201 protein-coding genes, 2 tRNA genes, 6 pseudogenes, 1 riboswitch and 1 other annotated feature (2 of these 211 only partly in view) are annotated in these 230686 nt (G+C 51.2%); of the genes and pseudogenes, 128 read left to right on the forward strand and 81 right to left on the reverse strand.

All coding sequences use genetic code 11. The features are described 5' to 3' along the window. Positions 1 to 50, forward strand: a pseudogene (locus CLR69_RS15155) (IS30 family transposase); its annotated part reaches 199 nt to the left of the window's first position; the annotation flags it as partial. A gap of 65 nt (positions 51 to 115) precedes the next feature. Here CLR69_RS15155 and dsdX read toward each other — a convergent pair. Then, entirely contained in the window at positions 116 to 1453 is a 1338-nt protein-coding gene (gene dsdX, locus CLR69_RS15160) for a D-serine transporter DsdX (protein WP_129706987.1), read from the reverse strand. Positions 1454 to 1656: 203 nt separating this feature from the next. Between dsdX and dsdC (CLR69_RS15165) the strand changes: the two genes are divergently transcribed. Next, positions 1657 to 2583, forward strand: coding sequence for a DNA-binding transcriptional regulator DsdC (gene dsdC, locus CLR69_RS15165; protein WP_129706985.1), 927 nt, complete (start codon positions 1657 to 1659; stop codon positions 2581 to 2583). 3 nt (positions 2584 to 2586) lie between these two features. On the opposite strand, the pseudogene dsdC (CLR69_RS15170) reads toward dsdC (CLR69_RS15165), so the two are convergent. After that, positions 2587 to 3441 (reverse strand): annotated as a pseudogene (dsdC, locus tag CLR69_RS15170) (DNA-binding transcriptional regulator DsdC). A gap of 493 nt (positions 3442 to 3934) precedes the next feature. Between dsdC (CLR69_RS15170) and CLR69_RS15175 the strand changes: the two are divergent. The 7 genes and pseudogenes from CLR69_RS15175 (at position 3935) to CLR69_RS15200 (ending at position 8630) form a co-directional block, all read left to right on the forward strand. Further along, positions 3935 to 5254 (forward strand): D-serine ammonia-lyase, encoded by a 1320-nt coding sequence (locus CLR69_RS15175; RefSeq protein ID WP_129712299.1) that lies wholly within the window; start codon positions 3935 to 3937, stop codon positions 5252 to 5254. A 107-nt stretch (positions 5255 to 5361) separates the two neighbouring features. After that, positions 5362 to 5556 carry a hypothetical protein gene (locus CLR69_RS15180; protein WP_129706981.1) on the forward strand — a complete coding sequence of 65 codons (195 nt, stop codon included), beginning with the start codon at positions 5362 to 5364 and terminating at the stop codon, positions 5554 to 5556. A gap of 347 nt (positions 5557 to 5903) precedes the next feature. Continuing rightward, positions 5904 to 6310 (forward strand): annotated as a pseudogene (locus tag CLR69_RS23445) (transglycosylase domain-containing protein). Positions 6311 to 6452: 142 nt separating this feature from the next. Beyond that, positions 6453 to 6590, forward strand: coding sequence for a hypothetical protein (locus CLR69_RS22915; RefSeq protein ID WP_165345982.1), 138 nt, complete (start codon positions 6453 to 6455; stop codon positions 6588 to 6590). Positions 6591 to 6635: 45 nt separating this feature from the next. Next, positions 6636 to 6791, forward strand: a complete 156-nt coding sequence (locus CLR69_RS22920) for a hypothetical protein (protein ID WP_165325039.1) — start codon at positions 6636 to 6638, stop codon at positions 6789 to 6791. A 705-nt stretch (positions 6792 to 7496) separates the two neighbouring features. Further along, positions 7497 to 7572: transfer RNA gene (locus CLR69_RS15195), tRNA-Gly, on the forward strand. Positions 7573 to 8081: 509 nt separating this feature from the next. Next, a complete protein-coding gene (locus CLR69_RS15200; protein WP_129707128.1) occupies positions 8082 to 8630 on the forward strand; it encodes a hypothetical protein in 549 nt (182 codons plus the stop codon). A 51-nt stretch (positions 8631 to 8681) separates the two neighbouring features. Here the strand turns inward: CLR69_RS15200 and CLR69_RS15205 are convergent, their stop codons facing one another. Together CLR69_RS15205 and CLR69_RS15210 are read right to left on the reverse strand one after the other, a co-directional pair. Next, positions 8682 to 9317, reverse strand: a complete 636-nt coding sequence (locus CLR69_RS15205; protein WP_129707126.1) for a dimethylsulfonioproprionate lyase family protein — start codon at positions 9315 to 9317, stop codon at positions 8682 to 8684. 10 nt (positions 9318 to 9327) lie between these two features. Further along, a complete protein-coding gene (locus CLR69_RS15210; RefSeq protein WP_129712298.1) occupies positions 9328 to 10167 on the reverse strand; it encodes an alpha/beta fold hydrolase in 840 nt (279 codons plus the stop codon). 47 nt (positions 10168 to 10214) lie between these two features. Between CLR69_RS15210 and CLR69_RS15215 the strand changes: the two genes are divergently transcribed. Beyond that, complete coding sequence (locus tag CLR69_RS15215; RefSeq protein ID WP_129707123.1) at positions 10215 to 10538, forward strand: ArsR/SmtB family transcription factor; 324 nt, start codon at positions 10215 to 10217, stop codon at positions 10536 to 10538. A 44-nt stretch (positions 10539 to 10582) separates the two neighbouring features. On the opposite strand, the gene CLR69_RS15220 is transcribed toward CLR69_RS15215, so the two are convergent. Then, the gene (locus tag CLR69_RS15220; RefSeq protein WP_129707121.1) at positions 10583 to 11188 is read right to left on the reverse strand and encodes a hypothetical protein; all 606 of its coding nucleotides are present in this window, start codon (positions 11186 to 11188) and stop codon (positions 10583 to 10585) included. Between the two features lie 409 nt (positions 11189 to 11597). Between CLR69_RS15220 and CLR69_RS15225 the strand changes: the two genes are divergently transcribed. The 3 genes from CLR69_RS15225 to CLR69_RS15235 are packed head-to-tail and all read left to right on the forward strand — an operon-like array spanning position 11598 to position 14212. Next, positions 11598 to 12617, forward strand: coding sequence for an ABC transporter substrate-binding protein (locus CLR69_RS15225; RefSeq protein ID WP_129712297.1), 1020 nt, complete (start codon positions 11598 to 11600; stop codon positions 12615 to 12617). Between the two features lie 15 nt (positions 12618 to 12632). Beyond that, positions 12633 to 13397, forward strand: a complete 765-nt coding sequence (locus CLR69_RS15230; RefSeq protein ID WP_039305422.1) for an ABC transporter permease — start codon at positions 12633 to 12635, stop codon at positions 13395 to 13397. Continuing rightward, a complete protein-coding gene (locus CLR69_RS15235; protein WP_129707115.1) occupies positions 13394 to 14212 on the forward strand; it encodes an ABC transporter ATP-binding protein in 819 nt (272 codons plus the stop codon). The genes CLR69_RS15230 and CLR69_RS15235 overlap by 4 nt, the downstream gene beginning before the upstream one ends. A gap of 71 nt (positions 14213 to 14283) precedes the next feature. Here the strand turns inward: CLR69_RS15235 and CLR69_RS15240 are convergent, their stop codons facing one another. Further along, positions 14284 to 15450, reverse strand: coding sequence for an MFS transporter (locus CLR69_RS15240; protein ID WP_129712296.1), 1167 nt, complete (start codon positions 15448 to 15450; stop codon positions 14284 to 14286). A 19-nt stretch (positions 15451 to 15469) separates the two neighbouring features. After that, positions 15470 to 16354: a LysR substrate-binding domain-containing protein gene (locus CLR69_RS15245; protein ID WP_129712295.1), complete on the reverse strand. Its 885-nt coding sequence runs from the start codon at positions 16352 to 16354 to the stop codon at positions 15470 to 15472. A gap of 252 nt (positions 16355 to 16606) precedes the next feature. Between CLR69_RS15245 and CLR69_RS15250 the strand changes: the two genes are divergently transcribed. The 7 genes and pseudogenes from CLR69_RS15250 to CLR69_RS15280 all read left to right on the forward strand — a co-directional run bounded on the left by CLR69_RS15250 (position 16607) and on the right by CLR69_RS15280 (position 25167). Beyond that, positions 16607 to 17224 carry a LysE family translocator gene (locus tag CLR69_RS15250; protein WP_129712294.1) on the forward strand — a complete coding sequence of 206 codons (618 nt, stop codon included), beginning with the start codon at positions 16607 to 16609 and terminating at the stop codon, positions 17222 to 17224. A gap of 182 nt (positions 17225 to 17406) precedes the next feature. Further along, positions 17407 to 18456 (forward strand): annotated as a pseudogene (locus tag CLR69_RS15255) (NAD(P)-dependent alcohol dehydrogenase). Between the two features lie 375 nt (positions 18457 to 18831). Next, positions 18832 to 20550 carry a DUF6138 family protein gene (locus tag CLR69_RS15260; RefSeq protein ID WP_129712293.1) on the forward strand — a complete coding sequence of 573 codons (1719 nt, stop codon included), beginning with the start codon at positions 18832 to 18834 and terminating at the stop codon, positions 20548 to 20550. Positions 20551 to 20605: 55 nt separating this feature from the next. Next, a complete protein-coding gene (locus CLR69_RS15265; RefSeq protein WP_129707104.1) occupies positions 20606 to 21532 on the forward strand; it encodes a D-2-hydroxyacid dehydrogenase in 927 nt (308 codons plus the stop codon). A gap of 221 nt (positions 21533 to 21753) precedes the next feature. After that, entirely contained in the window at positions 21754 to 23229 is a 1476-nt protein-coding gene (locus CLR69_RS15270) for a hypothetical protein (protein ID WP_129712292.1), read from the forward strand. Positions 23230 to 23530: 301 nt separating this feature from the next. Further along, positions 23531 to 23606 (forward strand) — tRNA-Gly (locus CLR69_RS15275). A gap of 151 nt (positions 23607 to 23757) precedes the next feature. After that, positions 23758 to 25167, forward strand: coding sequence for a tyrosine-type recombinase/integrase (locus tag CLR69_RS15280; protein WP_433919154.1), 1410 nt, complete (start codon positions 23758 to 23760; stop codon positions 25165 to 25167). On the opposite strand, the gene CLR69_RS15285 is transcribed toward CLR69_RS15280, so the two are convergent. Next, a complete protein-coding gene (locus CLR69_RS15285; protein ID WP_129712291.1) occupies positions 25154 to 25408 on the reverse strand; it encodes a helix-turn-helix domain-containing protein in 255 nt (84 codons plus the stop codon). The genes CLR69_RS15280 and CLR69_RS15285 overlap by 14 nt on opposite strands. An 86-nt stretch (positions 25409 to 25494) precedes the next feature. Then, positions 25495 to 25752, reverse strand: coding sequence for a helix-turn-helix domain-containing protein (locus CLR69_RS15290; protein WP_129712290.1), 258 nt, complete (start codon positions 25750 to 25752; stop codon positions 25495 to 25497). 104 nt (positions 25753 to 25856) lie between these two features. Here CLR69_RS15290 and CLR69_RS15295 point away from each other — a divergent pair, with 104 nt between their 5' ends. Next, positions 25857 to 26102: a helix-turn-helix domain-containing protein gene (locus CLR69_RS15295; RefSeq protein WP_048637331.1), complete on the forward strand. Its 246-nt coding sequence runs from the start codon at positions 25857 to 25859 to the stop codon at positions 26100 to 26102. A 158-nt stretch (positions 26103 to 26260) separates the two neighbouring features. Here CLR69_RS15295 and CLR69_RS23320 read toward each other — a convergent pair whose 3' ends face one another. Then, a complete protein-coding gene (locus CLR69_RS23320) occupies positions 26261 to 26395 on the reverse strand; it encodes a hypothetical protein (protein WP_277950131.1) in 135 nt (44 codons plus the stop codon). A 138-nt stretch (positions 26396 to 26533) separates the two neighbouring features. Here CLR69_RS23320 and CLR69_RS15300 point away from each other — a divergent pair, with 138 nt between their 5' ends. From CLR69_RS15300 to CLR69_RS15335, 8 genes and pseudogenes are all read left to right on the forward strand, one after another. Next, positions 26534 to 26770 carry a hypothetical protein gene (locus tag CLR69_RS15300; protein ID WP_165345981.1) on the forward strand — a complete coding sequence of 79 codons (237 nt, stop codon included), beginning with the start codon at positions 26534 to 26536 and terminating at the stop codon, positions 26768 to 26770. Positions 26771 to 26900: 130 nt separating this feature from the next. Beyond that, a pseudogene (locus CLR69_RS15305) lies at positions 26901 to 27748 on the forward strand (integrase domain-containing protein). Between the two features lie 240 nt (positions 27749 to 27988). After that, positions 27989 to 28768: an Abi-alpha family protein gene (locus CLR69_RS15310; RefSeq protein ID WP_129712289.1), complete on the forward strand. Its 780-nt coding sequence runs from the start codon at positions 27989 to 27991 to the stop codon at positions 28766 to 28768. Positions 28769 to 29062: 294 nt separating this feature from the next. Continuing rightward, a complete protein-coding gene (locus CLR69_RS15315; RefSeq protein WP_242451646.1) occupies positions 29063 to 29773 on the forward strand; it encodes a TOPRIM nucleotidyl transferase/hydrolase domain-containing protein in 711 nt (236 codons plus the stop codon). Between the two features lie 676 nt (positions 29774 to 30449). Beyond that, complete coding sequence (locus CLR69_RS15320; protein WP_129712288.1) at positions 30450 to 31151, forward strand: ABC transporter ATP-binding protein; 702 nt, start codon at positions 30450 to 30452, stop codon at positions 31149 to 31151. Next, positions 31144 to 32388 carry an ABC transporter permease gene (locus CLR69_RS15325; protein WP_129712287.1) on the forward strand — a complete coding sequence of 415 codons (1245 nt, stop codon included), beginning with the start codon at positions 31144 to 31146 and terminating at the stop codon, positions 32386 to 32388. Before CLR69_RS15320 ends, CLR69_RS15325 begins: the two co-directional genes overlap by 8 nt. After that, positions 32381 to 33847 (forward strand): TolC family protein, encoded by a 1467-nt coding sequence (locus CLR69_RS15330; RefSeq protein WP_129712286.1) that lies wholly within the window; start codon positions 32381 to 32383, stop codon positions 33845 to 33847. The genes CLR69_RS15325 and CLR69_RS15330 overlap by 8 nt, the downstream gene beginning before the upstream one ends. After that, on the forward strand, positions 33840 to 35105 hold the full coding sequence (locus CLR69_RS15335) for an efflux RND transporter periplasmic adaptor subunit (RefSeq protein WP_129712285.1): 1266 nt from the start codon (positions 33840 to 33842) through the stop codon (positions 35103 to 35105). Before CLR69_RS15330 ends, CLR69_RS15335 begins: the two co-directional genes overlap by 8 nt. A 172-nt stretch (positions 35106 to 35277) precedes the next feature. Here the strand turns inward: CLR69_RS15335 and CLR69_RS15340 are convergent, their stop codons facing one another. Both CLR69_RS15340 and CLR69_RS15345 read right to left on the reverse strand, forming a co-directional pair. Next, on the reverse strand, positions 35278 to 36075 hold the full coding sequence (locus CLR69_RS15340) for a hypothetical protein (RefSeq protein WP_129712284.1): 798 nt from the start codon (positions 36073 to 36075) through the stop codon (positions 35278 to 35280). Between the two features lie 98 nt (positions 36076 to 36173). Then, positions 36174 to 36626 carry a hypothetical protein gene (locus tag CLR69_RS15345; RefSeq protein ID WP_242451647.1) on the reverse strand — a complete coding sequence of 151 codons (453 nt, stop codon included), beginning with the start codon at positions 36624 to 36626 and terminating at the stop codon, positions 36174 to 36176. A gap of 592 nt (positions 36627 to 37218) precedes the next feature. On the opposite strand from CLR69_RS15345, the gene ahpC reads away from it, so the two are divergent. Then, on the forward strand, positions 37219 to 37782 hold the full coding sequence (ahpC, locus tag CLR69_RS15350; RefSeq protein WP_010295460.1) for an alkyl hydroperoxide reductase subunit C: 564 nt from the start codon (positions 37219 to 37221) through the stop codon (positions 37780 to 37782). A 146-nt stretch (positions 37783 to 37928) separates the two neighbouring features. After that, a complete protein-coding gene (gene ahpF, locus CLR69_RS15355) occupies positions 37929 to 39509 on the forward strand; it encodes an alkyl hydroperoxide reductase subunit F (RefSeq protein ID WP_129712283.1) in 1581 nt (526 codons plus the stop codon). A 518-nt stretch (positions 39510 to 40027) separates the two neighbouring features. On the opposite strand, the gene queG is transcribed toward ahpF, so the two are convergent. Next, on the reverse strand, positions 40028 to 41167 hold the full coding sequence (gene queG / locus CLR69_RS15360) for a tRNA epoxyqueuosine(34) reductase QueG (RefSeq protein ID WP_129712282.1): 1140 nt from the start codon (positions 41165 to 41167) through the stop codon (positions 40028 to 40030). Between the two features lie 178 nt (positions 41168 to 41345). Here queG and CLR69_RS15365 point away from each other — a divergent pair, with 178 nt between their 5' ends. The 12 genes from CLR69_RS15365 to CLR69_RS15420 all read left to right on the forward strand — a co-directional run bounded on the left by CLR69_RS15365 (position 41346) and on the right by CLR69_RS15420 (position 54918). Next, positions 41346 to 42227, forward strand: a complete 882-nt coding sequence (locus CLR69_RS15365) for a hypothetical protein (protein ID WP_129712281.1) — start codon at positions 41346 to 41348, stop codon at positions 42225 to 42227. Between the two features lie 92 nt (positions 42228 to 42319). Further along, positions 42320 to 43888: a bifunctional ADP-dependent NAD(P)H-hydrate dehydratase/NAD(P)H-hydrate epimerase gene (nnr, locus tag CLR69_RS15370; protein ID WP_129712280.1), complete on the forward strand. Its 1569-nt coding sequence runs from the start codon at positions 42320 to 42322 to the stop codon at positions 43886 to 43888. A 19-nt stretch (positions 43889 to 43907) separates the two neighbouring features. Next, positions 43908 to 44390: a tRNA (adenosine(37)-N6)-threonylcarbamoyltransferase complex ATPase subunit type 1 TsaE gene (gene tsaE, locus CLR69_RS15375; RefSeq protein WP_095700697.1), complete on the forward strand. Its 483-nt coding sequence runs from the start codon at positions 43908 to 43910 to the stop codon at positions 44388 to 44390. Continuing rightward, positions 44387 to 46060 (forward strand): N-acetylmuramoyl-L-alanine amidase AmiB, encoded by a 1674-nt coding sequence (gene amiB / locus CLR69_RS15380; RefSeq protein WP_129712279.1) that lies wholly within the window; start codon positions 44387 to 44389, stop codon positions 46058 to 46060. Before tsaE ends, amiB begins: the two co-directional genes overlap by 4 nt. A gap of 51 nt (positions 46061 to 46111) precedes the next feature. Further along, positions 46112 to 48121, forward strand: coding sequence for a DNA mismatch repair endonuclease MutL (gene mutL, locus CLR69_RS15385; protein WP_129712278.1), 2010 nt, complete (start codon positions 46112 to 46114; stop codon positions 48119 to 48121). Continuing rightward, a complete protein-coding gene (gene miaA / locus CLR69_RS15390) occupies positions 48114 to 49055 on the forward strand; it encodes a tRNA (adenosine(37)-N6)-dimethylallyltransferase MiaA (protein ID WP_129712277.1) in 942 nt (313 codons plus the stop codon). The genes mutL and miaA overlap by 8 nt, the downstream gene beginning before the upstream one ends. 112 nt (positions 49056 to 49167) lie before the next feature. Then, the gene (gene hfq / locus CLR69_RS15395; RefSeq protein ID WP_005973057.1) at positions 49168 to 49467 is read left to right on the forward strand and encodes an RNA chaperone Hfq; all 300 of its coding nucleotides are present in this window, start codon (positions 49168 to 49170) and stop codon (positions 49465 to 49467) included. A 94-nt stretch (positions 49468 to 49561) separates the two neighbouring features. Next, entirely contained in the window at positions 49562 to 50842 is a 1281-nt protein-coding gene (gene hflX / locus CLR69_RS15400) for a ribosome rescue GTPase HflX (protein WP_129706951.1), read from the forward strand. 91 nt (positions 50843 to 50933) lie between these two features. Further along, positions 50934 to 52193, forward strand: a complete 1260-nt coding sequence (hflK, locus tag CLR69_RS15405) for an FtsH protease activity modulator HflK (RefSeq protein ID WP_129712276.1) — start codon at positions 50934 to 50936, stop codon at positions 52191 to 52193. Positions 52194 to 52196: 3 nt separating this feature from the next. After that, positions 52197 to 53192 (forward strand): protease modulator HflC, encoded by a 996-nt coding sequence (hflC, locus tag CLR69_RS15410; protein ID WP_129706947.1) that lies wholly within the window; start codon positions 52197 to 52199, stop codon positions 53190 to 53192. A gap of 127 nt (positions 53193 to 53319) precedes the next feature. Continuing rightward, positions 53320 to 53520 carry a DUF2065 domain-containing protein gene (locus CLR69_RS15415; RefSeq protein ID WP_010295436.1) on the forward strand — a complete coding sequence of 67 codons (201 nt, stop codon included), beginning with the start codon at positions 53320 to 53322 and terminating at the stop codon, positions 53518 to 53520. 99 nt (positions 53521 to 53619) lie between these two features. Continuing rightward, the gene (locus CLR69_RS15420; RefSeq protein WP_129712275.1) at positions 53620 to 54918 is read left to right on the forward strand and encodes an adenylosuccinate synthase; all 1299 of its coding nucleotides are present in this window, start codon (positions 53620 to 53622) and stop codon (positions 54916 to 54918) included. Between the two features lie 88 nt (positions 54919 to 55006). On the opposite strand, the gene mpl is transcribed toward CLR69_RS15420, so the two are convergent. Further along, the gene (mpl, locus tag CLR69_RS15425) at positions 55007 to 56401 is read right to left on the reverse strand and encodes a UDP-N-acetylmuramate:L-alanyl-gamma-D-glutamyl-meso-diaminopimelate ligase (protein ID WP_129706943.1); all 1395 of its coding nucleotides are present in this window, start codon (positions 56399 to 56401) and stop codon (positions 55007 to 55009) included. A gap of 169 nt (positions 56402 to 56570) precedes the next feature. Here mpl and fbp point away from each other — a divergent pair, with 169 nt between their 5' ends. After that, positions 56571 to 57575 carry a class 1 fructose-bisphosphatase gene (fbp, locus tag CLR69_RS15430; protein WP_010285800.1) on the forward strand — a complete coding sequence of 335 codons (1005 nt, stop codon included), beginning with the start codon at positions 56571 to 56573 and terminating at the stop codon, positions 57573 to 57575. A gap of 104 nt (positions 57576 to 57679) precedes the next feature. On the opposite strand, the gene ruvX is transcribed toward fbp, so the two are convergent. The 7 genes from ruvX to metK all read right to left on the reverse strand — a co-directional run bounded on the left by ruvX (position 57680) and on the right by metK (position 63522). Next, positions 57680 to 58099, reverse strand: coding sequence for a Holliday junction resolvase RuvX (ruvX, locus tag CLR69_RS15435; protein WP_039305464.1), 420 nt, complete (start codon positions 58097 to 58099; stop codon positions 57680 to 57682). Further along, positions 58099 to 58662 (reverse strand): YqgE/AlgH family protein, encoded by a 564-nt coding sequence (locus tag CLR69_RS15440; protein ID WP_129706941.1) that lies wholly within the window; start codon positions 58660 to 58662, stop codon positions 58099 to 58101. Before CLR69_RS15440 ends, ruvX begins: the two co-directional genes overlap by 1 nt. An 82-nt stretch (positions 58663 to 58744) precedes the next feature. Beyond that, positions 58745 to 59704: a glutathione synthase gene (gene gshB / locus CLR69_RS15445; RefSeq protein ID WP_129706939.1), complete on the reverse strand. Its 960-nt coding sequence runs from the start codon at positions 59702 to 59704 to the stop codon at positions 58745 to 58747. An 11-nt stretch (positions 59705 to 59715) separates the two neighbouring features. Further along, positions 59716 to 60450, reverse strand: a complete 735-nt coding sequence (gene rsmE / locus CLR69_RS15450; RefSeq protein ID WP_129712274.1) for a 16S rRNA (uracil(1498)-N(3))-methyltransferase — start codon at positions 60448 to 60450, stop codon at positions 59716 to 59718. Positions 60451 to 60742: 292 nt separating this feature from the next. Next, positions 60743 to 61441 carry a deoxyribonuclease I gene (gene endA / locus CLR69_RS15455; protein WP_129712273.1) on the reverse strand — a complete coding sequence of 233 codons (699 nt, stop codon included), beginning with the start codon at positions 61439 to 61441 and terminating at the stop codon, positions 60743 to 60745. Between the two features lie 96 nt (positions 61442 to 61537). Further along, on the reverse strand, positions 61538 to 62050 hold the full coding sequence (locus CLR69_RS15460; RefSeq protein WP_129706933.1) for a SprT family zinc-dependent metalloprotease: 513 nt from the start codon (positions 62048 to 62050) through the stop codon (positions 61538 to 61540). Between the two features lie 320 nt (positions 62051 to 62370). Then, positions 62371 to 63522, reverse strand: a complete 1152-nt coding sequence (gene metK, locus CLR69_RS15465) for a methionine adenosyltransferase (RefSeq protein WP_129706931.1) — start codon at positions 63520 to 63522, stop codon at positions 62371 to 62373. 566 nt (positions 63523 to 64088) lie between these two features. Between metK and CLR69_RS22925 the strand changes: the two genes are divergently transcribed. Both CLR69_RS22925 and speA read left to right on the forward strand, forming a co-directional pair. Continuing rightward, positions 64089 to 64247, forward strand: coding sequence for a hypothetical protein (locus tag CLR69_RS22925; RefSeq protein ID WP_005973095.1), 159 nt, complete (start codon positions 64089 to 64091; stop codon positions 64245 to 64247). Beyond that, positions 64240 to 66222: a biosynthetic arginine decarboxylase gene (gene speA, locus CLR69_RS15475; RefSeq protein ID WP_129706927.1), complete on the forward strand. Its 1983-nt coding sequence runs from the start codon at positions 64240 to 64242 to the stop codon at positions 66220 to 66222. The genes CLR69_RS22925 and speA overlap by 8 nt, the downstream gene beginning before the upstream one ends. Before the next feature lie 56 nt (positions 66223 to 66278). Here the strand turns inward: speA and CLR69_RS15480 are convergent, their stop codons facing one another. Both CLR69_RS15480 and loiP read right to left on the reverse strand, forming a co-directional pair. Beyond that, positions 66279 to 66824: a helix-turn-helix transcriptional regulator gene (locus tag CLR69_RS15480; protein WP_129706926.1), complete on the reverse strand. Its 546-nt coding sequence runs from the start codon at positions 66822 to 66824 to the stop codon at positions 66279 to 66281. 679 nt (positions 66825 to 67503) lie between these two features. Next, entirely contained in the window at positions 67504 to 68256 is a 753-nt protein-coding gene (gene loiP / locus CLR69_RS15485) for a metalloprotease LoiP (protein ID WP_129706924.1), read from the reverse strand. Positions 68257 to 68665: 409 nt separating this feature from the next. Here loiP and tkt point away from each other — a divergent pair, with 409 nt between their 5' ends. The 5 genes from tkt (at position 68666) to mscS (ending at position 75417) form a co-directional block, all read left to right on the forward strand. Further along, complete coding sequence (gene tkt, locus CLR69_RS15490; protein WP_129712272.1) at positions 68666 to 70660, forward strand: transketolase; 1995 nt, start codon at positions 68666 to 68668, stop codon at positions 70658 to 70660. A gap of 315 nt (positions 70661 to 70975) precedes the next feature. Then, positions 70976 to 71992, forward strand: a complete 1017-nt coding sequence (gene epd, locus CLR69_RS15495) for an erythrose-4-phosphate dehydrogenase (RefSeq protein ID WP_129706920.1) — start codon at positions 70976 to 70978, stop codon at positions 71990 to 71992. A 72-nt stretch (positions 71993 to 72064) separates the two neighbouring features. Beyond that, entirely contained in the window at positions 72065 to 73228 is a 1164-nt protein-coding gene (gene pgk / locus CLR69_RS15500; RefSeq protein ID WP_129706918.1) for a phosphoglycerate kinase, read from the forward strand. Positions 73229 to 73365: 137 nt separating this feature from the next. After that, the gene (fbaA, locus tag CLR69_RS15505; protein ID WP_129706916.1) at positions 73366 to 74442 is read left to right on the forward strand and encodes a class II fructose-bisphosphate aldolase; all 1077 of its coding nucleotides are present in this window, start codon (positions 73366 to 73368) and stop codon (positions 74440 to 74442) included. Between the two features lie 123 nt (positions 74443 to 74565). Beyond that, positions 74566 to 75417 (forward strand): small-conductance mechanosensitive channel MscS, encoded by an 852-nt coding sequence (mscS, locus tag CLR69_RS15510; protein WP_129706914.1) that lies wholly within the window; start codon positions 74566 to 74568, stop codon positions 75415 to 75417. 46 nt (positions 75418 to 75463) lie between these two features. On the opposite strand, the gene araD is transcribed toward mscS, so the two are convergent. The 11 genes from araD to CLR69_RS15565 form a co-directional block, all read right to left on the reverse strand. Then, the gene (araD, locus tag CLR69_RS15515) at positions 75464 to 76165 is read right to left on the reverse strand and encodes an L-ribulose-5-phosphate 4-epimerase (RefSeq protein WP_129712271.1); all 702 of its coding nucleotides are present in this window, start codon (positions 76163 to 76165) and stop codon (positions 75464 to 75466) included. Further along, complete coding sequence (locus tag CLR69_RS15520; RefSeq protein ID WP_129712270.1) at positions 76159 to 77019, reverse strand: L-ribulose-5-phosphate 3-epimerase; 861 nt, start codon at positions 77017 to 77019, stop codon at positions 76159 to 76161. Before CLR69_RS15520 ends, araD begins: the two co-directional genes overlap by 7 nt. Position 77020: 1 nt before the next feature. Further along, positions 77021 to 77677, reverse strand: a complete 657-nt coding sequence (gene ulaD / locus CLR69_RS15525; protein ID WP_129712269.1) for a 3-keto-L-gulonate-6-phosphate decarboxylase UlaD — start codon at positions 77675 to 77677, stop codon at positions 77021 to 77023. Next, on the reverse strand, positions 77674 to 79182 hold the full coding sequence (locus CLR69_RS15530) for an FGGY-family carbohydrate kinase (protein ID WP_129712268.1): 1509 nt from the start codon (positions 79180 to 79182) through the stop codon (positions 77674 to 77676). Before CLR69_RS15530 ends, ulaD begins: the two co-directional genes overlap by 4 nt. Next, complete coding sequence (locus CLR69_RS15535; RefSeq protein WP_129712267.1) at positions 79179 to 80480, reverse strand: MFS transporter; 1302 nt, start codon at positions 80478 to 80480, stop codon at positions 79179 to 79181. The genes CLR69_RS15530 and CLR69_RS15535 overlap by 4 nt, the downstream gene beginning before the upstream one ends. 121 nt (positions 80481 to 80601) lie before the next feature. Next, on the reverse strand, positions 80602 to 81075 hold the full coding sequence (locus CLR69_RS15540) for a NanQ anomerase/TabA/YiaL family protein (RefSeq protein ID WP_129712266.1): 474 nt from the start codon (positions 81073 to 81075) through the stop codon (positions 80602 to 80604). A gap of 14 nt (positions 81076 to 81089) precedes the next feature. After that, positions 81090 to 82088: a 3-dehydro-L-gulonate 2-dehydrogenase gene (gene yiaK / locus CLR69_RS15545; protein ID WP_129712265.1), complete on the reverse strand. Its 999-nt coding sequence runs from the start codon at positions 82086 to 82088 to the stop codon at positions 81090 to 81092. A gap of 257 nt (positions 82089 to 82345) precedes the next feature. After that, positions 82346 to 83191 (reverse strand): SMP-30/gluconolactonase/LRE family protein, encoded by an 846-nt coding sequence (locus CLR69_RS15550; RefSeq protein WP_129712264.1) that lies wholly within the window; start codon positions 83189 to 83191, stop codon positions 82346 to 82348. A gap of 14 nt (positions 83192 to 83205) precedes the next feature. Then, positions 83206 to 84306, reverse strand: coding sequence for an ABC transporter substrate-binding protein (locus CLR69_RS15555; protein WP_129712263.1), 1101 nt, complete (start codon positions 84304 to 84306; stop codon positions 83206 to 83208). A gap of 14 nt (positions 84307 to 84320) precedes the next feature. Next, complete coding sequence (locus CLR69_RS15560) at positions 84321 to 85451, reverse strand: ABC transporter permease (protein WP_129712262.1); 1131 nt, start codon at positions 85449 to 85451, stop codon at positions 84321 to 84323. 87 nt (positions 85452 to 85538) lie between these two features. Then, entirely contained in the window at positions 85539 to 87068 is a 1530-nt protein-coding gene (locus tag CLR69_RS15565) for a sugar ABC transporter ATP-binding protein (protein WP_129712261.1), read from the reverse strand. Between the two features lie 466 nt (positions 87069 to 87534). On the opposite strand from CLR69_RS15565, the gene CLR69_RS15570 reads away from it, so the two are divergent. The 3 genes from CLR69_RS15570 (at position 87535) to CLR69_RS15580 (ending at position 90007) form a co-directional block, all read left to right on the forward strand. After that, positions 87535 to 88353: an IclR family transcriptional regulator gene (locus CLR69_RS15570; protein ID WP_129712260.1), complete on the forward strand. Its 819-nt coding sequence runs from the start codon at positions 87535 to 87537 to the stop codon at positions 88351 to 88353. A gap of 121 nt (positions 88354 to 88474) precedes the next feature. After that, entirely contained in the window at positions 88475 to 89089 is a 615-nt protein-coding gene (gene argO / locus CLR69_RS15575) for an arginine exporter ArgO (protein WP_129712259.1), read from the forward strand. A 192-nt stretch (positions 89090 to 89281) separates the two neighbouring features. Then, positions 89282 to 90007, forward strand: coding sequence for an oxidative stress defense protein (locus CLR69_RS15580; protein WP_129707198.1), 726 nt, complete (start codon positions 89282 to 89284; stop codon positions 90005 to 90007). A gap of 98 nt (positions 90008 to 90105) precedes the next feature. Here CLR69_RS15580 and CLR69_RS15585 read toward each other — a convergent pair whose 3' ends face one another. Next, positions 90106 to 90999 carry a LysR family transcriptional regulator ArgP gene (locus tag CLR69_RS15585; RefSeq protein ID WP_129706889.1) on the reverse strand — a complete coding sequence of 298 codons (894 nt, stop codon included), beginning with the start codon at positions 90997 to 90999 and terminating at the stop codon, positions 90106 to 90108. 239 nt (positions 91000 to 91238) lie between these two features. On the opposite strand from CLR69_RS15585, the gene rpiA reads away from it, so the two are divergent. Both rpiA and serA read left to right on the forward strand, forming a co-directional pair. Beyond that, positions 91239 to 91898 carry a ribose-5-phosphate isomerase RpiA gene (gene rpiA / locus CLR69_RS15590; RefSeq protein WP_129712258.1) on the forward strand — a complete coding sequence of 220 codons (660 nt, stop codon included), beginning with the start codon at positions 91239 to 91241 and terminating at the stop codon, positions 91896 to 91898. Between the two features lie 294 nt (positions 91899 to 92192). Further along, positions 92193 to 93425 carry a phosphoglycerate dehydrogenase gene (serA, locus tag CLR69_RS15595; protein ID WP_129706885.1) on the forward strand — a complete coding sequence of 411 codons (1233 nt, stop codon included), beginning with the start codon at positions 92193 to 92195 and terminating at the stop codon, positions 93423 to 93425. 66 nt (positions 93426 to 93491) lie between these two features. Here serA and CLR69_RS15600 read toward each other — a convergent pair whose 3' ends face one another. Beyond that, positions 93492 to 94493 carry a zinc-binding alcohol dehydrogenase family protein gene (locus tag CLR69_RS15600; RefSeq protein WP_129712257.1) on the reverse strand — a complete coding sequence of 334 codons (1002 nt, stop codon included), beginning with the start codon at positions 94491 to 94493 and terminating at the stop codon, positions 93492 to 93494. 119 nt (positions 94494 to 94612) lie between these two features. On the opposite strand from CLR69_RS15600, the gene CLR69_RS15605 reads away from it, so the two are divergent. Then, positions 94613 to 95518, forward strand: a complete 906-nt coding sequence (locus CLR69_RS15605; protein WP_129707196.1) for a LysR family transcriptional regulator — start codon at positions 94613 to 94615, stop codon at positions 95516 to 95518. 255 nt (positions 95519 to 95773) lie between these two features. After that, positions 95774 to 97477, forward strand: coding sequence for a methyl-accepting chemotaxis protein (locus CLR69_RS15610; RefSeq protein ID WP_129706881.1), 1704 nt, complete (start codon positions 95774 to 95776; stop codon positions 97475 to 97477). Between the two features lie 114 nt (positions 97478 to 97591). Here CLR69_RS15610 and ettA read toward each other — a convergent pair whose 3' ends face one another. Then, a complete protein-coding gene (gene ettA, locus CLR69_RS15615) occupies positions 97592 to 99259 on the reverse strand; it encodes an energy-dependent translational throttle protein EttA (RefSeq protein WP_129706879.1) in 1668 nt (555 codons plus the stop codon). Between the two features lie 355 nt (positions 99260 to 99614). Here ettA and sltY point away from each other — a divergent pair, with 355 nt between their 5' ends. Together sltY and trpR are read left to right on the forward strand one after the other, a co-directional pair. Further along, the gene (gene sltY, locus CLR69_RS15620; RefSeq protein ID WP_422762872.1) at positions 99615 to 101540 is read left to right on the forward strand and encodes a murein transglycosylase; all 1926 of its coding nucleotides are present in this window, start codon (positions 99615 to 99617) and stop codon (positions 101538 to 101540) included. Positions 101541 to 101612: 72 nt separating this feature from the next. Next, positions 101613 to 101960: a trp operon repressor gene (trpR, locus tag CLR69_RS15625; protein ID WP_129706875.1), complete on the forward strand. Its 348-nt coding sequence runs from the start codon at positions 101613 to 101615 to the stop codon at positions 101958 to 101960. Between the two features lie 3 nt (positions 101961 to 101963). Here the strand turns inward: trpR and yjjX are convergent, their stop codons facing one another. Beyond that, entirely contained in the window at positions 101964 to 102503 is a 540-nt protein-coding gene (gene yjjX, locus CLR69_RS15630) for an inosine/xanthosine triphosphatase (protein WP_107169217.1), read from the reverse strand. A gap of 50 nt (positions 102504 to 102553) precedes the next feature. Here yjjX and gpmB point away from each other — a divergent pair, with 50 nt between their 5' ends. Next, positions 102554 to 103204, forward strand: coding sequence for a 2,3-diphosphoglycerate-dependent phosphoglycerate mutase GpmB (gene gpmB, locus CLR69_RS15635; RefSeq protein ID WP_129706873.1), 651 nt, complete (start codon positions 102554 to 102556; stop codon positions 103202 to 103204). Here gpmB and robA read toward each other — a convergent pair. Continuing rightward, entirely contained in the window at positions 103193 to 104080 is an 888-nt protein-coding gene (robA, locus tag CLR69_RS15640) for an MDR efflux pump AcrAB transcriptional activator RobA (protein ID WP_129706871.1), read from the reverse strand. The genes gpmB and robA overlap by 12 nt on opposite strands. Before the next feature lie 205 nt (positions 104081 to 104285). On the opposite strand from robA, the gene creA reads away from it, so the two are divergent. Beyond that, on the forward strand, positions 104286 to 104768 hold the full coding sequence (gene creA / locus CLR69_RS15645) for a protein CreA (RefSeq protein WP_129706868.1): 483 nt from the start codon (positions 104286 to 104288) through the stop codon (positions 104766 to 104768). A gap of 55 nt (positions 104769 to 104823) precedes the next feature. Here creA and arcA read toward each other — a convergent pair whose 3' ends face one another. Then, the gene (gene arcA / locus CLR69_RS15650; protein ID WP_010300511.1) at positions 104824 to 105540 is read right to left on the reverse strand and encodes a two-component system response regulator ArcA; all 717 of its coding nucleotides are present in this window, start codon (positions 105538 to 105540) and stop codon (positions 104824 to 104826) included. A 734-nt stretch (positions 105541 to 106274) separates the two neighbouring features. On the opposite strand from arcA, the gene CLR69_RS15655 reads away from it, so the two are divergent. From CLR69_RS15655 to thrC, 5 genes are all read left to right on the forward strand, one after another. Beyond that, complete coding sequence (locus CLR69_RS15655; RefSeq protein ID WP_129712255.1) at positions 106275 to 106961, forward strand: tRNA/rRNA methyltransferase; 687 nt, start codon at positions 106275 to 106277, stop codon at positions 106959 to 106961. 211 nt (positions 106962 to 107172) lie between these two features. Continuing rightward, positions 107173 to 107241, forward strand: coding sequence for a thr operon leader peptide (thrL, locus tag CLR69_RS23450; protein ID WP_014916714.1), 69 nt, complete (start codon positions 107173 to 107175; stop codon positions 107239 to 107241). Next, positions 107180 to 107295, forward strand: a sequence feature (Thr leader region). (Overlaps the previous gene by 62 nt.) A gap of 92 nt (positions 107296 to 107387) precedes the next feature. Beyond that, the gene (gene thrA / locus CLR69_RS15665) at positions 107388 to 109847 is read left to right on the forward strand and encodes a bifunctional aspartate kinase/homoserine dehydrogenase I (protein WP_129712254.1); all 2460 of its coding nucleotides are present in this window, start codon (positions 107388 to 107390) and stop codon (positions 109845 to 109847) included. Between the two features lie 2 nt (positions 109848 to 109849). Continuing rightward, positions 109850 to 110779: a homoserine kinase gene (gene thrB, locus CLR69_RS15670; protein WP_129706862.1), complete on the forward strand. Its 930-nt coding sequence runs from the start codon at positions 109850 to 109852 to the stop codon at positions 110777 to 110779. A 3-nt stretch (positions 110780 to 110782) separates the two neighbouring features. Then, positions 110783 to 112072, forward strand: coding sequence for a threonine synthase (gene thrC, locus CLR69_RS15675; RefSeq protein WP_129712253.1), 1290 nt, complete (start codon positions 110783 to 110785; stop codon positions 112070 to 112072). A 72-nt stretch (positions 112073 to 112144) separates the two neighbouring features. On the opposite strand, the gene yaaA is transcribed toward thrC, so the two are convergent. Continuing rightward, entirely contained in the window at positions 112145 to 112918 is a 774-nt protein-coding gene (gene yaaA, locus CLR69_RS15680; RefSeq protein ID WP_129712252.1) for a peroxide stress protein YaaA, read from the reverse strand. Between the two features lie 309 nt (positions 112919 to 113227). Here yaaA and tal point away from each other — a divergent pair, with 309 nt between their 5' ends. Continuing rightward, a complete protein-coding gene (gene tal, locus CLR69_RS15685) occupies positions 113228 to 114181 on the forward strand; it encodes a transaldolase (RefSeq protein ID WP_129706856.1) in 954 nt (317 codons plus the stop codon). A 77-nt stretch (positions 114182 to 114258) separates the two neighbouring features. Here tal and CLR69_RS15690 read toward each other — a convergent pair whose 3' ends face one another. Then, positions 114259 to 115347: a GGDEF domain-containing protein gene (locus CLR69_RS15690; protein WP_129706854.1), complete on the reverse strand. Its 1089-nt coding sequence runs from the start codon at positions 115345 to 115347 to the stop codon at positions 114259 to 114261. A gap of 389 nt (positions 115348 to 115736) precedes the next feature. Here CLR69_RS15690 and mog point away from each other — a divergent pair, with 389 nt between their 5' ends. Continuing rightward, positions 115737 to 116324, forward strand: a complete 588-nt coding sequence (mog, locus tag CLR69_RS15695) for a molybdopterin adenylyltransferase (protein ID WP_129706852.1) — start codon at positions 115737 to 115739, stop codon at positions 116322 to 116324. A gap of 128 nt (positions 116325 to 116452) precedes the next feature. After that, positions 116453 to 117790 (forward strand): MFS transporter, encoded by a 1338-nt coding sequence (locus tag CLR69_RS15700; protein WP_129712251.1) that lies wholly within the window; start codon positions 116453 to 116455, stop codon positions 117788 to 117790. A 121-nt stretch (positions 117791 to 117911) separates the two neighbouring features. Here CLR69_RS15700 and satP read toward each other — a convergent pair whose 3' ends face one another. Further along, a complete protein-coding gene (gene satP, locus CLR69_RS15705) occupies positions 117912 to 118487 on the reverse strand; it encodes an acetate uptake transporter (RefSeq protein ID WP_129706848.1) in 576 nt (191 codons plus the stop codon). Positions 118488 to 118969: 482 nt separating this feature from the next. On the opposite strand from satP, the gene dnaK reads away from it, so the two are divergent. The 4 genes from dnaK to nhaR all read left to right on the forward strand — a co-directional run bounded on the left by dnaK (position 118970) and on the right by nhaR (position 124559). Continuing rightward, the gene (gene dnaK, locus CLR69_RS15710) at positions 118970 to 120877 is read left to right on the forward strand and encodes a molecular chaperone DnaK (RefSeq protein WP_129706846.1); all 1908 of its coding nucleotides are present in this window, start codon (positions 118970 to 118972) and stop codon (positions 120875 to 120877) included. A 108-nt stretch (positions 120878 to 120985) separates the two neighbouring features. Further along, positions 120986 to 122122, forward strand: coding sequence for a molecular chaperone DnaJ (gene dnaJ / locus CLR69_RS15715; protein WP_129706844.1), 1137 nt, complete (start codon positions 120986 to 120988; stop codon positions 122120 to 122122). Between the two features lie 287 nt (positions 122123 to 122409). Beyond that, complete coding sequence (nhaA, locus tag CLR69_RS15720) at positions 122410 to 123606, forward strand: Na+/H+ antiporter NhaA (protein ID WP_129712250.1); 1197 nt, start codon at positions 122410 to 122412, stop codon at positions 123604 to 123606. A 32-nt stretch (positions 123607 to 123638) separates the two neighbouring features. Next, complete coding sequence (nhaR, locus tag CLR69_RS15725; RefSeq protein WP_129712249.1) at positions 123639 to 124559, forward strand: transcriptional activator NhaR; 921 nt, start codon at positions 123639 to 123641, stop codon at positions 124557 to 124559. 76 nt (positions 124560 to 124635) lie between these two features. Here the strand turns inward: nhaR and rpsT are convergent, their stop codons facing one another. Further along, the gene (rpsT, locus tag CLR69_RS15730; RefSeq protein WP_005973217.1) at positions 124636 to 124899 is read right to left on the reverse strand and encodes a 30S ribosomal protein S20; all 264 of its coding nucleotides are present in this window, start codon (positions 124897 to 124899) and stop codon (positions 124636 to 124638) included. Between the two features lie 425 nt (positions 124900 to 125324). Between rpsT and ribF the strand changes: the two genes are divergently transcribed. The 10 genes from ribF (at position 125325) to CLR69_RS15780 (ending at position 138334) form a co-directional block, all read left to right on the forward strand. Next, entirely contained in the window at positions 125325 to 126266 is a 942-nt protein-coding gene (ribF, locus tag CLR69_RS15735) for a bifunctional riboflavin kinase/FAD synthetase (protein ID WP_129706838.1), read from the forward strand. Positions 126267 to 126297: 31 nt separating this feature from the next. Further along, the gene (gene ileS, locus CLR69_RS15740) at positions 126298 to 129111 is read left to right on the forward strand and encodes an isoleucine--tRNA ligase (protein ID WP_129712248.1); all 2814 of its coding nucleotides are present in this window, start codon (positions 126298 to 126300) and stop codon (positions 129109 to 129111) included. Continuing rightward, positions 129108 to 129623 (forward strand): signal peptidase II, encoded by a 516-nt coding sequence (lspA, locus tag CLR69_RS15745; protein WP_129706834.1) that lies wholly within the window; start codon positions 129108 to 129110, stop codon positions 129621 to 129623. The genes ileS and lspA overlap by 4 nt, the downstream gene beginning before the upstream one ends. Further along, a complete protein-coding gene (gene fkpB, locus CLR69_RS15750; protein WP_129706832.1) occupies positions 129623 to 130096 on the forward strand; it encodes an FKBP-type peptidyl-prolyl cis-trans isomerase in 474 nt (157 codons plus the stop codon). Before lspA ends, fkpB begins: the two co-directional genes overlap by 1 nt. After that, entirely contained in the window at positions 130077 to 131027 is a 951-nt protein-coding gene (gene ispH, locus CLR69_RS15755; protein WP_129706831.1) for a 4-hydroxy-3-methylbut-2-enyl diphosphate reductase, read from the forward strand. The genes fkpB and ispH overlap by 20 nt, the downstream gene beginning before the upstream one ends. 336 nt (positions 131028 to 131363) lie before the next feature. Further along, on the forward strand, positions 131364 to 132185 hold the full coding sequence (gene dapB, locus CLR69_RS15760) for a 4-hydroxy-tetrahydrodipicolinate reductase (protein ID WP_129712247.1): 822 nt from the start codon (positions 131364 to 131366) through the stop codon (positions 132183 to 132185). Positions 132186 to 132630: 445 nt separating this feature from the next. Continuing rightward, positions 132631 to 133779 (forward strand): glutamine-hydrolyzing carbamoyl-phosphate synthase small subunit, encoded by a 1149-nt coding sequence (gene carA, locus CLR69_RS15765; RefSeq protein WP_129706827.1) that lies wholly within the window; start codon positions 132631 to 132633, stop codon positions 133777 to 133779. 14 nt (positions 133780 to 133793) lie between these two features. Then, positions 133794 to 137018 carry a carbamoyl-phosphate synthase large subunit gene (gene carB, locus CLR69_RS15770; protein WP_107169195.1) on the forward strand — a complete coding sequence of 1075 codons (3225 nt, stop codon included), beginning with the start codon at positions 133794 to 133796 and terminating at the stop codon, positions 137016 to 137018. 160 nt (positions 137019 to 137178) lie between these two features. After that, positions 137179 to 137868: a helix-turn-helix transcriptional regulator gene (locus CLR69_RS15775; RefSeq protein WP_129712246.1), complete on the forward strand. Its 690-nt coding sequence runs from the start codon at positions 137179 to 137181 to the stop codon at positions 137866 to 137868. Between the two features lie 97 nt (positions 137869 to 137965). Beyond that, a complete protein-coding gene (locus CLR69_RS15780; RefSeq protein ID WP_129706821.1) occupies positions 137966 to 138334 on the forward strand; it encodes a VOC family protein in 369 nt (122 codons plus the stop codon). A 101-nt stretch (positions 138335 to 138435) separates the two neighbouring features. On the opposite strand, the gene CLR69_RS15785 is transcribed toward CLR69_RS15780, so the two are convergent. Further along, a complete protein-coding gene (locus tag CLR69_RS15785; protein ID WP_129712245.1) occupies positions 138436 to 139050 on the reverse strand; it encodes a LysE family transporter in 615 nt (204 codons plus the stop codon). A 223-nt stretch (positions 139051 to 139273) separates the two neighbouring features. Here CLR69_RS15785 and CLR69_RS15790 point away from each other — a divergent pair, with 223 nt between their 5' ends. From CLR69_RS15790 to folA, 3 genes are all read left to right on the forward strand, one after another. Further along, the gene (locus CLR69_RS15790) at positions 139274 to 140047 is read left to right on the forward strand and encodes a threonine/serine exporter family protein (protein WP_129707192.1); all 774 of its coding nucleotides are present in this window, start codon (positions 139274 to 139276) and stop codon (positions 140045 to 140047) included. Next, on the forward strand, positions 140038 to 140508 hold the full coding sequence (locus tag CLR69_RS15795; RefSeq protein WP_129706817.1) for a threonine/serine exporter: 471 nt from the start codon (positions 140038 to 140040) through the stop codon (positions 140506 to 140508). Before CLR69_RS15790 ends, CLR69_RS15795 begins: the two co-directional genes overlap by 10 nt. A gap of 110 nt (positions 140509 to 140618) precedes the next feature. Next, positions 140619 to 141101 (forward strand): type 3 dihydrofolate reductase, encoded by a 483-nt coding sequence (gene folA, locus CLR69_RS15800; protein WP_015841772.1) that lies wholly within the window; start codon positions 140619 to 140621, stop codon positions 141099 to 141101. 87 nt (positions 141102 to 141188) lie between these two features. Here the strand turns inward: folA and CLR69_RS15805 are convergent, their stop codons facing one another. Beyond that, positions 141189 to 142094, reverse strand: a complete 906-nt coding sequence (locus tag CLR69_RS15805) for a LysR family transcriptional regulator (RefSeq protein ID WP_129712244.1) — start codon at positions 142092 to 142094, stop codon at positions 141189 to 141191. A 111-nt stretch (positions 142095 to 142205) separates the two neighbouring features. On the opposite strand from CLR69_RS15805, the gene CLR69_RS15810 reads away from it, so the two are divergent. Beyond that, on the forward strand, positions 142206 to 142721 hold the full coding sequence (locus CLR69_RS15810) for a DMT family transporter (RefSeq protein WP_129712243.1): 516 nt from the start codon (positions 142206 to 142208) through the stop codon (positions 142719 to 142721). Between the two features lie 150 nt (positions 142722 to 142871). Further along, positions 142872 to 143066, forward strand: coding sequence for a hypothetical protein (locus CLR69_RS15815; RefSeq protein ID WP_129706811.1), 195 nt, complete (start codon positions 142872 to 142874; stop codon positions 143064 to 143066). Between the two features lie 71 nt (positions 143067 to 143137). Here CLR69_RS15815 and apaH read toward each other — a convergent pair whose 3' ends face one another. The 6 genes from apaH to lptD all read right to left on the reverse strand — a co-directional run bounded on the left by apaH (position 143138) and on the right by lptD (position 149969). Continuing rightward, complete coding sequence (gene apaH / locus CLR69_RS15820) at positions 143138 to 143983, reverse strand: bis(5'-nucleosyl)-tetraphosphatase (symmetrical) ApaH (RefSeq protein WP_129706809.1); 846 nt, start codon at positions 143981 to 143983, stop codon at positions 143138 to 143140. A 2-nt stretch (positions 143984 to 143985) separates the two neighbouring features. Continuing rightward, on the reverse strand, positions 143986 to 144363 hold the full coding sequence (apaG, locus tag CLR69_RS15825) for a Co2+/Mg2+ efflux protein ApaG (RefSeq protein WP_129706807.1): 378 nt from the start codon (positions 144361 to 144363) through the stop codon (positions 143986 to 143988). Positions 144364 to 144375: 12 nt separating this feature from the next. Then, positions 144376 to 145194 carry a 16S rRNA (adenine(1518)-N(6)/adenine(1519)-N(6))-dimethyltransferase RsmA gene (gene rsmA / locus CLR69_RS15830; RefSeq protein WP_129706805.1) on the reverse strand — a complete coding sequence of 273 codons (819 nt, stop codon included), beginning with the start codon at positions 145192 to 145194 and terminating at the stop codon, positions 144376 to 144378. After that, on the reverse strand, positions 145187 to 146185 hold the full coding sequence (gene pdxA / locus CLR69_RS15835; protein WP_129706803.1) for a 4-hydroxythreonine-4-phosphate dehydrogenase PdxA: 999 nt from the start codon (positions 146183 to 146185) through the stop codon (positions 145187 to 145189). The genes rsmA and pdxA overlap by 8 nt, the downstream gene beginning before the upstream one ends. After that, complete coding sequence (gene surA / locus CLR69_RS15840) at positions 146185 to 147480, reverse strand: peptidylprolyl isomerase SurA (protein ID WP_129706801.1); 1296 nt, start codon at positions 147478 to 147480, stop codon at positions 146185 to 146187. The genes pdxA and surA overlap by 1 nt, the downstream gene beginning before the upstream one ends. A gap of 89 nt (positions 147481 to 147569) precedes the next feature. Continuing rightward, a complete protein-coding gene (lptD, locus tag CLR69_RS15845) occupies positions 147570 to 149969 on the reverse strand; it encodes an LPS assembly protein LptD (RefSeq protein WP_197730580.1) in 2400 nt (799 codons plus the stop codon). Between the two features lie 149 nt (positions 149970 to 150118). Between lptD and djlA the strand changes: the two genes are divergently transcribed. Next, positions 150119 to 151009: a co-chaperone DjlA gene (gene djlA, locus CLR69_RS15850; protein WP_129712241.1), complete on the forward strand. Its 891-nt coding sequence runs from the start codon at positions 150119 to 150121 to the stop codon at positions 151007 to 151009. Between the two features lie 97 nt (positions 151010 to 151106). On the opposite strand, the gene rluA is transcribed toward djlA, so the two are convergent. The 4 genes from rluA to CLR69_RS15870 form a co-directional block, all read right to left on the reverse strand. Then, a complete protein-coding gene (gene rluA, locus CLR69_RS15855) occupies positions 151107 to 151760 on the reverse strand; it encodes a bifunctional tRNA pseudouridine(32) synthase/23S rRNA pseudouridine(746) synthase RluA (protein ID WP_129712240.1) in 654 nt (217 codons plus the stop codon). A 169-nt stretch (positions 151761 to 151929) separates the two neighbouring features. After that, positions 151930 to 154833 (reverse strand): RNA polymerase-associated protein RapA, encoded by a 2904-nt coding sequence (gene rapA / locus CLR69_RS15860; RefSeq protein ID WP_129712239.1) that lies wholly within the window; start codon positions 154831 to 154833, stop codon positions 151930 to 151932. A 161-nt stretch (positions 154834 to 154994) separates the two neighbouring features. Further along, a complete protein-coding gene (locus CLR69_RS15865; protein ID WP_129712238.1) occupies positions 154995 to 157361 on the reverse strand; it encodes a DNA polymerase II in 2367 nt (788 codons plus the stop codon). Positions 157362 to 157482: 121 nt separating this feature from the next. Then, positions 157483 to 159063, reverse strand: coding sequence for a sensor domain-containing diguanylate cyclase (locus CLR69_RS15870; protein WP_129712237.1), 1581 nt, complete (start codon positions 159061 to 159063; stop codon positions 157483 to 157485). Positions 159064 to 159492: 429 nt separating this feature from the next. Between CLR69_RS15870 and CLR69_RS15875 the strand changes: the two genes are divergently transcribed. Then, the gene (locus CLR69_RS15875) at positions 159493 to 160263 is read left to right on the forward strand and encodes a DedA family protein (RefSeq protein WP_129712236.1); all 771 of its coding nucleotides are present in this window, start codon (positions 159493 to 159495) and stop codon (positions 160261 to 160263) included. 35 nt (positions 160264 to 160298) lie between these two features. On the opposite strand, the gene ilvN (CLR69_RS15880) is transcribed toward CLR69_RS15875, so the two are convergent. The 3 genes from ilvN (CLR69_RS15880) to CLR69_RS23455 all read right to left on the reverse strand — a co-directional run bounded on the left by ilvN (CLR69_RS15880) (position 160299) and on the right by CLR69_RS23455 (position 162498). Further along, complete coding sequence (gene ilvN / locus CLR69_RS15880) at positions 160299 to 160610, reverse strand: acetolactate synthase small subunit (RefSeq protein ID WP_129706789.1); 312 nt, start codon at positions 160608 to 160610, stop codon at positions 160299 to 160301. A 5-nt stretch (positions 160611 to 160615) separates the two neighbouring features. Further along, positions 160616 to 162280, reverse strand: coding sequence for an acetolactate synthase large subunit (gene ilvB / locus CLR69_RS15885; RefSeq protein ID WP_165345980.1), 1665 nt, complete (start codon positions 162278 to 162280; stop codon positions 160616 to 160618). A gap of 110 nt (positions 162281 to 162390) precedes the next feature. Next, entirely contained in the window at positions 162391 to 162498 is a 108-nt protein-coding gene (locus CLR69_RS23455) for an ilvB operon leader peptide IvbL (protein WP_129712234.1), read from the reverse strand. A gap of 470 nt (positions 162499 to 162968) precedes the next feature. Between CLR69_RS23455 and CLR69_RS15895 the strand changes: the two genes are divergently transcribed. Further along, positions 162969 to 164591, forward strand: coding sequence for a family 43 glycosylhydrolase (locus CLR69_RS15895; protein WP_129712233.1), 1623 nt, complete (start codon positions 162969 to 162971; stop codon positions 164589 to 164591). A 4-nt stretch (positions 164592 to 164595) separates the two neighbouring features. Here the strand turns inward: CLR69_RS15895 and thiQ are convergent, their stop codons facing one another. The 4 genes from thiQ to CLR69_RS15915 all read right to left on the reverse strand — a co-directional run bounded on the left by thiQ (position 164596) and on the right by CLR69_RS15915 (position 169096). Then, a complete protein-coding gene (thiQ, locus tag CLR69_RS15900; protein ID WP_129712232.1) occupies positions 164596 to 165306 on the reverse strand; it encodes a thiamine ABC transporter ATP-binding protein ThiQ in 711 nt (236 codons plus the stop codon). After that, positions 165293 to 166900 carry a thiamine/thiamine pyrophosphate ABC transporter permease ThiP gene (gene thiP, locus CLR69_RS15905; RefSeq protein ID WP_129712231.1) on the reverse strand — a complete coding sequence of 536 codons (1608 nt, stop codon included), beginning with the start codon at positions 166898 to 166900 and terminating at the stop codon, positions 165293 to 165295. The genes thiQ and thiP overlap by 14 nt, the downstream gene beginning before the upstream one ends. After that, positions 166876 to 167859, reverse strand: coding sequence for a thiamine ABC transporter substrate binding subunit (thiB, locus tag CLR69_RS15910; protein ID WP_165345984.1), 984 nt, complete (start codon positions 167857 to 167859; stop codon positions 166876 to 166878). Before thiB ends, thiP begins: the two co-directional genes overlap by 25 nt. Before the next feature lie 80 nt (positions 167860 to 167939). Further along, positions 167940 to 168036, reverse strand: a riboswitch (TPP riboswitch). 154 nt (positions 168037 to 168190) lie between these two features. Then, positions 168191 to 169096, reverse strand: coding sequence for a LysR family transcriptional regulator (locus tag CLR69_RS15915; protein ID WP_129712229.1), 906 nt, complete (start codon positions 169094 to 169096; stop codon positions 168191 to 168193). A gap of 275 nt (positions 169097 to 169371) precedes the next feature. On the opposite strand from CLR69_RS15915, the gene CLR69_RS15920 reads away from it, so the two are divergent. Then, positions 169372 to 170301: an aromatic alcohol reductase gene (locus tag CLR69_RS15920; RefSeq protein ID WP_129712228.1), complete on the forward strand. Its 930-nt coding sequence runs from the start codon at positions 169372 to 169374 to the stop codon at positions 170299 to 170301. 51 nt (positions 170302 to 170352) lie between these two features. Here CLR69_RS15920 and sgrR read toward each other — a convergent pair whose 3' ends face one another. Continuing rightward, a complete protein-coding gene (gene sgrR / locus CLR69_RS15925) occupies positions 170353 to 172011 on the reverse strand; it encodes an HTH-type transcriptional regulator SgrR (RefSeq protein ID WP_129712227.1) in 1659 nt (552 codons plus the stop codon). 90 nt (positions 172012 to 172101) lie between these two features. Here sgrR and sgrT point away from each other — a divergent pair, with 90 nt between their 5' ends. Further along, positions 172102 to 172266, forward strand: coding sequence for a glucose uptake inhibitor SgrT (gene sgrT, locus CLR69_RS15930; RefSeq protein WP_129712226.1), 165 nt, complete (start codon positions 172102 to 172104; stop codon positions 172264 to 172266). Positions 172267 to 172374: 108 nt separating this feature from the next. On the opposite strand, the pseudogene CLR69_RS23215 reads toward sgrT, so the two are convergent. After that, positions 172375 to 172514 (reverse strand): annotated as a pseudogene (locus tag CLR69_RS23215) (CcdB family protein); the annotation flags it as partial. Between the two features lie 62 nt (positions 172515 to 172576). Further along, positions 172577 to 172756, reverse strand: coding sequence for a type II toxin-antitoxin system CcdA family antitoxin (locus CLR69_RS15940; RefSeq protein WP_129712225.1), 180 nt, complete (start codon positions 172754 to 172756; stop codon positions 172577 to 172579). Positions 172757 to 173342: 586 nt separating this feature from the next. On the opposite strand from CLR69_RS15940, the gene CLR69_RS15945 reads away from it, so the two are divergent. The 4 genes from CLR69_RS15945 to CLR69_RS15960 all read left to right on the forward strand — a co-directional run bounded on the left by CLR69_RS15945 (position 173343) and on the right by CLR69_RS15960 (position 177165). Beyond that, entirely contained in the window at positions 173343 to 174962 is a 1620-nt protein-coding gene (locus tag CLR69_RS15945; RefSeq protein ID WP_129712224.1) for a methyl-accepting chemotaxis protein, read from the forward strand. Between the two features lie 218 nt (positions 174963 to 175180). Next, positions 175181 to 176017 carry an AraC family transcriptional regulator gene (locus CLR69_RS15950; protein ID WP_129712223.1) on the forward strand — a complete coding sequence of 279 codons (837 nt, stop codon included), beginning with the start codon at positions 175181 to 175183 and terminating at the stop codon, positions 176015 to 176017. Between the two features lie 105 nt (positions 176018 to 176122). Beyond that, positions 176123 to 176857 (forward strand): AzlC family ABC transporter permease, encoded by a 735-nt coding sequence (locus CLR69_RS15955; RefSeq protein ID WP_129712222.1) that lies wholly within the window; start codon positions 176123 to 176125, stop codon positions 176855 to 176857. After that, the gene (locus CLR69_RS15960; RefSeq protein ID WP_129712221.1) at positions 176854 to 177165 is read left to right on the forward strand and encodes an AzlD domain-containing protein; all 312 of its coding nucleotides are present in this window, start codon (positions 176854 to 176856) and stop codon (positions 177163 to 177165) included. Before CLR69_RS15955 ends, CLR69_RS15960 begins: the two co-directional genes overlap by 4 nt. Positions 177166 to 177229: 64 nt before the next feature. On the opposite strand, the gene leuD is transcribed toward CLR69_RS15960, so the two are convergent. Genes leuD through leuA form a run of 4 tightly spaced genes read right to left on the reverse strand, consistent with a single transcriptional unit; the run spans position 177230 to position 181938 of the window. Further along, positions 177230 to 177832 carry a 3-isopropylmalate dehydratase small subunit gene (leuD, locus tag CLR69_RS15965; RefSeq protein ID WP_129712220.1) on the reverse strand — a complete coding sequence of 201 codons (603 nt, stop codon included), beginning with the start codon at positions 177830 to 177832 and terminating at the stop codon, positions 177230 to 177232. A 13-nt stretch (positions 177833 to 177845) separates the two neighbouring features. Beyond that, complete coding sequence (gene leuC, locus CLR69_RS15970; protein ID WP_129706760.1) at positions 177846 to 179246, reverse strand: 3-isopropylmalate dehydratase large subunit; 1401 nt, start codon at positions 179244 to 179246, stop codon at positions 177846 to 177848. 2 nt (positions 179247 to 179248) lie between these two features. After that, positions 179249 to 180340 (reverse strand): 3-isopropylmalate dehydrogenase, encoded by a 1092-nt coding sequence (gene leuB / locus CLR69_RS15975; RefSeq protein ID WP_129712219.1) that lies wholly within the window; start codon positions 180338 to 180340, stop codon positions 179249 to 179251. Next, positions 180340 to 181938, reverse strand: a complete 1599-nt coding sequence (gene leuA, locus CLR69_RS15980) for a 2-isopropylmalate synthase (RefSeq protein WP_129712218.1) — start codon at positions 181936 to 181938, stop codon at positions 180340 to 180342. Before leuA ends, leuB begins: the two co-directional genes overlap by 1 nt. Positions 181939 to 182349: 411 nt before the next feature. On the opposite strand from leuA, the gene CLR69_RS15985 reads away from it, so the two are divergent. The 4 genes from CLR69_RS15985 (at position 182350) to cra (ending at position 188265) form a co-directional block, all read left to right on the forward strand. Continuing rightward, on the forward strand, positions 182350 to 184155 hold the full coding sequence (locus CLR69_RS15985; RefSeq protein ID WP_129712217.1) for an AMP-dependent synthetase/ligase: 1806 nt from the start codon (positions 182350 to 182352) through the stop codon (positions 184153 to 184155). Between the two features lie 362 nt (positions 184156 to 184517). Continuing rightward, positions 184518 to 186236: an acetolactate synthase 3 large subunit gene (gene ilvI, locus CLR69_RS15990; RefSeq protein ID WP_129706756.1), complete on the forward strand. Its 1719-nt coding sequence runs from the start codon at positions 184518 to 184520 to the stop codon at positions 186234 to 186236. Positions 186237 to 186238: 2 nt separating this feature from the next. Then, positions 186239 to 186730, forward strand: a complete 492-nt coding sequence (gene ilvN / locus CLR69_RS15995) for an acetolactate synthase small subunit (RefSeq protein ID WP_010681718.1) — start codon at positions 186239 to 186241, stop codon at positions 186728 to 186730. Between the two features lie 530 nt (positions 186731 to 187260). Further along, positions 187261 to 188265, forward strand: coding sequence for a catabolite repressor/activator (gene cra / locus CLR69_RS16000; RefSeq protein WP_129706755.1), 1005 nt, complete (start codon positions 187261 to 187263; stop codon positions 188263 to 188265). An 83-nt stretch (positions 188266 to 188348) separates the two neighbouring features. Here the strand turns inward: cra and CLR69_RS16005 are convergent, their stop codons facing one another. After that, on the reverse strand, positions 188349 to 188786 hold the full coding sequence (locus CLR69_RS16005) for an L-alanine exporter AlaE (RefSeq protein ID WP_129706754.1): 438 nt from the start codon (positions 188784 to 188786) through the stop codon (positions 188349 to 188351). 891 nt (positions 188787 to 189677) lie between these two features. Here CLR69_RS16005 and mraZ point away from each other — a divergent pair. The 16 genes from mraZ to lpxC all read left to right on the forward strand — a co-directional run bounded on the left by mraZ (position 189678) and on the right by lpxC (position 207535). Continuing rightward, positions 189678 to 190136 (forward strand): division/cell wall cluster transcriptional repressor MraZ, encoded by a 459-nt coding sequence (gene mraZ / locus CLR69_RS16010; RefSeq protein WP_129706753.1) that lies wholly within the window; start codon positions 189678 to 189680, stop codon positions 190134 to 190136. Between the two features lie 2 nt (positions 190137 to 190138). Next, the gene (rsmH, locus tag CLR69_RS16015; protein ID WP_129706752.1) at positions 190139 to 191083 is read left to right on the forward strand and encodes a 16S rRNA (cytosine(1402)-N(4))-methyltransferase RsmH; all 945 of its coding nucleotides are present in this window, start codon (positions 190139 to 190141) and stop codon (positions 191081 to 191083) included. Beyond that, complete coding sequence (gene ftsL, locus CLR69_RS16020; RefSeq protein WP_039305741.1) at positions 191080 to 191400, forward strand: cell division protein FtsL; 321 nt, start codon at positions 191080 to 191082, stop codon at positions 191398 to 191400. Before rsmH ends, ftsL begins: the two co-directional genes overlap by 4 nt. 23 nt (positions 191401 to 191423) lie before the next feature. Further along, positions 191424 to 193187 carry a peptidoglycan glycosyltransferase FtsI gene (locus CLR69_RS16025; RefSeq protein WP_129706751.1) on the forward strand — a complete coding sequence of 588 codons (1764 nt, stop codon included), beginning with the start codon at positions 191424 to 191426 and terminating at the stop codon, positions 193185 to 193187. Next, a complete protein-coding gene (gene murE, locus CLR69_RS16030) occupies positions 193174 to 194661 on the forward strand; it encodes a UDP-N-acetylmuramoyl-L-alanyl-D-glutamate--2,6-diaminopimelate ligase (protein ID WP_129712216.1) in 1488 nt (495 codons plus the stop codon). The genes CLR69_RS16025 and murE overlap by 14 nt, the downstream gene beginning before the upstream one ends. Further along, a complete protein-coding gene (gene murF / locus CLR69_RS16035) occupies positions 194658 to 196019 on the forward strand; it encodes a UDP-N-acetylmuramoyl-tripeptide--D-alanyl-D-alanine ligase (RefSeq protein ID WP_129706748.1) in 1362 nt (453 codons plus the stop codon). The genes murE and murF overlap by 4 nt, the downstream gene beginning before the upstream one ends. After that, positions 196013 to 197095, forward strand: coding sequence for a phospho-N-acetylmuramoyl-pentapeptide-transferase (mraY, locus tag CLR69_RS16040; RefSeq protein WP_010298023.1), 1083 nt, complete (start codon positions 196013 to 196015; stop codon positions 197093 to 197095). Before murF ends, mraY begins: the two co-directional genes overlap by 7 nt. 3 nt (positions 197096 to 197098) lie before the next feature. After that, positions 197099 to 198415: a UDP-N-acetylmuramoyl-L-alanine--D-glutamate ligase gene (gene murD, locus CLR69_RS16045; protein WP_129712215.1), complete on the forward strand. Its 1317-nt coding sequence runs from the start codon at positions 197099 to 197101 to the stop codon at positions 198413 to 198415. After that, positions 198415 to 199617, forward strand: coding sequence for a cell division protein FtsW (gene ftsW, locus CLR69_RS16050; protein ID WP_129706743.1), 1203 nt, complete (start codon positions 198415 to 198417; stop codon positions 199615 to 199617). The genes murD and ftsW overlap by 1 nt, the downstream gene beginning before the upstream one ends. After that, positions 199614 to 200705: an undecaprenyldiphospho-muramoylpentapeptide beta-N-acetylglucosaminyltransferase gene (gene murG / locus CLR69_RS16055; protein ID WP_129712214.1), complete on the forward strand. Its 1092-nt coding sequence runs from the start codon at positions 199614 to 199616 to the stop codon at positions 200703 to 200705. Before ftsW ends, murG begins: the two co-directional genes overlap by 4 nt. A 62-nt stretch (positions 200706 to 200767) precedes the next feature. Further along, complete coding sequence (murC, locus tag CLR69_RS16060; protein WP_113626827.1) at positions 200768 to 202228, forward strand: UDP-N-acetylmuramate--L-alanine ligase; 1461 nt, start codon at positions 200768 to 200770, stop codon at positions 202226 to 202228. A gap of 8 nt (positions 202229 to 202236) precedes the next feature. Next, positions 202237 to 203157, forward strand: a complete 921-nt coding sequence (locus CLR69_RS16065; protein ID WP_129712213.1) for a D-alanine--D-alanine ligase — start codon at positions 202237 to 202239, stop codon at positions 203155 to 203157. A 1-nt stretch (position 203158) separates the two neighbouring features. After that, positions 203159 to 203983, forward strand: coding sequence for a cell division protein FtsQ (ftsQ, locus tag CLR69_RS16070; protein ID WP_129712212.1), 825 nt, complete (start codon positions 203159 to 203161; stop codon positions 203981 to 203983). Positions 203984 to 204036: 53 nt separating this feature from the next. Further along, positions 204037 to 205293 carry a cell division protein FtsA gene (gene ftsA / locus CLR69_RS16075; protein WP_010298002.1) on the forward strand — a complete coding sequence of 419 codons (1257 nt, stop codon included), beginning with the start codon at positions 204037 to 204039 and terminating at the stop codon, positions 205291 to 205293. 68 nt (positions 205294 to 205361) lie between these two features. Continuing rightward, entirely contained in the window at positions 205362 to 206513 is a 1152-nt protein-coding gene (gene ftsZ / locus CLR69_RS16080) for a cell division protein FtsZ (protein ID WP_005975217.1), read from the forward strand. A gap of 104 nt (positions 206514 to 206617) precedes the next feature. Beyond that, complete coding sequence (lpxC, locus tag CLR69_RS16085) at positions 206618 to 207535, forward strand: UDP-3-O-acyl-N-acetylglucosamine deacetylase (protein ID WP_039490971.1); 918 nt, start codon at positions 206618 to 206620, stop codon at positions 207533 to 207535. Positions 207536 to 207550: 15 nt separating this feature from the next. On the opposite strand, the gene CLR69_RS16090 is transcribed toward lpxC, so the two are convergent. Continuing rightward, positions 207551 to 208078 (reverse strand): DUF721 domain-containing protein, encoded by a 528-nt coding sequence (locus CLR69_RS16090; protein ID WP_129706735.1) that lies wholly within the window; start codon positions 208076 to 208078, stop codon positions 207551 to 207553. Positions 208079 to 208104: 26 nt separating this feature from the next. On the opposite strand from CLR69_RS16090, the gene secM reads away from it, so the two are divergent. From secM to mutT, 3 genes are all read left to right on the forward strand, one after another. Then, positions 208105 to 208620 (forward strand): secA translation cis-regulator SecM, encoded by a 516-nt coding sequence (secM, locus tag CLR69_RS16095; RefSeq protein WP_197730583.1) that lies wholly within the window; start codon positions 208105 to 208107, stop codon positions 208618 to 208620. 110 nt (positions 208621 to 208730) lie between these two features. Then, positions 208731 to 211433: a preprotein translocase subunit SecA gene (gene secA / locus CLR69_RS16100; protein ID WP_129706731.1), complete on the forward strand. Its 2703-nt coding sequence runs from the start codon at positions 208731 to 208733 to the stop codon at positions 211431 to 211433. Positions 211434 to 211523: 90 nt separating this feature from the next. Then, the gene (gene mutT / locus CLR69_RS16105; protein WP_129712211.1) at positions 211524 to 211919 is read left to right on the forward strand and encodes an 8-oxo-dGTP diphosphatase MutT; all 396 of its coding nucleotides are present in this window, start codon (positions 211524 to 211526) and stop codon (positions 211917 to 211919) included. 44 nt (positions 211920 to 211963) lie between these two features. On the opposite strand, the gene yacG is transcribed toward mutT, so the two are convergent. Genes yacG through coaE form a run of 3 tightly spaced genes read right to left on the reverse strand, consistent with a single transcriptional unit; the run spans position 211964 to position 213586 of the window. After that, the gene (gene yacG / locus CLR69_RS16110; RefSeq protein WP_039305782.1) at positions 211964 to 212158 is read right to left on the reverse strand and encodes a DNA gyrase inhibitor YacG; all 195 of its coding nucleotides are present in this window, start codon (positions 212156 to 212158) and stop codon (positions 211964 to 211966) included. A gap of 56 nt (positions 212159 to 212214) precedes the next feature. Next, positions 212215 to 212967, reverse strand: a complete 753-nt coding sequence (gene zapD / locus CLR69_RS16115) for a cell division protein ZapD (RefSeq protein ID WP_129706727.1) — start codon at positions 212965 to 212967, stop codon at positions 212215 to 212217. After that, complete coding sequence (coaE, locus tag CLR69_RS16120; protein ID WP_129706725.1) at positions 212960 to 213586, reverse strand: dephospho-CoA kinase; 627 nt, start codon at positions 213584 to 213586, stop codon at positions 212960 to 212962. Before coaE ends, zapD begins: the two co-directional genes overlap by 8 nt. 416 nt (positions 213587 to 214002) lie before the next feature. Between coaE and CLR69_RS16125 the strand changes: the two genes are divergently transcribed. Next, positions 214003 to 215043, forward strand: a complete 1041-nt coding sequence (locus CLR69_RS16125; RefSeq protein WP_129706723.1) for a GMP reductase — start codon at positions 214003 to 214005, stop codon at positions 215041 to 215043. An 84-nt stretch (positions 215044 to 215127) separates the two neighbouring features. Here CLR69_RS16125 and hofC read toward each other — a convergent pair whose 3' ends face one another. The 5 genes from hofC to CLR69_RS16150 all read right to left on the reverse strand — a co-directional run bounded on the left by hofC (position 215128) and on the right by CLR69_RS16150 (position 220456). Continuing rightward, on the reverse strand, positions 215128 to 216333 hold the full coding sequence (hofC, locus tag CLR69_RS16130) for a protein transport protein HofC (RefSeq protein ID WP_129712210.1): 1206 nt from the start codon (positions 216331 to 216333) through the stop codon (positions 215128 to 215130). Continuing rightward, on the reverse strand, positions 216330 to 217802 hold the full coding sequence (gene gspE / locus CLR69_RS16135; protein ID WP_129706719.1) for a type II secretion system protein GspE: 1473 nt from the start codon (positions 217800 to 217802) through the stop codon (positions 216330 to 216332). The genes hofC and gspE overlap by 4 nt, the downstream gene beginning before the upstream one ends. Positions 217803 to 217804: 2 nt before the next feature. Continuing rightward, positions 217805 to 218251, reverse strand: coding sequence for a prepilin peptidase-dependent pilin (ppdD, locus tag CLR69_RS16140; protein WP_129706717.1), 447 nt, complete (start codon positions 218249 to 218251; stop codon positions 217805 to 217807). A 309-nt stretch (positions 218252 to 218560) separates the two neighbouring features. Beyond that, on the reverse strand, positions 218561 to 219451 hold the full coding sequence (gene nadC / locus CLR69_RS16145; RefSeq protein WP_129706715.1) for a carboxylating nicotinate-nucleotide diphosphorylase: 891 nt from the start codon (positions 219449 to 219451) through the stop codon (positions 218561 to 218563). Between the two features lie 144 nt (positions 219452 to 219595). Then, the gene (locus CLR69_RS16150) at positions 219596 to 220456 is read right to left on the reverse strand and encodes a nucleoside-specific channel-forming protein Tsx (protein ID WP_129712209.1); all 861 of its coding nucleotides are present in this window, start codon (positions 220454 to 220456) and stop codon (positions 219596 to 219598) included. 604 nt (positions 220457 to 221060) lie between these two features. On the opposite strand from CLR69_RS16150, the gene ampD reads away from it, so the two are divergent. After that, entirely contained in the window at positions 221061 to 221636 is a 576-nt protein-coding gene (gene ampD, locus CLR69_RS16155; RefSeq protein WP_129712208.1) for a 1,6-anhydro-N-acetylmuramyl-L-alanine amidase AmpD, read from the forward strand. Then, entirely contained in the window at positions 221633 to 222487 is an 855-nt protein-coding gene (gene ampE / locus CLR69_RS16160; RefSeq protein ID WP_129706709.1) for a beta-lactamase regulator AmpE, read from the forward strand. The genes ampD and ampE overlap by 4 nt, the downstream gene beginning before the upstream one ends. An 82-nt stretch (positions 222488 to 222569) precedes the next feature. Here the strand turns inward: ampE and CLR69_RS16165 are convergent, their stop codons facing one another. Then, positions 222570 to 223928, reverse strand: a complete 1359-nt coding sequence (locus CLR69_RS16165; protein ID WP_129706707.1) for an amino acid permease — start codon at positions 223926 to 223928, stop codon at positions 222570 to 222572. 670 nt (positions 223929 to 224598) lie between these two features. Here CLR69_RS16165 and pdhR point away from each other — a divergent pair. The 4 genes from pdhR to lpdA all read left to right on the forward strand — a co-directional run. After that, positions 224599 to 225363 (forward strand): pyruvate dehydrogenase complex transcriptional repressor PdhR, encoded by a 765-nt coding sequence (gene pdhR / locus CLR69_RS16170; protein ID WP_048262301.1) that lies wholly within the window; start codon positions 224599 to 224601, stop codon positions 225361 to 225363. A 142-nt stretch (positions 225364 to 225505) separates the two neighbouring features. Further along, a complete protein-coding gene (gene aceE / locus CLR69_RS16175) occupies positions 225506 to 228169 on the forward strand; it encodes a pyruvate dehydrogenase (acetyl-transferring), homodimeric type (protein ID WP_129706705.1) in 2664 nt (887 codons plus the stop codon). Positions 228170 to 228183: 14 nt separating this feature from the next. Further along, positions 228184 to 230070 carry a pyruvate dehydrogenase complex dihydrolipoyllysine-residue acetyltransferase gene (gene aceF / locus CLR69_RS16180; protein ID WP_129712207.1) on the forward strand — a complete coding sequence of 629 codons (1887 nt, stop codon included), beginning with the start codon at positions 228184 to 228186 and terminating at the stop codon, positions 230068 to 230070. Positions 230071 to 230306: 236 nt separating this feature from the next. Beyond that, positions 230307 to 230686: the 5' portion of a dihydrolipoyl dehydrogenase gene (lpdA, locus tag CLR69_RS16185; RefSeq protein WP_129706701.1), read on the forward strand. 1045 nt of this gene lie beyond the right edge of the window; the window shows 380 of its 1425 coding nt (coding positions 1-380); the start codon lies at positions 230307 to 230309; its stop codon lies beyond the right edge, outside the window.

Consider the following 230686-nt stretch of genomic DNA (forward strand, 5'->3'; position numbering starts at 1 on the left):
ATGAACCACCCGCAGAGCGGTTCAATAAGTGTGTTGCATCCATCGGTTGAACTCACAGCCATAAGCAGACATCTGGTAATTAATTTGAGAACAGCTGGGCATAAAATTCTCTACCTTAGATAACGTACGAAAGCAGAAGCGTACATCCCAGCGCTACTACTGATGCAATAAGCGTGGCCGAGGTATAGTAACGGAACGTTTCACTGAGCGTTGCGCCACAATATTGTTTAACAAGCCAGAATAATGAGTCAGTAACGATAGTGCAGCCAATCGCGCCTGATCCGATGGCTATCGCCATAATTTCAGGGCTCACGCCAGGGTACATTGGCAGCATGGGGCCCACGATGCCGGTTGCCCCCATCATGGCAACGGTTGCCGATCCTACGGCCGCGTGAAGAATCAGCGCAATTAACCAGGCCAGCACTAACGGGTGCATATGAAGGTTTGAAAGAATATCAGCAAGCGCTTGTGCAAGACCGCTCTCTTTGAGAACACCGTTAAAAGCGCCTCCTGCCCCGATGATTAACAGAATATTTGCGATTGAGCCGAAGCAGTTTTCTGTACTGGTCAGCAACGTTCCCATACTCTCGTTGCGACGCAGGCCAAGCGTGTAGTAAGCCACAAGTACAGCAATAAACAGGGCGGTGATAGGATTCCCAATGAAGGACATGATGCGCATTGCACCACCTTCAGCCGGAAGATAAATTTCGGCAAGGGTTTTAATCAGCATCAATCCGATGGGCAGCATCACCGCAAAAAGCGATGTGCTTAGCGAAGGGAGCGTGTGCTCTTCGCGCAGGACGAGGCCAGAAAATGCCTCTGGCACCGGCTTGAACGGGACTTTTTTTCCAAGAAACCTCAGGAACAGGCATCCACCGACCAGCGAGGCCGCCAGGCCGACGAGTAAACCGTAAACGATCACCGTACCGACATCTGCGCCAAGCTTGTTTGTGACGAAAAGTGCAGCAGGGTGAGGCGGAACGACACAGTGTACGGCCATCAGCGCGGTACAAAGCGGAATGGCAAGCTTAAGCAAAGATGCGTTTGTTTTGCGTGCCACCGAGAATGCCAGCGGGATCAGCAGCACCACGCCCACCTCCACAAACAGCGTTATACCGCATATCAGGCCGACCAGCACCATAATGACATCGGCTGACAGCCAGCGGCTTTTCTCAAGGGTGAGGCCAATCCGTTCTGCTGCCCCCGATATCTCCATCATTTTTCCCAGGATGGTTCCCAGCCCAATCACTGCCGCGAGAAAGCCCAGCGTTCCGCCAATACCGTTTTCGATAGCGGCTACCATATTCCGGGGATCCATTCCCGTCAGCGTGCCGACAAAGAAGCTTGCCAACAGAAGCGCAAGGAAGGGGTGCAGCCGGTATTTAACGATGGTGACCACAATAATAATTATGCTGAGCAGCAGTACGGTTACAGTCCAGAACGGGGTCATCATAATAGTTTCCTGACATGATTATTGTCCCGTCATTGGATAAAAAATGACATGCTTTGACAAACGATGAATTGTTGCTTTAACGTGAGTCATATTGCATTAAAGGCGTGATCTCTGTCATTTACTATCATAGTAAGTGCTTATAATGCGATTTTATTCATGTGTAATGCCATGATGTGGTTGCTCAAAAAAAGGAAGGTGGCGTAATGAATGGTATTGAAAAGCTGATAAGAAACCGTCCACTCACCGGCGCACAGCTTTCCCGTATGTATACGTTTGAAACCGCCGCGCGGCATGAGTCGTTTGCGCTGGCTGCAGAAGAGCTTTCGCTGAGCCCCAGCGCCATCAGTCACCAGATTAACCAACTGGAACAGGAACTGGGGATCCAGCTGTTTGCGCGCTCCCACCGCAAAGTTTCCCTGACGACAGAAGGCAGGAGAGTATTCTGGACGGTAAAAGCTTCACTGGACGCCCTCAATCGCGAGCTGCTTGATATCAAGAATCAGGAACTGTCAGGCACCCTTACTATCTACTCCCGTCCCTCGATCGCGCAGTGCTGGCTCGTCCCCGCCCTGGGGGACTTTGCACGACAATATCCCGCCATCGCGCTGAATATCCTGACCGGCAATGAGTCCGTTAATTTTCAGCAGGGGGGCATCGATCTGGCTATTTACTACGATGACATGACTCCCGGGAACCTCGCACAGCATTTTCTAATGGATGAATCCATTCTGCCGGTCTGCAGCCCCGACTATGCCCGGTGGTTTAACCTGTCTGATAATCCTGCGGCCCTTAATCTCTGCACCCTGCTGCACGACAGGCAGGCTTGGAGCTGTGATTCAGGGCACGGTGAGTGGGACAACTGGGCGGACAGCTTTGGCATAACGCTGCCGGAAGCGGCAGGCATGAGCTTTGACCGTTCAGATCTGGCCGTTATTGCAGCTATTAATCACGTTGGGCTGGCAATGGGACGTCGCCGTCTCGTACAGAACCGTCTTGATCGTGGAGAACTCGTCTCCCCGTTTGGTGCAATGACGAAAAAATGCGAGCAGCATTATTATGTCTCTACGCTTTCAAACCGCCAGTGGCCCAAGATCGAGGCATTCATTGCATGGCTTAAGTCCCGGACATAGTTTTCAGCTGTTTTGCTCTGCGTCAGCCGTTTCTTTAAGCCATCGGGTGAAGGCTTTTACTTTGGGCCACCGCCTGTCGGCGTGCGTGCTGATATAGTAGCGCTGGCTGCATTTCAACTCTAATTCCGGAAAGGGCATTATCAGTTCACCTGTGTCAAACTTATGCCTGAGCAACCGCTTGCTCGGCCTGATCGAACTGAGCCTGCGCTGAGGAAATATCGACACCATAATGCTGCGCCCAGAGTTTCCATTCGTCATCGCCTGAATCGGTGCTCCAGGCTTTCCTGTCGTGAAGCAGATGACAGGAAGCAAGGTTTTCCGGCTGCCCCGCGAGCTGCCAGTGCCGGGCATACTCCGGACTGCATACCGGAATAATGATTTCGTCCATCAGGTGCTCCTGATGAAAACGGCCGTGACTGGCATCGTCAAAGCTTACAGACAGATCCACGCCCATACCGGTGCAAATCGATATCCTCGTTCCCCGTGTAAATCACCAGATCAATAAGCGGATACGGCCGAGCCAGGACTGCGCAAATAATGGTCTACAGTAAACGGTCAGACGCCCGCTGACCCCTCATTTTTGATGCCTAGCAGATCCTTATTCAAATAGTCCAGTGATGTGCTCATCGCGGCAAAAATTCGCTCACCTTCTGCGGTCAGCTCAACTTTACGGTGCGAAGGGCTGAGCAACCTCATTCCCAGCTCTCTTTCACGCTGGTTTATCCGGTGACTGACCGCACTCGGCGTCAGGGAAAGCTCGGCTGCAGCTTCTGAGAACGACGCGCACCTGGCCGCGACTTCGAAGGTATAAAGCCTGTCCAACTGACCTCCGTTAATTTCATGCAACCGATTTCCCATTCGCAATACCTCCGCTCAGCGTTTATCTGAAAATTATACCGATAACATCATGAATAAATGGGATTATATTAGAAATTAATGATGCCCATTTTATCTGTACAAATCCGATCGGAAGCCGCGCTTTGTGTTAAATGAGTTCATGTGAAGATGAAAATCCATCGTTTGTCAGCGCACCGGGGGTGTTATGTAATTGCGCCCGGAATACAAATCGCGTATTTCAAACAAAAGGTCTGTCAGTATGGCCCTCTACTTTGTATTTCTGCTAACACTGGTGCCCGTCCTGACGCTTGCTACCGGTGTTGCCGCTTTGATTTTGCTTTATTCCCTCGCGATCAATGCAGGGCTGAAGTTTAAATCTTAAAAATGGACTGATTAACAGGGACGTTTTACAACCGCCTCCACCGCTGCCTGAAACGCTTTTCAGTCTGAATAAGGAGTGCGGGGAAAAAACGCACTGTAGCCCACGTACCCGAACCACAGTTGAGAGTGCACCATGACCGAATTCAATAAAGACATTCTTTCATTGCCTGTCGTTGCCGAGCTGCAGTCCCTGCGCGCTACATTCTGGCTGAATCCTGGAGTCAAAACGGCTGAAGAAGGCCTTAAGCGCGTTGGACTGACGATTGCTGATACTGAGGATGCCGAAGCCCGGCTGCAACGCTTCGCGCCGCTGCTTGCAAAGGCCTTTCCTGAGACGGCCGCGACTGCTGGTATCATCGAGTCTGACATGATCCGGGCACCTCACATGCAGGCTGAGCTCGAAAAGGCAGGCGCAATACAGGGTAACCTCTGGATTAAAAAAGACAGCCATCTTCCTATTTCCGGTTCGATAAAGGCGCGGGGCGGCATTTATGAAGTACTGGCCCACGCTGAAAAACTGGCTCTCGAAGCCGGCCTGCTCACCACGACGGATGATTATGCCGTACTGCTCTCTTCTGAGTTCCAGCAGTTTTTCAGCCAGCATAAGATAGCCGTCGGCTCTACGGGCAATCTCGGGCTTTCCATTGGCATCATGAGTGCCAGGCTAGGCTTGCACGTGACCGTGCATATGTCTGCAGACGCACGCCAGTGGAAAAAAGATAGACTCCGTTCGCACGGAGTGGAAGTCATGGAATACGAGCAGGATTACGGCGTTGCCGTCGAACTGGGGCGCAAGGCTGCGGAGTCCGATCCCGCCTGCTTTTTTATTGATGATGAGAATTCCCGGACGCTGTTCCTCGGCTATTCCGTGGCCGGGCTGCGACTACGCAGCCAGCTGCAGGCGAAGGGCATTACCGTGGACGCCAGTCATCCCCTGTTTGTATACCTGCCCTGTGGCGTAGGCGGAGGACCGGGCGGCGTTGCGTTCGGCCTGAAGCTTGCCTTCGGAGATCACGTGCACTGCTTTTTTGCAGAGCCCACGCACTCGCCCTGCATGTTGCTGGGCATGAGTACCGGCCTGCACGACGCCATTTCGGTACAGGACATCGGGATTGATAACAGGACTGCAGCAGATGGTCTCGCAGTCGGTCGCGCGTCCGGATTTGTCGGCCGGGCAATGGAACAGCTTATCGATGGCTGCTATACGCTGAGCGATGAGTTGATGTATGACTATCTCGCTATGCTGGACCGTACGGAAGGCCTGCGGCTCGAACCCTCGGCGCTGGCCGGTATGAGTGGACCCCAGTATGTCACGTCGAATATTTCTTATCAGAAACGCCTTGGGCTTTCCGTGACCGCTATGGCTGATGCCACCCATCTGGTCTGGGCAACTGGTGGCGGGATGGTGCCTGAGAAAGAAATGCAGCAGTACCTTGCGAAAGGAAAGCGCTGAGGACCGGCACACGCCTTACCTGTATCCGGGTTTTCATATCCGAACCAGCCCCGGCGCTACGGCTTATCGCTGCGCCAGCACTGATTATTTAACTGTTAAACGGTACGATGAAACCCGATCCCCGCAAAAAATCCCGCTCCACAAAGATTATCCCTCTGATACTCCTGTCTCTGGTACTGGCCGCTGGCGGCATAGGTTTCCTGTATGTTTTTTCACTGGCAAAACAGATTGATGAAGATATTGAGCAGCGTCTCGGTAACGGCATGTGGGATATGCCCGCTCAGGTATACAGCAAGTCATGAGTACTGAGTCAGGGCGATTCGCTTTCCCTAGATACTCTGGTGAGGATACTGAAAAGCACGCGATATCAGGAAAGCGCCTCTCCCGACGCTCCCGATGAGTACAGCCTGAAGGCGGGACGGGGTTGTGATTTACCGGCGTGAGTTTGCCTACACCGATCATGCCGCAGCGTCGGCCGCTATCGCGTCACGTTCAGGGACGGAAAAATTGCGCGATTGTTGCTGGTAGCGATCACCGCACCGAAAACACGCTCAAAATTGAACCACGACTGGTATCAATGATGTATTCGGCGGGGGGGGAGCAGCACATTTTCAGACCGCTTGTCAGCTATTCTGAGACGCTTATCAGCATGCTCATTGCAACAGAGGACCACAGCTTCTGGCAGCACCACGGGATAAATCTGACTGTGATCGCCCGCGCGTTTTTCAATAATCTTCGCGCGGGACGCACAGTTGAGGGCGGCAGCACCATCACCCAGCAGGTGGTCAAAAACCTTTTTCTTTCGCGGGACAAAACCTACAGCAGGAAGATCCGCGAAATTCTGATGCGTTTATTCTTGAGAGAAAATTCAGCAAGGACCGCATCCTTGAGCTCTATCTGAATGAGGTTCACATCGGTCAGGACGGTTCCCAGGGCATTTACGGCTTCCCTCTTGCCAGCACCTACTATTTTGGCCAGCAGGTGAACGCGCTGACGCTGGCGCAGCAGGCCATGCTGATCGGCATGGCGAAAGGCGCTTCGCTTTACAATCCCTGAAAACGCCCTTGCACGGCGTAAAGTCGTTCTGGGGGCTGCCCAAGCAGCAGCCGCCATTTATGAAAAGGCGCGTCAACTTGCTCTGAAAAGTGAACTGCGCGTACAGCAGAAAGGCACCGTTTTTATCCAGCATCCGGTATTCATGAGCCTGCTGAAGAAAGAAATACGTAACAGCAAGGAGCTGGATATGAACGGCCTTTCAGGAGCCCGCATTTTTTCAATCTTTGATCCTGTTGCGCAGGACTATGCCGAAAAGACCGTGACAGAAACCGTCCCCTAGCTCGCGAAAAAATCCGGTAATCAAGACCTGCAGGTGGCGCTGATTGTGGCTGAGAGTCAGAGCGGCAATATTTCAGCGATTGTCGGTGATCGCAACGTTGACTACAACGGATTCAACGGCGCAAAAGACTCCAACTGGCAGATAGGTTCGCTGGTGAAACCGTTTGTCTACCTCTTCGCACTTCAGATACCCGAGCTGTAGGGGCTAAACACCTGGCTCGAAGATGAGCCGGTAAAGATTGGGACAGGCAAAGGCCAGTACTGGTCCCCCGCAACTATAACCGGACCTACAGCGGCAGGGTCATGCTTGTCGATGCGCTTGCTCACTCGGTTACCCAAATGTCATAGGGCAAATCCTCCCTGAAAGTCCCTAATGTTATCACCTATTTGTCATGGGCATAACGGTCATAACCTAAATGTCATGAGTTAGATCGCCATAAGGGCATGCAGTACATTGTCTCGGTGCCGAAGCTATATACTACATGACTGCGTAACGTTTTTTAGGTGTGATTCGTCGATTGAACCAAGAACAAATAACGCGCTTAGCGTAGGATATTTCGGCTTTCCAAGCTGCCCCTGGTAGGTTGCAGCATTGTCACTTGACGGGGCTATGGCTTGGAGCCCTTATCTGAAAGGCTTTGTGAAGCCTTCTTGTCTATGTTCGGTGGATGTTGTTGTACATGTACGACGCTGTATGGAAAAAATTCAGGTTCCGACTTGCCAAGATTTAAGTTCTAGTCCATAATGCTGTCCATCCTATCTAGGGATGTCGGGAAATTCTTTCTAAAACAAAGAGATAACGGGTGGATTTCAGACTCGTTTCCCGCTCCAAATTTTATCACTGTTTGTCACCATACAAGCGGTGTGCAGTAATCAGACGTAACGCCTGTTATTGTCTGTCCGATATGCGGGAATAGCTCAGTTGGTAGAGCACGACCTTGCCAAGGTCGGGGTCGCGAGTTCGAGTCTCGTTTCCCGCTCCAATCTCTTCGTCTCTCTTTTAATTGCACCATCGTTTCCCTTACTGTGTATAAACCTGTAGCTCTTTTTCTGTTTTGCATTTTCCGTTGTGTAGAAACCAGATCGTACGCTAAATCGCATGGCGGTAGACCCATTTTCGACTTTATGAATATCCTTGTCGGCACATTCGAGCTACGCCTTGATCGTTGATATTGTAGATAAATAAATTCATTAAATGCTTAGCTTGATTATATTTATTATGATGTTTGTTTTTATTTTATTTTTGCGTTGATTTGATTTTGACGTAATATCGAAATTTGACTATGTTTATAACCAGAATGAATTTATAAAAATCACATCATGTAAAATCAAGCTGATTACGATTGCCTTTTTTCAGTGGTTTTTTTCTATTCTATTTTTTCTGGGAAATATCATTTAAATTTCATGAAGCATTCCAGTTATTTATTTAATAAATAACGGATTGTTATCATGGAGCACATGGTTTCCCTGTAGATAAAAGAGGATGGAAAAAATGAATTCAATGAATCGCTCTATTTTACACGTTGTAGCAACAGCGGCTTTGGTGATGAGTGGGTTTGCTCAGGCCGATGACATGACAAAAGCGCATACCGGAAAAGAACAAGTTGAATTAAAACATATTCATGCCGTCCTACAAAATGGAACATCTAGCCCGCAGCACGATGCAATGTGTGAGAAACAGCTGAATATGCCTGAATCCAAATATGTGGGTATGAAAGTCACAACAGAATACAACATTAATACCCAATCAATGATGATGTCAGCGAAGTCTATGTTCCCTTCACCTCACAGTACACAGCCAATGGAATTGACTGCCGATTTATCAGCATTGGGTCTATCTGATAGTTATTCATTTGGCGCATTTCGTCCGAGCGTCTTACCTGACTCTTATATTATTTTCTCTGTTGATAAACAAATGAAAAACCCTGTAAGCACTTTCATGATTATTAATAAAAATGAAACATATAATTGTGTTATTAGCAGTTCAATGCATGGGTTAAGTAAAGATGAAATGAAAAGTATTGAAATGAAGAAAAAATAATTCTTTATTTTCTTATGCCGTAAATTGCAGGCGATAACCTGCAATTTACGGCTATGTGTATAGTTCAGGTAACCATTCAGAAGGCGAACGGATATCTCCGTGCCAAATGTATAACGCGAGGACCGGCTCTTCTTGTGCCTGAGTCGCATGTGTAGCTCTACTACGGTGAAAAATTAACTCACCGGGGTGACGCGGAAAATAATCTTCATTCTCCATCGACCACAAACCAGTGCCAGCCAGAGGAAGGTAAATCTCTGTTGCGGGGTGGCAATGCGCTGGATAATGGGTTTCTGGCGCAATCAGCGTCAACCCTACCGCTAAATGAGAAGATACCCAGAGATCTTCAGGTCCGACGAATTGTGTAAAGGCGATTTTTTCGCTCAGAGACGTAAACTTGGGATGAGGGATATAATCAAAGTTCCAGCTTAATTCTGGGGCTAATAACCTGATCATTGAGCATATTTCTCTGTCTCCCGATGCTTCTCCGATTTTCAACGCTTGTTCGAGATAATCAACCGCGGGTAGATGCACAGAGGTACTCGGATGCGTGTTTTTTTCTGGTCGAGAAGGCCAGTCGTTGACGATTGAGACGACATCTTTACGTAAATGCGAAGCTACGGGTATCGAAACTAGCCGGTTATGGATCGTGAAGAGTAAGCGTTCGAGAATATGGTCACTGTTGCTCATTCATGCCGCCTTATTGTGAGGATGGTGTTCCCACCCGTTTTAGCAGCAAGGAATACATAGATTGAACGATGGCTTCGGGAGCATCCTCCTGAACAAGATGCCCTGCGTTTTTGACGATCTGCAATGGCGCATCGCCGAGTCGATGCGCCAGATGCTTACCGATCTCAAGTGGTATCCACTCATCCTGCTCGCCCCATAATATGTTCACCGGACAATCAAGTTTATTGATCAAGGGCTCAATGTCATCGGTATAGCATTGATCCATCTGGGCTATTTGCCGATAGAACGCGGCTTGCCCGACTTCTCCCTGCCACGGCGACATGTAAATGTTCAGCGCTTCTTCCGATAACGGTTGATAAGCCGCGCCCTGCAAATAAGCGCTGAGTAACGCATCGTGAGCATATTGCGGCAGACCAGTGAAGGCATCCTGATGTTTTCTGACATGCGCGACAAAGGGAGAGCCCCAAGGAGAAATAGCGACCGCATCAAACAGCGTCAGCGAGGCATAACGGAGATCTTGTAGGAAATAGCCACGTAGCGCCGTCGCACCGCCGAAATCATGGCAAAGTATATCGGGTCGCGTCAGCCTCCACTCTTTCAGGAGTGCGGCCAATAACCGGTCCTGCACGCCAAGTGAAACCTGCTGCCCGTCAGATTTATGTGATTGCCCGTAGCCCACCATGTCGTAGTAATAAACGGTCCAATGGGAAGAAAGCAGGGGGGCGATACGTCGCCATACCTGAGAAGAAAAGGGTGTGCCGTGAATCAGCACCAGCGCGGGACCTTTACCTATACATCCCCAGGCAACCGACTGATCTTCGAAAATAAAGTTATGTTTCAGTTCAAGCATGTTATCATCATATTCAATATTAGCTATGTGACTATATGATACAAAAGATGAGTGACAGATCAACCCAAGTTAAAGCATTAGCCAGTGAACCACGATTGGAAATCCTTCGGCTGCTTAAGCATCCGCAACAACATTTTAGTGGGCAGGTGTCAGCCGACCCGCAGGAATTTGGTGTGTGTATTACGCTGATCGCCGATGCGTTGCATATCGCCCAGCCGACTGCCAGCCGACATATCGATCTGTTGCGGCAGGCGGATTTCATTACGGTAAAACGTTATCAGAAATGGACGTACTGCCAGAGAAATGAAGCGGCGTTGGTGGATTACATTCAATGGCTGTCTGAAGAATTGTGTGGGAAAGTCGAAGGTTAAAGAAAAACGTCCTGCTTTTGGCACTCTGAAATCACAAGAAACGTTCAAACTGACAGGAATTTAGCAAGCCTGCAAAACGCACGAGATTTTTTCCTGAGCATTGATTTTGAGAGCGGTAATGTCGAGTCATAGGCGTGCATGGTTTTTTTAACCGCATTGGTTGAGGCCATCTGAAACTGTGTCGACTCACTAAAATCACTTTCAATAGTGACAACGGAATATTGCCCTCTTTGACTCGATTGACTGAAGCGAACGACGATCGAGTGCTCTAATATAACGGCGCCGTCTTTCTTATCATCCGAAAAATAAAAATCCAAGGTTGGCTCAATGATTCCATCCAACAAACAAACGGCCTTATAGCCTTGCAAAAGGGAAATCAGGCTTGCACCTCCCCCAACAGAGAGACCGTTCCCGGCATTTTCACCGAGGTAAAAGTAGTGTTTAAAAACAATATTCAATTTTTTATTATGGTGACCAACAACATAATCCTTCTCATAAAAATGAAAATCAGCCGGTTCGCCAACTAATTCGTACCCTTGAGAAACCAACTCTATCGGCGAAAAATCCTTAATTCCCAATATATCGGGATGCCGAATGGTCGATTCTTTTAAATACACAGCAAATAGAGTAAAGAAGGATATTTTCAACATTGTTGACTAACCACGTATTGTGCCTCTGAATGCGTATCCGCAGCATGGTGACCTTTAGGAATCATCAGGTTACCTGTTTGTATAAGGGAGTGATGATATCATCTCTATTCAGATGGCCAAATTCAGTCCGCTGATCAACATTGTTTCGCTTCTCTCTGACCTGCTCCTGCCACTCTCTGCATCACTCATAATGCATTTTTGTAACGTTTTGCCTTTTTTTGGTGCGCGTGCTCCTGCCAAAACGGCGTGTTTACGGCATTTTCACGGTGCCAGGAATCATGGCACGGCCTGTGCTTAGTCTTATATACCATCTTGTGTACAAGATGGATCGGCTCAGGCAATCGACCTGATCGGTTTTTCAGGCTGGTGATGATCAGCTGTTGTTAGCTCACCGTTGAAGGGGAACACAATGAAAAATAACAATGACAAGATCGATCGTAAACGCAGGCAGTTAATGAAGTGGTCAGCCGTTAGCGCAGGAGCACTGACGCTAAGCAGCTTGCTACCGGGCATCGCTTTAGCCGCAGAGAGTGAGGAGATCCGCATCGGTTACTGGCCGATTGTGGGCGGTTTGCCTTTATATGTAGGCGTTGAACGTGGCTTTTTCAAAGAGGCGGGATTGAATGTTCGCGCCGTGAAATTCGCCAGTCCGCAACAGATTGTCGAGGGAATGATCACAGGGCGCATACACGGCTGCGCCAACGGTACGGCTACTGGTGCATTGGGATTAGGGGAGATTACTTCCCCCGGTCTGTTCAAGATCATTTGCTCAAACCCTTCTAACCATCGGATGGTATTGGATGAATTTCTGGTGCCGCTAAACAGCGACGTAAAAAGTATCGCGGAGCTGAGGGGCAAGCGTATCGCCTGTGGGCCGGGTATTCAGAATGTGGTCATGACGAAAATCATTCTGGAGAAAAATGGCTTTACGCCGGATGAGCTACGGGTGACGGAGTTACCCGTCGGGCAACATGTGGCGGCGTTGGCCGCTGGTCAGATTGACGGTGTCTATACTCTGGAACCCACTGGGACGGTCGGGCGGCTGAAAGGACTGTCGCGTACGCTGGAAACGGGAGTGATCTCACGCTATGTGCTTGGTAACCCAGATGCGCCGTGGTTTGGTGGTGCGGCAGCGTTAAATAGCGGTTTTATCGAAAGTCGTGCTGCTGAGGCAAAGATCTTCGCGCAGGCCTATGCCAAATCGGTGCAGTTTATTCAGCAGAACCCGGAGGCCGCTCGCGAAAATATTACCGGCTACACCAGTATTGAAGCCGAGCTGAGTAAAGAGGTGCCTTTACCGGGTTTTGTCATGTACGACGAGCTAAAAGGCGACAATCTGGCGTGGTTCCAGAAGTTTTATGACGTGTTCACCGAAAGAAAAATTTTCCGGCAGCCGGTGGATGTTAGCAGCCTGATTTATCAGCCTTAAGGGAGGTTCGCGATTATGCGTGAGCATTGGACGTCTAAATTACTACCCGCTGTCGGCCCGATTCTGCTGTTTCTCTTTTGGCAATTGGCGGTCAGCGCGAAATGGTTGAACCCCATTTTATTACCTTCGCCAGTCGATACGTTGAGCTATATGTTCCAGTCCTTCGCAGATGTCAGCATGCGGACGGATATCGGTGCGACGCTATACCGTACGCTCGCCGCATTTGGCTTTGCCGCACTGATTGGCGTGCCCCTAGGCGTTATTCTGGGCAGTAATGAAAAGATTTACCGTAGCTTGGAGTTTTTGATCGATTTCTTCCGCTCTACGCCATCTTCAGCGCTGATCCCGCTATTTTTGCTGATTTTCGGGATAACCGACGCGAATAAAATTGCCATTTCAGCTTTTGCGGCCGTGTTGGTGATTCTGTTCAACAGCGCTTATGGCGTGATGAATGCCAAGAAAACCCGTCTGATGGCGGCACAGGTTATGGGGATTTCCCGCTGGCATATTTTTAAAGACATCATGCTGCTGGAAAGCCTGGCGCAAACCTTTGTCGGCCTGCGTACCGGTGTGTCGATGGCACTGGTGATCGTGATTGTCGCAGAGATGTTTATCGGTTCCGAGACGGGGCTGGGGCACCGCATCATTGATGCCCAGCAGGTGTTCAATATCCGGGATATGTACGCTTCGATCCTGATTACTGGCGCACTGGGATACCTGCTTAACGTGCTGTTTTTAGTCGCAGAAAAACGAATTGTTCACTGGAGTGGCAAAGCATGATGACATCTCGTACCGCGCAAGTAGAAAAATTGGATACCGCGTTGCCGCCTTATCCGGCACCGAACACTCATGTGACCATCCGTGGCTTGAACAAGTCGTTTGCGGGTCAGCCGCTTTATACCGACCTGAATCTGGATTTGCCGCGCGGCAAGATCGTGTCTATTTTCGGGCCGAACGGCTGCGGTAAGTCGACGCTGATGAACATGATTGCCGGGCTGATCCCCGTTGATAGCGGCGATATTCTGTTTGATGGTAAAACGCTGGCTGAAACCAGAATTGGGTATGTGTTTCAAAACTATCGTGATGCGCTTTTTCCCTGGATGAGCGCCTGGAAAAATATTGCTTACCCGCTGGTACGTAGTGGAATGCGCAAACAGGATGTTCAGACGCGCATGGACGAACTGATTGCGATGTTTGATATTCGTTTTGACCTTCAGCGCTATCCGTATGAACTGTCGGGCGGACAGCAGCAGACGGTGTGTATTATGCGGGCGTTAGCGACGGGGCCGGAGGTTATGTTTCTGGATGAACCGTTTTCGGCGCTGGATTTTGAAATGACGCTGTTCATCCGCGACAAGCTGCAAGAGGTTCAGTTGGCAACCGGCGTAACGATGGTCATCGTGTCACACGATTTGGAGGATGCCGTGTTTCTGGCGGACGAAATCCTGCTGCTGACGCGTCGGCCAACAACGGTGTCGGAGATTGTTCCTTTCGATTTAGTGCGTCCACGCGGGGCGGAGGCGATGAGCGATCCAGAGTTTATTCGCGTCAAGGCGCACACGCTGGAAGTATTCAAACGCGAAATGGCCGCATAGGGAACACCAATCTGGCTTTCTGTCTCCTAAACGGCAATGGGTTTGGGAGACAGACAGCGAAAATTCACTCTTCACTCTTCACTCAGCGAACGCGCTGCGTGTTCCTTTCTTAATACGCTCTGTATGCCGACAAACAGCACGCCGATGAGTAGCAAGATGGCGATGAGGCCGTCGTGACCGTAAAACGTCATCGCTGCGCCGGAGAACAGCGGCCCGGTGATACTGCCCGCAGACCACACCAACCCCAGAAGAGCATTCATCACAATCAGCCGCTGACCGGCAAATCGCTGACCGGCCCGAACCAGAGACAGCGTGTAAAGCCCACCCGCCGCCGCACCCAGCATGATGCAGGCCGGTGCCAGCAGGGAGGGAGAGGAAAACGAGAGGGCGGTACTTATCAGCATCACACAGAAAAAGACGCCGCAGCCGATGTGGGTTTTTATGATGCCGCATTTGTCCGCCAGCCAGCCAATCGGCATTTGAAATAAAGCATCACCCAGAAAGATGAGTGTGACTAATAAGATCGCGGATTTTTCGTCCAGCCCCTGTGCCATGCCGTAGAGTGGAAAAAGCGACAGTATACTGGCGTCAAAGAAGGAGAAGCAGAGTACGCCAGAGGCCATTACCGGTAGAAAAGGAATAAGATCCCGATAAGACGCTGAGGACTGCTCATCGGCTCGAACCATGCTGGCGCAGTTCCTCAGCATAAGCGCACATGCGCCACATATGCCGCAAATCAACCATAGCGCATAGGTTTGAATATCCTCACCAGCAGCAATAAGCAGCGGCCCTATCAACTGACACCCCGTGAAAACGGAGGCATACAGCCCTGTCAGCGTTGCTTTATGTTTGTTGGACGCCCGGCTGGTGACCCAGGTTTCTCCCAGTACCACAAGGATCCCTGAGGCAAGACCGGTTAACAAGCGGGGTAAAATGAGTGAGGCAGGGTGTGACAGCAGGAATGAAGCAATGGTGGATACCGCCAGAACCATCAGGCTGCCGGATAACAGATATCTGGCGTGCAGGTGACGGCTGAGCCAAGGCGTAATAAAGGATGAGAGCATCATTCCTGCCGCTGGAAGTGCAGCCAGAATACCGAGCGTCGTCGTGTTGTGCCCGTGTTTGGCTAGCTTCAGGCTGATCAGCGGCAGTGTGTACCCCGTGACTAACCCCACGAGGGAGGCGGCAATAATCATGTTCAGTGTCGTGAAATTGGATTCACGGGAATGTGCAGTCATTGTGTTTCCAGTACGCGTGTTAACAAGGATCTTCAACGCCAGAAAGGCAGGTGGAAACCTCCTGCATCAGCCAGGCGTGAAATCGTGCATATTTTTCATTTTGCTCAATGGGGACGGGCGATAACAAGTAATAAGCAGAGCCGTCCCGCGCAAATCCATACGGTGCATGCAATTGCCCACTCCCAATCTCGTCTTGCACCATCAGGAAAGACGCCATTGCCATGCCTAACCCTGAAACCGCAGCCTGAATGCACAGATAAAAATGCTCATAGTCAGCTCTGATGCTGCCTTTGAGGGAGACGTGTGTCTGCCGCTGCCACGTTGCCCACGCTCTTGGTCGCGTTCCAGTATAAAGCAAACGCATTCCCTCCAGACTGTCCTTGCGTTCGTCTTTGTTGCGGCTGACTGGTCCCATCCATTCGTCACATACCTTTATCCCATGCGTTTGCGGCTCCCAGTGAAAATCGTCACGCCGCAGTGCGAGATCAACGCCGCTACGCACGAAATCAATCGGCCCACCCGCAGCCACCAGATGAAGTTTGATATCGGGATTCGCTTGATTAAAAGCAGGCAGCCGCGGAATCAGCCATTTCATGGCAATGGTGGGTTCGCATGACAGCGTCAGTACATCATCCTGTGCACCTTGCTGTAGCCGATATACGGCCCCTTCAAGCTGCTCGAAGACGGACTGTGTGACCGTGTGTAAAGAGTGGCCTGCCGCGTTTAAAAAGATCGCTCGATTGCGTCGTTCAAACAGTTCAACCCCTAGCGCGTCTTCCAGCAATCTAATTTGTCTGCTGACGGCACCGTGTGTGACATGCAGGGACTCGGCGGCTTTAACAAAGCTACCTGTTTGTGCGGCCGCTTCAAAAAAGCGAAAAGAGGCTAATGAGGGAAGTTTCATATACACGATGAAATTTGACAGATTTACACCAAGATAAATCGCTTTTTTGACACATGCAAACGCTGAATAATCAAACTGCCTTCAAGCTAAAAGAAGCGTAATAGCCTAAATAGTGAGGCGATATTGTAGGAATGGTGCTTTTGATAGCCGTATAGCAACAACAGTCGCTGTATTCCTCTTCTAACCCACCTGATACCCATCTGTGCAAAATCATCGTGAAAAATGATGGCTTGCCGAATAAGGAAAACGTTAATGAATGAGTTAATTGCCGTCGCGACGATCACTATTTTGGCGGTGATCAGCCCAGGGCCTGATTTTGCTATGGTCACTCGAAACAGCTATGCGTTTGGCTCGCGTGCCGGGTTACTCAGCGCGTTTGGCATTGCCTGCGGCGTCCAGATCCATGTGATGTATACCGTTTTTGGCATCGCGGTATTCATTGTTAACTCCCCGATGGTGTTTATGGCGATGAAGATTCTGGGAGCGTCGTATCTGATTTATCTGGGGTATAAATCATTAACCAATACGACAAAAATAAAATTAGAAGAGGCATCTGGTCATGCGCCGTCATCGCTGGCTGCATTCCGTATGGGCTTTCTCACCAATGCACTTAACCCGAAAACGATGCTGTTTGTCGTTGCCACCTATACCCAGGTTGTGCAGCCCGGCAGCCCAATGAGCCATAATTTTGGCTACGGGTTATTCATGTCAGTGGCGCACTGGGTCTGGTTCAGTATTGTTGCGCTGTTTTTTGCTGCACCGGCTATGCGTCGTCGGCTGCTTGACCGTCAGCATCTGGTTGATAAGGGTATCGGTGTTGCTCTCATTGCCTTAGGCGCTTCTCTGGCGTTTACCAAAATCACTCTGTGAGGGATAACGGAGGGGAGAAACGGTCTGCAATAAAGGGGACTTCTGCACGCGGTAGCCTGTGCATAAAGAAATGGAGGATCAGGCAAGAAAACAATCGGAATGCTATACCTGTTTGCTGGGGGACTTAAGGAAATAGTCTGTTTCTCAACATAATCGGTTTCTCAACAGAAAAGGAAATAGCCATGCTTGTACACGCATATGGAGCCCATGCGGGCGACAAACCTCTTGAGCCGTTGAAGATCGCCCGACGTGCACCGGGAGCTCACGATGTCCAGATTGAGATTGCATACTGTGGTATCTGCCACTCGGACCTGCATCAGGTGCGTGCCGAATGGGCAGGAACACAGTTCCCCTGCGTGCCCGGCCATGAAATTGTCGGACGGGTGTCTGCGGTAGGGGCTCATGTCACTGGCTTCAAAGCTGGCGATCTGGTCGGGATTGGCTGCATTGTGGACAGCTGTCGTCACTGTGAATAGTGTGATGATGGCTTGGAAAACTACTGTGATGGTATGGTCCTCACGTATAACAGCCCGACAGCGGATGAACCGGGCTGGACGTTTGGCGGCTACTCCCAGCAGATCGTCGTACACGAACGCTATGTGCTGCGTGTTCGTCATTCTGAGGCGGAACTGGCCGCCGTCGCGCCTCTGCTGTGCGCGGGGATTACCACTTATTCACCGTTACGGCACTGGAATGCAGGGCCGGGTAAGAAGGTTGGTGTTGTGGGGATCGGCGGGCTCGGCCACATGGGGATCAAGCTGGCGCATGCGATGGGTGCCTATGTTGTTGCGTTCACCACGTCTGAATCCAAACGTGAAGATGCTAAGGCGTTGGGCGCAAATGAGGTCGTGGTTTCCCGTAACGCGGAGGAAATGGCCGCGCATGCGAGTAGCTTCGATTTAATCCTGAATACCGTTGCCGCCCCGCACGATCTGGATGCCTTTCTGGTGCTGCTGAAGCGCGATGGCGCGCTAACGCTGGTGGGTGCGCCTGCATCACCGCATCCTTCTCCCAACGTGTTCAACCTGATCATGAAACGTCGTACGGTGGCGGGATCGATGATTGGTGGCATTCCTGAAACGCAGGAAATGTTGGATTTCTGCGCTGAACACGGAATTGTTTCAGATATTGAGCTGATTCGTGCTGACGAAATCAATGAGGCCTACGAACGAATGCTCAAAGGCGATGTGAAATACCGCTTCGTCATTGATAACGCCACACTGAGTGCCTAATTAGCCAGTGTCCACAGCACCGACATTCCGGTGCTGTGGGGTTGTCATCGCATGATTGAACACGCCTTCTTTGCATCATGAGAAAAACCAACCCATCGTAATTTCCTGTCACCAAAGACACGTGGATTACGGTACTATCCATCAGCATCATCCATTGTTGCACCAACACGTTGATTTTACTTATCTATCACAGCGAAAAGACCCGTTTAAATGAACGTTTGTCTTGATCTGCTATTTTCACGACACTTCACTGTTATGGAATAGCGAGAAAGGCAAAAATAGCACCCGTCGTGCTACCTTCGGCAACTGGTAAACACCATCAATACTGTTTTTTGGGGCAAAGTTTTCTCTGCGATAAAAAGGAAAAAAAGAAAAATGACGGATAGGCATTCAAACGAAACTGGGGTATCACCACAACACGAACTGCCTTTGCGGGATGAATCGCTTAAGGTCATCAGCGAATGGTTTGATGCGCTGGAGAAAAGAGTCGGTGTTGATAAGATCGTATCGCGCACCACGCTGCAAGCGGGTATCCATAACGATGTGATACTGGATTATGCGCCGCGCCGGACGTCGATATCCTCTGAATCGAAAAGTGATGCTGACGGGCTGTCACCCGGTAGCCGAAAAGGAGAATTGAGTGTGGCGCAGATCGAGGAAGATGTGGTTCCTGCGCTGGCTCAGGCTATTGCCCAGCGGGTTGAGAAACTCGCAGATACTGCGGTGATTGACTACCGATTTTGTTTCCGCGCCGTGTTCCCTGCAATCGAAGGCCGTCTGCTGGTTACGCTATTTACGTTTACCAACGAGGTGAAAAAACAGCAGCTACTTAAGTCTATTCACGCCTATATCGATCAGCATCTTACTCATGGCAATGCGCCGACTGAGACGCTGCAAACTTTCTTTCTGGCTCGACACCTGCTTGATGTACAGCTTTTTCCCTCGCAGGATATCCACTGGATCATCACTCAGTTTGAACAAATCCAGCAGCGAAACGCAGGACATGCGGAATTGTCGGAGCATCGGCGCAGAATCGTCAGTGCGTTAAAAGAATGGGTCGATCAGCAGTTTTTGTTGCGCTATTGCGACGTATCCCAGCCCGAATATTTTTTCGAACCGGAAATCTATACCCTCAAGCCCGGTATCGCATTGGATGTGCAGGATTCACAAATGCTTCACCCTGTAGAGTTAGTGCTCTATGCGGCAGTCATGATTCTGCGTTATGAACCTTCCTGCAGTAAGTCCCAGGCGCTGGAATATCTGGATATCGCGAAGCAGTTGGGTTACCCGCGTGCGGTAAGCATGATGGAAGAGGGGAGCGGCACATTTGAACACGAACAGGTCAACCTGAAGAATGAATGGGTGGAATGCGTGGCGAATGATGTGTTTTCTACCATCACGGTGCGTGTTCGTAAGGAAAGCGCCGAAGCGTATGAGCAGGCGCTGCTTTTCATTACGCGTTTACTAACGCTCGGTTTTCCCAAGAGTTACAAGATTGTCCTGAAATCGTCGGCAAGACAGTACCTTCCTATCAAAGGGTTGGCAAAATCGGATACCCATCGCTTTTTTGCTAACGCGTTGCAGTATGCATCGACCTATCCACTTCTTGAGGATTATGCTCATGCTGCAATTGAGAAATTTGAATGGTACGCCGATTCGGAAGGCGAGAAGTGCAGTATGCCGGGAAGCTATGCGGTGTTTGGGCTGGGTCTGACGGATGCAGGGTATTTCCCGCTAATAAAAGCGTATATGGAAAGCGTGGATGACGAGCACCAATCGGTACACGGTGGTTTTATCCGAGCGTTTTTCGATAAGCATGGCGTGACGGCAGAGAACGTTGTGACATTGGTTGCCTGTCTGAGCCATGCGCCGGAAAGCCTAAAGTTGAACATGTTGCCCGCACTAGAAGATGATGCCTTGTTCGAACAACTGGTCGAAGAGGTGCGGAAGCGAGAATCCGCAGTGATAGAACATATCTTGTATCTCGTCTGGGGCAATGCCAAAAAGCTCGCTGCATTAACGAAAAAATCGGAGGCGAAGCGCGGCGCGTTATTGGCGTCGCTCATTCAGGCTTCCACCGAATCTTCAACGTAATGACGACAACACTGGGGAGAGGCGTGGGTGCCTCGCCCCGTAAAGGAACGTGCTTATGACCGCTATTTTGCTGCTGGACTCGCGTGCTGATGAAATCGGCTCCGTCTTAAATCATGGAGCACCGGAGCTTGAGCTGGTGCTGTCAAACGGTACGGCAGAGCAGGCCGCGAGTTGTCCTATTTGGCTGGGTGAACCTGACACCGCAGCAGCATTACTGGCTCAGGGAGCCAAACCGAAGTGGCTACAGTCTACCTGGGCAGGGTTCAAGCCGCTGTTGGCCGATGGGCTACCGCGTGATTATCGTTTAAGTCGCGCTGTTGGCGTGTTTGGGCAACCGATAGCCGAATATGTGATTGCTTATATGCTCAGGCATGAGTTGCGTTTGGGGGAGCGGCAAATCAGTCAGGAAGAGCGGCGCTGGGATCACCGACTGCCGGGATCGCTGGCGGATAAAAATGTGCTGATCGTTGGGGCAGGGGAGATCGGCTGTGAAGTTGCAGGTTTCCTACGGCCTTTTGGCGTAGAGCTATATGGCATTGTCAGTACGCCAAGGCATCAGCCTGATTTTAAAAGGATCATGAGCCTGGCGGAGCTACCTGCTGCGATACCAGAGGCCGATTATGTCATCAACCTGCTGCCAGATACGTCGGCTACTACCGACATCTATAATGCCAATCTGTTTGCAGCCATGAAGCCTTCGGCGCTGTTTATTAATGTCGGGCGCGGTAGCGCCGTGGTGGATGATGACTTGCAGGCGGCGCTGAATGATGCACAAATTGCAGGCGCGGTGCTGGATGTATTCAGGCAAGAGCCGTTGCCGTATAGCCATCCGTTCTGGAATACGCCGAACCTGACGTTGACGGCACATATCGCCGGACCGATGGTGCCAGGGCTGATGGGACGATTATTTCTGGATAATCTTGCTCGTTTTCATGCTGATAATGCGCTGCGCGGAGAAGTGGATTTTAGTCGCGAATATTAAATAATACTTAGAGAATTAAAATGAGCGAATTAATTAATTTAATAATAGTTACAGTTCGCTCATTTATAAAATCTTCATTTTAAATGTTTTTGTAAAAATCTATTGAGATTATGCAGTATGTCGATGTAATACTACCCTCGCTCAAAATACAATATTTGTTAATTTATAAATAATAAGTCTGCTTTCTATTTAATAACACTCAAAAATAAGGAAATCTTGGGATGAAATGTCATCGTTTAAATTTATACCTCGCAGCAGCCGGATTGGTATTCTGCATAGGCTCTGCACTTGCAGAAACCAGCGTTTCTGTTGAAGTGAAGGATACCGGGAAGTTGCAAAAAAAAGGCTCGGTTTCTCTCTTTAATGCACCAAATAATATTCAAGCGGATGCCGGGAGTTATTATAAATTTCACAAAGCTGAAAATGAGGGCGTTGTCGTTATTGCCCCTAATGCATCAACTGCGCAAACTGATGCAAACAGTGCACAAAAAAAATCGTTATCAAGCACCCAGTCTCTCGCCAATGACAGCACATTCACCCCTTTGTGCCCCACTCTAGCAGTAAACTCAATTTATACGCTGGGTGGGCTGCAAAGTGGAGGTAGCGCTTGCTATCATTTTGAAATCACCCAGCGTTCTAAAACAACCGCTTTCGTCGTAGGGATGAGTCCTGAAACCGATATTGCTCTCAGTTTGATGCGGGATGATGGACAGAATAATGTGACGGCAATTAATTATTCTGATCAAACGGGGAATGCTGATGAGGCTACACTGAATTTAACACAGCCGGGGCACTACTATTGGTTTATGGAAGCCAAAACAGCAGATGGTTCTGGTTTTAATTTTGGTGCTATCGTTAATACGAATATAGATGCTTATGAGTTAAATGATATTCCTTCTCTGGCCTATCCTTTACCGGATGGTTTGAATGTCGTTAACGGAAATTCTGATAGCGATTCTGATGCGGATTACTACGTATTTACCGCAATTCGTGGCCAACGTGTTCTTCTGCGCCTTGATGGCGTTGCTAGCGGAACGAATAACAATTGGTTACTGGCATCTTCTACCGATGGTGGCAATAACTGGACAACGCGCAATACCGCGCAGGGACATCTTATTGTTCCTTCTCAGGCAAATGAAAAAGTTCTGGTAAGAGTCTTGCCTAATCCATCACGGTTACCAACCGTTTCTCAAGTCTATAAATTGACCTTAGGTTCACAAATTGTAGGTTCTATTTCTGTTGAGGGAGAAAGTAATGTTCTACGTATCCCGAATGCGGCACCAACAGCTTTTGGCTTTATGACTACACAAGCCTATCGCGATGTTACCTGGCGTGTACGTGCTGCCGATTCAACGGGAGTAGGTATGCCCAATATTCAAGCGAAACTTTATCTTGATCAGCGAGAAAGCAATGGTGAATTGCTGTTTGATGACACCAATCTTCATGTCATAACGACCAATGCCAACGGAGATGCGTCAGGGACTGTGAAGTTGGATACCTGCCATGCCGATTATACGACGCAGTTCCAGGATCACAGTCAAGGTTATATTAATACATGGGGAACAACCTATGATGTGGGTGGGTGGCGTGTTGAAATCCCAATTCAGGAAGGGTCTGGAGTAGGTGGTAACAATTCTACTCACGTCACATTCGGGCACATTTGTAAGCAGACCTTGTTGAAAAGCGTAAAATCTTGATACGCAAGCCAATGAGATATCTGGCCGCCTTATTTTAGGCATTCCGGTTGTGGAGGCGGGCTTATGGCTTCGCCTCCATAGCGCTGGAGCCGATTGGCGCGGTACGTGGACGGCAATGTTTTTCAGTGAAAAGGGCTTGCCACGTTAGGTTGATTGGTACATAATGCTGACCGTTGAATCGCCTTACTGATAAATAGTGATACAATTCATTAGGTTACATGCGATTTAACAGGGTTAAACTAGTTTTGGTTTCAGCATGATTTTTTTTGCTGAAAGTTAAAGCTAATAAATCCGATTCTATGCGGGAATAGCTCAGTTGGTAGAGCACGACCTTGCCAAGGTCGGGGTCGCGAGTTCGAGTCTCGTTTCCCGCTCCAAAATTCTTGTTCTATAGACATCCACTAAAGTCTGTAGTTCTCTGATTCAACAGGGTAATCGCTCTGTTGAGCGTCCAGCGAAATCCACTGAAAACCACCGTCAACCACACCGAAGTAGTACACAAATTAGTACATGAAAATCGGGTGCGTTGTGGGTGCGGATTGGTTGCTGAGTCGCTTCCCCGTGCGCGGTACACCTCTCTTCAACCCTGAAGGAGGCAACCCCTATGGCGTTAACCGATGCCGTCGCCCGGCAGGCCGCACCACCGGCAAAGCCTATACCCTGAACGACACCCACGGGCTGTCGCTGTTTGTGACCGCCAACGGCGCGAAGAAATGGCACTTCCGTTTTTCGTTGCAGGGCAAACAGCAGCGCATTTCCTTAGGTTCCTATCCTGAATTTTCCCTTAAACAGGCGCGCCAGCAGCGCGATGAACTGCGCGCGCAGTTGGCCGGGGGCGTCGATCCGCGCCGCTACCGCCAGCAGTGCAACGCAGCGGCGCAGAATACCTTTGACGCGGTGTTCCGCCAGTGGCGCGACTTCAAGGCGCTGAGTCTGGAGAGCGGACGGCAAAGCACGCTGTCGCAGATCAACCGCATATTCGCTAAGGATGTGTTGCCGTCGCTGGGCGGCCTGTCGATTTCTGACGTGGAGCCGTCGTATATTCTGGCGGTTTTGCGCCGGATAGAGCAGCGCAAAGCGTTTACCACCGCCGAAAAGGTGCGCACCTGGTTGAACCAGTTATTCCGCTACGCCAAAGTGGAAAAGGGCGTGCGCTACAATCCGGCCAGCGATCTGGATATTGTGGCCGCGCCCCGACCGCCGGTGACGCATAATCCCTTTTTGCACATGGATGAGTTACCGTCGTTTTTGCGCAAACTGCGCGACTACCACGGGCAGGAGACAACCCAACAGGGCTTACGCCTGCTGTTGTTGACCGGCGTGCGTACCGGCGAGTTGCGCCTTGCTGAACCTAATCAGTTTGATCTTAAGCGTGGGCTGTGGATTATTCCGCCCGCATCGGTCAAACAGTTGCAGGTCAGGATGCGCCGGGAAGGTAATAGAGTCCCGGCTTATGTGGTACCACTGCCGCGACAGGCCATCGATATCGTAAACGCGCTTTTAACCTTGCAGAAGCGACGACCGGCGCAACGCTACCTGTTTCCCAATTGCAACAACCTGCAAAAGCGCATCAGCGAAAATACGCTCAATAATGCGCTGAAACGTATGGGTTATGCAGACCGACTAACCGGTCACGACATCCGGGCGACGATCTCGACGGCGCTTAACGAACTCGGCTATCCGAAAGAGTGGATCGAGGTGCAGCTATCCCATGCCGATCCTAATAAGATCCGGGCGGCCTATAATCATGCGGTTTACGTTGAGCAGCGGCGGATGATGATGCAGGAATGGGCCGACAGGTTGGATCGGTGGGAGGGTGGGGAAGCAGTGATGAAAACCGCTGCGCCGCAAGGTGTTAGTGCGATCGGTATCGCGGCAAGCAGCTGGATGCAGCCTGTGGAAGGCGTGCCGTTGTTACGTGAAATCATTTTGCGCTAAGCGGCTTATGTTTCGCCGGGATCTTGCCAATAATGCTGATGGGATCGATCGAGAGCAAACGGGCAAGGTGGACAAATTCGACGATGTCTAACCGGCGCTCTCCGTTTTCGACCTTGGCGATAAACGACTGAGGGCGATCCAGCGCCTGAGCCAGACTTTCCTGCGTGACCCCTTTCTCTATGCGCGCCTCGCGTAGCGCCTTGATAACACGTTGATATTCATCGGAGTAAATGGAAGCCATTTGATCAATTCCGTTAGAAAGACCGGATTGACTATCAATGACGGATTGATTTATCCCAAAATAGGATTAACAGCATTGGCGGTTGGTCAGGGTTTATGTCTACTTAATTGTTTTTTATTAATTATTTTCTCTAAGACAGTGGCGATATCGATGGATAGCAGATGCGCGATACAGGCAAATTCCACAACATCCAGCCTGCGTTCACCATTTTCGACTTTAGCGATAAACGACTGCGGTCGGCCTAGCGCTTCGGCCAGACTTTGCTGGCTGATGCCTTTCCTGATTCTGGCTGCCCGAAGCGTTTTTATAACGCTCTGATATTCTTCTGAATAAATTGACGCCATCTCGTTAACCTTGACTGATATCCCAAAATCGAATATCAATCATTTATTTGATTATCCCAAAACGGGATAATTAATGAGATTCGTTATGGAGAGGAGTTAGAGCGATGAATAAAAATGACTGGCATCCTGCTGATATCATTGCATCTTTGAGAAAGCAGGGAACAACGCTGGCTGCGGTTTCCCGAGAGGCGGGGCTGGCATCTTCCACGCTGGCGAATGCGCTGACGCGACACTGGCCGAAGGGAGAGCGCTTAATTGCTGATGCACTGAAAAAACAACCGGAAGAGATCTGGCCTTCACGCTATCAGGATATCGGGCGAGGGCAGGGCGGAGAAGGAGAGGTGGATTGAAAACCCACCCGGCGAAAATTTACAAATTTTTTTCATCCTGTTAGTGGATTTAGACGCTCCTTACTGGATTTCTATGGAATAGAGATCCAGTAAGGAGCCAACAAGCGCAGCGCGTTAGCCGCTTGATATACGGATTTTGGCGCAGTAGATTGTCAGTGTCACACCGCTGCTGCACGCAGCACTCTCATGTTGCCACGACCTTCAAGGCAACGCGCAGGCCCAGCCTGTGTGGTCGGCTCCCAACCCGTCCCGCTACCAGTTTGCGGGTGATCGCTGTGGCGATGGTAGCTCACTTGTCCCAACGCCTTAGGGCTGCATCCTGTTTATTCTTCGTGAAGCAATGGCTTTTCGCATACGCACTGATGCGTACAACACCCCTTATAGCTGGCGCAACCGTCTGCGGCCTTTTGCTGCCTCAGCCTAGCTTATCCATGAGGCAGCGGCGTCACTTCACACGGCGGAAAGCCGTTGCAAGTGACGCCGCGAACGATCTCTGCGCCAGCCCTTACGCCACAGCGCTTTCCGGCGCGACCTGTCATCTGACGCATATTTTCTGCGTCAATTCTCATCAACCCACTTATCAGAGGAGGACTGAACCGATACCTGAGGCAGGCTTTCAGCCTGAGGGGATTACCCTGCTGATGCAGGCGGCTGCACCGAGTGCATAACCGATATCTCCGTCATACCTCAACCGCTGCCGCTCCGGCGCACAGGTATTGTTCAGTGCGGCACGGTAAATCCGTGTCGTAAATCGCCGTGCGCCGGAGAACAGAGGTTATTAAGAATAGGGGAGATTCTATGTCACGATTAAGTAGGGCGATGCAGACGCTGGCCCGACAGGCTGGCGGCAGTCATAAGACGGTTCATGACCGGCTAAAAATTGCAGAGCGGCTTGCCGGTCATCTGCGGTCTTTGAATATTCAGGTCCGCTCGGCGCAGCATCTGAAGGCAAAACATATCGAATGTTATATCGCCGAACGGTTAGAACAGGGAATTACACTGCACACGCTGCATAATGAAATGGCAGCAGTGCGGGTAATGCTGCGCATTGCCGGGCGGGCTAAGCTGGCGGATGCGGAACGGCTGAGCAACAAGACGTTAGGTCTGAGTGGGGCTAGCCGGAGCGCTATCGGGCGGCGCTGGCAATCCTGCAACAGAAAGACACTGGACTCGCGCTGACGCTACAACTGGCTCGAATGATGGGCCTGCGATCGCAGGAAGCGGTGCAGTGTTCGCAATCGCTCAAGACATGGGCTACCGCGCTGGAGCGAGGCGACGAACAACTGACGGTGGTATTCGGCACCAAAGGCGGACGGCCACGACAAACGTGGGTGCTGGATCGGGAAACGTTAACGCAGACAGTGAATCAGGCACTGGCAGTTGCCGCTACCTGCAACGGTCGGCTGATTGATAAACCGGATCTAAAAAGCGCCATGAACCGCTGGCGTTCACAAACCGCTCTGGCAGGGCTAAAGGGGCAATATTCCCCGCACAGCCTGCGTTACGCATGGGCACAGGATGCGATGTGTTATTACCGGCGGCAGGGTTTCAGCAACCGGGAAGTCAGCGCGCTGGTGTCGATGGATTTAGGGCATGGAGATGTGCGAGGGCGGTATGTGCAGCGGGTTTATGGGAAAGCGCTGTAGAGTGTTGTTGAATAAATCGGAGTGTACTGGATCATACTTGATCTGGTACTTTCGCTGATCTGAGCGCAATCTAATCGGCAGGCGGCTATGCGCCAGGAGCGGACATTCCTCAGTTCGTATTGCATTAATTAGCGTGGAACAGGTCATTAAATGTGTATAAAAATCTAGTAATAAATGTAATATTATCAATATAGTGCATTCGAGTAATCTTATGTTATTAACGATGTTTACGAGGATAATATGGAAAAGGAAACAATGGCGCTAATAGAGTCAATCCCAAAAGAGGTTTGGCTCCAACTATATAACGACTCTTCTCAACCGATGTTGAAGCAGTTTGGCCGATTTGGCGAGGATCTTGCCAAAACACTGCGGCTTGTTACTTTTCCTATCCAATGTACAGCATATATACAAGATCGAGTCGACAGAGGTTTTTCGAAAGCATTACAACAAGTGCCGGAAGAAAGACGTGTTGTGCCACCCGAAGGATTGGTGTTGGACATTGCCGATAAGCTCAAGCACCATGATTGCGAGTCCTTAGTCGGAAAACTTTACGTCGAATTGTTGACTGCTTCTATGGACACTGAAAGAGCACATCAAGCACATCCGGCATTTTTGCCAATCATCGGGCAACTTTCATCTGATGAAGCACTATTCTTATTGCGCCTATCTGAAAAAACACCTTCTATTTATGTCAGAGATAAAAAGAATTGGGATCCGGTAAGCCAAACGGAAAGGGAGGTGTTTTTGAATGACGTGACATTTCCCATTCATGATGTGGAAACTAAACTTTTAGATCTGGCACTAAAACCAGAAGAGCTTTACTATTCAGAAAATTTTTATATTTACATTGAGCATCTTAACGAGTTAGGCCTTCTGGAATATAGTAACGACTATTCAAATAAAAAATGGGATAGCTGGAGAGAACTTACGGCTGGTCAATATGATATGTGGTTTATTGAGTTAACAAAGTTTGGTCGTTTATTCTTTAAGTGCTGTAACGCTGCCTTAGATAGCATTTAGTATTATTGGTCATCTAATTGTAATGTAAATATTCCATTAAGAGAAATTATTCATTTCCATTTAACACATGCATTCTTGCGATTGTAACGTCCGCTTTCGCTCACAACGGACCTTTAGCTCAGTTAGCTTGTCCGCTCCTGCCAGAAGCGGACATTGCGAACGCCTTAGGGGGCTGGTCAATTCAGATGTTAATTGATTTGGGGCATGGTAATATTTAGGCTCTGTAGGATACATTTTTCGCAGTATTTTCGGTTTTCAATAGCGAGTGGGATTAACTCTCAGAGGAGTCAGTTAGTGGGAACAACAATGGAGGACATCCAATACGACGAAATGTTAAATGAGCTTCTCTTTCAAGAAGTAATGAAGAATGAAGCAAAAAAACAGTGTATTTATGTTTTTGTCGAAGGTGAGTGCGAAGAACTTGTTTTTCAACCCTTACTTGAAAAATGTGGCATAGATTTTGATAAACTTGGCATTGTAATTGCTAATTACAATGGGGTAGGTAATTTAAAACATGCCATAAGACTTCTAAATAAAACATTGAGCCATGATCGACCAATAATAGTAACATATGATGATGATCATGAAGGAAAGAAAATAAATAAAATAAATACACCATTGATAACATACTTTAAAATACCATTTAGACCTATGGTTTGTTATCGTGATGGCTCTTTAGGAGGAGCATTTGAAGAAAGTTTTCCTAAAGATTGCTTTTTAGCAGCTTGTTTTCAGAAAAATGTCATAGCTAATTCTTTTTTATCAAGACGTAATGACTTTGAAAAAACATTTAATACAACCAAGTCGTGGTTATCTCAATTAGCACAATTCATTTCATTCAATGGTGGACGTCCTGATTCTATAAATAAAATAAAATTGGCTGAAAACATGATGCTTTCAGTGTCTCAGATACCTGAGACTTATAAGGAATTAGCCAAGGTCATTATTGATATTAGAAACAAAAATCCAATAAAGCATCCTGAAGATATAGATTTAAATTTGTAAAAAATGCTGCTTATATTCACAAGCTGAACTTTTCGTATTTAGTAGATATTATCGCAACGTTCGGTTTTCGCTCGTAGCTGACAAGGAGCTATCTCGCGAACAGATTCAGTGCGAAAAGCCGATGCGCTAACATCACAGATGTATTCATCAATGGGGAGCAGGTCAGAGACACCTTGCCAACGTCCCCAACCTAGTACACAATATAGCCAGCAAACAAACAAGGTGTACCGAAAATCCTTGTTGAATCAGCCGATTGAGTGAGAAATGACTATCTCGTTTCCCGCTCCAAAATTCTTCATCCTCTTCATTACTCTCCCTTTCTTACTCTGACATCCGGCTTTATCACTGTCTGCTATTTCGTTTAACCTCATTAAACGCCGATATTTTCCATAGCTAAATGGTATTTCTGTTAAACATCATCATTAACCTTCTGAAACCGGTGTGCCAACACTTTGGCTATCGTCACATTAAAACGATTAAAGTCTTCTGCTGTCATGGTCGTTAAGTCATTAGAGGCATTGCCATCTTTATTTGGCGCTTGCATCGATTGACGATGCCGTTATGGTCTGGAAACTGGCCAATGACGGAGAAAGCACCTTAGGCGGCTTTTCCTAAAGCACAAACAGTAGGATAATTCGGTTCATGTGATGCTCTAGGGGATCAATAAGAGGCAAGGATGTCTAATGAAAGAGTAACGAATCTGATCTGTTTACAAGGTATTTCACACACCTACAGTACCGGTGCTTCTTCTCAATCGGTGCTTCATGATATTTCACTGTCCATTCCTGCTGGGCAAAGCTGCGCTATCGTTGGTGCATCGGGTTCTGGCAAAAGTACTTTGCTCAATATTATCGGTTTACTCGATCAGCCCGTTTCCGGGCGGTTATTGCTTGCCGGGAAAGATATGGCCAAGGCAAATGCCGATGAACGCGCCATCATGCGCAATCAGATCATTGGTTTCGTCTTCCAAAGTTTTAATTTGCTGCCGCGTCTGGATGCGTTGGATAACGTCGCACTTCCCTTGACCTATCGCGGCGCGTCTCGGCAGGCCGCTCGGCAAGCCGCGCAAGTACAGTTGGCGCGTGTCGGCCTTGCTGAGCGAAGTCACCATCGGCCAGCCGACTTGTCTGGCGGCCAACGTCAGCGGGTAGCGATTGCACGCGCACTGGTCGGGGAACCAGCACTTCTTCTCGCGGATGAACCGACTGGCAACCTTGATAGCCAAACGGCTGATGACATCATCACACTATTGCTGATATTGAACCGCGAACAGGGTACGACACTCGTGATGGTGACGCATGACGAAGGCATGGCCTGTCGTATGGCTCGGCGTATTCAGGTGCAAGATGGTCGAGTCTATGAGGTGAATCATGCCTGATCCTCGTTTACGAATGGAAGATTGTCAGGCGCAGCGATGTCACTATGGCCCTTCACTGCAACAGCGTCTACTTGAGCCGTTGAACAGCCTTATTCTTCTGGGGCGGCGGGCGGTTCTGGCTCTGCTGGGGATCGCCGTAGGGTGCGGTTCTGTTGTCGCTTTGCTCAACGTTGGCCATAACGCGGAAACTGAAGCCTTGGGCGTATTCAGAGGAATGGGCAGCGATCTTCTGGTCGCCACCGTTCAGAATCGAGTAGGAAGTCATATTAACGGTTCGGCTCCTGCTGACCTGGATATTCCCGCTTTGCGACGAAATCTGCCTGATATTAAGGCGGCAACTGCGTTAATTGTTACTTCTACTGAGGCGCGATTACGTGGCCGTTCACTGAGCACCATGGTTGTGGGCAGTAGGGCTGAATTGTCTGAAGTATTAGGGTTGAAGCTCGCGCAAGGCCGCTACCTGAGTGATTTCGATGAGCAAAGTACATACATCGTACTGGGTGCGAATGTTGCAGCGCAATGGGCATCGCAAGGCGGCGTGGCGACTTTAGGCGAGCGCGTGCAGGTTGGCGAATATTTGTTTGAGATTGTGGGAACCCTGCAACCGCAGGGACACAATCCTCTGGTTCCTGTCTCCGTGGATGACTCTATCCTGATGCCTATCTCTGGTATGCGCCGTGTCATGCCAACACCACAGATCGTCAGTGTGATTGCCCGCAGCAGCAGCAGCACGCTGATGCAAACCGGCTCACGGTTAAAGGATTATTTGGCGCCTCTGATGCCGAAGTTGGATATCGATGTGCAAATCCCACAGCAGTTGCTGGAAGGAATGGCGCAGCAGTCACGGATGTTTTCATGGTTGTTGGCCGGACTGGGAGGGATTTCTCTGCTGGTAGGCGGAGTTGGGGTGATGAACGTCATGGTCATGAATGTGTCTGAACGGCGTCGTGAAATCGGTGTTCGTATGGCGTTGGGCGCGCGACCGCGCGATATTGCCGGGCTGTTCTTACTGGAGGCCATTGTTCTTTCCGCTTGCGGAGCCCTGATTGGGGCGGTGTGTGGCGTCGTAGCGGCGTGGCTGTTTGTCTTTTTTTCAGATTGGTCAGCGTTTTCGCTCTCGGCATTGTCACTCCCCCTTGGTATTGGCAGTTCACTGGCGATCGGCCTGTTTTTTGGGCTTAATCCTGCGATGACGGCGGCTCGGCTCGAACCCGTACAGGCGCTACGCGATGCGTAAATCTATCCTGTGTTTACTTATTTTGTTTTCTGCTCGTGAAGGATATGCAGAAACGTCTTTGAATCCTTCTCAGGCGACGCGACAGGGGCAGCCAGCAGTAGTCACATCGCTGAATGCACAAACAATCGATCTCACACTGAGCGATGCCATTTATCTTGGTTTACGTGACAATCGTGCGATCCGCAGCGCCTATCTGGATCGTATCGCGCAGAAATTTGATCTTCGTGTTGCGGAAGATCGTTTTACTCCCAAACTGTCACTGACGGGCAGCTATCTTTCCAATCGTAATCAAAGCGATCGTTATCGGCAGGGCAATCTGACGCCGACATCGACATTGCTCACGCCTTATGGCACCCGTTTTAGCCTTGGCTGGACCTACCGCCACACGCTGGCTGATAGCGCCGGATTGTCGCGCAACGATGGTGCCAATATCACTGTTATTCAACCTTTGCTGCGCGGGGCCGGTAAAGACGTCACTACTGCGCCGTTTCGTATTGCACAGCTGATTGAGCAACTGAATCGCCTTGCGCTAAAATCCACCGTTTCGCAGACCATTACGCAGATTATTGCCGCCTATCGGGAACTGCTCCGATCGCAAGAACAACTGCAAATCGCTCGTGATGCATTAGCGCGTGCGCGACAACTGGTCGACGTCAACCGTGCGATGATTGCCGCAGGCCGTATGGCTGAATTTGAAATCGTGCAGACTGAGGCTGAAGTGGCCACGCAGGAACTGGCGTATGAAGAAGCCAGAAACCAGCTGGACATGGCGCGCCTTGCATTGCTGCAACTACTGGCATTGGATTTAAATTCTCTAATTGTGGCAACGGAATCCATGCAAGCACAGCGCGTTGATGTCAACGCTGCACAGGCGTTACAACAAGCTGAATCATCGCGGCCCGCCTATCTGGCGCAAATCATCGCTAACGAGCAGGCGGCGCTCGGGCTGGCGGTGGCACGTAATGATCGCCTGTGGGATGTGTCGTTGATTGGGGGCGCGAGTCAGGTGCGTGACCGCGCAGCACAGAGCAGCACCTCGCGAACCTGGGAGAATTATGTCGGCGTTCAGGTGGAGATCCCTATCGGTGATTTGAGTACGCGTCAGGCTGAGGTACAAGCGCGAGTTAATGTACGTAATCAGCACATTCAGTTGGATGACGTCAGGCAGCAGCTTGAGCGTGATGTCACCAATGCGGTGCGTGATATTGGTACGCGCTGGCGGCAGTTTGAGATCTCCCAACGAGCGCGCGATTTATCACGCCGTAAGCTGGAAATTGAACGAGAAAAGCTCACGGTTGGGCGTTCCAGTAACTTTCAAGTGCTGAGTTTCGAGAACGATTTACGCAACGCTGAAAACGCTCGTCTTAATGCTCTTATCAGCTATCTCAATGCGCAGGCTGAATTGGATGAGACGCTGGGCACCACATTACAAAGCTGGGATATTGCACTCAATGATTAGGTATGACTTTCTGTCTCGCCTGCGTCGGCATCACCTTATTGTATTGTCGCTGATCGCGACGTTTAGTGTGCTTATTTGGCTGCTGGTAGGGCGTTCGGGTGAGCAGAAAAACGTTTCTCAGGGACAATGGCTGCCCGTCCAGAAGCAGTTACTGGAGAATCAATTAGGGTTGGTTGGACGAATCCAGGCTGCGACGCAGACAACGCTGGCAGCTCCTTTTGAAGGTGTTATCCGTGAAGTGTTGGTGCGTGAGGGGCAACGTGTCGAGCAAGGGCAAACGTTACTAGTTTTGGAGCCTGGGCAAATTGAGATTCAGTTACGTCAGGCGCAGGCTGAAGTGCTCAAGACGCAGCGTGAGGTGCAATCGCTTAGGCAGTGGGAGCAAAGCGCTGAGGTATCACGTGCGCGACGTGCAGTAAGCTCAGCTCGATCTACTTTTAGCAATACGCAAGCCAATCTGCGGGATACACAGGCGCTGTTTGAACGTGGCATCGTCGCGCGTATGGAAGTTGATACATTAAAGCAGCAAAGTCGTTCGCAGGAGCAAGATTTGGTCGCGGCGCAAGAGGATCTGCGAACGGTACTGGCGCGTGGGAATGGCGAAGATCGCAAGATTGCGGAGATGGAGTTAACCAACGCACAGGTACGCTATCAGACGCTGGCTGCTCAGGTTGAACGACAGACCATCAAGGCTCCGTTTAGCGGTTTTGTGGTGCGTCCGGCGACACCGGACAACGGTAAGCCTGTGGTCATCCAGCCCGGTTTGCTGGTTAGCCAAGGCGCGCCGCTGTTTGGCGTCATTGCACAGGACCACTTTCAGGTGGCGACTCGGGTAGAAGAGACTGACCTGCATCAATTGCAAGAAGGAATGGCGGTTAACGTGAGCGGAGATGGTTTTGCCGGACAAACGCTCACGGGAAAGGTTGCCGCGATTGATATGCAGGCTAATGCTGCTGATATATCAGGCAGCGGTGCTTACTATGATGTGGTGGTGTCGCTTGATACCCCGCTGGCGGACTTAAAGCAAAACATTCGGCTGGGTATGAGCGCACGGCTGGCTATTATTGTCTATCGTAATGCGCAAGGTATCGCTGTGCCTGCACAGGCTGTACATACCAGTGATAATGGCGATACCTATGTCATTTATCGTTCAGGTGCTGATGTCCTGCCAAAGAGAATCAATGTGACACTGGGGAAATCGGTGGCGCAGGGTGTGGAAATCTATGGACTGGAAGCCGGTGAAGTGCTGATTCCCTAATTATCTGCTAAGGCGCATGACCCGTTGCCAGAAGCGGTAATTGTGAGAACGGTAATGTGAGTCTGTCGGTTTCTATTTTTTGCGTCAGAAGTGGGTGTTCAGGAAATAAGCACAGGGTTGCTATCGGTATCCCCTGAATACCCTCCTCGAAAATTATCAGCAAGGGGACTCGTTATTTAGCATTTTCCGTTGTCATCGTGTTACCGTCTAATTGGGCGTTACGTGGCAAAAGTAAATCGAGCATGCTGCTCAGCGAGTTGGTATTTTTTCCTGACTCACCGGTCACAAAGTTGTAATCCATCTCTATCAGGTGTTTGAGCCGAGACTCGTAGTTGGCGGGAGCCTGTACCTGTTCGATTAACGGTAAGCCTTCGTAGTGTTTCAGAACGAGTTTGAAGAATTCTGTTTGTTTAAATTCCCCTTGATTCCATTCTTGCTTGCTTTGCGCGACGACTTTATGGCTCCAGGCGCTTTCTATTTCGTTTGATTCATGTAATGCCGCCCTACGCTCGTTGACGGTAAAGGTATTGCCGTCGTCATAAATAATGAGTGAGAGTTGATCGCGAGATAGTCCTTTGAAGGGGTTTGAGCCGCGGCCATTAGCGAAATCATTAGCTTGCTTTGCACGAGCAAGTAACTGTGGATCGTCAGTATCAGGTAATTCTTCAGCCAGCGCTTTTCGGCGGCTTTCATAGCTGCTACCAGCCAACTCCTCAATGACCGAATGTGCGTACGATGCCAGTTTGCCTCGGTTATTGCTGCTATCCCTCGCTTCTGCACGTGTTGCTGCATCGCTTAGTTGTCTTGCCAGAGAAGATACGCTGCTTTTATCTTTTTCTACTGATTCACTAGAGGATACGGATGACGTCGTTTTATTCGGGGTGTTGCCTGTTACCGCAGATGAGTTTGTTTTCGCAGTGTCTTTAACATCAATGCCTTTGGTGGCGGGAAGGTTATTTAGATTAATCATCTTCAGGTTTCCAGGTAGCAGTCTGATATCTGAAGGATAAGCCACGCTAAAAGGTGGCTTATCCAATTTACTCATGTAAATGTTTCACGCGAGCGGCTTTATCTCATTGTGATTTCAACATCTGAATCATAAGTTGTGACATTGGCATAAGTGACTCGCAGATCGCATCGAGCACCGTTACTTGGTGTTGTGCTCTTCGTCCATTGTGGGATTTTATTCCCCAGAACATATTTCACAGTATAGGTCATATCAAATTGACAGACTTTCGTTCCAATCTTGTAGCGAACGTGCATTGAACTTACGTCGTTGTATGGGCTAGAGATTGTATAAGCATTTGATTGCCCACCAAAGACCGAAGCCAATGGTGTGGGGGAGGCGTTCGCTTGTGAGAATACTTCTGCCGCTGTCGTCGGTGAGAATATTGCGGCTGGAGCAGAGGCCGAGCCTAAGTTCTTAAATGTCACATTGAATTTCGGGCCTGCATTAGCAGCAACGGATGCCAACAGTGCTGTTGCAACAATAGAAGATAAGAATATTTTCTTTGTGTTCACTTCAAAAACTCCATGTATTTTCATCTGAGGCTACAGTCTTTTATCTATCCTTACTCATGCCATAGGGCGGAATACAGCATCTGCGCGCTGTAGCCATAAGACTCAGACAAACCGCGATATGGGTATTTATATAAAATCGGCATTTTAATGAAATAACTTTAGTTCTTTGTGGTTATGTCTAAATAGATTTGTGATTCGTATTGATATATTAAATTCGCTATTTTACTGAGCTTATTATTATTTTATTTTAGTGATGTTTTATTTAAAAATAATTTCCATTGAATTATATTTAATGCTAACAATTTAACGCGGATATTTTGAATGAATTGAATCTTAGCGTAACCCGTTCGTCTACCTTGTTTTCAAACCAATAGAAGAAGCTTGCCTGCTTCTTTGCTATTGATTTGACGGGTGAGGTTGTTACGCCACGCTTTAAGACAATCAGAATCGGAGATCAGAATATGGAAATCACGTATCCCTGACTCGGTGTCAAGTTAGGTATTACTTATTGATTCGATAAAGACAACGGATTGGTGATAGCGATCACATTTCTGTACTTTAGCCACATGCGAAAACACATGAGGATAAAGTGATGTCAGTAATCAATACCCAAGTTAAACCATTCAAAAACATGGCTTTCAAAGACGGTCAATTCATCGAAGTGACTGAGAAGAACATCGAAGGCAAATGGAGCGTGTTCTTCTTCTATCCGGCTGACTTTACGTTTGTTTGCCCGACCGAACTGGGTGATGTCGCTGACTACTACGACGAATTCCAAGAACGTGGCGTGGAAATCTACTCTGTTTCTACCGACACCCACTTCACGCACAAAGCGTGGCACAGCAGCTCTGAAACGATTGGCAAAATCAAATACACCATGATCGGTGACCCAACAGGCCAACTGACGCGTAACTTTGAAAACATGCGTGAAGCCGAAGGTCTGGCCGACCGCGGTACGTTCATCGTTGACCCACAGGGCATCATCCAGGCGGTAGAAATCACGGCTGAAGGTATTGGTCGCGATGCATCTGACCTGCTGCGCAAAGTGAAAGCGGCTCAGTACGTTGCTTCTCACCCAGGCGAAGTGTGCCCAGCCAAGTGGAAAGAAGGCGAGGCTACGCTGGCCCCGTCTCTGGATCTGGTTGGCAAAATCTAAGCTAACACCTCGGAAAACATAGCCGTGGAAAACATGGCTGTTTTTGTCGGGTGCAATGCACCCGAATTTTATGGCCCGGCTTCTTTTCGGGCCTGCACCCTGCATGATTTTGCCTTTGTACCAATTTACCTAATTAAGGACGACCGATGCTCGACAATACGATGAAAGTCCAGTTGAAAGCCTATCTGGAAAAATTAACCAAACCTGTTGAGTTAATTGCGACTCTGGATGATTCCGCTAAATCTGCTGAAGTCAGAACCTTGCTGACCGAGATCGCCGAGTTGTCTAATCAGGTAAACTTTATTGAAAATAATACATTGGTTGAAAAGAATGGCCAGCTAGCACGTAAGCCTTCTTTTTTGATTACTAATCCAGGCTCCCAGAGCGGTCCGCGTTTTGCCGGTGCGCCGATGGGGCACGAATTTACCTCCCTGATTCTGGCGTTATTGCAGGTGGGCGGACATCCGTCGAAAGAAGCGAAAGAATTACTCGATCAAATCCGTAATCTTGACGGTTCGTTCCATTTTGAAACGTATTACTCGCTGTCCTGCCACAACTGCCCGGATGTGGTGCAGGCGCTGAATTTAATGGCGGTTCTGAATCCAAATATCACCCATACCGCGATTGACGGCGGCGTGTTCCAGGATGAGATTCAAAGCCGCAATGTCATGGGTGTCCCCACCGTTTTCCTGAACGGCGAACACTTTAGTCAAGGGCGGACGAGCCTCGCTGAGATTGTGACTAAAATCGATACCGGAGCGGGCGCTAAACAAGTTGAGAAGCTGAACCAGCGTGACGTTTATGATGTGTTAATCATCGGTAGCGGCCCGGCAGGCGCGGCAGCGGCGGTCTATTCGGCGCGTAAAGGCATCCGCACGGGCTTGGTCGGTGAACGCTTTGGCGGTCAGGTGCTGGATACCGTCGATATCGAAAACTACATTTCCGTTCCTAAAACGGAAGGTGCCAAACTGGCAACGGCGTTGAAGAGCCATGTTGACGACTACGATGTCGATGTCATCGACGCGCAGAGTGCCGAAGCCTTAATTCCCGGCGGCGAACCGGGTAAACCGCATCAGGTGATCACCGTATCCGGCGCGACGCTGAAAGCACGTAGCGTGATCATTGCGACTGGCGCACGCTGGAGAAACATGAATGTCCCCGGCGAAGATCAGTATCGTACGCGTGGTGTAACGTACTGCCCACACTGCGATGGCCCGCTGTTTAAAGGCAAACACGTCGCAGTGATTGGCGGAGGAAACTCCGGTGTAGAAGCAGCTATCGATCTGGCTGGCGTGGTGAAACATGTCACGCTGCTTGAGTTCGCACCGGAACTGAAAGCGGATTCGGTATTGCAGGAGAAGGTACGCAGCCTGCCGAACGTTGACATCATTCTGAATGCGCAGACCACAGAAGTGAAAGGTGATGGACAGAAAGTAACAGGCCTGAGCTACAAAGATCGTATTACCGATACGGTACACGATTTACCGCTGGAAGGGATCTTCGTGCAAATCGGCCTGTTGCCTAACACTCACTGGTTGGAAGGTACCGTAGCCAGAAACCGCATCGGTGAGATTGAGATCGATGCCAAGTGTGAAACCAGCGTGAAAGGTGTCTTTGCTGCTGGTGACTGTACGACGGTGCCGTACAAACAGATTATTATTGCGACGGGTGAAGGAGCAAAAGCGTCATTGAGCGCATTTGATTACCTAATCAGAACTCGTGCGTAATATCTGCCTATAGGAGAGTGGCACACATTCGCCTTTCTCCTGTTGTTCTGACGACAATCTTTACTTTCCGCGCGGCGATATCTCATAAAAGAGGTATCGTCGCGTTTTTTCGTCTTAAAATTTTCCGTTTGGTTGTAAAAATTAGAGCTCAGCCCTTGCCAAGGGACAATAAGAAATTCATAATGCTTGCCGCTCTATGTTGTGCCCCATTTTTTACGCTTTACACAGCACCGTATTTCGAGCGTTAGCACTGCCTCAATTCACACCATTTTTTATCAGTTAATACAAAAAATCATATTCTTCTTAACAGACTTATCCACAGGCTGTTCGCTGGTTATTTATTAATCACGCTATGTTGTTGATAAAACACAGTAAGCTATCTTATTGATATCTATCTATAAATTTCACTTATAAAACGTTATGACGATCACTTGTATTTTTTGTGACAGTTGATTGGCAACGGTTTTTTTATTTATTCACAGCACGTACGACAAACTGATGACAACCGTTTGAGTGGCTCACGCATCGCGCGGTAATCCTTTCTCTACTGCACGAATAAGTCGTTTTTTTTGCGTGGATTGGACGTCAATTGCCAGTGACGCGCGGCGCTCCAACTGCTGGTGAATCGCCCAGTGGATGTGTTCGTCCAACAGTTCGCTTTCACCCAGACGGGTTTGCAGTGCCAGCACGATACTATCCTGATAGGGAGCATTCCCCAGTGCGACGGCGATATTGCGCAGCCAACGGAGATGGCCGATGCGTCTGATCGGAGATCCTTCCGTAATCCGCAAAAATTTCTCTTCATTCCAGCCAAACAATGCCAGAAGCTCCGGCGTATGCAGCGCAGCACGCGGGCTGAAATCAGCTTCGTCGGTGAGCTGTGAAAACCGGTTCCACGGACAAATCAGCTGACAATCATCGCAGCCATAGATGCGGTTGCCCATCAGCGGACGAAACTCTTCGGGAATCGGACCTTCCAATTCGATAGTCAGGTAGGAAATGCAGCGGCGGGCATCGACGGTATAAGGGGCGACAATCGCGCCGGTTGGGCAGGTCGTCATGCAGGCGACGCAGCGACCACACTGTTCTTCCTGTGGCCGATCGACGGGCAGAGGTAGATCGATGAGCAGTTCACCGAGAAAGAACCAGGAACCCGCTTCTCTGTTCAATATTAGTGAGTGTTTACCAACCCAGCCAAGCCCGGCTTTTGCAGCCAAAGGACGCTCCATAATGGGAGCGGAATCGACGAATGGGCGAAAATTCAATTCACCACAGTATTCCTGAATCTGATCGCCAAGCTTCTTTAGACGCTGACGTAATAGTTTGTGGTAATCGCGGCCCAGTGCATAACGGCTAACGTAGCCGAGCTCTGGATTCTTTAACGTACTCGCGAATGCCGCTTTGGCGGGCAGGTAATTCATACGTACGCTGATGACGCGGAGTGTGCCGGGCAATAGTTCATGCGGACGTGCCCGCAGCATGCCATGGCGCGCCATCCAATCCATTTCTCCGTGGTATTGCTTATCCAGCCAGGCCTGAAGCCGTGGTTCTTCTGCGGACAGATCGGTGTCGCAGATGCCGACCTGCTGGAATCCCAATGCTTGTCCCCATTGCTTGATGTGTTGCGCTAATTCATTGAGATCGTAGGGGTATGACATGAGAAACCGTAAAAATGCACCGTATTATCTGATTTTACCATAAAGTCAGAATATCTCTGAGACGCGCAGTTCACGGTATTAGTAGGGAGGATAGAGAAACCATAAGGTTGTTGCGTCTAATACCGATAATAGAAAAACATCCACGCTATATCCAATAATAAAACTCTGGGAATATGATATGGAAACCGTATCGCTTTCTGCTTATCGTATTGTAAATAAAGACATAGATATTCGTATTGATGTTAACCAGCGGCAGGTTGCACAGATGGTCACCGTTGAGCCATCGGAGAAGGCGACTTTTGAACAGGTGCAAATCAGTCAGGAAGGGCGGAAACAGTTACAAGACGATATCACATCGCCGCCTGCCCGCCGTTTTTTCTCTTCTGATATCGATAATGCATTATCACAGACATTAGCTGGACAGCCCGAGCAGGTGTCTCAGGCGGTCTATCGTATTATCGATGAAAATTTCATGAATAGCTCAGTGGTAAGTGGGGAGTCGCGTCAAGCTTCGCTAGCGTTGGGGCTTTCTCAGGCTGCTTATCTCGCCGAACATTATATTAATGACGATCAGAAATCATCCTTTCTGGATACGATGAAGCAAATCGCCGCGATTTCGCAGACGCGTACGACGGATGAAAAAGGTAATATCTCTTATTACACCCCGCCTTCATATATACCCGGAACGACCGAATATAAGGTGGACTGGGGAGAAATCATGAAGGAAAAAGAACCGAAGCGCTATGAAGGCTATCGGGAAGCGATGGAGTCCGGCGACGTCGTAAAAGGGTTAGAGGAATTTATTAACTTCGTCAGTACTGCTGCGATTACCCATCCTGAATGGGGGCGTGAGTATCAGAATAATGCCGTCCGGCAGGTTAATGAGATTAAGCTCGCAGAAATAAGCAATCCATTTGCCAATATCGATTTATCTGCCCCATCTGGTTTTATGTCGGGTGTGCTTGATGTATTAAAAAGCGCTTTTAGTGAACAAACGCTGCAATACTCGATAAAGCGGATCGAACAGTTCTTTGCCTCGCTGCCTGAAATTTCTCGCTAATACGCCTTAATCGTCTGCCCGTTCTCTCTGGCGAACCGCGGCAGACCTTGCTAACTTGAAATGCATGTTCCATGCCATTGATGGAGAACAACATGCATAACGCCAGTGAGCCTTATCGTCTGGATACGGCAGAAGCCAGCTTACCTGATTCGGTGTTTTATGCCGACTGGGTGCGCCATGAAGAGGGGAGAGCGGCTCGTGAATCAGGGCTTTCTCTGTGGGAGCTCATGCAGCGTGCGGGAGAAGCAGCATTTGAGATTGCTCGTCACTGCTATCCCTCCACCCGACGCTGGCGGGTGCTGGCGGGACACGGCAATAATGGCGGCGATGGATATGTGGTTGCTAGTTTAGCGCTGGCGGCGGGTATTGAGGTAGATGTTGTTGCCTGCGCCAGCGATAGGCCGCTGCCTGATGACGCCCGTCTTGCTCGGAAGCGCTGGCTGGATCAGGGCGGTCGTGTTGAAGACGTTAGTGCGCAGGATGATGTTGATACGCCGTGGCCAGAAGGGATCGATCTCATTATTGATGGTCTATTGGGTACCGGCCTTTCCTCTGTACCACGCCCACCTTATGCCACGTTAATGATGCAGGCGAATGCCTATCCCGCTCCTATTATTTCACTGGATATTCCCTCTGGCTTACATGCTGAAACTGGCGCCTGTGCTGGCGTAGCGATCTGCGCGGCGCAGACGGTGACGTTTATCGCGCTGAAACCGGGGCTACTGACTGGTCGTGCCCGTGAGCAAGTTGGGAAACTCCATTATTCCTCGCTAGGGTTGCAAACGTGGTTGAAAGGCCAAACTGCGCCGATACGTCGGTTGAGCGCAGCGCAACTTCCCGAATGGTTGGCGCCTCGTCCAGCCGGACAACATAAAGGCGATAACGGTAGGCTGCTGGTGGTGGGGGGAAACTCGGGTTTAGGTGGTGCGGCATTGATGGCTGCCGATGCGGCTTTACATAGCGGTGCAGGCTTAGTGCGAGTACTTACTCACAAGCAGTATCAATCGGCATTTCTGACGGCTCGACCGGAATTGATGGTGCAAGAATTGACGACAGATACGTTGCGACAGGGACTGGAATGGGCTGATGTTGTGGTGATTGGGCCTGGTTTAGGGCAGGATGAATGGGCTAAAAATGCGCTGCGCCTGGCAGAGAATTGTAACAAACCGATGTTATGGGATGCAGATGCACTTAACCTGCTGGCAATCAATCCGCATAAGCGGCAGAATCGCGTGCTGACACCTCACCCTGGTGAGGCGGCACGTTTATTGAATTGCAGCGTGTCTGATATTGAAAGTGATCGCTTACTTGCGGCGACAAAGTTGGTAAAACGCTATGGCGGTGTTGTCGTATTAAAAGGTGCAGGAACCGTGATTGCCAGCGGGCAAGCAGAGGTCGCTATTGCTGATGTGGGAAACCCCGGTATGGCGACCGGTGGCATGGGTGATGTGCTGTCAGGTATCGTTGGCGGTTTGCTGGCGCAAAAGCTCCCGCTGTATGATGCTGCCTGTGCTGGATGTGTCGTACACGGTGCGGCGGCCGACTGGCTGGCGGCACAGCGCGGTACCCGAGGTATGCTGGCAACCGATTTACTGCCTGTGTTGTTCCGCTATGTGAATCCCGAGCGGGTGTTTCCAGAGCCGATATTTTTAGAACAATAGATATTTTTAGAACAGTAGAATGAAAAAAATAGTCTTACTTCTGCCGGATGAGGCAGCAACCATTTCATTAGGCACGGCGCTGGCGAAAGCCTGTGACGGTGCTTGTGTTATCCATCTTTATGGCGATCTCGGCGCGGGGAAAACGACGTTTAGTCGTGGGTTCCTACAGGCGCGTGGCCATCAGGGCAACGTCAAAAGCCCCACGTATACGCTGGTAGAGCCTTATGCGTTATCGCCACTGGCTGTCTATCACTTTGATCTCTATCGACTGGCCGATCCAGAAGAGTTGGAGTTTATGGGGATCCGCGATTATCTGACGCAAGATGCCATTTGTCTGATTGAATGGCCGCAGCAGGGGGCTGGTGTGCTGCCCGATGCGGATATCGAACTGCATTTGCGTTATCAGGATCAGGGCCGACAGGCAGAATTGTCCGCTGTCTCTGCGGCGGGAGATGCAATGTTACAACGTTTTTCTCTTCAGCCAGGAACAACAGAATCATGATGAGTCGTATGGTTAAGCTGTTCATTGGCGTATGGCTGTTGCTGGCAGGGTCGGCGTGGGCTGCCAACCTGTCAGATATTAAGGTAGACAATGCGTCGGGTCAGGCCACGGTGCGCCTGAGCTTTAGCGGTCAGCCTATTTATGCTTTCTTCCCACTCAGTAACCCGGCCAGAGTGGTCATTGATATTCGTCAGAGTGGCGTCATTCAGGGGGTGCCGTTGGATTTCAGCGGGCAAAATCTGATTAAACGTGTGCGAACCAGCAACGCGCAGGACGCACAAAGCCTGCGTTTGGTGCTGGATTTGACTCAGGCGGCCAAGACTCGAGCGGTTACGCAAAAAGAGGGGGCTGGATACGTTGTTGTTTTCACCATCACTGGTGATAAAGCGAAAACGGTGCAAGCCGCTTCCACGGCTCCTGCTGCACGGCAGCAAAATAGTGCGCCAGCAGAACCTGCAAAAAATCCGTTTACTAACAAACCCACTGTTGTCGTAAACAGCAGTTCGTCATCGACCCGAGTGCCTGCCCGGCAGGGGAATGAACGGGTCGTTGTAGCGATTGATGCCGGCCACGGGGGACAAGATCCTGGTGCGATTGGCACGAACGGGCTGCGTGAGAAAAATGTCACCATTTCTATCGCTCGTAAGTTACAAACTTTACTGAATAACGATCCGGCTTTTAAAGGCGTATTAACGCGCGACGGTGACTACTTTATCTCCGTTATGGGGCGTTCTGATGTGGCACGTAAGCAGGGCGCGAATCTGTTAGTGTCGATTCACGCGGATGCTGCGCCGAACCGTAATGCCAAAGGCGCGTCTGTGTGGGTGCTGTCCAACCGACGGGCGAACAGTGAAATGGCAAACTGGCTGGAACAGCACGAGAAACAGTCTGAACTGTTGGGCGGAGCGGGCGATTTGCTGGCGAACAGCAGCGCGGATCCTTACCTCAGCCAGGCGGTGCTAGATCTGCAATTTGGCCATTCCCAGCGCGTCGGGTATGACGTCGCGACCAAGGTGCTGCGTGAGCTTCAGCGCGTCGGGGGGCTGCATAAACGACGTCCTGAGCACGCCAGCCTGGGTGTGTTGCGCTCGCCAGATATCCCTTCTCTGCTGGTGGAAACCGGGTTTATCACCAATGTTTCGGAAGAGCGGCTGTTGGGGAGTAACGACTATCAGGAAAAAATCGCCAATGCGATTTATCAAGGGCTGAGGGGGTACTTCCAAACGCACCCGATGCAATCTCTCCCAAAGCAGGAAAGCCGCCCACTACAGTCGGCGGCAAATGATACAGCGACATCGGGCAGCAGCGTAACGACGGCGAAAGCGAGTACTGGCAATACGCGTCATACTGTCGCACGTGGCGAAACGCTTTCCTCCATTGCCCGACGTTATGGTGTCAGTCTCGCGGCTATGCGTGAGGTGAATAAGTTAAATAAAGACATCGTCTGGGTTGGACAGCGTTTGAATATTCCTGCAACAGGAACGAAGCAGACGGCATCAACGCCCACGCCCAAAAAGGCAGTACCAGTGAAGCATAAGGTTGTAAAGGGTGATAGCCTGAGTGCGATTGCTGCGCGTTACGGTGTCAGTATGAAAGAGATCCAACAGGCGAATAATATGCGCTCTGGTTCGGTACAACTGGGGCAAACGCTAATTATACCGTCCGCCTGATGCTTCATGCTGGCGATGTCGATAGATTGAGGATAGTAAGAGGGATACGCCATGCCGATTCAGGTGCTGCCACCGCAGTTGGCTAACCAGATTGCCGCCGGAGAAGTGGTTGAGCGCCCGGCTTCGGTCGTGAAGGAACTGGTGGAAAACAGTCTGGATGCAGGGGCGACCCGAATTGATATCGACATAGAACGCGGCGGTGCGAAGCTGATCCGCATTCGTGACAATGGCTCGGGCATCGGAAAGGATGAGTTAACGCTGGCGCTGGCGCGTCATGCGACCAGTAAAATAGCTACGCTCGACGATCTGGAAGCGATTGTTAGCATGGGATTTCGCGGCGAAGCGCTGGCGAGTATCAGCTCTGTCTCCCGTTTAACTCTGACATCACGCACTGCCGAACAATCCGAGGCCTGGCAGGCCTACGCCGAAGGGCGCGATATGGCGGTGACGGTCAAACCAGCCGCTCATCCTGTGGGCACCACGCTGGAAGTGTTGGATCTGTTTTACAACACGCCCGCCCGCCGTAAATTTATGCGCACGGAGAAAACCGAATTCACCCATATTGATGAGGTCGTACGCCGCATTGCACTGGCACGTTTTGATGTCGCCATCACGCTACATCATAACGGTAAGCTGATACGGCAGTATCGTGCCGCACCAGATAAAAGCCAATATGAACGCCGTTTGGGCAGCATTTGCGGAGCGACCTTCTTACAGCATGCGCTCGCGGTGTCATGGCAACATGGCGATCTCACCATTCATGGCTGGGTCGCCGATCCGGTCGGTGCAAAACAGCTGCCTGATATGCAGTATTGCTATGTGAATCAGCGCATGATGCGTGATCGGCTCATTAATCATGCTATCCGACAGGCTTATCAGGATCAGCTTAGCGACGATCAGCAGCCCGCTTATGTTTTGTATCTGGAGATCGACCCGCATCAGGTTGATGTGAATGTGCATCCCGCCAAGCATGAGGTGCGGTTCCATCAGGCGCGGTTGGTGCATGACTTTATCTATCAGGCTGTGATGTCCGTTCTACAGCAGGCTTCTGCACCGGGGCTTGGTATGACAGAGCCGGAGACAGGCAAGCCCGTGCAATGGCAGCAGGAAAATCGTCCTGCCGCAGGTGAAAACCATTTTGCTCAGCCGTCGCGTACCGATAATTCGCCGTCGTATGGCGGGAAAGCTCCACGCACAGGTCATTCCGGTCAGGCGCGAGAATCTGCCTATTCTGGCTACCAGCCGGAGAATCCGTATCAGAAAAAGCAGGGCGATCTGTATAAGGCGCTGCTGCAACCGACGGATAACGGAACAAATACACCACCGCCGTCTGGCGAGCAGGTTTCCGTACCGTCGAATAGCGTGATGTCATCGGACGTAGTGGTACCCTCCACGGTAGTGCATGACGCGTCCTCGAATCGCACCGCACCGGACACCGCAGCCAACAATAATAAGCAACGCGCGCCAGCTGAGTCACCGCTGGAAAGCCAATCAAATGGTTTTGGACGAATACTGACGGTTTATCCACCGTGCTACGCGCTGTTGGAGTACCATAAGGGGCTGGCGATGCTGTCGCTTCCTGTTGCCGAGCGCTATCTGAAAGTCGTGCAGTTGACACCCTCCGATGAGGGGCTGCGAGCGCAGCCGTTACTGATCCCTCAGCGCCTGACGTTGAGTAAATCCGAATTGAACGTCTTGTCTGCCCACCATGATTTGCTGACGCGTTTTGGTATTGATGTATTGGTTGAGTCACAACGTGCCACATTGCGTGCCGTACCTTTACCATTGCGCCAACAAAATTTACAAAACTTGATCTCCGAACTGATAGGCTATCTGGCTAACTATCAGACGGTTAAGACACAGCAGGTGGAGCCTAGCGCATTGGCATCGTGGATGGCAATGCGATTGCAGAGCGAACAGGAAAACTGGAGCCATTCTCAGGCCATACAATTACTGGCGGATGTCGAGCGGCTTTGTCCGCAACTGGCGAAAACGCCGCCGTCTGAACTTTTATATATGATGGACATCCATGATGCCATCCAGGCTTTAAAGCATGAGTGATGTAGAAAACGCGCCGTTGCCACCTGCCATTTTTATCATGGGGCCAACGGCGTCAGGAAAAACGGCATTGGCGATGTCGCTACGAGAATATTTGCCAGTAGAGTTGATTAGCGTAGATTCCGCCCTCATCTATAAAAATATGGATATTGGGACGGCGAAACCGAGTGCGGAAGAGCTGGCACAGGCACCGCATCGGTTAATCGACATTCTCGATCCGACAGAGTCCTATTCTGCGGCTGATTTTCGCCGTGATGCACTACGCGAAATGGCGGATATTACCGCTGCCGGGCGCATTCCTCTGCTGGTAGGGGGAACGATGCTGTATTTCAAGGCGCTGCTTGAGGGGCTTTCTCCTCTGCCATCAGCCGATGCCGCAGTGCGACAACGCATTGAAGAACAGGCAAAAGAAATCGGCTGGGAAGCGATGCATCGGCAGCTTAGTGAGATCGATCCGGTAGCAGCAATTCGGATTCATCCAAATGATCCGCAGAGACTCTCGCGAGCACTGGAAGTTTTTTTCGTTTCAGGTAACACTTTAACTGAACTGACAAAAACGTCTGGCGACGCGCTGCCCTATCAGGTTCATCAGTTTGCTATCGCCCCGGCGACACGTGAATTGTTGCATCAGCGAATTGAACAGCGTTTTCACCAGATGTTGGCGGCGGGTTTTGAGACGGAAGCCCGGACATTGTTTGACCGGCACGACCTTCATACGGATATGCCCTCTATTCGCTGCGTTGGTTATCGCCAGATGTGGTCATATTTATCCGGTGAAATTGATTACGATGAAATGGTTTATCGGGGAATTTGTGCGACGCGTCAGCTAGCGAAGCGGCAAATGACCTGGCTACGCGGTTGGGATGATGTGTGCTGGCTGGATAGCGAAAAACCGACTGAAGCACTGGACAAGGTAATCGAGGTTGTTAGTGCATAGGTTGGGTGATTGTGTACAATCGGTGAGTCTCAGCGTGCAAGTTTTTTACACCGTTATTTTAGAGCCATAGGGTTCTTTGTTACAAACAACATACAAATAAGGAAAATATAGAATGGCTAAGGGGCAATCTTTGCAAGATCCGTTCTTGAACGCTTTGCGTCGTGAACGTGTTCCGGTTTCGATTTATTTGGTGAACGGTATTAAGCTGCAAGGTCAGATCGAATCTTTCGATCAGTTCGTGATTTTGTTGAAAAACACGGTAAGTCAGATGGTTTATAAGCATGCCATCTCTACAGTTGTTCCTTCTCGCCCAGTCTCTCACCATAGCAACAATCCTGGCGGCAGCAACAACTATCACGGTAGTAACACGACTGCTCAGCAGCAGTCGCAGGATGCTGATGACGCCGAATAAGGCGTATTGTCAATTCACCACGGCGTGGGAGAGCTGGACGCATCGCTCGGCTCCTTCGCTGTGGTGTTTTTTGCTCGTTTAAGAGGTTACTCGCTTGTTTGACCGTTATGAATCAGGTGAACGGGCCATATTAGTTCATATTTTTTTCTCGCAAGATAGAGATACTGACGATCTGCTGGAGTTTGAATCTCTGGTTTCTTCTGCCGGTATTGAATCTTTGCAGGTTGTTACTGGTAGCCGTAAGGCTCCTCACCCCAAGTATTTTGTCGGGGAAGGTAAAGCCGAAGAAATTGCTCAGGTAGTAAAAGAAACCGGCGCGTTTGTCGTGCTGTTTGATCATGCCCTGACGCCAGCTCAAGAACGTAATCTAGAGCGTTTGTGCGAGTGCCGTGTGATCGATCGTACCGGATTGATTTTAGATATTTTTGCCCAGCGTGCGCGTACTCACGAGGGGAAATTACAGGTAGAACTGGCACAGCTGCGCCACCTTGCGACCCGACTGGTTCGCGGTTGGACGCACCTTGAACGCCAGAAAGGCGGTATCGGTTTACGGGGCCCGGGTGAAACCCAGCTTGAAACTGACCGTCGTTTATTGCGTAACCGTATCAGTCAGATACTGTCGCGTCTTGAGCGGGTAGAAAAACAGCGTGAACAGGGGCGCCGGTCACGGGTTCGCGCCGATGTTCCCACCGTTTCGCTGGTGGGCTATACCAACGCGGGTAAATCCACGCTGTTTAATAAGATTACATCGGCGGGCGTCTATGCTGCCGATCAGTTATTTGCCACACTGGATCCAACATTGCGCCGCATTGAGGTGGATGATGTCGGTGATACAGTGCTGGCGGATACCGTAGGTTTTATCCGGCAGTTACCCCACGATTTGGTGGCTGCGTTTAAAGCTACATTACAGGAAACACGTCAGGCCTCACTGCTGTTGCACGTTGTTGATGCCGCCGACCCTCGTCTTGACGAGAATATTGAAGCGGTTAATGACGTACTGGCGGAAATCGAGGCGGATGAAATACCTGCGCTGTTGGTAATGAACAAGATTGATATGCTGGATGATTTTGTTCCGCGTATCGATCGCAACGAAGAGAATCTACCGGTACGGGTCTGGCTTTCAGCACAGACTGGTGACGGTATTGCGTTGCTATTTCAGGCATTGACTGAGCGGCTTTCCGGGGAAATCGCACAATATACCTTGCACCTTCCCCCGCAGGCAGGACGCTTGCGTAGTCGTTTTTACCAGCTTCAGGCAATAGAAAAAGAATGGATTGAAGAGGATGGGCAAATTGGTCTGGTTATTCGTATGCCGATTGCTGACTGGCGCCGCCTCTGCAAAAAAGAGCAGGAACTGATGGACTATATTGCCTGACTGGCAAAAACAGTCTGAACGGCGAAATAGTCTGACGGACTCTGGGATATTGAACCTGAAGAACACCTATCATAAAGAATGGAGCTAAAACATGGCGTGGAATCAGCCCGGTAATAACGGACAAGACCGCGACCCGTGGGGGAGCAGCAGCAATAATGGCGGCAACTCTGGCGGAAATAATAATAAAGGTGGCCGAGATCAGGGGCCGCCGGATCTGGACGACATCTTCCGTAAACTGAGCAAAAAGCTCAGCGATCTGGGTGGCGGAAAAGATTCTGGCTCAAGCAACAGCGGAAATTCTGGCGGCCCAGCATTGGGTGGCCGGATCGTCGGTATCGCTGCCGTCGCCGCGGTTGTCATCTGGGCTGCTACTGGTTTCTATACCATTAAAGAAGCGGAACGCGGTGTCGTAACGCGCTTTGGTAAGTTCAGCCATTTGGTTGGGCCAGGTCTTAACTGGAAACCGACCTTTATCGATTCTGTTCGCGCGGTGAACGTTGAATCGGTACGCGAACTGGCGACATCGGGTGTGATGTTGACATCGGATGAAAACGTCGTGCGCGTTGAAATGAACGTGCAGTATCGTGTCACACAGCCTGAGCAATATCTGTTCAGCGTAACCAATGCTGATGACAGCCTGCGTCAGGCAACTGACAGTGCGCTGCGTGGCGTTATTGGTAAGTACACGATGGACAAAATTTTGACGGAAGGCCGTACCATTGTGCGTACGGATACCCAGAGAGTACTGGAAGAAACCGTTCGTCCGTACAACATGGGGATCACGCTGCTGGACGTCAACTTCCAGACCGCGCGTCCACCGGAAGAAGTTAAGGCCGCGTTTGATGATGCGATTGCCGCACGTGAAAACGAACAGCAATATATTCGTGAAGCAGAAGCGTACGCGAACGAAGTGCAGCCGCGTGCCAACGGTCAGGCGCAACGTATTCTGGAAGAATCTCGCGCTTATAAAACCCGTACTGTTCTGGAAGCTCAGGGTGAAGTTGCCCGTTTTGCCAGAGTATTACCGGAATACAAAGCTGCACCGGAAATTACCCGCGAGCGTTTGTATATTGAAACGATGGAGCGCGTGCTGAGCCATACCCGTAAAGTGCTGGTCAACGACAAGGGGAGTAACCTGATGGTACTGCCGTTGGATCAGATGCTGCGTGGACAAGGCAGTGAAAATACGCAAAGTAATAATAGCAGCAGCGCAACCCCACTGCGTTTGCCTGGCAACAGCAGCGGTGCGGCAAATAGCAACCAAACGCGCAGCAGTAACAATGGAAATATCATGGATCAGCGCAGAGCAAATGCGCAGCGTGATGACTTCACTCGAGTAGGGAGAGAATAATCGATGCGTAAGCCCTTACTATTTATCCTGATCCTGGTACTGATGGTGGTCTATGCGTCACTGTTTGTGGTGCAGGAAGGTCAGCGCGGCATTGTGATGCGTTTTGGCAAAGTATTGCGTGATGACGAAAACAAGCCGCTGATTTATGCACCGGGATTGCAGTTCAAGATTCCGTTTATCGACTCAGTGAAAATGCTGGATGCACGTATCCAGACCATGGAAAACCAGGCTGACCGCTTTATCACTAAAGAGCAGAAAGACCTGATTGTCGATTCTTACCTCAAATGGCGTATCAGCGATTTCAGCCGTTACTATCTGGCAACGGGCGGTGGTGACATCTCTCAAGCTGAAGTACTGTTGAAACGTAAGTTCAGTGACCGTCTGCGTTCTGAGATTGGTCGTCTGGATGTAAAAGGCATTGTTACCGACTCACGTGGTCAACTGATGTCTGACGTGCGTGAAGCGCTGAATACCGGTACGGGTGAAACGACCGAAGCCGATAACGCGATTGCTTCTGCTGCTGCGCGTGTTGAGAAAGAGACAACAAGCAACGAACCTCACATCAACCCTAACAGCATGGCTGCATTGGGTATTGAGGTTATCGATGTGCGGATTAAGCAAATCAACCTGCCAACAGAAGTGTCTGACGCGATTTATCAACGTATGCGTGCAGAACGTGAAGCAGTAGCACGTCGCCACCGTTCACAAGGTCAGGAAGAGGCTGAAAAGCTGAAAGCAACGGCAGACTATGAAGTGACCCGTACTCTGGCTGAGGCCGAGCGCCAAGGGCGTATCACTCGTGGTGAAGGGGATGCCGAAGCGGCGAAACTGTTTGCGAATGCATTCAGTGAAGATCCTGACTTCTACTCATTCGTTCGTAGCCTGCGTGCGTATGAAAGTAGCTTCAGTAATAATCAGGACGTGATGGTTCTCAGCCCGGATAGCGACTTCTTCCGCTACATGAAGTCACCGGATAGCAGCATGGCACCTCGCCGCTGATAGCTATTAACTGACGTCTTTCATCAAGCCCGGGTTTATTGCACCGGGCTTTTTTTTGCCGTTTTCTGGCAGAGATACATCAAAGGGTTTGGTCCTGTTCGTTCTCGGGGCGGGAAAAGGGGTTGTTATGAATTCAACGATTTGGCTGGCGCTCGGGCTGGTTTTGGTGCTCGAAGGATTGGGTCCGCTGCTATTTCCCCGCCTCTGGCGGCGGATGATTTTGGGTATCGCGCAGTTGCCGGATAATATTTTGCGCCGTTTTGGCGGCGGAATAGTCGTTGCGGGCTGCGTGATCTACTACATGTTGCGTAGCCGGATGGGTGGCTAAAATTAAGCGGAAAAATGTGCGCAACCGTGTGCTAAAAGTACTGAAAGCATCCAAATGAGATGTTAGAATCCTTTTTTAAGCAACCTGGTGATTCTTGAAATGGGTAAGAACGTCGTCGTACTGGGCACCCAATGGGGTGACGAAGGTAAAGGCAAGGTCGTTGACCTGCTGACTGAACGGGCTAAATATGTTGTGCGCTATCAGGGTGGTCACAACGCTGGCCACACGCTGGTTATCAACGGTGAAAAAACCGTCCTTCATTTAATTCCTTCTGGCATTCTGCGTGAAAATGTTGTCAGCATCATCGGTAACGGTGTTGTGTTGGCGCCTGACGCATTGATGAAAGAAATGACGGAGCTTGAAGCGCGTGGCGTCCCGGTACGCGAGCGTCTGCTGCTTTCTGAAGCCTGTCCGTTAATCCTGCCTTATCACGTTGCATTAGACAACGCGCGTGAAAAAGCGCGTGGCGCGAAAGCAATTGGTACAACGGGTCGTGGTATCGGCCCTGCGTATGAAGATAAAGTTGCTCGTCGTGGCCTGCGTGTTGGCGATCTGTTTGATAAAGAAACCTTTGCTGTCAAACTGAAAGAAATCGTCGAATACCATAACTTCCAACTGGTTAACTACTACAAAGTTGATGCTGTCGACTACCAGAAAGTACTGGACGACGTGCTGGCGATTGCTGACATTCTGACGGCTATGGTCGTTGATGTTTCCGATTTACTGTACAAAGCGCACCTGCGTGGCGATTTCGTCATGTTTGAAGGCGCGCAGGGTACGCTGCTGGATATCGACCACGGTACCTACCCGTACGTGACCTCCTCAAATACCACTGCGGGCGGCGTTGCCACTGGTTCTGGTCTGGGTCCACGCTATGTAGACTATGTGCTGGGTATCGTTAAAGCTTACTCTACCCGAGTGGGTGCAGGTCCATTCCCTACGGAGCTGTTTGAAGAAGTCGGTGAGCACCTGTCTCAGAAAGGTAACGAATTTGGCGCGACCACGGGTCGTCGTCGTCGTACCGGCTGGTTGGATGCGGTTGCCGTGCGTCGTGCGGTACAAATCAACTCGCTGTCAGGTTTCTGCCTGACCAAGCTGGATGTTCTGGACGGTCTGAAAGAAATTAAGATCTGCGTAGGCTATCGCCTGCCGAACGGCACCGAAGTGGATACCACTCCGCTGGCTGCTGAGGGCTGGGAAGGTCTTGAGCCGATTTACGAAACGATGCCGGGCTGGTCCGAAAGCACATTTGGTGTGAAAGATCACAGCAAACTGCCGCAGGCTGCGCTGAATTACATCAAACGTATCGAAGAAGTCACTGGCGTGCCGATTGATATTATTTCTACCGGCCCAGATCGTAGCGAAACGATGGTATTGCGCGATCCGTTCGACGCTTGATTAAGCCACTCTTAACGAGTGATGCGAATATGAAAAAGGACGGGATTCCCGTCCTTTTTGCTATCTAACGCTTAGCCGTCGCAGCACCTTACGCGTTATTCTCTTGGGCATCTTTCGCCTTCTGCGCTTTTTTCTTCAGACCATCCAGTAGTTTATTGTGGATGTTACTGAAGCCGCCATTGCTCATTACCAGAATATGGTCGCCCGGCTGTGCGGTCTTGACGATGTTTTCTACCAGCGTGTCGATATCCGCACTCCAATGTGCAGGCTGTACACAGGCTTCCGCAACTTCTACGACCTGCCACGGAATATGGGCTGGCTGGAAGAGGAAAACTTCATCGGCTCGGCCTAATGACGGGGCCAACTCGTTTTTGCACATCCCCAATTTCATGGTGTTTGAGCGGGGTTCCAGTACGGCCAAAATACGGGCTGTCCCCCCCACCTTGCTGCGCAGTGCCGATAGTGTCGCAAGGATTGCGGTAGGGTGATGTGCAAAATCGTCATAAACCGCGACGCCATGCTCGGTACCGCGTAACTCAAGGCGACGACGCGCGTTGATAAATCCGCCCAGCGCACGGCAGGCATCCGCGGGCAGCACACCGACATGGTGAGCGGCAGCAATCGCCATCAGCCCGTTATGCATGTTGTGTTCACCCACCAGCTTCCAATGGACTTCACCGACGAGTTCATTATTCAGATAAACCTGATATTGGCTGGCATCGATTGCCACTTTTTGCGCACGCCATGTGCCTTCTTCGCCGACCAGTTCCTGTTCACTCCAGCATCCCATTCCCATTACCTGCTTGAGATTAAGGTCGTTGGTGGGCAGGATGATCTTCCCGCTGCCTGGCACCAGTCGCACAAGATGGTGGAACTGTTTCTGAATGGCTTTAAGATCGTCAAAGATGTCCGCATGGTCGAACTCAAGGTTGTTGAGTACCAGCGTTCTTGGGCAGTAATGTACAAATTTGGAGCGTTTGTCGAAGAATGCGCAGTCGTATTCATCGGCTTCAAGCACCATGAACGGACTGTCACCCAACCGTGCTGAAACGGTAAAGTTGCCGGGAACACCACCGATCACAAAGCCAGGCTGATAGCCACAATCCTCCAGAATCCAGGTGACCATCCCCGCGGTGGTTGTTTTGCCATGCGTTCCCGCAACGGCGATTACCCAGCGATCGCGGAGCACATAATCATGCAACCACTGTGGGCCAGAAACATAAGGCAGTCCCTGTTCCAATACGGCCTCAACGCACGGGTTTCCACGCGTCATCGCATTACCGATGATGACCAAATCAGGTGCGGGGCTGAGCTGTGCTGGATCGTATCCCTGAATCAGCGTGATTCCCTGCTCTTCAAGTAAGGTACTCATGGGGGGATAAACATTCGCATCTGAGCCTGTGACGTCATGCCCCAGTGAACGGGCAAGCAGGGCAAGGCCACCCATAAAGGTGCCGCAGATACCTAAAATATGAATACGCATACATTTTCCATCTTCACAGTGAGTCTGCGTCACATTCTAACGCTATGAATCCGGCATAAGAAATGGATTTGACTAGGTACTCACTTTCTCTTTGGGCTACACTGCATGCGCAAACGTTGGCGGTGCAGAAATGAAACCGCTTTTCATCCGTAGATTCTGGAATAGTGTTATGAAAACGTTAGGCGAATTTATCGTCGAAAAACAGCACGATTTCTCTCACGCCACAGGTGAGCTTACCGCGCTGCTGTCTGCTATTAAACTGGGTGCCAAAATTATTCACCGTGATATCAATAAAGCAGGTCTGGTTGATATCCTGGGAGCCAGCGGTATTTCTAATGTTCAAGGCGAAGTGCAGATGAAGCTCGATCTGTATGCCAATGAGAAACTGAAAGCTGCATTGAAAGCGCGTGGTGAAGTGGCAGGTATCGCCTCTGAAGAAGAAGATGAAATTGTTATCTTTGAAGGTGATAAGGCGGAAAATGCCAAGTATGTGGTTCTGATGGACCCGCTGGACGGCTCATCGAATATTGATGTGAACGTCTCTGTCGGTACGATTTTCTCTATTTATCGCCGTATTACCCCGCTGGGAACCTCCGTCACGGAAGCGGACTTCTTGCAGCCGGGTAGCCAGCAGGTGGCTGCGGGTTACATTGTTTACGGTTCTTCAACCATGCTGGTGTACACCACGGGTCATGGCGTTCACGCCTTTACCTACGATCCCTCGCTCGGTGTATTCTGTCTCTCGCATGAAAAAGTTTGCTTCCCTGAAAAAGGGAATATGTATTCCATCAACGAAGGGAACTACATCAAGTTTCCTGTCGGCGTGAAGAAATACATCAAATACTGTCAGGAGCAGGATGAAGAGACGCAGCGTCCTTATACGTCGCGTTACATCGGTTCACTGGTCGCAGATTTCCACCGTAACCTGCTGAAAGGCGGGATCTACCTGTATCCGAGCACGGCAAGCTATCCGAAAGGCAAACTGCGTTTGCTGTACGAATGCAACCCGATGGCGTTTCTGGCGGAGCAGGCAGGCGGTAAAGCCAGCGACGGCAAAAACCGTATTCTGGATATCACGCCAGAGAAACTGCATCAGCGTTCACCGTTCTTTGTGGGAACAGAATCCATGGTTGATGACGTCGAACGTTTCATCCGTGAATTTCCCGATGCCTAATTAACGCTGTCTCGTGTTGGTGGTGTATCTGCCAACTCGGGATGACTTCTTATGGCGTGCTACTCAGTACGCCATCCTTGTAGCCCACCGTAAAAACGCGTTTTTTAACGTTGTGCTTCGAACCAGCTTTCCAGAATAATCACCGCAGAAGCCGCATCTACGCTACCTTTATCCAGCGCTTTAAAGCCGCCGCGTTCGAAGAGATCGGCACGCGCTTCCACCGTACTCAACCGTTCATCGTGTAGCTCAATAGCGACGCCGAAGCGGCCATGTAGTCGATTAGCAAACTTTCGCGCCCGTGCCGTCAACGGTTGCTCGGTGCCATCCATGTTAAGCGGCAGGCCGACGACGACCAGATCGGGCTGCCATTCTGACAGCAGCTTCTCCACTTTTTGCCAGTCGGGTATCCCTTCCTGTGCCTTGAACGATGTCAGGGCGCGTGCCGTACCGGTAATTTCCTGGCCGATAGCAACGCCGATACTTTTTGTCCCAAAATCAAAGGCAAGAAGGGTTCTGTTACTCATCAGGCATGTCCTGCTTCGGTGGAGATATTATGAATATCGATGCCCAGCTTTCTGGCTGCCGCTCGCCAGCGTTCTGCGATGGGTGTGTGGAACAGAATGTCTTTGTCGGCTGGTGTCGTCAGCCAGGCATTCTCCAACAATTCCTCTTCCAGTTGGCCGTTCTCCCAGGCGGAATACCCTAAGGCGACCAGCGTATTTTTCGGCTGTTTGGGTGTACCTAACGTTTCCAGCACGTCCTTTGAGGTGGTGATCATGGTGTCCTCAGAAATACTGATGCTGGAGCCAAATCCGGGGCAGGGGGTATGTAGGATAAAACCACGGTCGTCTGCCAATGGGCCACCGATAAAAACGGGTTTATCTAGTCGGATGGCGGGATCGCGCGGTGTTGGATCTATTTTTAGCTTTTTCAGCACATTTTCCACTGAAAACTGATCCATCGGTTTATTGATAATCAGCCCCATGGCTCCGTCTTCATTATGTTCGCAGATATAGACCACCGAACGTTTAAATACAGAGTCCTGTAGTGCTGGCATAGCAATGAGGAAGTGATGCTGTAAATTCATTGTGTATTTTTATCGATATCCGTCAGCGTTGGAGAAACGGCCCGTGTTGCGCGGGCCGGATGGCGTGTCAGGTGCTCTGCTATTAGCGAGTACGAGCAGCCAGACGTTTTTCAATGGCGTCCATCAGCATCCCGGTGATAGACACATCCGGGTAGGCTGCTTCGATTTCACGCACGCAGGTCGGGCTAGTGACGTTAATTTCTGTCAGGCGATCGCCGATGATATCCAGACCGACGAAAATCAGGCCTTTGGCTTTTAACGTCGGTGCGACGTCACGGGCGATTTGCCAGTCGCTTTCGGTCAGTGGACGCGCTTCACCGCGACCACCTGCTGCGAGATTACCGCGTGTCTCACCGCTTTTCGGGATACGGGCGAGGCAGTAAGGAACGGGTTCGCCATCGACCACCAGCACGCGTTTATCGCCGTCTTTAATCGCGGGCAGGTAGTTTTGCGCCATGCAGTAACGGGTAGCGTGTTCGGTCAGGGTTTCGATGATGACAGAGACGTTGGCGTCATCCTGCTTCAAGCGGAAAATAGACGCGCCGCCCATACCGTCCAGCGGTTTAAGAATGACGTCACCGTGTTTTTCATGGAACTGGCGCAGTTTGTCTGCGCGACGCGTGACAAGCGTATCAGGCGTCAGATGTGGGAACCAGGCGGTGAAGAGCTTCTCATTGCAATCGCGCAGGCTTTGCGGTTTATTGACGATCAGCGTGCCTTTCTCTTCTGCTCGTTCCAGAATATAGGTGGCGTAGATGAACTCCGTATCGAACGGTGGATCTTTACGCATCAACACTACATCCAATTCTTCCAGCGCAATATCCTGTTCGCCGGAGAAATCGTACCAGCCGTCGTAATCGTACTGGACGCTCAGGCGTCGGGTGGTGGCACGTGCGACGCCAGCATGCATATAGAGATCGTTCATCTCCATATAATGCAGTTCCCAACCACGGCGCTGTGCTTCCAGCAGCATGGCAAAGCTGGTGTCTTTCTTGATATTGATGGTGTCGATCGGATCCATCACGATACCGAGTTTGATCATTCTTTTCTCCTTTACCCCAAATCGCCGAAACGTACCTGTAAGGCGGTCATGGCGGTGAGTGCAGTGGTTTCTGTGCGCAAGACGCGTGGCCCCAACAGGATATCAGTGAATCCGTGTTCTGAGGTCATGGTAATTTCACTCGCAGTAAGTCCGCCTTCCGGGCCGATGAGTAGCCTGACCCGATCTACCGGCAGCGGCAGCGTATTAATGCTCTGTGTGGCGCGTGGGTGCAGATTTAATTTCAGCGCGTTGTCTTGCTCCGCGCACCAGGCTTCCAGCGTCATTGCTGGCCTAACCAATGGCACACAGTTGCGACCGGACTGTTCACAGGCAGCAACCGCGATTTTTTGCCACTGGCTAATTTTTTTCTCCATACGATCTGCATCCAGTTTTACGCCACAGCGTTCAGACAACAGCGGCGTAATAACATTGACGCCCAGTTCGATGGATTTCTGAATGGTAAATTCCATCTTTTCGCCGCGCGACATCACTTGTCCCAGATGTAAATGTAGGGGCGATTCTTTATCTTCCAACTTACCTGCTGTGAAGCTAACGCGCACACTCTTTTTTCCAGCCGCGATGATTTCTGCATCAAAGACATGATTGCTGCCATCAAACAGCTGCAATGACTGCCCCGTATTCATGCGTAACACGCGACCAACATGATTGGCGGCATCGTCGCTCAGGTCGACTTCACCCCCGTTAAGAGGGAGCGTCTCGGGATGAAAAATGCGTGGTACTCGCATACTGAATTAAGACCTTTGAATGAAATTAATCGGCACAGGAACGCCAGAAATAGGTAAAACCACCGTCATTTAATAGTGGCCGAGTTCGCTGAGCGGTGATAATGGGTAGATCGTAAAGGCGCTGCAAGTACGTCCCTGTAAGCTCGGATTGCGCCATCCATGGCGCAAACGCTTTACTCTTCTATCCCATTACCACCGTTCTCGTTCCGTAAATAGGTTTGTCAACGGTCTGAACCACCGTCATTTGACGGTGGTTTTACTGGAAACTGATTCGCTATAGTAGGTAGACGAACTAGCGCTGGCAAGCCTGTTGAACGTAGGGATTAGGGTTTCCCTGCTTCGCGGCGATGCGCTGATTGCGCGTACATTCCCACTGTGTGACCGGGTACTGTTTATCCCAGGCTTCGAACAATTGAGTCTGCTGGCTGGACAGGCGTAACTGATACCGGTCACGCATGTAGAAATAGGTACGAGCGATCTGGCCGCGGGCGCGAGCAGGCGGTTCTGCCAGATTATTTTTGAAATCGACCTTCATCTCACATTGACCATATTGGGATGCGCCGCCGTTCCACTGCCCATACATAGCATTGCCGCGATCGCCGTTGACCTCGCCGATAGCGGGTTGCAGGTTATGTAAATCTGTTTCCATCTCACGGTAGACGGGGTCACTGTTACAGTTCTTTCTTCCACCATCCTGCCAGCACTGGCGCTGGTGGCCGAACTGCCAGGCGGGCACAACGTGTTCCCACTCGATACGGCTGGCACGTTGTTCATTTTTCCTGACCTGATAGCCACAGGATTCAAGATCGGGCGTGCCTTTCTTGCCCTGCCACGTAATCTTGCAGCCACAGTAAAATGAACCCGGCGCGTCTCGATTAATCTCGACTGCGGCAGCTTTTGCCTGCGAAAAATTATTGATGTTTTGACCCAGCGCGGCAGCCGAAAACAGACCCGCGCCAACGGCGGCGATAGCGAGAATTTTGCGTAGCATATTCCAAATAATCCACAGGCGGTAAAGCTGGCAGACTACCGGATGTCTCGTCAGCAGGCAAATGCAAAAACAGTTTTTAAAACTGGAAATTCCCTTTTAAATAGAGCTTTTTACATCGTGACGTAAGATTTTCCCGCAACGGCGACAGCGATATTCTGTTTCGCCGCGCAGTACCCGATTATGTCGGCGGATCGTGAGCTCGTGCTGTTGGCAATCGCACTGGTAGGTGAAGGTTTTCCCCTGCACGGATTGCACTGCAAACCGATGCGTGCGCTTCGCTGGGACGCACAGGACGCTTTCCATCATCCAGCGCCATTCTTTGCCATGGGGAGCGACACGACCAAAGCGCGCGTAAACCAGCAGATGGGCCAGCTCATGAGGCACCACTTCATCGATAAAGGTTTGCTGGTTTTCCTGCAACAAGACGGGATTCAGTCGAATTTCCCAATGTTGTAGCCAGGCCGTGCCTGCCGTAGCGCCGCGCTGTTGGTAGCTTACCGTGGGTTCGGTGTAGTCCGTCTGCAAGGTGAGGTTGGCCTGCTGCAATTTATCACGCAGGCAGCGCATCACAGCCTGATGGCTGGCAATGGGGATTCGGGGAGTGTTCATTTCTGTGAGCATAGATTGAGTGGAAGGGAGACGCAATAGGTGACGCGGAGGGAAATCAGGGGAAATCAGAATGAAAGACGGCGGATTTTCATTCGCCGTCTTATACCCGTCATACTTCAAGCTGCATGTGTGTTGGCAATACTCGGCTCATCACTGAGCCTCGCCCTGAAGGGCCGCTGCAAGCAGCGTTCAAATCGGCTAAGCCGATTTTTCCTCGCTTACCCCAGTCACTTACTGGTGTAAGCTCCTGGGGATTCGCTGTGTCGCCGCCTTCATGCAACTCGAATTATTTAGGGTATAGTCTTTATTGCATCGCCGGATTACAGACCCGCAGCTTCACGCAGCTGTGCGGCTTTGTCCGTTTTTTCCCATGGGAAATGTTCGCGACCAAAGTGGCCATAGGCTGCGGTTTCCTGATAAATCGGATGCAGCAGATCCAGCATCTGGATTAAGCCGTAAGGACGCAGATCGAAGAATTCGCGCACCAGCAGCGTCAGTTGCTCGGTAGACACTTTCTCTGTGCCGAAGGTTTCGATCATGATGGACGTCGGTTCTGCTACGCCGATAGCGTAGGACACCTGAATCTCGCAGCGATCGGCCAGACCAGCAGCAACGATATTCTTGGCAACATAGCGAGCGGCATAGGCAGCAGAACGGTCTACTTTAGACGGATCTTTACCTGAGAACGCACCGCCACCGTGACGCGCCGCGCCGCCATAGGTATCAACGATGATTTTACGGCCAGTCAGGCCGCAGTCACCCATTGGGCCGCCGATAACAAAGCGTCCAGTTGGGTTAATGAAATATTTGGTGTTGGCAGACAGCCACTCAGCAGGCAGAACCGGTTTGATGATCTCTTCCATCACCGCTTCATGCAGATCTTTCTGGCTAATGTCTTCTGAATGCTGAGTAGACAGTACCACGGCATCAATACCGGAAATCTTGCCATCGTCGTACAGGAACGTAACCTGGCTTTTCGCATCCGGGCGCAGCCACGGCAGAGAACCACTCTTGCGGACTTCTGACTGGCGCTGAACCAGACGGTGTGCATAAGTCACAGGCGCTGGCATCAGTACGTCTGTTTCGTTGGTCGCGTAGCCGAACATCAAACCCTGGTCGCCTGCACCTTGTTCCAGCGGATCGCGACGGTCAACACCCTGATTGATATCAGGAGACTGCTTGCCAATCGCGCTCAGTACGGCACAAGAGTTGGCATCAAAGCCCATTTCAGAATTAACATAACCGATATCACGCACGGTACGACGGGTAATTTCTTCAATATCGACCCAGGCGCTGGTGGTGATTTCGCCACCGACTAACACCATTCCGGTCTTTACATAAGTCTCACAAGCGACACGCGCTTTTGGGTCTTGCTCCAGAATGGCGTCGAGAACCGCATCAGAAATCTGGTCAGCAATTTTATCAGGATGTCCTTCAGAGACTGACTCGGACGTAAAAAGGTGTTTAGCCATGAGTTTCTTTACCTTCAAATCAAAGCCGTTAAGCAGTGTATCAGTTAATCGGTATAGACGGATTAACATCTGGATGGCTATTTTAGGTCACCTTTTGGTCTCAGTGCCAGTAGTTTTTCGCATTAGCACGCCATCGTCCTTTTATCATCGGCCATTTTTTCTTTTACAAGAGATGACTGGTGGTAATTTTCATTTTGCTTTTCCAGCAGCATGTCGGTATAAACGGCGATCTGTCGCGGTATGGTGTACGCCGTGACATGGTGAATTTCTTATTGATAGCTGACCGCATAGCCTGCGGCGCACGTGGAGGTGGTAGGATTAATGATCCGTTGTTTACTGAGTATATTGCGTTCGCAATATGTCCCTTTTGACGCTACCGCGTCAGCAACTCAACCCTTCTTTTCCGTTTCTCGACGTTGCCTGTCTTTAAATTCGACACAGGACTCCAGGGCTGGTTAACCTGCCTGTTATTCTTTATGCCAGAAGCGTTTAGTGTCTTTCTGGTCACGTTCGCCCGGTGGTTTTCACAACGAGTTTTATCGACCCGTAACACGGAGCCCGACAACGTGTTTTACACTAATAAGAGTAATAAAGTGACGGCATACTTCACTACGCCGGTTTTTTCACTGTCGATGCCGCATGTTGCAGGTATGCTCATGTGGGCTGTTTATTCAGGTACTGATGTGATCAGCAGTCTAGAAAAAGAAGAGGTTCGTTATGTCTGACGACATGATTCATCACGGCTCGTCAGCGACGGGTAAACATGAAAATTTGCGCTCTATGCAGGAGGTTGCCATGAATGACCGTAATGCCAGCGAAATGCTTCGTACCTACAATATTGCCTGGTGGGGCAATAATTACTATGACGTCAATGAACTCGGCCACATCAGCGTGTGTCCGGATCCTGACGTCCCAGAAGCTCGCGTCGATCTGGCCAGACTGGTCAAAGATATGCAGAGGGATAACCATCAACGCCTGCCTGCGCTGTTCTGCTTTCCGCAAATTCTGCAGCATCGCCTGCGTTCGATTAACGCTGCGTTTAAACAGGCTCGCGAATCGTTTGGCTATGAGGGTGGTTACTTTCTGGTTTATCCGATCAAGGTTAACCAGCATCGCCGCGTCATTGAGTCACTGGCTAATTCTGGTGAGCCGTTGGGTCTCGAGGCCGGTTCAAAAGCCGAGCTGATGGCGGTATTGGGCCATGCTGGCATGACCCGCACCGTGATTGTGTGTAACGGCTACAAAGATCGTGAATACATTCGTCTGGCACTTATCGGCGAAAAGCTGGGACACAAGGTTTATTTGGTCATCGAGAAGATGTCCGAAATCCGACTGGTGCTGGAAGAGGCCGAACGCTTGAATGTGGTGCCGCGTCTCGGCGTCCGTGCGCGTCTGGCCTCTCAGGGGTCGGGCAAGTGGCAATCCAGCGGCGGCGAAAAATCCAAGTTTGGTTTGGCGGCGATTCAGGTGCTGCAACTGGTTGAAATGCTGCGTGAGGCTGGGAAACTGGATAGCCTACAACTGTTACATTTCCATCTGGGATCGCAGTTGGCGAATATCCGTGATATCGCCACGGGCGTGCGTGAATCTGCGCGCTTCTATGTCGAGCTGCATAAACTGGGTGTGAATATCCAGTGCTTTGACGTCGGTGGCGGTTTGGGTGTGGATTATGAAGGAACCCGTTCCCAGTCTGATTGTTCCGTGAACTATGGTCTGAACGAATACGCCAATAACGTGATTTGGGGCATCGGCGATGCCTGTAATGAGCACGGATTACCACATCCGACGGTAATTACCGAATCTGGCCGTGCGGTAACGGCGCACCATACTGTATTGGTTTCCAATATCATTGGGGTTGAGCGTAATGAGTTCAGTGAGCCTACTGAGCCGGAAGAAGACGCTCCGCGTGCGTTAGAAAGCCTGTGGTCAACCTGGAAGGAAATCAAGCAGCCAGGTAAACGCCGTTCACTGCGTGAGTGGCTGCATGACAGCCAAATGGACTTGCACGATGTGCATACCCAGTACACGCACGGTATGTTGGATCTGACACAGCGTGCGAAAGCAGAACAGCTTTATCTGAGTATCTGTCAGATGATTCAGGAACAGCTGGATCCGAGCAATCGTGCGCACCGGCCGGTTATCGATGAATTACAGGAACGGATGGCTGACAAGTTGTATGTCAACTTCTCGCTGTTCCAGTCCATGCCGGATGCATGGGGTATCGATCAACTGTTCCCGGTACTGCCGCTGGAAGGGTTGGATAAGCCGCCTGAGCGTCGCGCTGTGCTGCTGGATATCACCTGTGATTCCGATGGTACGATCGATCATTATGTCGATGGCGACGGAATTGCGACGACGATGCCAATGCCGCCTTACGATCCAGAAAATCCACCGCTGCTGGGCTTCTTTATGGTCGGTGCCTATCAGGAAATCCTCGGGAATATGCATAACCTGTTTGGCGATACGTCGACGGTTGACGTGTTTGTCTTCCAAGATGGCACCGTTGAGATTGAAGAATCTGACGAAGGCAATACGGTTGCCGACATGCTGGAATATGTGCAACTTGACCCTAAAGTACTGATGACGCGCTTCCGCGATCAGGTTAAAGAAACCGACCTGGATGCTGAACTTCAGGCCCAGTTTATGGAAGAGTTTGAAACCGGGCTGTACGGCTATACTTATTTGGAAGATGAAGAATAAGGGTGACTGGTTGAGTAAAAAGGGATGCTGTTAGCATCCCTTTTTTCGTCTATCGATCAGATAAGCGAATTACTCATATTGATATCGGTTGCTGGTTTTGGAAGGGAATCAAATTCTTCAATGACGCTGTCTTTGAAGATAATTTTAGCAATAAGCAGTAAAGAGTTTTTATCTTGAACGCCATATTTATTCAGTAATCTTGATTTACTGTTCAATACTGATTTCTTATTTAACCCGATGATATCGGCAATCGACTCCGCTGTGTAGCCCGCGCACCAATACTCGAATACGGCATATTCAGATTTTGACAGCCTGACGGGACTGAATAAACGGCGATCGTGAAGGTGGACGAAATCGAGTAATTTATAAAAAGAATCGATGGCTGCTGATTTTGAAATAAGAATCGTTTTCTCGTCAATGCACACGGGAGGGTGATTGGGGGAATTATTGATGATAACGAACGACGACGCCATATTATAAAAGTGAGTTCTTATCGACTCATAGTATTCCTCAAAGCCTTCGCTGCTACCGTCAATGATGAAAATACATTTCTTCTTTCCTTGCTGCAGCGTAAACCTGTTGACTGGTTTTATCGAGAGCATAGGAATACTCGATAGGATTTCCCGTAATCCTACCGTGGTAAAATTGCATTTACTGAAAATTCTCACATCCATGATTTTTAACACATATGAGTTTATTGTCTGAAAGTGGCCACAAACCAATAATCACTGCTGATGTTATCCAGTTATTAAGAAATCGCGATCCTGAAATGCCTTTAAATCGCTAAAAGGTGGAGCCTCTAGAGAAACCTGCGGGAGCAACAACAGGTTTTATCATATATCTATATGATCAAACTGGAAAAATTTTTATTGGTTTAACATAGTATGCTTGATTTACTGGTTTATTTCTATCTTTAAATACATGGGGTTACCCCATCCTTCCTGTTATTACGGCGCGTATGTCTGCGTTAATCGGGGTTGCCTGTTTTTCCGTATGCCGCCGTATTCATTCTCTCTGCTGCTTCCTGCATCTGAAAATTTGCTGAGTATCGTTTCTTAAAAAGAGAACAGAAGGTAGTTATGATTGAAAATAGCTATCTATTTATTATCTATTAATTCTTAAATCCTATCATGGAGAGAATGACAGTGATTGAAGATCGCTGTTATGTAACAGCTTACAGTGAATATGACGGGGATGATAGTGGTCGGATGACTAGCGGGCAATTGAGATTTTTTCAATTGCCCTGACGTGCATTCTTTGTGAATTGATCAACGAGTGGGATTACTTCTCGGCAGCAATACGCTCACGAATGTGTTTGGCGCGTCCTTCAGATGAAGGATGGGAATCAAACATGCTGCTGTCATGACCTGCATCCAGTTTGGCAAGTTTCTCAAAGCTGCTTGCCAGACCTTCCCGGTTGATACCGCGTTTCTTCAGCAGATCAAAGGAATAGTCATCAGCCTGACTTTCTTGGGATTGAGAGAATTGAGAATTAACCAGTTTTTCCCCCAGATCGGCTAACTGAGATTGTGACAAAGAGGCGGCCATGCCGCCAGCAGAGCCGATTGCGGTACGTGCTGCCGTCGCGGCATAAGCGACCTGCATCGCTTTCCGTGTGTGTCCCAGCGCAACGTGACCCATTTCGTGGCCGAGAACGCCTTCCACTTCATTGTCATTCATCATGTCCATCAAACCGCTATATACCCGGATGCAACCGTTCGCCATTGCCCAGGCGTTAACGTCTTTTGTCAGATAAACCTTGTAGTTTGCTGGCGTGCCGTTGATATCGTGACCTAGCGCATCTGCAATTTTATTCAGGCGCTTCGTGTATTTGCTGTCGGCTGGGGCAATTTTTGCCTCTTTATCCATTTGCTCACAGGATTGGTCGCTGAGCGCTTTAACCTGAGTGTCGCTGAGCGTCGCCGCCTGGAAGGCCTGTGCGCCGGATTGCATTAAGGTATTGGTGTTTAAGTTCTGGCAGCCGGTCAGCAAGGTTGCTATACACAGCGCCAGTACAGAGGAACGAATTGCCATAAAAATCATCTCCATACGATTGTGCTTGTTTTTAATACCAAAGAAAATCGGCTATAAACTTACCCGAAAATAGTATCGAGAAATAGATCGGAAAATCTGATTTGTCTTCCTTTCGATAGCCCACAGGCAGTGAATTTTGTTTGCACCACCTTTCAAAAAGGCACGGTAGTGAAAGGCGAACACACTGGAAAACATGGCGTTTGGCGCTGCAATCAACTGCACAATTGGCAAAAGAACCGCCATTGATTCGTTAGCCGATAAATCCCTGTTTTTTGCTCACGGTTCCATGTGCATTCGCTACGTTTTTCATGTACATTTGTAATCATATTTATTTTGTCATTTCTGTTTAACTTGTTGATTTAAATAGTTATACAGGAAGGAATTCGTTCAATCCGATCTGGAGTCAAGCATGTCCTCTCGTAAAGAACTTGCCAATGCTATCCGCGCGCTGAGCATGGATGGGGTGCAGAAAGCCAAATCCGGTCACCCTGGCGCACCGATGGGCATGGCCGATATCGCCGAAGTGCTGTGGCGCGATTATCTCAACCATAATCCGGCCAACCCCAACTGGGCCAACCGTGACCGCTTCGTGCTGTCCAACGGCCATGCGTCCATGCTGATTTACAGCCTGCTGCACCTCTCCGGCTACGACCTGCCGATTGAAGAACTGAAAAACTTCCGTCAGTTGCATTCCAAAACTCCGGGTCACCCTGAATACGGCTACACCGCTGGCGTTGAAACTACCACTGGCCCACTGGGTCAGGGTGTTGCCAACGCCGTCGGTATGGCGATTGCCGAGCGCACGCTGGCAGCGCAGTTCAACCGTCCGGGTCACGAAATCGTTAACCATCACACCTACACCTTCCTCGGTGACGGCTGCATGATGGAAGGGATTTCCCACGAAGTCTGCTCGCTGGCTGGCACCATGAAGCTCGGTAAACTGACCGCGTTTTATGATGACAACGGCATCTCCATCGACGGCCATGTTGAAGGCTGGTTTACCGACGACACCGCTGCTCGTTTTGAAGCCTACGGCTGGCACGTGGTACGCGGCGTGGACGGTCACGATGCGGACGCCATCAAGCGCGCCATCGGCGAAGCACAGTTGGTCACCGACAAACCGTCGCTGCTGATGTGCAAAACTGTGATTGGCTTCGGTTCACCGAACAAAGCCGGTACGCACGACTCGCACGGTGCGCCGCTGGGCGATGCGGAAGTCGCTGCTTCCCGCGAACAGCTGGGTTGGACGCACGCGCCGTTTGATATTCCGGCCGATATTTATGCTGCCTGGGATGCGAAACCAGCCGGCCAGCGCAAGGAAGCTGCCTGGGACGAGGCGTTTGCCGCCTATGCCAGCGCGTACCCTGAACTGGCTGCCGAGTTCACACGCCGCACCGGTGGTGAACTGCCGACCAACTGGCAGGCAGACGCGCAGAAATTTATCGAAGATCTTCAGGCTAATCCGGCGAAAATTGCCAGCCGTAAAGCGTCACAGAACGCGCTGGAAGCCTACGGCAAACTGCTGCCGGAATTCCTGGGCGGCTCTGCCGACCTGGCGCCGAGCAACCTGACCATCTGGTCCGGCTCGGTATCGCTGGATAAAGACCACGCGGGTAATTACATCCACTACGGCGTGCGCGAATTCGGTATGACGGCGATTGCCAACGGGATTGCGCTGCACGGTGGCTTTGTACCGTACACCGCGACCTTCCTGATGTTTGTGGAATACGCCCGTAATGCGGTGCGTATGGCTGCGCTGATGAAAATCCGCAGCATCTACGTCTACACCCACGACTCCATCGGTCTGGGCGAAGATGGTCCTACGCATCAGCCAGTTGAACAGCTGGCCAGCCTGCGTGTGACGCCGAACATGAGCAACTGGCGTCCAGCGGACCAGGTGGAAACGGCGGTGGCGTGGAAATACGCCATCGAGCGTCAGGACGGCCCAACGTCGCTCATCCTGTCCCGTCAGAATTTGGCGCAACAGACGCGTACTGCCGAACAGTTGGCTAACGTGGTTAAAGGTGGATACGTGCTGAAAGACAGCGACGGCCAGCCTGAACTGATCCTGATTGCCACCGGTTCTGAAGTCGAATTGGCTGTCGGTGCGTACGACAAACTGACTGCCGCAGGCCGCAAGGTGCGCGTGGTGTCAATGCCGTCAACGGACGCATTCGACAAGCAGGATGCAGCTTACCGTGAAGCGGTACTGCCGAAGGCCGTATCGGCGCGTGTAGCGATTGAAGCGGGTATCGCAGACTATTGGTTCAAGTACGTCGGCCTGAACGGCGCGATTGTCGGTATGACGAGCTTCGGCGAATCTGCGCCAGCTGAACTGTTGTTCGAAGAATTCGGCTTCACTGTCGATAACGTGGTCGAAAAAGCGCAGGCGCTGCTGAAGTAATCACGCCTCGTTAACTTCCTATATGAGAAGCCGTCAGCTAATGCTGGCGGCTTTTTTTTATCTCTAATTTGTCCTGCCGCTCAACATACTTTGTCAGATCCCCAAGCCCTGCTTTTTTATTTTTATGACGCAGGTCACTCTTCTGGCGTGTGCCAGACGAGAATATTTCTTTTATACGTTAATTCGTTTATGCTAGCTGAAGCGTTTCAGTTGTTGTGTTCGCGGCGTTTCGCCAGGGGTTCTCTGGTGTCTAAGAAGGGTATATTCTATGCGCTAGGTATACCTGCCATGACATAAGGAATCACAAGGAACGCCATGACGATCCGTATTGCGATAAACGGTTTTGGCCGCATAGGCCGCAGTGTTTTACGTGCGTTGTATGAATCGGGCCGCCGAGCCGAGATTACCGTGGTGGCTATTAACGAGTTGGCGAGCGCGGAAGGTATGGCGCATTTGCTCAAGTACGACTCCAGTCACGGCCGTTTTTCGTGGGATGTTCGTCAAGAGTGCGATCAGCTTTATGTTGGTGATGATTGTATTCGTCTGTTGCATCAGGCAGAGATTCAGCAATTACCCTGGCGAGAACTCGGTGTCGATATCGTACTGGATTGCAGTGGTGTCTACGGTAGCCGGGAAGATGGGGAAGCCCATCTGGCGGCAGGTGCGAAGAAAGTGCTGTTTTCTCATCCGGGAACGACGGATTTGGATGCCACGGTAGTGTTTGGCGTCAATCACGATCGGTTGGAAAGCGGGCATCGGATTGTTTCCAATGCGTCTTGCACAACCAACTGCATTATTCCGGTGATCAAACTGTTGGATGATGCTTTCGGTATCGAGAATGGTACGGTGACAACGATTCACTCATCGATGAACGATCAACCGGTGATCGATGCTTATCACCACGATCTGCGGCGCACACGCGCAGCCAGTCAGTCGATCATTCCGGTAGATACTAAACTGTCGGCGGGGATCACCCGTATTTTTCCACAGTTTGTCGATCGCTTTGAGGCGATATCGGTGCGAGTACCGACGATTAACGTTACGGCAATTGACCTGAGCGTCAGCGTGAAGAAGGCCGTAAACGTGAATGAAATTAATGCACTATTGCAAAAATCAGCGCATGAGTCGTTTCGTGGTATAGTTGATTATACTGAATTGCCATTAGTGTCAGCTGATTTTAACCACGATCCGCACAGTGCCATTGTCGACGGCACGCAGACAAGGGTCAGTGGTCAGCATCTGATTAAAACATTGGTCTGGTGCGATAACGAATGGGGCTTTGCCAACCGGATGTTGGATACAACACGGGCGATGGCGGCCTGCGGTTTCTAGTACGACGGTAGCGATCAGGGGTCGCTATCTCGCTCAAGCAACTTTAAAAGAGAATCAACAAGAGGATTCACCATGTCTGTAATTAAGATGACCGATCTGGATCTGGCTGGTAAACGTGTTCTTATTCGTGCGGATCTGAACGTACCAGTAAAAGAAGGGAAAGTGACGTCTGATGCGCGCATCCGTGCCTCTCTGCCGACCATCGAAATCGCTCTGAAACAAGGCGCTCGCGTTATGGTCACTTCCCACCTGGGACGCCCGACCGAAGGCGAGTACAACGAAGAGTTTTCTTTGCTGCCTGTAGTTGATTACCTGAAAGAGAAACTTTCTTCTCCTGTACGCCTGGCGAAAGACTATCTGGATGGTGTTGATGTCGCCGAAGGCGAGCTGGTTGTACTGGAAAACGTCCGCTTTAACAAAGGCGAGAAGAAAGACGACGAAGTCCTGTCCAAGAAATACGCGGCACTGTGTGATGTGTTCGTGATGGACGCCTTCGGTACGGCACACCGTGCGCAGGCTTCAACTCACGGCGTGGGTAAATTTGCCACTATCGCCTGTGCGGGCCCACTGCTGTCTGGGGAACTGGAAGCGCTGGGTAAAGCATTGAGCAAACCTGAACGTCCGATGGTTGCCATTGTTGGTGGTTCTAAAGTATCCACGAAACTGACCGTACTGGATTCCCTGTCTAAAATCGCCGATCAACTGATCGTCGGTGGTGGTATCGCCAACACCTTCGTTGCAGCACAAGGCCACAACGTGGGTAAATCCTTGTACGAGGCAGACCTGATTCCTGAAGCGAAAAAGCTGCTGGAAACGTGTGATATTCCTGTACCGAGCGATGTGCGCGTGGCGTCAGAATTCTCTGAAACTGCAGCTGCAACGCTGAAGTCTGTTACAGCAATTAAAGACGAAGAGCAGATTCTGGATCTGGGTGATGTTTCCGCTGAGCGTCTGGCTGAAATTCTGAAGAATGCCAAAACCATCCTGTGGAATGGCCCGGTTGGTGTCTTCGAATTCCCGAATTTCCGTAAAGGAACCGAGACCATCGCTCGCGCTATCGCGGATAGCGACGCATTCTCTATCGCAGGTGGCGGTGATACGCTGGCTGCGATCGATCTGTTTGGTATTGCAGATAAGATCTCCTACATTTCTACCGGTGGTGGCGCATTCCTGGAATTTGTTGAAGGGAAAAAACTGCCAGCTGTCGTTATGCTGGAAGAACGCGCCAAGCAGTAATTTAAGGTAAGGGCTGCTTTTCCCCTTTCCTATGGGTGTCTCGACAGGTAGTTATCACAATATCATGTCGGGACAACCTGTCGATGCAACATCGATTTCTCTAACCCCTCCACGGCCAACGAAACGGGACACGTAACATGTCTAAAATTTTTGATTTCGTAAAACCCGGTGTCATCACTGGTGATGACGTTCAGAAAGTTTTCGCAGTAGCAAAAGAAAACAAATTCGCTTTGCCAGCAGTGAACTGTGTCGGTACCGACTCAATCAATGCTGTGCTGGAAGCCGCAGCCAAAGTGCGCGCGCCGGTAATCGTTCAGTTCTCTAACGGCGGCGCAGCATTTACTGCGGGTAAAGGTCTGAAAGCGGAAGGTCAGCAGGCGGCAATTTTGGGTGCGATTTCTGGCGCTCATCATGTTCACCAAATGGCTGAGCACTACGGTATTCCAGTAATTCTGCACACTGACCACTGTGCGAAAAAATTGCTGCCGTGGATTGATGGCCTGCTGGACGCGGGTGAAAAACACTTTGCAGCTACCGGCAAACCGCTGTTCTCTTCTCACATGATTGACCTGTCTGAAGAGTCTCTGGAAGAGAACATCGAGATCTGCTCTAAATATTTGGCACGTATGGCCAAAATCGACATGACCCTGGAAATCGAACTGGGTTGCACCGGTGGTGAAGAAGACGGTGTGGATAACAGCCACATGGATGCTTCTGCTCTGTACACCCAGCCAGCAGACGTTGACTACGCGTACACCAAACTGAACGCGATCAGCCCACGTTTCACCATCGCGGCCTCTTTCGGTAACGTGCATGGCGTATACAAGCCAGGCAACGTGAAGCTGACCCCGACCATCCTGCGTGATTCTCAGGAATATGTTTCCAAGAAACATAACCTGCCACACAACAGCCTGGACTTCGTGTTCCACGGTGGTTCTGGTTCCAGCGCTCAGGAAATCAAAGATTCTGTTAGCTACGGCGTAGTGAAAATGAATATCGACACCGACACCCAGTGGGCAACGTGGGAAGGTATTCTGAAATACTACAAAGATAACGAAGCGTATCTGCAAGGCCAATTGGGCAACCCGAAAGGCGAAGATCAGCCGAACAAGAAATACTATGACCCACGTGTATGGCTGCGTTCCGCTCAGACAAGCATGGTTGCTCGTTTAGAACAGGCTTTCAAAGAACTTAATGCTGTTGACGTGCTCTAAGTAAATGACAGACATAGTTTGACGCTAAGGCTCCTACGGGAGCCTTAATTTTTGGGGCCAATGTTGCGGTTTTAGATGCGGACGTTATGCTTTCCCAGTGATTAAGAAAACAGGAGCTTTTAAATGGAAGAACTTAATACGGGTTTGGATCAGGCAGGGAACTGGTTGGTGACACATCAGAACTTGTTTTTGCAGTATGCCGTGAATATTGTTGCAGCATTAGTGATCCTTATCGTTGGTCTGTTGATCGCGCGGATCGTCTCCGGCACTATCAATAAGCTGATGATTAAACGTTCTATCGATTCAACCGTGGCAGATTTCCTGTCTGCGCTGGTTCGCTATGGCATTATCGCGTTCACGTTGATTGCGGTATTGAGCCGGGTTGGTGTACAGACGGCATCGGTGATTGCCGTGCTGGGTGCGGCTGGCTTGGCTGTTGGCCTGGCATTGCAGGGGTCGCTAGCCAACTTTGCTGCGGGCGTTTTGCTGGTAATTTTCCGGCCTTTCCGTACTGGCGAATGGGTGGATTTGGGCGGCGTGTCTGGTTCCGTCACTCAGGTACAGATCTTCTCGACGACGCTGCGCACCTCTGACGGCAAAATTATCGTGGTGCCGAATGGCAAGATCATCGCGGGCAACATCATCAACAGCTCGCGTGAGCCGGATCGCCGTACCGAAATTATTGTCGGCGTGGCTTATGATGCCGATATTGACGTGGTGAAAAAGCTACTGGGCGATATTGTCGCCGCTGACGATCGTATTCAACATGACAAAGGCGTCACGATCCGCTTGAATGAGATGGCCGCGTCATCGCTGAATTTTGTGGTGTGGGTATGGACGACTAACGGCAACGCACAGGCGGTGTACTGGGATCTGCTGGAAAGCTTTAAACGTGTGCTTGATGAGCACCGTATTGGTATTCCTTATCCGCAGATGGATGTGCACCTGCACAAGGTTCAGGAACGCGCTGAATAATATGCTGTACCACAGGGGCCGAACGGCCCCTGATTGATCCCTGCTTCTACTGTCCGTAATAGGCGTCTTTCCCATGCTTACGCAGGTAGTGCTTATCCAGCAGAACTTGCTGCATAGTGGTAATACCTGGCGTTAACTGGCGTGAAAAAATTCCCATATAGGCTATCTCTTCCAACACCACCGCATTATGCACTGCATTGTGTGCGTCTTTGCCCCAGGCGAATGGGCCGTGTGCATTGACCAACACGGCAGGGATGTCTGTCGGGCTGATACCGCGCTTGCGGAACGTTTCTATAATAACGTTGCCTGTTTCCTGCTCATAGTGCTGCGCAATTTCGTCCTGTGTCATCAATCGCGTGCAGGGGATGGTTCCGTAGAAATAGTCTGCATGCGTGGTGCCCCAGGCGGGGAGATCCAGCCCCGCCTGGGCCCAGATGGTTGCGTGGCGCGAGTGCGTATGGACGATACCGCCTATTTCGGTAAAAGCACGGTATAACGCCAGATGCGTCGCCGTATCTGAAGAGGGTTTTTTGTTACCTTCGAGGATCTGTCCAGAGGCAAGATCGACCACGACCATATCCTCTACGCCCATATGTTCGTACTCCACGCCTGATGGTTTGATGACCACCAGACCGCGGTCGCGATCTACGACGCTGACGTTACCCCAGGTGAAAGTCACCAGGTGGTGACGCGGTAAATCCAGATTCGCTTCCAGAACCTGTTGCTTAAGTTGTTGTAACGTTAGCATGGCATTCCCCCTTGTTGCATTTTTTGCTCGATCCAGCGGCGCGCCTGAACGATCTCAGCGACCGGTTCATCAGCCTTCTCCGTCCACATTTCAATCAGGAAAGCGCCACGATAGTTGAGTGCTTTCAACGTGCTAAAAACGGAAACAAAATCCACACAGCCCTCGCCGAATGGTACGTCGCGGAACTGTCCGGGTGAGGTTGCAGTAACCGCTAAGGTGTCTTTCAGATGGATAGCGGCGATGCGATCGATACCCAGTTGCAATTCTTGCGTGACATTGTTGCCCCAGGCACTGAGGTTGCCGACGTCTGGGTAGACGGTAAACCACGGTGAAGCCAGGCAGGTATCCCAGGCTTTCCACTTACTGATAGAGTTCATAAAAGCGGTGTCCATGATCTCCACGGACAGCATCACCTGTGCGGCGGCGGCGCGTTCCACCGCCCATTGCATACCTTCGGTAAAGCGTGCAAGCGTGCCTTCATCCTGCTGCTCGTAATAGACGTCATATCCAGCTAACTGAATGGTGCGGATACCCACGTCTTTGGCTAGCTGAATGGCCTGCTCCATGATCGTAAAGGCACGTTGACGCAGTGCATCATCATGGCTGCCGAACGGAAAACGCCGATGCCCGGATAAGCACATCGAAGGGATACGAATGCCGGTTTCCAGCATCGCGTTAACCAGCGAAAGCCGCTGTTCCTTACTCCATAACAGGCGTGCCAGACGTTCATCGCTTTCGTCTATCGACATTTCAACAAAGTCAAAACCACAGGCTTTTGCTAGCGCTAAGCGCTCTGGCCAGGTCAGGTGTTTCGGCAGAGCTTTTTCATAAATACCTAATGGGTGTTGGCGCATATTAAGGCCTCCAGATGGCGTCAACGGCGGCGCGAAATTGGCGAGCCGAGTTTACTGGGTCAGGTGCATCCGCCAGCGCTCGTCCGGCAATGAATGCCGTGACGGCGATATCGCTGAATAGCGGTAGATCTGAGGGGGTAATTCCTCCGGTAATAGAGAGCTCGATGCCGAGGTCAGAAAGGGCTTTCATCGTGTCCAGATCCTGCTTGCCCCAGGTTTGGCCACTGGCCTGCGCATCGCGGCCACGGTGGTAAATCGCTTGTTTGATGCCCAGTGCGCGCCACGCTTTGGCATCTTCCAGCGTCCAGCGACCGAATAGCTCAATCTGGATCTCTCCCCGATGACGATCTGCCACTTCCAGTGCGCTGGCCATCGTGGGCAACGGCGCGGCGCAGATCACGGTCATCCAGTTTGCGCCGTGGGAAAAGGCTTGCTCTGCCAGCGTGGCGCCCGCGTCAGCGACTTTCAGATCGGCTACCAGCACATGGTGAGGGCAGCGCTCACGCAATTGGCTGACGCTCTGGATACCTGCGCTGATACACAAAATGGTGCCCGCTTCGATGATGTCGACGTAGGGGTGGAGCAGTTCCACAGTGGTGAGTGCGGCATCCAGTCGGGTGTGGTCGAGCGCCAGTTGCAGGCGGGGTTGCGTTGTCATGGTTTCTCCTTACCGGCGGGTTGCAGCGCTTTTAACGCGTCGACGAGCGCCTGATAGTGTTGGTATTTTTTGTCGTAGGCCGTGCGAGCGTGTTCATCTGGGGTAAGGCGGGTAATCCGTGGTGAGAGTGCTCGCTGAGCGGCGGTGACATCGCTAAAAGCACCGCTGCCGACCATCGCCGCCATCGCTGCACCCAGACAGCCGGTTTCTTCTACCTGTGGAAGTTCGACAGGCAGGCCGCTGACGTCCGCAAACATCTGCATCCAGGGAACCGACTTGGCAGGGCCGCCGGTGATGCGCAACGCGTCCACGTGAGGGAAACGCTGACGCATACGATTCAGGTGCGCCATGTGGCTGAACACCACGCCTTCGTAAATGGCCTGAACAAGATGCTCGCGTCGGTGGAACGCTTGCAGGCCGTAGAAGTTGGCACTGAGCCCTAACCCGGCATTGGAACCATACAAGAACGGAACAAATAGCAGGGTGCTGGCTGCTTTAGGCAGATCCGAAACCCAGCAGTTGAGCTGGGCATAATCGACCCCTAAACCGTCACTCAGTCCCCATTGTTGGCAGAACCATTCAAGATTGGCAGCAGACGTCGGGCTGGCTTCATGCACGATGTAGCGTCCTGCTTCCGCATGGCGGCCATAAACGAAGGGATGGTCGTAGCCATCGGCGAGGGTGTCGGTGATGCCGCTGGTGACAGACCATGTTCCCATCACGGCATTGAGTCGAGTCTCGTCCTGAAGGCCTGCGCACAGGGCGGTGGAAACCACGTCGAATAGCCCACCGACGACGGGGGTTCCCGCCCGCAGCCCGGTTAGCTGTGCCGCTTCTGGAGTAATACGGCCTGCGATATCCGTAGAGCCGATGATCGGCGGTAAGGCGCTGATGATTTCCGCGATCCCGAGCTGTTCTGCTAGTGCTGGATCGTAGCGGCCTGTGTCCATGTTGTAGAGGTTGGATTCGGAGATATTGGTTTCTTCACAAGCCCGTTCTCCGGTCAGGCAGAAACGCAGGTAGTCGTGTGCCATGAAGAGCGTACCGATTTGCGCATAGCGTGTTGGCTGGTGGTCTTTGAGCCACCGCAGTAGCGAAACCGGATGACCTGTCCACAGCGTCTGACGGGTCTGAGGATAAAGCACTTGTGGTATTCCCGCCTGCTGCCATGCCAGAACCTGTTCACGCGCCCGCTGATCGGACGACAGCATCGCATTGCCTAGCGGCTGGTCATGCTTATCCAGCAGAAATAGCCCTTTGCCCTGCGCAGAGATCCCAATGCCGGAAAGAGCGCTGGCGGGGATCGCCGTTTTGTCCAACAGTTCACGAATCACCTCAGCAGCGGTCTGCCACAGGCTGTGCATATCGCGCTCTGCCCAACCGGGTTGCGGTGTGGTAATCGGCAGGTTGCGGCGTGCGATGCCGTACTCTGTTCCGGTGACGTCATAGATCCCGGCTTTGATAAAGGTGCCGCCGCAGTCGAGCCCCAGAAAATAGTCCGTCATGCTGCCTCCGTGGACTCATCGCAACGCGGTGGCAGCATCATGGCCAGTACGGCGGCAATCGCCAGTGAGATAGCCAGGCTGTAGACGCCAACGTCTTTGTTAAAGGCTGAAATCAGCACGCCGACCATATAAGGGCCGCAGAAGCCACCGAGGTTGCCGAGCGCATTAATGACACCGCGAGCGCCACCCGCGACTTCGGCATCAAACAACTTGGGAGGAATGGTCCAGAACACACCCGCGGCGGCCTGAATGAAGACGCCGCAGCCGACCAGCGCGGCATAGGACCACCAGATATGGCTTTTGAGCAAGACGGACAGTGCCATGCAAATGGCGAAACAGGCGAGTGGTAACGCGACGAAGACCTTACGTTTTCCTGAGTTATCGGACAGGTAGGAGATGGTGAACATGCCGACGATCGCCCCGATATAAGGCAAAATAGCCAGCATGCCGACCTGTTCCATGTTACCGTTGGTCAGCCCTTTCAGGATGGTGGGCAACCACAAGGTGTAACCGTAAATACCTGTCTGGTAAAAGAAATTCACCAAGATTAACTGCCACATCAACTTTTCGCGTAATACCCGGCTTAGGGAGGCATTACGAACGGTTTTGCCTTGCAGTGCCGCTTGCTCTTCCTGCAACGTGTTGATCAGATACTCTTTTTCTGCCTGTGAAATCCATTTCGCTTCCTGTGGACGGTTACTGATGGTCAACCACCACAGCAGCATAACTGCCAGCGAGAACCCTCCCTCAACCAGAAACAGCATGCGCCAATCCCAGGTTGTGATGATCCAGCCAGAAAGCGGGGCGGTCAAAATTCCGGCGATGGGTACAAACATGATGACAATCGCGTTGGCGCGGCCACGTTCCTTATCTGGGAACCAGTTGCTGATCATCGTGAGTACCACTGGGAGCATACCGCCTTCAGATACCCCGAGCGCAAAGCGCAAAAACAGCAACTGATACTGATTGGTTACCAGACCGGTTAACACCGAAATGACGGCCCAGGCCAGCAGTGACCAGCCGATAAACTTTTTACCGTTGCCGTGCACGGCGAGTTTGCCGCCCGGCACTTGTAAAAACAGATAGCCGATAAAGAAGATCCCGCCTGCGAGTCCGGCCATTGATGCCGTAATACCCAGTTCGTCATCCATGCCGCCCGGCATCGCGAAGGCAATATTGACGCGATCCATATAGGAAATAATGCAGGTAATCAAAATGGGCGGTACGATCCGCAACCAGCGTAATCGAGGAATGTTTGCCGCTGTGCGCTGGCTAGAAGAAACCGTGGCTGTATTCATATCACTTTATCCTTCAACATGTTGCGTGCATGACGTGCTTCATTTTGGGCTTTTTCGCGCGTAGCAATCCCCGCACATGCCCGCAGGCATGTGTCGCGTTACATGGCAAAATCAGAAACGATTAGGGAGCGTGAAAGTGTGCCATCGGTATCTTCACCACTACTTTGCGGATTGCGCAGGGCTGCTCGTGAATACAGGCTGGACGATGCACATCCTGAGGAAAGAACACGGCAAAGTTGCCGGAATGCATGGTCAGCCAGGACTCGTCATCAACATCCTGATAGAACAAGATGTCGCGTACTTCGTTCCATTCCTGATATACCGGATTACGGCCGTTATCTGTTACCACACCGATCAGTTCGGTTCCGCTGACTAAAAATTGCACATCAATATTGTGACGATGGACTTCGGGGCGTAAGTCATTTTTAGTCTGCGTGTGTAGATCCAGTACCTGAACGGTATAGCCTGTCTCTTCATCAAGGTAGCGGCCAGCCGGTAAGGCGCTGAAGTCGGTTTTTTGCAGGTAGGCCAGCGCACGGGCGACAGGCGCAGGGTGCTGACCAAAAAATGTATTGTCGATGTGACCGAAGATCATGGGACGTCTCCTTGTTAAAGCGCCTGAATGCGTGCCCACACGCGTTCATCAACCGGGATGCCATCGCGCAAGTTTTCTTCGCGAATACGCGGAAACTTATGGCCCGGCAGACGGATAGCGACATCAGGCTGGGTACGCTCGGCGCTGGTGATGTAATCCATTATGCGTTTCAGTTTTTCATCGCGGGTTTTACCGTCGATCAGCCTATCGATCTCAATGGCGATGAAGACCTGAGACACGCCATATTCATCACGATGATCCTCCGTGACTTCTGCGACAGATGCCCCGCCGGACAGTAGGGTGGCGATCATGTCCAGCACAATAGACAGTGCCGATCCTTTCCAGTAGCCGGCTGGGAGGATGCGCCTGTTTTCCTCGATAATGGCCGGATCGCGGGTCAAATTACCGTCGTTGTCGAATCCGCCATCAACTGGCAAGGTTTTGCCTGCCAGTCGGTTTATCTCTAGCGCACCATAGGAAAACATCGACATCGACATATCCACCATGGTGATCGGGTTGCCGGGAACCGCGACGATTAGCGGATTAGTACCGATGCGGCAAGTTTTTGCTCCCCACGGTGGCATAACGGCGATCGAGTTAGTCCAGCAAATACCGATATAGCCTTTCTCGGCGGCTTGCCAGCCATAGCCGCCGCCGCGCATCCAGTGGTTAGCATTGCGTAGCGCGACCAGACCGATACCGTGCGTATCGGCTAACTGCATAGCGCGATCCATCATGCGGCGAGCCGTCAGGTTGCCAATGCCCTGATGGGCATCCCACTGTTCGATGGCTCCGAGTGAGAGCAGCTTGCTGGGTTCAGCATCGGGGACGATGTCGCCAGCGTCCAACTGCTGAATAAAGCGTGGGAAGCGGTTTACACCGTGAGAATAAACACCGTCGGCGGAAGTATCGGCGAACAGCGTCGCGCAGGCATCGGCGGTCTCTTCCGCCACATTGCGCGCCAGTAAAACACGTTTGAACTGTTGCTTAAGGTCGTTGTAGCTCACTCTCATAACGCGTCTCCGTGACGATGGTTGGATTGCTTTTTGTTCGTCATATTTCATTATGCGAAATTGCATTTCAAATAAATGCTATACCTGTGCTTGCATGAAGTCAAAACGAGGGAGGGTTAAATTTTATTTAAAAAACAAGTGGTTATTTTAATATGATGACTTTGTGATCGGTGCCGCATTTTGGGCGGTACACGGAATACAGACGTGAGAAAGCAGGGGGAGAGGCTCCCCCTGTTAATTACCCCACACGCGCGGTTTTACCGGTACGACTCTACCCCAATACGGTAAAGCGACGTCGTGGCCGTGATGTACAGTTCATTCCCTTCTGGCCCTCCGATAGTGCAGTTGGACACGCACTCCGGTACGTCTATTTTGCCGATCTGATGGCCATCAGGGCTAAAAACCAGGACGCCGTCAGCGCAACTGCAAAATAGGTTGCCAGTACGATCAACACAGAAGCCATCGGGAACGCCCGGCTCTACGTGGGCAAAAAACTGTCCCGCCCCCAGATGCTTTCCCTCAACCGGATAAATTCGCAGATCGCGGCGACCCAGCGTTGGGAAATCAATAATCGACATGTCTGCAACATATAAATGTGTTTCATCTGGCGAAAATGCCAACCCGTTCGGGCGCTGGAGATCGCTGGCCGCGATGCTGAGTGAGCCATCGCGCGGATCGAAACAGTAGACATAGCAGCCAATGACCTGGCTTTCTGATTTGTAGCCTTCGTCATCGCTGGTAATGCCGTAGGGCGGATCGGTAAACCAGATCGTGCCATCGCTACGGATCGCCACATCGTTTGGCGAGTTGAAGCGTTTCCCGTCAATGCGGTCGACCAGGACGTGAATATCACCATTATTCTCACGACGACTGATACCACGCCGACCATGCTCGCAGCTCACGACGCGTCCTTGCGCATCAAGTGCATTGCCGTTTGCGTAGTGGGATGGAAAGCGCCAGAGAGTGACGTCGCCATTACGCGACCAGATAAACATCCGGTTTCCTTTTACATCGCTAAAGACCACAGCATCCTGCTGCGGCAACCATACTGGGCCTTCGGCCCAGATGGCGGGAGAACACAGACGCTCAAGTTGTTGTGTCATGCGAGGCTCTCCACTTATTTCACACCCCAGATTGCCCGGTAATGGCCTTGATAATCATTTTTTGGGTCATACAGGTTGTTATTACCGCCATCGTTCGCGACGTTTTCGGCTGTCACCAAATGCGCTGGGGTGACATAGCCAGAAGGCGGTTGCTTGGCAAAGGCGCGGTTAAACTCATCCAGTAACTGCCAGCCGTGCAGCTTCAGAGGCTCGGGCACGGTGGCGGATTGGCTATCGCCAGAGCGAATACGTTGATAGGCAGAGATGGAACCATCGCCAGCCGAAATGTTGTACGGTGCATTTTTACCGCCTTTCTCGGCCGTTTTTAACGACGGAGCCATGAAATCAAAATACAGGTCGTTAATTGCCAGCGAATACTGGAAGCTGTCGCCATATTTCTGCAACAGACTAAACGTCATGGCAGGCATGCGGTTTGCGGTATCGGCGAGCGGTGTGTCGATGAATTCCACTACCTTGCAACCACTGCATTTACCGATTTCGTCTTTCATGACGTTGGCTTTATCAAGAGCGATTTGATAAAGGGAATCGGTAAAGATTAAGACATTGGCTTTTCCACCTGATTTTACGACGGCGTATTGCGCGGCGATGCGGGCAACATCATTCGAATCGGATGTCACGTTGTAGAAAATATCGTATTTAGGCAGGGGGCCTGGCTCGGGTACGGCATGCCATGCCGTCAGAATAATGCCTTGTTGAATGGCTTTCTTCAGCGGGATTTTGGCGACATTCGGGTTCCAACCACCAATAACAATACCATCTGGCTTCTGAGCGATCGCCTGATTGAGCGAGGCCAACTGATCTTTGACCGAGCCGCCGCCGTCCAGCGTTTCCAGCTTCCAGCCTGCGGCTTTGGCTGCCTCACTCAACCCTTGCTGCACGCCTTGAACGCCGCCATTTTTCATATCGGAAGCAATAAAAATAATCTTCTTATTCGGCTGTAACTGCGGCCCCTGAGTCGGGCCGTCCCACTGCGTGCTGCTGGCGGTCGCTTTTGCAACGGCTGCCGTTGCCTGATCGAGATAGCTGTCAGCCCATGTTGGCTGGCTGCTTAATAACACGGTGGTCAGTCCTGATAACAGCAAAAAACGTTTCATAGGGTGTGCTCCTGTTAGGGATGTGTCACGTTATGGTTATTGTTTTCTGGTGGCGTGTTTTTCTGGTGAGAAGACTCCTGGTGGTGGCGCTGGGGTGTGTCTGCCTGACGGCGTTGTACGGCTTTTTGATTCAGTAAACGGCGGCGCTGGGCATAGCCTGCCAACGTGATGGAGAGCAGCAGCGTGGCTCCGTTAAATAACGGTTCAACCCAGAATTCGCCGCCAAATTGCTGGATACCAGCGATGCCAATCGCAAGAATGGCGATACCGATAACCGTTCCCCAGACGTTCACTCGGCCGGGGCGAAGCGTGGTACTACCAAGGAATGCACCCACCAGCGCAGGTAAGAGATAATCCATACCGACGCTTGCCTGTCCGACCCCTTGTTCTGCGGCGATCAACACGCCGCTAAAGCCAGTCAATACGCTGGAGGTGATGAAGGCACCGATAGTAAAACGATTAACGGAAATCCCATTGAGCCGTGCTGCGGCCGGATTGCCCCCAACGGCATACATGCAGCGGCCGAGCGGCGTATGTTCAGTGACGAGCCATAAGACAATGGCGACAAGCAGGACATAGAAGGCCACGATAGGGATTCCGCCGATCTCAGTATGATGCAGAGCAATGAATGCATCAGGTAGATCGCCGACGATTTGGCGGCCGCCTGAATGCCACAGGGCTACGGCGTACAGTACGGTGCCGGAGCCCAGCGTGGCGACGAAGCTATCGATATCGGCCAATGCCACCAGAATGCCGTTGAGCAAGCCATATAGCGCTGAAATGACCAGTACCGTCAGCACCGCCATCTGCCATGAGAAGCCGTATTCCACCTGAAGCGTAATCGCCAGAATGTGCCAGAGCACGATGCCGAAACCGACGTTGAGATCGATTTTTCCGACGATCATAGGAATCGTTGCGGCCAGTGCCAGCAGGGCGATTTTGGCTTTGCTGGAGAGGATTGCCTGTAGCGTCAACATGGACGCGAATGACGGTGTCGCGAGTGAAAAGAGAATAACCAGCGCGATGCACAGTAGCAGCAGGCCATAGCGGGTCAGAATTTGCATCAGCCAGGGACCAGCCCCATCCTGTGCCAGACTCACTCGTTGCTCTAGCGCCGTTGATTTTACTGATGTTTTATTAGACATTATTTTCTTCCTTCGAACAGGTGAGGCTGTGTGAGCGTCTGAATTTTTTTACTGTTGATTCAGTTCGCCTGTGCAATAACGTGCCATTCAGGCCGAAGCCGTGGTTTCTCCCGTGCTGGCAGATGCCAGTTCCAATAAGTTGGCGAAAGAGACCTGTTGATTTTTGAGTTCGCCGACGACATTGCCCCGATTGAAAACCAGTGCGCGATTGCAAATGTGGGCGATTTCCTCGAAATCATTGGAGATCACCAGTACCGCAACACCCTCCGCCAGTGACTTATTCAATAGATGGTAAATTTCGGCACGTGCACCGACATCAACGCCTGCGGTGGGATCTTCCAGGATCAGCAGTGGTGCGCCAAGGTGCATCCAGCGTGCCATCACCACTTTCTGTTGGTTGCCGCCGGACAACGCACTGATGTCGATATTGACGTTTTTGGGGCGCACATCGAACAGTTGTACTTTCCACCAGCTTGCCCCTATCTCTTCGCGGCGGCTGTAGCGGGAAAAGAGCTTATGTCCGCTGGCGCAGGGGTTGATAAATAGGTTCTCGCGTACGCTCATCGACATCACCAGACTTTCATTGGTGCGATCGCCTGCGACCAGCGATACGCCGTGAGCCATCGCCTGTTGCGGTGAACTGGCGTGGTAAGGTGCATCACGAAACTGAATTTCTCCGCTGTCGCATTGGCGTAGCCCGAACAGTAAACGGCCTATCTCTTCCTGACCTGCGCCACGCAGACCAGCCAGTGCGAGCATTTCCCCCGGTTGCAGGTTAAAGCTGACCGGGCCGATATCGCCTACCGTGACGTTTTTTACCTGTAGAACGGGAGAGGAAGGTGCAGGTAAGGGTTCACGCTGATCGCCGGGCATGGCTTCACCCACAATCAATTGCACCAGATCGCGCAGCGAATAATCCGCCGTTTTACCGCCTGCGACATAGCGGCCATCGCGCATGACACAGACGCGATCGGCGATGTCGATCACTTCATCCAGTCGGTGAGTGACGTAAATCATGCCCACTTTTTTCGCACGAAGTCGGTTAATAACGGAAAAAAGATGGCGGACATCATTTGCCGGAAGCGAGGCGGTGGGTTCATCCAGCACCAGCAGCTCGGCATTCACAGCGACGGCTCGCGCGATGGCGAGTAGTGATTTTTCCGTGCGCGAGAGTTCGAACACACGGGCATCGGGATCGAGTGCGATCCCGACATCTTGTAGCGCCTGGCTGGCACGCTGGCGGATCGCCCGCCAGTCAATTAATCCAAAACGGCGTGGAAACCCCATGACCAGTGCCATGTTTTCCGCCACGGTCATCCACTCGATCAGCCCCAGATCCTGATGAATAAACGCAATAGGCTGGAGGCCATCACTTTTTATCGCTGCGGCTGACGTTATGCTGGTTCCACGGAATTGAATGTCGCCGCTATCGCGGGGGTAGACGCCTGCGAGGACTTTAATGAGTGTCGATTTCCCCGCGCCATTTTCGCCCAGCAGTGCGAGTACCTCGCCCGGCATAACCTGAAGACTGACATCATTAACTGCAATGTTGCCGCCAAAGCGTTTAGTGATATGGCTAAGTGCAAGTATGGGTTGATCCGCATTGATTTGATTCATGTGATGCGCCCTTGTGTTCAGCACACGCTGCGATGCGGTGCAAAATCGGTAAGCAACCTGTTCCCGTTGATTCAGGGCGGTATAACCCCCTGAATGTGGTATGGCAGGAACGAAATCAGCAACAAATTGTCGTTTTAATAAACCATATATTTCAATATGCGAAATTCAATTTCAAAAACAATATACCGAAGATTACGCTAAAGCAAAGGCAAAGGGATTTTTAATTTCCTTTAAAAACAATAGATTATTTTTGTTGTTTCGTATTTGTGATGTACTGCTCACTTCATGGACAGGGGAAAGTTGCGTATTCAGGGTGTCATGCCGACAATGAAACGGCGTTCCACTTCAACTCATGCAGACCTTGCGGTAACATTGTTATTCTTAAGCGAAATGGATGGCGGCGACACACTGCGTTGCAGCGGTTTCTGCGCAAGCATTGCCTAGCCCCTTATTCTGGAGATCAGTTATGAGCCCGAAAGCTGTTAATGAGAAAGACGATCAAAAAGAAAAACCGCTGGGGAGTCAGAGTCTATTTCGTGGTTTACAATTGATTGAAATTCTGAGTAATTTTCCTAACGGCTGTCCACTCGCCCATCTGTCTGAACTGGCGGGAATGAACAAAAGTACCGTACACCGATTGCTACAGGGGCTGCATACCAGTGGCTATGTCACGCAGGCACCTTCACCAGGCAGCTATCGTCTGACGACCAAATTTATCTCCATTGGGCAGAAGGCACTGTCTTCTCTGAATATTATTCACGTCGCTTCGCCTCATCTGGTGCAGTTGAATCTGGAAGTGGGTGAAACGGTGAACTTTTCCAGCCGTGAAGACGATCACGTCATCCTGATCTACAAGTTGGAGCCGACGACGGGCATGATGCGCACCCGCGCTTACATCGGTCAGCATATGCCGCTTTATTGCTCCGCCATGGGCAAAATTTTTATGGCGTATGGTAACAGCGACTACCCTGCGTACTATTGGCAAACTCATCAGAGTGATATTCAGCCCCTCACGCGGAATACCATCACAGAGCTGCCGAAGATGTATGAAGAGCTGGAAGATATTCGTCAGAAAGGATTGGCGATGGATCGCGAGGAAAATGAGCTCGGCGTATCCTGCATTGCTGCACCGGTATTTGATATTCAGCAGCGCGTTCCTTATGCGGTATCGGTATCGCTGCCTACCGCCAAGCTACAGCAAATCGGTATGAAATCGCTGGTTAAGCCGGTTATCGCTACCGCCCAGCGTATTTCTCTGGAACTGGGATTTGTCACCCCCGATTGAGCATTAGACTGACTAATGCCTGATTAGAAATATCCATTTCATCTAATGATTTTCCCTTCGTATGATGCGCGTGTGAAATCGCGCATGCGCCGCTACTGGCGCTTTATTTACGAGGAAAGTCATGTTTGCTGTTTTTCTGCAAGGCGCTCTATTAGGGGCGGCAATGATTCTGCCACTGGGTCCACAGAATGCATTCGTAATGAATCAGGGAATTCGCCGACAGTATCACCTGATGGTGGCGCTGCTATGTGCTGTGAGTGACATGGTGTTGATTAGCGCGGGTATTTTTGGCGGTAGCGCGTTGCTCAGCCAGTCTTCGTTGTTATTGGGGGCAGTGACCTGGGGTGGTGTCGCATTTCTACTCTGGTTCGGCTGGGGGGCGATGAAAACGGCTTTCAGCAAGAATATTGTGCTAGCCAGCGCTGACGTGATGAAGCAGAGCCGCTGGCGGATTATTGCCACTATGCTGGCTGTGACCTGGCTTAATCCCCATGTCTATCTGGATACCTTTGTGGTGTTGGGGAGCCTGGGGAGCCAGTTTACGGATGATGATCGAAGCTGGTTTGCACTGGGCACGATAACGGCTTCCTTTACCTGGTTCTTTGCGCTGGCGTTATTGGCAGCCTGGCTGGCTCCGTGGCTGAATACACCGCGGGTACAGCGAGGTATCAACTTTTGTGTCGGTGTGGTGATGTGGGGAATTGCTTTGCAGTTAGCACGTCATGGCTGGCAATAAATGACATCGTTTTACGCTACGTTTCAGAAATTCACCTATATTGTGTGGAGTCGGTAATACGTTATGTTGTCTGGTAAAAGATACCCTTCTTGTATCTTTCATTCTGGAACGTGCTGTGCTGAGGCAGTAAAAATCTGCTGAGCCACATGCGTGACGAAACATCAGTAAGGAGAGAGTGTGAAGCGAGGTATGATGAAGCTAAATGCACTGGCGCTGGCCGCCGCAGTAGGATTTGGCGGCGTGTCGATGGCTGTACAGGCTGCGGAACTGCCGGATGGTCCGCATATCGTGACGTCGGGGACATCCAGCGTAGACGCGACACCAGATATTGCGCGTTTGGCAATTGAAGTGAGTGTGTCATCAAAGGATGCGGCGGATGCGAAAAAGCAGGTTGATGCTCGCGTTGCACAATATTTTGATTTTCTGGGTAAAAATGGCATTGAGAAAAAAGACATTAATGCCGCTAATTTACGTACGCAGCCAGAATATGACTATCTGAAAACAGGCGGTTCGGTGCTGAAAGGCTATCGTGCGGTGCGTCAGGTGGAAGTGACGCTGCGTCAGTTAGATAAACTGAACGAACTGCTGGATGGTGCGCTGAAGTCGGGGCTGAATGAAATTCGCACGGTAGAATTAGGCGTTGCTAATCCAGAAACGTATCGTGACGAAGCGCGTAAGAAAGCCATCGAGCAGGCGACAAATCAGGCTGCTGCGCTGGCGCAGGGCTTCAACGCCAAACTGGGGCCGATCTACAGCGTTCGCTACCATGTTGCCAACTATCAGCCTATGCCAATGGCCCGGATGTTTAAAGCGGCAGATGCGGCGGTGCAAAGTGAAGCGGCGCAAACCTATGAACAACAAACCATTCACTTTGACGATCAGGTGGATGTCGTGTTTGAGTTGCAGCGCGCGCAATAAATAAGGGATGTGTTAGCGCGTTGTTCGTACAACAGGCCTGCTCAGACAGGCCTGTTGCTCTTTATCACGATCGCGACGCCAGTATCATCTTCAGTACGTTACGATTGCCTCAGTACCTGATGGCCGTGTGAGAGCAGGGCATCTGTCACTTTCCTCATCATCCGACTCTCTGGTGCAAAGCGATGCCAGTAGAGCATCCGACGCTGAAACAGCCCCGGCGTCAGGTCGACTAATTCGTTGTTGGCGAGTTCTCTCTCGATTTGCAGATGCGGGATCATGCAGCAGGTCGTGCCCTGGCGGGCTAGCTGTACAAACGCTTCCGACGAATTCACGATATGGCAGGGAACGCTGCCCGGTGACAAATCAAAGTTCTGCTGTAAAAAAGCCTGATGCATATCGTCCAGATGGTCGAAGGCGACGGCGGGTGCGCGTAGCAGCGCCGAGCGCGTCACGCCATTCGGGAAATAGCGAGCGGCAAAGGTGGGTGATGCGACAAACAGATAATCCAGTGCGCCCAGCTTATCCACCAGACAGCTTGGCAGCGGCTGAGACTGAATACTCACCGCACCGACCACTTCACCCCGACGTAGCCTTTCCTGCGTGCGCGTTTCATCTTCTACCTGCAAATTAAGGCGAATCGGTGAATCTACCAGCACCGGCTGTAACGCGGGCAGCAACCAGGTTGCCAAACTGTCGGCGTTCACCGCCAGCGATAGCAGCAGTGGAATATCGCTGTTAGTTTCATTTCCCAGCCACTCTTCTTCCAGCAACTCTACCTGATGAAGCAGAGCCAGGAGCTTCTGCCCTTGTTCCGTAGGGCGAGGGGGAATGGTTCTGACCAACAGCGGCTGGCCGAACAAGTTTTCTAACTGTTTGATACGCTGCGAAACGGCAGATTGGGTAATACACAATTTTTGGGCAGCGCGTTCAAAACCACGTTCGCGGATGACGGCATCCAGAGCCTGAAGCGTTCGATAGTCCGGGCGTTTCATGAAAGTCAAAATCCCCTGAATGAGTCTGTTTTTTTTCACTATGCCACATTTTGCTGATTTGCCATGCAGAAATCTTATTTCGACTGTCATGTGAAATCACGATTCAGCACTGTGCGAGTGAAATTGCGTGTGTGAAATAATGCATCGATGGTGAGGCGAATTGCACGCTTTCCTCAACGCGCATGTTCTATAATACGCACACGTTTTCGTATATCGATTCTACAGGCCAAAAGCAGATTATGACGCAAGATGAACTGAAAAAAGCAGTGGGATGGGCAGCGCTTGACTACGTTCGCCCTGACACCATTGTGGGAGTAGGAACCGGATCGACGGCAGCACATTTTATTGATGCGCTGGGTTCGATAAAACATCAAATCAAAGGTGCGGTTTCCAGCTCGGATGCCTCAACGGAAAAATTGAAAAGTCTGGGTATCCCCGTCTTTGACGCCAATGAGGTCGATTCGCTGGATGTCTACGTCGATGGTGCCGATGAGATCAACGGCCATATGCAGATGATCAAAGGCGGTGGTGCGGCGTTAACGCGTGAGAAAATCATTTCGGCACTGTCACGCCAGTTCATTTGCATTGTTGATGCATCAAAGCAGGTGGATGTGCTAGGTAAATTCCCATTGCCGGTTGAAGTTATTCCGATGGCGCGGTCTTACGTGGCGCGTGAACTGGTGAAGCTGGGTGGTCAGCCTGAATATCGTCAGGGGGTGGTGACGGATAACGGCAACGTCATTTTGGACGTACACAACCTGAATATCATGGATGCGGTTGCGGTAGAAAACCACATTAATGGTATCCCAGGTGTCGTGACCGTTGGGTTGTTTGCTAACCGCGGTGCGGATGTGGCGTTAGTCGGCACGGCTGATGGCGTAAAAACCGTCGTTAAATGAGTGCATCATCGTTCTGACGTGGTTGACGTCCACGTCAGAAATTTTTTAGCTAAAAAAATCTATTTAGTTAACAGCTCATTTTTGGTACTTAATATCACATTTTCTTATTTTGTTTATCGCCGATATGGCGATGCACATCTTTGGCAATATTTTTTGCCGTAAATCAGGTGCGCTTCTCTGTGGCGCGATTCGGGCGAAGCAATCGTTTGTATTGCTGACTGCGTAATTTTTGTTATGTTGGCAGAGGCTATTTAGCACTCTGTCACATTTGAAGTCTGAAAATAAGGTCGGGAAATGGCAAAGGTATCACTGGAAAAAGACAAGATTAAGTTTCTGTTAGTGGAAGGCGTGCATCAGAGCGCGCTGGATAACCTGCGTGCAGCGGGTTACACCAACATCGAGTTCCACAAAGGCGCGCTGGATCCTGAAGCATTAAAAGCTTCTATCCGCGATGCGCATTTTGTGGGTATCCGCTCGCGTACCCATCTGACAGAAGAGATTTTTGCTGCTGCGGAAAAACTGATCGCGGTAGGGTGTTTCTGTATCGGGACTAATCAGGTTGAACTGTCGGCCGCGACCAAACGCGGTATCCCAGTGTTTAATGCACCTTTTTCCAATACCCGATCTGTGGCAGAAATGGTGATCGGCGAAATGTTGCTGATGCTGCGTGGTATCCCAGCGGCGAACGCGAAAGCACACCGTGGTATTTGGCACAAACTGGCTGTGGGATCGTTTGAAGCTCGCGGCAAAAAGCTCGGGATCATCGGCTACGGCCATATTGGTATGCAGTTGGGTATTTTGGCTGAAAGCCTGGGTATGCACGTTTACTTCTATGATATCGAAAGTAAATTGCCGCTGGGCAATGCTCAACAGGTGCGCCACCTGTCTGATTTGCTGAATATGAGCGACGTGGTGAGCCTGCACGTGCCGGAAAATGAAAGCACGCAGGATATGATGGGCGCGGAAGAACTGGCGCTGATGAAGCCGGGTGCAATTCTGATTAATGCCGCTCGCGGTACGGTGGTTGATATTCCTGCACTGTGCGAAGCGTTGAGCAGCAAGCATCTGTCCGGTGCGGCAATTGACGTATTCCCACAGGAACCGGCAACCAACAGCGATCCTTTCCTGTCGCCGCTGTGTGAGTTTGACAACGTGCTGCTGACGCCACATATCGGCGGATCCACGCAGGAAGCACAGGAAAATATCGGTGATGAAGTCGCTGGAAAACTGGCGAAATATTCAGATAACGGTTCTACGCTGTCTGCGGTGAATTTCCCGGAAGTGTCATTGCCTGTTCATGGCGCACGCGCGAGCCGTCTGCTGCACATCCATGAAAATCGTCCTGGTATTATTACCAAAATTAACCAGATCTTTGCTGAGCAGGGCATTAACATCGCCGCCCAGTATCTGCAAACGACACCGGAAATTGGTTATGTGGTGATTGACGTCGAAACCGACGGTGCGCAAACGGCACTGCAATTAATGAAGGCGATTCCAGGCACCATTCGTGCCCGTCTGCTGTTCTGATGTCTGATTGAACAGTGAGTGAATTGCTCTGTAAATAATCAGCCCCGAAAGGGGCTGATTGCGTTATTAAAGCGCGATAACGATCTTGCCGCGCATGTGCCCTTCCAGCACTTTATCGTGAGCCTGCTTCAACGTTTCTACCGTTAACCCTTGTAGCGTTTCGCTAGCGGTACCCTGAAGTTTTCCTGCATCAACCAACTGCGCGACTTCGTGCAAAATGTTCCCCTGTTCCGCAATATCTGGCGTGGTGAACATGCTGCGAGTAAACATGAGTTCCCAATGTAGCGCTGCACTTTTGAGTTTTAGCGCCGTTTGGTCGAGCGGGTTTTTGTTTTCCACGATGGTACAGATGTGTCCCATTGGCGCGATCAGCTTACTAATGGCATCCCAGTGGCCGTCGGTGTCGTTCAGGCAGAAAATATAATCGACCTGCTTGATTCCTTCCTTTGCCAGTTCCTCGACCAGATTGCGGTAATTCACGACCTTATGTGCGCCGCGCTGGCGGCACCACTCCGCCGAATCCGGCTGCGACGCGGTGGCGATGATGTTCACCGAGCTGCGTAATGCCGCCAGAGAAATTGCGAGGGAGCCTACGCCGCCCGCGCCGCCGATAATCAGCAGTGTTTTCTCGCTATCCGCCTGCTGTATTTTCAGGTGCTCGAACAACCCTTCCCATGCGGTCAGCGCCGTGAGCGGTAGTGCAGCCGCAGCCGGCCAATCCAGAGATACGGGCTTGCGTGCCACGATACGTGAATCGATCAACTGATGTGTGGTATTGCTGCCGGGGCGTGTGATATCGCCTGCGTACCAGACTTCATCGCCTACCTGAAGGTGGCTAACGGCGCTGCCGGTTTTCAGCACAATACCGCTGGCATCCCAGCCGAGAATTCTTGGCTGCTGTAACCCATTTTGACGCAATCCGGCATGAACCTTGGTATCCACCGGGTTAACGGAAATAGCTTGTACGCCGATCAACAAATCGTATTCACCGGGCTCAGGGATGTCCTGCGTGATGGCGATGAAATTCTCTGGCTGTTGTGGATCAACGGCTATTGCATGAGCGGTCATAGTGTTTTCCTCATTATTTTCAGAATGCGGTCTTGTGAATAGAGCAAAGTGTAGAACACGGAGATAGGACTGATAAGATGGACAATAAATAATGAAGTGTTCGTCTATGGTGAACAATGATGTTTAAACAATTGCAGGATATGGCGCTGTTTGCGCTGGTGGCCGAGTGCGGCAGCTTTACACAGGCGGCGCGAAAAGCCGGGCTGGCAAAGTCCAGCCTGAGTCTGCGTATTAGCCAGCTCGAACAGCAGATTGGCCTGCGACTGCTTAACCGAACGACGCGCCAGCTAAATCTGACGTTTGCTGGTGAACGTTATCTGATTCACTGTCAGGAGATGCTGCAAGCCAGTGAACGTGCCGATCTCGCCGTACAGCACTTGCGTGATAATCCGAGCGGGCGGCTACGCATTACCAGCCCGGCAGGATTAGGTTCTACGCTGCTTGCACAGCTCACCGCCGAATTTCAGCAGCGCTTTCCGGCGGTGTCGCTGGATGTTCTGATTTCAGATGCGGTAACCGATCTGGTACAGGAAGGTTTTGATGTCGCTTTTCGTACTGGTAAACCGCACGATTCTTCGCTTATTGGACGTTCGCTTGGGCAGACTCCGCGATATTTGCTGGCATCGCCTGACTATCTTGCACGGCATCCGGCATTGCTTCATCCACAGCAGCTCCAGCAACATCGCTGCATTGCGCATCATGCCTGGACAGAGTGGCTCCTTCACCGCGGTTCAGAGTTCTATCGTTGGTTACTGCCTGAAGCGCATATTACGGATAACCTGCTTTATGCCCGCGAGTGCGCTATTGCGGGCGCAGGGATTACGCTATTGCCGGATTTTCTCTGCCGCGATGAGGCCGTTTCTGGCAAGTTGGTCAGGGTCTTGCCGGATTGGCAGGCAGAAGCCAATGAGCTTTATCTGGTGTACCCCAGCCGCAAGTTAAATTCGCCAGCTTTAGCGTGTTTTATCGACTTCGTTTTACAGCATCGTGCGTTGGATGATTACTCAATACTTTTGAAAAAGTAACAGTGATATATTGCGCAGAGATTTTTGTTTCATTTTTATGTTCAATTATAAATTTTTATTGAAACGTGATTTCTGTCAACTTATTTTAGATACGTTTTAGACTTGGAATGCCGATAACAATCTTGGTTCCTTTTGACTTTTTATGAAAGGCGTGTCCTGCGTGGCGTTGTTGTCACGGTGATATTCGGGCTCTGTCACACTGATTAGTGATAGAGATAATGTATACCAGTGATGGTGAAAATGAGAATGCAATCGATGTCTGTTCAAAAAGAGAAGTTGAGTTACATCAACAATATACGTCTCGTATCGTTATTTATTACTCTTTTTTCAATTATCCTGATTCTCTTTGCGCTTTCTATTGGCACAGCGAGCTATTTCTTAAAGCAGAGTAATGATTCACTGGATAAGGCTAATGAGCTGTCTGATATTCGGGCTGGTGTCAGCAGTAGCCTCGATCAGTTACGTGTTGCCAGATTACTGCTTATTCAGGCGGGTGCGGCGAACCGTATTAGCGATCATGAGGTATTTAAAGCGGCTTCAGATCAGGCTGCTGGTCGAGTCAGAGCCTCACAGAAACGCCTTGATGAATATCTCGCGCGTCCAGACAGACTGGAGAGTGAAAAGGCCTTGGACGACGATATCCTCAAGGCTTATAACAACTATCGTGATAATGCGATTGCTGTGATGCAGAAAGCCACGAGTGATGGTGAATTTGAAGATCTGGTGTCGTTGGAAAGTACGCTGGCGCGCACGCTAGATGAAGCGTTTAGCGTTCCAGTGCGTAAAAAAGTGACTGAGCTGACAAAAGCTGCACAGGATATCAATCTGCGGGCGGAACAGAACGCTCAACTGGGATACTGGATGATGGCAGGTTCGTTTGCGTTATCCATCATTATGGCAATCATGGCGTACATCATGGTGCGCAATGTGATCCTTGCGCCAATCAATAGACTGGTTGAGCGTATTCAGAAAATTGCAGCGGGTGACCTGACACTGCCGCCCATGGCGATGGGGCGTAATGAGATCGGTATTCTGGGCACGAACATCCAGAATATGCAGGCAGAATTGACAGATACGGTGACGATCGTGCGTGAAGGCGCGGATTCGATCTATCAAGGATCGTCAGAAATTACAGCGGGCAACGTCGATCTCTCTTCGCGCACTGAGCAGCAGGCCGCCGCTCTGGAAGAAACCGCCGCGAGCATGGAACAGCTGACCGCAACCGTGAAACAGAACTCTGACAATGCTCATCACGCCAGCCAGTTGGCAAAAAATGCCTCTGAAAAAGCGGAGAAGGGCGGACAAATTGTGCAAGGCGTGGTGGACACCATGCAGGATATTTCCACTAGCTCAAAACGTATTTCCGAGATCACGTCCGTGATTAACAGCATCGCCTTCCAGACCAATATTCTGGCGCTGAACGCCGCAGTAGAAGCGGCGCGGGCAGGCGAACAAGGGCGTGGTTTTGCCGTCGTAGCGGGTGAAGTTCGCAATCTGGCGCAACGTAGTGCGCAGGCGGCGAAAGAAATCGAAACGCTGATTGGCGAATCAGGCAGGCTGGTGGATACCGGCTCTGGGCTGGTGGCGCAAGCTGGCACAACGATGGGCGAGATTGTTCGTGCGGTCGTCAGCGTGACTGACATCATGGGGGAAATTGCTTCCGCTTCTGATGAGCAGAGCCGTGGCATCGGACAAGTGAGTCAGGCCGTGTCTGAAATGGATAGTGCAACGCAGCAAAATGCGGCATTAGTACAGGAAGCATCGGCAGCAGCAGTTTCACTTGAAGAACAGGCGGCGCGTTTGACGCAGGCTGTTGCGGTATTCAAACTGTCCGGTGTGGTCCAGCAAGTGAGATCGTCATTGCCAAAAGCTGCGCCTCAGCCGCGCTTAGCGCCTGCGATGGCAATCGCCGGAGCCAGCAAAAAAGGCAGCGATAATCAAAACTGGGAAACGTTCTGATTCCCTCAAGTAAGTGAGCGAAGCCAACACCTCTGCAACTTGAAGTATGACGTGTATGACTGGAAAAAAATGGCCCGCATTGCGGGCCATTTGTTTATGACGTTTGATGACGGCTTATTTAGCGATCTTCTTGTATTTGATACGGTGAGGTTCCAGCGCCTCGGCACCCAGCGTACGCTTCTTGTACTCTTCGTATTCGGTAAAGTTACCTTCGAAGAATTCCACTTTACCTTCATCCTGATAATCCAGAATGTGCGTTGCGATACGGTCGAGGAACCAACGGTCATGCGAGATCACCATGGCACAGCCAGGGAATTCCAGCAGGGCGTTTTCCAACGCACGCAGGGTTTCAATATCCAGGTCGTTGGTTGGTTCATCGAGCAGCAGTACGTTGCCGCCTACCTGCAATAGCTTCGCCAGATGCAGACGACCGCGCTCACCACCGGATAGTTCACCAACGCGTTTACCCTGATCAACGCCTTTGAAGTTGAAACGGCCAACATAGGCGCGGCTAGGCATTTCGGTGTTGCCGATACGCATGATGTCTTGCCCGCCAGAGACTTCTTCCCAGACGGTTTTGCTGTTGTCCATCGCGTCGCGGAACTGGTCGACGGATGCCAGTTTTACGGTTTCACCCAGCTCAATCGCGCCGCTATCTGGCTGTTCCTGACCGGACATCATGCGGAACAGGGTCGATTTACCGGCACCGTTCGGGCCGATAATGCCGACAATCGCACCTTTCGGTACGGAGAAAGACAGCCCATCGATGAGCTGACGCTCACCGTAAGACTTACTGAGGTTGGTGACTTCCACCACTTTATCGCCAAGGCGGGCACCAGGCGGAATAAACAGTTCGTTGGTTTCGTTACGTTTCTGGTATTCCGTGTTGTTCAGTTCTTCAAAGCGTGCCAGACGAGCCTTACCTTTGGACTGACGGCCTTTAGCGCCTTGACGCACCCACTCCAGCTCTTTCTCAATGGATTTACGGCGTGCCGCTTCCTGAGAGGCTTCCTGTGCCAGACGCTGATCTTTCTGCTCCAGCCAGGAAGAGTAGTTACCTTCCCATGGAATGCCTTCACCACGGTCCAGTTCCAGAATCCAGCCCGCAACGTTATCGAGGAAGTAACGGTCGTGGGTAATCGCCACCACGGTGCCCTCGAAGTCGTGCAGGAAGCGTTCCAGCCAGGCTACCGACTCGGCATCCAGGTGGTTGGTTGGTTCGTCGAGCAGCAGCATGTCTGGTTTTTCCAGCAGCAGGCGACACAGCGCCACACGGCGGCGTTCACCCCCAGACAGGGTTGCGATTTTCGCATCCCACTCCGGCAGACGCAGGGCATCCGCCGCGCGCTCTAACTGGTTATTCAAGTTATGGCCGTCGTGCGCCTGAATGACTTCTTCCAAACGACCTTGCTCGGCAGCCAGTTTATCGAAGTCTGCATCCGGGTCGGCATACAGCGCATAGACTTCATCGAGGCGCTTCAACGCCGTCACGACTTCAGACACCGCTTCTTCCACAGACTCACGTACAGTGTGTTCCGTGTTTAACTGTGGTTCCTGCGGCAAATAGCCGATTTTGATTCCTGGTTGTGGGCGAGCTTCGCCCTCGATGTCCGTATCAATGCCAGCCATAATACGCAACAGCGTTGATTTACCGGCTCCGTTCAGACCCAGCACGCCGATCTTGGCACCGGGGAAAAAACTGAGGGAGATGTTTTTCAGAATGTGACGCTTCGGCGGAACGACCTTACCGACGCGATGCATGGTATAAACATATTGAGCCACGTTGCGACTTCGCCTCTCTCTTATCTCTATGATTTGTCACACCTAAGCGGGTGACGATGTGTAGCACTGTGCTACTGAATACTACTCATGCTGCCAAGGGAACGCTTTGGCAGCGGATCGATTATTCTAAGTATGAAGTGTAGCGGGTTTCAGCCCGCGATCCCAGCTATCCGGCGATTTGCCATGGCCGATCTGAGACGTAGACCCGCCTGATGAATTTCAGAATCGGTTTGCGGATCGGCGTATCGTTGTCTGGCATGATGTGCCACACTGGATCTGCCCGATAGGATAGGGGTATCGATACGATGAAGGATGCCGATAGCAAGTTCGATAACGGATGAGGTTAATGCAGGTGATGAAAGCGGGTCATTGGTGGTACGCCGTTGCGGCGATATGTCTGGCTGGGGCTTCCGGTCATGTGCTGGCAGATTCTCTGGACGAACAACGTCAGCGCTATCAGCAGGTTAAGCAAGCATGGGACAGCAGCCAAATGGACACGGTGGCGCAGCTGATGCCGACGCTGCGCAGTTACCCGCTTTATCCTTATCTTGAATACCGCTCGCTCACGCAGGATCTGAGCCAAGTCAGCGCGACGCAGGTGAAGCAGTTTATGGCAACGCATCCGACGTTGCCGCCAGCCCGTAATCTCAATACCAGCTTTGTGAATGAACTTGCCCGTCGTCAGGACTGGATCGGGCTGCTGGCATTTAGCCCACAGCCGCCGAAGCCAGTTAGCGCTCGCTGTAATTTCTATTACGCCCAATGGGCAACAGGCCAGCGTCAGGGCGTGTGGGAAGCCACGCGTGATATCTGGCTGACTGGGCGTTCTCTCCCTACCGTGTGCGATAAACTCTTCTCTGCCTGGCAGCAAGCGGGCGAACAGACGCCGCTGACGACGCTCGAACGCGCTCGTCTGGCGATGGATGAAAGCAGTCCTAGTTTGGTGAGTTACCTCATCAAGCAGTTACCCGCCGACTATAAAACGATGGGTGATGCGCTGCTGAAACTTCAGAACGATCCGAATTCGCTGGAGAGCTTCGCTCGTACTGTCGGGCCAACGGGTTTCACCCGTAAAGTGACGCTATCAGCCTTTACGCGCACGGCGCGTCAGGATACGGATAATGCCCGTTCGATGCTGCCGGTCATTGCTCGTTTGCAGAAAATGAGCGCGGCAGAACGTCAGGATATGGAAGAAACCATTGCCTGGCGTCTGATGGGTAACGACGCCACACCGGAGCAGGCACAGTGGCGGGATGACGTGGTACGGCGGAGTACGTCGACTACGCTGCTGGAACGTCGGGTGCGCATGGCGTTGGGCGCAGGCGATCGTCAGGGGCTGACAAGCTGGATGGCGCGCTTACCAGCGGATGCGTTACAAAAAGACGAATGGCGTTACTGGCGCGCTGCGGCGCTGTTGGATCAGGGCAAACGTCAGGAAGGTGAGGCGATATTACGTGGCCTGATGCAGGAACGCGGGTTCTACCCCATGGCGGCGGCGCAGAAATTGAACGAGCGCTATCCCATAACCATCATGACGGCGGTGAAGCCCGATCCTTCTTTGTCTCAGTTGCCGGAAGTCACACGCGTACGGGAATTGATGTTCTGGCAAATGGATAATCTGGCGCGCAGCGAGTGGGTTGGGCTGGTGGCTAATCGCAGCAAACCGCAGCAGGAAGCGCTGGCTCGCTATGCGTTTGAGCAGCGTTGGGCGGATTTGAGCGTGCAGGCGACGATTGTTGCGAAACTGTGGGATCACCTGGAAGAGCGTTTCCCGCTGGCCTGGAATGACGAATTCCGCCGTGAAACACAGGGGAAAGGCATTAGCCAGAGTTATGCAATGGCGATTGCCCGTCAGGAGAGTGCCTGGAACCCGAAAGCGCGCTCGCCCGTTGGTGCATCGGGCCTGATGCAACTGATGCCCGCGACGGCGCAGCATACCGCTAAAATGAGCAATATCGCGTTCTACACGAACAGCAGTCAGCTGTTGGATCCTGAGACGAATATTCTGTTGGGAACAAGCTACCTGGAGTACGTGTATCAGACATTTGGCCGTAACCGTATTCTCTCTTCCGCGGCCTACAACGCCGGGCCGTCGCGCGTGAATACCTGGTTGAGAAACAGCGCGGGACGCATCGATCCCGTTGCGTTTATCGAAAGTATTCCGTTTTCGGAAACACGGGGTTACGTGAAAAATGTGCTGGCCTACGACGTCTTCTACCGCTACTTCCTGCATCAGCCAGCCAATGTGCTGACGGATGCAGAATGGCAACGGCGTTATTGAGACGAGGCGTTGCGATCGCACCCTGAAATTGTGCTATGCTGCCGTACTAGTTAAATAGTATGGCAGCCCGTTATGACTCCGTTATCGCTTATCGACCCCGCACTTTCTGAACAAGACAATGAGCACTGGTTACGCTTTGTCGCGCTATTGCAGCAGGCTATTACGGAGGATCTCCAATTGCCGCTGCTTCAACTATTGCTGACGCCAGATGAGCGTACCGCGTTGGGAACGCGGGTGCGAATTGTACAGGAGCTAATGCGGGGGGAAATGAGCCAACGTGAGCTGAAAAGCGAGCTAGGTGCGGGAATTGCCACGATCACGCGTGGTTCAAATAGCCTGAAAGCCGCGCCCCCCGCGTTAAAAAGCTGGCTGGAAGCGCAGTTGCTGTCGGTAGATAAACCGTTGAGTGACGACGCGTAACCGTTACGGTTTCGCTGCCTGAACGGGAATCTGATAGATCGGATTATGGAACGGCACCAGTGCCAGCAGCAGTGCCTGATGATATACGCTAGTACGTGACAGTTTGCCGTCGGTGAAGACGCCGATGGCACCACCTTTATGTTTGATATTCTGAACGCCCGTCAAACGCTCCATTTCATCACCTAATTCCCGCCCTTCACGAATACCATGTAATATACTTTCTGGAAGGACCAGGCTTGCAGAACGTGATTCGCCACGTAGATGGGCATTTTCGATCACCATCCAGGCGAACGTCATACTTTCTTCAATGCCTGCTTCGACGCCGACCCAAAAATCGGCTTCTGGTCGCACCTGACGCGCCATCATGACGCGGTTTCTGGCGCCAGTACGGGTTTCGATAGAGCCGAGAGGCTGACGCGGGACGCCGCTATCGACGTCAACGCCTTCGATGCGGCAATTTTCTGCACCAAAGACATCGGTGAATGCCAGACTAATAGCCTTAATTTTTGCCGGGTTGGTAGTTGCAGCGACAACGTGATACATAACAGTTTCGTACCTTTAGTTAATTTGACGCAGTATAACGGAAAATAACCATGTTACAGGTATATCTTGTTCGCCACGGCGAAACAGAATGGAATGTGGCTCGACGTATTCAGGGTCAATCGGACAGTGCTCTGACGTCAAGAGGTGAGCAACAAGCACAACAGGTTGCTGAACGAATCGGGACGTTAGGAATTACGCATATTTTTACCAGCGATCTCGGGAGAACGCGCCAGACGACAGAAATCATCGCTAAATATTGTGGTGATTGCCAGATAATCCTTGAGCCCGGTTTACGCGAATTGAACATGGGCGTACTGGAAGCTCGCGATCTGGATACGCTGGCCGCCGAGGAAGAAGGGTGGCGTAAACGGTTGGTGGATGGCACACCTAATGGGCGAATTCCAGAAGGTGAATCGATGGCGGATGTGGCATCACGTATGCACGGAGTCTTAGAGCGTTGTCTGGCATTGCCTGCGGGGAGTCGCCCGCTGTTGGTTAGCCACGGTATGGCGCTAGGGTGTTTACTCAGTACAGTTCTGGGGCTACCTGCATCGGCTGAGCGCCGTCTGCGACTACGCAACTGTTCCTTGTCGCGCATTGATTATCAGCAAAGTCCGTGGCTGGCATCTGGTTGGGTGGTGGAAACGGCCGGAGATATTTCTCATCTGGATATTCCGGCACTGGATGAGTTACAGCGCTGAGAGCGGCTCTGCATGTTGGATGGGGATGAAGTACTCGCAACGGATGATGTCAGGAATATCATCGCGCTTTGTGCCGTCTGGATGGAAGCGCTCAGCATCGAATCCTTTGCGGCGTGTGAGTTGGAAGGTCGGCAGACAGGTGTCATACAGTGTGATAATAAAATCCTGTAGATCGTCTTTCGGCCCTTCAAAAACAAACATGGCATAGTCTCCGCCCGGTAGCGTAATAGGTTCGCCAGTGTGGACATCATCGGGCAGATACTGCGGTTCTAGCGCGGTGGTGTAGAGCACTTCGTGTTCGTCGTCTTTCTCTTTACTTGGGCGTGAATGATGCAGCCCGTAAAGCACTGGCGGAACGGAACAGGTTTCACCTAAAAATTGGCGCCAGTAGTGGACGCGAATTTCCGTACGGAAGTTACAAATTTGCTCCAGGCGGCAGTTATAGGTTTGCGTTAGCCCAAGAAGCTGCGTTTCTGGAAGGGCGACAAACTGCGGCTGTGGCAAGGTAAACTCACCGAGCCGGATCGGCGGACGAATGCCGAAAGTGTTCCAATTATCAGAACGGCGATAAGACGCTGGCGTTTGGGTAAACTGCTTTTTGAACGCGCGAGTAAAAGTCTGTTGTGAATCAAAACGGTATTGCAGGGCAATATCAAGGATAGGACGGCTGGTCAGGCAGAGTGCAACCGCCGCTTTGGTCAATCTCCGCGCTCGGATATATGAACCAATGGCATGGCCTGTCACATCTTTGAACATTCTTTGTAGATGCCACTTGGAATAACCTGCTTTTGCCGCCACATTATCAAGAGATAGCGGTTGGTCGAGATGGCTTTCTAGCCAGTTAAGCAAGTCACGTATGATACCGGCTTGATCCATAATCTTCCTCATCAAACACATTGAGCGCGAGCGTATTGAGATCCCGCATCATAGCAATATTTTCACTTTGGTACTGCCGAAGATTTTTGAAAATATTCCGCAGGTAATTTGGATAAGGAGGATTATCGAAGTCGTTTATTTTGTACATCCTCTTTTTGATTGTGGTTATTAATTGTTTGTTATGAATTATCACAGAGCCTGAAATATGAACATAAAGCGAATCATGAGTGTGGGTCTGCTAGTACTCGCAGCCGTAGGCACCGCGAGTGCGGAAGAGGTTGGGTCTGTCGATACGGCCTTTAAATTGCTGGGGCCGGACCATAAGATCGTGGTCGAAGCGTTTGACGATCCTGATGTATCAAATGTGACCTGTTACATTAGCCGAGCCAAAACAGGCGGAATCAAAGGAGGGTTAGGTCTGGCGGAAGACACGTCGGATGCTGCAATCTCCTGTCAGCAGGTGGGGCCGATTACGCTGTCGGATAAGATCAAAAGCGCTGGTGACCGTGGATCGGTAGTATTCCAGAAAAGAACGTCGCTGGTTTTTAAGAAGTTGCAGGTTGTTCGGTTTTACGATCAAAAACGTAACTCTCTGATCTATCTTGCTTACTCTGATCGGCTGGTCGATGGTTCGCCGAAGAACGCGTTAAGCGCGGTACCGGTTATGCCGTGGGGAAAGAGTGAATAACGTGTGGTAAGAAGGGGAAACAGCCGGAACAGAAGCCTGCTCCGGCTGAGTGGGATTAATTTTCCAGATCGCCGCAGAAGCGGTAGCCTTCACCGTGGATCGTTGCGATGATTTCCGGCGTATCTGCTGTCGATTCAAAGTGCTTACGGATACGGCGGATGGTGACGTCAACGGTACGGTCATGTGGCTTAAGCTCACGGCCGGTCATTTTCTTCAGCAGTTCTGCGCGAGACTGAATCTTGCCTGGGTTTTCGCAGAAGTGCAGCATCGCGCGGAATTCACTGCGTGGCAGCTTGTATTGCTCACCAGCCGGGCTGATCAGAGAACGGCTATTGATGTCCAGTTCCCAGCCGTTAAAGCGATAGCTTTCCACCAGACGACGTTCTTCTGTGCCACTGCCCAGATTCATGGTACGTGACAGCAGGTTACGTGCGCGGATCGTCAATTCACGTGGGTTAAACGGCTTGGTGATGTAGTCATCCGCACCGATTTCCAGACCGAGAATCTTATCGACTTCATTGTCGCGGCCGGTGAGGAACATCAAGGCAACGGTGGCTTGCTCGCGCAGTTCACGTGCCAGCAATAGACCATTTTTCCCTGGCAGGTTGATGTCCATGATCACCAGATTAATGTCATTCTCGGACAAAATATGGTGCATTTCTGCGCCATCGGTGGCTTCGTGAACAACGTACCCTTCTGCCTCAAAAATGCTCTTGAGGGTGTTACGGGTTACCAACTCGTCTTCAACAATAAGAATGTGCGGCGTCTGCATGTTTGCTACCTAAAATTGCCAACTTAAATTATAGAAATCGGAAGTACAGAAGTCGCTGTCATACCCTGCTGGCCCGCTGGCTACAACGCCAGTTATTCCGGGTATTTCCCTGGAGCTTATCGAGGTAAATATACGCTCTCGCTCAACATCAGACTCAAGTACGTAAATGCGTTACTGGTGTTCATTCTCTACCCGCTTAGAGGTACTGCTAGTGGGTGAGCGTGGCGCTAATTTAACTGCGCTCAAAGTGGCGCACAGTTTAACCTTATTAACAGCAACATAACAGTAAGCACTGATTTTGCCTGCTGATAAATCTACGGTTCTGTTGACATATATCAAATTTCATTTTAGCACGTTAACTATTTTGTGATAAACACTTATAGGATTGCTAGTTTACGTCACAATTTAGCACTTTTTATGAACGATTTAGCATAGCAAATGCCAATGATCATAATTGATGCTACACAGTCGTTGATATTTTTATAACTTATTGAAATAAAATAATTTACCTTGTTTTTGTTAGGGTTTTTCCTCCTCGCTCATTTTTTTGGGACTCATTGATGCTTCCTGACAACGGCGTAGATGACAGAAACTCTGTTGGGTTATTGTTAATTTTCCGCAGTTGTTATCAACAAATTGTCTTTATCAATAAATCGTTATCGATTACATGGTCGTGTTGTTTGGCGATCAGAATAAATATTGCCAAAACGCATGTAATCCATACTGAGGACGCTATGCAGTTTCATATTATTTTGGTTGAGCCCGCTCGGGCAGAGAACGTTGGGGCGGCGGCCCGTGCGATGAAAACAATGGGGTTCAGTAGTTTACGTATTGTCGGTAGCACGGTGTATCAAGAACCAGCGGCTCGTTGGGTAGCGCATGCTTCGGGGGATATTCTGGATAATGTGCAGGTATTTTCCACGCTGGCTGAAGCGTTGGCAGATGTTGACTTTACGGTGGCGACTACCGCACGCAGCCGAGCTAAATATCATTACTATTGCACGCCAGCAGAGTTGACCGGCGTATTGCAGGAGAAGACGCAATGGATGGTGTCTGCGGCGCTGGTGTTTGGTCGGGAAGATGTTGGCCTGACGAATGAGGAACTTGAACTGGCGGATGTGTTGACCGGCGTGCCGATGAAAGCAGATTACCCCTCGCTGAATCTTGGCCAGGCGGTGATGGTATATTGTTATCAGTTAGCTGAACTCATGCAGGTCAAGCCGGAAGTGGCACAGCCGGCGGCGGTGGGACAATTGTCGGCGCTGCATGAGCGCCTGGATCGGCTACTGGTTAATTTGGCGGTTGAAGATGATGAAAAACTGCGGGACTGGCTGCATCAGCGGCTGGGGCGTTTAGAGCAGCGTGATACGGCAATGCTCCATCGGTTGCTACACGACATTGAAAAAAGACTACCGAAATAAGATAGTAGAGATGGCTTTTTTGGCAGTAGAACATCTTGAGCTGTGTATTTTGACAATGGTTTGTCCGGCTTATTCCCATTTAGGCAGTGAGTTTAGCGGCAGGCGTTTTTGGTTCGGCGAGAAGAAAAAAAAGAAATCCGTTGACTTCAAAGGGCGATTGGCCTAACTAATAGGGCAGATAACTCTACTTCTAATGAGATTCGATTTTAGCATGCGCACTATCAGCCTGATCACCACGATTATTACCATCACCGATACAACCAGTAACGGTGCGGGCTGACGCATATAAAGATTCCAGAAAAAGCCCGCACCGAACAGTGCGGGCTTTTTTTTTATGGCAGGTTATCCCTCAACGCCGTCTGCGAACGGCATACAAAAAACGCTTTTAGTGTTTTGGTTGGCAGAAATTCAGGAGAACAGATAAAAATGCGAGTGTTGAAATTTGGCGGGACTTCAGTAGCGAATGCGGAGCGTTTTGCACGCGTTGCCGACATTATCGAAAATAACGCGCGCCAGGGACAAGTGGCTACCGTATTGTCCGCGCCGGCGAAAATTACCAACCATCTGGTTGCCATGATTGAGAAAACCGTCGCCGGACAAGATATCCTGCCTCATTTAAACGATGCCGAAACTATCTTCTCTTCGCTGCTGCAAGGTCTTGCCACATCACAGCCGGGCTTTGATCATGCTCGCCTGAAAGCATTCGTGGATCAGGAATTCGCACAGCTGAAACACGTTCTACATGGCATCGCTCTGCTGGGGCAGTGCCCTGATAGCGTGAACGCCGCGATTATCTGCCGGGGGGAAAAACTGTCTATCGCCATCATGGAAGCGGTCTTTCAGGCACGCGGCTATGGGGTATCTGTTATTAATCCTGTCGAGAAACTGCTGGCGCAGGGACACTATCTCGAATCTACCGTGGATATTACTGAGTCGACCCGGCGTATTGCTGAAAGCGCGATCCCAAAAGATCATGTGATCCTGATGGCGGGCTTTACTGCTGGCAACGACAAAGGCGAATTGGTGGTGTTAGGCCGTAACGGTTCAGACTATTCTGCTGCGGTGCTGGCTGCGTGTCTGCGTGCCGACTGTTGTGAGATCTGGACCGATGTTGACGGCGTGTATACCTGCGATCCGCGTCAGGTGCCGGATGCCCGGTTATTGAAATCGATGTCCTATCAGGAGGCGATGGAGCTGTCCTATTTCGGCGCCAAAGTCCTCCACCCTCGCACCATTGCTCCTATCGCCCAGTTCCAGATTCCCTGCCTTATCAAAAACACCGAAAATCCTCAGGCTCCCGGTACGCTCATCGGCATGGACAGCACGGATACGCAGTATCCGGTGAAAGGCATCACCAACCTGAACAACATGGCGATGATTAACGTATCCGGCCCAGGCATGAAAGGCATGGTCGGCATGGCCGCGCGCGTGTTTGCCGCGATGTCGCGTGCGGGTATCTCAGTGGTGCTGATCACACAGTCATCTTCTGAATACAGCATCAGCTTCTGCGTATCGCAAAACGAGCTGGCGCGTGCCAGAAAAACGCTGGAAGACGAATTCTATCTGGAACTGAAAGAAGGCGTGCTGGAACCGTTGGATGTGATGGAACGTCTGGCGATCCTCTCTGTCGTAGGCGATGGCATGCGCACTCTGCGTGGCCTGTCTGCCCGTCTGTTCTCGGCGCTGGCGACGGCAAACATTAATATCGTGGCTATCGCCCAGGGCTCATCCGAACGCTCTATCTCCGTTGTCGTGAACAATGATGTCGCGACGACTGGCGTACGCGTTGCACACCAGATGCTGTTTAACACCGATCAGGTGATCGACGTGTTTGTTATCGGCGTGGGTGGCGTGGGTGGCGCATTGCTGGAGCAGATTCATCGCCAGCAGCCATGGCTGAAAGACAAGCATATCGACCTACGTGTATGTGGGATCGCCAATTCTAAAGCGATGCTGACCAACATTAATGGCGTTTCGATGGATAACTGGCGCGAGGAACTGGCAAAAGCTCGCGAGCCGTTCAATCTGGGCCGTCTGATTCGTCTGGTTAAAGAGTACCATCTGCTGAACCCGGTGATTGTCGACTGTACGTCGAATCAGGCTGTGGCCGATCAGTACGTAGATTTTCTAGCCGATGGTTTCCACGTGGTGACGCCAAACAAGAAAGCCAACACGGGGTCGATGAATTATTATCACCAACTGCGCAGCGCTGCGGCGAAATCCCGCCGTCGTTTCCTGTATGACACTAACGTCGGTGCTGGTTTACCGGTGATTGAAAACCTGCAAAATCTGCTGAATGCGGGTGATGAGCTGATTCGCTTTACCGGTATTCTCTCTGGCTCGCTGTCCTTTATTTTCGGTAAACTCGATGAGGGCATGTCACTGTCCGAAGCGACCACGCAGGCGAAAGAAAAAAGTTATACCGAACCCGATCCGCGTGACGACCTGTCCGGTATGGACGTGGCGCGTAAGCTGCTGATTCTGGCGCGTGAAGCGGGTTATCAGCTGGAGCTGGGTGATATTGAGGTGGAATCCGTTCTGCCTGCCAGCTTCGATGCCTCCGGCGATGTCGCCAGCTTTATGCAGCGTCTGCCGTCGGTAGATGACGAGTTTGCCAGCCGTGTTGCACAAGCGCGTGATGAAGGTAAAGTGTTGCGCTATGTCGGCGTCATTGAAGAAGGTCGCTGTAAGGTCAAGATCAGTGCTGTTGGCGGCAACGACCCACTGTTTAAAGTCAAAGATGGCGAGAATGCGCTGGCGTTCTACAGCCGTTATTATCAGCCACTGCCGCTTGTATTGCGCGGTTATGGCGCGGGTAACGATGTTACCGCTGCTGGTGTGTTCGCAGATCTGCTGCGCACCTTGTCATGGAAGTTGGGAGCATAATTATGGTTAAGGTGTATGCACCTGCATCAATCGGTAACGTCAGCGTCGGGTTTGATGTGCTGGGTGCGGCCGTTTCGCCTGTAGACGGTTCATTGCTGGGAGATTGCGTCTCTGTTGAGGCCGCCGATCTGTTCAGTCTACGTAATGAAGGACGTTTTGTTAGCAAACTGCCGGACAACCCGAAAGAAAACATTGTGTATCAATGTTGGGAACTGTTCTGTCAGGAAATTGGCAAAACTGTACCTGTAGCGATGACGCTCGAAAAGAACATGCCGATCGGTTCGGGGTTAGGCTCCAGTGCCTGTTCTGTCGTTGCCGGGCTGATGGCGATGAACGAATTTTGTGGCAAACCATTGGATGATACGCGTCTGCTAACGCTGATGGGCGAGCTGGAAGGGCGCATTTCTGGTAGCGTTCACTACGATAACGTTGCCCCGTGTTTCCTCGGTGGCGTCCAACTGATGCTGGAAGAAAACGGCATTATCAGCCAGCCTGTGCCGTCGTTTGATGACTGGCTGTGGGTTATGGCGTATCCAGGAATTAAAGTATCAACCGCAGAAGCGCGCGCGATTCTGCCTGCGCAATACCGTCGTCAGGATTGCATTAGCCACGGTCGCTATCTGGCGGGCTTTATCCACGCCAGCCACACCGGACAAGCTGAGTTGGCGGCGAAACTGATGAAGGATGTCATCGCGGAACCTTATCGCACTAAACTGCTGCCTGGCTTTGCTGCCGCTCGTCAGGCCGCTGAGGATATCGGGGCGCTGGCCTGCGGTATTTCTGGCTCTGGCCCAACGTTATTCTCTGTTTGCAACGATATGGCGAGCGCGCAGCGTCTGGCCGACTGGCTACAGGATAACTATTTGCAGAACGATGAAGGTTTTGTTCATATTTGCCGTCTTGATACGACTGGCGCACGACAACTGGGATAATGCATGAAACTGTACAACCTTAAAGATCATAACGAGCAGGTCAGTTTTGCTCAGGCAATCAAGCAAGGGTTGGGGAGCCAGCAGGGGCTGTTCTTCCCGTTGGAACTGCCTGAGTTCGAACGCACTGAAATTGATGTTCTGCTGGATCTGGATTTTGTAACCCGTAGCAGCCGTATTCTGTCCGCCTATATCGGCGATGAAATTGCGACTGAAACCGTGTTTGAACGCGTAAAAGCGGCCTTTGCGTTTCCTGCTCCTATCGCGCCGGTTGAGGAAGATGTCGCGGCGCTCGAGCTGTTCCACGGCCCGACGCTGGCTTTTAAAGACTTCGGCGGCCGCTTTATGGCGCAAATGCTGACAGAAGTATCTGGCGACGAGAAAATTACTATTCTGACGGCGACGTCTGGCGACACGGGTGCCGCTGTAGCGCATGCCTTTTACGGTCTGAAAAATGTCCGTGTCGTAATTCTATATCCGCAGGGTAAGATCAGCCCATTGCAGGAAAAACTGTTCTGTACGCTGGGTGGCAACATTCACACCATCGCTATCGACAGCGATTTCGATGCCTGTCAGGCGTTGGTGAAAAAGGCGTTTGATGATGAGGAACTGAAAAAGGCAATTGGCCTGAATTCAGCGAACTCCATCAACATCAGCCGTCTGTTGGCGCAAATTTGCTATTACTTTGAAGCTGTTGCACAACTGCCGCAGGAAGCCCGTAACCAACTGGTAGTTTCTGTACCGAGCGGTAACTTCGGCGATCTGACCGCAGGTCTGCTGGCGAAATCGCTGGGTCTGCCGATTAAGCGTTTCATTGCGGCGACGAATGCCAATGACACCGTGCCGCGCTTCCTGAGCAATGGTAACTGGGAACCGCATAAAACGGTGGCAACGTTATCCAACGCGATGGATGTAAGCCAGCCGAACAACTGGCCGCGGGTGGAAGAGCTGTTCCGCCGTAAGAACTGGCAGTTGAAAACGCTGGGCTTTGGTGCGGTGAGCGATGACACCACGAAAGAAACCATGCATCAGTTGGATGCGTTAGGCTATGTCTCTGAACCGCACGCTGCGATTGCTTACCGTCTGCTGCGCGATCAGCTACAAGCTGGCGAGTTCGGCCTGTTTCTGGGGACGGCGCACCCGGCGAAATTCAAAGAAAGCGTAGAAGAAATTCTGGGCAAAGAACTGGATCTGCCTGAAGCGCTGGCTGAACGTGCCGATCTGGATCTGCTGTCGCACAACTTCCCGGATGACTTTGCGAAGCTGCGTGAATTCCTGATGTCCCTGCCTGAATAATCGTGTTGTAAGGGATAGTGGTAAAGGCTGAATGATAGGGGCGGAAAATTCCGCCCTTTTTACGTTTTCGACTTACTGTTCGTGGCGCTTAAACACCAGCTCATCAGTCGAAGAATCTGCTGCTTCAAAGGCGTAACCTTCCAGATTAAACGCTTTCAACTGCTCCGGTTGAGTCAGGCGATTTTGAATAATGAAACGGCTCATCAGGCCGCGTGCTTTCTTCGCGTAGAAACTGATCACCTTAAATTTACCGTTTTTCTCATCCAAAAAAACGGGTTTGATTAGACGGGCATTCAGCTTTTTTGGTTTGACGGCTTTGAAATATTCATCAGATGCCAGATTAATCAGCACGTCGTCGCCTTGATCGCGCAACGCTTGATTCAGTTTTTCGGTGATGGTGTCGCCCCAGAAACTGTAGAGGTCTTTACCTGCTTTATTTTCCAGTCTGGTGCCCATTTCCAGCCGATACGGCTGCATCAAATCCAGCGGGCGTAACACGCCGTACAGACCCGATAGCATTCGCAGATGCTGCTGGGCGAAATCGAAGTCATCTTCGCTAAAATCTTCTGCCGCTAATCCGGTATAAACATCGCCCTTAAACGCGAGCAGTGCCTGACGCGCATTCTCTGGCGTGAAATCGGGGTGCCAATCGCTAAAGCGGCCTGCGTTCAGGTCAGCCAGTTTATCGCTGATGCTCATCAGAGAAGCGATTTGTGCTGGCGTCAGTTTTTTACATACACCAATCAGCTTGCTGGAATAGTCGAGAAGCTCTGGCTGGGTATAGCGCGTTGTTGCCAACGGACTGGTGTAGTCGAGCGTTTTTGCGGGGGAGATAGTGATAAGCATGCGCCATGTCCTGTCGGTCTGATTTTTGATGCACCTACTATAGCAAGAACCCGATAAGAAAGCGGCGATGGCTACAATAGCTTCATCTTTCAAGACGCTTCAATTTTCAAGCGCAATAATTTCAGTTGGTTAAAAGATAGGGTGGTGCTGACAGGATTAACAGCTGGCTTGCGCGGGAAAGTGCGCGTGTTATTATCAGATTTCGGCGCAAAACAGATGGCCACCAGATTAGATAACAAGTCGATTCATATACGAGTACAAGCTATTTTCATTCACGAGCACCACGTATAAACAACGAGACATGCCAACATGACGGATAAACTGACTTCCCTACGCCAATTTACCACGGTTGTAGCTGATACCGGCGATATTGCGGCAATGAAACTGTACCAACCGCAAGATGCGACCACCAACCCCTCACTGATTCTGAATGCTGCGCAAATTCCTGAATATCGCAAGCTGATCGACGAGGCGATTGCCTGGGCGCGCGAGCAGAGCAGCGATCGCAAGCAGCAGGTGGTGGATGCCACGGATAAACTGGCGGTCAATATCGGTCTCGAAATCTTAAAATTGATCCCAGGCCGTATCTCTACAGAAGTGGATGCGCGTTTGTCTTATGACACCGAAGCTAGCGTGGCGAAGGCAAAACACCTAATCAAGCTGTATAACGACGCGGGCATCAGCAACGAGCGTATCCTGATTAAGCTGGCTTCAACCTGGCAGGGTATCCGCGCGGCGGAGCAGCTGGAAAAAGAAGGCATCAACTGTAACCTGACGCTGCTGTTCTCCTTTGCGCAGGCGCGTGCCTGTGCTGAAGCTGGCGTGTTTCTGATTTCGCCGTTCGTTGGCCGTATTCTTGACTGGTACAAAGCCAACGGCGATAAGAAAGAATTTGCGCCGCATGAAGATCCGGGCGTGGTTTCCGTTAGCGAAATCTATGACTACTACAAAGAACACGGCTATGAAACTGTCGTGATGGGTGCGAGCTTCCGTAACGTCGGTGAAATTCTGGAACTGGCAGGATGTGACCGCCTGACGATCGCACCAGCCCTGCTGAAAGAGCTGTCAGAAAGCGAAGGTGAAGTGGTTCGTAAGCTGTCTTACGTTGGTGACGTGAAAGTTCGCCCAGCGAAAATGACGGAAGCTGAGTTCTACTGGCAGCATAACCAGGACCCAATGGCGATTGATAAACTGGCTGATGGGATCCGTAAATTTGCTATCGACCAGGAAAAACTGGAAAAGATGATTGCAGATTTACTGTAAGTATTCTGCTAATAAAAATAGCCGGGATTCCCGGCTATTTTTTTGTCTGTGATTTGGTATCACAGGGTGGAATAAGCCTATTTCGCCGTCGCGTTACGGGTTTTCTTCGCGGTATAAAGATTGTCATCGGCACGCTTCATCACTTCGATCAGATCTTCTTTAGCGACATGGTATTCAACCAGTCCAATACTGACCGTTAGCCTGATTGTCCCTGCAGCGGTTTCACAAGGTGTATTGCTAACGCGTTCTCTTGCTCTATCCACGATGATATACGCATCATCTATTCCGGTATTCGGTAAAACGATTGCGAACTCATCGCCGCCAATACGACCAAAAATATCTTCTCGGCGAAAGGATTTTTTGAAGGTGTCGGCAACAAACTTCAAAGCATCATCACCGACGCTATGACCAAAGCTATCATTCACCTGTTTAAAGTAGTCGATGTCGATCAGAATGACGCTAACGGGCCGCTTATTCAGATTCGCGATACTAAAAGCTTTATTGGCCGCCAGAAAGAACGCGTCTCGCCGTAAATAGCCAGTGAGATCGTCATATCTGGCAATAATGGGTAATTCTATCAGGTATTTTTTCGCCAGAAGCGACAGCAAACTGCCTAAGATGGCAGAAAGTATTACCACGCTTAGAATGATCGTCGCGGAGCCAAGAGACGTCAGCGTATACAAAAACGAAGGCGGAGGTGTTTCGGACGTGGTTCTAATCCGAATGCCCAATAATTCATCTGTGGGCGATAGCACCGGAAATATGATGGTAAGGGTGCCTTTACCTGCATACTCACCAATTGATGGCAGTTTATTCTGACAGATACGGATAATCGCCATATCATTAAATGTCAGGTCGGATGACGATAATCGATTAATACATTCGCTACGAACGTCGCGCGTATTAAATACCCATGTTCTCATCCGTGCAGAGACATAGGAGCCTGTTTTCCGAGTAACGTCAGTCTCCGTTACCTCTCCACCCGTATTATAGGATTCATATGTCTTGATGGTGATGTCCAGATTTTGCCGTTCTACTTTCCAAGCGTTTCTGCTTGCTTCATGAGTAAGAAAGATAGTGATAAAAAAGGAAATAAATCCAAACAGGAAGAAGGCCGAGGTAGGGTGTGAAAATAGCTTTAATATCTTATATTTAAGGTCGTTCATGGCGACTTCCTTGATAGGGCTTTTTTACTTATTGTGATACTAAAGAAGTGCTTTAATTTTATCATATTATTCGATTTTACGTGATGTTCTGTCGTGGCGGATTTAATCCTTTTTCTCTTTAACATATCGGCTTATTTCATTCGCTCTTAATGGGTAAGAGATTTTTTTTATACGTCTGCTATTTTTAAATTTTAATTGCGCTGCGGTATTACTAATCCAAGTGATTTTTTTACTTTTTTGAGACGCTATTTAATAATTATTATCAAGTGTAGTAATGAACACGGTGTGAAATAACGGATATCGCGTGAATTTCCTCATGAGATCTAATTGTTTGTTAAAAGCCTTCAATATCCTGATAAAATTGGTGTTTTGTTTAAACTGAGGTGCTTATGAACGTATTGCGTATTGGTTTGGTTTCCGTATCCGATCGCGCTTCCAGCGGGATTTATCAGGACAGAGGCATCCCAGAACTGGAATCCTGGCTCCGTAGCGCCTTGAGTACGCCTTTTGAAGTGGAGACTCGGCTCGTGCCGGATGAACAGCCGATGATTGAGCAAGCGCTGTGTGAGCTGGTGGATGAGCGCGGTTGTCATTTGGTGTTAACGACGGGAGGCACGGGGCCTGCGCGTCGTGATGTGACGCCGGATGCTACACTGGCCGTTGCCGATCGAGAAATGCCGGGGTTTGGTGAGCAAATGCGGCAAATTAGCCTGCGTTTTGTTCCTACAGCAATCCTCTCCCGTCAGGTTGGCGTGCTGCGCAAACAGGCGCTGATTCTCAATCTGCCAGGGCAGCCCAAGTCGATTAAGGAAACGCTGGAAGGCTTAAAAGATGCTGATGGCAAGGTAATTGTGGCCGGTATTTTTGCCAGCGTACCGTATTGTATCCAACTGCTGGAAGGTCCTTACATTGAAACCAATGCGGATGTTGTAGCAGCTTTTCGCCCTAAAAATGCCGTGCGCGAAATAAAAGACTGAAGTTGGACGATTTGAAACATAAGATTCAGCTTTGCTGGTGTATAAAAATTTTGCCGTTATAGTAATTTCTACTTTACACACTGCTGTGACGTTTTTCTTTTTTTCACTCTGGCAATGCACGGTAACTTATGAATCAGGATCAACACGCACATCCTCGCCGATTGAATCGGCAGGACTATAAAACGTTGTCTCTGGCTGCGCTGGGTGGCGCGTTAGAGTTTTACGATTTTATTATTTTCGTCTTCTTTGCTGCCGTGATTGGCGATCTTTTCTTTCCGCCGGATATTCCTGAATGGCTGCGGCAGGTACAGACATTCGGTATTTTTGCCGCAGGCTATCTGGCTCGCCCGCTTGGGGGCATCATCATGGCGCACTTTGGCGACAAGAGTGGGCGTAAGAAAATGTTCAGTTTGAGCATATTGCTGATGGCGTTACCGACGCTGGCAATGGGCCTGCTGCCGACTTATGAAGCCATTGGTATTGCTGCTCCACTTTTACTGCTGTTAATGCGCGTGCTGCAAGGTGCGGCAATCGGCGGGGAAGTCCCCGGTGCATGGGTCTTCGTTGCTGAGCATGTGCCTCGTGCCCGTATTGGATTTGCCTGCGGTACGCTGACTGCTGGCTTGACCATGGGGATTCTGCTGGGCTCTCTGATCGCGACATTGCTGAATACGGTGCTGACACCAGCGCAGATGTCGGGCGGCGGCTGGCGTCTGCCGTTCTTCATCGGCGGGGTATTTGGCCTTGTGGCGATGTACCTGCGTCGTTGGTTACAGGAAACGCCCATTTTTATGGAAATGCAGACGCAGAAAAAACTGGCAGAAGAGTTGCCGTTGAAATCGGTCGTCTTAAATCACAAACGTGCAGTTGTGGTTTCAATGCTGCTGACCTGGCTGCTGTCTGCGTGCATCGTCGTCGTTATTCTGATGGCGCCGACCTACCTGCAAAAAGTCCACGGCATTCCTGCCGCGCTGGCATTGCAGGCGAACTGTCTGGCAACGATTGCTCTGATGGTGGGTTGCGTCGGTTCAGGGCTGTTGGTTGATCGTTTTGGCGCCAGTAAACTATTTATTGTGGGTAGCCTGATACTGGCGGCATGTAGCTGGTTCTTTTACAGCTCGGCGGCAAGTAGTACGACGTTGCTCTTTGTCAGCTATGCGATCGTAGGGCTCAGCGTTGGTGTCGTTGGTGGCGTGCCTTATGTCATGGTGCGGGCGTTTCCGGCTGCTGTACGGTTCTCGGGGATTTCTTTTTCCTACAACGTTTCCTATGCCATCTTCGGTGGCCTTACGCCCGTCTTTGTTACGCTGATTATGAAGGCGACGCCGATGGCTCCGGCATTCTATGTCCTGACGCTGGCCGCGGTGGGATTGCTGTTGGGCGTTTATTTGCAACGCGATCTGGATGCTGACTCGCGTGCTTTTGCTGAGAGCAACGCGCGCGATCGTTCACCCGTCGAAGTTTAAGTACGCTTTATCTTTATCAAAAACAAACGAGCCCTGTCAGGTTGACAGGGCTCGTTAGCATTTAACGCGTGAGTGCTTATAGGCAGTATCTATCGCGTCGGTACTTATCGTGCGTTAGAACTTAGTGGGACGCGCCACGTGCACCAATTGGCAGTACGGTACGACCAAACTTCTCGTTCAGCACTTCAGCCATTGCCAGATAAATTGCGCTAGCGCCACAAATGATGCCTTCGTAACCTGCAAAGGTCAGCAGTGCGTGGTTGCCGGTAAAGTTACCTATGGCTAACAGAGCAAACAGCACGGTCAGGCTGCCGAAAACAAACTGCAGAGCGCGGTTGGTACCGAATGTGCCGAAGAACATAAACAGCGTGAAGACGCCCCACAGGCCAAGGAATACGCCGAGGAACTGAGCGTCGCTGGCTTCCGCCAGACCCATTTTTGGCAGTACGAGAATGGCAACCAGCGTCAGCCAGAACGCGCCATAAGACGTAAATGCGGTCACGCCAAATGTATTCCCTTTTTTATATTCCAGCAGGCCAGCCAGGATCTGGGCAATACCGCCGTAGAAGATACCCATGCTAAGAATGATGGAAGAAAGTGGGAAAAAGCCTGCGTTGTGCAGGTTCAACAGAATAGTGGTCATCCCGAAGCCCATCAGTCCTAATGGACCAGGATTTGCCAACGTGTTCGTGCTCATAAATCCTCTGCAATAACAGATTATTAATAGTCCCTTCGCGTCGGGCGCGGCATTAAGGTTAGCGAATGCGCCAATCACGTTGGGATAGGAGTCGTTTAGGTGTTATTGCCCGCCATTGTGTAGGGAAATGTTCCCATTTCTGTGGCGGGCGCGGCATCATATCGGGCGTTTGGAATGGACACAACATGGGGAAGGCAGAATAGTTTGATCGTACGAGGGATAAAGGTCATTTTTTTTCATCTTCCCCCCTTGATGATAGAAATGTTGGCCCCATCTTATTTCCAACCGAAACAGTTTGACCTGCCGCAAAGGCGTGTGTCGGGCCGTTACATCGGTGGTTAGCATGAAAATGAAACGTGTGCTGCTGATGAAAACGAGGGTGTGTTGTTGGAAAACGAGAAATCTTGTTGAAAAACGACATTTCGCCCGCACAGTAGGTTTAACCACCATACCGAATATGACTTTTTAGTGGAGATGTTTAGATGGGTAAGATTATTGGTATCGACCTGGGTACAACCAACTCTTGTGTCGCGATTATTGACGGTACTCAGGTAAAAGTACTGGAAAATAGCGAAGGCGATCGCACCACGCCTTCAATCATTGCTTATACGCAAGACGGCGAAACTCTGGTTGGCCAACCGGCTAAACGTCAGGCAGTGACCAACCCGAAAAATACACTGTTTGCTATCAAGCGTCTGATTGGCCGTCGTTTCAAAGACGAAGAAGTTCAGCGTGATGCCAACATCATGCCGTACAAAATCATCGCGGCAGATAATGGCGATGCATGGCTGGAAGTGAAAGATCAGAAAATGGCTCCGCCGCAGATTTCAGCAGAAGTGCTGAAAAAAATGAAGAAAACGGCGGAAGATTATCTGGGTGAGACCATCTCCGAAGCGGTTATCACCGTACCGGCCTATTTCAACGATGCGCAGCGTCAGGCAACCAAAGATGCTGGCCGTATCGCGGGTCTGGAAGTCAAACGTATCATCAACGAACCAACAGCGGCAGCGCTGGCGTACGGTCTGGATAAAGAAGTCGGCAACCGGACTATCGCGGTTTACGACCTGGGCGGCGGTACCTTCGATATTTCTATTATCGAAATTGACGAAGTTGATGGCGAAAAAACCTTCGAAGTTCTGGCAACCAACGGTGACACGCACCTGGGTGGTGAAGACTTCGATAGCCGCATGATCAACTACCTGGTTGACGAATTTAAGAAAGAGCAAGGTTTCGACCTGCGCAACGATCCGCTGGCAATGCAGCGTCTGAAAGAAGCTGCAGAAAAAGCCAAGATCGAGCTGTCTTCTGCGCAGCAGACCGACGTTAACCTGCCGTACATCACGGCGGACGCTACCGGTCCTAAGCACCTGAACATCAAAGTGACGCGTGCGAAACTGGAATCACTGGTAGAAGAGCTGGTGAACCGTTCTCTGGAACCGCTGAAAGTGGCGTTGCAGGATGCTGGCCTGTCCGTTTCTGAAATTCAGGACGTGATTTTGGTTGGTGGCCAGACACGTATGCCTCTGGTACAGAAGAAAGTCGCTGACTTCTTCGGTAAAGAGCCACGTAAAGACGTGAACCCAGACGAAGCGGTTGCCATCGGTGCTGCGGTTCAGGGCGGTGTTCTGTCTGGTGACGTGAAAGACGTTCTGCTGCTGGACGTAAGCCCGCTGTCTCTGGGTATCGAAACCATGGGCGGCGTCATGACCGCGCTGATCGCCAAGAACACCACAATCCCGACGAAACACAGTCAGGTGTTCTCAACGGCGGAAGACAACCAGTCTGCGGTAACGATTCATGTTCTGCAGGGTGAGCGTAAGCGCGCGCACGACAACAAATCTCTGGGTCAGTTTAACCTGGATGGTATTCAGGCTGCACCGCGCGGTATGCCACAGATCGAAGTCACTTTCGACATCGATGCGGATGGTATCCTGCACGTTTCCGCGAAAGACAAAAACAGCGGTCGCGAGCAGAAGATCACTATCAAGGCATCTTCTGGTCTGAACGAAGAAGAAATTCAGAAAATGGTACGCGATGCAGAAGCGAATGCTGAAGCTGACCGTAAGTTTGAAGAGCTGGTTCAGGCCCGCAACCAGGGCGATCACTTGCTGCACAGCACGCGTAAGCAGCTGGAAGAAGTGGGCGATAAACTGGCCGCTGATGACAAAACTGCCATTGACGACGCACTGAAAGCGCTGGAAAGCGCGCTGAAAGGCGAAGACAAAGCAGAAATCGAAGCGAAAATTCAGGCGCTGGTTCAGGTTTCCGGTAAGCTGCTGGAAGCGTCTCAGCCACAGCCTGGTGCCGAAGGTGCCGCTGATGATGCCTCTGCTCGTCGCGACGACGATGTCGTTGATGCTGAGTTTGAAGAAGTAAAAGATAAAAAGTAATCGCCCTTGAGCGGGCGCAGTAGCAGCCACAAGGCTATTGCTGGCAATCAGCACGGGCGTCGAGGAAACTCTGCGCCCGTGCACGCATGTTGAGGGGCAGGAAAAGAAATGGCGAAGCAAGATTATTATGAAAGCCTGGGCGTTGCTAAAAACGCGGATGAGCGCGAGATAAAGAAAGCGTACAAGCGTCTGGCGATGAAGTACCACCCGGATCGCAATCAGGGTGATAGCGAGGCAGAAGCCAAGTTCAAAGAGATCAAAGAAGCCTACGAGATCCTTACTGACGCGCAGAAACGTGCAGCCTACGATCAGTACGGTCACGCGGCGTTTGAGCAAGGTGGTATGGGCGGAGGCGGCGGTGGCTTTGGCGGCGGCGGTGCCGATTTTGGTGATATTTTTGGCGACGTGTTCGGTGATATTTTTGGCGGTGGTCGCCGTCAGCGCGCGAGCCGTGGATCCGATTTACGCTACAACATGGAGTTGACGCTGGAAGAAGCGGTACGTGGCGTCACCAAAGAGATCCGCATTCCCGCGTTGGAAGAGTGTGATGTGTGCCACGGCAACGGTGCGAAGCCGGGTAGCTCGCCGATCACCTGTCCAACCTGTCATGGTAACGGCCAGGTACAGATGCGTCAGGGCTTCTTTACTGTGCAGCAGGCATGTCCGCACTGTCATGGCCGCGGCAAGATCATTAAAGATCCGTGCGTCAAGTGTCACGGCCATGGTCGCGTAGAGAAGAGCAAAACGCTGTCGGTGAAAATTCCGGCTGGCGTGGACACGGGTGACCGTATCCGCTTGTCCGGCGAGGGTGAAGCGGGCGAGCATGGCGCACCATCAGGTGATTTGTACGTTCAGGTACAAGTAAAAACGCACCCGATCTTCCAACGTGAAGAAAACAATCTGTACTGCGAAGTGCCGATCAACTTTGCGATGGCAGCATTAGGCGGAGAGATTGAAGTCCCAACGCTGGATGGCCGTGTGAAGCTGAAAGTGCCTGCGGAAACGCAAACCGGGAAACTGTTCCGTATGCGTGGCAAAGGTGTGAAATCGGTTCGTGGTGGTGCGCAGGGCGATCTGCTGTGCCGTGTGGTTGTGGAAACGCCAGTTAATCTGAACGAGCGTCAGAGACAACTGCTGCAAGAACTTGACGAGAGTTTTGGTGGCCCGTCTGGCGAAAGAAACAGCCCACGTTCAAAAAACTTTTTCGATGGTGTGAAGAAGTTTTTCGACGATTTGACCCGTTAATTGCTTATCGTTAACGTGTGATAGAAAGACCGGTGGGGTAAACCTGCCGGTTTTTTTTATGGCGGACATCCTTGTCCTCCACCCTACGGCCATTGCTACGGGACATTGAAAAATGCGCCCGACGTTTTTTACGCCTTCCTTTACACGATCTCAACCTTATAGATCGATTTTTTCGAATATTAAGCCAGTTTTAATCTACTTTTAACGAGTTATTGGATTGCGTAATCTTGCCAGCAAGAAAGCGGACGTTTGGTATTGACGTTCGTACCTGATTGGAGATTAAGTGAATGATAACAATGATTCGGCGCTTTATTCGATTGGATGCAGCCGCTGGCGTGATGCTAATGGTGGCAACGGTTTTGGCGATCGTACTTGCCAATTGGTCTGCTACTGCTTTGGGCTATCAGCAATTCCTGATGATGCCAGTGGAAATGCGGTTTGGCGCACTGGAAATCAATAAGAACCTGCTGCTGTGGATTAATGATGGTCTGATGGCGATTTTCTTCCTGCTGATTGGCTTGGAAGTGAAACGTGAGTTAGTCGAAGGTACGTTAGCCAGTCGCCAGCAGGCGATGCTGCCATTGGCGGCCGCAGTTGGTGGAATGCTTTTTCCTGCTCTATTCTTTCTGCTTTTTAACGCAAATGATGAGGTGACGCGCGCTGGCTGGGCTATTCCCGCCGCGACAGATATCGCGTTCGCCATTGGTGTGTTGACGTTATTGGGCAAGCGTGTCCCCGCAGGATTAAAGGTTTTCCTGCTCGCGTTGGCGATCATTGACGATCTAGGGGCGATCCTGATCATCGCCCTGTTTTATACACAACAGATCTTCTGGCCTGCGCTGGGTGGTGCGGTGCTGGCGATTGCGGTGCTGGCCTATTTGAACCGGCAACAGGTCAGAAAAACGTCCGCCTATTTACTGGTTGGGGGCGTCTTGTGGGTCTGCATTCTGAAATGTGGCGTTCATGCGACGCTGGCCGGGGTGATTGTCGGGTTCTTTATTCCGTTGCGCTCGTCCGCTGGGGAACCTTCTCCAGCAATCACGCTGGAACATGGCTTGCAAACGTGGGTTGCGTTTCTGATCATTCCTCTGTTTGCCTTCGCTAATGCAGGTATTGTCTTGCAGGGTGTTGTACTGGAAAAACTGTTTTCCCCTTTGACTCTGGGTATCGCCGCCGGGTTATTACTTGGTAAACCGCTGGGCATTACCCTGCTCAGTTGGCTAACCATACGGCTGGGCTATGCCCGATTACCTGTTGGCGTCCATTTTAGCCAGATCGTGGCGGTCTCTGTGCTGTGTGGTATCGGCTTTACCATGTCGATATTCATTACGCTGCTGGCATTCTCTGGTGGCGATGCGGAATTGATTACCTACGCCAAGCTGGGAATCTTGCTGGCGTCGGGGCTGGCAGCACTGCTGGGCTATCTGGCATTGCGTGGGGTGTTGCCAGCGCTGGACAAGGCGGTTCAGCCGTGTAAGGGTTGACGCTATGCCGGAGGCGCGAAGAGGAGGCGGGTGTGTCTCATTTGAATTTTAATCATCTCTATTATTTCTGGCAGGTTTATAAGTCGGGCTCCGTTGCCAGTGCGGCAGAAACGCTGTTTTTAACGCCGCAGACGATCACCGGACAAATCAAATGTTTGGAAGAGCGTTTGCAGGGCAAACTTTTTAAGCGTAAAGGACGAGGGTTGGAACCGACGGAGTTGGGGCAGCTTGTTTTTCGCTATGCGGATAACATGTTCCAGCTCAGCCAGGAAATGTTGGATATTGTGAACTACCGCAAAGAATCGAACCTGCTATTCGACGTTGGCGTGGCAGATGCGTTGTCTAAACGGCTGGTAAGCAGGGTGTTGGAAACGGTCGTGACGGAGCAGGAACATATCCATTTGCGCTGTTTTGAGTCGACTCACGAAATGCTATTAGAGCAACTGAGCCAGCATAAGCTGGATATGATTCTGTCGGATTGTCCGGTGGATTCAACGCAGCAGGAAGGGCTCTTTTCACTCAAGCTGGGCGAATGTGGCGTCAGTTTTTACTGTAAGCGTCCGCACCCTGAACAACCTTTCCCGGCTTGCCTTGAACAACGTAAACTACTGATTCCCGGACGGAGAACCATGCTGGGACGAAAGCTATTGAATTGGTTTACTGCGCAGAATATTCAGGCGAACATCTTGGGTGAATTTGATGATGCGGCGCTGATGACAGCGTTCGGCATCAACAACGATGCGATTTTCGTTGCACCATCGCTCTATGCTAATGAAATCTACCAGCAGGGTGATATCGTCGAAATCGGCAGGATCGAGAACATTCAGGACGAGTACTATGCGATTTTTGCGGCCAGAATGATCCAGCATCCTGCGGTTCAGCGCGTTTGTAACGCAGATTTTTCCGCGCTCTTTTGTGATAGAGCAGAAGGTCTGTCGCGGGCTGGTGGGTAACGGCTTGTCGTGAAGTAGCAGACGCAAAAAAACCGGCCTGAGCCGGTTTTTTTAGCAACTACACGCAGATGCGTGATTATTGCATGGCGTTGATGCGCGCTACCAGATTGGATTTATGACGTGCAGCTTTGTTCTTGTGAATCAGACCTTTACCAGCCTGACGATCCACAATTGGTTGCATGTCATTAAATGCTTTCTGTGCCACTTCTTTATCGCCAGTAGCGATCGCCGCGTATACTTTCTTGATGAAAGTACGCATCATTGAGCGACGGCTTGCGTTATGCTTACGGCGCTTCTCAGATTGTACGGCGCGTTTCTTAGCTGATTTGATATTAGCCAAGGTCCAACTCCCAAATATATTCAATCGAGGACAATTCAAAGGCCGTGGAATATGCTCGTTTAGCCTTCGTTTGTCAATGGATTTGTGCAAATAAGCGTCGTTTGTACGTCGACACTTGTTACGTTGTGATGGCGCAGGATTTTAGCAGCTTCACGCGGTGGAATACAGCCTTTCGCATCATAAATTCATTCTGAATTTGATAAAGCCCTGTCAGCTATCGGTAAAGTCGTATTGTATAGGACATCCGCTACCTGGATATTCTACTTGTGCGCGTCATCCATCGATGATTCAGCTAAAAAACATGAAAATACTGGCACGATTTACAGGGTGGCTGCAAAAGGCGCGAATCGCGGGTTAACCTTACTCGCTGTACAAGGTATAATCCGCCGATTTCCATAATTTTAACCCTTTGTTCTGGGCCAGCCATGCAGCTAATTCGCGGTATACACAATCTTCGGGCACACCATTACGGCTGTGTGCTCACTATTGGTAATTTTGACGGCGTGCACCTCGGACACCAAATGCTGCTTGAACGACTGAAGCAGGAAGGTCGCGCTCGTGGGCTGCCGGTGATGGTCATGATTTTTGAACCACAGCCGCTGGAACTCTTTGCTGCGGAAAAAGCGCCCGCACGTTTGACGCGTCTGCGTGACAAGGTGAAATACCTGGCGCAGGCTGGTGTGGACTATCTGCTGTGCGTCAGATTCGACGCGCGTTTTGCCGCCAATGATGCCGAGACGTTCGTTTCTTCTCTGCTGGTGAAGAAATTGGGCGTGAAGTTTCTGGTTGTCGGAGATGACTTCCGCTTCGGGGCTGGTCGTCAGGGAGATTTCCTGTTATTACAGAAGGCTGGGCGTGAATCGGGGTTTGATGTCATTAGCACCGATTCGTTCTGTAATGGCGGTAAGCGCGTCAGCAGCACTGCGGTACGTGAAGCACTTAGTCGTGATGAACTGGCACTGGCGGAAAACTTGCTGGGCCATCCTTACTGCATTTCTGGACGTGTGGAACATGGTAAAGCATTGGGGCGAACCATTGGGTTCCCGACTGCCAACCTCCCGTTGAAACGTCAGGTTTCGCCTGTCAGCGGCGTGTATGCCGTCAGTGTTTATGGGCTGGGTCAAGAACCGCTGCCGGGCGTCGCCAATATTGGTACGCGTCCAACCGTAAACGGTGACAAACGCCAGCAGCTTGAAGTGCATTTGCTGGACGTGACGATAGATCTCTATGGTCGTCATATTGAAGTCGTACTGCGTAAAAAAATCCGTAATGAACAGCGTTTTGCTTCGCTCGATGCGTTAAAACAGCAAATCGCCGATGATGTGGTGACAGCCCGGACATTCTTCGGGTTAAAGACACCGGTTTAATTTTTCTAGCCGAAACGAAATCGAGAATCTAATGAGTGACTATAAGACTACCCTGAACTTGCCGGAAACAGGGTTCCCGATGCGTGGCGATCTGGCCAAGCGCGAACCTGACATGCTGAAACGTTGGTATGAGCAGGATCTGTACGGGATTATTCGCAATGCGAAGAAGGGAAAGAAGACCTTCATTCTGCACGATGGCCCTCCGTATGCGAACGGCAGCATTCACATTGGTCACTCAGTTAACAAGATTCTGAAAGATATTATCGTTAAATCGAAAGGCCTGTCTGGCTACGATTCCCCTTATGTGCCGGGCTGGGACTGCCATGGTCTGCCGATTGAACTGAAAGTCGAACAGCTGATTGGTAAGCCGGGCGAGAAAGTCAGTGCGGCAGAATTCCGTGCTGAGTGCCGTAAATATGCGGCAGAGCAGGTTGCTGGCCAGAAAGCTGACTTTATCCGTCTCGGCGTGCTGGGTGACTGGGATCGTCCTTACCTGACGATGGATTTCAAAACTGAAGCGAACATCATTCGCGCGCTGGGTCGCATCATTGAAAACGGCCACTTGCACAAGGGTGCCAAGCCAGTTCACTGGTGTGCTGACTGTGGTTCCGCGCTGGCGGAAGCAGAAGTTGAATATTACGACAAAACGTCCCCATCCATCGATGTGGCGTTTAACGCCAGCGATGTGGCGGCGGTATTAGCCAAGTTTGGTGTGAGTAGCGTAGACGGCCCCGTTTCTCTGGTGATCTGGACGACGACGCCGTGGACGCTGCCAGCAAACCGCGCGATCTCGTTGAACGCAGAGTTCGATTATCAACTGGTGCAAATTGACGGTCAGGCACTGATTCTGGCGGCCGATCTGGTTGAAAGCGTGATGAAACGCGTGGGTGTGACCCAGTGGACAGTACTTGGCGACTGCAAAGGCGCCGATCTTGAGTTGTTGCGTTTCAAGCATCCGTTCCTGGGCTTCGACGTACCGGCAATTCTGGGCGACCACGTAACGCTGGATGCGGGTACAGGTGCGGTACATACCGCTGGTGGCCACGGTCCTGACGACTACGTGATCAGCCAAAAATACAATTTGGAAATTGCTAATCCGGTTGGGCCGAATGGCTGCTACCTGAGCGGTACCTATCCTGAGCTGGATGGTAAATTTGTTTTCAAAGCCAACGATCTTATCGTCGAAATCCTGCGTGAAAAAGGCATGTTGCTGCACGTAGAGAAATTACAGCACAGCTATCCGTGCTGCTGGCGTCATAAGTCACCGATCATTTTCCGTGCGACGCCACAATGGTTTGTCAGCATGGATCAGAAAGGTCTGCGTAAGCAGTCGCTGTCTGAAATCAAAGGTGTGCAGTGGATCCCAGATTGGGGCCAGGCGCGTATCGAAGCGATGGTCGCCAACCGTCCTGACTGGTGTATCTCCCGTCAGCGTACCTGGGGTGTGCCGATGTCGCTGTTTGTCCACAAAGAGACGGAAGAGCTGCACCCGCGTACTGCTGAGCTGATTGAAGCTGTGGCGAAACGTGTTGAAGCGGACGGCATTCAGGCATGGTGGGATCTCGATCCTGCTGATGTGTTGGGTGCAGATGCGGATAACTACGTCAAAGTGCCGGATACGCTGGACGTCTGGTTCGATTCTGGATCGACGCACGCGTCCGTGGTGGATGTTCGTCCTGAATTCGGCGGTCACGCCGCGGATATGTATCTGGAAGGTTCTGACCAGCATCGTGGCTGGTTCATGTCTTCTCTGATGATTTCCACTGCGATCAAAGGCAAAGCGCCTTACCGTCAGGTGCTGACCCACGGTTTCACCGTTGATGGTCAGGGCCGCAAGATGTCCAAGTCGATCGGTAATACCGTTAGCCCGCAGGATGTGATGAACAAACTCGGTGCTGACATTCTGCGTCTGTGGATCGGTTCAACGGATTACTCCGGTGAAATCGCCGTATCCGATGAAATCCTCAAGCGCTCTGCCGATGCCTATCGTCGCATTCGTAACACCGCGCGCTTCCTGTTGGCGAACCTGAACGGGTTTGATCCACAGAAAGATAGTGTGAAGCCAGAAGACATGGTGGTACTGGATCGCTGGGCGGTTGGCTGTGCGAAAGCCGCACAGGACGAGATCCTCGAAGCGTATGAAAGCTATGATTTCCACCGTGTCGTACAGCGCCTGATGCAGTTCTGTTCGATCGAGATGGGATCCTTCTATCTGGATATCATTAAGGATCGTCAGTACACGGCCAAAAGCGACAGCGTTGCACGCCGTAGCTGCCAGACTGCGCTATACCATATCTCAGAAGCGCTGGTGCGCTGGATGGCACCAATTATGTCCTTCACAGCGGATGAGATCTGGAGCTACCTGCCGGGCGAGCGTGCACAGTATGTGTTTACCGAAGAGTGGTATGACGGCCTGTTTGCGCTGGATGCCGCTGAAACGATGAACGATGAGTTCTGGGCTGATATCCTGAAAGTACGTAGCGAAGTGAACAAAGTGATTGAACAGGCGCGTAATGACAAGCGCATTGGTGGATCGTTGGAAGCTTCCGTCACGCTGTACGCCGATGCCAATCTGGCGGGCAAGTTGAACCAGCTACGTCAGGAACTGCACTTCGCGCTGTTGACGTCAAAAGCGCGGGTGGAACGTTATGAAAATGCGCCGGATAGCGCGCAGGCAACGGAACTCACTGGACTGAAAATTGCCTTAAGTGAGGCAGAAGGGCACAAGTGTCCACGCTGCTGGCATTACGAGACGGATATCGGTAGTAATACCGAACATCCTGAAGTGTGTGGTCGCTGTGCGACTAACGTGGGCGGTAACGGTGAAGAGCGTAAATTTGTCTGATGAATAAGATCTGTTCGAGTGGACTGCGCTGGCTTTGGCTGGCGATACTGGTTTTAGTTATCGATCTTGGCAGCAAGCAGTGGATCCTTGCCCACTTTGCGCTGGGGGATACGGTGCCAGTGATGCCTTCTCTGAATCTGCATTACGCCCGTAACTATGGCGCAGCATTCAGCTTCCTGGCGGATAAAGGCGGCTGGCAACGCTGGTTCTTTGCTGGCATCGCGATCGCTATTGTGGTTGCTCTGCTGGTGATGATGTACCGTGGCAGCGTCAAACAGAGGCTAAATAACATTGCGTATTCGCTGATTATTGGCGGCGCATTGGGCAATCTGTTTGACCGCACATGGCACGGATTTGTCGTCGACTTCATCGATTTCTATGTCGGTAACTGGCACTTCGCCACGTTTAACCTGGCCGATACTGCTATCTGTATTGGTGCGGCGCTCATCGTACTGGAAGGGTTTTTCAGTACGCATGATGATACTGATACCGTTAAGCAAAAGGGTCACTGATGTCCGAGACTGTGCAGCACAACAGCGCGCTGCTGGTGCATTTTATTCTGACGCTGGAGGATGGCTCTGCGGCCGAATCCACGCGTGAGCGCGGTAAGCCTGCCCTGTTTCGCCTTGGCGACGGCAGCCTGTCTGATGCATTGGAAAAAAACCTGTTGGGGTTAAAGCGTGGCGATAAACGCAAGTTTACGCTGCCGCCGGAGTCGGCCTTCGGGCCGACTAACCCGAATCTGATCCAGTTCTTCTTACGTCGGGATTTTGCTCAGACTGGCGTGCCGGATGTTGGCACCATCATGCTGTTCAGCGGTGTTGCCGGGAATGATATGCCGGGGATTATCCGCGATGTGACTGAAGAGTCGGTCACCGTGGATTTCAACCACCCTTTATCTGGTCAGGCGATTACCTTCGACCTCGAAGTGTTGGAGATCGATCCCGTACAACAGGAGGTGTCCCATGCAGATCCTGCTGGCTAACCCACGCGGCTTTTGTGCTGGTGTCGATCGTGCTATCAGCATAGTGGAACGTGCTCTCGAGCTTTTTGGTACGCCGATCTACGTCCGCCATGAAGTGGTGCATAATCGCTATGTGGTTAACGGGTTACGCGAACGTGGCGCGATTTTTATTGAGCAGATTGAAGATGTGCCGGATGGTGCGATTCTGATTTTCTCTGCACATGGCGTTTCGCAAGCGGTTCGTAATGAAGCAAAGAACCGTGATCTGACGGTATTCGATGCGACCTGTCCGCTGGTAACCAAGGTGCATATGGAAGTTGCCAGAGCCAGTAAGAAAGGCGTGGAAGCGATTCTTATTGGGCATGCCGGACACCCTGAAGTTGAAGGGACGATGGGGCAATACAGCAATGCAGATGGCGGTATGTATCTGGTGGAATCCCCTGAGGATGTCTGGCAGCTACAGGTAAAAGATGAACACAATCTGTGCTTTATGACGCAAACCACGCTTTCTGTTGATGATACCTATGCGGTGATTGATGCGCTGCGTGAGCGTTTCCCGCAGATTGTCGGTCCGCGTAAAGATGACATTTGTTATGCAACGACCAATCGTCAGGAAGCCGTTCGCCATTTGTCGGATAAGGCGGATGTCGTTTTTGTCGTGGGCTCTAAAAACTCCTCAAACTCCAACCGCCTTGCTGAATTGGCACAGAGAGCGGGGAAAGCCGCTTATCTGATTGATGCTGCCGAAGATATTCAGGAGTCATGGCTAACGGGCGCTTCTCATGTTGGCGTTACCGCAGGCGCATCGGCACCGGATATTTTGGTTCAACAGGTGATTCAACGCCTGAAAGAATTAGGTGGTAAGGTTGCGGTTGAAATGCAGGGGCGTGAAGAAAATATCGTTTTTGAAGTGCCGAAAGAACTGCGTGTTGAAGTCAAACAGATCGATTAGTCTGTTTCTGCGGTAGGGCTTCGGCCCTATCGCTATTATTCTCGTTCATCTTCCCCTTCGTTATTCATTCATGAAAATGTTAACGCATAAAAATGAATTTTTATGCGTTATGCCCTGTGGTTTATTTTTGACCTTTTCTACTGCCCTTCAAATGCCTCACGGTTTTTCTGCGATTTAGGGTGCCAAGCTGATTCCCGCTATGTGACAGTTTTGCTGATTTTCTGCGGCTTCAAACAGTATTTTCTAATCTGCCGGTAAATCCGCTGGCGATAGTGCGCAACGCCCGTTAACCTGATGTTATTTTTATGTCGTCAGGATCAAAAAGAGAGAGACCTTATGAAGGATTCATCCATCCGTATTGCTGTTGTAGGCGCAGGTGGCCGTATGGGACGTCAGTTGATTCAGGCTATCGAGCAAATGAACGGCGTGGTATTGGGGGCAGCGCTGGAGCGCTCAGGTTCATCCCTGCTAGGAAGCGATGCCGGTGAACTTGCCGGGCTGGGTAAAAACGGTATTACCGTGAATGAAAGCCTGGATGCCGTACAGAATGATTTCGATATTTTGATCGACTTCACCCGACCGGAAGGCACATTAGCGCATCTGGCATTTTGCCGTCAGCATCGCAAAGGCATGATTATTGGGACAACCGGTTTTGATGATGCAGGCAAAGCGGCGATTAAGCAGGCTGCGCAGGATATCGGGATTGTGTTTGCGGCGAATTTCAGCGTTGGCGTTAATGTCATGCTGAAGCTGCTGGAGAAGGCCGCCAAGGTTATGGGCGACTATACTGATATCGAAATCATTGAAGCACACCACCGACACAAGGTGGATGCGCCGTCTGGCACCGCACTGGCGATGGGCGAAGCGATTGCAGATGCGCTGGGACGCGATCTGAAGTCCTGTGCTGTGTATGCGCGTGAAGGCCATACGGGTGAACGCGATCCAAAAAGTATTGGTTTTGCTACTGTGCGAGCAGGCGACATTGTTGGTGAACATACGGCAATGTTTGCTGATATTGGCGAGCGCGTTGAGATTACCCACAAGGCATCCAGTCGTATGACGTTTGCCAATGGTGCAGTAAGAGCGGCTATCTGGATTAGTGCGAAGAAAACCGGCTTTTTCGATATGAGAGATGTGCTTTCTCTGGATGATTTGTAGTATTTTATTTTTTTATAAAAATCACATATGATTGAAAAAGGTGGGTATTTTAATGTTCACCTTTATTTTTATCTTGTCTGTTTATATTTAACTTCATTATGCGTTTTTGTTTGTGTTTTATTGCCTTTTTTGGTGATGATTACCCCTCAGTACCCCCTAAATGTCCTTTGTTGATGCTTTATTACTCTTATTTTAACAATATTGCCTCGCAACCGTTTACTTGTCTGAGTTGATAGGGCTTTTTACGTCAGTGGGCGGCTATTTATTTCGGAAAGCATAAAAATAAGAGAAAAAAAGCGGTTTGGGTAGACAATCGGGAAGACCATCATTAAAATGCGCCCAATTTGCCAAAAATTGGCCTTACAGGTAGTTTTTGCATTGATTTAGTGGCTCGAATCTGAATTAATATGCAAATAACGTGATTGTTTATTCCTTGGAGGGTGTTTTGATTAAGTCAGCGCTATTGGTTCTGGAAGACGGAACCCAATTCCACGGTCGGGCCATTGGGGCAGAAGGGTCGGCAGTGGGGGAAGTGGTCTTCAATACGTCGATGACCGGTTATCAAGAAATCCTTACTGATCCTTCCTATTCCCGCCAGATTGTCACTCTCACTTATCCCCATATCGGTAATGTCGGCGCCAATGCCAACGATGAAGAATCCCCCTCTGTACAGGCTCAAGGTCTGGTTATTCGCGATTTACCTCTGATTGCCAGCAACTACCGTAGTGAAGAAAGCCTGTCTGAATACCTCAAACGCAACAACATCGTTGCTATCGCCGACATCGACACCCGTAAACTGACCCGTCTGCTGCGTGAAAAAGGCGCACAGAATGGCTGCATCATCGCTGGCGATGCGCCAGATGCTGCCGTCGCACTGGAGAAAGCGAAAGCCTTCCCTGGGCTGAAGGGGATGGATCTGGCAAAAGAAGTGACGACGGCAGAAAGCTACAGCTGGTTACAGGGAAGCTGGACGCTGGAAGGCGAATTGCCTGCGGCGAAAAACGAAAGCGAACTGCCTTACCACGTGGTGGCTTATGACTACGGTGTGAAACGCAACATTCTGCGTATGCTGGTGGATCGCGGCTGCCGCCTGACGGTCGTTCCGGCGCAGACACCTGCTGAGGACGTACTGAAGCTTAATCCAGACGGTATTTTCCTCTCTAACGGCCCAGGCGACCCGGAACCGTGTGACTACGCGATTCGCGCGATTAAAACCTTCCTGGAAACGGATATTCCAGTATTCGGTATCTGTCTGGGTCACCAGTTGCTGGCACTGGCGAGCGGTGCGAAGACTATCAAAATGAAGCTGGGTCACCACGGTGGTAACCATCCGGTAAAAGATCTGGATAACAACTGTGTGATGATTACTGCGCAGAACCACGGTTTTGCGGTTGATGAAGATAACCTGCCTGACACGCTGCGTATCACGCACAAATCCTTGTTTGACCATACGGTTCAGGGGATTCATCGTACCGACAAACCGGCGTTCAGCTTCCAGGGGCACCCAGAAGCCAGCCCAGGTCCGCATGATGCCGCGCCGCTGTTCGACCACTTTATTGACTTGATTCAGACTTACCGTTCTTCAGCTAAATAATCAGGAGCGAGAAAATGCCAAAACGTACAGATATTAAAAGCATCCTGATTCTGGGCGCAGGCCCGATTGTCATCGGCCAGGCGTGTGAGTTTGACTACTCGGGTGCACAGGCGTGTAAAGCGCTGCGTGAAGAGGGTTACCGCGTTATTCTGGTGAACTCCAACCCGGCAACCATCATGACCGACCCGGAAATGGCCGATGCGACCTACATCGAGCCGATTCACTGGGAAGTGGTGCGTAAGATTATTGAGAAAGAGCGCCCTGATGCGGTGCTGCCGACGATGGGTGGCCAGACGGCACTGAACTGTGCGTTGGAACTGGAACGTCAGGGCGTGCTGGCGGAATTCGGCGTCACCATGATTGGTGCAACGGCGGATGCGATTGATAAAGCAGAAGATCGCCGTCGCTTCGACGTAGCGATGAAGAAAATCGGTCTGGATACCGCGCGTTCCGGTATTGCACACAATATGGAAGAAGCGCTGGCTGTCGCGGCTGACGTTGGCTTCCCGTGCATTATCCGTCCTTCCTTTACGATGGGCGGCACCGGTGGCGGTATCGCTTACAACCGTGAAGAGTTTGAAGAGATCTGTGAACGCGGATTGGATCTGTCTCCAACCAAAGAGCTGCTGATCGATGAATCGCTGATCGGTTGGAAAGAGTATGAGATGGAAGTGGTGCGTGATAAGAACGACAACTGCATCATCGTCTGCTCCATCGAAAACTTCGATGCTATGGGGATCCACACCGGTGACTCTATCACCGTTGCGCCAGCGCAAACGCTGACGGATAAAGAATATCAAATCATGCGTAATGCCTCGATGGCGGTACTGCGTGAAATCGGTGTAGAAACTGGCGGCTCCAACGTTCAGTTCTCGGTAAACCCGAAAACCGGTCGCCTGATTGTTATCGAAATGAACCCGCGCGTATCACGTTCTTCCGCGCTGGCGTCTAAAGCGACAGGCTTCCCGATTGCGAAAATTGCGGCCAAACTGGCAGTGGGTTATACGCTCGATGAGCTGATGAACGACATCACGGGCGGTCGTACGCCAGCGTCCTTTGAACCCGCTATCGACTACGTCGTCACTAAAATTCCACGTTTCAACTTCGAAAAATTTGCCGGTGCCAACGACCGTCTGACCACACAGATGAAATCTGTCGGCGAAGTGATGGCGATTGGTCGCACGCAGCAAGAATCTTTGCAGAAAGCACTGCGCGGTCTGGAAGTCGGTGCAACGGGCTTCGATCCAAAAGTCGACTTGGACGATCCTGAAGCGCTGACCAAAATCCGCCGCGAGCTGAAAGATGCCGGTGCCGAGCGTATCTGGTATATCGCGGATGCCTTCCGTGCGGGTATGTCCGTCGATGGCGTGTTTAACCTGACTAACGTTGACCGCTGGTTCCTGGTGCAGATTGAAGAACTGGTGCGTCTGGAAGAACAGGTCGCAGAGAAAGGGGCAACCGCGCTGGATGCCGAATTCCTGCGTACGCTGAAGCGTAAAGGCTTTGCCGATGCGCGTCTGGCGAAGCTGGCTGGCGTAGCAGAAAGCGAAATTCGCAAGCTGCGCGATAAATTTGACCTGCATCCGGTGTATAAGCGTGTCGATACCTGTGCGGCGGAATTCGCCACCGATACGGCGTATATGTACTCTACGTACGAAGAAGAGTGTGAAGCTAACCCGACTCAGGATCGTGACAAAATCATGGTACTGGGTGGCGGGCCGAACCGTATCGGTCAGGGGATCGAGTTTGACTACTGCTGCGTTCACGCTTCTCTGGCGCTGCGCGAAGATGGTTATGAAACCATCATGGTCAACTGTAACCCAGAAACCGTTTCAACCGACTACGATACGTCTGACCGCTTGTACTTCGAACCGGTAACGTTTGAAGATGTGCTGGAAATCGTCCGTATCGAGAAGCCAAAAGGCGTTATCGTGCAGTACGGTGGCCAGACGCCGCTGAAACTGGCGCGTGCGCTGGAAGCCGCGGGTGTTCCGGTTATCGGTACTAGCCCAGACGCGATTGACCGTGCAGAAGACCGCGAGCGTTTCCAACAGGCTGTGAATCGTCTGGGGCTGAAACAACCGGCTAACGCTACGGTAGCGACGATTGAGCAGGCAGTAGAAAAAGCGCGTGGTATCGGCTACCCGCTGGTTGTCCGTCCTTCTTATGTTCTGGGCGGCCGTGCGATGGAAATCGTGTATGACGAAATCGACCTGCGTCGCTACTTCCAAAACGCGGTTAGTGTGTCCAACGATGCGCCGGTTCTGTTAGACCGCTTCCTTGACGACGCTATCGAAGTTGACGTCGATGCCATTTGCGACGGTGAACGTGTACTGATTGGCGGCATCATGGAACACATCGAGCAGGCGGGGGTTCACTCCGGTGACTCAGCTTGTTCACTGCCAGCTTACACGCTGAGTAAAGAGATTCAGGATGTGATGCGTCAGCAGGTTGAGAAACTGGCGTTTGAACTTTGCGTTCGCGGTCTGATGAACGTGCAGTTCGCGGTGAAGGACAACGAAGTTTATCTGATTGAAGTGAACCCACGTGCCGCGCGTACCGTACCGTTTGTCTCGAAAGCGACCGGCGTACCGTTGGCGAAAGTCGCAGCACGCGTAATGGCAGGTAAAACGCTGGCTGAGCAGGGCGTCACGAAAGAAATCATCCCGCCGTACTACTCGGTGAAAGAAGTGGTGCTGCCGTTCAACAAATTCCCTGGCGTTGACCCAATTCTGGGGCCAGAAATGCGTTCGACCGGGGAAGTGATGGGCGTTGGCCGCACATTTGCTGAAGCGTTTGCCAAGGCGATGTTGGGCAGCAATTCGCATATGAAGAAAACCGGACGTGCGCTGCTGTCGGTACGTGAAGGCGATAAAGCGCGTGTGGTGGATCTGGCGGCCAAGCTGCTGAAGCACGGTTTTGAGCTGGACGCGACGCACGGTACGGCGATTGAACTGGGCGAGGCTGGCATTAATCCACGTCTGGTGAACAAGGTGCATGAAGGCCGTCCGCACATTCAGGATCGCATCAAGAACGGCGAGTACACTTACATCGTCAACACCACCGCAGGGCGTCAGGCGATTGAAGACTCCAAGCTAATTCGCCGCAGCGCACTGCAATATAAGGTGCACTACGACACAACGCTGAACGGTGGTTTCGCTACCGCGATGTCGTTGACGGCAGATCCGACGGAGAAGGTCACTTCCGTGCAGGAAATGCATGCGATGATTAAAGGCTGATAGCCCTACCTCGATAGGTTATAAGCTGAAAAATGAAAGCCAGCGTTGGTAACAGCGCTGGCTTTTTTGTATTTTTTGTTTAGCCTGAAATCCTTTCTCCACCACTATGCTTCAAACCGATATTGAACAGATTTTTCACGCCCGAAGCGAAGGTAAGGTGATGTCCAGAACGCAGCGTTTACTCGATCTTTTACAGATATTACGCCATCACCGTTTTCCCGTAACGGGAGCGTATCTGGCTGAAAAATTAGGCGTGAGCCAGAGGACTCTCTACCGTGATATTGCCACGTTGCAATTGCAGGGAGCGCATATTGAGGGGGAGGCTGGATTGGGATATATCCTGCGTCCGGGGTTCATGCTACCTCCTCTAATGTTTTCAGAAGAGGAAATTGAAGCGTTGGTGTTGGGTATGCGCTGGGTAGCCAGAAGGACGGATGAGCGTTTGGGGGACGCGGCCCGTGATGCGCTGATGAAGATTGCGGCGGTATTACCACCAGAGTTGCGCAACGCGCTTGATTCTTCAGGACTGCTAGTGGGCAAGGCAGAATTTACTCCCGCGGTTGTTATCGATTTATCAGCCTTGCGTCACGCTATTCGGGCAGAGCGTCTCACGGAGATTGCTTATTGCGACCTTCAGGGCAACGAGTCTATCCGCATTATCTGGCCGTTTGCATTGGGATTTTTCGATCAAACGCATGTGATTGCCGCCTGGTGCGAACGTCGTCAGCAGTTTCGTCATTTCAGGGCTGAACGTATCCGTAGCATGACGGTTTTGGCGCAGCGCTATCCTCGCCGTCGTCAGCAACTATTAAAAGAATGGTATGAAAAAGAAGATATTCCCCGACAGTAATGGCTACTGACAAAAATTGGCAGTAGTGCGTACTACGATGCATTCAGGCAAGCAGAAGCCTTCTGCTTATTACTTACCTGATTCAAGGGAATCTCTGATGAACGCACCAAACCTTGTCCTTTTATATGTAGAAGATGCCGTTACCAGTGAACGTTTCTATCGTGAACTCTTTGATTTTCAGCCCGTTGAGAAGTCGGAGAACTTTGCGATGTTTGCTTTTGACTCTGGGTTGCTACTGGGATTGTGGTCTAAGCATGAGGTTAAACCGGTAACCCAGCTGGCGGGCGGCGGTAGCGAATTAGCCATTCGTGTCGAGAGTGAAGTTGCACTGAACGCGATTTATGAAAGCTGGAAGGAACGGGGTATTACTATCGCTCAGGACATCACCCAAATGGATTTTGGCCTGACGTTCGTGGCACTCGATCCCGATCACCATCGGTTACGTGTTTACTACGCCAGCTACTAAGCCAGCATTAGAATAAGATCAGAAACACCTTCCCAGTGAAAATGGGGAAGGTGTTTTTACATCAATCCAGACGGTGACAGGCGAGCAATCTTAGCCGCATATCACCCTAGTGCCACTTTGATTCCTAACGCGATCAATACCGTTCCCAGCAGCTTATCTACCAATTTTTGCGCTTTAGCCAATCCTCGGCGTACCGGTTCGCTTTGGAAAAGTACGACTAACAGCGGCCACCAGACGAGAGAGAGCAGCCAGATAATCATGGCGTACCACAGTTTTTCACCGATGCCGGAGTGAATATTCAGCACCTGGGTGAACATCGCCAGAAAGAATAGTGTGGCTTTTGGGTTAAGCAGGTTGCAGAGATAGCCTTGCAGGAACGCTTTTTTCAGGCTGACGCTTTGCTGAGTCAGGTTTGATACGTCCATTTTGCTTCCGCCGCGCGTGAATAGCGCCTGAATACCGATCCAGATTAGATAGGCGGCGCCCGCATATTTCAGTACATTAAACAGCCACGGCGTGGTGGTTATGACGACGGCTAGCCCGGCGACGCAGTACGCCATGTGGGTTGCGACGCCGCAGATTACGCCAAGGGCAGTCATCATTGCAGCCGCTCGTGGGTAGCGCGCCGCATTCCTGATGACGAGGAAAAAATCGGGGCCGGGAGAAAGCATCCCCAGCGTGGCGATGGTCGCGACAAACAGTGATGTTTCTAACATGATCATTCCAGGCAGTTAAAAAAGAGAGGGGCCGAGGGAAATCATAGCGCCAGAATAATGAATTCGCATCACACTTATTGGTTATTAGGCGGCGATATGTTAACAATTGTCCTTTCATTTTTTGTGGTTAATTTCAGGGGCGGGTTGGGATAACAACATGGTCAGTGAATGTGAGAACCGTGAACCATTCAGTGGTGAAAAACAAGTACGTGGCGAAAAACAGATGGGTGAAGCGCCACAGCAGCGGGAAATAACCCGATTGTGCATCCAGTGCGCGCTGTTGCTGTTACAGCATGGCGCAGAAAGTATGGTCGTGGAGCAACTGTCCTCAAGGCTGGGCATGGCATTGGGTGCTGATAGCGTTGAGAGTTCAATCTCGGCAAATTCAATTGTCCTGACCACCATCATGCAAGGGCATTGCCTGACGTCAACGCGAAAGAATGTGGATCGCGGCATTAATATGCATGTCGTCATCGAGGTTCAGCATGCGGTTATTATGGCCGAGCATAAACTGCTGGATGTGGCGGGGGTGGAGAAGCGTTTGGGACATATTAAGCCACTGCGCTACCCGCGTTGGCTGATGGTTTCCGTTGTCGCGCTCTCCTGCGGTTGCTTCAGCCGTTTGAACGGCGGCGGATGGGATGCCTTTATTGTCACGCTGATTGCCAGCGGTCTGGCGATGTATGTCCGCCAGATCTTTACCGGACGACACCTGAATCCGTTGATCAATTTCTGTATTACGGCGTTTGTCGCCACGTCGGCGTCAGGGCTATTGATGCGTTTACCTGCTTTTTCTCAGACATCGACGGTGGCGATGGCGGCAAGTGTGCTGCTGCTGGTCCCCGGTTTTCCGCTGATTAACGCCGTGGCAGATATGTTTAAAGGACACGTGAATACCGGTCTGGCACGCTGGACGGTGGCGAGTTTACTGACGCTGGCAACCTGTATTGGTGTCGTGATGGCAATGTCGCTGTGGGGGTTACGCGGATGGGCTTAAGTTTACTGTGGGCACTTTTGCAAGATATGGTGCTGGCGGCGGTCCCCGCGTTAGGGTTCGCGATGGTTTTCAACGTGCCGCTGAAAGTACTGCCTTATTGTGCGCTGTTGGGCGGCGTCGGGCACGGCGTACGATTTCTGGCGATACATTTCGGTATGAATATCGAATGGGCATCGTTTCTGGCAGCGATCTTGATTGGTGTCATTGGGATCCGCTGGTCACGCTGGCTGCTGGCGCATCCGAAAGTCTTTACCGTGGCGGCCGTGATACCGATGTTTCCCGGTATTTCTGCCTATACGGCGATGATTTCGGTGGTAGAAATTTCGCATCTTGGCTACAGCGAAGCGCTGATGAGCGTCATGATTACCAATTTCCTGAAGGCCAGTTTTATCGTTGGTGCGCTCTCTATCGGCCTGTCTTTACCGGGAATCTGGCTCTACCGCAAACGGCCGGGGGTATAAATCGCGTCGGAGCACTCTTATATTACATTTCGGTCTCGTCTCCATATCGACGAGTGAAAGGGCTTTCCGTATAGTGTCAGCAATTTTCTGACCTACAGGGTTTTTTCACCATGGTTATTAGTTTGATTGCTGCACTGGCAGTGGATCGCGTGATTGGCATGGAAAACGCGATGCCGTGGCATTTGCCCGCCGATCTGGCATGGTTTAAGCGTAATACGCTTAATAAGCCGATTATTATGGGGCGTAATACTTTTCGTTCTATTGGTCAGCCGCTGCCCGGCCGACTGAACATTGTCGTCAGCAATCATCCTGGAGATGACGATCGTGTGACCTGGGTTTCTTCGCTGGATGCTGCACTCGCAGCGGCGGGGGAGGTTGAGGAAGTGATGGTGATTGGCGGCGGCAGTATTTATCAGCAAATGCTGGCGCAGGCTAATCGTCTCTACCTGACGCACATTGATGCTGAAGTGGAAGGCGATACGCATTTCCCTGACTATGAGCCGGATGAATGGCAGTCTGTTTTCAGCGAATTCCATGATGCTGACGAGCGTAACTCACACAGTTACTGCTTCGAAATTCTGGAACGTCGGTAAGCGCGCCCTCCTGCCATAGCGCAGTCGATATACGATACTCACCAAACCCGCCTTGTGCGGGTTTTTTCGTTTTCTGGTCAGGTGTTTTTAATTTTCCTTCTGGCAGCTTTCCCAAATGGCTTTTCTCAGCCAGCGATGTGCAGGATCGCTCCCGCGTCGCGTGTGCCATACCTGCTGGAAGGCAAAATTGGGTATCGTGAACGGAGGCGGAAAAATGTGTAAATCTGGCGTATTGATTCGGGCCATGCTACGCCGTGCGGCGGTCAAAATCAGGTCAGTACCGGCAATGAGGTTAATGGCGCCATGCCAGTGAGGCAGTGTCAGTACGACATTGCGCGATAGGCCGCTCGCTGCCAGTGTGTTGTCAATTTCATTAGCTGAATCAGGATGCATCGTGACCAGAATATGTGGCCGCTCCAGCCAGGCGTCGAACGACAGCATACCGTTTTCTGGCAGTGTGGCTCGGTCGGCCAGACAGGAAAAATGCTCTTCAAAGAGAAGCTCGGCGTGTACCTCGGGCGGACGTTCTGGGAATACGCCGAGGCCTAAGTCGATTTCCCCATCGATCAACTGCGCCAGCATCATTTCACGGCCAGCATGGCTGACTGCCAGTGAAATACTGGGAGCCTGCACGCGTAAATGCCGCATGAGCGTTGGCAATACTGCGTTGGTACCGTAATCCGAGAGAGCCAAACGGAAATGTCGTGTGCTATGGCGTGGATCGAATGATGGCGTTTGTATCAGAATATTCAACTGCTCAAGCGCCTGTTCCAGTGGCCCTAGCAGTGCCTGAGCACGGCTCGTTAGCGTCAGGCCAACGTCACGCCGGACTAATAGCGGATCGTTAAAAATCAGACGCAGTTGTGATAATGAATGGCTGACGGCTGGCTGGCTGCGGTGCAGACGCAGCGCTGCTCGCGTGACGTGTTTTTCCGTCAGCAAAGCATGAAGCGTTAGCAGCAGATTCATGTCGATACGACGCAAATCATCCATTCTATGAATACCTTCCGTATGAATTACGAATTTCCATCAGTTTAATGGATGGTTGAGTATTGGAACATCCCAATTACGTTGTGCACTTTATATTGTGAGCCAGGGGGTTCCATGTCGTTATTTTCTTCTTTTTCTCTCTCACTGCTGTTGCCGCTGGGTATTGCTATGCTTGCCGGGAGCATTGTGCCTTTTCAGGCAGCCAGCAATGCGGCACTGGGACGCTCGTTAGGGCATCCGCTTTGGGCAACACTGGTATCGCTGTTGGTTAGCATCTGCGTGCTGTTGCCGATCTTGTTTGCTGCCCGGGTACCCGTTCCAGCGGTTGGTAATGCCATACAAGGATCGTGGTGGATCTGGCTGGGTGGGGTCGCGGGCGTTGCTTATATCACTGCTGCGTTATTGCTGACACCACAGCTCGGTGCTTCTGGCTTTATTGTCTGTGTGATTGTCGGTCAGGTTGTGGCATCACTAATTATCGATCATTTTGGTTTGATGGGGCTGGCGGTGAAGCCCGCGACGCTGGGACGAATCGTGGGTGTGGCGTTGATCGTCATGGGTATGCTGGTGGTGCAATACTCAGCGGCTTTTCAGCCGCTGACAAAACCTGCCGTTGAAACCCATAAGTAACCACAATGAGCGGCGCGCTCTCTATTTTTTAGCAGGAATGGGTCACATTTTCGTCATCTATTATCGCTAGTATGACAACGGGTTGCGGCTTTCGTCGTTAAATCAAGATGTCGTTAAGCCGCTGTGTTTGATACGAAGGAGACAGTACATATGATGAGTAGAAACAGTAATCTGAATACTGATCGTTTGAGCGATCCACGTCGCCGCGAATTGCCATTGGGCGGTGTAGAACCTGTTGGTCTCGCTGGGTTTCTTGGTGGTGGCGTATGGTCGATTCCAGCCGAGGTGTCAGCCATTCCGTCATCCAAAAAGATCCAGTCTGAGACGGCTTTTCCCTTTCTATGACATTTTGCTATTGCTATGAGAATAGTACGGCTGGCGATGGGGTGAATGCATCCATGCATCTATTCACCGTGTCAGAGCGTGATATCACCTGAGAGTTCGGCATTTGATGAGAGTGACGGTTGCGTGAAATAACGCTTATCGTCCCAACGCAGCATAGTCAGGTCTCCCCCCCAACAGCACCCGGTATCCAGCGCATAAATGTTTTCCGGCGTGCCTTTCCCTTCCAATGATGCCCAGTGGCCGAACACAATAGCGTATTCCCCAGCGATCTGGCTTGGTAAATCAAACCACGGTTTTAGCAGAGAAGGGGCTTGATTAGGTGGCTCTTTACACAGCATATCCAACTGTCCGCCGGAGAAGCAGTAGCGCATACGAGTAAAGACGTTGGTGCTAAAACGCAGACGTGCCAGACCGCTAAGCTCTGGGCTCCAGTGGTTCGGCATATCGCCATACATGGCATCGAGGAAAAGTGGGTAGCTGTCGCTGCTTAGGATCGATTCGACTTCGCGCGCGCACATGAGTGCTGTCGGCAGATCCCACTGTGGTGTGATGCCCGCGTGCGCCATGACCAGCTTCAGATCTTCATCAACCTGCAAAACTGGCTGGCGACGTAGCCAGTTGATTAGCTCATCTGCGTCCGGTGCGTTGAGAAGGTCGTTGAGACGATCTTTCGGCTTATTACGGCTGATACCCGCATATACGGCTAGCAGATGCAGATCGTGATTACCAAGCACCATACGCACAGACGAATCGAGAGAACGAACGAAGCGCAGAACCTGAAGCGAATCTGGCCCGCGTGCGACTAAATCGCCAGTTAACCAAAGCGTATCTTGCTCAGGATTAAAGGAAACTTGCGCCAATAGCGCTTTTAGTTCAACTAAACAGCCGTGAACATCGCCAACTAAATAGGTAGACATAATTAATGTATCAGTGAGGAGATTGCCAGTCGGAAGACGGGGATTGAGACTTGAAACGCTTTACCCTGATGGTCAACCATATGGTAGTGGCCTTCCATCGTGCCGAGTGGCGTTTCTATGACTGCACCGCTGGTATATTGGAACTCGCCGCCAGGTTGGATAACCGGCTGCTCACCGACTACACCTTCCCCCTGAACTTCAGTCTGACGGCCATTACCGTTGGTGATCAGCCAATAACGCCCCAAAAGCTGGACTTCATGACGCCCCAGATTGCGAACCGTAATCGTGTAAGCGAACACGAAACGCTCTTCATCAGGCTCCGATTGTGATTCCACGTAGAAGCTCTGAACCTGTACACAAACACGGGGCGCATTAATCATGATGAACTCCAGTTATTCCTGTTTTGCAGGATGCTCGCTTAACCAGTTTGCCAATCGGCAATATTGCTCAACGGTCACATTCTCTGCACGGCTGGTGACATCGATCCCCAACTCAGTGAGAACGTCTGGGGTAAACAGATTGCCCAGACTGTTACGCAATGTTTTACGGCGCTGGTTAAACGCTTCCGTTGTGATGCGACTCAGTACGCGAATATCACTGACCGGATGAGGGATCTCGGCATGGGGAACGAGCCGCACGACGGCCGAATCAACTTTAGGTGCGGGCTTGAATGCTTCCGGTGGTACTTCAAGCACCGGAATTACCTGACAATAATATTGTGCCATGACGCTCAGGCGTCCAAAGGCTTTGCTGTTCGGCCCTGCCACCAACCGGTTAACCACCTCTTTCTGCAACATAAAGTGCATGTCACGGATAGATTGAGTATAGGTGAACAAGTGGAACATTAGCGGTGTGGAAATATTATACGGCAGGTTGCCAAAAACGCGCAGCGGTTGCCCGGCTTGTTCAGCGAGCGCGGCGAAATCGATCGTCATGGCGTCTTGCTGAATAATCGTCAGCTTATCTTTCAGCGTTGGGTGTTTTTCCAACCGTGCCGCCAGATCTCTATCAAGCTCAATAACGGTAAAACGATCCATCCGTTCGCCGACGGGGGCGGTCAGTGCGCCGAGGCCTGGGCCGATTTCTACTACCGCTTGACCCGGTTGGGGATGAATCGCCGAAACGATGCTATCGATCACGAAGTGATCGTTTAAAAAGTTTTGCCCAAAACGTTTACGGGCGAAGTGACCTTGGTGTACGCGACTATTCATTATTGTTTATCATTTTAATGGCAAGATTTAATGCCGTGGTGAAGCTGCCGGGGTCGGCACTGCCGGTTGCGGCCAGCTCTAGCGCTGTACCGTGATCGACCGACGTACGGATAAAAGGTAACCCCAGTGTGATATTAACGGCACGCCCGAAGCCCTGATATTTCAGCACCGGTAGCCCTTGATCGTGGTACATCGCCAAAACAGCATCAGCGTGTTGCAGATACTTTGGCTGGAAAAGCGTATCGGCAGGCAACGGCCCAATCAGCGTGATGCCTTGTTGCCGAAGCTCGTCCAATGCCGGATTAATCACATCCAGCTCTTCACGGCCCATATGGCCGCCTTCACCAGCATGAGGATTCAGTCCACAAACATAGATCTGTGGTTGAACGATGCCGAACTTTGTCTGCAAATCATGATGCAAGATCGTGATGACTTCATGCAGGCTCTGGCGGGTAATTGCCGCAGAAACGGCAGCAAGCGGTAAGTGTGTGGTCGCTAAAGCGACGCGCAACTCTTCCGTCGCCAGCATCATAACGACACGATCACAGCTGCTGCGATCGGCGAAAAATTCAGTGTGCCCACTGAAGGGAACACCTGCATCATTAATAATGCCTTTATGTACCGGGCCGGTAATCAGCGCGGCGAATTCGCCGTTTAGGCAACCATCACAAGCACGGGCTAATGTTTCAACGACATAAGCGCTGTTAGCCACATTTAACTGGCCCGCGATGACGGTTGCCGGTGCAGCGATCGGCAGGATGGTGAGGCTACCTGCCTGTTGTGGCTGTGCGGGCTGGCCCGGTTGATAGTCGCGCAACGTCAGCGGCATAGACAGCTGCAATGCGCGAGTCAATAACAGGTCGGGGTCCGCACAGATCACTAGCTCTACAGGCCAGGCCTGCTGCGCCAGAGCAATCACCAGATCGGGGCCAATCCCGGCGGGTTCGCCGGGGGTGATCACAACGCGTGGCGTATTGCTCTCAGTCTGCATTAGTTCGTGGCACCATTAATCACTTTGACATAAGCCGCTGCACGCTGTTCCTGCATCCAGGTTTGCGCTTCTTCAGCGAATTTACGATTAAAGATCATACGGTACGCTTGCTCTTTCTGCGCCGCGTCGGTTTTATCAACCTGACGGGTGTCCAGCAACTGAATCAGGTGCCAGCCAAAAGAGGAGTGAATCGGCTGACTGATTTCACCTTTCTTTAGTTTCAGCAACGCATCACGGAAGGCTGGATCGTACATGTCTGGGGAAGCCCAGCCAAGGTCGCCACCCTGATTCGCAGAACCAGGATCCTGAGAAAGCAGTTTGGCTTGTGCGGCGAAATCGGTGCTACCGTTTTTGATCTGCTGTGCCACTTCGGCTAGCTTGGCTTGCGCCTGGCTATCCGTCATGACGACAGACGGTTTGATCAGAATATGGCGAGCATGCGTTTCAGTTACCGATACGCTTTTGTTACCGCCGCGAATATCGTTCACCTTCAGAATGTGGAAACCCACACCAGAACGGATCGGGCCGACGACTTGGCCTTTCTGCGCTTGCGTTAAGCGTTCAGCAAACAGCGTTGGAATTTCCTGCAACTTGCCCCAGCCCATTTGTCCGCCTTTCAGCGCCTGAGAATCAGAGGAATAGGTGATAGCCAGCTTGCCGAAATCTGCCCCTTCACTGATTTGTTTCACCAGCGACTTTGCCAGATTTTCCGCTTCATCCACCTGCTGCTGAGTCGGATTTTCTGGTAATGGGATCAGAATGTGGCTCAGGTTCAGCTCATCATTCTCACCAGTCTGGTTAGCAATCTGCTTAGCCAGCGTATCGACTTCCTGCGGCAGGACGGTAACGCGACGACGGACTTCGTTGTTACGCACTTCCGAAATCAGCATCTCTTTGCGAATCTGGTTACGATAGGTGTTGTAGTTCAGCCCTTCATACGCCAGTTGGCTTTTTAGCTGATCCAGAGACATCCGGTTCTGAGAGGCAATATTTGTAATTGCCTGATTCAGTTGCTCATCCGTCACCTGAATACCCATCTTCTGCGCCATTTGCAGGATGATGTTATCCATGATCAGGCGATCGGTAATCTGATGACGCAGCGTGGCATCATCCGGCAACTGCTGCCCGGCCTGCTGGGCATTCAATTTTACTGACTGCAAAAGACTGCTTACATCACTTTCCAACACGACGCTGTTGTCGACCACTGCTGCGACTTTATCAACCACCTGTGGTGCTGCGAACGCGGTAGAGGCACTCAGTGCCAATCCGAGAATAAGCGTTCTCCAGTTATTCATACCTTTCCCATTATTTCATCCGCAAGGCGGGTTAAAAGTTCCAACGTTTCAGTGAGACAGCCTGTTTGCTACTAACACTCTGGATGACATCAGAACGCGCGCTGGTAAGGCAAAATACCTGAGCGCAGCATTTTGTCGGAACCCAGACTGTAATTACTGCTTAAACCACGTAACTCGATATTAAATGACACTTTGTTGTCGTATTCACTGCTGCGGCTGGCGCTGTTCCAGTCGGTAATTTTACGTTCATAACCGACACTCACGGCCCAACAGCAGGTGTTGTACTGTAAACCAATAAGCTGGTTTGCTGGCTGATTGGCCTTGGTGTCGTAATAATAAGCACCCACAACAGCCCAACGTTCGACGATCGGCCAGCTAGCGGTAACACCCACTTGAGAAATACCTTGCTGAGAACCCTGATTGGTCACGTTCGGCAGCATGTCGCGAATATATTCAGGACTTGCGTAACGGTAGTTCAACTGTACTAAACGTTCCGCATCGCGACGGTATTCTAACACGGCGTCGCCTAGTGCAACTTCGTTCAGGCGATTGTCATATTGCAGACCACCGCGAACGCCCCAACTGTCATCGATTTTCAGGAAGGAATCACCGGCCCATACCTGGCTGCCGTTGTTATCACTTTTATCGAGTGACGTGTTGCGGTCACCAGTGCGTGGACGATCAAAGTAATAGATTTGACCAATAGAAGCGTTAAAACGTTCAACCAACGCATCATCATAAATACGCGTGGTGACACCGGTCGCAATCTGATTCGCTGACGCGATACGATCCAGGCCGCTGTAGCTGCGGTCGCGGAACAGGCCAGAATAGTCGGTCTGCATCAGCGTGGAGTCATAGGTATGGATGCTGCTTTGATCGCGATAAGGCACGTACAGGTATTGTGCACGAGGCTCCAGCGTTTGGGTATAGGCCTGCGACCAGTCCATTTCGCGTTCAAAGACCATTTTGCCATCGACTTTATATTGCGGCATAACGCGGTTAACTGAACTCTGGAGCGCATTTTTATTAACGTCAGTGACATTCGGATCTGCACGGTAACGTTCCAGATTACTCTGTTGGTAGTGCGTTGCTAATAGCTTGGCTTCGGTATTCAGGCTGGCCCAGCGGTTTGCCAGCGGAAGATTCAGCGTTGGTTCAACGTGCAGACGCGTCGCTTCTGGCCGATTGTCGTTGACGTTGGTAAATTTTACCGCCTGACCATAAAGGTGCATATCAACCGGGCCGATATCATTCTGGTAATAATTGATATCAAGCTGAGGTTCTGCGCGGTAAACATCACGGCTGGTCGCATTGGAGAATACCTGAAATTGCCTGGTAGACAGAGTGGTATTCCAGTTTTGGTTCGCATAGCCCGCACTGAATTTTTGGGTGACGTAACCATCGGTGGTTGAACCGTACTTTGAATCCAGATCGGTGAAGTAGCGGTCGTCGCTGACTTTTGTGTAGTCTGCGTTAAAACGCCACACCTGATCCATAACGCCGTTATGGCCCCAGTGGAACAACCAGCGGGTGTCGTTATTGTCTTGCGGTGCGATTTTAGCGTATTCACGATCGCTAGGTAACCAGTCGAACTGAACAACGCCAAGACCCGGTGTAGTCAGGTAGCGGAATTCGTTCTGCCACTGCATGCCGCGTTTAGTTTGCAAATGCGGCGTGATGGTGGCATCAAAGTTAGGCGCGATATTCCAGTAATAAGGAGTCAGCAGTTCAAAACCATTGCTGCTACCATATTTCGCATTGGGGATCAGGAAGCCAGAGCGTCGTTTATCGCCGATAGGAAGCTGTAAATACGGGCTGTAGAATACAGGTACGCCAGCAATCTTGAAACGTGCGTTCCAGATTTCAGCAACCTGCTCTTCTCTGTCTTGAATCACTTCCGAACCGACGACACTCCAGCTATTATCTCCCGGCAGACAGGAAGTGAAGGAGCCGTTTTCCAGAATGGTGTAGCGATTGCTGTCGCGCATCTTCATTTTGTCGGCGGAGCCACGCCCTTGACGACCCACCATCTGATAGTCGCCTTCATAGACGTCGGTATCTTTGGTGTTCAGGTTGGCCCAGGCTTTAGGGCCTTTCAGGATGACCTGATTATCGTCGTAGTGGACATTTCCCGTCGCAGTAATAGTACGCGTCGGCGTGCTACCCTGCGTTGCCGGATCCAACTGGTTCAGCTCCACCTGTTCGGCGGACATGACGCTGTTACCCTGCTGGATGTTAACATTGCCGATGAATCTGGCGTTGTCGGGATAGTTGGCTTCGGTTTTGTCGGCCTGAATATTGACCGGTAACTGATTGGGATCGCCTGTTACCAGTGGCCTGTTGTACGTGGGTACACCCAGCATGCACTGTTCAGCGAGATCGGCCAGCGCGTGCTGGCTGTAAAGTGCCGACCAAACCAGAGTGGCCAGCAGAGTTGGGAAACTTTTTTTCATACGTGGTATCAGGTGTTCCGTCATCAGGGGCATCATGCCGGCAAACGGTCAGAGACTATATCACTCGTTAGCGTTGCGCCAGTGTTAAATCCCCACCGCCTATACGCACCGCCGTTAGGTGCAAAGATAAATGACAGGTATGATAAAGCAATTTTTGGCTGACGGCATGAGGATTTGAGGAGTATATGCGGTATTGGGGAAAGTTGCTGGGGTTGGCACTGGGAATTGTTTCAAGTGCTGGCATCTGGGGAATGATCATGGGTTTACTGATGGGGCATTGGATTGACAGAGCCCGGGCATCGCGTCGCCGTGATTATTTCTCTGCTCAGTCTACCCGTCAGTCATTGTTCTTTCTCACGACCTTTCAGGCTATGGGACATCTGACTAAATCCAAAGGTCGGGTGACGGAAGCCGATATCAAAATCGCGACCAAAATGATGGATCGCCTTGAGCTATTTGGTGAGGCCAGAACTGCTGCTCAACGGGCTTTCCGTGAAGGAAAGACCAGCCATTTCCCTTTGCGAATAAAACTACGCAAGCTTCGCGATGCCTGCTTGGGACGCTTTGATTTAATTAAGATGTTTCTGGAAATTCAGCTTCAGGTCGCGTTTGTCGATGGTGTTCTACATCCGAATGAACGACGTGTGTTGTACGTGATTGCTGATGAATTGGGCGTGACGCGTGAGCAATTTGAATTCTTTCTGCGAAATATGGAAAGCTCCAACGGGCAGCAGTCTCGGCAGAGTCAGTCTCGCCAGAACGGTAAATCGCATCAACGCCGCAGCAATAATTATTCCGGCGGGGGCTACTCCAATGGACACTCTTATGGCGGTCAACGTCCGTCCTCACCGCCGCGTGGGCCAACGGTTGAAAGTGCCTGTCGCACGCTGGGGGTGCGCAGCAGTGATGATGCCGTGACGATTAAACGTGCCTATCGCAAACTCATGAGCGAGCACCATCCCGACAAGTTGGTCGCCAAGAAGCTTTCGCCGAGAATGATGGAGATGGCTAAGCGTAAAGCGCAGGATATCCAGGCCGCCTATGAACTGCTGAAAAGCGCGAATCAGGCAAAATAACCCGCATCTTTCCTCTTCTTTTTACTTCCCCGTTTTACCGCCCCACATTTTATCGCATCACCAAGTCAGATTTAAAAACACCAACAGTGTATTTATCTCAGAAATCCGCTTCGCAACGAAAGTGCATTGGGGTATTGAAAGCAGGGTGCGTGATAGCCAGTTCTTGTGCGTGCAGTAAAAGGCGGGGAGCCATCGCTTTGGCATCGGGATGTGCATAAAACCCATCGCCGAGGATAGGATGGCCGAGCGCGAGCAAGTGGACGCGCAGTTGATGCGACCGACCGGTAATCGGCATCAGTTTGACGCGTGTCGTTCCATCATCGTCACGTGAGAGTACCTGATACTCCGTCTGCGCCGCCTTGCCTGTTTCAAAACAGACTTTCTGCTTCGGGCGGTTTGGCCAGTCGCAGATCAGGGGCAGATCGATAATGCCTTCATCCTGTGCCATATGCCCCCAGACGCGGGCAAGGTAGGATTTCTTGGGCTCGCGCTCGCGAAACTGGCGCTTTAATTCTCGCTCGGCCGCTTTCGTGAGTGCGACGGCAATCACGCCGCTGGTTGCCATATCCAGACGATGAACGGATTCGGCTGTCGGGTAGTCAGCCTGAATGCGGTTCATGACACTGTCTTTGTGTTCTGGCGCACGGCCGGGAACCGACAGCAGACCGCTGGGTTTATTCACCACCATGATGTGCTGATCCTGATACAGAATATGCAACCAGGGATCGGTAGGCGGATTATAGGGTTCCATCGGAGCACCTTTCAGGCAACGTATAATGTGTGATATTAGGGAAAACACGGGGATGAGGTTCCCGCAGGGAGACCTCGCCTCGTGGTAGGCACGTGTATCTCGATTTTGCAAACAACATGTTGTTAAGGCAGCGGTAAAGCGTTGTGGCTAATACCGCTGCAAGCAATGCTTACTGATGCGTCACCACGACCAGACGGATCGCATCCAGACGCCAGTTGGCTTCGTGCAGGTTGCTCAGCACCTGCTCGCGCTGATTTTCCAACGCAGTCAGCTCATCTTCACGGATGTTAGGATTGACGGCTTTCAGCGCTTCCAAACGTTCCAGCTCACGGCGCAGTTGCAGGTCGGCCTGCTGTTGCGCTTCGGTGATGAGCTGGCGCGCCTGTGTTTCCACTAGTGCTTCTGCCTGTTGTAGCATGGCGTGAACATCGGATTGCACCGCATTCACCAGCTTGCTGGAAGTATGACGGTTTACCGCATTGAGTTGGCGGTTGAAGCTCTCAAACTCAACCTGTGCCGCCAGATTTGTGCCTTTACGATCCATCAGCAAACGTACTGGCGTTGGTGGCAGGAAGCGAGTCAGCTGCAGGTGTTTTGGTGCCTGAGCTTCCACAACGTAAACTAGTTCCGCCAATAGCGTACCAACCGGTAGTGCTTTATTTTTCAGCAGGGAAACCGCGCAGCTTCCAGTATCACCGGACAGAACCAAATCGAGCCCGTTACGGATGAGCGGGTGTTCCCAACTGATAAACTGCGCGTCTTCGCGGGAGAGTGCCTGATCGCGATCGAAGGTGATCGTACAACCGTCCTGTGGCAGACCGGGGAAATCCGGCACCAGCATATGATCGGAGGGGGTCAGAATGATCAAGTTATCACTGCGATCTTCCTGATTGATACCAACGATATCAAACAGATTCAGAGCGAATGTCACCAGATTGACGTCATTATCCTGTTCGGCAATGGCCTGTGCTAACAGCTGAGCTTGTTCGCCACCGTTAGAATGCATTTCCAGTAGACGATCGCGGCCCTGTTCAAGCTGTTGCTTCAGGCTGTCATGCTGTTGGCGACAGGTATGGATAAATTCATCCAATCCCTGCTGTTCTCCGACGGTCGTCAGTCGCTCAATCAACTGCGTATGGTGAGCATCATAGATAGTGCGACCTGTCGGGCAGGTATGTTCAAACGCATCCAGCCCTTCGTGATACCAGCGTACCAGCAAGGCCTGCGCGGTGTTTTCCAGATACGGCACCAGAACCTGAATTTCTTTTGCCTGTCCGATACGGTCCAGACGACCAATACGCTGTTCCAGCAGATCGGGGTTGAACGGCAGATCGAACATCACTAAATGGCTGGCAAACTGGAAGTTACGGCCTTCTGAGCCGATCTCTGAACAGATCAGCACCTGTGCGCCTTCTTCTTCAGACGCGAAATAGGCGGCGGCGCGGTCACGTTCCAAAATAGACAGCCCTTCGTGGAAGACGGCGGCGCGGATCGCTTCACGCGTGCGCAGCACTTGCTCCAACTGTAGCGCCGTGGCTGCCTGTGCACAGATCACCAACACTTTTTCATCGCGGTTGGCGGTCAGATAGTTCAGCAACCATTCCACGCGCGGGTCGAAGTTCCACCAGGTGGCGTCGTCCCCTTCGAGCTGTTGATAAATTTGTTCCGGGTACAGCATATCGCGGGCGCGTGATTCCAGCGGCTTATTCGCGTTCATAATGCCGGAGACTTTGATTGCCGTTTGGTACTGGGCTGGCAGAGGCAGGCGAATTTGATGCAGGACACGCTGCGGGAAGCCTTTAACACCCTGACGCGTGTTACGGAACAACACACGGCTGGTGCCGTGGCGATCCATCAGCATGGTGATCAGTTCCTGACGCGCTTTCTGATTGTCCTCGCTGTCGCTGTTGATCGCTTTCAACAACGGCTCAACGTCCTGTTCGCCCAGCAAATCGCTCAGCGCGTTCAGTTCAGCCGTTTGGGCTTTTTCACCCGCTAATAAGAGTGTGACGGCATCGGCGACTGGGCGGTACTGCTGCTGTTCGGCAACGAATTCCTGATAGTCGTGAAAACGGTTGGGATCGAGCAGGCGTAAGCGCGCAAAGTGGCTCTGCTGGCCGAGCTGTTCCGGCGTTGCGGTTAATAGCAGAACGGCAGGAGTAGCGCGAGCCAGCGTTTCAATGGCCTGATATTCCGGGCTAGGGCTTTCTTCACTCCAGACCAGATGGTGAGCTTCATCCACTACCAGCAGATCCCAGTCGGCGTTGACTAACTGTGCAAAACGCTGGGCGCTACGCTGAACAAATCCCAGTGAGCAGATTACCAGTTGTTCGGTTTCAAATGGATTACTGCTGTCCAGCTTGGCTTCGGCATAGCGCTCGTCATCAAACAGTGAAAACAGCAGGTTAAAGCGGCGCAGCATTTCGACCAGCCACTGATGTTGCAGGGTTTCTGGTACGACAATCAGCACGCGACTGGCACGACCGGCCAGCAGTTGCTGGTGGATAATCATACCCGCTTCGATGGTTTTCCCCAGACCGACTTCGTCCGCCAGCAGAACGCGTGGCGCGTGACGTTGGCCGACTTCGTGAGCGATGTGAAGCTGATGGGGGATAAGGCTGGCACGCATGCCGCGCAAACCGCCCCATTGTTGCAGCGCCTGCTCGTTTTGATGCTTGCGGGCGCGATAGCGCAGAGCAAAGCGATCCATACGATCAATCTGTCCGGCGAACAGGCGATCTTGCGGTTTATTGAACGTCAGTTTGCTGTCGAGAAAAACTTCACGCAGTTCCGCTGGCGTTTCATCGTCCAGGCGTTGGCCGCAATACACCAGCAACCCTTTTTCTTCTCGCACGTCATCAACTTTGAGCTGCCAACCTTCATGGCTGGTGACGGTGTCGCCGGGATTGAACATCACACGGGTGATGGGAGCGTCACTGCGGGAATAAAGTCGGTTTTCACCGCTGGCAGGGAAAAGCAGCGTTATCATACGCGTATCGACGGCAACAACCGTTCCCAGTCCAAGTTCGCTTTCCGTATCGCTGATCCAGCGCTGACCAAGTGTAAAAGGCATAAATTCTTAGCTCGATGTCGTTTGTGTCGGGGGAATGTCTGATTACATTATCGGGTGCCAATAATGCTGCTGATGCAAATTCAGAAAGGGCGTTATGGTAATGGATGACGGCGCGTTCGTCACCTCTCAAACTTGCTGTACTGTGAATTAACGGCTTCCATTTAAAATAATCCCATCTGACCTGTCACCAGTGTAGCAAAATCGTCATGCAGGAAAGGAAGAATGGCATCCGCGACGGGCTGGAGCTGACGTTCTACATAATGCTGGTAATCCAGCGGTGAATGCCGGGTTTCCAGCGGTTCGGGGCCGTTGACGGTCATCACATAGCTGATCCAGCCACCGTTCTGGTATTGCAGCGGCCGTCCTTGCTGGCGGTTATAGTCATCAGCGATTTTAGCGGCTCTGGCGTGTGGCGGCACGTTGCGCTGGTAGTCGTCGAGTTTGCGGCGTAGTCGTTTACGGTAGATCAATAGATCGTCAAAATCGCCATTCAGGGTACGATCGACATAATCCCGTAGCCAGTCCTGATAAGACTGCTGTTGAAAAATCAGCAGATAGAGCTGCTGCTGAAACTGCTGTGCCAGCGGCGTCCAGTCGGTACGCACGGTTTCCAGTCCTTTGAACACCATTTTCTCGCCTTGTGGTGTGTCGATCAGACCCGCATAGCGTTTCTTACTGCCTTGTTCCGCACCGCGAATGGTTGGCATCAGGAAGCGGCGAAAATGTGTTTCAAATTCCAACTCCAGCGCGCTGGTTAGCTGCTGAGTATCTTGCAGATGCTGTGTCCACCACTGATTAACGTGTTGCACCAGTGATTTGCCAATCTTTGCGGCTTCCTCTTCACTATGTGCGTGTTTAAGCCAGACGAACGTGGAGTCAGTATCACCATAAATCACCTGATAGCCTTGTTCTTCGATCAGCTCACGCGTTTTACGCATGATTTCATGACCACGTAGGGTGATCGAGGAGGCGAGACGCGGGTCGAAGAAGCGACAGCCTGTCGCACCCAGTACGCCGTAAAAGGCATTCATGATGATCTTCAACGCCTGCGACAGTGGCTTATTGTTGGTGCGCTTCGCCGCTTCACGCCCTTGCCAGATTTGCTCGACAATCGCTGGTAAACAGTGTTTTTCGCGGGAGAACCATGCCCCGCGAAAGCCGGAGACGGCATGCTGAGCATCTGGATTCTGCGTACCCACAGCCAGCCCGACCGGATCGATCAGAAAGGTACGGATAATCGAGGGGTAGAGGCTCTTGTAATCCAGCACTAATACCGAATCATACAGGCCGGGACGCGAATCCATTACAAATCCGCCAGGGCTGGCTTCAAGCGCCACCTCGCCCAGATTGGGGGCGACGTAGCCCATGCGGTGCATGCGTGGCAAATAAAGATGGGAAAATGCCGCAACGGAACCACCGCTACGATCTGCCGCCAGCCCGGTGACGCTGGCGCGCTCCAGCAAGAAAGGCAGCAGCTCGGTTTTGGCGAAAATACGCGTGACCAATTCGCAGTCTTGCAGGTTATAGCGAGCGAGTGCTGGCTTATCTTCGGCAAAACGGCGGTCGATTTCATCCATCCGCTGATAGGGGGTGTCGATGGCTTTGCCTTCACCCAGCAGCGATTGCGCGACAAACTCCAGGCTGAACGAAGCAAAATTCCATGTTGCGGATTTTAGCGCCTCAATGCCATCGATAATCAGGCGGCCCGTTGCGCTGGCAAAGAAATGCCCTTGTTTAAAGCCGTGCTCCCGCCATTCCAGTGCGTGCCCGTTACGCCCCAACTGAAGTGGAATGTTGTAGCGCTCGGCGTGTTTCTGCAAAACACGCAGGTCAAACTGCACCAGATTCCAGCCGATGATGGCATCGGGATCGTGCTGTTTCATCCAGGCGTTCAGCTTTTCCAGCAGTAGCGGGCGGCTGGCAACATACTCAAGCGTAAAATCATCGTGTTCGGCAGGTGTGCCGTTCGGTGGGCCGAGCATGTAAACCTGGCGCTGTCCGCAGCCTTCCAGCCCAATGCAGTAAAGCTCACCGTGGCGGTTCGTTTCGATATCCAGCGAGACCAGCCTGAGTGTCGGGCGATAGTCGGGATTGGGCTTCATGCGGGCCTGCGTCAGCAGATTATCTGACGTGGATGTACCACTCAGCCACACGGGTGCGGTGATAAAACGTTCCATCAGAAAACGTTCCGGTGGGCGAATATCCGCTTCGTAGACCTGAACGCCACCTTCACGCAGCAGCTTTTCCAGTCGCAGCAACTGACGGTATTGCGGGCAATACAGCCCCAACAGCGGTTGATGATGGAAATCTTGCATAGCGAGCGGTTTTAGCTGCCAGCGTTTTTCCTGCTGTAAGAGTGCTCTTGCGCGGGCTTCCTGCTGTGCGGGAATAAAGGCAATAGCCTCTTGTGTCGGCAGCCGTGCGAGCAGCGGGCCTTCATCGGTGGCCAGCCAGAATTCAACCTGCGTACCTGCTGGCGTGTCGTTCCAGTGGCGGGTCAGTAGAAACCCCTGACGAACCTGAGTCACTAAGCAGCCTTTTATAGCAAGCGAGATAAGGGAGAGTGGTAGGGATAAGTATGGTTATTTATACAGGTGATGTCCAGTGTCTAGCGACATCACCTGTTATAAAAGATAGGAAAAACGAGAATTAAGGCTCGTCGTTTAAGGCTGAAACCACGCGGTTGCGGCCTTCCTGTTTGGCCTGATACAGCGCTTTATCTGCCAGCTTGAAGGTACGCTCGATCGACATGTCGCTGACGGCCGGTTGCCACAGTGCCACACCTAATGAGATCGTAATGTTGCCCACGACAGGGATGGTGGATTCCTGTGTGCGTTGCCGCAGCCGTTCGGCAATCCCGAGTGCCACGTCCAGCGTGGTTTCCGGCAGGAGTATCAGAAACTCTTCGCCGCCGCTGCGGCACAGAATATCGGAATCACGCGAGCTGGTACGAATCAACTGCGACAAATAACGAATGACGTTGTCTCCGACGTCATGCCCGTGGGTGTCATTGATGCGTTTGAAGCGATCGATATCGAGCGCGATCACGGCAAAACTTTTCTGCCCCATCTGCCAATAGCGCAGAGCGCTATCCAATCCGCGGCGATTGAGCAGTTCGGTCATCGGGTCTGAATGTGCCTCAGAGCGTAGCTTACCGATCTTACGCTGGAGTAAATCAATACCCAGCAACATCGCCTGCTTGAGCTGAGAGGCTTCAAAATACCAAGAGTGGATATTTCTGATATCGTCGGAAACGTCCGTCGCATCCATCTTATTGGCGCTGCGTGCCAGCAGCCAGAGTGGTTGCGCGATGAGCCGGGCAAGTAGCCAGACGCACAAGATAGTTAGCAGCGCTAGCGGGAGTGTATGGCGGAGAACGTTCAGCATCAGTCCATCCAGTGGTTTCAGCGTAGTATCCGTTGGTCGAAGTGCTACGATCTCCCATTGTGAGGTCGATTCAACGGCGTAACCCGCTAACATTTTCTCACCCAGGTAGTTCACCATATGCTGGCTGCCATTGTCCTCGTGCTGTGCGTCGATCTTCAGATTATTGGTTTCTGTTTTGCCAATACGTTCTATATCACGGTGATACAGCATTTTTTTGTTCTGGTCCGTGACGTAAATATAAGAGCCGTCTCGATAATAGTGCTTATCCAATAACGTATTAAGAACGCTGGGCTGCTTAAGATAGATCGATCCACCGATAAACCCTTTATAGCGGCCATCGCGTGTGAAGATCGGCGACGATATCAGCACGATAAGGTTATTCGCGGCAGACATATAGGGCTGACTGATGAGAGGCTGCTTTTCTTTCAACGCTTCGCGTACACCGTCTGTTGTCAGGCTTCTCCCGATTAATTGGAATGTATCGGGTGACGTAGCTCTGACGATTCCTTTTTCATCTGCAATGACGACAGAGTTGAAGCTGCTGGTCTGTAGCCGCAGGCGATCGGCTTCTTTTAGCAGACTGACCTTATCATCCATTTGGGTGGCGATGATGTTTGCGCTGTAGGCTAACTGCTGCTGGGATTCTTTAAAGAAAGAATGGGTCATTGCCGCAAGTTTGGCGGCGTAAACACGATTGGCCTCAAGCGTGTTATCAATCAGAAGCTCTCGTTGGACGCGATAGCTGGCATAAAAGCTGTTTGCCAGCGTCACCAATGCGCTCGCTACTGCCAGAAGTAGGATAAGGCGCCGTAATCCGAAATGTTTGAGTAGTTTAAAAAACATAGTGGCAGTGCGGTACAGTGGCAAAAAATGACCGCTATCATAAGTGTAGATGCTCGTCGGTGCAAAAGAATTGACCAGAAAAATACATTACTGAAGTGGTGCTAACGGCTTGAATTGGAAAATGATATTGCATGCATCTTTATAAGACGAATAGTTGATATTTATCAAAATGCATAGGCTTTTCCGGTCTGAAGTACAAAGAGTGCTTCAACTTTGGATAGATAAATCATGCTACATATTTTCAGCAGGATATTGCTGGGTTGCGTGTAATAAGCAGAGTGATGGATTGCCTTAGAAGCGAAGTTGAATGCCAACCCTGTGTACTGGTTTTTGCATTAACCACAATCGAATGATGGGGTGAAATCAGGAGTTGACGGCTTCTGCTATGATCCAGACAATCCTTGTTTTTATAAAGTACGGGTAGGTTTTATGGAAGCGTGGCTGGATCATCTGGTTACTCAATCACTCGCGTATTCACTGATCGCTGTCATGCTGGTTGCCTTTCTGGAATCTCTGGCTCTGGTAGGGCTGCTGTTGCCGGGCACGGTGATGATGGCAACACTGGGGGCGCTGATTGGCAGCGGACAAATGGGGCTATATCCAGCGTGGGCGGCTGGAATCATCGGTTGCCTGCTGGGGGACTGGATTTCCTATTTTATCGGCATGCGTTTCAAAGCACCGCTGCATAATTGGTCTTTCCTGAAAAAGTATCAGGCATTACTGAATAAGACCGAATATGCCCTGTATCAGCATCCGATGCCGACGATATTGATCGGGCGTTTTGTCGGCCCGACACGCCCGTTAATCCCGATGGTGGCGGGAATGTTGGGACTACCGCCGTATAAATTCGCAGTGCCGAATATTATCGGCTGCCTGCTGTGGCCTCCGGCCTATTTCTTACCCGGCATTCTGGCTGGGGTTGCGATTGATATTCCTGCTGGGACTAACAGCGCAGGCTTTAAGTGGCTGCTGCTGGTAACCGCCATTGTGGTGTGGGTCGCAGGTTGGCTAAATTGGCGCTGGTGGCGCAGCGATAAGCGTAAACAGCATGATTGGTTTAGCAGAAAGTTACCGCTCAGGCGTTTGCGCTGGGTCGTGCCAGCGGTGTCCGTGGCGGCGGTTGGATTGCTGTTCGTGTTGATTCAGCACCCGCTGATGCCAGTTTATCGTCATCTGCTATGGCAGGTATTAAACGGGTGACATTGGGCTGGCCGGGACAGACCCGGCCAAGCCATCTAGCAGTAAAACTCGGCGACCTGTTCGAAAATACGCATTTCTTCACCGTGACGACGTACCTGAAGGACGTCTTCCAGCTTTTCCACCTGACTGATCATTTGCTGTAGCCGCTGGTCATCCTTGACCAGTAGCCAAATCCGGCTTTCTTCGCCGTTTGCCAGCGGCATACACAGAATGCCTTCCACGTTAAATGCCCGACGGGCAAACAGACCGCAAACGTGTGACATCACCCCGGGGTGGTTGCGTACAGAGAGTTCTAGCGTAACCTGATTTGACGTTAACTGAGTTGGCGAAGTTAGTTGAATTGACATAGTCATTAATCTCCGATCATATCGATGTTCGCTGCGCCCGGCGGCACGATGGGGAAAACTTTTTCATTGGCGTCAATACGTACGTGGATCAACGCCGGACCCGGCTGGCTCAGTGCTTCTTTCAGCGCGGCCTGTGGGTCGGTTGCCGCATTCAGATCGCAGGTCGTAAAGCCGAAACCTGCGGCAATCGCGAGAAAATTCGTGTTGTAGCGGTAATCGGCAGCAAAGATGCGCTGTTGGAAAAACATATCCTGCTGTTGATGGACCAGACCGAGAGACTGGTTGTTCATCAGGACGATTTTTACGTTGAGTCCTTCTTCCGCTGCGGTCGCCATTTCCTGAATATTCATCATCAGGCTGCCATCACCAGAGAAACACACCACGGTGCGATCCGGTTCTGCCAGCGCTGCGCCAATTGCCGCAGGCAAGCCAAAACCCATTGTGCCAAACCCGCCGGACGTCAGCCATTGGCGCGGACGACGCAGTGGATAAGACTGAGCGACCCACATCTGGTGTTGACCAACATCGGTCGTGACGATGGCATCATCCGTCAGCGCCCGCGCCGTGGCCTGAACCAGACCATAATGGCTCAACGGATCGTCAGCATTCGGCATGCTGAACGGAAATTCCTGTTGCAGCCCGTTAACGGTTGTCCGCCATACGTCACGCTGCTGTGGGGTAATATGCGGCAGCAGGTGATCCAACGCCTCGGCGACATCCGCATTGATCGCCACATGTGGCTGGCGGATCTTGCCCAATTCTGCCGGATCAATATCGATGTGAATGATGCTGGCCTGCGGGCAGAATTGTTCCGCTTTACCAATTGCGCGATCGTCAAAACGCGCACCCAGTACAATTAACAAATCTGCCTGCTGTAAGATCAGATTGGTTGATCGCGCGGCGTGCATCCCCAACATACCGAGCGACAAGGGGTGATCAACAGGCATGGCACCCAAGGCCATTAGTGTCATGGTGGTGGGCAGGCTGGCGCGTTCTGCCAGTTGAACCGCCTGTTCGTGCGCGGCGCTGCTAATGATCCCACCGCCCAGATAGAGAATCGGACACTGGGCGGCGTTAATCATGGCCGCAGCCCGTTCAATGTCCTGCTGGGCAATCGTGGGTGGTGTATCGAGAGGGAAAATGTCTGGCAGTTCGCTCAGTTCAATGGTCGCGTTCTGAATATCTTTTGGAATATCGATCCACACCGGGCCGGGACGACCCGATTGCGCGATGCGAAACGCTTCAGGGATCACGCGCGGCAGTTCGTTGATATCACGAACCAGATAGTTATGTTTGGTGACGGGAATGGAGATGCCGTAAGTGTCGACCTCCTGAAATGCATCGGTGCCGATCATGCTGGAAGGCACCTGACCGGTAATACACACCAGCGGGATCGAATCCAGTTTGGCATCGGCGATAGCAGTAATCAGGTTGGTCGCCCCTGGGCCGCTGGAAGCCATACAAACGGCGGCGCGTCCGCTGGCTCGCGCCATGCCTTGTGCCATAAACCCCGCGCCCTGCTCGTGGCGAGCCAGAACATGGCGGATAGTTTTACTTTGACTCAGAGCATCATATAACGGCAGTGCTGCGCCGCCGGGGATGCCCGCAACGGTGGTGATACCCTGCTGTTCGAGCAACTGAACAATCAACTGAGCGCCTGTATAACGCATGTTTACATCCTTCATCAGGGCCGGTGCAGTGTCGGAGCGGGGAGGGTAGAAACAAGAAACCCCGCTCGGCTGGCGCCGGCGGGGTTTGAGAATCTTCGATTCGGAACCCGTTACGGCGCGCTGCCGACGACGACCACGACGACCACGCGCACGACGACAACCGCGTCAACATGCGCGGTGTTTAGTAGTGCTGAAGTGGAAGAAGAGTAGTGCGTCACGGGAATCCTATTTACTTATGTTGAGTTTATTTACGTTAGCGATGGTTGGGCGTTGTATTCGAATGTGTCATCAGCCCATCACCAATTCATATAAGCACAGCAGTACAAAAAGACACAATACCCACAAGGGATAAAAACTGAATATGTAGAATTGGTCACAGTATACCCGTCATACTTCGAGTTGCCTGTGCGTTGGCTGGTCAAATTCGTTCCCGACGAATGTGTCCCTCACTTGCCGCGTTATTCGGCCTTATGGCCTCACCCCTTCGGGGTCAGCGCAAGCGCTGTTCAAAACGCTACGTTTTGTCCTGAAACTCGAATTATTTAGGGTATATATTGATATTTCACCGCACGATTACCGCTTAAGTTTTCATCTAAAAGCCGGAGAATCGTGACTGTTTTCACAACTGGAACACGGTTTCAATGTTATAAATTACCAAATAATCATTGAGATAGTGGGGTGGTAATAAATGAATATCTCCCGAATGGTGGGGAAAGGCGCGCTGAGCGGCATCTTGCTGATGGCGATGAGTGTAAGTCAGGCGATGGCCTGTCAGGCTGGCCCTGCCAACGAGTGGCGGCGAGGTATTGAGCAGCAGCGTCAGGCGGACTTAGGCAATGGCTGCTACCTCAACCCGATTATTGCGGGCGATCATCCCGACCCTACGATTATCAAAGATGGGGAGGATTACTACATGACGTTCTCGTCATTTGACGATATCCCCGGACTGCTCATTTGGCATTCGCGCGATTTGGTGAACTGGCAGCCGCTTGGCCCCGCGATAACGACGCCCGTTGATGCGATTTGGGCACCGGATCTGGTGAAGCACAATGATAAATATTACCTCTACTTCACTACGAACCGGATTATCGATGCCAAAGGGACGAAAAAGAAAACGCTGTATGTGATCACTGCGGATGATATTCACGGCCCGTGGACGCCACCGAAAGATACTGGCTTGAAAAATCCGGCCAGCGATCCCGGCCATGTCGTGGGGGAAGACGGTAAGCGTTACATCTTTATGTCCGGTGGCAACCGTGTGCAATTGACGGATGACGGGCTGTCGACGGTTGGTGAAATGGAGGTGGTCTATCAGGGATGGCAGTACCCGGAAGAGTGGGATGTGGAAAGCTTCTCGCAGGAGGGGCCGAAGATGCTGCGCCACGGCGACTATTTCTACATGGTATTGGCGGAAGGCGGCACGGCTGGGCCACCAACGGGGCACATGGTGATTGCTGCTCGCTCGAAGTCGATCAATGGGCCGTGGGAAAACTCACCGCATAATCCGATTATCCGCACACAGGATCGTTCAGAGAAGTGGTGGTCGCGCGGCCATGCGACGCTGATCGAAGGGCCGGATAAAAACTGGTACATGGTGTATCACGGTTATGAAAACGGCTTTATGACGCTGGGGCGGCAGGCAATGTTGGAGCCGATTGTCTGGGGCGATGACGGCTGGTTTACGTCTGCTGGATTCGATACCGGCAAACCGATTCGTAAACCGGAAGGGGGCGAGGCAGTGCCTCACGGCATAGGCTGGTCAGATAGCTTTACCGACGAGAAATTCCCAGCCCGCTGGCATTTCTACCGCGCCAATGCGGAAGAGCTGAAGCGGGTTACGCTCAGCGACGGCAAGCTGCACCTGAAGGCAAAAGGTGCATCGCCAAAAGACAGCGCGCCGCTGACGATGATCCCCGGCGATCAGGCTTACCAAATTGAGGTTACGGCGAATTTCGCCCCCGGTGCACAGGCTGGTTTACTGCTGTTCTACAACGCGAAGCTGTATGTCGGGCTATCGTTTAATCAGGATGGTACGGTGATGCACCGCTATGGGCTGGAAAGGGCTGAGAAGAAATTGCCGCACATCACGGGTAATGAGGTGCAAATTCGGATGAAAAATGACCGCCATATCGTGACATTTTATACCCGAACCTCGGATCAGGAACCGTGGAAGAAATATCCGGTACAGATGGAAGTGTCCGGCTACCATCACAACGTCGCATATGACTTTCTCAGTTTACGGCCAGCGTTGTATGCGTCGGGCGAAGGCGAGGTCACGTTCAGTAACCTGCGCTATCAGGCTTTGCCTTAACGCTTCAAGCCGAGGACGGGCGTGAAATTCCCAGGATGGCGGCGGCATCGGCGCTGCCATCCTGTAACGCCTGAGTGGGCCCATCATAGTAAATCTGCCCGTCAACGATCAGCACCGTGCGTTTTGCGATCCGCAGGGCATCATCCAGATTGTGGGACACCATCAGCAATGTGAACTGGCGCTCCTCACACACGCTTTCAACCAGATCGAGCATCTCCTGACGTAGCGCGGGATCGAGTGCCGAGAACGGTTCATCTAACAATAGAATTGGCTGATGACGTACCAGACAGCGAGCCAATGCCGCGCGCTGACGCTGACCACCGGAAACCTGAGAAGGCAGGCGATCCAGAAGATCTGCCAGACCCACTCGATCGGCAATCTGCCGCAGCGTCTCGCGCTGTGCCGTATTGAGCCGCAGACCGGGATGTAGCCCTAGTGCGATGTTTTGCCCGATTGTCAGGTGAGGAAACAGGTTATTTTCCTGAAACAGAATCGAAACCGGTCGTTTGGCAGGGGGCGTTTCACGGTGAGATTCACCGTTAAGCCTCAATTCGCCGCTGTCTGCTATCAGGAAACCGGCCACCAGATTCAACAGCGTACTTTTCCCCGCCCCGCTGGGGCCGAGGATAGCGATGCGCTCTCCCGGTTTGACGTGAAAATCAAAACGCATGGGGAGGTGCTGATAAAAGTAGGTCAATTTCTCAAGCGCGATCATGACGGCCTGCCAGTTTCTCAATCAGGGTAAATAACATAAAGCACAGCAGCATCAACAACAGTGCCGTGACTGCGCCGTCGGCGCTGCGATAGGAACCAATTTGCTGGTACAGATAGAACGGCAGTGTGCGGAACTGCTCATTACCGAATAGTGCGATAACGCCGAAATCACCGAGTGACAGCACGCAGGCAAAGGCCAACGCCTGTGCTAACGGCTGTTTCAACGCGGCGAGTTCGATCAGCTTCAATCGCTGCCAGCCGCGAATATCCAGCGAGATACAGAGCCGGTTGTAGCGCTCGGCAACGTCCAGCATCGGGTTTTCCAGTACCTTAATAGCATACGGGATTGCCATCAGCGCGTTGGTGAATACCACTAACACATAGGGGGATTGCGGCAGTCCGATGCTGTTATTCAGCAGCAGGAAAAAGCCGGTTGCCAGCACAATGCCGGGCATGGCGAGGATGAGCATACCGCTCAGATTCATCAACTGCCCGTAGAGTGGCTTCTGGCGTAACTTGAGCTCGCGGCTGCTCCAGAGCAGCATCATGGTCAGTACCAGACACAGCAGCCCTGCGCCTAAGGCAATGCGTAGCGAGGTAAACAGCGTTTGCCAGAGCACGGGCTGTTGCAGCACGGAAACCAATGATCGGTTCACGCCATCAACCACTACGGCCAGCAAGGGGGGAATGACCAGTAGCAACAGTGCGCCAATCAGCAGGCTGTCGGTGAGACGGCTTAAAGTGCTATCTTGCGGGTTACGCCATGGAAGCTGCTGCGTACTGCCGACAGGCAGAATACGGCCCAGTCGCTGGCTCAATAGCACCAAACCGAGACAACAGACCATCTGGATTAATGCTAGCAGCGCCGCACGCGCCGGATCGTAATCAAAGCTCAATGCCTGATAGATGGCCAGTTCAATTGTGGTTGCCTGCGGGCCACCGCCTAGCGACAGCACTGTGGCAAAGCTGGCAAAGCAGAGCATAAAAATCAGCGCACCAGTGGGTAAAATCTGCCTGCGCAGGGCAGGCCATTCCAACAGACGGAAATGCTGCCAACTGTTCATGCCCAGATTGGCGGCTAACTGACGCTGCTCGGTGGCAATGCCTTCCAGTGACTGCAACAGCAGTCGGGTTGCCAACGGTAGATTGAAGAATACATGCGCTAGCAGGATGCCTTGCAATCCATAGGGCGAAAAGGCGTATTTCAGGTTGAACCAGCCCAACGCTGACGCCAGCCAGCCTTGTCGGCCATAAACGCTGAGCAGGCCAAAAACGGCTACCAGCACGGGCAGCACTAGCGTCATCGCGCACAGGCGTAACAGCCAGCGGTGGCCGGGGAAGCGCCGCCGATACAGCGCTCTGGCAAGAAAAATGGCCGGAACGGTAGAAAACAGCGCGGAGAGAAAGGCCTGCCAAAAGGTAAACTGAATGACATGCCAGAGATAGCTGTCATGCCATAGCGTGCGCCACTGGCTTTCTGGCGCCTGTATCCACAGTGCGCCAAAAGCCAGTACGGCAACGGAAATTAACAGCGTTGTGGCCAGTAGCCCCGGCCACAGACGTCCGCCGATCAGTGGCTGACGGCGCGTTGCCATGCCTGAATCCACTGCGTCCTTTGGTCCGCGACGTCCTGCGCGCTGAACTGCATGGCTTTCTCTGGAACCGCAAGCGTCGCGAAGCCCGCAGGCAGTTCAGTTTTAACCGCTGGGTACATCCAGTTGGTGGTAGGGATCGCCTGCTGGAAGGTTGGGCTTAGGATGAACTGCATAAAGCGTTTTGCCAGCTCGGGATTTTTGCTGGAAGCCAACTGTCCGGCGATTTCAATTTGCAGGTAATGCCCTTCGCTAAAGGTAGCTGCCGCGTAGTTGTCTTTCTTCTCTTCGATGATGTGGTAGGCCGGTGATGTCGTGTAGCTCAGCACCAGATCCGCTTCCCCTTTCAGGAATAGGCCGTAGGCTTCGCTCCAGCCTTTGGTTACGGTAACGGTTTTTTTCGCCAGTTTCTGCCAAGCTTGTGGCGCATCATCGCCGTACACTTTCTGCATCCACAGCAGCAGACCCAGTCCCGGCGTGCTGGTGCGCGGATCCTGATAGATCACTTTCCACGGGGCGTTGCTGTCCACCAGCTCATGCAGGCTTTTTGGCGGATTCTTCAGCGTGTCTTTGTTATACACAAACGCGAAATAGCCGTAGTCGTAGGGGATGAACGTTTTATTGTTCCAGCCGCCCGGTACCGTGACGGTGCTGGTATCCTGGCCGTGTGGCGTAAACAGGCCAGTTTGCTCCGCAGCCTGCAACAGGTTGTTGTCCAGCCCCAGAATGATATCCGCTTTGCTATTTTTTCCTTCCATACGCAGACGGTTCAGCAGCGATGCGCCATCCTCCAGCGCGACGAAATTCAGTTCGCACTCGCACTCTTTTTCAAACGCGGTCTTGATGACGGGGCCAGGACCCCATTCGGAAGCGAATGAGTCATAGGTATAAACGGTAAGCGCGGGTTTGGCGAAAGCGGATACTGAGAGCAGTAACAGACAAGGCAGGCTGGTTTTCAGCACGATGACTGAACGTTGTAATAATTGATTTAACACTTTGCACTCCTGAGAATCATAGGGTGGCAAAGGACTTCGAGGCAGCAATAAGCCGCACTCTCAAATCCCTTCGCCGGTATTAACCGGATCAGGTTCGACGGGTATCTTCTCAGCGAAAAATTTTCCGCACCCCGTTGAGAACGGCCCATTGTAAAGGGTTAAGTCGGGTAGCGAAAGGCTCTCCGTGTTCCGGCGGTGTGAACTTGGCCTGTCTGCTTACTCAGACGCCATAGTGTGACCGCAATACACGCACAATTTCGTTTAACGTGATGGTCTCTGTCGTCCTGTTTGTGGACAGTCACCACTTCACTGCTTCCTGCTCGATTAGCGCGGCACACCAGTCGATAAAGGCGCGGATAGCTGGCGAGAGATGACGGCTTTGCGGATAGAGGATGAAAATAGGTTCAAGTGGTGCTTCGATATCAGGAAGCAGCCTGACAAGATGTCCATCAGAAAGCTGCTGACGTACCATATAGCTGGCAATGCGTAGTAGACCCAGACCCGCTACGCCAGCGGCGACATAGGCATCGGTGTCATTTACGCTGATCTGTCCTGCTCGCGGAATCGCGACGGTGTGTGCTTCATCATGAAACCCCCAGTTGGTTGTACGACCTACCCGACTGTGGATATAACCCACTGCGGCATGCTCCTTTAGCGAGTCCAACGTGGTGGGGTATCCATGTTGCTCAAGATAGCGTGGGGACGCACAGAGATACCAATGGAATGCACCAAGGCGTCGTGCGACCAGTCGCGATAACGGCGGTTCTCCGGTTCTGATGACACAATCGATACCCTGCTGGACAATATCCACGGTGGCATCACCTAGGTGGAAGTCTACCTTTATTCCAGGATGACGTTCACAGAAGTCGGGTAGTGCCGGGATAAGGAAATTTTTGACCAGAGAAGGGGTAGCTCCGATTCTGATCGTACCCTGTAGTTCCTCCTTTTGCTGTGCCGTTACGCTTTCCGCCGCGTGCACATCCCGCAAGATCGCTTTGCAACTGTCGTAATAGCGCAGGCCAACATCCGTAATACTGAGTGCTCGCGTCGTTCGGTTGAGTAACCGAGCACCGAGATGTGACTCGAGCTCCTTGATGCTGCGGGTGACGGTGGATGGCAGAACATGCAGGGTTTCCGCCGCTTTTTTGAAACTACCCGCATCGACCACACGGATAAATGTTTCCATGGCCTGAAACCGATCCATACGATGATGTCCCCCCATTTTGCGATGAAACGTTGGTAAACGTACTGCCGTGTTAGCCGCTATATCACCTCATAGTTTGATTTTTTCAAATTATGAAGTGAGGTAGCTGAATCTTATCATGTCCGCATTCTTGTATAACATAACCCCCGAACTCTGGATTTCCTGACAGTGACAAGCATGTACAGGCCAGAGGCATGTCAGCGCGCTGAATACATAGGGGAACGCACACGACTCCCTATGATAGTGATAATTTGAAATTCTGAAGGAGTTAAGTAATGAATGACAGCAGAACAGCCTTGAAAGATATTCTTGTGCTTGGCGCAGGGCAACTCGGTATGGCGGTATTGCGTGCTCTTGCACCGCGTGCGCGAGCCTTGCCGTTGTCGGTCACGGTACTCGTCTCGCCGGACACGGTTAACGATCCGTCGGAGCAGGGTATGGCAACACTGACCGAACTCCGTGCTCTGGGGGTTGACGTTATCGGGTTCGATCTGGCCTCTGATGAACATACTCTGACGGAGCTGTTCAAGAATTATCAGACGGTATTGAATTGTTCGGGATTCGTAGCAGGGCCGGGCACTCAGATGAAAATAACCAGAGCGGTGCTGGCTGCCAACGTTGTGCGTTATTTTCCTTGGCAATTTGGTGTTGATTATGACGTAGTTGGTCGAAAAAGCGGCCACCCCGTGTTTGATGAACAGTACGACGTGAGGCAACTGCTACGTAGCCAACTGAGTACCGAATGGGTGATTGTTTCGACCGGTATGTTCACGAGTTTCCTGTTTGAACCCGTCTTTAATGTGGTGGATCTGGATCGCGAAATCCTTCACGGTCTGGGAAGTTGGGATACGAAAGTGACCGTGACGATCCCCGAAGATATTGGTTGGCTCACGACTGAAATCTTGCTGACCGAACCACGAGTAGTTAATGAGGTTATCTACGTGGCAGGTGACACGATCTCATACGGGGAACTTGCTGATGTCGTTGAACGTGTCACGGGGAAGGTCTTTGATAAGACACTATGGACCCTGGACAAATTGCGCAGGGATCTTAAGGCTGCTCCCGATGACGTAATGGCGCGCTATCGGGCTGCGTTTGCTTTGGGGGAGGGGATGTGGTGGAACAAATCCGGCACGTTCAATGAGCGTAATGGTTACGAGACGGTCGACGTCGAGCATTTCTTACGGATGCAGTTACAAAAATAGGCAGAAGGGTGCGGAGCGATTCAACTTGCGCCGCACTTTTTTCGGATGCAGTTAGTGTTCCGGTGGCGCAAACCAGGCAGACTTAAAATCAAACCACCCCAACATATTCATCCTAACGCCGCGCATACTGCGCTGTCCTTGAAGTTGCAGCCAGTGATGTAATAGCGGATGCAGTTGCCCACTCTTGATCAGTTTTTCGCACCATTCCGCCATTGGCAACGTATGGTTACGCCAGTGTTGTGCGTCTGTGTTTAGGTCGTCATTCAGGCAATGTTGCACCAGTGGCAGCTCGTAGAGCATGGCGAACAGCGAGAATTCGAGCGGCAGATAACAATTCAGGCTACCAAACCAGATATCGCTCTCGGCGTTGCCCTGATACCAGTCTTCGTAACTGATGGTTTGAACACGTAGGGTGACGCCCTGTTGTGCCAGCAGCGTGCGCATAATCTCGCTTAATATCCGGTACTCTGGGTGTTCCTGATAGAACGTAAGCGTGACCTCTGTTAGTCCTTCAGGAATAGACTGTGGCGTATCAGGGTGATGGTGATGCCAGCGCGGCAGCAGGCTATAGGCGGGCGACCAGTCTCGCTGGTTTCTGGTATTGGCATGGCTGAGCAGAGCAATCGGGTTAAATACCTGCCTGAGCCATTGCAGAGCTTCTGGACGTTTGTTCAGCGGCGAGCGCTTGTCGAATAACAGGAAATAACCGCCTTCTTCCATTCGGCTTTCCAGCTGTTCATGATGGGAATCATCAGACTGGAATTGAACAGACACCGGCATTTCTTCCGGTTCGTCCGGCAAGACCCAGATGTTGACTTCATCAATCAGTGCCCGATAGCCAAAGTAGTCATCAAAGGCGCAAATTTTCAACTGATTACTGTTATTACGTACTACAGCGTAAGGCCCGGTGCCAATCGGGTGTTGGGCGAAATTCGGCAACGTTTGCCACTCCTGCGGCAAAATCATGGCGTGCACACTGGCCAAAAGCCACGGCAGCCATTTATCTGGAGCGCTTAACCGGATATCAATCACAAACGGCATCGGTGAGGTCACGGCTTCAATGTGGGAAAACAGTGGAAGCGGGGTGAGTCGTGATAATGATGTGGTGATGTCGTCCATCGTCAGTTCACGACCGTGATGGAAACGGATGGCCGGGCGCAGGTAAAAGCGCCAGTGCAGTGGAGATAGGCTCTGCCAGTGATGAGCTAAATCGGGTTTCAGTTCCCCATTTTCCTCATTTATATTGGTCAGTCCGCTGAAAATTTGCCGCGCAATGTGCATTTCCGATCGTCGCAGTGCCGAACTGGGCAATAAATTGCGCAATGGGCGGTAATAGAGAATGCGCAGAATATGCTTCCCCTGCCGGAAACTCCTGCCAAGGTGAGCAAGTAGCATCTGGCGCACCGCTTCTTTGTCACCAACCAACTGCACCAACTGCTCAATGCGATCCTGTTCTAGCAAATCTTCGGCGCGCTGTTGCTGTAGGGCTAATCCGGTATACACAAAGGATAGCTGTGAGCGTTTTCCTCTTCCTGCTTCTGCCTGCCAGACGAGCCAGCCCTCTTGCTGCATTGCGTTCAGTAATGAACGGATATGGCGGCGAGAGCAGTTCAGCACCCCCGTCAGGTCTTGCAGCGTGGTATCCGTGGTTTGTCCCTGAAAGTGTTGCCACAGGCGGATGAACTGTTGTTGCAATCGAGGAGAAGACATAAAAGAGGAACTCCCTGCATTAAAGTCATCAATTTATCTTTCCCTATATTACGTCGATACTTTCTAACAAGGAAAGAGAGGAGGTGGCTGATGGCAATTTCCCGTTTGTCCCAGTTCTATCGAACCTACTTATCGGCCTGTAAAGCGAAGTGGTTGCGATGGATGTCTACCCAACAGCGCGTGGCATTATTACAGCAGGCCACGCAGTGGCATCTGAACGAAATGTCCGATGAAGAATACCGTCATTGGCTCTAGGTGGTGTGAAGAAATGTATTCTGAGTAATGGTGATGTTTCACCAACCAGCGAGTTTTCTCGCTGGTTTTTTTTATGGTGCTGGCCTGCTTATCGCTTTTTGGGAGGGCTGGTGCTGTAGTAATTTTGTTCAGTGGAAATAAAGGTATCACCAGCCGTGTATGTAATTCCCCGATGATGTCACTTTGGACATTGAGCAGGTAGGGTATGAGTGGCTGTTACCGTTATTACGGTAAATTTTATATTGCATGCTTAAAACGTCCTGTCATCGTCGGACAATAAGCCGTGTTTATCTGTAATGTGGTTGAGTTCCTACAATGCTTTCTGGTTCTGTTGCTTCCATTTTTCCCCTTCTGAAAGGCGAATTTCTCTCTTCAGCGCCTCGGTGAGTATTGCGGATAGGTTAATTCCGGCTTCACGCGCCTGCTGAAGCAACATAGGTTCCAGCGTCAAACTGACCGTTTTTTTATGACGAACACTTGTTGCGGGCATAGAGCCTCCAAAAATTACACGTGCAATAGCCCGTGTAATGACTATGCGTTTGGTTCTGGTGTATCGCAACTCTTATGAAAATGAAATATACCGGCTTATTTCTCTGAAAATTAAACGATGTGATGAGCCTGCGTGCGGCTTCGCAAAAGCCGGTCATAAGAGGGAAAGCCTGTCGGCAGAGAGCGGTATACTGATATTGCGAAGGTAGTGATGAATTAATATCCAATATTAAACGTTAGGACGAAATTTATTGTCATTAAAATTAAACAATTCTATGAATGTGTTTCTATACTAATAATGAATGGTAACGTAAGCTTTTCAGCTAGGATAATTAAATAACCTTACGTAATAGTTTATTTTTTGAATGGTTTTTGTTTGAAACAATTATCATTGAAATGACACTTTTTTCGTGATGGCGATCGTGTAGATAAAATTATTTTTTAGAGGTTACTATTTTTTCTCTCGCACTTAACGCTCATTGTTATAATCTTTAAACATTATATAACATGTGGCAGCGTTTTATTTTTTCTTATCTACCTGAAATTTACCTCACAGCAACTTTCTGAATAACTCGACGGATGTAAAAATGAGCGATGTACCGTATCAGTCAATAGCGCTTTACGAAAAACCAGAACCTTGGCATTCCTCTCCTGGGGTACATAATATTAAGTTGACCCCTCTTTTTGTTATTGTTTTTTCTGGTGTTTTACTGCTCTTTGCCGTGGCTGTCGCAACATCATCCTACTTTTTGAAGCAGGCTGAATTGTCATTAAATGAATCAACGCTGGAATTGAATGTTCGGATGGAGTTAGTCGATAGCGCTAATCATATGCGTGCAGCGCGTATGAATTTGCTACATGCGGTGAACCACTTACATAATGGTCTTACGGACAATTACAACGCCAGTATGAAAGCCGCTGAAGAAAGACTGGTCATGTCGCAGAAAATGTTTAACGGATATCAAAATAGAGCGGTTCGTTCTGGTGCGGAACTCGCCCGTGATGATGAATTAAAAGCACGTTATAGCGATTATGTTGAGCGAGGCATCAAGCCCATGTTTGACATAGCGAAAAAAGGCAATGTTGAAGAACTCAATGCATTTGAGTCGACCACCATGTCTAAATTGGATGATGAGTACGATGTGCCGCTGAAAGCGTCTTACCTTTATCGGGTTGATATGGCCAAAAACATTAATTTGACGGCGGAAAGACATTCAACCCTGGGATACACGCTCATGACAGGCGCATTTATCCTTGCCATCGTGTTAACGGGTATGACGTTCTTATTAATTCGCCGGGTCATTATTAACCCAATACAGTATTGGGTGTCGCGTATACAGGCGATCGCGCAGGGGGACTTAACGCGCGCGAGTGCGGATGTGGGGAGAAATGAAATCGGCATTTTGGGTGACAATATCCAGCAAATGCAGGATTCACTCTCAGAGACAGTGGGTTCAGTGCGTGATAGCGCGGAGTCTATTCACAGCAGTTCGACGAAGATCGCCGTCGGTAATACGGATTTGTCCGCACGAACGGAGCAGCAGGCTGCGGCACTGGCGGAAACGGCGGCCAGTATGGAGCAGCTCACGGCGGCGGTGAAGCAGAATACCGATAATGCACATCATGCCAGCAAGGCGGCGACAGATACCTCGTCTAAAGCGGTGAATGGCGGCAGCATTGTGGAACAGGTGGTGGGTTCTATGGCCGACATCGCCAAGAGTTCAGACAAAATTTCTGAGATTATTGCGCTTATTAACGGGATTGCATTCCAGACCAATATTCTGGCGCTGAATGCGGCGGTAGAAGCGGCCCGAGCGGGCGAGCAGGGCAAAGGGTTTGCGGTAGTGGCAGGGGAAGTGCGGAATCTGGCACAGCGCTCGGCCAACGCCGCCACGGAGATTGCTGCATTGATTAAAGAATCCGAAACCAGAGTGATCGAGGGAACGACGTTGGCATCTGAAGCGGGTAAAGCGATGGCTGAGATTGTCGCTGAAATTAATAACGTTACCCGAATCATGAATGAGATTGCGCTCGCTTCTGATGAGCAAAGCAGCGGTATTAATCAGGTGTCGTTAGCAATATCAGAAATGGATCGGGTCACGCAACAAAATGCGACGCTGGTGCTGGAGGCTTCCTCGTCTGCCGCATCGCTGGAGCAGCAGGCTGAACGGTTGAATCTTGGGGTGTCCCGGTTTCACCTGATGTAATCCCGCAGGTAAAAAAGCCAGAGCGGTAAAAAACAGAGATGTATCATTGATAGCCAGCGGCTTGTGTCGCTGGCTTTTTTTCGACGTATTCTCCAGCATGGGATGTTAATCCACTTCTGATAGAATCAATGAAACAGGTACACAGCCTCTGGATGATAAAGCGAGCATGTTGCTTCTCTGCCAGAGCAATTTTGTACAAACGATAAGAGGGTTGACGCGTGCATAAAAAGCCGGTTGCGCAAGAGCAGACAAACTTCAGGCACCTTGAAGCACTCGGCGGTCTGGATATGTTGCAGGCGCAGTACTACCAGCAGCGCTTTCCTCGCCATGTTCATGATACCTATTGCATCAGCGTGATTGAGCAGGGTGCTCAGCGCTTTTATCGTTCAGGTGCAGAGCATGTTGCGCCGAAAGGCGATATCATTCTGGTGAACGCAGACGATGTGCATACAGGAAGTTCTGAGGTAGAAACGGGCTGGGCCTACCGAGCTATTTATCCCCATCCCGACCTTTTTCGTTCAATTAATCAGGATCTTCAACGTTCAAAGGACGCCATTCCTTGGTTTCCCGATGCTGTTGTTCATGACTCAGGTCTGGCAGAACAGTTGCTCATGACATTTAACATGCTCGCTCAACCGGGCAATATGTTATTGAAAGAAACGCTGCTCTTGTCTTCATTAACCTGGCTAACGATGCGCTATAGCAAAACTCGCCTGACGCCACAGACTTTGCCTATCGCGACCCAAAATATACTGAACGTTAAAGCTTTCATGGACAGCTATCCTGAGAGAGAACTTGCTCTCGTTGAACTGGCTGAACTCGCCGGGCTCAGTGTGTGGCACTTCTTACGGCAGTTTAAAGCGGTTGTCGGTATTACGCCTCACGCTTATTTGATTCAGGCTCGTCTGCGCAAGGCAAAAGACCTGTTGCGTAAAGGCAATACTATTCTTGATGTTTCGGTGCAGTGTGGTTTTACCGATCAGAGCCACTTCCATCGTCATTTCAAAAACTCGCTGGGGCTGACGCCGGGTGAGTTTGCTAAAGGCAACCTATAAATAGGCTTGTTCTCTATTCTGAGGGGAAGCAACTTTATCCAATACTATTAAAAGGCGTTTTGTTAATTTTCCGCTATCGATTTATTTATGGTAGTGCAAGGTTATATGGAAAACACCGTAGCTCGTTCATCGTCGGCATCAAAAAACACGATGAGTCCATGGAAGCATTTTATGACCGGTGTGGTTGAAATGCTCCCTCTTTGTTTGTCGGTTGTGCCCTGGGGTATTCTTGCTGGTTCGATGGCTATCCAATCGGGATTATCCGTCGGGCAAAGTATCGGGATGTCCGCCATTATTTTTGCGGGAGCCGCGCAATTAGTCTCACTAGGATTACTCATGTCTGGGGCGAATGTCGCAACGCTATTAATCTCTGTTTTCTTTATCACCGCACAGCACCTGATATATGGCCTAACGCTACGTGAGTACGTTTCAACCTTGAAATTAAGAAAACGACTGCCTATTGGTTTTTTATTATCAGATGAACTCTTTGCGCTCAGTGAAAAGAAAGACAGAAAGAACAACGTCAGCGCCAGCTATTTAATCGGTGCGGGCGTCACTTTTTATATCTTTTGGAATATCTTCAGCATTCTTGGTGTGCTCATGGCGTCTTCAGTGCCTGACTTGGATAAGTATCACCTTGATTACTCTATTGTTGCTACGTTCATCACCATCGTTGTGCCGATGATCAAGAAGATCAGCACCTTTTCTGGCGTCCTGTTCTCGCTGCTGCTGTCAATGCTATTGACCTATTTCAAGATAGAAGGTGCCATCGCTATCGCTGGTGTTGGCGGTATGTTTTTCTCTGTATTTATCGGGTCTGTGCTTAAGGAAGAAAAATGAGTTGGTTATTGATATTCGTTTTGTCGGGGATTGTGTTCTTTAATCGCTATATCTTTCTTGAGCCTGCTGTACCGGTAAAAATCCCCGTTTTACTCCATCGTGCTTTAAAGTATTCTGCGCCATGTTTGCTCACCGCGATTTGTGGGCCGATTATTTTAATGGAACACGGCGTTATTCGCACCTTTCCTGATAATCCTTATTTCCTCGGTGCTATTGTAAGTATCGTGATTTCATTTTTTATCAGAAATATTGTGATCGCGGTGCTCTTAAGTATGCTGGCTTTTTATCTTATTGCTGCCTTGCTTTAGCGCTTAATTTAAAAAAGAAAAAGCCCGCAAAAAATGCGGGCTTCAGACTATTCTCAATCTCAAATCAGTTCAGAAAGGCTGGCTGATTCTTCTCATACTCGGTAATCGATGTTTCGTGTTGCAGCGTCAGGCCGATGCTGTCTAACCCGTTGATCATGCAGTGACGGCGGAAGCTATCGATTTCAAACGGATAGCGTTTGCTGCCTGCCTGAACGACCTGATTTTCCAGATCGACGGTGAAATTAATCCCTTCCTGACCATCAACCAGCTTGAACAGTTCGTCGACTTCTTCGTCGCTCAATTTTACTGGCAGCAGTTGGTTGTTAAACGAGTTGCCGTAGAAGATATCGGCAAAGCTTGGGGCGATAACGACTTTGAAGCCGTAATCGGTCAGCGCCCACGGCGCGTGCTCACGAGAAGAGCCACAGCCGAAGTTTTCGCGCGCCAGCAGGATGCTAGCCCCCTTGTAATGCGGTTTGTTCAGCACAAACTCAGGGTTGGGCTGTTGTCCCGCATCGTCCAGAAAGCGCCAGTCATGGAATAGATGTTGGCCGAAACCTGTGCGCGTCACCTTTTGCAGAAACTGCTTGGGAATGATGGCGTCGGTATCGACGTTAGCGGCATCCAGAGGAACCACCAGACCAGTATGTTGAGTAAATTTAGCCATGTTGGTTTCTCTCTTAATTCAACTCGCGGACGTCGGCAAAGCGACCCGTCACCGCCGCAGCCGCAGCCATTGCTGGGCTGACCAGATGGGTACGGCCTGCGCGCCCCTGACGGCCTTCAAAGTTACGGTTGCTGGTTGAGGCGCAACGCTCGCCAGGGTTCAGGCGGTCATTGTTCATCGCCAGGCACATGGAGCAGCCTGGTAAGCGCCACTCAAAGCCCGCTTCGATGAACACTTTATCCAGCCCTTCCAGCTCCGCCATGGTTTTTACCGGGCCGGAACCGGGTACAACGATAGCCTGAACGCCAGCGGCGACTTTACGCCCTTTGGCAATCTCTGCTGCCGCGCGTAAATCCTCGATACGCGAGTTGGTACAGGAACCAATGAAAACCTTATCGATCTTCACATCGGTCAGTTTAATGCCGGGTTGCAGATCCATATACGCCAACGCTTTGGCGGCAGAGGCGCGCTCTACCGGATCGCTGAAAGAATCCGGGCTAGGGATTTCCTGATTGACGGCGATAACCTGGCCGGGGTTGGTGCCCCAGGTAACCTGCGGTGCAATCTGCGCAGCGTCCAGCGTGACGACAGCGTCGAACTGTGCGCCATCATCGGACTTCAATGTGCTCCAGTATGCAACGGCGGCGTCCCAGTTGGCATCTTTCGGGGCGAACTGGCGGCCTTTCAGATAGTTAAAGGTGGTTTCATCCGGTGCAACCAGACCCGCTTTCGCCCCCATCTCAATGGCCATGTTGCACAACGTCATACGGCCTTCCATGCTCAACGCACGAATAGCGTCACCACAGAATTCAACTACGTGGCCGGTGCCGCCCGCGCTACCGGTTTTACCGATGATCGCCAGCACAATATCTTTTGCGGTGATGCCATGCGGGGCATCACCCGTGACTTCAATCTTCATGGTTTTGGCACGACCCTGTTTCAGAGTTTGGGTCGCCAGTACATGTTCCACTTCCGATGTACCGATGCCGAAGGCCAGTGAACCAAATGCGCCGTGCGTTGCGGTGTGTGAGTCACCACAGACGATAGTCATACCCGGCAGCGTCATGCCTTGTTCTGGGCCGATAACGTGAACAATGCCCTGGTTCGGGTGGTTCAGGTCATACAGCTGAACGCCAAATTCCGCACAGTTCTTGATTAACTCCTGCATCTGAATGCGGGCCATCTCGCCACTGGCGTTAATGTCTTTGGTCTGCGTGGACACGTTGTGGTCCATGGTTGCGAAGGTTTTCCCCGGCTGACGAACCTTACGGCCCATGGCACGCAGGCCGTCGAAGGCCTGTGGTGAGGTCACTTCGTGCACCAGATGTCTGTCGATATACAGCAGCGGCGTTTCGTTCGGTGCTTCATGAACCACGTGCGCTTCGAACAGTTTTTGATATAACGTCTTACCCATGGTTATGCCCCTTGCGCCACAAAACGCGCAATAACGTCGCCCATTTCATTGGTACCGATCGCGTTGCTGGCGCTTGCCAGATCGGCAGTGCGGTAGCCTTCAGCCAGCGCAGTATTGACGGCTTTTTCGATCGCTTCTGCGGCATCATCTGCACCCAGGCTGTAGCGCAGCAGCAGCGCCAGCGACAAAATCTGCGCAATCGGGTTGGCAATGTCTTTACCTGCGATATCCGGTGCAGAACCGCCAGCAGGCTCGTACAAGCCAAAGCCTTGCTCGTTCAGGCTTGCGGAAGGCAGCATGCCCATTGAACCGGTAATCATGGCGCACTCGTCGGACAGAATGTCACCGAACAGGTTAGAACACAGCATCACGTCAAACTGAGACGGATCTTTAATTAACTGCATTGTCGCATTATCGATATACAGATGAGACAGCTTCACATCTGGATAGGCTTTAGCGACTTCCGTAACGATCTCGCGCCACAAAATAGAGCTTTGCAGTACGTTGGCTTTATCGATGGAGGTCACAATGCTACGGCGTTTACGTGCGGATTCAAACGCGATATGCGCGATGCGCTCAATCTCGAAACGGTGATATACCTCGGTATCGAAAGCGCGCTCATATTGGCCGCTACCTTCACGGCCTTTCGGCTGGCCGAAGTAGATCCCACCGGTCAGTTCGCGAACACACAGGATATCAAAGCCTTTCGCGGCGATGTCACTACGCAGCGGACAAAATGCCTCCAACCCCTGATACAGACGGGCAGGACGCAGATTGCTGAACAATTTAAAGTGCTTACGCAGAGGCAATAATGCACCGCGCTCCGGTTGTTCTGCTGGTGGCAGATGTTCCCATTTCGGGCCGCCAACGGAACCGAACAGGATCGCATCGGCCTGCTCACAGCCTGCGACGGTCGCCGGCGGCAACGGTGTGCCCTGACGGTCAATGGCAATACCACCAACGTCGTATTCGCTGGTGGTAATGCGGATGCCAAAACGCTGACGCACCGCATCCAGTACTTTGTGGGCCTGTGCCATTACTTCTGGGCCAATGCCGTCTCCGGGTAAAACGGCGATATGGTAGCTCTTTGTCATCACACTGTTTCCTGACTGTTTTGTTGTTTGCTATCGTTTTGTTGTTGGTTATTGTGCTGCTGCAGACGTTGAATTTCTTTTTCTACCTGCTGAGCACGTTTGATGTTGTTTAATACATTTACCATTGCCTGCGCGGAAGATTCAACGATATCCGTTGCCAGACCAACGCCGTGGAAACGACGTCCCTGATAATCCGCGACAATATCAACCTGACCCAGCGCGTCGCGCCCCTGGCCTTTGGCCGTCAGTTGGTATTTGACCAGCGAAACCTGATAACCCGTGATGCGGTTGATCGCCTGATAAACGGCATCCACTGGGCCATTACCTGTCGCTGCTTCTGACTGAGTTTCTTCGCCACAAATCAGTTTGACTGAAGCGGTTGCCATCACGCTGGAACCAGACTGAACGCTGAAATAATCCAGATGGTAGAACTCAGGTTCTTCCTGCTGGCGGCTGATAAAGGCCAGCGCTTCCAGATCGTAATCAAACACCTGACCTTTTTTATCCGCCAGTTTCAGGAATGCAGAGTACAAATCGTCCAGATTGTAATCGCTGTCCTGATAGCCCATCTCTTCCATACGGTGTTTCACCGCCGCACGACCAGAACGGGAAGTCAGGTTCAACTGTACTTCTTTCAGGCCGATGGATTCCGGCGTCATGATTTCGTAGTTTTCACGATTCTTCAGCACGCCATCCTGGTGAATACCAGAAGAGTGGGCGAAAGCGTTGGCACCCACGACCGCTTTGTTGGCAGGGATAGGCATGTTGCAAATCTGGCTGACCAGTTGGCTGGTGCGGTAGATTTCCTGATGATTGATGTTGGTATGGACATTCAGGATGTTATGGCGGGTTTTTATCGCCATGATCACTTCTTCCAGTGAACAGTTACCGGCACGTTCACCGATACCGTTCAACGTGCCTTCTACCTGACGAGCCCCGGCGTGAACGGCTGCCATTGCGTTGCCGACGGCCAGGCCCAGATCGTCGTGAGTGTGGACAGAAATGATGGCTTTATCGATATTGGGAACATGTTGGTACAGTGAGGCGATGATATTACCGAACTCATGGGGCATGGTGTAGCCGACTGTGTCCGGGATATTAATCGTGCGAGCACCGGCATTGATTGCGGCTTCGACCACGCGACACAAGTCTGGAATGGGTGTCCGGCCTGCATCTTCACAGGAGAACTCAACGTCGTCCGTGTAGTTACGCGCGCGTTTGATCATGTAGATGGCGCGTTCAATGACTTCGTCCAATGTGCTGCGCAGCTTAGTGGCGATGTGCATCGGTGAAGTGGCGATGAAGGTGTGGATACGGAAGGCTTCTGCGACACGCAGTGCTTCTGCTGCAACATCAATATCCTTTTCGACGCAGCGAGTCAGACCGCACACTCGACTATTTTTGATGTTGCGGGCAATGGTCTGAACGGATTCAAAGTCGCCGGGAGATGACACGGGAAAGCCAACCTCCATGACATCAACGCCCATACGCTCCAGAGCGAAAGCAATTTGCAGTTTTTCTTTTACGCTCAAACTCGCCTGTAAAGCCTGTTCACCATCACGTAATGTGGTATCAAAAATAATGACTTGCTCGCTCATCGGTTTAGTTCCTTGTCGTGTCTACTTGTACTTGGCGCTCGGCGAGTAAAAAAAAACCCGCGCATCAGCGCGGGTTTTTGTATCGTGTGGCGAGAAACTTAGTTCTTAACTCTGCCCACAAACCTACCGCGCAAGAAGGATGCGTTTAGTAGTAGGCCTAGTAGGACAGCAAAGTTGAACATAATGTCTCGTCATCTGAAATTTGGTGTTGCTTTATTGGTACGCGATTATCAGGGTTATGTCAACTTTTGATTGATGTGACGTGCGTCAAGTAAACCAGCGATAGCCCGCGGCGAATGAACGAAAGATCGTTGCGGTTTTGGACAATGACGGTAGACTGCACGCCAAATAATGTACAGCTGTACGCTGAAATGCTGTCAAATTCATTCCCCCTTAGAAATTCTTTTACAGATGAATAATCATTTACAGCCATACCATGTGGTGCACCGGGTTCAAGATCAGATCAATCACTGCGCAGGTCGTATTACGCTGCGCGAGTGGACGCCTGCGGGCGAACAGCAGCTTACCTGGACACAGGCTGGGCAGCGCATCCAACGTATTGCCAGCGCACTCTTGGCGCTGGGCGTGGATGTTCAGGAACGGGTTGCGATTTTCTCTCATAACTCAATGAATTGGTCGCTTGCCGATCTGGCGCTGCTACATCTGCGTGCTATCAGCGTTCCAATTTATGCCACCAATACGGCGGCGCAGGCGGCATTCATCATCAACGATGCGGATATCCGCACGATATTCGTCGGTGGTCAGGAGCAGTTGGATGCATTGCTGGCGCTGCGCGACACTTGCCCACAGTTGCGAAACATCATCGTGATGGATGACGGTGTCAACCTGCGCGGTAGTGACATTGCGCAATCCCTGCATGAATTTGAAGCGCAGGCCGTAGACGATTTCTGGCGTGATGAATGGCAAATGCGCATCGACAGCCGCGATCTCAACGATCTGTTTACGCTGATTTATACCTCTGGCACCACCGGTGAACCGAAAGGCGTCATGCTGGATTACACCAACATGGCGATGCAGCTTAAGCTGCATGACGATCGTCTGGATATGTCAGAAAATGACGTATCGCTCTGTTTCTTACCGCTTTCCCACGTATTTGAGCGCGCCTGGAGCTTTGTCATTATGCACCGCGGCGCGCAGAACGTGTATCTCAGCAACACGAATCTGGTGCGTGAGGCAATGCAGACGGTGAAGCCGACGGTGATGTGTGCCGTCCCCCGTTTTTATGAGAAAGTTTATAGCGCCATTCATGAAAAAGTGGCACAGGCACCGTGGTATCGCCAGCGGCTATTCAACTGGGCTATCGCGCAGGGACAACGTGCTTTTCTGGCTAGTCAGGCCTCGAAGAAGGGGGGACTCTTCCGTCGCGTGATGCACCACTATGCCGACCGTCTGGTGTTAGGGAAACTGCGCCAGCTTCTGGGCGGCGAAATTCGCTTTATGCCCGCAGCGGGCGCTCGACTGGATGACAACGTCATTCTGTTTTTCCGGTCGATCGGGATTCGCATTATTTATGGTTATGGCATGACCGAAACCTGCGCGACGGTGTCCTGCTGGGAGGAAGGTCGCTTCAGTTTGGGCTCTATTGGTACGCCGCTACCGGGCATTGAGGTCCGCATTGGCGATGAAAAAGAGATTCAGGTGCGCGGCGCGACCATCATGCGAGGTTATTTCCATCGTCCGCAGGAAACCGCAGAAACCTTTACGGAAGACGGCTGGCTGAAAACCGGTGATGCGGGAGAGCTGGATGCCAACGGTAATCTATTTATTACCGAGCGCTTGAAAGATCTGATGAAAACCTCGGGCGGTAAATATATCGCGCCGCAGCATCTGGAAGGCACGCTAGGACAGGATCGCTTCATCGAACAGGTTGCGATTATCGCGGACACGCGTAAATACGTATCTGCACTGATCGTGCCGTGTTTCGACGCGCTGGAGGAATACGCCCACTCCATCAATCTAAAGTACCACGATCGTCTGGAGTTGCTGCGCCATAGCCATATTATCGAGTTGTTCGAGCAGCGTCTGCGGGACATGCAGAAAGAACTGTCCCGCGTTGAACAGGTGAAGAAATTCACGTTGCTGCCAGTACCGTTTTCGATGGCTGAAGGAGAACTGACGCCAACGCTCAAGCTGCGTAGGAAGATCATCAACCAGCGTTACCAGTTGGAAATTGATGCGATGTACGCCGAGTCTTGATGATGTTGTAGGCCGAGAAATTCGTTTCCTGAAAAGAAATGTGGTTTTTCGGCCTCAAGATTTCACTCTGTAATTTATGGCCTTTATGGACGATCTCTCAGGTCTGAAGGTTCTCAGTTAGTATTTTATCTCAGTTCTTTTTTCCCTCACGTTCGATTTCCCCTAGTCCCGATTAAGGGCGGTGGTTTTTTGCCGTTTGTCTGCGTCATAATCTGGCGTTATGTTAATGGGTTATCAGTAATCCCTATAATATTCCGTATTCTTGTACTAAAAGTTAACAGTATTAACACAACATGAGCGCGGGGATTTCCCCCGGTCAATACAGAAGCGGATTCCGTTTTCTGAACAAAAGAGGCAGACCCATGGAGATGTTGTCAGGCGCCGAAATGGTGGTCCGATCGTTGATCGATCAGGGCGTAAAACATGTGTTCGGTTATCCGGGCGGTGCGGTGCTGGATATTTACGACGCCCTGCATACGGTTGGCGGTATCGAGCATATTTTGGTGCGTCATGAACAAGGTGCAGTACATATGGCTGATGGCTATGCACGTGCGACGGGTGAAGTCGGCGTCGTGCTGGTCACGTCCGGTCCCGGTGCGACAAACGCCATTACCGGTATCGCTACTGCCTATATGGACTCCATTCCTATGGTGGTGTTGTCCGGCCAGGTTGCGACTTCGCTGATTGGTTATGACTCCTTTCAGGAATGTGACACGGTGGGAATTTCCCGCCCTATCGTGAAGCACAGTTTTCTGGTCAAGAAAGCTGAAGATGTTCCGACTATCCTAAAGAAAGCGTTTTATCTGGCATCGACCGGACGTCCGGGTCCTGTGGTCGTCGATCTGCCGAAAGACATCATGAATCCGGCGAATAAGCTGCCGTACGTTTATCCCGAAAGCGTCAGTATGCGTTCCTATAATCCTACGGTTCAAGGGCACAAAGGTCAGATTCGTCGTGCGCTGCAAACCCTGCTAGCGGCAGAAAAGCCGATTATCTACAGCGGTGGTGGTGTGATTAACGCAGAGTGCCACGAAGAGCTGCTGACACTGGCGGAAAAACTGAACCTGCCAGTGACAACCTCTCTGATGGGACTGGGCGGATTCCCCGGAACGCACCGCCAGTGCCTCGGTATGCTGGGGATGCACGGTACGTATGAAGCCAATATGGCTATGCATAACGCCGATGTGATTTTCGCCGTAGGGGTGCGTTTTGACGACCGCACAACGAACAATCTGGCGAAGTACTGCCCGAATGCGACGGTGTTGCATATTGATATCGATCCCGCGTCGATTTCCAAAACGGTAAACGCCGATATTCCTATCGTTGGCGACGCTAAGCAGGTATTAAGCCTGATGCTGGAATTGTTGGCGCAGGATGGTGCACAGCAGCAGTTTGATGCGCTACGTGACTGGTGGCAGGGTATCGAACAGTGGCGTGGGCGTCACTGTCTGAAATACAGCACCGAAGGCGACAAAATCAAACCGCAGGCAGTGATTGAAACGCTGCATCGGCTGACCGAAGGTAAAGCCTATGTGGCATCGGATGTCGGTCAGCACCAGATGTTCGCTGCACTGTATTATCCTTTCGATTTACCGCGCCGTTGGGTGAACTCAGGTGGACTTGGCACGATGGGCTTCGGTTTGCCTGCAGCATTGGGCATCAAGCTTGCGCTGCCAGAAGAAACCGTAATTTGCGTCACGGGTGATGGCAGTATTCAGATGAATATTCAGGAGCTTTCTACGGCTCTGCAATATGATCTGCCAGTTGTGGTGATCAACCTGAATAACCGTTTCCTCGGCATGGTGAAGCAGTGGCAGGACATGATCTACTCTGGCCGCCATTCCAGTTCTTATATGGAATCATTACCAGATTTCGTCAAGCTGGCAGAAGCGTACGGCCACGTCGGGATTTCTATCGATACGCCGGACGAACTGGAAAGTAAGCTGTCACAAGCGCTGGCGCAGAAAGATCGTCTGGTGTTTGTCGATATCAACATCGATAGCAGCGAGCATGTTTACCCCATGCAGATTCGCGGCGGGGCGATGGATGAAATGTGGTTGAGCAAAACGGAGAGGACCTGATCATGCGTCGGATTTTATCAGTATTACTTGAGAATGAATCAGGCGCCTTGTCCCGTGTTGTCGGCCTGTTTTCACAGCGCGGTTACAACATAGAAAGCCTGACGGTCGCGCCAACCGAAGACCCTACGCTATCCCGTATGACTATTCAGACGGTAGGCGATGAGAAAGTGTTGGAGCAGATCGAAAAGCAACTGCACAAGCTGGTGGATGTCCTGCGTGTTAGTGAACTGGGCCAGGGTGCGCACGTTGAGCGTGAAATCATGCTGGTGAAGCTACAGGCTACAGGTTATGGCCGTGAAGAAGTGAAACGCTGCGCCGATATTTTCCGCGGCCAGATTGTGGATGTCACCGCCTCGCTTTACACCGTACAGCTTGCTGGCACCAGCGATAAACTGGATGCGTTCCTCAGTGCCGTACGTGAAGTCTCCGAAATTGTTGAAGTGGCGCGTTCTGGAATCGTCGGCGTATCGCGCGGCGATAAAATCATGCGTTAATCGACTTTTCGCTGCTTTTTCCTCTAAGAGGCTCGATATAATAGTATCGGGCCTTTTTATTTCCCTTATCTTATACCCGTAATACTTCAGGCTGCATGTGCGTTGGCTGCGCTACTCGACCCACTTATGTGGGCTTCGCCCCGTTGGGGCCGCTGCAAGCAGCGTTCAAATCTGCCTCTGGCAGACTTGTCGCTCACCCGAATCATTTATCTGAGTAAGCTCATCGGGATGAAATGAGAGACATCCCGTCTCTCACCGAAGGCCGGTCAAATTCGTTTTCGACGAATTTGTCCTTCCCTTGCCACCTTCCTGCAACTCGAATTATTTGAGGTATAGTAGACGTAATATATTCAGCTTAAAAGACGTCCATTATTGATATGGCAGCTTGAAATATGTGGGTAACGTGATAAAAGCAGTTGCCGTGCAAAAGCTTCTGCTGTTAGATCTACGCCATATCCATGATGATTTTATGGTCATCACACTATTTATTTAGCCGGCCTACTTATTTTCCGGCCTATTAAGGGGTTACCGTGAAACTGGATGAAATCGCGCGTCTTGCGGGTGTTTCACGCACGACAGCCAGCTATGTCATTAACGGGAAAGCCAAACAATATCGCGTGAGCGATAAGACCGTTGAGAAAGTCATGGCTGTCGTCAGGGAGCATAATTATCATCCCAACGCCGTCGCGGCTGGATTACGTGCCGGGCGCACACGTTCAATTGGTCTGGTTATTCCCGATCTGGAAAATACCAGCTATACACGTATCGCTAATTATCTGGAACGTCAGGCCAGACAGCGCGGGTATCAGTTATTAATTGCGTGTTCCGAGGATCAGCCAGACAACGAGATGCGCTGCATTGAGCATCTATTACAGCGTCAGGTTGACGCGATTATCGTTTCTACCGCGCTGCCACCGGAGCACCCGTTTTATCAGCGTTGGATAAACGGCGGCTTGCCGATTATTGCGTTAGACAGGGCGTTAGATCGTGAGCACTTTACCAGCGTAGTTGGTGCCGACCTTGAAGATGCCGAAATGCTGGCGCAGGAATTAAGGAAAGTGCCTGCGAAATCGGTACTCTATCTTGGGGCTTTGCCTGAGCTTTCTGTCAGCTTCCTGCGTGAGCAGGGGTTCCGCCAAGCGTGGGCAGGCGATTCGCGTGAAGTGAATTATCTTTATTCCAATAGCTATGAGCGTGTGGCCGCCGCTGCCGCGTTTATGGATTATTTGCAAAATAATCCTATGCCAGAAGCGTTATTCACCACCTCATTCCCGTTATTGCAGGGGGTGATGGACGTTAACCTTAAGATTAACGGGCGCCTGCCGAATAATCTGGCTATCGCAACCTTTGGGGATAATGAGCTGTTGGATTATCTGGAATGCCCAGTATTGTCTGTCGCTCAGCGCCATCGTGAAGTGGCGGAGCGCGTACTGGAGTTAGTGTTGGCTAGTCTGGATGAGCCGAAAAGGCCGAAGCCTGGCTTGAATCGTATCCGGCGTAATCTGTATCGCCGTGGCTCACTGAGCCGCATGTAACTATTTATCTGTATTTCTGTTATCTGCACTTCTGCGCCATAGCAATCTATGGCGTCTCTTCTTTATCCGATCTCAATTCATTGTTATGGCAATGCGACACGGAATAGCCGACGGCAATATTCCAGAAAATAGCCATACGTTACGCCCATCACCATTGATATCACCAGGTTACTGGTAACTGCGGTCAGGATTTGTGTAGGACTTGCCCCAATAACCCAGAGAATCACGGCATAAACAGGGGATTGAAAACTGACATACGCAAACAGATCGGCAACGCTGCGTACCAGGAAATGGTCGCCGCCGTGGCGTTTGGCCATATTCAACACGCGATCGCGATAAAGCCCATATGGCCAGGCAATCGCAATATTGACGGGGATAGAGAGCAGACGCGAAGACAGTGACTGCTCAAAGCTCATCCCGGAAAGCATGATTTCAATCGCCATGCCGATGATGAAACAGTAGACAACGAGTGCAAAGGTATCAGCGGTGGCGCTTCGCAATCGTGACGTCGGGGAAAACATACCTGGCTGCTCCATTATTAGGGCGGATAAACTGCTTAAGTTTGTCTGTTTGGTTTTTTGTCATGCCTTATTTTGTTTGTGTAGTTTACATCACTGTATGATTGGCTTAGTACTAGGTAAAAATATTTATTTTTGATCGTTTTTTATACTTTTTCGCTACTTTATTTTTATCCGATAAATTTCTCGTTTTTTTATCGCGGCAAAGAATTTAAAATTTTTTAAAAACAATAGGTTGGATTTTTTAGGAGGAACCGTGTTTCTGCGAGGATTTAATTATGTTGAAGCATTAAAGGACGTATAGGGAATGACCGATAAAAGGAGGTTGCTTGTGATGCCCCTTTTTAAGGTTTCTCTGGGAATGTGGGATGCACAATTTATTCGGCATCTTTCCTGAACCGACTTTTCTTTTCAGGAAACCGGATTCCTCGGTGAGGGTGCTTAACGCAAAGTAAATTGGCTGATTAAGATTAAATTGACGATGTTGATGTTAAAAATGTGACATTGAGCAAATGTTAGCAGCTACGGTATGATTCTGTGGGCCTGCGTAGGCCTTGGTATTCAAGGTGTTCCGCCTAATGAGACTATTCTGAAAATCTTTGTCTTTGGTATAAGCTTGTGACAATAAAAATAATTGCTATGCCGGGGTTGGTAGCTATATGTTTGCCATGCTCTCGTTCCGCTATGAATTTTTCTTAAATTATCAGGATGTTAATCTTTATTAATTCTGACTCCTTATTCCTTTTACCTCTATACCAGCCCCAATTCATTCAGGAATAATCCCAAAGCGCGTCCGCTCTGGCTTGACAAGGTTTTCATACCCTCCGTACACTCTTAAAGGTGGGATTTTGTGGGGTAAAGTGGTGAAAAAGGTTATGGAGGGGTAACTCAGGTATGTTTCGTGGGGCTACGCTGGTTAACCTCGACAGTAAAGGGCGCCTTGCTGTGCCTACCCGATATCGGGAAATGCTGAACGGGGAATCGCAAGGTCAAATGGTTTGCACCATTGATCTGCATCAGCCATGCCTGCTGCTTTATCCCTTACCTGAATGGGAAATTATTGAACAAAAGCTGTCTCGTTTGTCGAGCATGAACCCCGCTGAACGTCGCGTTCAGCGTTTGTTGTTAGGGCATGCCAGCGAGTGCCAAATGGATAGTGCAGGACGTTTGTTGATTGCGAATACGTTAAGGCAGCATGCGGACCTTAAAAAAGAAGTGATGCTAGTCGGGCAGTTCAACAAGTTTGAGCTGTGGGATGAACAGACTTGGTATCAACAGGTCAAGGATGATATTGACGCTGAACAATCGACTCAGGAACCTTTGTCTGAGCGGTTGCAGGACCTATCGCTATAGTCATGCTGGAAAATTATAAACATACCACCGTCCTGTTGGATGAGGCAGTAAATGGCCTAAACATTCGCAGCGGCGGCATATACATCGACGGCACATTTGGCCGTGGTGGTCACTCTCGTCTGATTCTTTCCCAACTGGGGCCGGAAGGGCGTCTGTTAGCTATTGATCGCGATCCTCAGGCTATTGAAGCTGCCAAGGCGATTGACGATCCTCGTTTCTCTATCATTCACGGACCGTTTTCCGCTATGGCGGACTATGTTGCGGAACTCGGACTTACCGGTCAGATCGATGGCGTTCTGCTCGATCTTGGCGTTTCTTCCCCGCAGCTTGATGACCCTGAACGTGGGTTCTCATTCATGCGTGATGGCCCGTTGGATATGCGTATGGATCCGACGCGTGGCTTATCCGCAGCTGAATGGCTGATGAAAGCAGAAGCTGACGATATTGTCTGGGTCTTGAAAACGTTCGGCGAAGAGCGTTTTGCCAAGCGTATTGCCCGCGCGATTGTGGAACGCAATCGTACTGAACCGATGACGCGAACAAAGGAACTGGCGGAATTGATCGCTGCTGCTAGTCCGATCAGGGAAAAGCACAAGCACCCGGCAACGCGCAGTTTTCAGGCGATCCGCATTTACATCAATAGCGAATTAGAAGAGATCGAGCGGGCCTTAGAAGGCGCTCTGAGCGTACTGGCTCCGCAGGGGCGTCTGTCGGTGATCAGTTTCCACTCGTTAGAAGATCGAATTGTGAAACGGTTTATTCGCCATCAAAGCCGTGGGCCACAGGTGCCAGCTGGTTTGCCGTTAACGGAAGAGCAGTTGCGCAGTCAGGGCGGACAGACGTTAAAAGCCGTTGGAAAGAAACTGATGCCTTCGGAAGAAGAAGTGGCAGAAAACCCACGCGCGCGTAGCTCTGTGCTGCGGTTTGCTGAGAGGCTGCCGGCATGATCGGTAACGAGCGGCATACTCTGGTTGGCGTCATCGGTGAGGATTTGCTGCGTAATGCAAAGCTCCCGGTGTTGCTGATGGTTGCCGTACTGGTTTCTGCGGTCTTTGTGGTAACAACGGCGCACCGTACGCGCTTGCTGACAGCGGAACGCGAGCAGCTTTTGTTGGAGCGTGATGCGTTGGATATTGAATGGCGAAATCTGATCCTGGAGGAAAACTCACTAGGGGATCATAGCCGCGTTGAGCGGATCGCGACGGAAAAACTGCAAATGGGGCATGTTGATCCGTCACAGGAAAATATTGTGGTTAAGCAATGAACTAAATAGGCAACCAGCTAAGCATGAAAGCAGCCCGTACAGGAAAGTTAAAGCGCCAGGAAGATCAAGCCAGCTTTGTTAGCTGGCGTTTTGCGCTGCTTTGCGGCTGTATCCTGCTTGCGATGGCTGGCTTAATGGCCCGCGCGGCTTATCTTCAGGTCATCAACCCAGACAAACTGGTGCGTGAAGGGGACATGCGTTCCTTGCGCGTGCAGGAAGTGCCAACGGCGCGTGGCATGATCAGCGATCGGGCTGGCCGTCCTTTGGCCGTCAGCGTGCCGGTGAATGCCGTCTGGGCCGATCCGAAAGAAGTCAACGATCGTGGCGGTATTACGTTGGATACGCGCTGGAAAGCACTTTCCGATGCGCTCGATATTCCGTTGGATCAGTTGGCAACGAAGATTAATGCCAACCCTAAAGGGCGCTTTGTTTATCTGGCGCGTCAGGTGAATCCGGCTATTGGCGAGTACATTCATAAGCTGAAATTGCCAGGGATTAATCTGCGGCAGGAATCTCGCCGGTATTATCCTTCTGGACAAGTCACCTCTCACCTCATCGGTTTCACCAATATCGATGGGCAAGGCATTGAAGGGGTAGAGAAAAGTTTTGATCGCTGGCTGACTGGACAACCCGGTGAACGAACCGTACGTAAAGATCGGTTTGGCCGCGTGATTGAAGATATCTCCTCCGTTGACAGCCAGGCTGCACATAATTTGGCGCTCAGTATTGATGAGCGTTTGCAGGCGCTGGTTTACCGTGAACTCAATAACGCTGTTGCCTTTAACAAAGCTGAGTCAGGAACGGCCGTACTGGTTGATGTGAATACTGGCGAAGTATTGGCAATGGCGAATAGCCCGTCTTACAACCCGAACAATCTGTCGGGCACGCCGCAAGACATTATGCGTAACCGTGCGATTACCGACATTTTCGAGCCCGGCTCTACCGTTAAACCGATGGTGGTGATGACGGCGTTGCAGCGTGGGGTGGTGAAAGAAAACAGTGTATTAAGCACTCTACCGTATTACGTCAATGGTCATGAGATCAAAGACGTGGCGCGTTACAGCGAATTGACGCTGACGGGCGTGCTTCAGAAATCGAGTAACGTTGGCGTGTCTAAGCTGGCGTTAGCGATGCCTTCCTCTGCGCTTGTAGATACTTATGCGCGCTTTGGATTAGGAAAAGCGACCAATTTGGGGTTGGTCGGAGAAAGCAGTGGCTTATATCCTCAAAAACAACGGTGGTCTGACATAGAGAGGGCCACCTTCTCTTTCGGCTACGGGCTGATGGTAACACCGTTACAGTTAGCGCGAGTCTACGCCACGATCGGCAGCTTCGGTATTTACCGCCCGCTGTCGATTACCAAGGTTGATCCACCCGTTCCAGGCGAGCGTGTCTTCCCTGAAGCACTCGTGCGTTCCGTGGTGCACATGATGGAAAGCGTTGCGCTACCGGGCGGCGGCGGTACTAAGGCGGCCATCAAAGGTTACCGCATCGCGATTAAAACCGGTACGGCCAAGAAAGTTGGCCCAGATGGCAAATACATCAATAAATATATCGCCTACACGGCGGGCGTGGCTCCAGCCAGTAACCCGCGTTTTGCTCTGGTTGTTGTGATTAACGATCCACAGGCAGGGAAGTATTACGGCGGCGCGGTTTCTGCGCCAATCTTTGGCGCCATCATGGGCGGCGTTCTGCGTACGATGAATATCGAACCGGATGCGTTGCCGACGGGCGACAAAAACGAGTTTGTAATTAATAGAGAAGAGGGATCAGGTGGCAGATCGTAATTTGCGCGATTTACTTGCGCCGTGGGTGCAAGACACTCCGGCGTGCGCGCTGCGGGAAATGACATTAGACAGCCGCGTTGCGGCTGCCGGGGATCTGTTTGTTGCGATTGTCGGGCACAAAGCAGATGGACGGCGCTATATTCCGCAGGCAATTGCGCAAGGCGTAGCAGCGATTGTTGCCGAAGCAGAAGGTGAAGCCGCTGATGGCACTGTCCGCGAAATGCACGGTGTACCAGTGGTATACCTCAGCAACCTGAACCAGCGGCTTTCCGCACTTGCAGGTCGTTTTTATCAGCAGCCTGCGGAAAAGTTACAGCTGATTGGTGTAACGGGAACCAACGGAAAAACGACAACGACTCAGCTTCTGGCGCAGTGGAGCCAGGCATTAGGTGAAACGAGTGCGGTGATGGGCACCGTCGGTAATGGCCTATTGGGTCAGGCGATTCCGACAGAAAATACGACGGGCTCTGCTGTTGATGTTCAGCAAGTACTGAGCCAACTGGCGGAACAAGGCGCGACGTTTGCCGCAATGGAAGTGTCTTCCCATGGTCTGGTACAAAACCGTGTTGCAGCGTTGCCATTTGCAGCCGCGGTGTTCACCAATCTGAGCCGCGATCATCTCGATTATCACGGCGACATGGAAAGTTACGAAGCGGCCAAATGGGCACTGTTTTCCGAGCATCGCGTTGGGCAGATGATTATCAACGCTGATGATGACGTCGGACTACGCTGGCTGTCGAAGCTCCCAGATGCTGTAGCTGTGACAATGGAAAACAATTTGGTCCCCGGTTGCCGTGGGCGCTGGCTGAAAGCGACACAGATTGATTATCACGACAACGGTGCCACGATTGCATTTGATTCAAGCTGGGGACATGGCGAAATTGAAAGTCGCCTGATGGGGGCGTTTAACGTTAGCAATATGCTGCTGGCGCTGGCAACACTGCTGTCTCTTGGCTACCCGCTCGACAAGTTGGTTATCGCCGGCTCTCAACTGCAACCCGTATGTGGCCGTATGGAAGTTTTCCATGCTGAAGGGAAGCCGACGGTCGTTGTTGATTATGCTCACACGCCAGACGCGCTGGAAAAAGCGCTTGAAGCGGCGCGCTTGCACTGTCAGGGGAAACTCTGGTGCGTGTTTGGTTGCGGCGGCGATCGCGACAAAGGTAAGCGCCCACTTATGGGCGGCATCGCAGAACAACTGGCCGATCGCGTTGTGGTTACCGATGATAACCCGCGTAGTGAAGAGCCTCAGGCGATCGTTGCCGATATTCTTTCTGGGCTGTTGGATGCTGGACGAGTTCAGGTGATTCACGGACGTGCTGAAGCGGTCACCAGTGCGATCATGCAGGCTCAGGAAAATGACGTTGTGCTGGTCGCGGGAAAAGGACACGAAGATTACCAACTCGTTGGCAATCGGCGTCTTGATTATTCCGATCGCATCACCGTTGCTCGCTTGCTGGGGGTGATCGCATGATTCGCGTTTCTTTACAGCAACTCGCCACGGTGCTGAATGCGCAACTGATTGGTGAAAACATTGATATTGAAGATGTTTCAACCGATACGCGTAAGCTGTCGTCCGGCTGTTTGTTTGTCGCGCTAAAAGGCGAGAAATTCGATGCTCATGATTACGTTGCTGATGCAGCGAGAGGCGGCGCGGCGGCTCTGTTAGTCAGTAAGCACTTACCTATTGATGTTCCGCAACTGCTGGTGAGCGATACGCGTTTGGCGCTGGGCCAATTGGCTGCCTGGGTACGCCAGCAGTCAACGGCGCGCGTTGTCGCACTGACAGGCTCTTCTGGTAAAACGTCGGTTAAAGAGATGACGGCGGCGATTCTGCGTCAGTGCGGCTCCGTACTGTATACCGCCGGTAACTTTAACAACGATATCGGCGTGCCGTTAACGCTGTTACGTCTGACGGCGGAACACCAGTTTGCGGTGATTGAATTAGGGGCGAATCATATTGGTGAGATTGCCTATACCACCGATCTGGTCCGGCCGGAAAGCGCGCTGGTCAACAATCTGGCTGCTGCGCATCTGGAAGGTTTTGGTTCATTGGCTGGTGTGGCACAGGCGAAAGGTGAGATTTTTTCTGGTTTGCCGATAGACGGCGTAGCGATCGTGAATGCAGACAGTAACGATTTCCCGCACTGGCAGGTCACGCTAAATCATAAAACCGTCTGGCGTTTCTCACCGCAGGCTGCTTGTGATATCGATTTCTTCGCCAGCGATGTAGACGTTTTAGCGCAAGGTACGCGTTTCACTCTCCATACGCCATTTGGCGAAACGCAGGTTCTTCTGCCTTTACCCGGCCGACATAATGTATCGAACGCACTGGCGGCGGCCGCGCTGGCAATGTCTGTCGGAGCGACGCTGGAAGCTGTTAAATCTGGATTATCCCAGCTTAAGGCGGTGCCGGGACGACTGTTTCCGATTGCCCTGTCTGAAGGCAAGCTGCTGCTGGATGACAGCTACAACGCCAATGTGGGCTCGATGACGGCTGCCGCACAGGTACTGGCGGAGATGCCGGGCTACCGTGTGATGGTTGTCGGTGATATGGGTGAACTGGGGGATGAAGCCCCTGAGTGCCACCGTCAGGTGGGAGAAGCCGCACGTGTCGCGGGTATCGATCGCGTTTTGAGTGTGGGAACGTTGAGTGAATTGATCGGCACTGCCAGCGGTAATGGTGAGCATTTTCAGAATAAAGCCGCACTGGTTTCACGTTTGAAGGTGCTGATGTCAGAACATAATGTCATCAGCGTATTAGTCAAAGGCTCACGCAGTGCTGCGATGGAGCAGGTTGTACAGGCATTACAGGAGAATGCGCAATGTTAGTATGGCTGGCCGAACATTTGGCCAAACTTTATACCGGCTTTAACGTCTTTTCTTATTTGACGTTCCGCGCCATTGTCAGCCTGCTGACCGCATTGGTTATTTCCTTATGGATGGGACCACATATGATCGCCTGGCTGCAACGTTTGCAGATTGGGCAAGTTGTACGTAATGAAGGGCCTGAATCACATTTCAGCAAACGTGGAACCCCGACGATGGGGGGCGTGATGATTCTGGTGGCGATTATCGTTTCCGTTTTGATGTGGGCTAATTTGTCTAACCCGTATGTCTGGTGCGTACTTCTTGTACTGGCAGGCTATGGTGCGGTCGGTTTTGTTGATGATTATCGCAAAGTGGTCCGCAAGGATACCAAGGGATTGATTGCTCGCTGGAAATATTTCTGGCAGTCAGTGATTGCGTTAGTCGTCGCTTTCACCATGTATTCCATCGGTAAAGATACGCCAGCCACGCAGCTTGTTGTGCCGTTTTTCAAAGATGTGATGCCGCAATTGGGTCTGCTCTATGTTGCGCTGGCCTACTTTGTGATTGTCGGCACCAGTAATGCCGTAAACCTGACGGATGGTCTGGATGGTTTGGCAATCATGCCGACTGTGTTTGTTGCCGCTGGTTTTGCACTGGTGGCATGGGCAACAGGGAACATGAATTTTGCGGGTTACCTGCATATTCCGTATATCCGTCATGCCAGTGAGCTGGTGATCGTCTGCACCGCAATTGTTGGTGCGGGGCTAGGCTTCCTGTGGTTTAACACCTATCCGGCGCAAGTATTTATGGGAGACGTGGGTTCTCTCGCACTGGGCGGCGCGCTGGGGACTATCGCAGTGCTGCTGCGCCAGGAGTTTTTGTTAGTGATTATGGGCGGCGTGTTCGTGGTCGAAACGCTGTCGGTGATTCTGCAGGTTGGGTCCTTTAAGTTACGCGGGCAGCGGATTTTCCGCATGGCGCCGATTCATCATCATTATGAACTTAAGGGCTGGCCGGAACCGCGCGTGATTGTGCGTTTCTGGATTATTTCGTTGATGCTGGTGCTGATTGGCCTGGCAACGCTGAAGGTACGATAAGACATGGTGGACTATCAGGGTAAAAAAGTCGTCATTATCGGGTTGGGTCTGACCGGGCTCTCCTGTGTTGATTTCTTTATCGCACGCGGTGTCGTACCGCGCGTGGTGGATACCCGTATCAGTCCGCCAGGTCTGGATAAGCTACCGGAGCAGGTAGAACGACATCTTGGTAGCCTGAATGAAGACTGGTTGATGAACGCCGATTTGATCGTCGCGAGCCCCGGTGTTGCGTTGGCGACGCCGATTCTGTGTGATGCCGCCGACGCTGGTATTGAGATTGTTGGTGATATCGAACTGTTCTGTCGTGAAGCTCAAGCCCCGATTGTGGCGATTACCGGCTCTAACGGTAAAAGCACGGTGACGACGCTGGTTGGTGAAATGGCGCGTGCTGCAGGCTGGCAGGTGGGCGTTGGTGGCAATATTGGCCTACCTGCGCTGCAATTGCTGGAACAGCCTGCTCAGCTTTATGTTCTGGAACTGTCGAGTTTCCAACTGGAAACGACGAGTAGTCTGCACGCCGCTGCGGCTACCATTCTGAACGTGACGGAAGATCACACCAACCGTTACCCGTTTGGTCTACAGCAATATCGGGCAGCAAAATTGCGTATTTATGAAAACGCAGATTTGTGTGTTGTGAATGCTGACGATGCGTTAACTATGCCGGTTCGCGGTGCGGATGCTCGTTGCCGCAGTTTTGGTGTCGATGTTGGCGATTATCACCTTAACCGACAGCAGGGAGAAACCTGGCTGCGAGTGGATGGCGAACGTGTGCTCAACACTCGCGAAATCAAACTTGTCGGGCAGCATAATTATACGAATGCACTGGCCGCGCTGGCGCTGGCTGATGCAGTAAAGATTCCGCGCGCGTCTGCGCTGACGGCGTTGACGTCATTTACCGGGTTGCCGCACCGTTTTCAAATGGCCTTTGAGCGCAATGGTGTGCGGTGGATCAATGATTCTAAAGCTACCAATGTGGGCAGCACCGAAGCGGCATTGAGCGGTTTGGCGGTAGAGGGCACGTTACACCTGTTGTTAGGTGGTGACGGAAAATCTGCCGATTTCTCGCCGCTGGTTCCGTATTTACAAGGTGAGCATATTCATTTGTATTGCTTTGGTCGCGACGGACAACAGTTGGCTGCGCTGCGCCCAGAAATTTCCGAGCAGACAGAAACGATGGAACAGGCAATGCGCATCATTGCTGAACGCGTTAAGCCGGGCGATATGGTGTTGTTGTCACCAGCTTGCGCAAGCCTGGATCAGTTCCGCAGTTTTGAACAGCGGGGCGATGAATTTGCTCGTCTGGCGGAGGAGTTAGGCTGATGCGGTTCTTCGGGCTGGCGTTTATCGAACGCATCAAAAACTGGGTTATGGGAACGCGTGAGAGCGATACGCTTAGCATCGTTCTGTACGATAGAACGCTGGTGTGGTTGACGCTTGGACTCGCCGTGATTGGTTTTGTGATGGTGACATCGGCTTCGATGCCTGTCGGGCAGCGTCTTGCCAGCGACCCGTTTTTGTTCGCGAAGCGTGATGCGATTTATCTCGGGTTGGCGTTTGGCTTGTCGCTAATCACGCTGCGCGTCCCGATGGAGATGTGGCAACGTTATAGTCCGGTGCTGCTCCTGCTCGCCATGGTTATGCTGCTGGTCGTACTCGTCGTGGGAAGCTCGGTCAACGGTGCATCGCGCTGGATTTCACTGGGGCCATTGCGTATTCAGCCTGCGGAGTTATCCAAACTGGCGCTGTTTTGCTACCTGTCCAGCTACATGGTGCGCAAAGTTGAAGAAGTGCGAAATAACTTCTGGGGCTTTTGCAAACCGATGGGCGTGATGGTGGTGTTGGCAGTGCTGCTGTTGGCTCAGCCTGACCTTGGTACTGTGGTTGTATTGTTTATTACGACACTGGCGATGTTGTTTTTGGCTGGTGCCAAGATGTGGCAGTTTCTGGCGATCATTGGCTGTGGCGTGTTTGCCGTTGGCCTGCTGATTGTTGCTGAGCCTTACCGTATGCGGCGTGTGACGTCTTTCTGGAATCCATGGGATGATCCATTTGGTAGCGGTTATCAGTTGACGCAATCCCTGATGGCGTTTGGGCGCGGCGAATTCTGGGGGCAGGGACTGGGAAATTCAGTACAGAAACTGGAATATCTGCCGGAAGCACATACCGATTTCATTTTCTCTATTTTAGGTGAGGAACTCGGCTATATCGGTGTGGTTTTGGCGTTGTTAATGATATTCTTCGTCGCTTTTCGCGCGATGTCTATTGGGAAGCGGGCGCTGGAGATCGATCAGCGTTTTTCAGGCTTTCTGGCGTGTTCGATCGGTGTCTGGTTCAGCTTTCAGACGCTGGTGAACGTTGGCGCGGCGGCGGGGATGCTACCGACGAAAGGGCTAACGTTGCCGCTGATCAGCTACGGTGGTTCCAGTTTGCTGATTATGTCGACGGCGATTGTTTTGCTGTTACGTATTGATTTTGAAACGCGCCTGACAAAAGCGCAGGCGTTTACGAGAGGTGCCCGATGAGTGGCGAAGGCAAGCGTTTGATGGTGATGGCTGGCGGCACGGGCGGGCATGTCTTCCCCGGGCTGGCGGTAGCGCATCACCTGATGGCGCAGGGCTGGCAGGTTCGCTGGTTAGGTACGGCGGATCGAATGGAAGCCGATTTGGTGCCTAAGCATGGTATCGAAATTGATTTTATCCGCATTTCTGGTTTGCGTGGTAAAGGCATTCGGGCGCAGTTAAGCGCACCGATTCGTATTTTTCAGGCAGTACGTCAGGCGCGGACGATTATGCGCCGTTACCAGCCTGATGTGGTGCTGGGTATGGGCGGTTACGTTTCTGGTCCCGGTGGACTGGCTGCGTGGCTATGCGGTATTCCGGTTGTACTGCATGAGCAGAACGGTATTGCAGGGCTGACCAATCGCTGGTTATCCCATATCGCCAAAAAAGTATTGCAGGCTTTTCCGGGCGCTTTTCCCAAAGCGGATGTCGTGGGTAACCCGGTAAGAACCGATGTACTGGCATTGCCTGCGCCGGAAACACGATTAGCCGATCGATCAGGCCCTGTGAGAGTGCTGGTTGTTGGTGGCAGTCAGGGGGCAAGAGTGTTGAACCAAACTCTGCCCGGCGTGGCGGCACAGTTGGGCGACCGCGTGACGATTTGGCATCAGGTTGGTAAAGGTGCGCTACCCACCGTTCAGCAGGCTTATCAGGATGTTGGGCAGACGCAGCACAAGATTACCGAGTTTATTGATGACATGGCGGCAGCCTACGCTTGGGCGGACGTTGTGGTGTGTCGTTCTGGTGCATTGACCGTCAGTGAAATTGCCGCGGCTGGTCTACCAGCGCTGTTTGTGCCGTTTCAGCATAAAGATCGGCAGCAGTACTGGAATGCGCTGCCATTGGAAAAGGCTGGCGCCGCAAAAATTATTGAGCAGCCACAGTTCAGCGTGGCGACTGTCAGTGAGGTGTTGTCCAATTGGGATCGCACAACTTTGCTGACAATGGCGCAAAAAGCCCGCGCAGTGGCGATTCCAGATGCAACCGAGCGGGTTGCGTCGGAAGTCAGTGCCGCGGCAGGCAGTCGGGCCACACATGTGGCTCATGGTTAATTAATACAACGTTGTCGGGCAGAAGGCTGTGCGACGACGCTACAAGGTAGCGATAGAATAAAGTGAATACTCAACAACTGGCGAAACTACGTTCAATCGTGCCCGAGATGCATCGCGTCCGGCACATACACTTTGTCGGCATCGGCGGTGCTGGCATGGGTGGTATCGCCGAAGTGTTGGCCAACGAAGGTTATGAAATTAGTGGTTCCGATCTGGCACCGAATGCGGTGACGCAACAGTTGACCGAACTTGGCGCGCAGATTTATTTCCACCATCGTGCAGAGAATGTTCTGAACGCCAGTGTGGTCGTGGTGTCGAGTGCGATTACTGCGGATAACCCTGAGATTGTTGCTGCGCATGACGCACGTATTCCAGTGATCCGTCGTGCCGAGATGTTAGCGGAACTGATGCGTTTTCGTCACGGTATTGCGATCGCGGGTACGCACGGTAAGACGACCACGACGGCGATGGTCACCAGTATTTACGCGGAAGCGGGATTGGATCCAACGTTTGTAAACGGTGGGTTGGTTAAAGCGGCAGGAACGCATGCACGTTTGGGTTCAAGCCGTTACCTGATTGCAGAAGCAGATGAAAGCGATGCCTCCTTCCTGCATTTGCAACCCATGGTGGCGATTGTGACCAACATCGAAGCCGACCATATGGACACTTATCAGGGAGATTTTGAGAACCTGAAGCAGACGTTCATCAATTTCCTGCACAATTTGCCGTTTTACGGTCAGGCAGTGATGTGTATTGATGATGCGGTAATCCGCGAGCTTCTGCCGCGTGTTGGTCGCCATATCACCACGTATGGTTTTAGCGATGATGCAGATGTACGCGTTGCTGGATATCGCCAGACTGGCGCACAAGGGCACTTTACGCTGGAGCGGAAAGACAAACCGCTGCTAAACGTCACGCTGAATGCGCCGGGGCGCCACAACGCGCTCAACGCAGCGGCGGCGGTTGCTGTAGCGACGGATGAAGGTATTGATGACGAAGCGATTCTGCGTGCGCTTGAGCGTTTTCAGGGGACCGGTCGTCGCTTTGATTTCCTCGGTGAGTACCCGCTTGAACTGGTGAACGGGCAAAGCGGTACGGCGATGTTGGTGGATGATTACGGCCACCATCCGACGGAAGTCGATGCCACGATTAAAGCTGCCCGCGCCGGGTGGCCGGATAAACGGTTGGTTATGATTTTTCAGCCACATCGCTATACGCGAACTCGCGATTTGTATGACGATTTCGCGCACGTGTTATCGCAAGTTGACGTGCTGCTGATGCTGGATGTGTATTCCGCAGGAGAGTCGCCGATTCCAGGCGCGGACAGCCGTTCGCTATGCCGCACGATTCGTGGAAGAGGTAAGATTGATCCGATTCTGGTGACGGATGTGGATACTTTACCGGAACTGTTGTCACAGGCGCTGCGAGGTGAAGACCTGATTTTGGTTCAGGGAGCCGGCAACATCGGTAAACTGGCACGTAAACTGGCTGATTCCAGATTACAGCCGCAGATAAGCGAATGAGGAACATCATGACTGAGAAAGTTGCTGTATTGCTTGGTGGGACCTCTGCCGAACGTGAAGTGTCGTTACTTTCCGGTCAGGCGGTTTTGGCTGGTCTGAAAGAAGCGGGAGTCAATGCACATGCGGTCGATACCCGTGACTTCCCTGTGACGAAGCTGAAGGAAGAAGGCTTTACCAACGTTTTCATCGCCTTGCATGGCCGTGGTGGTGAGGATGGTACATTGCAGGGCGTCCTGGAATTCCTGGGGCTGCCTTATACTGGTAGCGGCGTTATGGCATCTGCACTGACGATGGATAAGCGCCGTACCAAGCAGGTATGGCAAGCGGTAGGGTTGCCAGTATCGCCTTACGTGGCGCTCGATCGTCGTCAATATTCAGAGACGGCTGCAAATGCATTGTTGGCACAGTTTACCCACCTCGGGTTGCCGCTGATCGTCAAGCCAAGCCGTGAAGGTTCCAGCGTTGGCATGAGCAAAGTAAATACGCTCAGCGAACTGCCAGCAGCACTGGAAGAAGCATTCCGCCATGATGATGATGTTCTGGTCGAGAAATGGCTGAATGGCCCAGAGTATACGGTTGCTATTCTGGGTGATGAGGTATTGCCTTCCATTCGTATTCAGCCTGCGGGTACGTTTTACGACTATGAAGCGAAATATTTATCGGATGATACGCAGTATTTCTGTCCGAGTGGTTTGTCGGATGAGCAAGAGCAGGCATTAGCTGTATTGGCTATGGCGGCTTATCGTGCGGTGGATTGCAGCGGATGGGGACGTGTTGATTTTATGCTGGATAGCGACGGCGCTTTTTATCTGCTTGAGGTGAATACCTCTCCGGGGATGACGAGCCACAGTCTGGTTCCTATGGCTGCCCGCCAACGCGGACTGACTTTCTCGCAACTGGTCGTGAAAATTCTGGAGCTCGCTGGCTGATATGTCGCAGGCAGCCCTGAATACACGCGGACGAGAGCCTGAAACGAAAGGAACACGTCGCAGTAATGGAGGCCAATTGGCAGGAATAATTTTCCTGCTGATGGTGATAGGGACGATCGTCTGGGGAAGCTGGATGGTTGTGGGGTGGATGAAAGACGCCAGCCGTTTACCACTCTCTCGTATGGCAGTAACAGGGGAAAGGCAATACACAACCAACGACGATATCCGTCAGGCAATTTTGTCGTTGGGGTCGCCGGGAACGTTCATGACACAGGATGTGAACGTGCTCCAGCAACAAATCGAGCGTCTGCCGTGGATAAAACAGGCTAGCGTACGTAAGCAATGGCCAGACGAATTAAAGATTCATCTGGTTGAATATGTTCCGGTTGCGCGTTGGAATGACCAGTTAATGGTTGATGCGGAAGGAAACTCGTTCAGTGTACCCGCCGAACGTATAGGTAATCGCAAGATGCCTTTGCTGTATGGCCCTGAAGGCAGTGAAGCAGAAGTGCTGGAAGGCTATCGGGCAATGAATCAGACGCTGGCTGCCGGGAAGTTTACGTTAAAAATGGTTGTGATGAGTGCGCGGCATTCTTGGCAACTAGGATTGGATGATGATACTCGCCTTGAATTGGGGCGAGACGATAGAGCCAAACGTCTGCAACGCTTTATCGAGCTGTATCCGCTGTTGCAGCGGCAGGCTCAAAGCGAAAACAAACGTATCAGCCATGTGGACTTACGGTATGACAGCGGTGCCGCCATAGGCTGGGCTCCAGCCTTGCTTGATCAACAAAATGTTGATCGGCAACGAGTTGGTCAGCAATAAGACATTGATCAGCAACAGAACAGTAACCAGAAACAGACACAGGCTAAACAACAATGATCAAGTCGACGGACAGAAAACTGGTAGTTGGGCTGGAAATCGGTACAGCAAAAGTGGCTGCGCTGGTAGGGGAAGTTCTGCCCGATGGCATGGTCAATATTATTGGCGTAGGCAGTTGCCCGTCACGCGGTATGGATAAAGGCGGCGTAAACGATCTGGAATCGGTCGTTAAATGTGTTCAGCGTGCTATTGATCAGGCTGAGCTGATGGCAGACTGCCAGATCTCTTCCGTATATCTGGCGCTATCGGGAAAACACATCAGTTGCCAGAATGAGATAGGGATGGTGCCTATTTCAGAAGAAGAGGTGACGCAGGACGACGTGGAAAGTGTGGTGCATACCGCCAAGTCCGTGCGTGTACGTGATGAACACCGTGTTCTCCATGTGATTCCACAGGAGTATGCGATTGATTATCAGGAAGGGATTAAAAACCCGGTTGGCTTATCCGGCGTGCGTATGCAGGCGAAAGTCCACCTGATAACCTGCCATAACGATATGGCCAAGAATATTGTTAAAGCTGTTGAACGCTGTGGCTTAAAGGTCGACCAACTGATTTTTGCAGGTCTGGCGTCCAGTTATGCGGTTCTGACAGAAGATGAACGTGAGCTGGGCGTGTGCGTCGTTGATATCGGTGGCGGTACAATGGATATCGCGGTCTATACCGGTGGTGCATTGCGGCACACTAAAGTGATTCCGTATGCAGGCAATGTGGTTACCAGCGATATTGCCTATGCGTTTGGTACGCCGCCGACGGATGCTGAAGCGATCAAAGTGCGTCATGGTTGTGCATTAGGCGCGATCGTTGGCAAAGATGAGAATGTGGAGGTCCCGAGCGTTGGAGGACGTCCACCCCGCAGTCTGCAAAGACAGACATTGGCGGAAGTGATTGAACCACGTTACACCGAACTGTTGAATTTGGTGAACGATGAACTTTTACAGTTGCAGGAGCAGTTGCGTCAACAAGGCGTGAAACATCATCTGGCGGCAGGGATTGTGCTGACGGGCGGTGCCGCGCAAATAGACGGTCTGGCGGCCTGTGCGCAGCGTGTGTTCCATACACAGGTGCGTATTGGACAACCAATGAATATAACAGGGCTGACGGATTATGCCCAAGAGCCTTATTACTCAACGGCGGTTGGGTTGCTCCATTATGGAAAAGAATCTCACCTGGGTGGTGAGCATGAAGTCGAAAAACGAGCCTCAGTGAGCAACTGGTTCAAACGAATCAACAGCTGGTTGAGGAAAGAATTTTAATTTTATCAAAGAGATCACCTGGCACAGTTTTATGATCTCGCAGTTACAGGCACAAACGGAGAGAAATTATGTTTGAACCAATGGAATTAACCAACGACGCGGTGATTAAAGTCATCGGCGTCGGTGGCGGCGGTGGTAATGCCGTCGAACACATGGTGCGTGAGCGCATCGAAGGCGTCGAATTCTTTGCGGTCAACACGGATGCGCAAGCATTACGTAAAACGGCCGTGGGTCAGACGATTCAGATCGGTAGCGGCATCACTAAAGGTCTTGGCGCTGGCGCTAACCCGGAAGTCGGCCGTAATTCGGCTGAAGAAGATCGTGAAGCATTGCGTTCAGCACTGGAAGGTGCGGACATGGTGTTTATCGCTGCAGGTATGGGCGGTGGCACAGGTACAGGTGCTGCACCGGTTGTGGCCGAAGTAGCAAAAGACCTGGGCATTCTGACCGTCGCTGTGGTGACCAAGCCTTTCAACTTTGAAGGCAAAAAGCGTATGGCGTTTGCGGAGCAGGGTATCGCCGAGCTGTCTAAGCACGTCGACTCGCTGATCACTATTCCAAACGACAAACTGCTGAAAGTGCTGGGACGCGGTATCTCCCTGCTGGATGCATTTGGTGCGGCAAACGATGTACTGAAAGGCGCGGTGCAGGGTATTGCCGAGCTGATCACTCGCCCTGGTCTGATGAACGTCGACTTTGCAGACGTGCGTACCGTAATGTCCGAAATGGGTTATGCCATGATGGGTTCCGGCGTTGCGCGTGGTGAAGACCGTGCGGAAGAAGCGGCTGAAATGGCGATCTCCAGCCCACTGTTGGAAGATATCGATCTGTCCGGCGCACGCGGCGTATTGGTCAACATCACTGCGGGCTTTGACCTGCGTCTGGATGAGTTCGAGACGGTAGGTAACACTATTCGTGCATTCGCGTCCGACAATGCGACCGTGGTGATTGGTACGTCGCTTGACCCTGAAATGAATGATGAACTGCGTGTGACGGTTGTTGCAACGGGTATTGGCATGGACAAGCGTCCTGAGATTACTCTGGTAACGAACAAGCAGGCCAGCCAACCTGTGATGGATCATCGTTACCAGCAACACGGTATGACGCCGCTGGCGCAGGAAAAACCGGCTGCCAAAGTGGTTAACGACCAGAATCCGCAGACGAATAAAGAGCCAGACTATCTGGATATCCCGGCGTTTCTGCGTAAGCAAGCAGACTAATTTGCTGCCAGATAACGTTGGAATCTCCGCTCTTTGTGCTAAACTGTGCCACCGAGCCTGGTGTATACTAGGTCGGTAGGTTCAGTAACATGCGAGATAAAATGATGATCAAACAACGTACACTAAAACGTATTGTTCAGGCGACTGGTGTCGGGTTACATACCGGCAAGAAGGTCACGTTGACCATGCGTCCTGCACCGGCAAATACCGGGGTCATCTATCGCCGCACAGACTTGAATCCCCCGGTTGATTTTCCGGCTGATGCAAAATCCGTGCGTGATACCATGCTCTGTACTTGCCTGGTTAATGAGCATGACGTGCGTATTTCTACGGTGGAGCATCTTAACGCTGCGCTTGCAGGGTTAGGCATTGACAACATTGTCATTGATGTTGATGCACCAGAAATTCCAATTATGGATGGCAGCGCCAGCCCATTCGTTTACCTGCTGTTAGATGCGGGTATCGAAGAGCTGAACTGTGCCAAGAAATTTGTACGTATCAAACAGCCAGTGCGCGTTGAAGATGGTGACAAGTGGGCCGAAATGAAACCGTTTAACGGCTTCAGTCTGGATTTCACTATCGACTTCAACCACCCGGCGATTGATGCGGGCAACCAGCGCTATCGTTTGGATTTCTCTGCTGACGCGTTTGTTCGCCAGATCAGCCGTGCGCGTACTTTCGGCTTCATGCGCGATATCGAATACTTGCAGTCTCGTGGGTTGTGCCTGGGCGGCAGTATGGATTGTGCCATCGTCGTTGACGATTACCGCGTACTGAACGAAGACGGTCTGCGTTTTGAAGATGAGTTTGTCCGTCATAAAATGTTGGACGCCATCGGTGACCTGTTTATGTGTGGTTACAACATCATCGGTGCGTTTTCTGCGTTTAAATCCGGTCATGCTCTGAACAACAAACTGTTGCAGGCTGTGCTGGCAAATCAGGAAGCGTGGGAATACGTGACCTTTGAAGACGAAGCTGAAATGCCGCTGGCGTTTAAAGCACCGTCTATCGTGCTGGCGTAACGCTTGATATAGTCGTCACTTCTTATTACGACTGGTTTTACTGGTACTCTCTCCGGCCAGTGATGCCAGTCGTTCTAATATCTTTCTGAGTTTTTCCGGGCTATTGCCTGCTAACGTCCTCAATGTCTCCGCACTTTGTTCGCTCAACTGACGCAACGGTTTGTTGTCGGTATTTTCCGTCTCGTAAATGTCACTATTTTTCACGATTTCATGCCCTTTTGCGGCAAGCGTTGGATTAATCCTGATGTCGATTGAAGCCAATGATGGTAGTATTTGTGCGCGTAATGCAGAGAGCAACGCAGGTTGTTCGTAACGTAACCGCATCAGCCAACTGGCGTTGGCGGTTTCCAGTATCAGTAAGCCTTGCCGATAATTAGCGACGCGGCACCATGGGTGCAACGGTGCAGGCAGTAATCCGCGCACGGCACGGTTAAGTTTTAATAAGGCGATAGCGCGCTGTTGCACATCTTGAAGCGGGCCTTTACCCGACATGGATGCGCTATCAAACAGAAATTCCAGTGATTGTGGGCGGCTATCACGCATAGACCTGGCTCCGGTGGATGTTACTCGTGATTGGTATTCTAAATCGTTGGCGACAATTTGGCAGACGTTATTTCTGGCCGCATCTCTTATTAGGGATGGTCGCGGCGAGTCTTGGCCTGCCGACAAGCCTGAACGATTCACAGGACATCACTTCACTCCCTAATTCAAGCTCCAGCGTTAGTCGCCAGAATAACGTATCGCTGAGCCTTACCGATCTGGTAGCGCTGAAGGAAGCGCATCGACGCTCGTCTTACAGTGTTGATTACTGGCATCAGCATGCGATTCGTACGGTAATTCGTCATCTTTCTTTTGCATTGACGACGCCACAGACGGTCAATACCCAGCAGGTCGACGAACTACAACCCCATTCTCTGGTTTTGCTGGATACGCTAAATGCGTTGCTGACGCAGGATTCCCAGTATCCCCTTGTGATCTCCCCCCATGCTGGACGAGTCACTTTTTATCCTCAGGCATATCATCAAATCGGCATCTGGCTTGCACAAATCCGCGGCATCCGTGCAGGGCCCTATCTTTTCAGCTGAAAGTGTAATTGATAATTAGCTGAAGAAATTTCTCTCGTTTTGCTGAATTTCTCAGGTTTTCGATGTTGTGTTGCCACTGGATACGTGGCACTTGTGAGATTAAAACTATTATGGTCATGAATATCTTAACCAAAATTTTTGGTAGCCGTAACGATCGTACGCTGCGTCGTATGCGTAAAAATGTTGATGTTATTAGTCGTTTAGAACCAGAAATGGAAAAACTTTCAGATGAGGAACTGCAAGCGAAAACGCTAGAGTTCCGTGCTCGTCTGGAAAAAGGCGAAACGCTGGAGAACCTGCTGCCAGAAGCCTTCGCCGTGGTGCGTGAATCCAGTAAGCGTGTATTTGGTATGCGCCATTTTGACGTGCAGCTTCTTGGCGGTATGGTACTGAATGAGCGTTGTATTGCGGAGATGCGTACTGGTGAAGGTAAAACGCTGACAGCAACATTACCTGCGTATCTGAACGCACTGACTGGCCGTGGCGTACACGTAGTTACCGTGAACGATTATCTGGCACAGCGTGATGCTGAAAATAACCGTCCTTTGTTTGAATTCCTTGGCCTGAGCGTCGGTATCAACTTGCCGGGGATGCCTGCTCCGGCGAAGCGTGAAGCCTATGCAGCAGATATCACTTACGGTACCAATAACGAATACGGTTTTGACTACCTGCGCGACAACATGGCGTTCAGCCCGGAAGAGCGCGTGCAGCGTAAATTGTACTACGCGCTGGTGGATGAGGTTGACTCCATTCTGATCGACGAAGCACGTACACCGCTGATCATTTCCGGCCCGGCGGAGGACAGCTCCGAGCTTTATATCAGCGTCAATAAAATCATCCCTCACCTAATTCGTCAGGAAAAAGAAGATTCGGATACCTTCCACGGTGAAGGCCACTTCTCTGTTGATGAGAAAGCACGTCAGGTGAACCTCACCGAGCGTGGTCTGGTTTTGGTAGAAGAACTGCTGGTGAAAGAAGGCATTATGGAGGAGGGCGAATCACTGTACTCTCCAACCAATATTATGCTTATGCACCATGTGACCGCCGCGCTGCGTGCGCACGTGCTGTTTACCCGCGATGTTGACTACATTGTGAAAGACGGCGAAGTTATCATCGTTGACGAACACACCGGCCGTACCATGCAGGGACGTCGTTGGTCTGATGGTCTGCATCAGGCCGTGGAAGCGAAAGAAAAAGTAGCCATTCAGAATGAAAATCAGACGCTGGCTTCCATTACCTTCCAGAACTACTTCCGCCTGTATGAAAAATTGGCAGGTATGACCGGTACGGCAGATACCGAAGCATTCGAGTTCAGCTCCATCTATAAGCTGGATACGATTGTGGTGCCGACTAACCGTCCGATGATTCGTAAAGACTTGCCTGATCTGGTCTATATGACCGAGCAGGAAAAAATCGATGCCATCATTGAAGATATCAAAGATCGTTCTGTAAAAGGTCAGCCTATTTTGGTTGGTACGATCTCCATTGAGAAATCCGAAGTGGTTTCTCTGGCGCTGGAGAAAGCTGGCATCAAACACAACGTGTTGAACGCGAAGTTCCACGCTATGGAAGCAGACATCGTTGCTCAGGCGGGCCAGTCTGGTGCTGTCACCATCGCGACCAATATGGCCGGTCGTGGTACGGATATCGTATTGGGTGGTAGCTGGCAGGCAGAAGTGGCACATCTGGAAAACCCAGATGACGAGCAAATTGCAGAAATTAAAGCGGCCTGGAAAGTGCGTCATGATGCCGTGTTGGCTGCGGGCGGTTTGCACATTATCGGTACTGAACGCCATGAATCTCGTCGTATCGATAACCAGCTGCGTGGCCGTTCTGGTCGTCAAGGGGATGCAGGTTCATCACGCTTCTATCTGTCAATGGAAGATGCGTTGATGCGTATTTTTGCGTCCGATCGTGTTTCTAACATGATGCGCAAACTGGGTATGAAACCGGGTGAAGCGATTGAGCACCCATGGGTCACCAAGGCGATTGCTAACGCACAGCGTAAAGTGGAAAGCCGTAACTTTGATATTCGTAAACAGTTGCTGGAATACGATGATGTGGCGAATGACCAACGTCGTGCGATCTACACTCAGCGTAACGAACTGCTGGACGTGTCCGATATCAGTGAAACCATCACCAGCATTCGTGAGGATGTGTTTAAAGCGACTATTGACAGTTATATCCCACCAGAATCTCTGGAAGAAATGTGGGATACGGAAGGCCTGGAACAGCGCCTGAAGAACGACTTCGATCTGGATATGCCAATCAAAGCGTGGCTGGATAAAGAGCCTGAGCTGCATGAAGAAACGCTGCGCGAGCGTATTTTCCAACAGGCGCTTGAAGTTTATCATCGCAAAGAAGAAGTTGTTGGTAATGAAGTCATGCGCAACTTCGAAAAAGGCGTGATGCTACAGACGCTGGATTCCCTGTGGAAAGAGCATCTGGCTGCAATGGATTACCTGCGTCAGGGCATCCACCTGCGTGGCTATGCACAGAAAGATCCGAAGCAAGAATATAAGCGTGAGTCGTTCTCTATGTTTGCCGCGATGTTGGAATCACTGAAATATGAAGTGATCAGCACGTTGAGCAAAGTTCAGGTGAGAATGCCGGAAGAAATCGAAGCGCTGGAGCTGCAACGCCGTGAAGAAGCAGAGCGTTTGGCTCAGCAGCAGCAGTTTAGTCATCAGGAAGAAGACAGCCTGAATACGGGTTCACCGGCGCAGGCAGATCGTAAAATTGGACGTAACGATCCTTGCCCATGTGGTTCAGGTAAAAAATATAAGCAGTGCCACGGTCGTTTACAGAAATAATTGGCTGCTAAACCCAGTGATTAAAATGTGATAAGTACAAAGGCGGTCATTGACCGCCTTTTACTTGATAAGAATCTGATAGGAATTGTCATGACGCAAAAACAGTTATCCGTCGCGGTGGGCATCATCCGTAATACGGAACAGCAATATTTCATTGCTCGTCGCCCTGATGGTGTTCATATGGCAGGGATGTGGGAGTTTCCCGGCGGTAAAGTTGAAGTGGGAGAAACTCCCGAGCAGGCACTGATTCGTGAACTGCATGAAGAAACGGGCATCAAAGCCATCGCCCCCAAGCCGCTAAACGATAAAACGTTTTCTACGCCGGAAAGAATCATCACGCTTCATTTCTTTTTGGTTGAAGTGTGGCAAGGAGAACCCTATGGCCGAGAAGGGCAGGAATCTCGTTGGGTGAGCGTGGAGGCGTTGCGTGAGGAAGAGTTTCCGCCAGCGAATGCGGAGATGATCCGCTGGTTGAAATCGCTTTAATCGAATCTTGCCTGTCTGTACTCGTTATTCGCGAAACGCGGCTATTAGCGCGTTTCGCTCCAGTCTTCACTGTCTGAAACCATATCATCACTCGGAATGCGCTTTTCTTCATCAGCCCATTCGCCCAAATCGATGAGCTGACAACGTTTGCTGCAAAATGGGCGATAGATGCTGTTTTCATCCCAGATGACCGCCTGCTTGCAGGTTGGGCACTTCACCGTCGTAATCTCTGTTGTCATAAAATTCTTTTCACTCTATTTGGTGCTTAACACGTTTTCGTTTATCAGCGCTGAGCCTAGCAGCAGGCCAGTTCAAACGTTAAACGAGGCGGAATATGGCCGTTTTCACTATCTAATGGCAGGAAACGGATGGCATAGCGAGTCTTGTGACCGGATATTTGTGGATAGAGCTGATGTACCTGTTCAAGGCGCAAACGTAGCAGGTCCGCATCCGAGGCATTGTCCTGAAAGAAACCGTTCAGACTGGTCTGTGGTCGGAATGTGCCGGAGTGGCGGATCAGCTCCAGAATCATATCCAGCGCTTGTTTGAGTGGTAGCAGCGAGCTAAGCCAGCCGGAAACCAATTTCTCGCGCAGTTCCTGAGGCTGATGCAGCCAGCTATGTAGCGTTGGTAAGTCGAAACTACAACATCCGCCGGGAATACCGAGCCGCTGGCGTACCATCCCAATCAGGCGATCTTCTCGTAAGAACTGCCCCATCCGTGGCGCTGCCATCAGCGTACTAGATAGATCTTTCAACTGACGTCGCAGCGAGTGGATGCGCTCCATATCGACGCCTGGCACATCACTCCATTGCAGCAGTTTTTGCTGTTGGCGCTCCAGTTCTTTCAGCAACTCGGTACGCACATCGCCACGTTCCAGCACATCAAGCAACTCGGCGATGGCGCGAAAAAATGTCAGGGCGCTCCCCATGTCGGTCAGGGAATGATTTTGATGCAACTGCTGCAGTAATGATTCGATACGCAACCAGGTACGTGTTTTTTCGTTCAGCGGATATTCAAATAAAATCGTTGAGGAAGCGTCACTCATTCTTAGCCATCCTGTCGGCTGCGGAGGCGGCTAGCTCCAGGTAAAGGCGGTGTAATTCCGCAACCTGTGGAGCCAGTTCGTTTGTGCAGCGACTGTTATCAATAATATCATCGGCATAAGCCAGGCGCTGTTCTCGGGTTGCCTGTGCTGCCAGTATGTTTTCTGCTTGCTGCAGACTGATACCATCGCGGGCCAGTGTGCGTTCAAGCTGTGTTTCTCTATCTACATCAACGACCAGAATACGCTGTGCTCGCTGCTGTAAACCGTTCTCCACCAGTAAAGGGACGACCCACAGAATATATGGCGTGGATATGGCTCGAAATTGGGCCTGTGTTTCCTGATGGATCAACGGATGGAGTAAATTATTCAGCCACAGTTTCTCCTCTGGCGAGGAAAAAATGCGGTCACGTAGTGCGGCACGGTTCAATGAACCATCGGTATTGAGCACGACATCGCCAAACCGGAGCTTAATGGCATCCAGTGCGGGTTTCCCAGGCTCGACTACCTGTCGTGCGAGGATATCCGCATCAACAATAGTGGTTCCTAGTTTGGCAAATTCATCGGCTACGGTGCTTTTCCCGCTGCCGATACCGCCCGTTAAGGCTACGATGTATGTCATTGCACCTGTGTTGAAAAATTAACATTTCTACTATTTTCAAGGGAAAGGAACACATTATTATCCCCTGAAGCCAATCAGGCATAAGCCGCAGTTTGCTCCACGCTATCACCTTGTTAGGCGATAGGTAAATTTTTCTGATTTTATCCCAAATAAAGTGAAAATCGCAGTCTTGCCGTAGGATTATTCCTGCGTATGATAACGTCACTGGTAAAGGGCATTATTTTTTCAGAAATGATTATGCCCGTCATACTTCAAGCTGCATGTGTGTTGGCTTCCCTTACTCACCCCAGTCACTTACTTGAGTAAGCTCCTGGGGATTCGTGCGGTCGCCGCCTGCCTGCAACTCGAATTATTTAGGGCATTGCCCAGTAACGATACTGAGCATTCCGCCGTCACTAACCAGGAACTCGAACCTCATGCGTATTGAAGAAGATTTAAAGTTAGGCTTTAAAGACGTTCTCATCCGGCCAAAGCGTTCGACGCTGAAAAGCCGCTCTGACGTTGAGCTGGAACGTCAATTCACCTTCCTACACGCCGGTGGCAACTGGTCTGGTGTACCGATTATCGCCGCTAATATGGATACTGTGGGTACGTTTAGTATGGCGGAAGTCCTGGCCTCTTTTGATGTTCTGACGGCTGTCCATAAACACTATTCTGTCGAGCAATGGTCACAGTTTGTGCAACGCGCACCTGAATCGGTATTACGCCATGTTATGGTTTCGACTGGGACATCTGACGCTGATTTCATCAAGTTAAAGCAAATTCTGGCGCTGTCGTCTGAATTGAAATTTATCTGTATCGATGTCGCAAATGGGTATTCGGAACACTTTGTCACGTTCCTGCAAAAAGCGCGTGAGGCTTGCCCGGACAAAGTCATCTGTGCTGGAAACGTGGTGACGGGTGAAATGGTGGAAGAGCTCATTCTCTCTGGGGCGGATATCGTGAAAGTCGGTATTGGCCCCGGTTCTGTCTGCACGACGCGTGTTAAAACGGGCGTAGGGTATCCTCAACTTTCTGCTGTTATTGAGTGTGCTGATGCGGCACACGGTCTCGGTGGACAAATTGTGAGCGACGGTGGGTGTGCTATGCCGGGCGATGTCGCGAAAGCATTCGGTGGTGGAGCTGATTTTGTCATGCTGGGCGGTATGCTGGCAGGACATGATGAATGTGAAGGAACCATCGTTGAAGAAAACGGTGAGAAAATGATGTTGTTCTACGGTATGAGTTCCGCATCTGCGATGGAGCGTCACGTCGGTGGCGTGGCGGAGTACCGTGCCGCAGAAGGAAAAACCGTGAAATTGCCACTGCGCGGTCCGGTAAATAACACCGTACGTGATATTCTTGGCGGCCTACGTTCGGCCTGTACCTATGTCGGTGCATCCCGCTTGAAGGAGCTGACGAAACGTACAACGTTTATCCGTGTGGCCGAACAAGAAAATCGTATTTTCAACGGATAGTTGTGCCTTCAGATTCCATCTTTCCGCTGTTACCAGTGGTGGGGCGATCTGATTTGTAGATATTGCCGTGCGGTATTGGTCGGTTCAGGCACCGGCCAATACATTCCCCAGTTGGAAGATTGGCAAATACATGCCAATCACCAGCGCTCCAACCATTCCCCCGACGACCATCATCAGCAATGGCTCCAGCGTTTGTGCCAGCATATCCGCCTGCTGCTGTACCTGCCCCTCATGCCATTCTGCCAACTGTGTAAAGATCGCATCCAATGCACCGGTTTCTTCCCCAACGTGAATCAACTGCGGGCAAGGTGCGGGAAACAGCGCGGCGTGATGTTGCACGGCATGGTATAGCGATGTGCCCTGATGCAACTGCTCCTGTATCTGTTGAATCGCATCCTGATAAAGCGGATGGCGGATCGTCGCAGCGGCATCCAGCCCTTCAGGAAGCGTCAAGCCAGCATGCTGCGTCATTGCCAGAATATTAAATATCTGACTCAGCGATTTACCGCGTAGCAGGCGGGATACCACGGGAAGCTTCAGCAGCCATTCTTGTTCTCTGATTTTCCATAATGGCCTTTTCTGCCTCAATCGGGCGTACCCCAGTATTAGGCAACTTAGTACCAGCAACCCAATGAATCCGTAACCAGCGATGATATCTGCCAGATGGAGCAGTTGCTGGGTAAACCAAGGTAATGGTGCGTTAAATGAGGAGTAGAGTGTCGCGAATTCGGGTAAAACCAGAATCAACATTAGCATGCTGACCAGCATGGCGATTGCCAAAATAAAGCAGGGATAGCGTAGCGCCTTGATGACTTTCTGCTGCAGTCTGGATTGCTTTTCTTGCTGTTGCGCTAGCTGTAGGCAGCATCTGTCTAGTTTCCCTGTTAATTCGCCGACGGTAATGAGGGAGCGGTACAGTACGGGAAAGATATGAGGATAGTCGTGTAACGCTTCAGACAGCGAACTTCCCTGAGCAACATGGGTACGAACGTCCCGTAATACACAGCGCCAGCCGGGGCGTTCATGCTGTTCCGACACCAGTTTTAATGCATCCAATAGCGGCAATCCCGCTTGTAGCAGGGCAGCAAGCTGTTTGATTAATTCTCCTAGCTGTTCGCGCTTCCAGTAGCGGAGTGACAGGTAATGACCAGCTTTTACGAGAAGCGGTTGGTAACCTTGTGCAATCAGGCTGGCATAGACGTGCTTGCGGTGTGTGCTGATAAGTTCTCCTTCGGAGAGGCCTCCCTCGGATGTCATTGCCTGCCAGCGATATAAGCGTTCTAGCTTCATTGTGCCTCCTTATTTATTGAGTGCTCATCGCCTACAACACGATAGATTTCACCAAGTGAAGTTAGGCCATCGTTGACCAGCTCGAGCCCAGCAATCAGCAATGTAGGGAAACCTGAGTTGCATGACAGGGCAGATAATTCCCCTACGCTGGCGTTGCCCGCTAATGCTGTCTGAAAATCCGACGTGATGGGGAGTAATTCATAGAGTGCGACGCGCCCATAATAGCCAGAGAAACAGTGGCTACAGCCGCAGGCTTGCCAGTGGTGTAGTGGCCCTTGCCATACGTCGTTTGGCAGTGAGAGTAGAGGTGCCCCTGGGGTTTTACAGTGCGGACATAATCGTCGAACGAGTCGCTGTGCGACGATGAGCTTTAGCGCCGCAGCTAACAGATAACCGGGAATACCTAGATGACTGAGGCGAGTCAGGGTTTCTACGGCAGAATTGGTATGCAGCGTGGACATCACCAGATGGCCGGTTTGTGCGGCTTTGACTGCAATTTCTGCGGTTTCGGTATCGCGGATTTCACCGATCATAATGATGTCTGGGTCCTGTCGTAGCAGCGCACGTAAAATTCTGCCAAATCCCAGTTCGGCTTTAGGATTGATCGCCGTCTGGTTGATTCCCTCTAAAGGAATTTCGACGGGATCTTCCACACTACAGATATTGCGGCAGCTATCGTTTAACCAGCGTATCGCGCTATAAAGCGTTACGGTTTTTCCACTGCCCGTGGGGCCGGTGACTAATAGCATGCCCTGTGCGGCGCTCAGCACGCTAATAACCTGTTGTAATGCCTTTGCGCTAAGACCGAGTTTATCCAGTACCAGTTCTTGCTGGTGCGTTTGTAAAATACGCAGTACGACTTTTTCTCCCTGTTGCACGGGAAGGGTAGCGATGCGCAATGAGTAAGCTTGTTGATCCAGCATCAGGCTGAACTGGCCGTCTTGTGGCAATCGCCGTTCAGCGATGTTCAACTTGCCCATGATTTTCAGCCGCGCGGTAATTCGGTTTGCCAGTTCGGGGGGCGGCGCGGATATTGCCTGCAACACACCGTCAATGCGTAGCCGCACGCGATAGCTGTCTGGTAGCGGCTCAAAGTGGATATCAGAAGCGCGACGCTGAACGGCGAGGCGCAGCGTTTGATGGATAAATTGTGCGACTGGGGAAGCATCATCCTGATCCTGTTGCCCGGCGCTGGAACGTTCGACGCGGGTATGGTAAGTCTCTGTGGGCTCGGCAACGGCATTCACTGGGTTAAGCTGTTGCTCCATTCTGGCCTGTGGCCATTGTTCCACCATAATTCGGCGATTGCTGGCGAAACGCAGCGCAGCAATCATCTCCGCAGACGGGGACGTCGTGACGGCGACCGACAGCGTTTGTTCATCGAGGTTAAGCAGTAATGCCTGATAACGTCGGCACAGTGTCTGTAACTCGCTGAGCGTATGTTCGGAGGAGAAGGATGAATCAGTCATGATTAACCCGCCGTATTATCGAAACGAAAAACGTCCTGACACGCAGATTGCAGGCTCTCTGTACTGCCGTCAGTGGCACAGTTTTTCGTCCAGCGTGAAGCGCCAGTTTCGGTATCCCAGGTTGGCGTCAGAATAACGCGTAGCCCTTGCAGAGTGGATTGCCCTGTCAGCGTAATTATCCCTTGAGTGACGCTAACGGCACTGACATAGCGTGAAGATTTACTGCCTGGAATTCCCTGATTACCTGCGTTGCAGGCGGTAAAAGCGGCATTTTCCAGACCACAGAGATCGACCGGCGTTTTATAAGACACCATCGTTTGTAGCATGTCCGTCAGCGCCGCTTTTTGCAGATAACCTTGATAAGCGGGGACGCCGATAGCGCTGAGAATGGCGACGATCGCAATGACGATCATCAGCTCAATCAGTGTGAATCCTTGTTGTTTTGTCATGTTGATTTCCCTGTTGTGGCGCATAAATATGGTGGCGCATAAATGCATACGGACGGCCGGCAGCATAGAAAAGGGAATGAAAGCTGGCGAGTGGGGAAAGTCAAAAGAGGAAGGCGCTACGACATGTTTTTAGATATTTGCAGAACGTTGAAGGTTTTTTGGGAGCAGGTACGCATTGTTCACATTATCAGGACAGAAAGTCCGTACGGAACAGGAAGATCGTATTGTTGCGATGTTATGGGGAGGATGGGATGAAGAAATACAAACGAGGTGCGAAATGGCACCTCGTCGGGAGAAATAGAGAAGCAATTAGATAAAGCGCATGGATAAATCCAGTGCCTGTACGTGCTTGGTTAACGCCCCCACCGAAATATAGTCCACGCCTGTTTCCGCATAGCCACGCAGCGTGTCCAGAGTGACATTGCCAGATATCTCCAGCAGCGCACGTCCCTGCGTTAAGCCAACGGCTTCCCGGATGTTATCCAGACTGAAATTATCCAGCATGATGATATCTGCGCCAGCATCCAATGCCTGTTGTAATTCATCCAGCGATTCGACTTCAACTTCAACCGGAACATCACTGCGTAAAACCTGCGCTTTTTCTACCGCATTTTTGATTGAGCCAGCGGCGATAATATGGTTTTCCTTGATCAGGAAAGCATCGGATAAACCGAGCCGATGGTTGTCTCCGCCGCCGCAGGATACTGCGTATTTCAGTGCGGTTCTTAGCCCTGGCAGCGTCTTGCGCGTATCCAGCAACCGGGTTCGCGTTCCCTGCAATACGGCAACATAGCGGCTGGTTTCGGTTGCGACGGCAGAGAGTGTTTGCAGGAAATTCAGCGCAGTACGCTCACCCGTTAGGAGCTGTTTGGCTGGCCCTGTAATGTCACACAACGTTTGGTTGGGAGTGATGGCTTCGCCATCGGCGACGTGCCAGACTATCGTTGTCGTGTTGCCTAATTGAGAAAAGACTTCTTCAAGCCAGCGCGTACCGCAGAAGATACCCGCTTCACGCGTGATAATACGCGCGCTGACGATCTCGTTGTCGGGTAACAGAAGCGCGGTAATATCTTGATTGGCATCGACGATGCCACCTAAATCTTCACGCAAGGCCAGTTGCACGCTGGCGGGGATATCTTGTGCAATACGAGCAAGCAAGGCTTGTTGGCGTTGTTCCTGACTGTAGCGACGCGTTGACATGACAAAACTCCGAAGGGGGATTCGGAGGTCTATGCTACCTTGTTTATATCAGGACATCCAGAATGACTAATTGTTGTAATTCAGTGTATTACTGTTATTAACCTTCCGGCGAACATCCGTGAACGCCGGAAAGGGGACGTGATTTTAGAAGTTGTAACCGACGACCAGATAGTAGCCCCAGCCGGTAGATTTCACTTCAAACGGGCCTTTGCCGAAATTGAGTTCTGTGCCATCAGCCCATTGGCCGCCATTGTGGAAATAACGTGCGACGAAAGAGTAGTGCCAGTGGTCGTAGCCCAACGCCAAAATATGGCTGGAAGCAATGGAGTTATTAGTACGGCTTGAATTCGATTTATCACGCAGTTCTGAACCGAAATCGAAATTGGTGAAGCTGATATACGAGACGTTGCCGCCCATCAGAGAGCCCAGCGGGTAAGAGTATTTTACTTTTACGCGGTAGCCGTCCCACTCGTTTTCGTTCGCAGCGCCGTAGTTCTGCCATTGGTATTTGGCATAGCCATTCAGTGAGAGGGCCAGATCGGTTCCGGTATCAATATCGGTGCCTAAGCCCATATACCAGGTGCTCTGGCGTGAACCACTATTGCGGCCCTGATCGTAGATAACGTTATTGGCGATGTACCACTCTTTAAACGGACCAAAGCTGAGGTCTGATCCCGTCAGTTTATCAATAGAAAAGCGCGGTTCGATCTCGACAAATAGCGAAGAGCCTTTGTTCCAAATGCCGCGGCTGCCAGGATCGCCACCGAAAAATTTAGGCGCATCGGCGTAGCCGTAGAAATCGAACCAGTCTTTACGTGCGAACGCCTCATATTCCAGATAGGTCGTGCTGCTCAGTTGCGGTCCAAAGCGAGTGTGGGCGCTGCCGACGACGTTAACGCTCTGGTGCCACCAGTCAGACAAGTATTCGGCTTTATTGCTGTCGGCAAGTGCAGGCATTGAGCATGACAGTGCGAGCAAAGCACCCGCAGCGAAAGTTTTTTTCATGTTGAGTACCATATAGTTAGACGTTATTTACGTCGTGCGTAAGACCGCAAAATAAGTTTTGGTAATATCTAAAAAAATCAGAAGATAATTTTGTCATACATTTTAAGTAAAAATAGACGCAATGCACGAAAACGATTGCCTTTTATTGCAATATTACATTTGTAATGTGATTTTTATCACGTAATGGTGTTGGGGATTTTACGTTGCTAAAAAGGATGTAGAGATTGAATACTGATGGGGAAAACAGCGAAAACATCGTAAAACGAATGGTAAAACCTATTGATACCCAGTTGGATAGATAGGGTTGTGTGAAACATGGTATCTTGAATACAAGGATTTTTGGTTCTATACCCCAAATAATTCGAGTTGCAGGAAGGCGGCAAAAGAGGGAATCCCGATGAGCTTACTCAGGTCAGTGATTCGGGTGAGTGACAAATCTGCCAGAGGCAGATTTGAACGCTGCTTGCAGCGGCCCCAACGGGGCGAAGCCCACATAAGTGGGCCGAGTAGCGCAGCCAACGCACATGCAGCTTGAAGTATTACGGGTATAATTGATTTTTCGCCTGATTCAGCCGGCTAACGATACGATGCGAGGTTATCGCCGATGCTTTTGGAAAATGGCTGGTTATCCGACATTACACACACGCCTTCACCACATTATGATGGCCGCCCAAATAACGAGGTGCCTTCCTTACTGGTGATTCATAATATCAGTTTGCCTCCCGGTGAGTTTGGCGGTCCGTATATTGATCAGCTGTTTACGGCTACTTTGGATCCTACTGCGCACCCCTATTTCGCCGATATTTCTCATTTACGCGTAGCGGCACACTGCCTGATTCGCCGCGATGGGCAAACCATACAGTATGTCTCTTTCGATCAGCGCGCCTGGCATGCTGGTGTTTCGGTGTTTGAAGGCCGCGAGCGGTGTAATGATTTCTCTATTGGTATCGAACTGGAAGGAACGGATACGCTGCCTTTTACCACAGAGCAATATCACTCGCTGGCTGCGATTACACGCCTACTAATGCGGGCTTATCCCATCACGCCGTCGCGAATTACCGGACATAGCGATATCGCTCCGGGTCGTAAAACCGATCCCGGTCCGGCATTTGACTGGGACGGCTATCATCGTCTGCTACAAGAAGACTGGACAGAGAATAAAGGGAGCCTAGACCAATGACGCTGTTTACACTGTTGCTTACGCTGGCCTGGGAACGGTTGTTCAAACAGGGGGAGCACTGGCAGATCGACCACCGGCTGGAGGTGGTATTCCGGCATGTGCCGTCTCCGTCTTTATTTCAGACGCTGTTCCTGACGCTATGCAGTATGGGCGTGGTGGCTGGATTGCTATGGCTAACGAGCGGCATTCTGTTTGGTCTGGTTTCCCTTTTACTGTGGATTGTCATCAGCCTGATGTGCATTGGCGCAGGTGAAATCCGCCAGCACTATCGGCGCTATTTACAAGCGGCGCAGCGCGGTGAAGCGGATGCCAGTCGGGAAATGGCGGCGGAACTGGCATTGATCCATGGTCTGCCCGTTGGCTCGAATGAAAGTGAGCAATTGAAAGAATTGCAAAACGCGTTGCTATGGATAAATTTCCGATTTTATTTAGCACCGCTCTTTTGGTTCGTCGCGGCTGGGCCCTACGGGCCAATTGCGCTGATGGGATACGCATTTTTACGTGCCAGACAGACCTGGCTGGCGCGGCACAACACGCCGCTGGAACGTGCGCAGTCCGGCGTTGATAGCTTGCTGCATTGGCTTGACTGGATTCCCACTCGTTTAGCCGGTGCGGCTTACGCGCTGTTGGGGCATGGTGAAAAAGCGCTGCCAGCATGGTTCGCGTCGTTGGGGGATTCCCGCAGTTCACAATACTGGGTGTTAACTCAACTGGCTCAATTTTCTCTGGCGCGTGAATCCCACATTGAACCCGTAGAAACGCCGAAAGCCGCCGTGACGCTGGCGAAAAAGGTGACGCTGGTGCTGGTGGTAGTGGTCGCACTCTTAACGATATACGGTGCGCTGGTCTGATGTTTGCTATGTATTGGCAGAAAAATAATGGCCGACAAGGTCGGCCATAGAATCGAAAAGGATATAGCATGAACGCTGAGGCTTACTTCACCTGATTTTTCTTTTTGATAAAGTAGCCGACGCCCAGAATAATCAGCCAGACTGGGATCAGCATGACGGAAATCTGAATGCCCGGCGTCAGGAACATAATGACCAAAATTCCGGCGAGGAACAGTAGGCAGATATAGTTACCCAGCGGATAAAGCAGCGCTTTAAACTTGGTCACCGTACCTTCTTTATCCTTCTGCGCACGGAATTTCAGGTGAGCCAGACTGATCATCGCCCAGTTAATCACGAGAGCTGACACGACCAGCGCCATTAATAGCTCGAACGCTTTGCCGGGGATAAGGTAGTTGATCAGTACACACAGCGCCGTTGCCAGCGCGGAGATGCCGATAGCGACAACCGGTACGCCACGGCTATCGACGGTTTCCAGTACTTTCGGTCCATTCCCCTGTTTTGCCAGACCGAACAGCATGCGGCTGTTGCAATAAACACAGCTGTTGTAAACCGATAGCGCCGCGGTTAGTACCACGATGTTCAGCACCGTAGCTACAACGTTGCTGTTCAGTTCGTGGAAGATCATAACGAACGGGCTACCACCTTCTACAACTTTGCCCCACGGATACAGTGACAGCAAAATTGCGAGTGAGCCGATATAGAAAATCAGAATGCGGTAGATAACCTGATTGGTCGCGCGTGGAATGCTCTTCTCTGGGTTATCCGCTTCTGCTGCGGTAATCCCGACGAGTTCCAGGCCACCAAATGAGAACATGATAACGGCCATCGCCATGAGCAGGCCGAGACCGCCATTCGGGAAGAACCCACCTTGTGCCCACAGGTTAGTTACGGTTGCTTCCGGTCCGCCTGTACCGCTGATCAGCAGCCAGCCGCCAAAGACGATCATACCAATAATCGCGGCGACTTTGATGATGGCAAACCAGAACTCCATCTCACCGTAGACTTTGACGTTCGCCAGATTGATGGCGTTAATCAGTAGGAAAAACACAGCTGCGGACACCCACGTCGGAATGTCTGGCCACCAGTACTGGACGTAAATCCCCACGGCGCTGAGTTCTGCCATGGCGACCAGAACATACAGCACCCAGTAGTTCCATCCAGATGCGAATCCAGCAAAGTCGCCCCAGTATTTATAAGCAAAGTGGCTGAACGATCCGGCCACTGGCTCTTCCACTACCATCTCGCCCAATTGGCGCATAATGAGGAACGCGATCAAACCGCCAATCGCATAGCCCAACAGGACCGATGGCCCCGCCATTTTGATTGTCTGTGCAATACCAAGAAAGAGGCCAGTACCTACCGCGCCACCCAAGGCAATCAACTGAATATGACGGTTTTTCAAACCACGCTTTAGCGTGCCGTCCGTTTGTTGATTATCCATCAAATTTAACCCTCTGCCAGTGCAAGTAAAAAACACGGTGTGAACGAACACGCGTATTAATGACTGTACGTTTGTGTAATTTTATTTTTACGCGGTAGTGTTTCTTTAAATAATGAAACATCTACCGTTTGCCAGAGAATAGTGGTAAGTGCGCAAGATTGCACTGATTTCTTATAGCCTGATAATTAAAAACTATCGCCACATCAAAATTTTTATCAATCTTTGATTGACCCCTTGATGATGAAAAACCCGTGGGGAATTTGAGAGGTGCTACCCCTTTAGGCTTACTCCTTTTTATTATCTCTTTATCCCCGCTGTAAAAATGGTACTTACCCCGATAGGGCGCTACGGGTCATTACGCTATCTTTATGAGAATAAAAAACCTTTTTTATTGAATAATAATTCACTATTTGTGTATTTAAACGGTTCAGCACTGCCTGCTTTACGTTTCAAAAAAGTTAAAATATAGACAGGGGGGATTAATGGTAATACCACAGGTGGGCTATCACTTTGCCGCATGTTTCTCGTGCATTTGTTAAAATCTGGTGGGATTGGTGATTTAGCTCAAGGTCCTTATGGACAGAAGGTGAATACTTTGTTACTTTAGCGTCACGTTTTTGAAATTGGTATTACCAATTGACTCCGCGCCATTCGCAGAGAAGAATTCACTATGGCATACAGCAAGATCCGTCAGCCCAAACTGTCAGATGTGATTGAGCAGCAGCTGGAGTTTCTGATCCTTGAGGGAACCTTGCGCCCCGGCGAGAAGCTCCCACCGGAGCGCGAACTGGCAAAACAGTTTGATGTTTCCCGCCCTTCTCTGAGAGAAGCCATTCAACGCCTGGAAGCCAAAGGTTTACTTTTGCGCCGTCAGGGTGGTGGTACCTTCGTTCAAGCCAATCTATGGCAAAGCGTCAGCGATCCGCTGGCAGAATTACTGAGCACACATCCCGAATCACAGTTCGATCTTCTGGAAACGCGTCATGCGCTGGAAGGCATTGCTGCCTACTATGCTGCGTTGCGTGGCACAGAGTCGGATTTGCAGCGTATCCGGGATTGTCATGCCGTGATTGAGAAGGCGAGGGAAGCGGGCGATCTGGACGCCGAGTCAGAAGCCGTTATGCAGTATCAGGTTGCTGTAACAGAAGCCACGCATAATGTGGTTTTGTTGCATTTGGTGCGCTGTATGGGGCCGATGCTCGAACAGAACGTGAGACAGAATTTTGAATTGCTTTATTTGAGCCGTGAAGTGCTGGCTCAGGTTAGCATTCATCGCGCCAGCATTTTTGAGGCGATTGTTGCCCGTGAGCCAGAAAAGGCGCGCGAAGCATCACACCGCCATCTGGCGTTTATTGAGGAAGTATTGCTGGATCTTAACCGGGAACATAGTCGGCGCGAGAGATCGCTGCGTCGGCTCCAGCAACGCAAGGATTGAGCATCCGTACTTTGGGGCTCTGAATGCGATAATGACGACGATGAGCCTGTCTTCATGCGTTTTGCTTATGGTGAAACCCAGGTCAGAATGCAGGAAGACAGGCTCCAATAAACTAACTGATTAGATAAGATAAGGAATAACCATGTCAGATCGTTTAAATAATGACGTGGATCCGATCGAAACCCGCGACTGGCTGCAGGCGATCGAATCGGTCATCCGTGAAGAGGGTGTTGAGCGCGCTCAGTTCCTGATAGATCAGGTTCTGGGTGAAGCACGTAAAGGCGGTGTCAGCGTTGCTGCTGGTACGGCTGCACGTCAATATATCAACACCATCGCAGTGGAAGACGAACCGGAGTACCCTGGTAATCTGGATCTGGAACGTCGTATTCGCTCAGCAATCCGCTGGAACGCGATCATGACAGTGCTGCGCGCTTCGAAAAAAGATCTGGATCTGGGGGGCCACATGGCTTCTTTCCAGTCTTCCGCCACTTTCTATGAAGTGTGCTTTAACCACTTCTTCCGTGCCCGCACTGAGCAGGACGGCGGCGATCTGGTCTACTTCCAGGGCCACATTTCTCCGGGCGTTTACGCTCGTGCCTTCCTTGAAGGCCGCCTGACCGAAGACCAGATGAACAACTTCCGTCAGGAAGTTCACGGTAACGGTCTGTCTTCTTATCCGCACCCGAAACTGATGCCGAACTTCTGGCAGTTCCCGACCGTATCTATGGGTCTGGGACCGATTGGTGCTATCTACCAGGCTAAATTCCTGAAGTATCTGGAAAACCGCGGTCTGAAAGATACCTCTAAGCAAACCGTTTATGCTTTCTTGGGCGACGGTGAAATGGACGAGCCAGAATCCAAGGGTGCGATCACCATCGCGACCCGTGAAAAACTGGACAACCTGGTGTTCGTTATCAACTGTAACCTGCAACGTTTGGATGGTCCGGTTACTGGTAATGGTAAGATCATCAACGAACTGGAAGGCATCTTCAGCGGCGCTGGCTGGGATGTGATCAAAGTGATGTGGGGTGACCGTTGGGACGAACTGCTGCGTAAAGACACCAGCGGTAAACTGATCCAACTGATGGAAGAAACCGTTGACGGTGACTACCAGACCTTCAAATCCAAAAATGGTGCCTATGTGCGTGAGCACTTCTTCGGTAAATACCCGGAGACAGCCGCACTGGTTAAAGACTGGAGCGACGATCAGATTTGGTCACTGAACCGTGGTGGTCACGATCCGAAGAAAGTCTACGCTGCACTGAAAAAAGCGCAGGACACCAAAGGCAAACCAACCGTTATTCTGGCGCATACCATTAAAGGTTATGGTATGGGCGACGCGGCGGAAGGTAAGAACATCGCTCACCAGGTTAAGAAAGTTAACATGGATGGCGTGCGCTATTTCCGCGACCGCTTCAATGTGCCAGTTAGTGATGAAAACATCGAACAACTGCCGTACATCACCTTCGATAAAGATTCCGAAGAGTACAAGTACCTGCACGAACGTCGTCAGGCACTGGGTGGTTACCTGCCGTCTCGTCAGCCGAACTTTGATGAGAAGCTGGAACTGCCAACGCTGGAAGATTTCAGCAGCCTGCTGGAAGAGCAGAACAAAGAAATCTCTACCACTATCGCGTTTGTACGTGCCCTGAACGTGATGCTGAAGAACCAATCTATCAAAGATCGTCTGGTTCCGATTATCGCTGACGAAGCGCGTACCTTCGGTATGGAAGGTCTGTTCCGCCAGATCGGTATTTATAGCCCGAAAGGCCAGCAGTACACCCCGCAGGACCGTGAGCAGGTTGCTTACTACAAAGAAGACCAGAAAGGTCAGATCCTGCAGGAAGGTATCAACGAACTGGGTGCAGGTTCTTCCTGGCTGGCGGCGGCAACGTCTTACAGCACCAACAACCTGCCGATGATCCCGTTCTACATCTACTACTCCATGTTCGGTTTCCAACGTATCGGCGACCTGTGCTGGGCAGCGGGTGACCAACAGGCTCGTGGCTTCCTGATCGGTGGTACTTCAGGTCGTACAACGCTGAACGGTGAAGGTCTGCAGCACGAAGATGGCCACAGCCACATTCAGTCTCTGACCATCCCGAACTGTATCTCTTACGATCCGGCATTTGCCTATGAAGTTGCGGTAATCATGCATGATGGTCTGCACCGTATGTACGGCGAAGCGCAAGAGAACATTTACTACTACATCACCACGCTGAATGAAAACTACCACATGCCTGCGATGCCGCAGGGTGCGGAAGAAGGTATCCGTAAGGGTATCTACAAGCTGGAAACGGTTGACGGTAGCAAAGGTAAAGTTCAACTGCTGGGCTCTGGTTCTATCCTGCGTCACGTACGTGAAGCGGCTCAGATTCTGGCGAAAGACTACGGCATTGGTTCTGACGTATTCAGCGTAACGTCCTTCACTGAACTGGCACGCGAAGGCCAGGATTGTGAGCGTTGGAACATGCTGCATCCGACTGAAACGCCGCGCGTACCATTCGTGGCTCAGGTACTGAGCGATGCGCCAGCGGTTGCATCTACTGACTACATGAAGCTGTTTGCTGAGCAAATCCGTAACTTCATCCCAGCTAGCGATTACCGCGTACTGGGTACTGACGGTTTCGGTCGTTCTGACAGCCGTGAGAACCTGCGTCACCACTTCGAAGTGGATGCGTCTTACGTCGTGGTTGCGGCTCTGGGTGAACTGGCTAAACGCGGTGAAATCGATAAGAAAGTGGTTGCAGATGCCATCACTAAATTCAACATCGATGCAGATAAAGTTAACCCGCGTCTGGCATAAGAGGTAAAGATTACATGGCTATCGAAATCAACGTACCGGACATCGGTGCAGATGAAGTTGAAGTCACCGAAGTGCTGGTGAAGGTTGGCGACAAAGTTGAAGCTGATCAGTCGCTGATCACGGTTGAAGGTGATAAGGCTTCTATGGAAGTCCCTTCTCCGCAGGCTGGTGTCGTGAAAGAGATCAAAGTCTCTGTCGGTGACAAAGTTGAAACTGGCAAACTGATCATGATTTTCGATTCCGCCGACGGTGCAGCAGACGCTGCTCCTGCTAAGGCAGAAGAGAAGAAAGAAGCCGCTCCGGCTGCTGCACCTGCGGCATCTGCGACGAAAGAAGTCAACGTACCAGATATCGGCGGTGACGAAGTTGAAGTGACCGAAGTACTGGTTAAAGTCGGCGACACCGTTGCTGCTGAACAATCTCTGATCACTGTAGAAGGCGACAAAGCTTCTATGGAAGTCCCAGCACCTTTCGCTGGTACGGTTAAAGAGATCAAAATCAGCACTGGCGATAAAGTCTCTACCGGCTCTCTGATTATGGTCTTCGAAGTCGTGGGCAGTGCGCCAGCGGCCTCAGCAGCGAAAGCTGAAGCGGCACCTGCTGCTGCACCAGCGGCCTCTGCGGCAAAAGAAGTTAACGTACCAGATATCGGCGGTGACGAAGTTGAAGTGACTGAAGTGATGGTTAAAGTCGGCGATAAAATCGCGGCCGAGCAGTCACTGATCACCGTAGAAGGCGACAAGGCTTCTATGGAAGTCCCTGCGCCGTTCGCGGGTACGGTTAAAGAAATCAAAATCAGCACCGGCGACAAAGTTAAAACCGGCTCACTGATCATGGTCTTCGAAGTGGAAGGCGCTGCGCCTGCTGCGGCTCCGGCAGCCAAGCAAGAAGCGGCTGCTGCACCAGCTCCAGCGGCGAAACCAGCTGCCGCACCGGCTGCGAAAGCGGAAGGCAAGAGCGAGTTCGCAGAGAATGATGCTTACGTTCACGCGACGCCGGTTATCCGTCGTCTGGCACGTGAATTCGGCGTGAATCTGGCGAAAGTGAAGGGTTCTGGTCGTAAAGGCCGTATCCTGCGCGAAGACGTTCAGGCTTACGTGAAAGATGCGGTGAAACGCGCAGAGTCTGCGCCTGCAGCTGCCGCTGGCGGCGGTCTGCCAGGCATGCTGCCATGGCCGAAAGTCGATTTCAGCAAGTTTGGTGAAGTGGAAGAAGTGGAACTGGGCCGTATCCAGAAAATCTCTGGTGCTAACCTGAGCCGTAACTGGGTGATGATCCCGCACGTTACGCACTTCGATAAAACGGATATCACCGATCTGGAAGCGTTCCGCAAACAGCAGAACGTGGAAGCTGAGAAGCGCAAACTGGACGTGAAGATCACCCCAGTTGTCTTCATCATGAAAGCCGTTGCTGCTGCTCTTGAGCAAATGCCACGTTTCAACAGTTCACTGTCTGAAGATGCTCAACGTCTGACGCTGAAGAAATACATCAACATCGGTGTAGCGGTTGATACCCCGAATGGTCTGGTGGTTCCAGTATTTAAAGACGTGAACAAGAAAGGTATCGTCGAACTGTCTCGTGAATTGATGGCTATCTCCAAGAAAGCCCGTGACGGTAAGCTGACCGCAGGCGAAATGCAGGGTGGATGTTTCACTATCTCCAGCCTGGGCGGTATCGGGACTACGCATTTTGCGCCGATCGTCAACGCGCCTGAAGTCGCTATTCTTGGTGTGTCTAAGTCCGCGATAGAACCGGTCTGGAATGGTAAAGAGTTCACTCCGCGTCTGATGATGCCGATGTCTCTGTCCTTCGACCACCGTGTCATCGATGGTGCTGATGGTGCTCGCTTCATTACCATCATTAACAACACGTTGTCTGACATCCGTCGTCTGGTGATGTAATCGAAAAGCCGGCCTGACGGCCGGCTTTTTTCTGATAAGCTGTTATTTGTTACAGCTGTCAGTGATCAAGGACAAATCGTTAGTCGCTTGTTGTTTCAAAATTGTTAACGATTTTGTAAACTACTGCGGCAAAGACACGTCCCGGTGGAAGAGGGCGTTATTAAAAATGCACCCTCAATCAGAATGATGACGGGTGTGACGTCACAGACCCGCCGGAAATCAATTAAGAGGTCATGATGAGTACTGAAATTAAAGCTCAGGTAGTGGTACTTGGTGCCGGCCCTGCGGGTTACTCTGCTGCATTCCGCGCGGCGGATTTGGGTCTGGAAACCGTACTGGTAGAGCGCTACTCCACGCTGGGTGGGGTGTGTCTGAATGTGGGTTGTATTCCTTCCAAAGCCCTGCTGCACGTTGCCAAAGTCATTGAAGAAGCCAAAGCACTGGCGGAACACGGTATCGTGTTCGGTGAACCTAAAACCGACATTGATAAAATCCGTCTGTGGAAAGAAAAAGTCATCACCCAACTGACCGGTGGTCTGGCTGGTATGGCAAAAGGCCGTAAAGTTAAAGTAGTTAACGGTCTGGGCAAATTCACTGGTGCCAACACGCTGGAAGT

Source organism: Pectobacterium zantedeschiae (genome assembly GCF_004137795.1).
GTDB classification, from domain to species: domain Bacteria; phylum Pseudomonadota; class Gammaproteobacteria; order Enterobacterales; family Enterobacteriaceae; genus Pectobacterium; species Pectobacterium zantedeschiae.

Coding starts and splice junctions, on each gene's coding strand:
- dsdX (WP_129706987.1), bottom strand. CDS start 1,453: ATGATGACCCCGTTCTGGACTGTAACCGTACTGCTGCTCAGCATAATT.
- dsdC (WP_129706985.1), top strand. CDS start 1,657: ATGAATGGTATTGAAAAGCTGATAAGAAACCGTCCACTCACCGGCGCA.
- CLR69_RS15175 (WP_129712299.1), top strand. CDS start 3,935: ATGACCGAATTCAATAAAGACATTCTTTCATTGCCTGTCGTTGCCGAG.
- CLR69_RS15180 (WP_129706981.1), top strand. CDS start 5,362: ATGAAACCCGATCCCCGCAAAAAATCCCGCTCCACAAAGATTATCCCT.
- CLR69_RS22915 (WP_165345982.1), top strand. CDS start 6,453: ATGAGCCTGCTGAAGAAAGAAATACGTAACAGCAAGGAGCTGGATATG.
- CLR69_RS15200 (WP_129707128.1), top strand. CDS start 8,082: ATGAATTCAATGAATCGCTCTATTTTACACGTTGTAGCAACAGCGGCT.
- CLR69_RS15205 (WP_129707126.1), bottom strand. CDS start 9,317: ATGAGCAACAGTGACCATATTCTCGAACGCTTACTCTTCACGATCCAT.
- CLR69_RS15210 (WP_129712298.1), bottom strand. CDS start 10,167: ATGCTTGAACTGAAACATAACTTTATTTTCGAAGATCAGTCGGTTGCC.
- CLR69_RS15215 (WP_129707123.1), top strand. CDS start 10,215: ATGAGTGACAGATCAACCCAAGTTAAAGCATTAGCCAGTGAACCACGA.
- CLR69_RS15220 (WP_129707121.1), bottom strand. CDS start 11,188: ATGTTGAAAATATCCTTCTTTACTCTATTTGCTGTGTATTTAAAAGAA.
- CLR69_RS15225 (WP_129712297.1), top strand. CDS start 11,598: ATGAAAAATAACAATGACAAGATCGATCGTAAACGCAGGCAGTTAATG.
- CLR69_RS15230 (WP_039305422.1), top strand. CDS start 12,633: ATGCGTGAGCATTGGACGTCTAAATTACTACCCGCTGTCGGCCCGATT.
- CLR69_RS15235 (WP_129707115.1), top strand. CDS start 13,394: ATGATGACATCTCGTACCGCGCAAGTAGAAAAATTGGATACCGCGTTG.
- CLR69_RS15240 (WP_129712296.1), bottom strand. CDS start 15,450: ATGACTGCACATTCCCGTGAATCCAATTTCACGACACTGAACATGATT.
- CLR69_RS15245 (WP_129712295.1), bottom strand. CDS start 16,354: ATGAAACTTCCCTCATTAGCCTCTTTTCGCTTTTTTGAAGCGGCCGCA.
- CLR69_RS15250 (WP_129712294.1), top strand. CDS start 16,607: ATGAATGAGTTAATTGCCGTCGCGACGATCACTATTTTGGCGGTGATC.
- CLR69_RS15260 (WP_129712293.1), top strand. CDS start 18,832: ATGACGGATAGGCATTCAAACGAAACTGGGGTATCACCACAACACGAA.
- CLR69_RS15265 (WP_129707104.1), top strand. CDS start 20,606: ATGACCGCTATTTTGCTGCTGGACTCGCGTGCTGATGAAATCGGCTCC.
- CLR69_RS15270 (WP_129712292.1), top strand. CDS start 21,754: ATGAAATGTCATCGTTTAAATTTATACCTCGCAGCAGCCGGATTGGTA.
- CLR69_RS15285 (WP_129712291.1), bottom strand. CDS start 25,408: ATGGCTTCCATTTACTCCGATGAATATCAACGTGTTATCAAGGCGCTA.
- CLR69_RS15290 (WP_129712290.1), bottom strand. CDS start 25,752: ATGGCGTCAATTTATTCAGAAGAATATCAGAGCGTTATAAAAACGCTT.
- CLR69_RS15295 (WP_048637331.1), top strand. CDS start 25,857: ATGAATAAAAATGACTGGCATCCTGCTGATATCATTGCATCTTTGAGA.
- CLR69_RS15300 (WP_165345981.1), top strand. CDS start 26,534: ATGAGGCAGCGGCGTCACTTCACACGGCGGAAAGCCGTTGCAAGTGAC.
- CLR69_RS15310 (WP_129712289.1), top strand. CDS start 27,989: ATGGAAAAGGAAACAATGGCGCTAATAGAGTCAATCCCAAAAGAGGTT.
- CLR69_RS15320 (WP_129712288.1), top strand. CDS start 30,450: ATGTCTAATGAAAGAGTAACGAATCTGATCTGTTTACAAGGTATTTCA.
- CLR69_RS15325 (WP_129712287.1), top strand. CDS start 31,144: ATGCCTGATCCTCGTTTACGAATGGAAGATTGTCAGGCGCAGCGATGT.
- CLR69_RS15330 (WP_129712286.1), top strand. CDS start 32,381: ATGCGTAAATCTATCCTGTGTTTACTTATTTTGTTTTCTGCTCGTGAA.
- CLR69_RS15335 (WP_129712285.1), top strand. CDS start 33,840: ATGATTAGGTATGACTTTCTGTCTCGCCTGCGTCGGCATCACCTTATT.
- CLR69_RS15340 (WP_129712284.1), bottom strand. CDS start 36,075: ATGATTAATCTAAATAACCTTCCCGCCACCAAAGGCATTGATGTTAAA.
- ahpC (WP_010295460.1), top strand. CDS start 37,219: ATGTCAGTAATCAATACCCAAGTTAAACCATTCAAAAACATGGCTTTC.
- ahpF (WP_129712283.1), top strand. CDS start 37,929: ATGCTCGACAATACGATGAAAGTCCAGTTGAAAGCCTATCTGGAAAAA.
- queG (WP_129712282.1), bottom strand. CDS start 41,167: ATGTCATACCCCTACGATCTCAATGAATTAGCGCAACACATCAAGCAA.
- CLR69_RS15365 (WP_129712281.1), top strand. CDS start 41,346: ATGGAAACCGTATCGCTTTCTGCTTATCGTATTGTAAATAAAGACATA.
- nnr (WP_129712280.1), top strand. CDS start 42,320: ATGCATAACGCCAGTGAGCCTTATCGTCTGGATACGGCAGAAGCCAGC.
- tsaE (WP_095700697.1), top strand. CDS start 43,908: ATGAAAAAAATAGTCTTACTTCTGCCGGATGAGGCAGCAACCATTTCA.
- amiB (WP_129712279.1), top strand. CDS start 44,387: ATGATGAGTCGTATGGTTAAGCTGTTCATTGGCGTATGGCTGTTGCTG.
- mutL (WP_129712278.1), top strand. CDS start 46,112: ATGCCGATTCAGGTGCTGCCACCGCAGTTGGCTAACCAGATTGCCGCC.
- miaA (WP_129712277.1), top strand. CDS start 48,114: ATGAGTGATGTAGAAAACGCGCCGTTGCCACCTGCCATTTTTATCATG.
- hfq (WP_005973057.1), top strand. CDS start 49,168: ATGGCTAAGGGGCAATCTTTGCAAGATCCGTTCTTGAACGCTTTGCGT.
- hflK (WP_129712276.1), top strand. CDS start 50,934: ATGGCGTGGAATCAGCCCGGTAATAACGGACAAGACCGCGACCCGTGG.
- hflC (WP_129706947.1), top strand. CDS start 52,197: ATGCGTAAGCCCTTACTATTTATCCTGATCCTGGTACTGATGGTGGTC.
- CLR69_RS15415 (WP_010295436.1), top strand. CDS start 53,320: ATGAATTCAACGATTTGGCTGGCGCTCGGGCTGGTTTTGGTGCTCGAA.
- CLR69_RS15420 (WP_129712275.1), top strand. CDS start 53,620: ATGGGTAAGAACGTCGTCGTACTGGGCACCCAATGGGGTGACGAAGGT.
- mpl (WP_129706943.1), bottom strand. CDS start 56,401: ATGCGTATTCATATTTTAGGTATCTGCGGCACCTTTATGGGTGGCCTT.
- fbp (WP_010285800.1), top strand. CDS start 56,571: ATGAAAACGTTAGGCGAATTTATCGTCGAAAAACAGCACGATTTCTCT.
- ruvX (WP_039305464.1), bottom strand. CDS start 58,099: ATGAGTAACAGAACCCTTCTTGCCTTTGATTTTGGGACAAAAAGTATC.
- CLR69_RS15440 (WP_129706941.1), bottom strand. CDS start 58,662: ATGAATTTACAGCATCACTTCCTCATTGCTATGCCAGCACTACAGGAC.
- gshB (WP_129706939.1), bottom strand. CDS start 59,704: ATGATCAAACTCGGTATCGTGATGGATCCGATCGACACCATCAATATC.
- rsmE (WP_129712274.1), bottom strand. CDS start 60,450: ATGCGAGTACCACGCATTTTTCATCCCGAGACGCTCCCTCTTAACGGG.
- endA (WP_129712273.1), bottom strand. CDS start 61,441: ATGCTACGCAAAATTCTCGCTATCGCCGCCGTTGGCGCGGGTCTGTTT.
- CLR69_RS15460 (WP_129706933.1), bottom strand. CDS start 62,050: ATGAACACTCCCCGAATCCCCATTGCCAGCCATCAGGCTGTGATGCGC.
- metK (WP_129706931.1), bottom strand. CDS start 63,522: ATGGCTAAACACCTTTTTACGTCCGAGTCAGTCTCTGAAGGACATCCT.
- speA (WP_129706927.1), top strand. CDS start 64,240: ATGTCTGACGACATGATTCATCACGGCTCGTCAGCGACGGGTAAACAT.
- CLR69_RS15480 (WP_129706926.1), bottom strand. CDS start 66,824: ATGCTCTCGATAAAACCAGTCAACAGGTTTACGCTGCAGCAAGGAAAG.
- loiP (WP_129706924.1), bottom strand. CDS start 68,256: ATGGCAATTCGTTCCTCTGTACTGGCGCTGTGTATAGCAACCTTGCTG.
- tkt (WP_129712272.1), top strand. CDS start 68,666: ATGTCCTCTCGTAAAGAACTTGCCAATGCTATCCGCGCGCTGAGCATG.
- epd (WP_129706920.1), top strand. CDS start 70,976: ATGACGATCCGTATTGCGATAAACGGTTTTGGCCGCATAGGCCGCAGT.
- pgk (WP_129706918.1), top strand. CDS start 72,065: ATGTCTGTAATTAAGATGACCGATCTGGATCTGGCTGGTAAACGTGTT.
- fbaA (WP_129706916.1), top strand. CDS start 73,366: ATGTCTAAAATTTTTGATTTCGTAAAACCCGGTGTCATCACTGGTGAT.
- mscS (WP_129706914.1), top strand. CDS start 74,566: ATGGAAGAACTTAATACGGGTTTGGATCAGGCAGGGAACTGGTTGGTG.
- araD (WP_129712271.1), bottom strand. CDS start 76,165: ATGCTAACGTTACAACAACTTAAGCAACAGGTTCTGGAAGCGAATCTG.
- CLR69_RS15520 (WP_129712270.1), bottom strand. CDS start 77,019: ATGCGCCAACACCCATTAGGTATTTATGAAAAAGCTCTGCCGAAACAC.
- ulaD (WP_129712269.1), bottom strand. CDS start 77,677: ATGACAACGCAACCCCGCCTGCAACTGGCGCTCGACCACACCCGACTG.
- CLR69_RS15530 (WP_129712268.1), bottom strand. CDS start 79,182: ATGACGGACTATTTTCTGGGGCTCGACTGCGGCGGCACCTTTATCAAA.
- CLR69_RS15535 (WP_129712267.1), bottom strand. CDS start 80,480: ATGAATACAGCCACGGTTTCTTCTAGCCAGCGCACAGCGGCAAACATT.
- CLR69_RS15540 (WP_129712266.1), bottom strand. CDS start 81,075: ATGATCTTCGGTCACATCGACAATACATTTTTTGGTCAGCACCCTGCG.
- yiaK (WP_129712265.1), bottom strand. CDS start 82,088: ATGAGAGTGAGCTACAACGACCTTAAGCAACAGTTCAAACGTGTTTTA.
- CLR69_RS15550 (WP_129712264.1), bottom strand. CDS start 83,191: ATGACACAACAACTTGAGCGTCTGTGTTCTCCCGCCATCTGGGCCGAA.
- CLR69_RS15555 (WP_129712263.1), bottom strand. CDS start 84,306: ATGAAACGTTTTTTGCTGTTATCAGGACTGACCACCGTGTTATTAAGC.
- CLR69_RS15560 (WP_129712262.1), bottom strand. CDS start 85,451: ATGTCTAATAAAACATCAGTAAAATCAACGGCGCTAGAGCAACGAGTG.
- CLR69_RS15565 (WP_129712261.1), bottom strand. CDS start 87,068: ATGAATCAAATCAATGCGGATCAACCCATACTTGCACTTAGCCATATC.
- CLR69_RS15570 (WP_129712260.1), top strand. CDS start 87,535: ATGAGCCCGAAAGCTGTTAATGAGAAAGACGATCAAAAAGAAAAACCG.
- argO (WP_129712259.1), top strand. CDS start 88,475: ATGTTTGCTGTTTTTCTGCAAGGCGCTCTATTAGGGGCGGCAATGATT.
- CLR69_RS15580 (WP_129707198.1), top strand. CDS start 89,282: ATGAAGCTAAATGCACTGGCGCTGGCCGCCGCAGTAGGATTTGGCGGC.
- CLR69_RS15585 (WP_129706889.1), bottom strand. CDS start 90,999: ATGAAACGCCCGGACTATCGAACGCTTCAGGCTCTGGATGCCGTCATC.
- rpiA (WP_129712258.1), top strand. CDS start 91,239: ATGACGCAAGATGAACTGAAAAAAGCAGTGGGATGGGCAGCGCTTGAC.
- serA (WP_129706885.1), top strand. CDS start 92,193: ATGGCAAAGGTATCACTGGAAAAAGACAAGATTAAGTTTCTGTTAGTG.
- CLR69_RS15600 (WP_129712257.1), bottom strand. CDS start 94,493: ATGACCGCTCATGCAATAGCCGTTGATCCACAACAGCCAGAGAATTTC.
- CLR69_RS15605 (WP_129707196.1), top strand. CDS start 94,613: ATGTTTAAACAATTGCAGGATATGGCGCTGTTTGCGCTGGTGGCCGAG.
- CLR69_RS15610 (WP_129706881.1), top strand. CDS start 95,774: ATGTCTGTTCAAAAAGAGAAGTTGAGTTACATCAACAATATACGTCTC.
- sltY (WP_422762872.1), top strand. CDS start 99,615: ATGAAAGCGGGTCATTGGTGGTACGCCGTTGCGGCGATATGTCTGGCT.
- trpR (WP_129706875.1), top strand. CDS start 101,613: ATGACTCCGTTATCGCTTATCGACCCCGCACTTTCTGAACAAGACAAT.
- yjjX (WP_107169217.1), bottom strand. CDS start 102,503: ATGTATCACGTTGTCGCTGCAACTACCAACCCGGCAAAAATTAAGGCT.
- gpmB (WP_129706873.1), top strand. CDS start 102,554: ATGTTACAGGTATATCTTGTTCGCCACGGCGAAACAGAATGGAATGTG.
- robA (WP_129706871.1), bottom strand. CDS start 104,080: ATGGATCAAGCCGGTATCATACGTGACTTGCTTAACTGGCTAGAAAGC.
- creA (WP_129706868.1), top strand. CDS start 104,286: ATGAACATAAAGCGAATCATGAGTGTGGGTCTGCTAGTACTCGCAGCC.
- arcA (WP_010300511.1), bottom strand. CDS start 105,540: ATGCAGACGCCGCACATTCTTATTGTTGAAGACGAGTTGGTAACCCGT.
- CLR69_RS15655 (WP_129712255.1), top strand. CDS start 106,275: ATGCAGTTTCATATTATTTTGGTTGAGCCCGCTCGGGCAGAGAACGTT.
- thrA (WP_129712254.1), top strand. CDS start 107,388: ATGCGAGTGTTGAAATTTGGCGGGACTTCAGTAGCGAATGCGGAGCGT.
- thrB (WP_129706862.1), top strand. CDS start 109,850: ATGGTTAAGGTGTATGCACCTGCATCAATCGGTAACGTCAGCGTCGGG.
- thrC (WP_129712253.1), top strand. CDS start 110,783: ATGAAACTGTACAACCTTAAAGATCATAACGAGCAGGTCAGTTTTGCT.
- yaaA (WP_129712252.1), bottom strand. CDS start 112,918: ATGCTTATCACTATCTCCCCCGCAAAAACGCTCGACTACACCAGTCCG.
- tal (WP_129706856.1), top strand. CDS start 113,228: ATGACGGATAAACTGACTTCCCTACGCCAATTTACCACGGTTGTAGCT.
- CLR69_RS15690 (WP_129706854.1), bottom strand. CDS start 115,347: ATGAACGACCTTAAATATAAGATATTAAAGCTATTTTCACACCCTACC.
- mog (WP_129706852.1), top strand. CDS start 115,737: ATGAACGTATTGCGTATTGGTTTGGTTTCCGTATCCGATCGCGCTTCC.
- CLR69_RS15700 (WP_129712251.1), top strand. CDS start 116,453: ATGAATCAGGATCAACACGCACATCCTCGCCGATTGAATCGGCAGGAC.
- satP (WP_129706848.1), bottom strand. CDS start 118,487: ATGAGCACGAACACGTTGGCAAATCCTGGTCCATTAGGACTGATGGGC.
- dnaK (WP_129706846.1), top strand. CDS start 118,970: ATGGGTAAGATTATTGGTATCGACCTGGGTACAACCAACTCTTGTGTC.
- dnaJ (WP_129706844.1), top strand. CDS start 120,986: ATGGCGAAGCAAGATTATTATGAAAGCCTGGGCGTTGCTAAAAACGCG.
- nhaA (WP_129712250.1), top strand. CDS start 122,410: ATGATAACAATGATTCGGCGCTTTATTCGATTGGATGCAGCCGCTGGC.
- ribF (WP_129706838.1), top strand. CDS start 125,325: ATGCAGCTAATTCGCGGTATACACAATCTTCGGGCACACCATTACGGC.
- ileS (WP_129712248.1), top strand. CDS start 126,298: ATGAGTGACTATAAGACTACCCTGAACTTGCCGGAAACAGGGTTCCCG.
- fkpB (WP_129706832.1), top strand. CDS start 129,623: ATGTCCGAGACTGTGCAGCACAACAGCGCGCTGCTGGTGCATTTTATT.
- ispH (WP_129706831.1), top strand. CDS start 130,077: ATGCAGATCCTGCTGGCTAACCCACGCGGCTTTTGTGCTGGTGTCGAT.
- dapB (WP_129712247.1), top strand. CDS start 131,364: ATGAAGGATTCATCCATCCGTATTGCTGTTGTAGGCGCAGGTGGCCGT.
- carB (WP_107169195.1), top strand. CDS start 133,794: ATGCCAAAACGTACAGATATTAAAAGCATCCTGATTCTGGGCGCAGGC.
- CLR69_RS15775 (WP_129712246.1), top strand. CDS start 137,179: ATGTCCAGAACGCAGCGTTTACTCGATCTTTTACAGATATTACGCCAT.
- CLR69_RS15780 (WP_129706821.1), top strand. CDS start 137,966: ATGAACGCACCAAACCTTGTCCTTTTATATGTAGAAGATGCCGTTACC.
- CLR69_RS15785 (WP_129712245.1), bottom strand. CDS start 139,050: ATGTTAGAAACATCACTGTTTGTCGCGACCATCGCCACGCTGGGGATG.
- CLR69_RS15790 (WP_129707192.1), top strand. CDS start 139,274: ATGGGTGAAGCGCCACAGCAGCGGGAAATAACCCGATTGTGCATCCAG.
- CLR69_RS15795 (WP_129706817.1), top strand. CDS start 140,038: ATGGGCTTAAGTTTACTGTGGGCACTTTTGCAAGATATGGTGCTGGCG.
- folA (WP_015841772.1), top strand. CDS start 140,619: ATGGTTATTAGTTTGATTGCTGCACTGGCAGTGGATCGCGTGATTGGC.
- CLR69_RS15805 (WP_129712244.1), bottom strand. CDS start 142,094: ATGGATGATTTGCGTCGTATCGACATGAATCTGCTGCTAACGCTTCAT.
- CLR69_RS15810 (WP_129712243.1), top strand. CDS start 142,206: ATGTCGTTATTTTCTTCTTTTTCTCTCTCACTGCTGTTGCCGCTGGGT.
- CLR69_RS15815 (WP_129706811.1), top strand. CDS start 142,872: ATGATGAGTAGAAACAGTAATCTGAATACTGATCGTTTGAGCGATCCA.
- apaH (WP_129706809.1), bottom strand. CDS start 143,983: ATGTCTACCTATTTAGTTGGCGATGTTCACGGCTGTTTAGTTGAACTA.
- apaG (WP_129706807.1), bottom strand. CDS start 144,363: ATGATTAATGCGCCCCGTGTTTGTGTACAGGTTCAGAGCTTCTACGTG.
- rsmA (WP_129706805.1), bottom strand. CDS start 145,194: ATGAATAGTCGCGTACACCAAGGTCACTTCGCCCGTAAACGTTTTGGG.
- pdxA (WP_129706803.1), bottom strand. CDS start 146,185: ATGCAGACTGAGAGCAATACGCCACGCGTTGTGATCACCCCCGGCGAA.
- surA (WP_129706801.1), bottom strand. CDS start 147,480: ATGAATAACTGGAGAACGCTTATTCTCGGATTGGCACTGAGTGCCTCT.
- lptD (WP_197730580.1), bottom strand. CDS start 149,969: ATGATGCCCCTGATGACGGAACACCTGATACCACGTATGAAAAAAAGT.
- djlA (WP_129712241.1), top strand. CDS start 150,119: ATGCGGTATTGGGGAAAGTTGCTGGGGTTGGCACTGGGAATTGTTTCA.
- rluA (WP_129712240.1), bottom strand. CDS start 151,760: ATGGAACCCTATAATCCGCCTACCGATCCCTGGTTGCATATTCTGTAT.
- rapA (WP_129712239.1), bottom strand. CDS start 154,833: ATGCCTTTTACACTTGGTCAGCGCTGGATCAGCGATACGGAAAGCGAA.
- CLR69_RS15870 (WP_129712237.1), bottom strand. CDS start 159,063: ATGTTTTTTAAACTACTCAAACATTTCGGATTACGGCGCCTTATCCTA.
- CLR69_RS15875 (WP_129712236.1), top strand. CDS start 159,493: ATGGAAGCGTGGCTGGATCATCTGGTTACTCAATCACTCGCGTATTCA.
- ilvN (WP_129706789.1), bottom strand. CDS start 160,610: ATGTCAATTCAACTAACTTCGCCAACTCAGTTAACGTCAAATCAGGTT.
- ilvB (WP_165345980.1), bottom strand. CDS start 162,280: ATGCGTTATACAGGCGCTCAGTTGATTGTTCAGTTGCTCGAACAGCAG.
- CLR69_RS15895 (WP_129712233.1), top strand. CDS start 162,969: ATGAATATCTCCCGAATGGTGGGGAAAGGCGCGCTGAGCGGCATCTTG.
- thiQ (WP_129712232.1), bottom strand. CDS start 165,306: ATGATCGCGCTTGAGAAATTGACCTACTTTTATCAGCACCTCCCCATG.
- thiP (WP_129712231.1), bottom strand. CDS start 166,900: ATGGCAACGCGCCGTCAGCCACTGATCGGCGGACGTCTGTGGCCGGGG.
- CLR69_RS15915 (WP_129712229.1), bottom strand. CDS start 169,096: ATGGATCGGTTTCAGGCCATGGAAACATTTATCCGTGTGGTCGATGCG.
- CLR69_RS15920 (WP_129712228.1), top strand. CDS start 169,372: ATGAATGACAGCAGAACAGCCTTGAAAGATATTCTTGTGCTTGGCGCA.
- sgrR (WP_129712227.1), bottom strand. CDS start 172,011: ATGTCTTCTCCTCGATTGCAACAACAGTTCATCCGCCTGTGGCAACAC.
- sgrT (WP_129712226.1), top strand. CDS start 172,102: ATGGCAATTTCCCGTTTGTCCCAGTTCTATCGAACCTACTTATCGGCC.
- CLR69_RS15940 (WP_129712225.1), bottom strand. CDS start 172,756: ATGCCCGCAACAAGTGTTCGTCATAAAAAAACGGTCAGTTTGACGCTG.
- CLR69_RS15945 (WP_129712224.1), top strand. CDS start 173,343: ATGAGCGATGTACCGTATCAGTCAATAGCGCTTTACGAAAAACCAGAA.
- CLR69_RS15955 (WP_129712222.1), top strand. CDS start 176,123: ATGGAAAACACCGTAGCTCGTTCATCGTCGGCATCAAAAAACACGATG.
- CLR69_RS15960 (WP_129712221.1), top strand. CDS start 176,854: ATGAGTTGGTTATTGATATTCGTTTTGTCGGGGATTGTGTTCTTTAAT.
- leuD (WP_129712220.1), bottom strand. CDS start 177,832: ATGGCTAAATTTACTCAACATACTGGTCTGGTGGTTCCTCTGGATGCC.
- leuC (WP_129706760.1), bottom strand. CDS start 179,246: ATGGGTAAGACGTTATATCAAAAACTGTTCGAAGCGCACGTGGTTCAT.
- leuB (WP_129712219.1), bottom strand. CDS start 180,340: ATGACAAAGAGCTACCATATCGCCGTTTTACCCGGAGACGGCATTGGC.
- leuA (WP_129712218.1), bottom strand. CDS start 181,938: ATGAGCGAGCAAGTCATTATTTTTGATACCACATTACGTGATGGTGAA.
- CLR69_RS15985 (WP_129712217.1), top strand. CDS start 182,350: ATGAATAATCATTTACAGCCATACCATGTGGTGCACCGGGTTCAAGAT.
- ilvI (WP_129706756.1), top strand. CDS start 184,518: ATGGAGATGTTGTCAGGCGCCGAAATGGTGGTCCGATCGTTGATCGAT.
- ilvN (WP_010681718.1), top strand. CDS start 186,239: ATGCGTCGGATTTTATCAGTATTACTTGAGAATGAATCAGGCGCCTTG.
- CLR69_RS16005 (WP_129706754.1), bottom strand. CDS start 188,786: ATGTTTTCCCCGACGTCACGATTGCGAAGCGCCACCGCTGATACCTTT.
- mraZ (WP_129706753.1), top strand. CDS start 189,678: ATGTTTCGTGGGGCTACGCTGGTTAACCTCGACAGTAAAGGGCGCCTT.
- rsmH (WP_129706752.1), top strand. CDS start 190,139: ATGCTGGAAAATTATAAACATACCACCGTCCTGTTGGATGAGGCAGTA.
- ftsL (WP_039305741.1), top strand. CDS start 191,080: ATGATCGGTAACGAGCGGCATACTCTGGTTGGCGTCATCGGTGAGGAT.
- CLR69_RS16025 (WP_129706751.1), top strand. CDS start 191,424: ATGAAAGCAGCCCGTACAGGAAAGTTAAAGCGCCAGGAAGATCAAGCC.
- murF (WP_129706748.1), top strand. CDS start 194,658: ATGATTCGCGTTTCTTTACAGCAACTCGCCACGGTGCTGAATGCGCAA.
- mraY (WP_010298023.1), top strand. CDS start 196,013: ATGTTAGTATGGCTGGCCGAACATTTGGCCAAACTTTATACCGGCTTT.
- murD (WP_129712215.1), top strand. CDS start 197,099: ATGGTGGACTATCAGGGTAAAAAAGTCGTCATTATCGGGTTGGGTCTG.
- ftsW (WP_129706743.1), top strand. CDS start 198,415: ATGCGGTTCTTCGGGCTGGCGTTTATCGAACGCATCAAAAACTGGGTT.
- murG (WP_129712214.1), top strand. CDS start 199,614: ATGAGTGGCGAAGGCAAGCGTTTGATGGTGATGGCTGGCGGCACGGGC.
- CLR69_RS16065 (WP_129712213.1), top strand. CDS start 202,237: ATGACTGAGAAAGTTGCTGTATTGCTTGGTGGGACCTCTGCCGAACGT.
- ftsQ (WP_129712212.1), top strand. CDS start 203,159: ATGTCGCAGGCAGCCCTGAATACACGCGGACGAGAGCCTGAAACGAAA.
- ftsA (WP_010298002.1), top strand. CDS start 204,037: ATGATCAAGTCGACGGACAGAAAACTGGTAGTTGGGCTGGAAATCGGT.
- ftsZ (WP_005975217.1), top strand. CDS start 205,362: ATGTTTGAACCAATGGAATTAACCAACGACGCGGTGATTAAAGTCATC.
- lpxC (WP_039490971.1), top strand. CDS start 206,618: ATGATCAAACAACGTACACTAAAACGTATTGTTCAGGCGACTGGTGTC.
- CLR69_RS16090 (WP_129706735.1), bottom strand. CDS start 208,078: ATGCGTGATAGCCGCCCACAATCACTGGAATTTCTGTTTGATAGCGCA.
- secA (WP_129706731.1), top strand. CDS start 208,731: ATGGTCATGAATATCTTAACCAAAATTTTTGGTAGCCGTAACGATCGT.
- mutT (WP_129712211.1), top strand. CDS start 211,524: ATGACGCAAAAACAGTTATCCGTCGCGGTGGGCATCATCCGTAATACG.
- yacG (WP_039305782.1), bottom strand. CDS start 212,158: ATGACAACAGAGATTACGACGGTGAAGTGCCCAACCTGCAAGCAGGCG.
- zapD (WP_129706727.1), bottom strand. CDS start 212,967: ATGAGTGACGCTTCCTCAACGATTTTATTTGAATATCCGCTGAACGAA.
- coaE (WP_129706725.1), bottom strand. CDS start 213,586: ATGACATACATCGTAGCCTTAACGGGCGGTATCGGCAGCGGGAAAAGC.
- CLR69_RS16125 (WP_129706723.1), top strand. CDS start 214,003: ATGCGTATTGAAGAAGATTTAAAGTTAGGCTTTAAAGACGTTCTCATC.
- hofC (WP_129712210.1), bottom strand. CDS start 216,333: ATGAAGCTAGAACGCTTATATCGCTGGCAGGCAATGACATCCGAGGGA.
- gspE (WP_129706719.1), bottom strand. CDS start 217,802: ATGACTGATTCATCCTTCTCCTCCGAACATACGCTCAGCGAGTTACAG.
- ppdD (WP_129706717.1), bottom strand. CDS start 218,251: ATGACAAAACAACAAGGATTCACACTGATTGAGCTGATGATCGTCATT.
- nadC (WP_129706715.1), bottom strand. CDS start 219,451: ATGTCAACGCGTCGCTACAGTCAGGAACAACGCCAACAAGCCTTGCTT.
- CLR69_RS16150 (WP_129712209.1), bottom strand. CDS start 220,456: ATGAAAAAAACTTTCGCTGCGGGTGCTTTGCTCGCACTGTCATGCTCA.
- ampD (WP_129712208.1), top strand. CDS start 221,061: ATGCTTTTGGAAAATGGCTGGTTATCCGACATTACACACACGCCTTCA.
- ampE (WP_129706709.1), top strand. CDS start 221,633: ATGACGCTGTTTACACTGTTGCTTACGCTGGCCTGGGAACGGTTGTTC.
- CLR69_RS16165 (WP_129706707.1), bottom strand. CDS start 223,928: ATGGATAATCAACAAACGGACGGCACGCTAAAGCGTGGTTTGAAAAAC.
- pdhR (WP_048262301.1), top strand. CDS start 224,599: ATGGCATACAGCAAGATCCGTCAGCCCAAACTGTCAGATGTGATTGAG.
- aceE (WP_129706705.1), top strand. CDS start 225,506: ATGTCAGATCGTTTAAATAATGACGTGGATCCGATCGAAACCCGCGAC.
- aceF (WP_129712207.1), top strand. CDS start 228,184: ATGGCTATCGAAATCAACGTACCGGACATCGGTGCAGATGAAGTTGAA.